Genomic DNA, 230,686 nt, shown 5'->3' on the forward strand with positions numbered 1-230,686 from the left:
AAGACGCTCGCCGAAATCCAAAACTCCAACGGCTATATGGTGGATTGGAACTCGACGGAAGACGGCCAATATGTCATTAATGAGCATAATTGCCCCATTTCCCAGGTGGCGAATCAATATAACCATGCTTGCCAGTGCGAGCTGATGATGTTCGAAACCTTGCTTGGCGCCGACGTGAAGCGCGTGGAGTGCCTCGTTAAGGGCGGCAACAAGTGCTCGTATGTGATACAGGAAAAAAAATAACCCGTCTTGGCGCCGGCTTTTCGGCGTTGAGACGGTTTTTTTGTATTTATAGAATTTACGTATTTTGTGCCTTTGCTGCCGTGTCGTTACACTGTTACATTGTCACATTGCGTCCGAAGAGGAGGTCGAGGGCGACGTGCAGCGGACTCGAGCCGATTCCCTAATCAGGTGTGGCATGCGAGCTCCCGCACTTGCACTGCTCTGCCGCGTCTCGTTGCTGCTGAAAGCGATGCAGAAGGTGACGGCACCGAGGACGAACAGAACGAAGGCTTGGAATGGCCATTGCTGGAACGGCCACTCGCAGACCAAGGTCTGTATCGCAGCGCATAAGAGCATGAGCGAGCCCAGCACGCGGAATATCGATTGTTTGCTGTAAGCCGCCCATTCGAACAGCTCCCAGGCGTAGAGACCCCCTGCAAGAAGCAGGACAAGACGCCCGCTGGCGAAAGGCTCCAGTCCGGCCGCCTGGATGAGCCGCTTCATTTCCTCTGCCAGCAATACACCTGCCAGCAAGTGACTTACAGCGGCATACAGGATGGCTAACAGACGGTTGTCTTCCGGACGCAGAGAGGCGCAGGAGAACCGGAGGGACAGGGTAAAGCCCGCTGCCGCGAGCAGCGCTTGAGTGACGGCCCCAGGATGGAGAAAGGGAAGGTAGTTACTGCCCGTTTCATACGCTATAGCGTAGGCAGTGGCGGCGGAAGGGTCCGCCAGGAATCTGTAGATAATAAGGATGAACCATATGGCAACGGCCGCTGTCTTGATGGAATCACGGGAGAATTGAATACCGTAACGAATAAGCGCCAGTGCGATCAGACAACATGTGATCACGTACCATGCGGATTCCGTGGGCATCATAGCTTGAGAAACAGCGGATGCGGAATCCAGGTGCCATCCCGCCCACTTGAATTCATAAAGATTGGATAAGTCGTGCATATGCTTCTCGTATTTATACATCGTGAGAATGGAGCCTATAACAAGGAATGCTCCCAGCAGCTGAAGCCACGCTTTTCTCAACAACCTATCGATCATTACGTCATCTCACCTCCGTGAACGAACAGAAGAAGGGTTGAGATGATTGTAAGCGGTTGTCACGGTATCCGGTAAGTACTATCTTTTTCTAGTACCTTTGCAGCCGGCTCCCATCCGCGCTCGTTTCTTTTAGCGTTCTCCTTATGGATATCTGAAGGATTAGGCATCTTGCGGCTTGAACACAAATACATTGTAAGTATAAACCTTGAGCGAAAAGAGGTGATTGCGTTGTCTTATTACCCGCAATACCCGCATACTCCCCAGTCCTCGATGTACCAAGACGCACCCAACCCTCAGAATAGACTTGAAGTTATCGGGGAAGGGTCCGTTGCCGCTGCTCCAGATCAGGCTTCGATTACGCTGGGGGCGATTACAGAGGACGTAAGTCTCCAAACAGCCCAGACCCAAAATGCGGCTATGGTAACGAACATCATTTCATCCCTGCTTAACCTGAACATACCCAAGCAAAATATACAAACCGTTACTTACCGCATCGATATCGAGTACAACTATGCGGACGGAATCCAGACGCTGAGAGGGTATAAGGTAACTCATTTGCTCCAGGTTACGGTAGACCGGACCGAGCAAACCGGCACGATCGTCGATACCGCCGTGAAAAATGGCGCCAATACGGTCTCCAGCATCCAGTTCAGCGTGAAGCACCCGAATGCCTATTACAATCAGGCGTTGACTTCGGCCATTCATAATGCGCAGCAAAAGGCGCTCACGATGGCTAATGCTTTGGGCGTGACGCTCGTAAGGACGCCGGTTCAAGTGCAGGAGCTGTCGCGGCAGCAGGAGCCGACGCCGTTCCAGCCTGTCATGTTTTCCGCCGTAAGCGCGCCGGCTACTCCTATTCAGCCAGGGGAGCTGAGCATATCGGCTGCGGTCAAGGTGCAGTTTACTTATTATTAATATTGAATCGCTTATCAATGTCAAAAAGACCAAGTGTTCTCAGCACTTGGTCTTGAGCTTGTTATGAATCCAATGCTACGACAATCGTTAGGCGGGCGCCAACGCACCTCAGGGAGATACACCACTTTCCGTATTTAGCATTATCGGGTAAAATTCCGCTATACTTTGACATGCTCCTTAACGACCGCATCCGCAGACAGCTCCAGAATTTCTTTGTATTCGACCGTTTCGATTTGGCAGCCGGGACCGATTACGACACGAGCGCCCCGAACCACTCTCGCCTTCGTATACTCCAAATGGATCGTATCGCCTTCGATGGTATCCGCAGTCAAATAATGATCCCGGGCTGTAGCGAAATGAAACAGCTTGTGGAGCTGATAGCCGATACCGGAACGCTGAACCTTGATGGTTCCGCCGCCGATCTCACGAGCATGGCAGGGGCCGTAAGGAACGATCTCGATCAAACCCGCGTTAAGCAGACCGCCGATCGTAAAGCCGCCGTTCACCTTGAACGTCTCGGCCTCGCAATCCTTTTGCACGGAAGCTTCTCCTCCGATGGACAAGGTGTCCCCGGTCAGCGAGCCGCCGACTTTAACGCTGCCGAACAGCTTGAGCCGTTGAACGGACAAATCGCCCCCAATGTCGGACTCGCCGTAGATTCGCGCATCCGCGGCATCGACACTGCCTACGATAATGGAATTGCCCATGATTTTAAAAAAGCTCGTCTTCACATCGCCTTCCACATGGCTAGTGCCGTATATTTTAAACTCCGTGCAATCCAAATGGCCGTAAATCGTGCATTCCCCGGAAACCTTGACCTCCTGATACGTTCCGCCCGATGCGCTTCCCGATCCGGAGAGCACCAGCTTCCGCCGCAATACTTCTGCCATGGTTGATCCTCCTTAACCCATCTTCATTTTCAGCTCTTCTATGCAAGCGGCAATATTCAACCGGGTAACGACTTTGACTCCGGACTCGAAGAATACGTCGCCTGGCGCTGAAGACAATAAGAACGTTGACACGCCCATTTTGCGGATAAAAATAAGCTGGCCGCCGCCGTTTTGCAATTGGCTGTAATGATCGTTCAATACTTGAACCAGCATGGTCCCTTCATCTAGGCTCATTTCGCCCGTCTGGAGCAGCTTCTCGAGAATGTGCATATGCAATATGCGGTCGAATGGAAAAATATCCGAATCGCCCGTACGCTGGATATAAAAATCAAGCGACATCTTCGAAACAATGTTACGATCTATTAGCTCTTGTTTCCATAATGAAATTTCCGTAGGGTGAGGCGACAATAAATCCGCCAGCTCATCCAGAGAAAGATCGTCTTTCATATGTTTAATTTTATCGATCCGGGCCAATATTTTATGTTTGGGAAAAAACGTTTCTTGTCCTGTAAACGTAGATTTGCGGATGAACCAATCTTCCGGTATTAAATTTTTCCGCTTCCATCGGTACAGCTGGCCATAGGACAGGCCTGTCAGCTCCAGCAGCTCTTTCTTGGAGATGATATCTTGCTCCATCCGGTAGCACCCCCTTGCAAAATCAGTGTAACATAACATTGTTACGTTGTAAATACGCAGCTGCCCAACTTACTTGTGTTATCGGACGGCCACACACACATGGTTAGCATGATCGGTTCGTAGGAGCCGTTGGTTTTATCGCCAAACAGAATTTCACCCGATGACCTCGGATCTTATAAATTCTATTACAGAAAAAAACAAGCCCCGCCGCTTCAGACAAAAAGCTTCTGGAGGGCAGGGCGCTTTTGGTCGCGGCGGTGAAGAATGGCCGCTTATTTCGCTTGCGCGTTAGCAATCAGACGGGCCGCCTTATCGCGGATCCAATCCCAGTTGCCGTTCGCAATTTCCTTCAAATTGACGAGAGAGCCGCCGATCCCTACAGCATAGCAGCCGATCTGCAGGAATTGGGCGATGTTCTCTTCATTGACGCCGCCGACGGCAACCATCGGAATGTGGCTGAGCGGCCCTTGAAGCTCCTTCAAATAGGAGATGCCTAGACTTGCTCCCGGGAATATTTTGACTGCGGTAGCCCCGGCCTTCCAAGCTTTTACAACCTCAGTCGGCGTCATGGCGCCAGGGAACACCGGCGTGCCTTGCGCTGCCGCGTACCGGATGACTTCCTCTTCCATGTTCGGAGTTACGAGATAGGAAGCCCCGGCATCAATGGCAAGCTTCGCATCCTCGAGATCGAGCACCGTCCCGGCTCCTATGTACATTTGCTCGCCGAACTGCTCCTGCAGGCGGGCAATCATCTTCGCCGCGCCGGGTGTATTCAGCGTCACTTCCATCACTCGGACACCGCCGTCCAGCAGCGCTTGAGCAACACCTTCGATATGCTGCTCCTCCACGCCTCGGACGATGGCGATAATCCGAGTTTGTTCTATAAGCTGCAGTCCTTGTTCCCGATTCATCGTACGTTCCACCTCATCCTTAAGTATATGAGTCTATTATGCCACGGTTTTTATGCTTTTCATAGAATAGAAACGTTCATCTGAAGCATGAAGCGCTTCTAGAGTCTGCTTACAGATGCCCGTTTGCTTAAAATGAACCTGACAGGTTATCTTAAATAGTAAAGAACACCATGGGGAAATTAGGTGATGGGGATGAATTTCAACGGGGTGACGGTTCGCGAAATGCTGCAGCTGCCGATTATGCGCGATGCGCTGCTGATCAGCGGGGAAAAAGGGCTGGACCGGATCGTCCGATATATCGATATTATGGAAGTGCCCGATATTCAAGGCTGGCTGCGGGAGGGCGAGATGATCCTGACGACCGGCTATTCGATGCGCCACGATCCTTCTTTGTTTCCAAAGCTGGTCGAGCATCTGGCGCGAGTCGGGGCGGCCGGCGTAGCGGTCAAGCCGGAGCGGTTTATCGCAGGTATCCCTCAGGAGATGATCGACAAAGGCAACGAATACGACATTCCCGTTATTCAACTGCCTGTAGGCATACCTTACATCGATATTACGCATTCCATTATGGAGCGGATATTGGATAAACAAGCCGTTATATTGAGAAGGTCGGAAGAAGTGTACAAGACGCTGACCAATCTGGTGCTGAACAATAGCGGTTTGCAGGTTGTGGCGGACAATGTCGCGGAGCTGCTGCAATCGCCGATTCGGGTGCTGGACAGGTCGGGAGAAGTGCTGATCAGCTCTCCGCGGGATGCAGTTAACGAGACGGCGGCACGCGAATTGCGATGGAACATTATCGTAGACAACCAGGTCGTCGGCGAGCTGGTCGTTGCGCGGGAGCGGCTGGATGAATTGGAGCTTGTATGTGTAGAACAGGCGAGGCTTGTATTTTCATTGGAAATTATGAGAAGGAAGATCGCTCACGATACGGAGACGAGACTGCGGGGAAGCTTTTTCGAGGAGCTGCTGATGGGACTGCCGCTTACCCTGCAGGAAATCGAGACTAGGGGTCGTCAGCTTGGGCTGCTGCCGGAATGGAGCTGGGAGATCGCGATGATTGAAGGGGAAGCGTCCCATCTGGAAGAGCAGGCTCCTTTTATGCAAAAATTACAAGAGCTGATTTTGCAGCAATCCGGAAACCGGAAGACGCGTTCCCACGTAATTAGACAAGGAGAACGGATCATTCTGATTTTGTCCGGTCACGGGACGAGCTCCAAGGACTGGACTTCCGTCTTGTCGCGCTTCGTGCGTTCCTGGAGCCAGATTCGTATCGGCTTTGGAACGGTAACCCCGTTAAAGGATATTCAGCGCAGCTGCATCGAAGCGAAGAAAGCTCTTCTGATCGGTACGCGTTTGAACCGGGAACGGACGATTCACATATACAAAGAGCTGGAACTATTTAGTCTCTTGCTGGATTGCTCCGAATATGTTACCTTTGACTCTTTGGTCGACAGCCATATCGGGAAACTCACGGCCTACGATCAAGAGAACGGCACGGATCTCCTAACGACGCTTTACTATTACTTGGAGTCCGGAGGAAGCCTTATCGAAACGGCCAACCGGCTCTATATTCATCGCAATTCCGTTAAATACCGAATGGACCGTATAAAGGAAATTGCGGATATTGATGTAGATAATATGCAAAAACGATTTACCTATTACTTTTGTACAACTTTCCATCTATTGAAAAACCAGGGGTGAAAAATAAGGCCTATTGTGCTCTGAGCACAATAGGCCTTATTTACTTTTGGTAAACGGGCACATTGTTGATCTCCATGTAACCCTTTACAATTTAAATACAGTCGATTTCAGATTATTGAAATATCGTAAAGGAGGGGAAACGAATGATTGGTCTAATCCGAGTCTTCACGGCCGAAGATCCGAACATTATTGCGGAACATGGCAATATTGTTTCGAAATTGTATGGCATTCCCGTCATAAGCCGGTGTATCCCGGATCAGCCCAAAGGCATTTATGACGAGGAAACCGAAGCTATCGCCGTACCGAAAATCGTTGAGCTGGGCAAAGCTATGGAACAAGAAGGCTGCAAAGTTCTGCTGATCAGCTGCGCTGCGGATCCCGGGTTGGAGCTGCTGCGCCGTAACGTTTCGATTCCGGTTATAGGTGCCGGGAGCGCAGCAGCATTAATAGCGTTGGCTGCAGGGGAACGCGTCGGCGCCATGGGCATTACGGAGAGCATTCCGCCGGCAGTAGGCCGCGTTTTGGGCGAATTGTTAGTCGGATACATCCAGCCTGAAGGTGTAACGAACACGACCGACCTGCTCACAGAGTCAGGAAGGACGCAGGCGCTTGAGGCTGCCCGATCGTTGGTCTCTCAAGGCAGCAAGGCTATCGTCTTTGCATGTACGGGATTTTCCACCATCGGATTTGCCGATGTCCTTAGAAAAGAACTGCAAGTACCGGTTATAGATGCGGTAGAAGCCGAGGGGCTGTTTGCCTCCAGCTTGTACAGATGGCAGAGTCCGGAATCTACAGATCTTTTGAGAGACTGATTTTGGCCAGATCTTATGTACTGCTAATCGTTTGTGTATTTATTTGGGCGTTGAATTATATTTCCAGACAAATTTTGCTGCGGGAGTTTTCTCCTTTAGTGCTATCGGCACTAAGCTTGGCTTTGGTATCGTGCATTTTCCTAGTGTGGGCGGTAGTCACCAAATCGCTTGTCAAAGTGAAGAGCAAGAAGGTGATCCTGCTTCTGCTAGGCTCCACCGCTGCCCTTATTGCGAACCAAATCTGTTTGTTCGAAGGCTTGAGATTTACAACGGCGACCAACGCATCGCTTATCTTCACCCTGGCGCCGCTTATTACGGCAGGACTGTCGGCCGTGTTCTTAAAGGAGAGCATTACATGGCGTATGATAGCCGGCTGTCTCACAGCGATCGCCGGATTGTTCATGGCGCTGAATACACAAGGGTTTGCCCTTCATATCGGTGACTGGCTGTTGCTGGGAGCGACCTTTACGTTTTCCTGCAACCTGATATTTACCCGATTTTTATCTCGGCATTTCTCGTCTTTTCTTATAACGGCCTACACGTTCACATTGAGCGCGATCTTCTTGGGCCCGTATGTCGGAGCGGTATCCGTCATCGAGTGGAACCAGTCTATCGGCCTGTGGAGTTTGCTTATCGTATCGGTCATCGTTGGGCAAGGATTGACGGGCGTCATGTGGAACAAAGGGATGGAAGCCGTAGGGGCAGCCAAAGCTTCTATCGTCCTCAACCTACAGCCGCTCATGACGCTGCTGCTTGAAGTACTGCTGTTCAGGCATGCTGTTTCTTTTCAGCAAATGTTTGGGATATCTCTGGTCATCTTAGGAGTTCTCTTCGGCACGTTACAGTTCGGGTCGTTCAAAAGACAAAAGACCATGGAACCGGCCCGAAAGAGTTGAACATGAAAATTTATGGAATGGCAAATGATATATGGAGAGAATGATCTGCACACAATCAAGGGGGATTATCCATGGACAACGAAAAGAAGCATCCAAGTATTTTTGAGCCGTTCGCGCTCATTCTTAATATTGTTACCGCCGTTCTAGGCGCGATTATCGGCATGCAGATCGTCACCACGCTAGGTGTTACTCCCAATACGGCGATCATCGGCGCGTTGGTAGCTATGCTGATTGCAAGAATTCCTATAGCTATTTTTAAAAAGTATAAGTCCGTTCACCGCCAAAATCTCGTTCAAACGTCGATTTCTTCGGCAACGTTCGGAGCGGCTAACAGCCTGCTCATTCCGATCGGGATTCCTTTTGCGATGGGAGCGCCTCATTTGGTCGTTCCGATGCTGATCGGTGCCGCTCTAGCGATGTTTGTCGATGCGGCTATTTTGTACAAGCTGTTCGACTCCAAGCTGTTTCCGGCCAAAGGGACGTGGGCTCCCGGTCTGGCTACAGCCGAATCGATTCAAGCCGGCGATAAAGGCGGCAAACGGGCTGGACTGTTGGGTGTAGGTACGGTTGTCGGATTGATCGGCTCCTACTTCAATATTTCGATGTCTGCGTTCGGCGTTGCTTTTATCGGGAACATTTGGGCATTAACGATGTTCGGTATCGGCTTGATGATCCGGCAATATTCGATGCCTTGGTTCAACGTCGACGTGAACAAGCTGTACATCGCACACGGCGTAATGATCGGCGCCGGCATTATCGCTCTGGTTCAAGCAGGGATGCTCGTGTTCAGCAAGCAAAAGAAAACAGGTGACAAGGCTGCCCCAACGGCGGAGCCGGAAGATGAAAGCAGCTACACCGTAACGGTTTCGACAGCGCGCCGCACGCTCGGTCTCGGCTTTATCGCTTACTTGGTTATTGCTCTCATTATCGCGCTGGTCGGCGGTTTGATGACTCAAATGTCGATCGGCATGCTGATCGGATTCCTTGTTTTTGCAGCCTTCGCAGCGTTCGTCCATGAGCTTATCGTAGGGATTGCAGCGATGCATTCCGGCTGGTTCCCGGCCTTCGCCGTGGCTTTCATTACGCTGCTGTTCGGGATGATGATCGGATTCCCGCCGCTTGCTCTTGCGATGCTGGCCGGCTTTAGTGCAGCTACGGGCCCCGCGTTCGCCGATATGGGCTACGACTTGAAGACAGGCTACATCTTGCGCGGCAACGGTGTGAATCGCGAGTACGAGCTGGAAGGCAGAAAGCATCAGTATATTACTGCGATGATCGCTTTCGGGGTGGCTTTGATCACCGTTATCTTCAGCTACAACGGATACTTTGCACAAAACCTGATTCCACCTATCGATAAAGTGTATGTTTCGACGATCCAAGCCGGAGCTTCTCCTGAGGTAGCGAAGCAGCTGCTTCTGTGGGCTATTCCAGGCGCCATCGTTCAGCTGATCGGCGGTCCTTCCCGCCAAATCGGGGTATTGTTCGCAACAGGCTTGCTGATTGCTACTCCGAACGCTTGTTGGGCTGTTCTTGTAGGTATTGCGATCCGGATTATCGTTCTGAAAGTAAAAGGTAAAGAAGCCGAAACTCCAATGACGATTTTGGCTGCCGGTTTTATTGCCGGAGATGCACTGTATAGCTTCTTTAATTCTGTATTCAAATTGAAAAAGTGAGGCGACTTCCATGGCTATCATGAAACTGGATGAAAAAATGGTGGAGTACGCCGTGTTTGGCGGCGCCGTATTAGGCGGAGGCGGCGGGGGCTGGATAGACGACGGCCTGCAGATCGGACGCCTTGCGCTCGAAATCGGTCAACCGAAGCTGTATACCATCGACGAGTTCGATGATGAGGATTTGTTCGTAACCGTATCGATGGTTGGTGCGCCGGCGGCGAAGGATCAATTCGTTAAGCCGGTCCATTACGCGAAGGCACTGGAAATCTTGACGCAAAAAATCGGCAAGTCCGTCAAAGCCATTCATACGAATGAGAACGGTGCGGGAACGACCGTCAACGGCTGGTTCCAGTCGGCGATTACCGGCATTCCGCTCGTGGATTTTGCTTGCAACGGCCGGGCGCATCCTACAGGCGCTATGGGCTCGATGAACTTATCCGAGGTGGAAGGTTATATTTCCCACCAGGCCGGAGTCGGCGGCAAAGCCGACAATTATGTGGAGATGAGCATTTCCGGTTCGCTGGAAAAAGCAGCGTCCCTCATTCGCAAAGCTTCGATAGAAGCTGGCGGTCTCGTTGCGGTGGCTCGTAACCCGGTAACCCGTGCCTACGCGAAGTCGAACGGAGCGGCTGGCGCTATCAGCCAAGCGATTGAAGTAGGGGAAGCGCTGCTCGCCCATAAAGGCGAAGCGGCTATCGCCTCGGTTGTGGCCAAGCTGGGCGGAACCGTCGTCACAACCGGGGAAGTAACCGACTTCCAGCTGGAGACGACCGGCGGGTTCGACGTAGGTACGGTCCGTATCAACAATGAGCATGAAATGACGTTCTGGAACGAATATATGACGATAGAGAAAGACGGCCAGCGGTTCGCGACGTTCCCTGACCTGATCATGACGCTGGACGCCAAGACGGCCAGACCTATCGTTACGGCAGCCATTCAAAAGGGTCAGCAGCTGACGGTTATCGCGGTGCCGAAGGAGAAGCTGCTGCTTAGCACTACTATGAGCAACGAGAAGCTGTTGAAGCCAATCGAGGACATTATTAAGAAACCGATCCTTTCTTATATCAAGTAAGCGGTACATGATATAGACAACTAGACAGAACCACATGGAGGGAAATCATCATGACATTGAAACAAACATTACTGGCGCTGGACGTTATGGACAGCGGTTATGCGAGCGGCGAGCAGGTTAAGCAATTATTCAAGGATTATGCCGATGTATCCGTAACCGTAACGGTCGTGGAAGGGGAAAAAGGAAGCACGGACTTCATCAAAATCGTCATCCCCGGGACGAACGGGAAAAGCAAGGGCGGCGACGCGCCGACATTCGGTATTATCGGCCGTCTTGGCGGGATCGGCGCACGTCCGTCCCGTATCGGGCTCGTATCCGACGCCGACGGAGCGGTTGCGGCAGTAGCTTCGGCATTGAAGCTTGCGGAAATGCAGACGAGAGGCGACTCTTTGAAGGGGGATGTGATCATTACAACGCACATTTGTCCTGATGCTCCTACCCGCCCGCACGAGCCGGTAGACTTCATGGATTCCCCGGTCGATATTTTGACGATGAACAAGCACGAAATCGTACCCGAAATGGAAGCGATCCTGTCCATCGATACGACCAAAGGAAACCGCGTTATCAATCATAAAGGGATTGCTATTTCTCCGACTGTCAAAGAAGGCTACATTTTGCGCGTAAGCGAAGACTTGCTGCGGATCATGGAAATGACGACGGGACAAATTCCGGTCACCTTCCCGATTACGACACAAGACATTACGCCTTACGGCAACGATCTGTATCACATCAACTCCATCCTTCAGCCGGCTGTCGCGACGGATGCTCCGGTTGTCGGTGTAGCGGTTACTGCGCAATCGGTCGTTCCGGGCTGCGGTACTGGAGCAAGCCATGAAGTGGACATTGCTTCGGCGGCGCGCTTCGCGGTGGAAGTAGCCAAAGAAATGACTAACGGAACCTGCGAGTTTTACAACAAAGCGGAATTCGACCGCATCCTTAAGCTGTATGGATCCATGAAAGTGCTGCAAACATTGGGGAACCAGTAATTGCAATAACCAATTTCATGATACAGGTCATAAGGCCAAAAGGAAGCAAGGGGAGCTTAATCCCCCTTTTTTTCAGCACATTGGTTAAGATCGCTAACGCGATAAAGCATGGCGTATAGCGGGATCGATTCTACTGCGATTAAACTTGCCTGACTTATGAAGCGAGTTTGCAGAAGCAATACTTTAGGGAGAGATGAACGATGGAGAAGCTGGGGATGATTACGATCGGGCAAGCGCCGCGCACGGATGTGGCACCGATTATCGAGAAATATTTGGACAACCGGGCGGAGCTTGTTCAGATTGGCGTCCTGGACGGGATGACCAAGTCATATATCGAGCAAAATCTGCATCCGGATGCAGGCGACTATGTTCTCACTTCGCGCCTTACTAACGGAGATTCCGTCGTCATGTCGCGCGAGAAAATTCAGCCGATTCTGCAAGCCAAGATCGATCAGCTGGAGCAAAGCGGCATCAAACAAATATTGCTGCTGTGTACGGGAGTGTTTCCAGGACTCAGCACGTCGACATCGTATTTGATTGAGCCGGATCACATCATCCCTCCGACCGTCAAAGCGATGGTCGGCGGCCGCCGGTTCGGAGTGATCGTGCCGCTGGAGGAGCAAATGGAAAGTCTTCGGCCTAAGTATGAACCGGTAGGACTTGACCCGATCTTCGCCGTAGCGTCGCCTTATCACAATAACGAAGCTAATTTTCACCAAGCGGCGATGGAGCTGAAGGATCAAGCCGATGTCATTTTGCTCGACTGTATGGGGTATACGGAAGCATCCAGGGAACTAGTTGCCCGCGCTTCGGGCTTGCCGGTTGTATTGTCCAATGCAATTATGGCAAAATTAGTATCGGAAATGATCTAATACAAAGTTAGGATGAATAGTGATGAAAGAACGATTAACGGAAATTAGTAAAAACGTGCTGCAAAGCTGTCTCGGATTGAAAGCGGGAGAGACGTTCCTCGTAGTAACGGACGATGTGAAAAAAGAGCTTGCCGAGGCTTTGTACGAAGCCGGAAAGCAGCTAGGAGCAGAGTCCATGCTTGCGGTCATGAAGGAAAGAACGAAGTCGGGCGAGGAGCCCCCGGCTCCTATAGCGATCGCAATGGCCAACTCCAATGTCGTGGTGTGCATCACGAAGCATTCCTTGACGCACACGCAAGCACGTAAACAAGCGGCGGCTGCAGGCGCAAGGCTGGCAACGATGCCGGGAATTACAGAGGATATGTTCCTGGAAGGAGCCATATCGGCGGATTATGTGCAGGTGAAGGCATTGACGGAGAAAGTAACGGATATATTGACCGATGGTCAAAAAGTGCGGATCGAAAAGGACGGCCGCAGTCTGTCGTTTTCGATTGCAGGCCGTAACGGGGTGCCTAGCACTGGCATGTATCTGAATCCCGGTGAATCCGGCAATTTGCCGTCCGGTGAAGCGTACATCGCTCCTGTCGAAGGAGGAGCCGAAGGCCAGATCGTGATCGACGGCTCGGTAGCCGGAATAGGTAAGCTGCAATCTCCGCTGGTGATCACGGTTGAGAAAGGCCGCATTGTCTCCGCAGAAGGCGCCGACGCGGATCGGCTGCTGCAAATTCTTGGCGACGGTGACGGCCGGCAGCTGGGGGAATTCGGGATCGGCACCAACGATAAAGCCCGAATCACCGGCGTCGTGCTGGAGGACGAAAAGGTGTACGGCACGATCCACGTTGCCTTCGGCAGCAACAACACCTTCGGCGGAACGATCGCGGCCGGCGTCCATATCGACGGCGTCGTGACCAAGCCGAACGTCTACATCGATGATAAGCTCATCATGGAGAGCGGACGGTTTGAACAGTAAATTGTGAAAGCTGGCGCTGCTGCTGCAGCCGCCGGCTTTTTTATTTGGGTTGAATTTCATAGACCGAGGGGCGCCGTCTATCACCGGACAAACTGGAGACAAAGCTCCAGGCTGTGGGGACATCTTACTGGGCGGCAGCATGCTTCCGGCTGGAAGATGGAAAAAGTGAGGGAGGGCGGTGTGTACACGAACAGTTGATGTGTTGTAACGCTGAAAAACCGCGTTACAGCGAGGAAGGTGACCAAATCGCAGAATTGTAAGGCGGAAAAACCGCTTTACAAGACGAAATCAGTGGAGAATCCGGCCAAGAGGTGTGTTGTAACACGGAAAAACCGCGTTACAGCAAGGACGGTGAGCAGATCTCAGATTGTAAGGCGGGAAATCCGCTTCACAAGACGAAGTCTGTGAAGAATCCGGCCAAGAGGTGTGTTGTAACACGGAAAACCGCGTTACAGCGAGGAATGTGAGCAGATTTCTCAGATTGTAAGGCGGAAAAACCGTTTTACAGGACGAAAACAGTGGAGAATCCAGCCAAGAGTTGTGTTGTAACACGGAAAAACCGCGTTACAGCGAGGAAGGTGAGCAGATCGCAGATTGTAAGGCGGAAAAACCGCTTTACAGCGAGGAAGGTGACCAAATCGCAGAATTGTAAGGCGGAAAATCCGCTTTACAGGACGAAAGCTGTGGAGAATCCAGCCAAGAGGTGTGTTGTAACACGGAAAAACCGCGTTACAGCGAGGACGGTGACCAAATCGTACGTTGTAAGGCGGAAAAACCGCTTAACAGGACGAAATCAGTGGAGAATCCGGCCAAGAGGTGTGTTGTAACACGGAAAAACCGCGTTACAGCAAGGACGGTGACCAAATCGCACGTTGTAAAGCGGATAATCCGCTTTACAAGACGAAGTCTGTGGAGAATCCGGCCAGTTGGTGTGTTGTAACACGGAAAAACCGCGTTACAGCGAGGACGGTGACCAAATCGCACGTTGTAAGGCGGAAAATCCGCTGACACCGGTTCTTTGATCACCATCACTTCACCGTCACTCGTCCATCGATCGACCGACCGTACCATATTTACCTACTGTTTCAACTCCAGCGGCCGCCGCATCCATGGATGCCGGTAAAATCCGGCGTTGATTGCGCCCAAGAGTTACCAGCCGGAGTAAACCGCAAATCTCATCTCTCTTGCTTGCCCCCAAATCCGGGCGTGATCTGCGCGAGGATTTGGTCAGCAAAGCCTTGCGCTCTTGCTGGTAAGCGTACGAGGTTTTTTTACCACGATCATGCGATTCGCCCTCAACTACGGCTGGGAAGGCGTGACGGCGGCCGTTCCGTTTATAATAACCCAAATTGCCATTACCCCGGCAAATGATTCAAATCTATTAGGAGCCACTCGTCCGTGCCATCTCTGGAAAGAAACCAGACATTGACGAATTTCCCTTGCGGCTTATAAATCAGATGCTTGACGCTTAATATATCCGACATGCCGAACGCAAGGGACGCGTTTCTTATAATGAGCGAAACGGGATATTGGGTCGAGTATGTGTTGATTTTGGCTTCTTTTTTAATAATGCGGTTATTTAATTCTTTTATAAGCAATTCAATGACTTCTTCAGTGTGCACGTTTTCCCGGGAACGGCCCAATAGCATTTTGGCTTCCTCGGAATCGTAGAACAGATGGGTAATTTCGACGCCGAGCTTTCGATGATTCGAATCCTGCAAAACGGCATCAGGCTTATCCTGTTGATAGAGGAGTCGCAGCTTGGTCGAGTGGTTCCTATTGTACAAAGCGATGAGTATAGTGACGGCAGCGCGTTCCAAATCGCGTTTTTCGTAATTGATCAGCATAGGCTCCCCCTTCCAAAAAGACACGACGGTATGAATATAATATGAATATAATATACCGCAACCGGGAAAGAAGGAAAAGAAGCGGCAGTTCGGCAGGCTGCACCTGTATTTTTCGGCAAACCTGTGCTAATGTAAGGTTTAAAACGAATCTTTCCATAGAAAGGATGCTGCATTCCATGAGCGAAGCCAATGCGCAACGCGTAAAATTGACATCCCTATCCAGCAAAGGAGGTTGCGGCTGCAAAATCGGACCTGCCGATTTGCAGCAGGTCATTCGTACGCTGCCCCCGTCCGTGCCGAACCCTAATTTGCTTGTAGGGCTTGATACGAGCGACGATGCGGGTGTGTACAAGCTGACGGATGAGCTGGCGCTCGTTCAAACGGTCGATTTTTTCACGCCGATTGTCGATGATCCGTATTCATTCGGTCAGATCGCGGCAGCCAACGCGTTAAGCGACGTCTACGCAATGGGAGGCAAACCGTTGACGGTACTGAACATCGTCGCTTTTCCTATCAGTAAGCTGGACAAGCAGGTGCTCGCCGACATATTGCGGGGAGCGGCGGACAAAGTGAGTGAAGCGGGAGCGACCTTGGTCGGCGGTCATTCGATCGACGATAATGAGCCGAAGTTCGGCCTTGCAGTAACCGGTATCATTCATCCGGATAAAGTAAAAGCGAACGCCGGAGCCAAGCCCGGCGATAAATTGATTTTGACCAAGCCGATCGGCGTCGGCATCATGACCACCTCGATCAAGAAGGATGCCTTGAGCGAGGATGAAGTGAAGCGTGTCACGCAGGTGATGAGCACGCTGAACAAAACCGCGGCCGAAGTGATGGAGCCGTACACCGTAAACGGTTGTACGGATGTGACCGGCTTCGGCCTGCTGGGCCACACCGCTGAGCTGGCCAAGGGCAGCGGTGTGGGGGTGCGCATCGGCTTCTCGCAGGTGCCGGTGCTGCCGCGCGTCCGCGAGCTCGCGGAGGCCGGCTTCGTGCCGGGAGGCACCAAGAACAACTATGCGCACCTGCAAGGCACGGTCACCTTCGCACCATCCATGGATCAGATTGATCAATGGATTATGTGCGACGCGGTGACCTCAGGCGGGCTGCTGATCTCGGCAGCAGCCGATGATGCCGACAGCCTGCTTGAAAGCTTGCTTCAAGCAGGCGTCGAAGCGGCCATGATCGGCGAAGTCGTCGCCGATCATCCGGGGCACATCAGCGTCGTGGAGACGCTGTAGCCCTCCAGGACCCGCCCCGCGCGGTACGGCGGGGCGGCATCCCACTGCTTGGCGGCATGCGCCTCAGACCAAGCGATACCCCATGCATCGGCCGGTCGGATGCTCCCGGCCGGCTAGAAGGAGAGAAGCAACGTGTTTCAGGACATCACCGTTGAAGAGCTGCTGGAGCAGCGCCAGAAGGGCGAGCTGACCTTGATTGACGTCCGCTCGCCCGGCGAGTTCAACGATTTCACGATACCCGGCAGCCGTAATATTCCGCTGCTGGACGACAAGGAGCGTGCCGAGATCGGCACGATCTACAAGCAGGAGAGCTTTCAGGCGGCCAAAGACCGGGGGCTGGCGATTATTTCCGCCAAGCTGCCTACGTTTGTCAAGCAGTTTGAGGAGATCGATTCGCGCAAGGCCGTGTACTGCTGGAGAGGCGGGATGCGCAGCAGGACGACGGCAACCGTGTTATCGCTGATGGGGATCCGGTCGTACCGGCTCCATGGCGGCATCCGGGCTTACCGGAAATGGGTCGTCGAGACGCTGGAGCAGTTCCAGCTGAAGCCGCGCCTTATTGTGTTAAGCAGCTACACGGGGACCGGCAAAACCCGTCTGCTGCGCAAGCTGGCGGAGCAGGGGTATCCTGTTCTCGATATCGAGAAGCTTGCGGGGCACCGCGGTTCGGTTTTCGGCCAAATCGGCTTAAAGCCGAATAATCAGAAAACATTCGAGGCTCTGCTGCTCGATGAGCTGCTCCGTCATAATGAGCAGCCGTATCTTTTGATGGAAGCGGAGAGCAAGCGGGTGGGCAAGGTCGTGCTGCCCGACTTTCTTACCGAGGGCAAGGAGCAGGGGCTTCAGCTTCATATCGAGATGCCCATGGAGGCGCGCATTCGCCATATTATCGAAGAATACAACCCGTCCGAGCACAACAAAGAGTGCATTGACGCATATGAGCGCATTAAACGGCGCATCCATACTCCTGTCGCTGCGGAAATCGAGCGGCAGCTCTTAATGAATCATTTTGCAGAAGCCATTGCCTTGCTGCTGGAGCATTATTACGATCCGCGTTACGAGCATTCGAGCTCCCGGCCGGAGAGCGGGCAGGTTCGGCTGGCAGCACAAGATCCGGACGATGCGATACAAAAAGTGACTGCTTATTTGGAGCAGCTGAAGCTGAGGAAATAACCCTGCAATCGGCAAAATAGCGGATCCTGAGTCCGCATCACTCAGTTGCTGCCATCCGCCCGGCAGCTCCTCCAATTTCATACGTTTCTGTTCAAGAAAAGACCTCGTCCAGGTCTTTTTTTGCGTTTTTTTCAAATTTACAGTGTCAAAACGGGGGGCAGCTACTTATAATGTACTATTCCATAGGCATTCGTCTAGAGAGGTTGGAGGGAGGTGACGAGGCGTGATGTGGCAAATCAGCGTCAGCTTGGCTTCCTTTGCTTTCATCGTGATGATCGGCTTATTGATCTTCGTATTGCTGGAATCTCGCAGGACGATGAAGCAAGCGCAAGAGAGCATAAGTCAGATTCAGCAAAAGCTGGAGCAAACAACGGATGAATCGCTCCGTACGATCCGCGTTTCCAGAGAAGTGCTGGAGGACGTACAGAGGAGATTGAAGGCAACCGATGGGTTCGTAGCTGCATTGGAGCAAACAGGGGATGCGGCCAACAGGCTATCCCATTCGGTGAAGCTGATCTCCCGCACGTTATCGGATACCGTTCTGGAGGCTCGGGAATCGCTACATAGCCGGCAGGATACGGTAAAAGATCTGATAGAGCTGACGACAACCGGAATTCAGCTGTGGCAACGGTGGCAAGCTCAGAAAAACTTACAACCCGAAAGCAGGACGAATGATCAAGAGCTTAAAGGAGAGGATCAGAATGGCTGAAAAAAAAGGAAAAGACTTGTTGGTCGGAGCAGTCGTCGGTACGGTACTCGGAGCGGTAACGGCGCTGTTGCTTGCGCCTAAATCCGGACGCGAGCTAAGAAGCGATTTGGCGGAAGGCGTTCAAACCATTTCGGAAAAAACACAGCACGTTGCTGAGAACGTAATCGATAAATCGAAGCAGCTGGCTGGTACGATTTCGGAGAAAACTCAAATTATCGGCAGCCAAACTACCGAATGGGCCGGTAAGGTCAAAGAAAAAGCATTGGCCTGGAAGCAAGGAAAGGCTGATGAAGCTGCTGAAGTCCCTGTAGCGGCTACGATTGTCGAGCAGGATCATCAGCAATCCGAACCATCCGATAAATAACGTTACGAATGAGATAAGTGCCTATCGGAGCACATTACGAAGATGAGCGAACTTTCTCAGTTTGCTTGAGCACAACTCACTCGCAAGTAAGGCAGGTTTTATCGCCATTTGGAAAGATACTGATGCGTTTATCGTTTTACCGAACATAAATGGGTAACGAAAAAACCATCCGGACGAAGGTGCGGCAGCACGATGTTCGGATGGTTTCTTTACCATTTAGAAGGATCGATTTTACTCGGATCGAGCCCTTCCCATATGTTGCGGATATCGGCTTGCTCCGGATGCTCGAACACGAGCCAGGCGGTAGGCAAATATCTTTCCCCGTATTCGCTTGACGGCTTGTTAATGATCTCGTTGTTGTGAACGAGCACCGTGGACGAGCCGCCATCCAGATTGGCAGCTGTAATCGCGCCGTGCTCAAGGAATATTTTCTGAATGTCGTACAAGGTCGCGCCGATACTATGTCCTGGCTGACGGCCGTCGATGATGGCGAATAGGATCGTGCCGTCTTCCTTCTGGGCTATGCAGGTCCTAGGGGCTATCCCCCAGCCGTCGGCGGCATTTTTGATTTGTCCGACTCCGTTAACGATGAACCGCGGCGCGAAAGTCACCGCTTCCTGTACGCCCATCTGCAGCAGCTCGGAAGGCTTGTACTTCCCTGCAATAAGCCGGCCATCCTTGTCTATGGCGACAATATGGTTCGGCGTATTCATGCCGCCGTCGTTATAGAAGATTTTGCCGCCGGACATGACCAGGCCGGTAGGCTGGAAGCCGTTTCCTTTCCACTCCGGATCGACAAAGCCGCCTGCGTTCACGCCGGCAACGGCACCGAGGCGCTTCACCATGGACGATACCTTTTCGCCTTTGCCGGCTTTTCCCGGAACGGCGATTCGAAGCTTCTTCGGATCGTTGACGATGAGCAGCTTCCCTTTGAAATTCGTCCCTTCGATAGGCTCGATCTCGACGGTCGGCTTTTGGACGACCTGCGCTACGGCCGGCGTACTGTTCACCTGTACCAGATCTTTGTTCTCTTTCACTTCGGTGTAAAGATCGAATTGCTTCCAGTAGCGGTTGACCCGCTTCTCCAGTTCGTCATTGCCGATCAAATAGGCTGCCCAATGGCGATGCTGCGTCGTAATCAGCGTATCGGCCATCAAGAAGCGCAAATTCGTTCCCGACGGGGTAAGGAAAAACCATAGACTGAACAACATTCCGAACAATAGCAGGACAAAGACCGTATAAAAAAATAATGTCGCAAGGGCCGAGGAGCGTTTTTTCTTCTTTTTGGAGGAAGGAAGCTTCCTTGCGGCCGCAGTGGTGTGCGTCTTCGGACTGCTCGATAAATTGGCAGACATATCTTCGTTCCCTTCAAAAAAATGGAGTATTCAACTTATAAACGTGAAAAAGAGAAAAAAGTTTCAGTTTGTGTCGTTTTCTTTTTCCTCTACCTGGAAATAAAGATGGATTTATTTTCTTTCACCATAAGCTCGAATTCCTCCGGAGCGACCGGTTTGCTGAAGATGTACCCCTGGATTTCGTCGCAGCCCCGGGATAGCAAAAAGTTCAGCTGCTCCTTCGTCTCGACCCCTTCGGCCAGCGTTTTGATTTTCAATTGCTGCGACATGGCTATGAGTGCAGTCACAATAGCGGCATTGTCCTCATCCGTCGTAACGTCGCGGATGAACGACTGATCGATCTTAAGTGTATTTACCTGAAAGCGCTTCAAGTAGCTTAAGGAAGAGTAGCCGGTGCCGAAATCGTCAATAGAAATGCGGACGCCCAGCTTCTTCAGCCTGTGCATGGTCTCGACTATGAGCGGAACGTTGTTCATCGCTACATTCTCCGTTATTTCAAGGCAGAGCAGCGAAGGGGAAAGCCCCGTTTCCGCCAAAACCTCCTCTAGAATCGGGATAAACTGCCGCTGATGAAACTGGATGGCGGATATGTTGACCGAGACACAGAGGGGGGGATACCCCTGATCGAGCCAGCGCTTGGTTTGCAGACAGGCTTGCTTCAAGATCCAGCTGCCGATCGGAATAATGAGTCCGGTTTCTTCGGCGAGCGGGATGAATTCGGATGGAGGAATCATGCCCCATTCGGGGTGCTCCCAGCGGACGAGAGCTTCCATCCCGCCGATGTGCCCGTTCTGCAGGTCGACTATCGGCTGATAGACGATCCTGAGCTCGTCGCGTTCCAATGCTTTGCGAAGATGAATCTCCATATTCAGCTTGTGGAGCGAGCGCTTGTTCATATCCGGATGGTAATAATGATACGAATTCCCACCTTTCTCTTTGGAGCGGTACATGGCGTTATCGGCGTTCTTGAGCAGGGTTTCCGTATCGGTTCCATCGTCGGGGAATAGGCTGATCCCGATGCTTGCGGTGACGAACAGCTCATGTGTCTCGATATGGAACGGTTCTTTAAGCAGCTGAAAAATACCCTTGGCAAACTGCGCAGCCTCATCGGAATGAGTGCATCGGGAGAGCAGGATCATGAACTCGTCTCCGCCAAAGCGGGCAACGACATCATATTCTTTGACATAAACGCGCAGCCTGTGAGCAAATTCCTGCAGCAGCCGGTCTCCGACATGGTGCCCGAGCGTATCGTTAATGACCTTGAAGCGGTCCAGATCAAAAAATAATATCGCCATCTTCTCCCCGGTCCTCTTCGCACCCTCCAGACAAGAAGAAAGACGCTCGTCGAAAAACAAACGGTTCGGCAGATTCGTCAATGCATCGTGGTAAGCCATATGAACAATTTGTTCCTCAGCCCGCTTGCGCTCGTTCATCGCATGAATGGTAGCGTAAGAACGCAGCAAGGAATCATCTTGTGTCTCATTGATCATTCGGGCAAACAGTTCTTCATGGTGTGAGGGATTGTGATCGGCGGCGGAGGGGTCTGCAGATTGAATCAGCTGCATTACATTTTGTATGTGGTCTTTGTGAATATGAGCGGCGGAAGCGGTTATGGCATGCTTACGGTCTTTCTCGCCAAGAAAGACGATGCCTTTCTTCTGGTCGTAATCCGCAATGTGGTTCATGTTGACGAGATTCGCGTTGTCCAAGAGCCGGAAACCATCCTCAAAGAGCCATTCTTCCATGTTATCGAAGGAAACATCGAGATAGTATTGCTGGTCTTTGGTGTGAATAACAATTTCGCGTTCGCGAAGCTTGTCTATTTTGACTACATGACTCACATCGATGATTAGGACTTCCGACCCTCTCTTGCCGTCTCGCGTCACTGGAATTTTCTGCATACTTCTTCAGCTCCGATAAGAGAAGGATTCAGGCTGCCGTGACGATAGCCTATTGCTGGCAATATATGAACTTCCATTATGTAATTAGAAAAATTACGTAGGAACGGTGAATCTATTTAAATATACGATAGAAAGACAACGTAAATCAATAAAAATGAACAGGAAAGAAGACATTGGAAGAAGTTCCCGCCGCCAAAAGAAATCAGCCTATCGCGCTTAACCTAGCACGGATAGACTGATAAAATAAAATCATAGATTTAGTCATAATTGCGGTGACGGATCGATATATTTATAGTAAAATTCAATACAATCAAGCTGCCTAACGCGCGTTAGTAATTCAGAAAGATTACGATTCCTATCGAAATGAATGATAATTACTCGCCAGGTTAGCCGTTGATGAACGACGCATTCACATTGCTGCATTTTCCGAAGGAAAATTCCAGGCTCGTCTGGTTGTTCATCGCTATCGTGCGAAGAATCAGGTCGTGATATTTGCGCTGACGAAGCATAGACATCGTAACGGACAAGCCTATTCCGAGCGGATCGAAATGCAAGGTTCCCGTTTTGTCGTCGTACTTACGGATCAATTGAAAGTTTGCGTAGACATCCGCATCGACCTTTTTGAAATGATGCTCGTCCAGCATATCGAGAAATGCGCTGAAATCACGAAGCGAATCAATGGTCCGTTTTCCTTTCAGCTGCTCATTATAATAGGTGACTTCCTTGTTGCCGACTTCAATATAGTAAATTTGGGCCAAATCAATTTTGATGCTGGGGGAGGTTGTCGTTGCGATATCTTTCTCCATTAAATGCCCTGCTTTTATCATCAACTCGGTATACGGGTAGCCGTAGGCCGCGGACAATTTTTTTAGCGTGTCGGGAGACGGGGTAATCTTCTCGTTGGTGGAACGGTTTTTCTCTAGCTCCAAATCACGAATATAGGCATGAGATAAGCCGCTTTTCTTGGCAGCCTCTCGTAATGACATATTTCCACGCAAGCCTTCCAGAAATTTGCCGAAATCAGGGATGGTTTGTCCCAATGTAATCACCTCTCTTTAGAACATTGTAAATGAGGATGTCGCGAAAATAAATAGCAATTGTAAAATATTTGTACTTTTTGAGGCATGAACCTAAAATTTATTTAATAAAATAAAGTAATTCTTGACGCAATGTAGTATAAATACTACATTTAGGTAGGGACAGTTTGTAACATCATGAAGGGAGACCATGGAAATGAGAGATAAGATCATGAACCGTTGGAGCACGTACGAGCCTTTTTATGTGGATTTTAACGGATACAAGATCGCGGATATCGTCATTACCAGCCATGCCCTGTCCCGATGGTCCGAACGTGTCGAGAGCGATCAAGGAGGAATCGAGCACATTTGCTCCTTTTTGTGGGATGCCTTGAAGCACGAAAGAGTCCATCCGTATTATGAAAATGAGAAGGATGTTTATTTAATCGACGAAGACCTGGTTATGGTCGCGGAATTCATGCCGATTAAGGATGAAACGGATATCGCCGGCAATCCTTTACATAAAATGATCGTAGTAACGTTTCTTGGCAGGGTGTCCGAGGATATTCAGTTAAGGGATTTGAAAGCTTATTATTCCTGGTTGAGGCATTCGCGGCGGATGACGCTGGTCAAGCACGGAAGAAAACGTAAATAACAAAACGCTTTGAATTCAAGTATGCGGGCTGGTCCGCATGCTTTTTTTTGTTGAATGAACCAGGGAGGAGCCGGGTACTTCACGATGCAATAGAGGCTTGCGGTAAAGGCTGCATGTTGCATAATTTGTACTTGGATTCGGGGAAATTATGGGGAGATAAGGAAGGAGGAGCTTTGCAGATGGCACGCGATTTACCGCTCGGCAACGGGAATGTACTGGTCAATTTTGATACGAATTATAATTTGCGGGATATGTATTTTCCTTTCGTAGGACAGGAAAATCAGGCTGCGGATCATTTATCGCATTTTGGCGTATGGACGGCTGAAGATTTCTTCTGGATCGACCACCCGGAGATGAAAAAGAGCTGCTCCTATTTGAACGATTCGATGATAACGAATTTCGAAGGCGTCCATGAGCGTCTCGGCTTAAAGCTTCATTTACGAGACGGAGTGGATGTGCAGGAGAACGTATTCGTCCGCAAGGTGTCGGTGGAAAACCTGAGGGACGTAGAACGGACGGTCAAGCTGTATTTTCATCTCGATTTGCATTTGAACGGCAATGGGGTCGGGGATACGGTTTATTATGACCCGGATCTGAAATCGCTCCTGTTTTACAAGGGGCACAGATACTTGTCGCTCTCATGTCATCCTGCCGGCAGCAAGGAGTTCGGGTGCACCAGCTTCGCCATCGGCCAGAAGGAAATGAACGGTCTCGAAGGAACGTGGAGAGATGCGCAGGACGGTCAGCTCGGGCGCAACCCGATTGCCCAGGGCTCGGTGGACGGGACGATCGAGCTGGAGCTGAAGCTTCCCGCTAACGGATCGGCGGAAGCGTGGTTCTGGATCTGCTTCGCGAGAAGTCTTAAGGAAGTCCAGAACATGGAGAAGGCGGTGCGCGAAGCGGCTCCCCAGAAGCTCCTGCAGCGCACTTACGACTATTGGCGGCAATGGCTGGCCCGTGACCGTCATGATGTAGGCCTTTTGGATGAGGACATGGCTTCTTTCTATAAAAGAAGCTTGCTCGTGGTGCGCTCCAACATGGACAACCGCGGCGCGATCGTCGCGGCCAACGATTCGGACATTCTTAAATTTGCAAGAGATACGTATTCGTACATGTGGCCGAGAGACGGGGCGCTGATTGCCCACGCCCTTGACCGGTCCGGGTATTCGACGCTTACGAACAAATTTTATCAATTTTGCAAAAGGGCTCTGACACCGGAAGGATTTCTGCTGCACAAGTACAATCCGGACGGTTCCCCTGGATCGAGCTGGCACCCATGGATTAACGACGCAGGAGAAAAGCAGCTGCCTATTCAAGAGGATGAAACCGCACTCGTTCTCTATACGTTATGGCATCATCATCAATTGGCCAAAACGGGCGAATCGGCAAGGGAGGATTACGATCAGTTCGTCGTCCCGGCGGCCGGATTCCTCGCGAGCTACAAGGACGCTTCCGGACTGCCCCTTCCGTCGTACGACCTGTGGGAGGAACGGTACGGCGTGCACGCCTTTACCGTATCCAGCGTCTATGCAGGGCTGCTTGCGGCAAGCAAATTCGCGGAATATTTTCATGATAAAGCGCGGATGATCTATTACCGGGATGCCGCCGACAGCATCAAAAAAGCGGTGGAGAAGCATATGTATTCGGAACAGGAGAAACGGTTCGTCCGCTCGCTGTATTGGAACCGGGAGAAAAATACGTACGATCAGGATTTAACCTTGGACGCCAGCATGTATGCGTTGTTCGATTTCGGCTTGTTCGCCCCGGACGATCCGAGAATTGCGGCGACGATGAAGGAGATCCGTTCCAAGCTGTGGGTGCAGACGGAGGTCGGAGGCATCGCCCGTTACAGCAACGATTATTACCATCAGGTTACCAAGGATATCGGCAAGGTTCCCGGCAATCCGTGGTTCATCTGCACGTTATGGTATGCGGAGTGGGTGATCGCCACCGCCAAAAGCGAGCAGGAGCTGAAAGAAGCGGAGGAGCTGATCCGCTGGACCATGAAGCACGCACTGCTGACGGGGATTTTGGCCGAGCAGGTGCATCCTTTCAATGGCTCTCCGTTGTCTGTTTCGCCTTTGACATGGTCTCATGCGTCTTTTGTCAAAGTAGTGCAGGAATACATGTCGAAGCTCAAGCAGTTCCAGCATAAGACAAGCGGCAGGGAAGACGTACGGGATACGAAGCTGCTGCAGACTGCGGGGGTGACCGTATGAAGATGAAGACGGTTCGCTTGAACGGACTGGGTGGCCAGGAGAGTCAGCGGGCAGGCACTGAGGTATCCGGTGGAAAAGGGCACCCCTCGGGGCCAGGGAAGCCCGTGCAGCCGGCAAGCTCCGGACGCGTTGGAGGCGCGATGGGGTACGCCGCGCCGAAGCAAGCTGAAGCCGAGGGCGTACGCCTCGAGCTGAGCGAAGTGGAGCGCCCGGAGCGGAGAGTGCCGGGCGATGTGCTGGTGCGCGTGCTGTGCGTCGGCCTCGACGGCACAGACCGCGAGCTCATGACCGAGAAGTACGGCGTTCCCCCTGAGGGGGACAACGGGCTGACCATCGGTCATGAATCGCTTGGCGTCGTGGCGGAAGCCGACGCCGGCAGCGGCCTTGTGCCGGGCGACCTCGTAAGCGCGCTGGTGCGGCGCCCTTGCAGCGACCCGGACTGCGTCAACTGCCGCAACGGCCGGGCGGATTTTTGCGAGACGGGCCATTACGTGGAGCGGGGCATCAAGGGCAGCCACGGCTACTTATCCGAATATTACGTCGAAGACGCCGCCTATTTGGTCAAGGTCCCGGTTGCCTGCCTGTCTTACGGCGTGCTCACGGAGCCGCAAAGCATCGTGGAGAAGGTGTGGGATCAGGTCCAGCGCATTCAGCAGCGTCTCGTCTGGCAGCCGAAGACGGTGGTAGTGCTGGGCTCCGGGCCGCTCGGCCTGTTGGCGGCCTTCACCTCGCGGTGTCTCGGACTCGACACCGTCGTATGGTCCTTGTCGCCGTCGGATTCCGCGGCGGCGGAGCTGGTTCGTGCCTGCGGTGCCGAGTACCGGCAGGCAGGGGCTCCCGGCGCGGCAGGCGCCGGTGGTGCAGCCCCCGCTGAGACGCTCAGCGGGTTTCTGCAGCAGAGCGGCAAGCGCGCCGACATGATCTACGAATGCACGGGCTACAGTCCGCTTGCATTCGAGGCAATGACCGCGCTCGCGCCGGGCGGCGTGCTCGCGCTCCTCGGCGTCACGCCGGGAGGGCGGAGCCTCACGGTATCGGCGGACGCGATCAATCAGGAGCTTGTGCTCGAGAACAAGTGCGTGCTTGGCTCCGTCAACGCGGCGCGCAAGGATTTCGAGACCGGCCTGTACCGCTTGCAGCAGATGGAGGACAAGTATCCCGGTCTTCTCGGCCGGATGATGACCGACAGGCTTGCTTTGGAAAAGGTGCCGGAGCTCGACTTCTCCCGCATCGGGATCAAGGCTGTCGTCGATCTTGTGCCGCAGCAGGACTGGCCCCAGCTGATCAATAGCCGCGGCCGAGAGGTGCAGTACAGCTTCTCGGTATAACATAGAAAATAAGAGCAGGACATTCTAGGCGCGGGGCTTAGTTTGTCTTGCTCTTCCTATTTAGAGGGTATGCTATGTCGCGGCCTTATGAATCTAAGGTCCGAAAGGGAGGCCTGTTTCCGGCTTGAAACTAATTTCCTTTCTTCTCCGGCTTATTGGTTGCAATCGTAAGGATTCGTCGACTGGTCCAGCCGGTATTCCGACGGCGAGCGGCCGTACCATTTTTTAAACTGCTTCGAGAAGTAAAGAGGATCGCTGAAGCCGACCGAAGAGGCTACCTGCTCTATTGTCAATGATTCGAGCAGCAAAATTTTGGCCCGTTCCATGCGGATTTTCAGCAAGAAGTTCATCGGCGCCATGCCGGTATGCTGCTTGAACATTTTGGACAAATGCGTTCTGTGATAGCCGAGACTGTGCGCCATAGATTCGATGGAAATCGGCTGGTGATATTGCAGCGTCAGCCAACGGATAGCTTGCTCCACCTGCTGCTGAATTCCCGACGCTTCCTCCGTCGCGATCGGATCGCGGCTGGCATCCTGCCCGTACTCCGCCATGATGAGCCGCATATAGCCCTGAGATTGCATATCGCAATGTGATAATCTTTTTTTGAGTGTTTGTTCCACTTGGAGAAACAAGGTGGACATTTTGCGTGGAGATTTGGTCGATGACACGGGCTCGTGCTGGGAAATGCCGATGCTGCTCAGCAATTGATCGACTTGATTTCCTTTGAATCCGATCCACCGGTAACACCAAGGGTCCGTTTCATCCGAAGCATAGCTCACCAATTCCCCGGGGAAGATGAAGAAGCTGCTGCCTTTCTCCAAATGATAATCGGTTCCCATACAACGGAATGTCCCGCGTCCGGATACTACATAATGAACCAAATAATAGTCCAGCACCTGCGGACCGACGCGATGCTGCGGCTTGGTTTGCGCTTGCCCGCTGAAGAGCACGGCTAATTCTCCTTTTCCGGGATGCGGGTTGAACGCTACGGAATGGTAGGATTCCTTCATATGGAACACCTCGGCATAATTTGATATGATAACGTTAGCAAAAATCCGGTTTTAAATAACGGGTATGAAAGAGGAGAGCTGCTGCATGAAATGGAATCGGTTTATTAAAGAAAACGCACTACATCTGTCATGGGTCGTTGCGCTTGTCGCTACGCTCGGAAGCTTGTACTTCTCGGAAATAATGCGCTTTCTTCCATGTAAGCTATGCTGGTATCAACGAATTTTGATGTATCCACTGGTGATTATACTCGGCATTGCGGCGGTTCGCAAGGATACGAAGCAGTACCTCTATGTGCTGCCTCTCAGTGTGTGGGGAATGGGAGTTTCGCTCTATCATTACTTGATGCAAAAGACTTCCTGGTTCAAGGACGGCGCGACGGCTTGCGGTCCCGTTCCGTGCGACGTCGATTATATCGACTGGCTCGGGTTTGTTACGATCCCGTTTTTGGCGTTCGTGGCGTTCACTCTCATAACTATTATACATATTTTGCTAGCTTTGGCCGAGCGAAAGCGCTAATTCGAAGAATGAACTACAATAATCCATATTGAAGTGGTTTGTCTCCATATGCATTCCCGGCGGCAGCGAGTATAGTCAAGGTATGAATTATAAAACCTTAATGGATATGGGAGGCAAACATGTCTAAAATCACTTTTTTGGGTGCAGGTAGTACGGTATTTGCCAAAAACGTTCTTGGCGATTGCATGATGGTCGATTCGCTTCAAGGCTTCGAGCTGGCGTTGTTCGACATTGATCCGGTTCGTCTGAAAGATTCCGAGAACATGCTGAACAACTTGAAGCAGACCCTCGGCAGCACTTGCGTGGTGAAAGCGTATACCGACCGCAAAGAAGCGCTTCACGGAGCGAAATACATTTGTAATGCGATCCAGGTCGGCGGCTACGATCCTTGTACGATCACCGACTTCGAAATCCCTAAAAAGTACGGCTTGCGCCAAACGATTGCCGACACGGTCGGTATCGGCGGTATTTTCCGGAACCTGCGTACCATTCCGGTCATGCTGGATTTCGCCAAAGACATCCAGGAGGTTTGTCCGGACGCTTGGTTCCTGAACTATACGAACCCTATGGCGGTTCTGACTAACGCAATGAACACTTATGGCGGCGTGAAAACCGTCGGGCTCTGCCACAGCGTTCAAGGCTGCGTATCCCACCTGTTCAAAAACCTCGACCTGGATTCCACAGGCGTGCATTGGAAAATCGCAGGGATCAACCATATGGCATGGCTGCTTGAAGTGACGAAGGACGGCGTCGACTTGTACCCTGAAATCAAGCGCCGCGCTCGCGAGAAGCAGCAGGAGCTGCACAAGGATATGGTTCGTTACGAGCTGATGTTCCGCTTCGGTTACTATGTAACCGAGTCCTCGGAGCACAATGCGGAGTACCATCCGTACTTCATCAAGCGCAATTATCCGGAGCTTATCGAGCGCTTCAACATTCCGCTCGATGAGTATCCTCGCCGCTGCGTTCGCCAAATCGAGAAATGGACGACGATGCGCGAAGAGCTGGTTAATAACAAGAACCTGGAGCATAAACGCTCCAAAGAGTATGCTTCCTACATGTTCGATGCAATGGAAACGAACGTTCCGTTCAAAATCGGCGGCAACGTCATGAATACCGGCTTGATCACCAACTTGCCGAAAGAAGCTTGCGTCGAAGTATCCTGCCTGGTCGATGCTGATGGCGTAACGCCTACTTATGTCGGAGATCTTCCTCCGCAGCTGGCGGCATTGAACCGCACGAACATCAACACGCAGCTGTTGACGCTCGAAGCGGCCGTCACCGGCAAAAAAGAGCACATTTATCATGCGGCTATGCTGGATCCTCATACGGCGGCAGAGCTTTCGATGGATGATATCGTAGCAATGTGCGACGATTTGATCGAAGCGCATGGCAACTGGCTGCCTAAGTTTGTTTAATCTCTAGCGCAACACTCCTCCGGTCTGCGGCCGGGGGAGTTTTTTAGTTTGCAGCGTCATGATTGGGGTGTTTGTAAAGGAACCGCGGTCCGCACGGATTGCCCGATGATATCAGACAGCTTCCATTGCCACATCATGCTTCATTTGGTAAAATATATACGAACGTAAATTCGTATTTTGGTTTCTTGTCGTGGACAAGCTGCAACAAACATTCCAGTTAAAAGGGGACGCGATGCATGACAACGAGAAATACGGGCCTTTATGCTTTTATCCTTAGTATGGCTCTGCTGATGCAAGCCTGCTCCGATTCCGCCTCACAACAGAGCAAGCAGACGTCCGCTGTGGAGACGCGTGTAGGGGACGACTCAGCCAAGCCGACGAAGCCGCCGATGGATCCCGCTCCGGCTAATGGACCGGGTTCTTCAACGTCGGCTGTCGTACCGGGCAAGCCCGAGGAGGATAAGGTTCCTGCCGGTCAGCCGGAATCGGGAGAAGGAGCTGCGGCACCCGACAAAAGCAAGGAGAGCAAGGAAAGTACACCGCCCCCTGCGGCTACGGCAACCTCATCTACTTACGGGTCGGGAGGAAAACCGGCAGCAGCCGATCGAAAAGCCTTGTCCTGGTACTACATGAAGAAGCCGAAGGGACAGGTGCCCAATTTTCCTAATGAAACGAAATCATTTACGAAAGATATGAAGGCGCTGTATGTCGGCACGGGCAAGAAGGTTTATTTGACGATCGATACGGGCGGTCCATTGGGAGATACGGATTTGCTGTTGAAGTCTTTGCGGGATAACCATGCGAAGGCGAACTTTTTCATCGCGGGATACAATGTGAAGAAAGCGCCGGATTTCGTCAGGCAGCTGGTGGAGGACGGCCATTTGGTTGCTAATCACACGATGACGCATACGGACATGAATAAGCAGACCGATGAGCAGGTGAAGAAGGAAATTCACGATTACGAGAAATTGTACAAGGAAGTAACGGGCAAAGAGATTCAGCCGTATTTCCGCTTTCCTTATGGAAGCTACAATATGCATCTGCTCCAAATGGTCTCGGAGATGGGATATACATCCGTCTTTTGGTCGACTGCCATGAGGGACTGGGAGCCCCGCAAGAACGGAGCGGACGATCCGTATAACGACATTATGAACAATTTGCATGACGGCAACATTATTTTGATGCATCAGGGGTCCGAGGAAAATATTGAAGCGTTGGATCGCATTATTAAAGGGGTCCGGGAAGCGGGCTATGAATTTGCACTTTTATCCGATATAAAGCCGTCAGCGAAATAACAGCATTTCCTTTGGGTTCAAAGGTTGGAAACATGCCGTCGCTTCTGTTATGATGTAATGACGCTGTTGTTCGCTGGTACCTTTCAGCTTCTACCATCATAATCTATTAGAGGCATGCAGCGTTTCATCAATTCACAGTCAAAGGAAGCGAGAACTTGTGCAGCAAGCGATAGCCATACTGGATTCAGGAGTCGGCGGCCTGACTGTAGTCAAAGAAATCATGCGCCAGCTCCCGCAAGAGAAAATCATTTATTTTGGCGATACGGCCCGAGCTCCTTACGGCCCGAGACCCTCCCATGAAGTAGTTCAATATACGCATCAAATCGTAGATTATTTATTGCAGTTCCAACCCAAAATGGTTGTTATCGCCTGCAACACAGCAACGGCTGTCGCTCTGGATGAGATTCGTGCACGCTTATCCATTCCTGTAGTCGGCGTTATTCATCCGGGTGCCCGTGCGGCTATCAAGACGACGCGGAGCGGAAGCATCGGTGTCATCGGAACGGAAGGCACGATCAAGAGCGGCGCTTACGAGCACGCTTTGCGGCAAATAGCTCCGAACATTCAAGTATACAGCGAAGCTTGTCCTTTGCTTGCTCCACTCGTGGAGAAAGGGCAGTTTCACACCGCTCAGACAAGAACGATTGTCGAGCAATCATTGCAAAGATTAAAACAGCAGCCTATGGATTGCTTGATCCTTGGGTGCACCCATTATCCATTCTTGGCTGACATGATTTCGGATGTCATGGGACCTGGTGTAACGCTGATCAGCTCGGCTGACGAGACGGCGAGGGAGATTAGCACGATCCTGTACCATAAAGGGATGTTAGCGACATCGAATTTCTTGCCCGTCCATCAATTTCTTTGCAGCGGGGACCCCGTTATGTTCAGGCATATTGCGCAATCTTGGCTTAATGAGCAAATTAGGGTAACGCCCGTAGTATGGCAGGTCCCTCATATTATTTAAACCAAAACCAACGGCAGGCGGCCCGGGTATCGTATCCGGACGTCTGTTTTATTATTTGCCGTACTCATCAAGTGATTGCATTGCCAAGGAATGAATCACGTCTTATTGCGTATACATAATTAGTTAGCCTCTTCCTAAGAGGAGAATAGGGGATAAAGGAGCTTTTGCCAAAAGGAGGGACGACATTGACGATAGTCCGCGGAAATGAGAATTACGGATACTCTGAGCTGCTAGCCCATATCGCCCGGCTGGAGGAGAAGTACCCGTTTATACGAACGGATACCATTGGAACGAGCGTCATGGGACGCAGGATTCCGGTAGTACGTCTGGGGACGGGCGAGCACCACATCCATTTCAACGGCGCCTTCCATGCCAATGAGTGGATTACATCGCTTTTGCTGATGAAATTTGTGGAGGACTATGCGGATGCTTATGCAGCGGGGACTTTGCTTCGGGGCTGCGATATGAACGAACGGTTCAGGCAAACCTCGCTCTGGATAGTCCCTATGGTCAATCCCGATGGAGTGGAGCTCGCGCTTAAGGGACTTGAAGGAATTGAGCCGGACCATCCGCAATACTCGCAGCTGCTGGAGTGGAATTCAGGCTCTCATGATTTTTCGGGATGGAAAGCGAACCTCCGCGGCGTTGATTTGAACGACCAGTTTCCGGCTCATTGGGAAACGGAGAAGGAACGAAGAGATGTGCCGGGTCCGGGACCTCGCGATTATACCGGCGAGTCGCCTCTTTGTGAGCCTGAAGCTCAGGCGATGGCGGAGTTTACGCGGCGTCACCCGTTTCGGCTTGTGATGGCTTTTCATACACAGGGAAAAGAAATTTACTGGAATTACCGGGATATGGAGCCGGCCGAGGCCGAAACGATTGCCAACCGGTTTGGTGCGGTCAGCCGATACTTGCCCGTGAAGCTGACGGACAGCGATGCAGGCTATAAAGACTGGTTCATTCAAGAGTTTCGAAAGCCGGGATTTACAATAGAAGCGGGGTTCGGAGTCAATCCGCTGCCTATTGACCAGTTCCCCTCGATTTACGAAGATGTCGCAGGACTAATGTTAGAAGCTTTAGTAGTATGAGGGGCCGTCCGGCGGCCTCTTTTTCTTTTTGGCGGAAATTCGCTATACTAGAGGAGAAGACTTGCTTTCATTATGGAAATGATGCGGCGATGAAGCCAACAACCAGGGAGGGATTTCGTATGTGGAAGCGACTTATTTCATTCCGTTACTGGGGTCACGTGTTTCGCCGGATCGGTCCGCTGCTGGCTTCTCCCAGAGTGCCTCTGACGGAAAAGCTGCTGTTCGCGGTGCCGGTACTCGTCTACTGGATTATGCCGGACCTTATGCCGTTTCTGCCGGTTGACGATATCGCGGTAACCTTGTTTCTAATGAATTTCTTCACCGACCGGGCCGAACGCAAATATTTATCCAACTGACAATCGGGGCTTCGAACCTAAGTTCGAAACCCCGATTTTTTGTTGTTTAGGAAATGATGCGGTGCAAAGCTTCGAAGCATGATCTTCACTTTTGGGGGATTTGTTCCGTTGCTGCGGTTTACCCAATGATGCCATGCCGTTATTCACCTTCCGGCCAACGAATCCAGCGCTGAAGGTAGCCTTGCTCGTAGAGAGCCTTGATAGTAATGATAAGGACGGGAGACAGGATCAAGCCCGCGACACCGAACAACGAAAGCGAGATGATCATGAAGGACAGCATCGTAAACGCCGACACTCCGAGCGAATCTCCGGTAATTTTGGGCTCCATGATTTGACGGACCAAAATGACGACGACCAGAAGAATGGTGAGCCATACCGCCAGCACCGTTTGCCCGACGACGAATAAGTAGACAATCCACGGTATGAACAGGGTGGATACGCCCAACAGCGGCAGAACGTCGAATACGGCGGAGAGAAGCGCTATCGAGAACGAATTTTTCACGCCTAGAATTACAAGCGAGATGAAGACGACAATAAAGGTCAAAGTAATCAGCTTGGCCTGAGATTTCAGGTATCCGACGATCCCCTTCAAAACGTTATCCCTCAAAAAGTAAAAGGCCGCTTTGAACGTCTTCGGCGTTTTATTCTTCGCCAATCTTTTCCAAGACTCAATCTCAATGCTTAAAAAGTACGCCAAAATAATGGCGATAACGAAGTTGACGACAAACGTCGAGAAGCTCGTCAGCATCGTAAACGTTCCGGTCAAAAATTGCCCGGCCAGAGCCGTTAATTTTTGCGTGATTTCTGTGGAATACTCTGTTATTTTCTGAGCGATATCGCTCGGAATCGAAGGCATAGTAACGAGCCGGTCATGCAGAAATTGTGTTTTGAGAACGATCTGATTTTGTAAAATCGCCGAATATTCAGGCAGCTTGTCTTTAAGATTAAGGATTTGGCTCGTAAATATGACTCCGATGCCCGTGATGGCGCCGAGGATAACCAGAATAAACAAGAAGGTGGATATGGCGGAAGCGATGCTCTTGCCTAATCCCTTTCGATGCAGGAAGCGGGCCAATGGCTCGATAATCAAGTAGATGACAAATGCGAGAAAGATCGGGGTAGCGATCCGGTATAAATAGCTGAACAGCAGCATGAATAAGTAAACGGTTAGAAGCAGTAATGCGATATCAAACACGGTTCTCCAATATTTCCTGTAAAACGCTATCATGCGTACACCTCGTCAACAAGGGGATATAGCTAGGACCATTTGGCGGCCCAAAGCTTCATTGCTTTCAATATTTGATGAAGGTCCTGCCCCTTAGGCGTTAAGGTGTATTCTACGGTGACGGGCACGGTGGGATATGCGGTGCGTTCAAGTACACCTTGTTCTTCCAGATGGCGCAGCGTTTCGGTTAACGACTTCGGGCTGATGGATTTGATGCGCTTCTGCAGCTCGCCGAAACGTTTGGTTCCGCCGAACAGCTCGCGAAGCACGAGAAACGACCATTTGCCTCCTATGGCGTCCAATGTTTTCTCGATGGAGCATTCAATATGCGTAGGCTGCTTCGGGATGTAGTTGCTAGCTTGAACGATGGCGGAGCTTTGTTCGCTTTCCAGCTTGGACATGGAATCTCATCCTTTCCCAGATAGTTGATTACTCGCAGGTAAGTAGGTATCGAAGCAATAATAAGGAGCACAATGTCTCACTAGTTTCCATAGTAAAGAAGAAATCGCAAAATAGCAAGCTGAACACGTGTGCAAAAGAGATACTCTGAAAAATAATCGTATCCCTTTTTACTTAATGTAATATTATATAACATCAACTAGTTGTTTTTTCGTATTTCGGTGATTATAATGTTATTTAATATAACATATAATTAACAAACATTCTGTTGGCCGGTTTGTAGGAGACTGCTTCATTATCTATCGAGAAGGAGGGTTGGGTATGCATCTGACGGTGGAACAGGCGCTGTCGATCTTTCCGTTATCGGAAGGGAAGCTGATTGCAGGCCGATCAGGGACATCGAGAATAGTGAAATCCGTCAATGTGATGGATGCTCCGGACATAACCGATTGGATCAAGGATGGCGAAATGCTGTTTACGACCGCCTACTTGATGAAGGATCGTCCCGCGGATGCCGTGCAGCTGCTGCGCAAGCTGGATCAAAGGGGCTCGGCAGGCCTTGGTATTAAGCTGGGCAGATTCTGGACCGAGGTTCCCGAGGCGATCCTGGAGGAGGCGGACCGGCTTGCCTTCCCGCTCATCGAGCTTCCGTTTCAATTTACGTTCTCCGACCAGATGAACGGTCTGTTCCAGGCGGAAATGCAGCGGAATACAAGGGTGCTCCATTCCGTTCTCGATAAACAAAAGAAGCTGATGCGGTTCGCACTCAAATCGGATCATATCAGCGATTTTTTTCATACAATCATGGGCATTATCGGTTATTCGATTGCGGTGGTCAACTATCGCGGCCATGTTTTGTTCAATGCCACTCCGCTCGCAGAGGCTCGGTTGACTAGAGGCTGGCCGTGGAAGGACGCCGGCAAATGGATTTACACGGAGGACGGACGCTGCTTCAGGGTACCGCTGACAGAGAAGGATGAGTGCGTCGGTTATGCGATGTTTTATACGATGGAAGACCAGCTGATGAAAGTGGAGGAGGGGTTGTTCCTGCAGGCTGCGGAAATCATCTCCTACCATATAAGCTTCATCTATAAAGAGTATACGGAAAATACGATTCAAAATGACTTGGGAACGCTCATGTCCCGCTATTTGAAGGGGGATGGGACGCTTAAAACGCTGATGGACGGTGCGGAAAGGCTGGGCATACCTTTGCTTCGCGGACCTTATCAATGCGTACTGACGGCTGCGGGCCCGTTGAAGGGAGAAGGGGGACGCGAGAGGCTGCTCAGGAGCATAAGGGAAGAGCTGCAATGCCACCCGGAGCTCAAAGGGCTGCAGGTGCTCCATTTTCATTTGGAGGAAGGGATGTTCTCGCTCTATCCTGCAGACTCGTTTCCGGGTCACGGGAAGCTGTCTGCGATATTGACTGCGTGTATGAACGGTGCCGCTGACACTTCAAGAGAGTGGCGCGGAGTTAGAGTGTGCGTCAGCAACAAGAAGAAGCGGCCTGAATCTCTGCAGGAAGCCTACGGGGAGTGCGCGGGGGTGTACAGCCTTGCCGAGAAGCTGGGGTTGAAGGATGCGGTGGTTCAGTTCGAGACGGTGGAGTTTTCTTACTTGTTCCAACATTTGCCCAGGGAAAGCATGGCCACCTTCTGTGAAGAGGTGCTGGATGCGCTTTTGAGTAAGGATCCTGACTATTCTCAGGAAATGTTGCGTACCCTCGAGGCGTTCATTGAAAACGACGGGCAAATCAACGAAACGGCCAAGCAATTGTTCATTCATCGCAATACAGCAGCATATCGTTTGGAGAAGATCGGTGAAATTCTTGAGGTGGATTTTAAAAATGTCAATGATTTGCTCAGATTAAAGCTGGTGTTCGTTTTCAGACAAATGCTGAAGGTTGTCTAGCTGAATTGCTGCCGGAAGGGAGAAGCTGCCATGAAGCTGCTAATAAAACAAGCTCACATCCTGACGATGAATTCGGCGGATGAGCAGTTTATCGGAGATGTATGGATTGAGGGACAGCGTATCGTGCATATAGGAGCGGATCTCGGAGCGCTGGAAAAACAGGCGGACCGCGTTCTGCAGGGGGCGGGCAAGGTGCTGCTTCCGGGCTTTGTGCAAACGCATGTTCATTTGTGCCAAACGCTGTTTCGAGGGAGGGCCGACGATCTGGAGCTGATGGATTGGCTGAGGAACCGGATCTGGCCGCTGGAGGCATCGCATGACGAGGAGTCGGTATATTATTCCGCTTTGTTAGGGATCGGCGAGCTCATTCGCAGCGGAACGACGACGATATTGGATATGGAGACGGTCAACTATACGGATTCGGCTTTTCGTGCCATTGCAGAGAGCGGGTTGCGGGCTATATCCGGCAAGGTGATGATGGATCATGGGGACAATGTCCCTGACAGACTGCTGGAGCGTACGGAGGAATCGCTTCGGCAAAGCGTGGAGCTTCTGGAGAAGTGGAACGGTCTCGACGATGGCCGGATCCAATATGCGTTCTGCCCGCGATTTGTTGTATCCTGCACCGAACGGCTGCTTAAGGAAGTGAGAGATCTAAGTGCGCATTACGATGTGAGGGTTCATACCCATGCATCGGAGAATCGCGGAGAAATCGAGCTGGTGGAACAAGAACGCGGAATGCGTAATGTCGTATACCTCGACCATATCGGCTTGGCGAATCCGAGGCTGATTCTGGCGCATTGTATTTGGCTGGATGAGGAGGAAAAGCGGATTATACGGGACAAAGGGGTGAAGGTAACCCACTGTCCCGGTTCAAATCTGAAGCTGGCGTCCGGCATAGCCGAAATTCCGGAGCTCTTGTCCCGTGAGATTCATGTCGGTCTCGGTGCGGATGGAGCGCCTTGCAACAACAATCTGGATATGTTCCAGGAGATGAGGCTCGCGGCATTGATTCATAAGGCGGAGCATGGTCCCACTTCGATGGATGCGAAGACGGTGTTGCGAATGGCAACAATGGGCGGGGCGGAGGTTCTTGGCATGGAGTCTGAGATCGGCAGTATCGAGCCCGGCAAGCGGGCTGATTTGATCATGATAGATTTGAATGACTTCCATACATTCCCATCCTACGATGTTGATATGTACTCTCGTATCGTTTACTCCGCCACCCGCGGCGACGTAGAGACGGTGCTGATTGACGGTAAAGTGGTGCTGGAGAACAAGCGTCACCTGACGTTGGATAAACAACGGATACTAAAAGAATCGGACCGTTCGATCAAGCGGCTTATCAAACGGATGTAATGGCCCGAGAGGTGGTTGAAGGGGGGATTTTATGAATATGCACCGGCTGCTTCAAGCTGTGTTCTCATTCGAACGGGTGATGGTGCTTGCAACCGTGGTGGAGGTTGACGGGCATGCGTACAGGAAGGCCGGTGCCGCCATGCTTTTGATGGGGGAGGCTGGAACGCTTGGGGAAATAAGCCCCGGCTGCTTGGAAGCCGATTTGAATGCAAGAGTAGATGAGGTGTGGTCGGGCCGTGTTCCGGTGCTAGTTGAGTACGACATGCGGCCAATCGACGATTTGTCGTGGGGCGAAGCTGTCGGCTGTGGAGGGTTCATTCGAGTGCTGCTGGAGCCGATCGACGATCGGTTGCGGGAATGGCTAAGCTGGGTGAAACGGCTGCTCGACGAAGGGATGGTTGTGCGGTTTGCGCGAATCATGAACTCTGATTTCTCGGAAGTGTTGGAATATCGATTGGAGGCGGCGGGGCGTGAGGCTGAAGAGGGGCTGCTGCTGCATGTCGGACCTGGAGGCGGGCAAGTTATGGAGTGTGTGCATGCATCCAGCCCAAGATTGTTATTGTTCGGCGCTACGGATGATGCGATACCGGTAGCGGAGCTTGCCGCGAAGGGCGGATTTCGTGTTCTGGTTGCGGATTGGCGCCAGGCATTGTGCACAAAGGAGCGATTTGCAGCTGCTTCGCTGTTTGTAGGGAGTCCCAAAGAAATTCTCCTGCATACCGGTATCAAGGATGGAGATTATGTCGTGCTAATGAGTCACTATTTTCCCAAAGATCAAGAGCTGCTTAGGCTGCTGATGCCAATTAAGCTCAAATATTTGGGGATCATGGGCTCGCGAACCCGTACCGAGCGTATGCTGGAAAAGCGCGAGGTCCCGGAATGGCTCGAATACCCGGTAGGGATGGCGATCGGTGCGGATGGCGCGGAGGAAATTGCCGTAAGTATCGTCGCCCAACTGATACAAGTGCGAAGATTAGGAATGCTGAACAAGAATGTCGAGAAAGCGGGGGAGGATCATGGATATAGCCGGGATTTACTTGGGAGCCGGCGCCAGCCGCCGGATGGGGCGATCCAAGCTGTCGATTGAGCTTGCTGCCGGACGGAGGCTCGGGGGCTATGCGTTGGACCAAGCGCTGCAATCTGCGCTAAACCGGGTTGTTGTAGTGACGCGCGGAGGTGAGGTGGATTGGCTATCCCCGTCGTTTGGTGCTGCGTGCACAGAAGGGCGGCTACAGAGAGCGGTTTGCTTCGACTCGGACAAAGGAATGGCGCATTCGCTGCGCTGCGGACTGCAGGCTGCTTGTGAAGTCTCTGAACCGGACGCGGTGGTTGTTCTATTGGCAGATCAGCCGCTCGTCAGTGCGGAGATGATCAATCGTTTAATCGGCAGCTACAAGGAGCGTCCGGGATTGGACTACGTTGCAGCGGGTTGTTTGGGTGCGCCGAGGCCGCCTGTGCTGTTTGCAAAATCGATGTTTGACGTGCTGCGGAAGCTGGAGGGCGACGAAGGGGCGAGATCGCTATTCGGCTTGCCTCATTATAGCGGGATGATAAGAGATGAAGCGGAAACGTACCGCTTCCTGGATGCGGATACTCCGGAAGATTTGGAACGCATCCGATTTTTTTACCGCATTGGAAAGTTTAAGTTCGGTAAAGCGATAAAGCGTATCGAGGATCTTTCCAACCGGCGATAAAAACTACCACGCGTACGAAGTAAGTTTTGCTTTTGCAAAGCTTTCAGTCGCTCCTCTGGGAGGGGCGTTGCTAGAGGCTTTTCTCACCCTTGTGCTATATAAATTGACGCGATGATTACATTTAATTGTAGTTTGAAATAAACAAGACGCCCGTAAAGTTGGGATGATTGGCGGAGGAGGGGGAAGCTGATGGCTGTAGGTTCTTACGAGATGTATTCCGTTCCTCGTGTGTGGCAGCCTTCCGATCTGGCGGAAGCGTGGGAGCTGCGCCGTGCGTTGGGGGCTGAGAGCTGTTTTGTGGCGGGAGGCACGCTGCTGCGGACGCAATGGGAAGCCGGTGCGGCTGCAATGCCTCGTCATCTGATAAGTCTGGAACGAATATCTGCGCTAAAAGGGATTCGAGTCATTCGGTCGTCACCGCCGGAGCGCCAGGTATTACGTATTGGTCCGCTCACGACTCTGGAGGGGGTAAGAAGAAATCCATACAGCAAGCTGCTTGCCGAAGCTTGCCGGACTATTGCTGCTCCGTCGATCCGCCATCAGGGGACGATCGGAGGCAATGTCGCATCCGGGATAGGGGACGCTATTCCTGCTCTTCTAGTGCTCGGAGCTGAGTTGGTCTGGTTCGACGGCGGTGAATGCGTGACGGAGTCGCTGGAAGATTGGTTGGCAGCTGCAAAAGATTCAGGACTGAATGCGCATGATCACCGTATTTTGACGGGTTTAGTCGCAAATGGAGATGAAATCGAAGGGGGATCCGATGAGGAAAGGAAGCGTCGGATCGTTTTTTATCATAAAGTCGGGCGAAGGGAAGCGTTCGTGCCATCGCTCATAACGGCAGCCGGCTCCTTGAGGTTGCATGAAGACGGGCGAGTAGCGACGGCGAAGCTGGCTGTCGGTGGCGGGGCGAGTACGGCGCAGCGTCTGCACGAGACGGAAGCGCTGCTCGAAGGCAAGGAACTGACCCCGGAGATGATGCGACGGGTGTTGAATGGGATATCATCGGAATGGAAGGCGTTCCAAGATGCATTCGCGACCGCGGAATACCGGAGGACGGCTGCGGCTAACTTGATCGTATCGGAATTGTGGAGTACGCGTCGAAGGAACAACGGCAAGCGAGGAGGGGATAGCGATGCTGTTAAATAAAGAAACGGCTGGAGCCCGCTGGCATACCCGTCCGGATGGAGCGGAGAAGGTTACGGGCGCGCTGGCTTATTTGACCGACCGGCATATGGCTGGCATGCTCTGCGGGAAAGTGCTTCGGAGCGAGCATGCCCATGCCTGGATTTTATCGATCCGCACGGAAAAGGCGGAGCGGCTGCCCGGCGTCCGTGCCGTTATTACTCACAAGGATGTTCCGGGGATGAACCGGTTCGGTATCGCCATCCCCGACCAGCCGGTTTTGTGTGAGGACCGGGTGCGGTTTATCGGCGATGCGGTGGCGGCGGTAGCGGCCGATAGCCTGGACATTGCCGAGAGAGCGCTAGAGCTGATTGAAGTTACTTATGTGCAGCTTCCGGTGCTGGATGATCCCGAGGAAGCGCTGAAGCCGGATGCGATAAAGCTGCATCCTTCCGGCAATGTGCTGCATCGGACGAATTACAAGCGAGGCGGCGCGGAAGATGTGTTCGCGGAATGTGCCTATGTCGTAGAAGGGACATATTATACCCCTAGACAGATGCATGCCTATATGGAGACGGAAGGCGGATTGTTCGTGCCTGAAGCGGACGGGAGGCTTTCCGTTTATGCGCCTACCCAACACGGATACAAGGATAGAATGCAGCTGTCGCGCATATTGGCTATGCCGGAGGAGGATATCAGAGTCGTATCCAGTCCGATAGGAGGCTCTTTCGGCGGGAAGGACGAGTTGAACATCCAGCCGTTCGGAGCCATGCTCGCCCTGAAGAGCGGTCGCCCGGTCAAGCTGCATCAGGACCGCTGGGAATCCGTGCGTGCCGGGTTGAAGCGCCATCCGATGAAAATAACGATGCGGACGGGAATTGATAGCAATGGGCGGCTTCTTGCGCATCAAGTCCGGATTGTTGCCGATACGGGAGCTTATGCGACGCTGGGACCGGCGGTGCTGAACTTTGCGACCGAGCATGCGATGGGTCCATACCGGATCGCACATGTCGATGTGGAAGGGGTCTCGGTCTATACGAACAACGGAGTATCCGGTGAGTTTCGCGGGTTTGGCGGCAATCAGGTCATCTTCGCACTTGAAGGCCAAATGGACCGTTTGGCGAGCGAGCTGGGAATGGACCCGTGGGAATTTCGCAGGATGAACCTGCGCGAAAAGGACGATCCCGGTCCGATGGGGCAGCGAATTGTAGCTACCGATGGAGCGAGACAAATATGGGAATCGATACGCCGCAGTGAATTGTGGAACAAGAAAGTCTCTGGCTGTGAAAAAGAGCTCCGCCCTCCTTGGATACGCAGAGGAATCGGCGCTGCTATTGCGATGCATGGATCGGGGCTTGGGTTCGGATTGCCGGATTTCGGCGGCGGCAGGCTGTCATTGAACCGATCGGGCAAGATTGAGGCGGCATTCGGCTATGAGGAGTTCGGCCAAGGGCTGTTGGCCACGCTGCAAATCATGCTGCTGGATCACTTTCGCTGCAATAAGGAAGATATCGAAATGGTCATCGGCGATACCGACAGGGTGCCGCACAGCGGATCAAGCACGGCATCCAGGGCGACGACGATGCTGTGGCAGGCGCTGCAGCGGATGAGGCAGCCTTTTCTCGATAAATTGCTTAAAAGAGCTTCCGCCATAACCGGCTTGGCTCCGGAGGAGCTGGATACCGGTCCCGGGGGTGTATGGCGCCGGGTTGAGATGGACCGTGCGGACGATGCCGACCGTCATCCGGTAGTTACGTATGCGCGACTTGCGGATGAGAGTGACCAGATTCTCAGTGTAACCAGTCAATTTCATTTTCCTACGACACCGGATGCGGTGATGGGCGGGCATTTTCTTTATACCTATACGGGGGTTGTTGTGGAAGTGGAGGTAAACACGCTGACCGGAAAGGCGAAGGTAACCGAACAGTTCCACGCCGTTGCGGCCGGTCCAGTTATTAATCCGATGGGGTTTCTTGGGCAAATCGAAGGAGGGAGCAGTATGGCGCTTGGCTTTACCCTGACTGAGGATGCGCTGATGTCTTCCGGGCATTACTTGACGAAAAATTTGGATACGTATCTCGTTCCGACCATTGCGGATACTCCGGCGCAATTTAGCTTGGAGGCAATAGAGGAGCTGCCTGAGAGTGATCCGTACGGACCGAGAGGGATCGGCGAGGTAGGTACGGTTGCGGTAGCCCCGGCTATCGCTTCCGCTATATACGATGCTTCCGGCCGTCGGGTCGAGAAGCTCCCCGTATCGCATGAGCTGTTAATTGAACCGTTGCGGGTAGAGGGAGGTGAGGGTACTGATGATCATGGATGAGGCGGGTTGGAGCTGCCGGTTGAACGGCGAGGTGATCAGGCTGGGCGAGGTGTCTCCGTCCCGCAGGCTGTTGGACATTCTCAGGGAGGATATGCAGCTTACCGGAACCAAAGTCTCCTGTGAAATGGGGCGATGCGGGGCTTGCATGGTGCTGCTGGACGGCAAGCCGGCGAACAGCTGTCTGTTGATGGCGTACCAATGTGAAGGGAGAGATATCGTCACGATTGAGGGGTTGGCCGGTCCTGACTCCGATCCGGTTCAGCGTGCTTTTCTGGAAGAAGGAGCGTTTCAATGCGGCTACTGCACCTCGGGGATGATTATGTCGGTCAAAGGTCTGCTTGCGGCTAATTCGTGTCCGTCCCGGGCGGAGATCGAGGAAGGACTATCGGGTAATTTGTGCCGGTGCACAGGCTATGGATCTATCGTAAGAGCGGTCGAGAAAATAATGAAATAAAGTGAGGGGGTTCCATATGAAGAAACGGCTATAGTCGAACGATACGACGGATCTCTGGCCAAATGTTTCATGGATAACCGTGTCTGCCTGATGGCAGATGCGGTTTTTTAGTTTACCCCACAGTTCTGGAGTGGCTGAAGGTGAGTGATATGTTATTTAATAATACATATAAATCCATAATTAAAGTGCATCAAGCACAAAAATTTGTTTTTATGTTATATAATATTACAAAAACATTACTTAGCCATTTACCCGGCTCAATTCCTGAACTACAATAAGGATTAAACGGAGGTGTTCATTGTCATGAGAGGAAGATATGAAGGGAAAGCTTGGGATGAACGGTTTTTTCCGCGTTTAAGCAAGCTGGAGGTCGAATCGATGCCGAAGCGGGATGCGCTGCTTGTACTGCCTGTAGGAGCTGTAGAACAGCACGGGCCTCATATGCCGGTCTTTACCGATACGCTCATTGCGGAAGCTTTTCTAACACGGGCATTCGAGGAGCTTCCGGATGACGCCAACATTTGGCTGCTTCCGCCGCTTCCTTACGGCAAAAGCACGGAGCATCTGGGACATCCCGGTACCATCACTTTATCGGCTACAACGTTGATGTCGGTTCTTCTAGATATCGCAAGAAGCGTACGGCAGAGCGGCTTTAACAAGCTGCTGCTTTTAAATACACACGGGGGCAACACCGATCTGTTGAACATGATGGCTCGGGAAATCAGAATCGATACGGGACTTGCCGTATTCCGGCTGGATCCGGGATCGCTCGGCTTAGGTGAAGCTCTGATCAGTCCTGCCGAGAAAAAAGTAGGTATCCACGCAGGCGACGTAGAGACTTCGATCGTTCTGGCGGCACAACATCATTGGGTGAATATGGACGCAGCGCCGACGGAGCTGCCTCATTTCCCGGAATCGCGTTACCTGCAATTCAAGAGCAAAGCGTTCGCCTGGATTACCGACGATATTTCGAATACCGGTATTGCCGGAGATGCCAGGCAAGCGACCGCCGAGAAGGGCGAGATGATGCTGGAGCTGGGCGGACGTCTGTTGGCCGAGGCACTTCTGGAAATTTCGCAGTTCGATATGGCATCTCTCAAAGCAAGCCGTGACGTGAAGGACGAGATTCCATCGGGGGTGAGTGGATGAATGTAAAGATATCCAATGAACCGCTGGGGAGTACGGGCATAGAAACCGGCATCACGGAATCGATCGAGGGAAACACGTTAGTCCGGATGCAGAGATTATCGAAGACGTATCAGAATGGAACGGTCGCGCTGAGCGATGTGAATCTAGATATTAAGGAAGGCGAATTTCTAAGCTTCGTCGGCCCTTCCGGCTGCGGGAAATCGACGATTTTCAAAATGATAGCCGGTTTGGGCGATCCGACCGGAGGGACGCTCGACATACTCGGTCTCACGCCGAAGGAGGCGCGCAAGCAGAGCGAGATCGCGTTTGTTTTCCAGGATCATACGCTGCTGCCCTGGTGCTCCGTGCAGGACAATGTCGTATTACCGCTAGAACTGCGCGGCGTTCCGAAGAAGCAGCAAAAGGAGGAAGCCGAACGAGCGCTGGAGCTTGTAGGGCTGAAGGATTACTTGAAAGCTTTGCCGAGACAGCTGTCCGGCGGTATGAAAATGCGCGTATCGATTGCGCGGGCGCTGGTGTCGAAGCCGAAGCTGCTGCTTATGGATGAGCCGTTCGGGGCGCTCGACGAGATTACCCGGCAGACGCTTCAGGACGAACTGTTGAACATTTGGCAAAAGGATAAGAAGATGACGGTGCTGTTCGTCACGCACAATGTGTTCGAAGCGGTGTTCTTATCGACCCGGGTTATCGTCATGACGCCGCGTCCCGGCAAGGTTTCCGACGAGATAGACATTCCGGTGCCGTTCCCGAGAGATGAGCACTTCCGGACAACGACGCAGTTCAGTGAGCTGGTCAGGCACGTATCGAGCAGTTTAAAGCATTAGGACTAAAAAAGGGGGGCGCGAGGATGGCTATCGGTTGGGAAAAGGAAATGGTGGATTTGCTGGGCGATGACCGGCTGCTGCTGGATACGGAGTCGAGGGAGCGGTTATCCAAGGATTACTATTGGTATTCTCCGGTTCTGAACGGAAAGCTGCAGGGGAAAATAGCCGACGGCATCGTACTGGCGACAGACGAGCGAGAGGTTGCGCTGACGCTGTCGTTCGCCTACCGTCACCGTATTCCGGTTACGGTCAGAGGGTCCGGTACAGGCAACTATGGGCAAGCAGTGCCACTGGAGCAAGGTCTAGTGCTGGATCTGAGCGGCCTGGACCGTATCCTCGAAATCGGCGACGGCTATGCCAGAGTACAGTGCGGAGTCAAGCTCGGGTTATTGGATAAAAAAGCACGTGAGCTCGGCCAGGAGCTGCGAATTTACCCAAGCACCTACGCCAAGGCGACGGTGGGAGGCTTCGTTAGCGGCGGATCCGGCGGCATCGGCTCCATTACGTGGGGAAATCTGTGGGATGGCAATGTGCTGGAGGCTGCCGTCTATACGATGGAGGAAATCCCCAGAAGGCGGATCGTTCGCGGAGCGGAGCTGTTCGATTACATTCATAACTACGGTACGACCGGCATCATGACGGAGGTTACAATTCCTTTGGCGCCACACACCGAATGGCTGCAGACGGTCGTTCATTTTGACGATTTTGAAGCATGCGTGCAGTTTGGGGAAGCGCTGGGACATGCGGAGCATGTGAAAAAAAGGCTGATCAGCCCGATGGAATGGCCGATCCCTGCTTATTTCAAGCCAATCGGCAAGGCGCTTGAATCCGGAGCTGCCGCTGCCTTGCTCGAAACCGACGAAGCGTCGGGGGATGCAGTAGCCGAGCTGGCCGGGCAATTCGGAGGACGGATCGGCCACCGAATTCCGGCGGCACAGTACCGGAAGACGATCGGACTATCCGATTTTACATGGAACCATACGACGTTATGGGCTTTGAAGAGCGACCCGACCGTTACCTACTTGCAGTCCGGCTTTGCACCCGACCGGTATTTGGAACAAATTCGCCAGATCAAGGGCAGATTCGGCGATGAAGTGCTGCTTCATTTTGAATGGATTCGTAACGGCGGCAAGCTGACCCCTTCTTCGCTTCCGATCATCAAATATACGACGGAGGAGCGGCTGTACGAAATTATTCGTTATTTTGAATCGATCGGCGTCAAAATATTTGATCCCCACACTTGGGTGCTCGACAACGGAGGACGCGGAGAAGTCGGCAGCATGCAGCGAAGGAAGCGGGAGAACGATCCGCTCGGATTGCTTAACCCCGGTAAAATCATCTACGAACCTTAAGCGGAAAGGAGTGGTCCCATGGCTATGGATAAAAGCTATATGCAGGCGGTGTCCGAAGAAATACAGCCTGCCCGGGAGCGTGCAGTCCGGACTAACAAGCTGGATGGAGGAAACAGAAGCAGGACAGGAGCATTTCCGGCCTTTTTTAAGCAAATTCTGCCTCCCCTGGTCGCCTTCTTCGTCTTTGTCGGCGGCTGGGAGCTGGTTGTGAAGCTGCTCGCGATTCCTCCTTACATCCTGCCGAAGCCATCGGATATTTATAAAGCAGGAGTCGAGAATGCAAGCGGCTTATGGGTATCCGTTGTTACAACCATCGCCGAAGCGGTGGTGGGCTTCATTCTGAGCATTATCCTCGGCGTGTCGGGAGCCGTGCTGCTGGCAAGCTCCAAGCTGATTGAGAAAAGCGTCTACCCGTACGCGATCATTCTTCAGACGATCCCTATCGTGGCGGTAGCTCCTATTATCGTTATCTGGTTCGGGGCGGGGATGAACGCCATTGTTATCATCGCGTTCCTCATCGGCTTTTTCCCGATGCTTTCCAACACGCTGATCGGGTTGAATTCTACGGATCACAATATGAAAAATCTGTTTTACCTGTACAACGCTAACCGTTTTCAGACAATGTGGAAGCTCCGTATTCCGGCAGCGCTGCCGTATATTGTAGCAGGTCTCAAAATCTCGTGTACTCTCGCTGTTATCGGTGCCATCGTAGGGGAATATATCGCGGGAATAGGCGGAGGAAAGGGCGGTCTCGGGTACGCCATCACGGTTGCGGCATCGCGTCTGCAAACCCCGTATTTGTTCGCTTGCGGCTTATCCGCATCCGTGCTGGGCATCGCGTTTTTCCTTCTGGTTAATGCCTTTTCCAAATGGATGCTCAGCTCATGGCACGAGTCCGAGATGAGAACGGAGAATTAAGATGAGCGCCCGGGAGCTGCATTTTATTAACGTCACCCTTCCGCTGCGCGACGAGCGCGGATTGTTCGAGCTTAAGGCAGTGGGCGGCCGATGGACTTCCATTGTCCCACAGGAGACGGTGCTGTCCGGGGACGGCTCTTTCGTCCCGATGTCCGCCCTTGCCGGCGAGATGTCCCGGCTGAAGGCCGCAGGCAGGATCGACCTGAAGGGCTTTATGATGCTTCCGGGCTTTGTGGACGCGCATATGCACTTGGACAAAGCATACTCCTTGAGCCAGGTTGGCAATGCTTCGGGAACGCTGCTGGAGGCAATTGCCAATTACGGAGCGGCGGCTCCTTCCTTCAGCAAGGAGGAGATCCGGGGGCGCATTCGCAAAGCTGCATTGCGGGCGCTATCCTACGGTACGACGACCATCCGCACCCATTTGGACTTTCGCCTCCGTTCGGGCATCGAGGTAGCTTTTCGCACCATCTACGCCGCATTGGAGGTCCGGGAGGAGCTGAAGGGAATCGTCGATATGCAGTTGTTCCCGATGTGCCCGTACGATCGGCTCACCACTGCTGAGCAGGATGCAATTGAAGAGGCGCTGCGCCTTGGGATGGACGGCATGGGAGGAGCTCCTCATTTGTCGGAAACGCCGGAGAGCGATATCGACCGCATATTTGCTACGGCTGCTCGATGGGGGAAGCCGATTGATCTTCACGCTGATGAAAGCGACGATCCCTCCAAGCAAACGGTCGCCTATATCGTGGAAAAGGCGATGGAGTACGGTTATGGAGGAAAAGTAACCGTAGATCATTTGTGCTCCTTGTCCGCTATGGACACACGTCGTGCGGAGGAGATTATCGGCCGTATGAAGGCTGCCGGATTAAGTGCTGTCACACTACCTCCGGTCAATATGTATTTGCAGGGGAGAGGCGATTCGGGATTGATCCGTCGCGGAACGACGCGAATTCGTGAATTGCTGGATGCTCAAGTCCCGTTAGCCGTAGCCTCCGACAACATTCAGGACCCGTTCCATCCGTTCGGACAGGGTGATTTGCTAAAAATCGGCCTGGTGACGGCGTATGCCGCTCATATGGGCAGCTCCGCCGATCTTCGCACCTTGCTGCGAATGATGACGGAGGTCCCGGCCGGCATCCTTGGGCTTACCGGATACGGCATTACCGAAGGACATTCGGCGGACTTCGTCCTGATCGACGCACTGCGTGCAGACGATTTGTTTACCGAGCTGCCGGTAGGACGCACCGTTTACAAGCAAGGCCGGCCTCTTTACACTTCCGTTCAGCAGAGCGCATGGGGCTTGGACGAGCTGGACCGAACCGAAGAGCAAGCACAGTAACGTTTGGCCTGATGTATTAAGCATGTTTTCCTATGTGCTAAAGAAAATCAAGAATCCATCATACTTTGGGGGAATGCTCATGAAAACGCCGTTGACTTTAAAATCGATTCGCCCGGTTCACGCTGTTCTGTCCATCCTGTTGATCGCCGGAGCTATGCTGAGCGGCTGCGCTACCAAGCCCGAAGCCCAGCCTGCGGCAGCCGATCCGAAAGCGACGGGAAGCGCTGCGGAGAAAAAGCCGGTAGCCGTAACCCAGGTGACGAACTGGTTCGCCCAGCCGGAGCACGGCGGCAACTATGCGGCGCTGGCCAAGGGCTATTACAAGGAAGCCGGGCTGGATATGACGATCCAAGCTGGAGGCCCGGGCATCTCCGCTACGCAGATTGTCGCGTCCGGCAAGGCGCAGTTCGGGATGGGGCAGGCGGATGAGATTTTGTTCGCCCGGCAAAATGGCATTCCTCTTGTTGCGGTGATGGCGATTTTTCAGAAAAACCCGCAGGGCATCATGGTACACAAAAGCGCGTCGATCAAATCGATGTCCGACCTCAACGGAAAGAAAGTGTACGTAGGCAGCGGCGTCGCTTATTGGGAATATATGAAGAAGGCGTTCAAGCTGGATAAAGTCGAGGAGCTCAAATATACCGGGCAGCTCGCTAACTTCGTCAATGACAAAATGTCGGCTACGCAGTGCTATATTACATCGGAGCCTTATTCGATGAAGGAGCAGGGAGTCGATGTCGAGGTCATGCTGAATGCGGATTTCGGCTATTCTCCTTACGGCAATATTATGTTCACGACGGAAAGCTTTTTGAAGGAAAATCCGGAGGCGGTCAAAGCGTTCGTAGAAGCGACGATCAAAGGCTGGGATTACTACAAAGACAACTATAAAGAGATCAATCCGCTCATTAAGGAGAAAAACCCGGACACTCCGCTGGAAAAAATGGAGTACAGCGCTACGGCGCTTCAGCCTCTCGTTTACGGCGAGGATGCGGCAACGAAAGGCGTCGGCTATATGACCAAGGATCGCTGGGATACGCTGAACAAGCAGCTGGTCGATCTGGGATTGCTGAAATCGCCGATCGATGTAACCAAGGCGTTTACGACGGACTTTTTGCCGAAAAAATAGCCGGGTTCGGTTAACTGTTTTGCTGGGTGATAGTATGTGGTTACCGTGCGGTTCGGCTGTCTTGATGCGGCCGAACTGTTATGGTAACGGAAAGGAAGAAGCGCATGTACGATTTGGTATTTCGTAACGTTCGTAGGCAGGGAGAGACCGCTCCCGTCCATGTTGCCGTCCGGGACGGGCGGATTGCTGCCATTGGAGACGTACCCGAGAATAGCGGAAAGCGCATAATCGACGGTACGGGACACATTCTGCTGCCGCCATTTGTCGAGTCGCACATTCATCTGGATACCGTTCTAACGGCAGGCGAGCCTGCGTGGAACGAGAGCGGAACTTTGTTCGAAGGGATTCGGCTATGGCAGCAGCGCAAGCAACGCTTAAGCAGAGAAGATGTCATGAAGCGGGCGGAAACCGTGCTTCGCATGCAGGCGGCTAACGGCGTGCTGCATGTGCGGACCCAGGCTGACATTTCCGATCCGGATTTAACGGCGCTCAAGACGCTGCTGGAGCTGCGCGAGCGGGTCAAGCCTTATTTGAACCTGCAGGTTATCGCCTTTCCGCAGGATGGGATTTGCTCATGCCCCGATAATGAAGCGCGGTTGGAGGAAGCGCTTCGGCTGGGTGCCGATGGGGTTGGAGCGATTCCGCACTGCGAGCATACCCGGGAGGAAGGGATGCGATCGCTGGACATTTGCTTCTCGCTAGCCGAGCGCTATGACCGGTTTGTTCACGTGTTCTGCGATGAGCTGGACGATGGCCACTCGAGGTTCCTTGAGGCGGTGGCCGACTGTGCGCTTCGTACCGGAATGGGCGGCCGCGTAACGGCAAGTCATGCCAACGCCTCGGCTTATTATGGCGAAGCGTATTTCCAGAAGCTGCTTGGCTTGTTGGTCCGCTCAGGGATCCATGTCGTCTGCTGCCCGCTGATCAACAGCGCCATGCAGGGAAGATTCGACAGCTTCCCTAAAGGCAGAGGGATTGCAAGGATTAAGGAAATGTGGCGCGCCGGAGTCAACGTCAGCATCGCTCACGACGACATCCGGACGCCGTTTTATCCGCTCGGCGCCGGCAGCCTGCTGCAAGCGGCGCACATGGCGGTCCATCTGGCCCATATGACGGGCCGGGAGGAGATGGAGGAGGCGGTGCGCATGGTTACGACCCGCGCCGCCCGGGTATTGCAAATCGAGGACCGGTACGGCCTCGATATCGGCAAGCCGGCAAGCTTCATTCTGCTGCCGGCAGAGGACACGCCCGAGCTGCTGAGCAGGCAGCCGGCGTGCAGGTATGTTGTCAGCCACGGTACGATCGTGGCTGAGACGGCGCCTGCTGCCACGACTTTGCTGGAACAGCTTCTGTTCCAGCGTGAGCCGGAGCGAAAATGCTAGTGCAGCATGCTTTTTTTACGAATGGTACCCATCATCCACATTAATAAAGGAATGCCTATGAGATTGATCGGAAATACCACATTGCTCCAAAATTTTGCAAAGTACATGGTGTCGTTAGTGTTTCGCGGCAGCAAGGAAACCACAAAAACAATAGGCGCTATCAACCAAACGGTACGCTTCCATTTTCTAATCTGAAATAATTGTGCGGAACCATAGCTGGTTATAAAAAAATAGAGGGAAAGCTTAATAAAAATGCCGATGATCCAAAGCAACACAACCAGAACATCGACATTCTGGATAAAATCCATTATGGAAATATAAGTAACAACGGAATAAAGGGGATAAATAAACTTGGCCGGTAAATTCGGCCCGAAGACCATAATCACTATCAAGGTCATTGCCAAAAAGGCTACGGATGCGGCTGCAATTCCCCATAAGGAGGAGGTCAGAGCCCGCTCCGGTTTTGGCATGAAGGCTATTAACATGACCACCATAAAGGACTCCGCAAGGAAAGAGGCGGGTGCCAGGCTTCCTTTTACAATAGGTAACCATCCCGTGTTGGAATATACCGGAAGAAGCCTAAGCCAGTCCCAGTCCTTCACACTAAAAACAATAATGAAAAAACAGCCTGCCGTGCTGACAGGACCGATGATTTCACTGCAACGGCTGATACTTCTAAGACCCCCTGTACAGGTGACATAAACGACAGCGCCTAGCATAATGAGAATAACGATCCATAGCGGCGTAGAGCTGAATAAGGTAATGAACACAAAATCCGCAAATTCTCTCAAAATGACGCCGGTCACGGACAACCACATCAAAAAATAAGGAACCAGGATGATGGTTCCCAGCCACTTTCCAAGAATCGACTGGCTGTATTGAATAAAGGTTTGCTCCGGGTAAAGGAGACTTAATTTTACGGCTATAACGGTAGTGAATATGCATATCAGAGTTGCGAGGATGATTGAAATCCATGCGTCTTGCTTGGCGAGAAAAATGGCCGGCGAGACGGTGAAAATGGCTGTCATCCCAAATTCCATAGTGAAAATCAGCCAAAATAGCTGATACCCGGAAATTTTCATTGTTTGATCTCTCTTTCCTCGTATTGGAGCGGTGATCTGACCAATCCAATATATTGTAAATTTACATTTACTTTGACCGTAACCTCTATGTCGGGAAAAATCGTGTGCCACTGTCCTTTTAATTTGTTCCAATCACTCGGATGCTGACGATTTAAGGTTTGATTGAAACCAAGTACATCCGCTCCAAACTGTTTTTGAACTTTAGTGATCATTTTAAGCACATGCTCGCTAGTTTTCTTATTGATCGTATGCTGAACCAGCTGCAAGTTTTTCTCCTTGCTAAGGTCCAAATGGGTATTGTTCTCTCCAACAAGTCCCTTACCGGTTAGCTCGATCTCCATCTTCACTTTGTTTGTCGGTGATATGCTGCTCTTTAAATTCCTTCCGAATTTGGTGATGATGATACCGACATTCCCGTCTGTTTCGGGAATGTCTTCCACTAAGTCCAAGTAAGATATTCCGTCGAGGATCCACTGCCGATAAGCGCCCTCAATAAAATTTAGATAACCGACTAATTTAAGCTCGTTATTAAATATAGCCCGGCCATAAAATCGGATCGTTTTCTGTGGGGAAGGCCCCTGTACGATGTCTACTACAGGTAAAGTTGCGCAGCCCCCTTCGGCACTTGAGGCAATCATAAAGTCGAGATAGGATGTGCCCGCGCTGCCTCCAACCGCTCTGTGTATTTTAAGCGATGCGACGGAAGGAATTTTCTCCAGAGGGTATTGCACCTGCAAAGCCTCCAAGCCTGTATTTCCCTTGACCACCCAAATGTCCAGCCGAATTCGATTACCCGGATCTCGAGCAAACGCATCCAGCATATCTTTGATTCCATTTCTAGCCAGATCCTCTCCAAAGTAATAATTGCGCCGATGACCGCGGGTTATGATTCGCGAAAGCTTTTGCCGCGTTTTTTGAATGGATTCAAAGGTGCTTTTCCCGCTGCCCGTTTCAATAAAGTAAGGTTTATTGCCGCCGGCTCCTCCATTAGAGCCTTGTACAACACTAGAGGGAATAATGAATTGAGCGGCTGTTAAATACGTCCCGTCTTTCTGAAGATCGGCCGATGCGGCAAGATCAAATGCTCTGTCTGATAGCTCTTCGCGATCCCAACAACCTGTAGTTAAAGCGATACAGAGTATCAAAACAATGAAAGCAATCGGGCGATGCTTCATCGTGCTTCGTCTCCTTGGTTCCCTCCCGGTTGTTGACCTTTGGGAATTCGTAATCTATTTCGGGCAGAACCGGATGACGGTATCGTATGCATGCTCCACCTCGGCGCGCGGATTAATACATCCTTTAATTCTGTCTTTGCCAGCGGAGCTATCGGACTTAAATAGGGGACTCCAAATGACTCCAGATTCGTAAGGTGAATGAGAAGGAATATGGTAGCCATAGTAATCCCGTATAATCCGAACATCCCTGAAATAATGAGCATCGGAAACCGGAGCATTCGAAAAGCCATCCCCATACTGTATCTGGGGGTAATGAGAGAAGCGATTCCCGTCAGGGAAACCACGATGACCATCGGAGCCGAAACAATCCCCGCCTGAACGGCTGCCTGTCCAATAACTAGCGCCCCAACAATACTGACTGCAGGCCCTGTCGGACGCGGCATTCGTATTCCGGCCTCTCGCAAGCCCTCGAATAAAAATTCCATCATAAATGCCTCGATGACCGCCGGAAAGGGAACCCCTTCACGAGCAGATGTAATGCTGAGCAAAAAATTCGTGGGTAACAATTGGGAGTGAAACGTCGTGATTGCAACATACATAGAAGGCAGGAATAGTGAAGTTATCACCAATAGCATCCTTAACCAACGGATAAGCGTAGCGTAAATGAATCGCTCATAAAAGTCGTCAGCCGACTGAAATGCGCTCCAAAAGGAACAGGGGAGGATGAGTACAAAGGGTGTACCGTCAGCGAAAACCGCTACTCTTCTCTCTGCGAGGCTGGAAGCAACAATATCCGGGCGTTCGGTGCTCTGCATTTGCGGGAATAAAGTGAACGGGTGATCCTCTATGAACTCCTCGATAAAATTACCGTCAAGCACAGTATCCATCTGAATATGCCGGATTCGTTTTCGAACTTCTTCGATGATCGAATCTTTTGCGATTCCCTCAATATAGGCGATGACAATCGTCGTTTTCGAAAGACTGCCGACGGTTATGGACTCCATTTTAAGTGCGGTGCTCTGAATTTTCCTGCGAACCAGGCTTGTATTCACATTAATGTTTTCTGTAAAGGCCTCTCTTGGACCCCGTATCGTAGTCTCGCTGGCTGGCTCTTCAACGGCTCGCTGCTCGAAGCCTTTCAACTCGGCAATAACTGCATTGCTTACTCCGTCCGATAGGATGACTACATTAGCGGATAAAATGCTTTGTACAACATCGCTCATTGTCTCCGTTGTTTTGGTTTTTGCGATGGAGACCAGCTGTTGCTCTAACATCAAATCTACAGAGCTTATCTCTTCCAGTCCAGGTCGGGGAGCTTCCAGCATCCAAGGCTTGAGCAACACGGTATCTAATGCCCTGGTATCTACCAAACCATCCAAATAAACCAATAAAACATGGATATGTCCAAAAATCAGGACCTTCCGAAAAACGATATCATAACAGCTTTGAAACTTATTTTTGAGAATGAGTTCATTCTTTTCTAAAGAGTCGCTTATGGAATCGTTGGATGCTTCATTAGGCGGGCTATTGTTAGGATTTGTATGTTGTGCGGTAGACATGACACACCTCCCTCCTTTATAACTGCATAAATGGTGATTATTAGCAATATTTGTATCTTGCCTCGATTTACTTTGGTTTATGTATATTTTTAACAGAATCGGCCAGCATCCCGAACAGGCTGCTGACCGTTTCTTTTTACCGCATGAGGAAAGCTTAAGTTATCTGAAGCGATCATGTTGATTTCGCCATATACTCCTTCACGAACGAGAGAAACAAACGGGCGACCGGCGTCAACTCCTCATCAGCCCGCATGCAGGCGGCGATGGGATTGGTTAGCCGGACGCTCTCGACGTAGACGCGGGCGACGCTTCCTTGGCGCACGTAGTCGCTAACCTCCAGCGCCGACAAGAAAATGGCGCCGTAGCCCGCCATCACGGCCCGAATCGTCTCATTCAGCCCGTTAAACTGCAGACCGACGCGCGGAGGCTCCAAATGATGGAGCTGGCAAAGCGCGAACAGCATGTCCCGGGAGGAGCTCCCCTCCTCGCGCAAAATGAAAGGCTCCCGCATCATCTCGGGAAGCCCGATACGGGCTCCGGCAAGCCGGTGACCGGCAGGCACGACGAACCACAGCTCGTCCTCCAGCAGCTCCTCGCGGACGATGCCTTGCGGAGCTTCCTTGCTTCCTCCCATAAAAGCAAGATCCGCTTCGTAATGCAGCAGCTTGTCATAAGCGGAGGCGGAGTTCACCGTCATGACGGTAGGCATAGTTTGCTCATGCCGCTGCTTGAAGGCGGCCAGCCATACGGGCAGCAAATGGTTGGCAGGAAGATACGTCGCGGCAAGGGTCAGTCGGCCGTGGATCCCGTCTCTGTAGTCGATAAGTCTTCGGTCCATTTCCTTCTCCAGAGCGAACATGCGCTCGGCGTAACCGTACAGCAGCTCGCCGGCTTCGGTTAAACGGAGGCTTCTTCCCTGCGACGCGAACAGCGTTAAACCGAGCTCCTGCTCCAGGTTACGGATTTGCGCCGTTACAGCCGGCTGGCTGATGTGCAGCGCCTCGGCCGCCCGGGTGACTCCGCCACGGGTCGCGGTCTCATAAAACAATTTCAATGCATGCAAATTCATGAACCCACACCACCTTCGTTCTCATGGAAACATAAATTTAATTTATATAAATCAAAAATATATATATTTGTTTGATGTATCGTTGTCTTTTATTGTAAGGGGTAAGCAGAACGTATTCAAATGACTTTCTAGCAAGGATGGTGCTTACTCATGAAATTTCAATGCACGGAATGCGGTACCGAGATACCGATGGATCAAGCAAGAAACCCTTTCCTCTGCACATGCGGCGGATTATTGGACATCGTGCACGACTTTCGCGCGTTGGACGGCGAACGGCTTAGAAGGCTGTTCGACAGCAGGTTGTCCGAACGGATGACGCCGTATGCCAGCGGGGTTTGGCGCTATAAGGAGCTCATTCATCCCCTTCTTCCCGAAGAGGATATGACGACAAAGTTCGAAGGAAATACCGGTCTGTACGATTCCGCACCGGCAGCCCGATATACCGGCATTCGCCGGCTGCTGCTCAAAGCGCAAAGCGAAAATCCGAGCGGCTCTTTCAAGGATAACGGCATGGCCGTCGCCGTATCCCATGGCCGTTCTCTCGGCTACACGAAATTTACGTGCACGTCGACCGGCAATACATCCTCGTCGCTCGCGATGTATGCGGCTCTTGCCGGATGTGCATCTTACGTATTCTTGCCGAGCCGCAGCATCTCGATGAACAAAGTGCTGCAAACCTTGGCCTACGGTGCCAAGCTCATCTCTTTTGATGGCACGTACGATGCCGGTATCCGGTTCAGTGAACGCCATAGCGAAGCTCTTGGTCTCTATGTATGCAATTCGATCAATCCGTTTCGGATAGAGGGCCAGAAAAGCATCGTTTACGAAATTGCCCATCAGCTGCGCTGGCGGATGCCGGATTGGATTGTTGTGCCTGGCGGGGCACTGAGCAATGCAACGGCTCTAGGGAAGGGGCTGCGGGACTTGTTGGAGCTCGGATTCATTGACAAGCTGCCGCGGGTCGCCATAGTTCAAGCGGAGGGGGCAAGCCCGTTTCACCGGATGGTATCGTCAGGCCGTCAAGAGCTGATTCCCGAGCCGAATCCGTCAACGGTCGCCTCGGCGCTCAATATCGGCAACCCGCCCAGCTGGAAAAAGGCGCTCTCATACACAATAGAGCAAACGAACGGGGTTACGATATCCGTCTCGGATGAGGAGATCATGGATGCCAAAGCGTGCGTCGACCAGTGCGGCATCGGCTGCGAGCCTGCTTCCGCGGCTTCGGTTGCAGGGGTACGGAAGCTGGTGGAGCAAGGGGCTATAGATCGCGAGGAGACAGCCGTATGCGTATTGACGGGCAATATGCTCAAGGACACGACATCAATTCACGACTACCACCTGGGGCCGGATACGAAGGGCCGCTGGGCGAATCCGATTGTAACGGGCGAGTTGGATTTGAATATCGTCGAGCGTCTAGTACATCACAATTCTTATTAACGGCGGCTTGCGGGTTGCTTTCCCGGACAGGTTTCTTTACAATAAGGAGAAAACCTACAGTGGGAGATGTCACCGACAATGAACTGCAAAATTTCGCGCAATGCGGCCAAAATGCTGTTGGCTGAACTGGAAAAAGAAGAGAACAAAGAATTGAAGCTCCGCGTTTATATTACTCACAGCCATGGAGACCACGCCCACTATGGCATGAGCTTGGACACTCCGACGGAAGAGGATGAAGTGGTAAGCACGGACAAAGGCATCGACGTGATTTTGAAAAAAGACGAGCCGCTGCTGGACGGAGTACGCATCGACTATTTCTATACGCCGGAAGAAGGCTTCGCCGTAACCAATCCTAGCAAGGGCAATCACGGGGACCACTAAGCCGTTTTGCGATAGGAAAGGATTTGGTTTACTATGGCGAACGATATTCGCGTCTGCGATAAATGCAAGCATATGAAAATGAAGACGGCTGTACCGAAGCTTCAGAAGCTGGCTCCCGGTACGGAGATCAAGATCGGCTGCAAATCGTACTGCGGACCTTGCTCGCGGTTTGCATTTATCTTCATTAACGGAAGGTATGTAACCGGAGCCACGGAAGACGAAGCTATCGAGAAAGCGGCGAAATATATCAAAAAATCGTGATTCAGCGTTGATACGACGAATCCATGACAGAAACCGAGAAGCCTGGCGCAAGCAGCCGGGCTTTTTTTGTGTGTAAAGATAGGGGAAGCGGCTAACTTTTTTGTAAAGACAAAAACAGCGGTTTGCAGTATAATGGGAAAATCTTTTTATTTATTTACCTATGGTAAATAAAACGGACGTACTAGATTTACCGTAAAGGGGCACACCGTATGCAGCGTTTACTCCGCTTTTTGCAAGACTATCATCCTATCGTTCATGTTCTTCTGCTAGGCACGATCCTCGCCCGAACCGCTTCATCCATGAGTATGCCTTTTCTGGCCATTTACTTATCGAAACAATCGCATATAAACCCCGTCCTTATAGGCTTGATCGTTGGCCTGGGCCCATTGGCGGCTACCGTCGGCGGATTTGTCGGCGGCGCTTTGTCGGACAGGCTGGGGCGCAAAACGATCATGCTGTTCGCCTTGTCCGGCTGGGTCGTCGTTTTTGGAGGATTCGCGATGGTCAAGTCTCCGCTTGCCTTCATGCTGCTGAATATGCTGAACGGACTATGCCGCTCCTTGTATGAGCCGGTGTCTCAAGCACTGATGGCCGATGTAACGGAGCGTGAAAAAAGGCTGAAAGTATTTTCCTTGCGCTACATTGCCATCAACGTTGGTGTGGCGGTGGGTCCACTGCTTGGCGCTTTTTTCAGCACAATGGAGGTTTGGCTTCCATTCATGGCTACAGGCTTGATTTACTTGCTGTATGCGATCGGATTGTACGTGCTGCTGCTGCGATTCGGAATCAAGCGGATTGAGGGGGAGAAACGGAGCGACATAACGATAAAGTCCTCCTGGAATGTCGTACGTGCGGACCGGGTGTTCCGTTATTATATCGGCGGATCGATAATGGGGGCTATCGGGTATGCCCAAATGACGGTGACTTTATCGCAATATGTGGAGCAAAATGTAGCAGGCGGCGCGGCGCTGTTCGCCATGCTGATGAGCTTGAATGCGGTTGTCGTCGTCTTGTTTCAAGTGCCGCTGTCGCGGATGTTCGAACGCTGGGGGCCGATGGTTGCTATTACCGCAGGCAATGTATTGTTCGCCGTCGGAGATATCGGTTTTGCCGTATCCGCAGGCTGGTTCGGCTTTATGGTATCGATGTTCTTTTTCACGTTGGGTGAAATTCTCAATTACCCTCAAGCGAACGTGCTCGTCGACCAATTGGCGCCGGAGGGGATGAGAGGGACCTATTTCGGAGCTCAGTCGTTTAACAATGTCGGGCATTTTGTAGGTCCGTTGGTGGGGGGCGTTCTTCTTACTCATTGGGGCGGTCCGTCCTTATTTACGACTATGGCTGTTATTACGCTAGCGGGTACATGGTTTTACTACAGAGGACAAATTTTATACAAAATGAGTCTTAAGTCCGTAGAAACGGAACAAAAATAGGAAATTTGAATTATGTATTCCATTGGTCCTATCTTATATGCTATTCTTGTCGTATTTCATTACACGAATTGACAAATTTCGAACTCGAAAAAGGCAAAACAGGCGAAAGCCTGCGACGCAAAGCTAAAGGGGCTAAGGATCTTCTCAGGAGCAAACCTGCCAGCCAGCTGCCGAAGGAACGGTGATACGCATATATAGCGGACTCCCGCCTAGGTGACGAGGAGTTTTTTCTCATGTTTCGAGTACACACAATCAAAGGAAGGAGAGAGATCATGTCGAACGAAGAACGGGAGTTTATGACCAGACAAGGCTTTTTCACAAAAATCGGCAGCAATCTGATCGGAGTCTATTTGTCGAATGAAGGCCCTAAAATGTTTATAAACCAGGAAGTGTTCGATCTGCACAATCCATGCTGGGATGTAGAGATGGTGATGGGCAAAAACAGCCATTTGCTGACGTTTTACTGGCGCGGCGAAGTGAAATTTTCGTTCCGGTGCGATTTTGTCAATGACTTGTTCTTAAGTCTGTATGACTACTTGAGCTGTCGTGCCGAAGCAAGACGTTTAGCCTAATAAAAGCGATGATAGCGCTTGTTGCTCAAACGACGTAGGGATCAAGGATTAGCGGTTATGCACCGAGCCGGATGATTGAGCATACCTTGCATAGGAGTAGAAATCATGACAAATGCCTATGATCCGGAAACACGCCAAGTAACTAGGTATGCCGGATACAAGCTGCCTATGGGAGGAGTGCAACCGTGGACCAGTCCGACTATGGCTCGGCCGCCTTGTTCGAACATCGGTTTTGGCTTCAAGTGCTTGGCGATCATGCCCGCTTCATCTTCAATGCGCTCGCCCCGAACGAACAGGAAGAAATAGAGCGCACAAGCTGCTTTATAGCCGCTTTCGATCGATTGCTGGAGCGGGCAAGGCAGCATGATGGTGTATCCCAAATGATGGAACTGAATCAGGCGGCATTTCAAAAAGCCCAGGAGATCCGGCTCTTCAAGCTTCATCTGCTGGAACGCTCGCTTGCAGGCCGCATAGGCATTCAGCTTTCCCCCACTTTCTTGAACCATATGGTGAATGAGGTTGAGGAATATTTGAGGGTGCTGCCCTTCTTGCTGGAAGGGGAAACGCCGCCCGTATTTGACGAAGTGCACCATCATTTGATCTGGCTCTCGGATACGTCAGGTCATGCCGGTATCATTGCAGCAGAGCTTGATATAACGGAAAAACGGCTGATTGAGATGAGCAGGACGTTCGAGGCGCATTTTACCGATTTTTATGTAAAAGCTATCGAGCTGGCAGGATATATGAGAACGAATCTGCATGATTTTCCGGCATTGTCCCGTTTTCATAAGGAAGTTGAGCTGGAGTCGGCGCTGTTCCGCGAGTTTTTGCGGGAGCTGGAGGAGCTGGCTCTGAGCAAAGAAATGCTAGGTACGGTACAGCCTCTAATAGCGGACCATATGGCCCGCGAGCTGTGCTATTATTTGACGAAGCTGGCGCAGACGGCAGGAGTCAAACGACCGAATTGCGATCCCGCCAAGCCTCGAACCGGAGCATAACGATAGGTTTTCTAACCACGATAGAATCTTCGAATAAAGCATGCTTTACTGCACGAACGGGCAGTAGGGGGTGCTTTTTTTATGGAGAAAAAAGCGCTGGACCTGCTTTGTCGGACTGCGCTTACTGCTGCAGACAAAGATCGAGCATCGTTCTGGCTGCAAAAGATAGCGGGACGTCCTTTAACGTCACGATCCCGATATGCCGGGGCGGTATGGGCGGCTCCAGCTGCAGGGCGAACAGCTCGCCGGAGGAAAGCTCATCCTCGGCGAATTGCGCCGTAACGCAGGAAATGCCTAGGCCGGTTTTGGCGAATTGGATGAGCAGATCCATGCTGCCCAGCTCGAACTCGGGAACGAGCCGCACCTGCTGGCTATGAAAATACCGGTCGATATAGCTGCGCATGCTGCTGTCTTTTTCCAGCATGATGATTGGGTAGGCGGCCAGTTCGGCGGCGGAGACCGGCTGGTCCTTTAAATGCCCGAAGCTTGCTCCTGCGATAAAGATATCGTGCAGCGGCTTCCACGGACGAATGGTCAGCTGCGGATCTTCTGCCGGTAAATTGATGATGCCGAAATCGATCTTGCCTTCTTTTAGCAGCTTGATCGTCTCATGAGAGGTCCGGTTCGTAATATGCAGCTTTACATCGGGATATTGCTTGTGGAACCGCTCGAGGTAAGGAAGCAAAATATGCTTGCACAGCGTATCGTTGGCTCCGATATGGACGACGCCTCCAAGCATTTGGTGCATCTCGGTCAATTTCCGTTCCGCTTCCGTCAGAAGGCTGAAGGCCTGATCGACATAGCGCAGCAGCACCTCTCCTTCCACCGTCAGCTTCACCCCGCGGGATGTGCGGAAGAACAGCGGCCCGCCCAGCTTTTCCTCGAGCTGCTTCATCGAATGGCTTACCGCCGGCTGAGTAATATACAGCGCTTCCGCCGCTCGGGAGAAGCTGCCTGTCTTGGCGATGGCGAGAAATACCCGGTACCCGTCCAGATGATGCTCCATTACCTATTACCTCCACTTATATAAGCTATCTATATTATTCATTATTCTAATATCATATCACAGAATATAATGAGATCGTAAAAGAAACCTCAGCTGAATGAATCAAATGGAGCTTAAGAGGTTGTTACGGATGGAGTAGCCGAGGTTTTTTGTCAAAACAATGAGAGAGGAAGCGGTGCGAAATGAAAGGAACGGTAACGGCTGTCGTGGGAGCTAACTGGGGAGATGAAGGCAAGGGCAAGGTGACGGACCGAATGGGGGCGGCCGCCGATGCGGTGATCCGGTTTCAAGGCGGCAACAATGCAGGCCATACGATCATTAACGAGTACGGGAAATTTGTGCTGCATATGCTTCCTTCAGGCGTGTTTCACGAACATGTAGTGAATGTGCTGGGTCCCGGGGTAGCGCTTAATATGAGCGGGCTGATCCATGAGTACAATCAGCTGATGTCAAGGAATGTGCCGAAGCCGCAGCTGCAGATATCCGACCGGTGCCAGGTAGTGGTTCCCTATCATATTCTATTCGATGAGCTGGAGGAGGAGAGGCTGGGGAGCAGGCAGTTCGGTTCGACCAAATCCGGTATTGCTCCGTTTTATGCCGATAAATATGCGAAGCTGGGTATCCAAGTGGCGGATTTGTACGATCAAGACCGGCTGAGCGCCAAGCTGAACCATGCATTGGAAGCGAAAAATACGTTGCTCGAGCATCTGTACGGGCGCAGCGCGATGGCTTCGGACCAGCTGGTAGAGCAGCTGATGCAGGAAGGGGAAATCATTCGACCCTTTGTCTGCGACACGACGGTACTAATGCACACAATGCTTCGTGAAGGGAAATCACTGCTCGTGGAAGGTCAGCTTGGATCGCTGCGCGATCCGGATCACGGCATTTACCCGTACTCGACGTCTTCTTCGACCTTGGCCGGCTTTGCTGCCGTTGGAGCGGGAATACCGCCATATGCAATCGGGCGCATTATTGCCGTAGCCAAAGCTTACTCCAGCTGTGTCGGCGCAGGGCCGTTCGTCACGGAGCTTCATGGAGCCGAAGGGGATGAGCTGCGTAATCGGGGCGGCGAATTCGGCGCCAAGACCGGACGGCCTCGCCGGACGGGCTGGTTCGACGCTGTTGCGACACGCTATGGCTGCATGCTGCAGGGGGCTACCGAGGTTGCGCTGTCAATGCTGGACGTGCTGAGCTATTTGGATCGAATCCCTGTATGTACGGCGTATGAAATTGATGGAGTAAGAACGGAACAATTCCCTACTACGGGGCTTCTGGAGCGTGCTGTTCCGGTCTACGAATGGCTGCCCGGCTGGAAATGCGACATTACTGGAATCGAAACATATGATGAGCTTCCGGAGGAAGCGAAGCAGTATGTCCGTTATCTCGAGCGGCAGATCGGCGTTCCGATTCGCGCTGTCTCTAATGGACCGAGACGGGAGCAATACATGGAGCGGACGGAATAATCCGAACTGGCAGCGGAGTTCTTGTATCTGATGGATGGACGGAGCTTGGAAGGCTAGCAGCGATCTTACCGGATGGCTGCAGCCGGAATGGCTGATCAGACCGGAACCTGCAGCACATCCGTTTGATCAAGCCTTTATAAAGGTAAACCCCGCCGTTGGACAGGTTCATCCATCTTTGTAGTAGATGGTAGGGAGAACGTCGTCCTTCGCGCGGGGTTTCTTTATTTGTTATGAGGAGAGCGGATATTAACGCTCCCGTTGTTCATTATCCGATGGCTTGTCCTGCCGCCAGCCGTACAGTCCGCCTTCGCCCATATACTGGTACAGGTTGCACTCAATCCGGCCGTTGAACAGCTTGCGTTTCTTGTCGGCAGGTCGTCCCATATAATGCTCCAGCTGCTTGCTCGGGCTCATTATAAAGACCGACCATGTCGGCATCTGCGAGGTGATGCCGCCCAGCTGGCGCAGCACCTTCTCGACCTCGCCCCGGTCGCCGAGACGTTCTCCGTAAGGCGGGTTCGTAATGATGCAGCCGTAATTGCCGGCGGGCTGGGCTTTGGCCACCGGCAGCACCTTCAGCGTCAGCTCCTTCGCGAGCCCGGCCGACTTCGCTGCCGCAAGCGCTACATCGATCGCCTCCGGATCGATGTCCGAGCCTGCGATCTCCAGCGGGACATCGTCCCGCACAAGATCGTAGGCTTCTTCCCGTGCCTCGGCCCATAGGGCCTCAGGCACGACGGGCCACGCCTCGGCTGCGAACGTTCTTCGCAGCCCTGGCGCCAGGTTCCACCCGATCATCGCCGCCTCGATCGGAATCGTTCCCGACCCGCAGAACGGGTCGTACAGCGGGCGTTCCGCCCGCCAGCGGCTCAGCAGCACCAGTGCTGCTGCCATCGTCTCCTTCAGCGGGGCTTCCGTAACGAGCTTACGGTAGCCTCGCTTGTGCAGCCCCACCCCGGTCGTGTCGAGCGTCAGCGTCGCCACGTCGTTCAGCAGCGCGACTTCGATCACGTAGCGCGCGCCGGTCTCGCGGAACCATTCGGTTTGGTACCGCTGCTTCATGCTTTCCACAATCGCTTTCTTCACAATGCCTTGGCAGGCAGGCACGCTGGACAGCTGCGACTTGTGGGAACGTCCCTCAACCGGGAACTCGGCGTTCTCAGGAATCCAGTCCGGCCACGGGAGCGCCTTGGTCCCTTCGAACAGCTCGTCGAACGTGCGGGCCTCGAACTGGCCCATCTTCACCAGCACACGGTCCGCCGTGCGCAGCCACAGGTTTGCCCGCGCGATGGCCAACTCGTCACCAATGAAGCTAACGCGCCCATTCTCGACGGTTACTTTATCATAGCCCAAATCGCGCACCTCACGGGCGACTACAGCCTCCAGCCCCATCGGAGCCGTGGCTATTAATTGAATTTCCGACATTCTCTTCACTCCATATCTTCATAACGTCTGAACCAGACCGTATAGTTAACAATCCCATTTTGCGCTTTTTCACCACAATAAAATTTATAAAAGCCCGAGGCGATCGGAGGCAAAATTCGAATTGGCCGTAAAAACAACCTTGCTCACAAAGCGAGTTTTGCTACTGTAAAACTCAGATTGTTAAAAAGTGTTATTTTTTCGAAATGATCGTTATAGGCAGGTGAGGGCATGTCTGCTTACGATGCCAATTTTTCAGCAGAAACCTCTTTGTTCACGTCCGCCTTTGAAGCCTGTTCAAATACTTTATTTCTTATCGGAATCACGGGGTTCGATATTAAGAGCATAACGCGGCAAAGCCTGCTACGTAAGCCTGGCAGGAGGTGCATACCTCAATCTGAGTATCTAACCACATTTCAATTTCCTTAGATTTAGATTTCTCAACAAGCTCACTTTAAGGCCGATTAACTTCGGAATACGTCGATAAGACGGTATTCTCACCGGTTGAAGTCTTTTTGGAAAAGCCATACAATAGTCTAGTATAGGATAAACGATGCGTTTATACAAATGAAACGGAGGAATTCGGGCATGACGCAAATGAGCGCCGAGGAATATGTGGAGTCGCTGTTGGAGGAAGACGAGCAGCTGAACAAAGTCATTGAGGGAATCCGCGCCAATGGAATGCCGGAAATATCGATCGCCCGGGGCTACGGCAAGCTGCTGACGCTGCTGGTCAAGATGGTCGGAGCGAAGCAGATTCTCGAAATCGGGGCGCTTGGCGGATACAGCGGCATTTGTCTGGCACGCGGACTTGAAGAGCATGGCAAGCTTGTTTCGCTGGAGCTTAAGCAGGAGTATGCAGATGTAGCGTTGCGACACCTAAGCGAAGCAGGGTTGGGAGATAAGGTGGAGTACCGAGTGGGCGAGGCGCAGGACAGCCTGGAGCAGCTAAGGGCCGAAGGGCGGAGGTTCGACCTGTTCTTCATCGACGCCGATAAGGGCAACTATCCGAATTATCTGGAGTGGGCGATCAAACTAGCCAACCCTGGAGCAATCATTCTTGGCGACAATACTTTGATGCACGGAAGCAGCATGAATCCTGAGGAGAAGGGTAACCGGGTAGTCAAAATGCGTGAGTTCAACGAAAAAATGGCTCGTGATCCTCGTCTCGAAGGCGTCATACTGCCGGCCTACGACGGCTTGGCTATCGCACGGGTACGATAAAAAAAGCGCCTCCGGAAAACAACCGACTGGTTGTTCCCCGGAGGCATTTATTTGCACGCATTCGCGCATCGATAGCGCCGCAGCCACCGCCTTAACGCGGAAAAACCCGCGTTACAGATGAGCGCCCGGCGCCAACTCGCTCTGTAAAGCGGAAAAACCGCTTTACAACACGCATTCACGTCCCAAGCGCGCCGCAGCCACCGCCATAACGCGGAAAAAGCGCGTTACAGCCCAGCGCCCGGCGCTAACTCGCTCTGTAAAGCGGATAAACCGCTTTACAGCACGCATTGGTGTCCCAAGCACGCTGCAGCCGTCGCCATAACGCGGAAAAAGCGCGTTACAGCTGAGCGCCCGGCGCCGACTCGCTCTGTAAAGCGGAAAAACCGCTTTACAGCACGCATTCGCGTCCCAAGCGCGCCGCAGCCACCGCCTTAACGCGGAAAAACCGCGTTACAGCCCAGTGCCCGACGCTAACTCGCTCTGTAAAGCGGAAAAACCGCTTTACAGCAAGCATTCGCGTCCCAAGCGCGCCGCAGCCACCTCCATAAAGCGGAAAACCCGCTTTACAGCACTTATCCCTCCACCGGTCAGGACGCCTTCTTAAACACGACGGCTCCTTCCTTCGAATGCGGAGGCGCTTCCTGCTCGTCGTAGGTTTGCTGGTAGACGACTTGCCCAGGCTGATCCAACGTGTCCAATGTGGCCCAGTACCATATCATCAGCTCTACGCAAACGAGGATGAACAAAACCTTTTTCACGTTCACTTTCATTAACAGAAGCACCTCCGATTCGTTGTTCCTTCGATCAAGCTCAGCCGGACTTTTCGCTGGGGCGAGCCTTGCTGTGAAACAGCGCTTTGCGCACCCATAGGGCGTTGGCAAACAGCAATACCGCGGACATGATAAACAGTCCTTGAATGTGCATCCATCCCGAGAGCAGTCCGCCAATGACAGGACCAAGCATATTGCCCAAGCTTAGCGAGCTGGTGTTAAAGCTGTAAGCGCGGCTTTCCATTCCTTTGGGTGCGAAGCTGCTGATGAGCGTTTGTACACAGGGCAGCATGCCGCCCATAAAGATGCCGAGCATGAAGCGGCAGGCGAACAGCTGCCAAATGTTCGTCACAAAGGCCTGCGGGATGAACGAGACCGCCGCCCCAACCAGGCACACCGCCAATATTTTGACGGAGCCGATCCGGTCGCTAAGCCTTCCTAACAGCGGCGAAGCTATCATATTGGAGAAGCCGGTAATCGATCCGACGAGACCGGCGTAAAATGCCAGCAATTCGCCCTTGCCGTGCAATTCCTGTACAAAGAGCGGAATCAGCGTCATCGAGCTCAGCATGGAAAACTGGATGACGAAAGTAACGGCGTAAAGAGCGGGCAGCTCTTTCGTTTTTTTCAATTCCTTAAAGCCTTCGATGGTTGAGATGGCCGGCTTTTTCTTGGCCGCCGCCGCATCGAAGTTTTCTTTGACGAGGAACAGCGCCAATAAGGAAGCGCAGAACAAGAGCGGTCCGGTTATGTAGAAGATCGGACGGAAGCCAACCCATTCCGCTAGCAATCCCCCGATGAAAGGCCCAAGAATCGACCCGGCTACGCCCCCCGACTGAAGGGTACCCATCGCGAAGCCGATTTTCTCCTTCGGTGTATTCGTCGACATGAGCGCCACCGCGGCAGGCATAAATCCGCTGATAACCCCGTTAACAATACGAAGGCCCAGCAGCTGCAACGGGCTTGTGGCAAAGCCCATCAGCGTCATGACTATCGCCATCCCGAATCCGGAGCGAAGCAGCATCACCTTGCGGCCGTAACGGTCGGATAAGCCGCCCCAAATCGGTTGAAACAGGAACGAGGTGACAAAGTTACCTGCAAAAATCACTCCCGACCAAATCGCAATCTCGTGCTGATCCTGCAGGCCCATTTCCTGAATGTACAGGGGCAAAAAGGGAGTGATCATCGTCATCCCGCTCATGACCAGAAACTGGCCGAGCCATAGCACGGTCAAATTGATTTTCCATCTTGCCAAAACGATTCTCCTCTTTTCCTGCTGTGTGCGTACTATGTCTTGAGTTGAAATAGTTTATTTGTTTAACTAACTATCTTTCATTGTACCATAGGATTGGGAAATACTCACATTCTGCGCACGCTGCTGAGGCTATCACTGCTCCAGACCCGTCGTAAGCTCATAGCGAAGCCGTTCGAGGCCCGGCATGTTTTCCTGCTCTGCGGCGGCAATCGCTTTGTCCACGTCGTAAGGGACACGAACAAGCTGGATGGAATAAGGCTCGTCGCCTGCTGCATCCGACGTTCCCTCCAAAATCCCGTAGCTTGCCTGCGGAATCCCGTCGTAAGGTGCGCCCACACTGCCTACATTATAGAGGAGAAGCCCTTTTTTCTCCTTCGATTTGATCATTTGCATGTAAGGAACGTGAATATCTCCATAAACGACGATATCCGGAATGCGTTCATCCGACCCGGCGAAGTCGGGCCTCGCAGTCATTTCGGTGTGCTGGAACATGGCAAGCTTTTCCTTCTTGGATGCTTTCCGGTTAACCCGGGTATTGACGCTCTGAGGTGACGCATGGAACAACCGGATCCATTTGCCGCTCAAGCTCAAGTCGATCGAAAACGGAAGCGTATTTAAATATTCCAGCCGTTCGGCTCCGAGCTTCTCCTGCTGCCAGATGCCGCCTTCTTTATCCTGCGGAAGGTTGATTCCCAGATCCCAGTTGCCTTGAACGACGGATTCGCATACTTCCCGAATACGATCGACGGCTTCCGCGGGCTGAGGACCCTTGCCTGCCAAATCTCCGAGACAAATAATCCGCTTGATGCGTCTTCGCCGGATATCTTTTATTACTGCTTCCAGAGCCGTTGCATTCCCATGGATGTCGGAGATGACCGCTATTCTTTCCATCGTTTCCACTCCCATTCTATTTTCCCGGATTGTTTCTTTCCATTATAAGGCTTTTCAAGATTCTGGTACAACAGCAACCGTTCCGAAACGTGCAGCATTAAGGAGCAAAGGATATATAGGTTTTTCGTTCCATGACCCTCGGGGCAAGATTTGGTATAATGAGAAAAACTTCTATCGAAGTACTCCGAGGTGGAGCGACCGCGTTCAGAGGTAGTTTTTATCGCCAATAGGAAAGATCTCCGATGCGCTTATTGCTTTACCGGACTTAAACATTCCTATGTGGTGAGAAAAACTTCTATCGAAGTACTCCGAGGTGGAGCGACCGCGTTCAGAGGTAGTTTTTATCGCCAATAGGAAAGATCTCCGATCTCTTTATTGCTTTACCGGACTTTTACATTCCTATGTGGTGACAAAGGGTGTGTAAAAATTGCGTATTTTTGGAAGTAAAAGGGGTAGATCGTTATAGAAACACGTACCAAAAAACACCAGGACGAAAATAAAAACAACCGGAAAACATGGATTACACTCGGCATTCTTGCGATAGTGACAATGGCCTCATTCAGCTATTTGATGAACTGGCTGAACGCCAAGGATAAGCCGGACTCGTCCGGACCCTTGGTGGAAGCATCTCCAAAGGGCGGAACCGGTGCGGTAGTGCCAGATCCGTCAACCCCAACGAATCCGAATACACTTCCGGGAGCGCAAGATGGAGCGCAAGCTCCAGTGGAGCAAGGCCAGCAGCAATCAGGTACAGAGGGCGGCACACCCCGGGTACATCTATCGTTCGTGGGAGATGTGATGTTTGCCAGCAAGGTAGAGGATTTATTAAAAAAGAACGGATGGGATTATCCGTATCGTTATGTAAAGGATTATTTGTCCAAGGCGGATATAACGGTAGCCAATCTCGAGACGCCTTTTACGACCAGAGGCGAAGCCCAATCCAAAGACTATGTATACCGCTCCTCGCCGGAAGCACTGCCTGCGCTTCAAGCAGCGGGGATTGATTTGGTGAACACTGCCAATAACCATATTCTGGACTATGGGACCGACGGGCTGCTGGATACGCTCGATGTGCTCGACAAGGCCGGCATGAAGCGGGTCGGTACGGGGCGCAATATCGATGAAGCATACCAGCCGGTCATTATGGAGCGCAATGGAATCAAAATCGCCTTTCTCGGATTTAGCCGCGTCGCGGAAAATGCAGATTGGTATGCGCGCCAAAATAAGCCCGGCGTAGCGGAAACCTACAGCACCAAGCTTCCATTGGAGGCTATTTCGGCGGCACGCGAGAAAGCTGACCTTGTCGTCGTAATCGCTCATTGGGGAGTTGAGCGCAAAGACCGTCCCGTCAAGGAGCAGACGGATCTGGCGCACAAATATATCGATCAGGGAGCCGATCTCGTTGTTGCCAGCCACCCTCATGTCGTGCAGGGATTTGAGAAATATAAGGGCAAATGGATTGCCTACAGCATGGGCAATTTTATATTCACGACCAATGAAGAGCCGGCGACATGGGAGAGCATGATTCTGAACGCGGAATGCACGAAAGAGCGCGATTGCGAGCTGCAAATGATCCCGGTCTTGACCAAATGGGCGCAGCCGGTCCGGATGACGGAGGAAGACGGGGGCAAGCTGTTCGATAAGCTGGGGCGAATTTCGATCAATGCGAAGGTGAATAAGGACGGGACTATTGAGGAAGGCCCGCGCGTTCCACAGCCTACCCCTACGCCAACCACAACTCCGCCGCCGAAGAAGCAGACGGATACCAAGAAGGACCCCGATCCGAAAACGGAGACGAATAACGGTTCATCGTCAGGGATTGTTCCAGGGAACGGATCGAAGGGACAGGGAAGCAGCTCCGGCACAACGACTAAGCCGACACCGACACCCAAGCCGTCGTCGAGTCCTTCTACCAAAGCTACGCCGACGACGAAGCCAACGACGAAGCCTTCAGCGACACCGAAGCCAACACCAAAGTCCTCGGCTACGCCAAAGCCGACTCCCAAGCCGACCCCGGACTCTGATTCGGAATAGGAGCGAGGGCATTGAGATTTCCGGAGCATTCGATTATGCTTACTATAGTAAACTATTTTGATGCAAAGGAAGGAACAACGATGCAATCCATTCGCAACATCTACTGCGTAGGACGTAACTATGGTCTGCATGCTGCCGAGCTGGGCAACGAGGTGCCTGATGAGCCGATGATTTTTATTAAACCAACCCATGCTCTGGTGACGATACAAGGGCAGGCAATAACCCTTCCTGGCGATCGCGGAGAAGTTCATTACGAAACGGAGCTTGTGCTGCATGTAGGCGAAGATTACAAGCCTGGCATGGCCGTAGATCAATTGATAGACCAAATGGCACTCGGCATCGATTTCACGCTGCGTGACGTTCAATCGGTGATCAAGAAGAAAGGCCAGCCTTGGCTGCCGGCCAAAGGCTTCTTAAATTCAGCGGCAGTCACCGAGTTCCGTCCGTTTCCGGGGTCCGATGCGGTAAGCCGGACGGAGTTCTCGCTGCGCAAAAACGGTGCAGAGGCTCAACGAGGCAACAGCAATGACATGATCTTCAACCTGCAGGTCATCGTTGATTATATTGCGAAGCATTACGGCTTGGGCAAAGGCGACATTATTTATACAGGAACGCCTGCCGGTGTAGGTCCGCTTCAAAACGGCGACCGGATGGAGCTTCTGTGGGGCGAAGAAGTGTTAGGCGCGTTTTCGGTGCAAATGTAATTCCAATAGAAGATTAGCAATGTAGGAAGGATACCTGTCGTGAGGGCGGGTATCTTTTTTCCTGTTCCTATAACCAATGGTTACAAGGGAAGCAAATTGTCTTTGCTTTTTAGGTTCATGTCGTGGCATAATAAGCTTTCATGTATAATTTGGAATGAGAAGAATCGGATCGTATTTTGAACTGAACGATGTAAACGGGGGCACGAGACTGTGGAACGGTATCCTTTTGCGTATGATCATGCACAACCATTCGTTAAGCAGGCCGGAGATTGGATAGCGGACGTATTTTATGACATTTTGCCTGAAGCCGGTTTTGAGGTGCGAGATGAGCAGATTTACATGGCGTTTCAGCTGGAGCGGGCTTTTGCCGAGAAGAAGACGATTTTTGCGGAAGCGGGAGTAGGAACGGGCAAAACGTTGGTGTATTTGCTTTATGCGATCTGTTATGCCCGGTACACGAGAAAACCGGCTATCATTGCGTGTGCGGACGAATCGTTGATTGAGCAGCTGGTAAAGCCGCAAGGCGATATTGCGAAGCTGGCCAACCATTTGAACATGAAGATCGATGCGAGGCTCGGCAAGTCACCGGACCAATATGTTTGCCTGGCCAAGCTCGATGAGGCGAGGATGGGGCATGAAGATGTTCCTCTGTATTCGGACATTTATGAGCAGCTGCCTGATTTTGTCCATTCCTATGAAGCTCTCCAGTCGTTTCACGCTTATGGGGACCGGAAGGAATACCCGTATTTGAACGATGCCCAATGGAGCCGGATGAATTGGGACAGCTTCCAGGATTGCTTCGTATGCGAACAACGGCACCGGTGCGGGCAGACGTTATCGCGTGATCATTACCGGCGGGCGGCGGATCTCATTATTTGCTCCCATGATTTTTATATGGAGCATATTTGGACGTTGGAAGGAAGAAAGAGGGAAGGGCAGCTGCCGCTGCTGCCTGAGCATTGCGCCGTTGTTTTTGACGAAGGGCATTTGCTGGAGGCTGCAGCTCAGAAGGCACTGACCTACAAGCTGAAGCATGTCGTATTCGAAGAGCTGATTACCCGGCTGCTCAAAGGGGAGGTGCGGGAATCGCTCGCAGTGTTGATCGACACGGCGATCGAGCAGAGTGAAACGATGTTTGACGTGCTGGAAAGCAGGTGCCGTACCATTGCAGGTTCGGATCGCAAGCAAATCGATATCAACGAGCAGCTGCTCAAGGAAGTAAAGCAGCTTCAGGACATTTTAACGGTCATCGAGGATGAGCTTGTCTTCGAAAGCGAGCTGTTCACCTTGAACGAGTATGAGCTCCGTATCGTCGAAGAGCATCTCGAAATGATGCAAAAAGCGCTAAGCTTATTCCATACATCGGATAACCTGATATGCTGGGCAACTGAGAGCATAACTGGACTCACTCTGGTCATTATGCCGAGAACGGTCAAAGAAGTGCTCCGGGAAGGCGTATTTTCCGCCAAAATGCCTGTTGTCTTCTCATCTGCAACCTTGTCGGTCGAAGGTTCTTTCGATTACATGGCTGACAGCTTGGGGATCGAAAACTATTTATCCTTCTCTGTAGATTCATCCTACGATTATGAACGGCAGATGGAAGTCATCGTGCCCAAATGGTCCTATAACGGTACGTTCTCTGAGAAAATGAAGGCTGCGGTGAGCCTGCTGGAACGATCGAACGGGCGGGCGCTGATCTTGTTTCCAGCTAAGGAAGAGCTGCAGCGGTTTAAACAGGATATTTCCAATTATAAAGAAGCAGCGGGCCTGACATTTCTATATGAAGGCGACGGGGAGATCAGCCATCTGATTGCTTCGTTTCAAACGGAGGAGACCAGCGTTTTATGCGCGGTGAGCTTGTGGGAGGGACTCGATGTTCCCGGTCCATCGCTGTCCAATGTGATTGTATGGTCGCTGCCTTACCCTCCGAAGGATCCGGTCTATATGGCCAAAAGGCTGGCGTCCAAGGCGCCTTTCGAAGAAGTGGATTTGCCATATATGCTGCTTCGCTTAAAGCAGGGTATGGGGAGGCTGATCCGCTCGCGCGAAGACAGCGGATTGGTAGCCATCTTCAGCGAGAAGCTGGAGGATTTGCTGCAAAAGCATCTGGAGGGCATTATGCCGCCGGGAGTACAGATGACCTTTGTAGAGGCAGGCAACACGGAAGCCGCCTCGCCGCAGCTGCATCAGCAATGAGAGAAAGAAGCCGTGCTTTCGCACCGGCTTCTTTTTGCTTTGCCTGGCAGCCTAGCCTAGGCAGATTATACGATTCGCTAGGCGCATTGGTCATTTCGCTTAGGTATGGATATCCTCCGAGTACGCTTCACGGATGTCGAGCAGCTGGAGCAGATACTCCATGAAGGCATCTACGATGCGCGGATCGAAATGCCGGCCGCGTTCTTCGCGGAACAAATCGATGATACGCTCGAGCTCCCACGCTTTTTTATACACCCGGTCGCTTCCCAGCGCATCGAATACATCGGCTACAGCTGTAATCCGAGCATAGATGTGGATTTCCTCGCCCTTTAACCCTTGCGGATAACCGGTGCCGTTCCATTTCTCGTGATGCTGATGCGCAACGATAGCCGCTGCCTTCAGAATACGGCGGGACGAGTTTTTCAGCAATCCATAACCTATCGTAGTATGGGCTTTCATCATCTCGAATTCTTCTTCCGTCAGCTTCCCGGGTTTGTTCAGAACCTCGTCGGGGATAGCCACTTTCCCGATGTCGTGCATGGGAGAGGCGATTTTGAGCAGCTCCGCTTCCTCTTGACTTAAGCCCGCACCGAGTGCAAGAATGTAGGAGTACTCCGCCACGCGTTTGACGTGATTGCCGGTTTCCTTGGACCGGATTTCCCCGATTTCCCCCATCGTGAAAATGATCTCTTTTTGCGTTTCTTCAATTTCATACGATAAGAGAGCCGATTCCAGCGATTTGCCGGCATAGGCAGCGACAAGCGTCAATTGCTCAAGATCCTTGACCGAGAACTGTCCCTCTGCGGTAAGCTTGTTGATAGCCTGATAGGCTCCCATAATGTCCCCATCCGTATTATAAAACGGAATCACCATAAGCGCCTTGGTACGATAACCGGTTTGCCGGTCCATAGCGATGGCTCCGCTCTCAAGCACATGCTTGAACTCATCGTTATGATAAGCATCGTCGATGAATATCGGCTTACCTGCAGCGATACAATGACCGACGAGACCCGCACCTGCCGGCAGCCGCAGAGGAGGAACGCCGTGGGCCACTTTGGAGTACAGCTCGTTGGTCTCCTTGTCCAGCAACCATACGGTACAGCGGTCGGAGAGCACCATTTGTCTTCCCATATCGGCCATGAGCAGCAGAAGCTGATCCAATCTCCGTTCGTCGGCAATTTTCGAGGCGTAATCAAAAATGATCCGGAGGAGCGCTTGCGGCTCATGGTCTTTCAGTAGAGTTACCGGTTCGATCTGTCGTTCATCGTGCACGTGCGCATCCTCCCGAGGGGACTCTATTTTTTCACTATGCAAATCATATTATAATAACAAGAGGTCTGTAAATCATTTGTTGTTAAAGGGTGTGACGTTTTATGGTGGAATGGGTCATTGGCTTGGTTTGCAGCCTTATCATTGCGGGAGCGGCTTATGCCAAAAGATCATTATCGGCATCGGGAGCCGCAATGGCGGTAGTGGTAGGAACCTTGTTGTATGCGTTCGGCAGCTTGGCATGGTTCGGAACGCTGATCGTCTTCTTCGTCACCTCCTCGCTGTTGTCCAAATGGAAGCAGCGGCTCAAAGCAGCTGCAGAGAGCGGATATGCGAAGTCGGGCAGGAGAGATGCCGGGCAAGTGTTTGCAAATGGCGGAATCGCCGTCCTGCTGTGCGTAGGCCACTATGTATGGCCTCATCCGCTATGGTGGCCGGCATTTATCGGTGTTCTGGCCTCCGTCAACGCAGATACATGGGCGACGGAAATCGGCGGTCTTAGCCGGTCTCAGCCCCGGTCCATTGTAAGCGGACGCAAGGTCCCAGCTGGAACGTCAGGGGGCGTAACCTGGCTCGGCATCGCAGCTTCTTTTGCCGGGGGGTTGACCATAGGGGTATCGGCATGGTTATTGTCGCTAGGGGAACCGGCAGGGACGGAGTCGGTTTCTCCCTGGATGCTGCTTTTGCTCGGTATCTGCGGGGGCTTGGCCGGTTCTTTGTCCGACTCCTGGATGGGGGCGGTCTGGCAGGTGATGTACCGCTGTCCGGTATGCGGGAAGGAAATAGAAAAAAGCCGCCATTGCGATACCGCTGCGGTGCGGTTTCGAGGGGCTTCTTTCATGACGAACGATACGGTGAACATGATCAGTTCCTTGGTTGGCGGGGCGGTATGTATCGTATTGTACAAGCTTTTTTAAGCAGCCTATCAATTGGGGCGGCAATCAGGGCTACTCGCCTTTGCTTCTCGAGCCGGCTCTGCTCCACAAACGGATGATCAGGCCGATTACGGCAAATACGATGATCGTCACGATGACCATTACGCTCGTCGTTATCACGGCAATCTCTCCTTATAAAAAGGCTATTTGTCTATTGTTGACATAATCGCGCCGAATTAACAATAAATCCGCCCCTGTTGTTTAGGGGCGGATTCAAGTAGTCAAGAAGCTGGATATACTCATTAAAGCTAAAAGGGAATAGGCGGTGGATCTCCTGGGGGAAGTACGTCACCGGAATGCCCCAACAGCATTTTCAGTTATAAAGGTTTTCTTGCAGACTACGGAGCTACGGAAGCTGAACGCTTCCGAGCTCGGTAAGCGTAGCTTTATCCGTTGCTTTGATCATTTGCTGGGAGGCTGTATACAGTGTGCTGCCAATGTACAGTATACGTTCAATATTCTTTTCATAGATTCCGCTGTAATAGCCGGCCTTGCTGTAATCATCGGCGGTCAGGTGAGTGATCCTCCCCTGTAAGCGGAAGCCGCTGTTCAGATCAAGCTTGTATACATAAGCTCCCTGGAACGTAAATTCTCCGTAACGACTCGCTTCATTAAACGAGGAACCGTTCGTTTTCCTATCTTTGATCTCCATCACTTTGACCGGGAAGGCGAGCAATCCGTCTTCTTTCGAGAACAGCAGCGCTTTATGATTGCGGAGCAGCTCGGAATCGGTACCGCGGTCTCCAATCGTTTCCTGAAACAGCTCTTTCGGATTCGCAACATCGGTTACGTCGAACAACGCCATTTTCATTCCCTGATACAAACCGACGGTTTCCCCGGAGCTGTTCCCGTTTACGCCGCTTGATACTTCAACCGTGTCTTTGCCGAATCCGATAAGATGATTGTCGTCATAAGGATGCAGGTAATTGCTGTAGCCGGGAATTTTCAGCTTGCCCAATAGGGCGGGAGCTTGAGGCGCCGTCAAATCGATCACAAATAAGGGATCGACGGTGCGGAAGGTAACCATGTAGGCCCGGTTGCCGGCATAGCGCACTGAATAGATTTGTTCACCCGGTGCAATATCCTCAATTTTTCCAACCGTTTGCATGGCCGCATCCAGAACGTACATATTGTTTTTGGACGTATACTCATCGGTACGACCGATATTCCCTTTGGTTGTTGCTATACGGAAGTAGCCCTGATGCTCATCCATGGCAAACTGATTCAGTACGCGTCCCGGTACTTTGCCGCGTCCAGAGTATGTGACCTTGCCGGAGTCCATGGCGAATTTATAAATGACGGTGCTCGACTCCCCGGGCTGGATGACTGCACGGGTACGATCCGACGGCAGCTTCTCTCTGCTAACCGGTTCGAACTGCTGCGAAGCTACGTATAGATGCTTGAGGGACGCATACACCTGATTTCCCGATCCAAGGTAGCTGGTCACGTTCATAGGCTGAGCAGGATCACCAATGGATAGGCCGGCAACCATCAAATAATTAGGCGCTTGCGAGTTGGGGAAGTACCGTATATCTTCATATCCTATGGATACGTAGCTGCCGCTGACCGCTGAATCCCGATAGGAAGGGAGCGAGCCGGCTATGGCGGCTTCCTTCTCGGGCAGACTTAAGGAGTCCCGGAGCACCGGGGCAATGGAGATGCCTCTGTTCGAGATCAAATATAGCGAATCCCCGATTTTTCTCGAGGACGTATACTGACCGTCCAGCTCCACTTCCCGGACTTTGGCCATTGTGCTGCGATCTCCCAGCTCATAGATCACGGCTTTGGTAGTTGTGCGGCCCGCCGGAAGCCCCACAATCATTTTTTCTTTCACGACCGAAGGCTCCGCAGATGGAACCGCAGCGCTGCTTGTCGCGGTGTCCGGCCCCGCTTGCTGAGGCTCCGGCTTGGAGTCCGTCCTATACAGCGTAGTTCCAATGACGACCATGTGCTTCTCATCAATGTAGAGCTCTCCGGCGAGAAAATGGGGATCGTCAAAGGTAACGGTGCTAACCACTTTCATTTGATCCGCAGGAGCAGCCTTTGTTACAATCACCCGGTTCCGGTTCACCTGGTAAATAAAATCGCCGTCCGTTTTTATAATGTCCGCTTCGTCTACACCCTCCACTTGTACATTCGTAGTGGAGTAGGCCGCTTTGGATTCCGCCGCACCCGACGATGGGACGCTTGCCGCCGTTTTTTGCTTAGCCGTTGGCTGAACGGCAACCAAGCCTTCGCCTGCCATCGCTGTCACGCTAATACTGCCGTCAAAATTGACCCCGTATGGAACGGATTGCTCAAGCAGCTGCCGCATACGCTCAAAGGAACCTACCGTTGGCAGGCTTTGATCCGCATCCCATATGGAAGCTGTCTGGGAGGCAGCGTCCCAATATACATGAAAATCAAACGATTCGCTGAAAAATCGTAACGGAACCAGCAGTTCCCCTTGCTCCAGCATGGGAGCTGCATCCAATGTGACGGATTCGTTCTGGCGTAACGCTTCCTTATTTCCCGGCTCCAGCTTGACGGCATAGCCCGATTTGGTTGCGGTAGCTGTGTCGGCAGGGGAGCTTGAATCCCACTGTACCTGTACGCCGAGCGATTCGGACAGATCGTTCAGCGGAACCATAAGTGTGCTGTTGACGAGCCTGGGCGATGTCTGATACCGTACTGGCTGTCCGTTCAAGCTCAAGCCGAATGCAGAATTATCGGTGCTTGAGTCCGAGGGAGGCGAGGATCCGGTAGCGATCACGGTGCAAGTAAGCAGAGTGGCTAACGGTATTAACATTTTCATAGCGTTGTGGAGCATTCGCCTGGGCGATACCTTCATAGATTATCCCTCCAGCTTGCCGTAATTTTCCATCCTACCTATCTAACGAGGCAAGCCAGCTATTTGTTCCAGTCGGAAAAAAAGAAAAAACCGCACGGTTCGTTTCGAACGGCGGCTTGTCTTTCAATCATTGCCATAATAGAGTCGCACGAGATTGCGTCCTTCTTGCTTAGCCTGATACAATGCCTTGTCCGCCCGCAGGAACAGCTCTTTCGGGTCGGAATCGCGCGTAGGAATCATTGTCGCTGTGCCCAGGCTGATCGTAATATAAGAACAGCCTTCGGAGCGTGTCAACGGGATTTGCAAGGCCTCTACTTGCATTCGCAAATGTTCGGCTACGGTTTGGGCGCCTGACGCATCCGTCGAAGGAAGGATGATGACGAATTCCTCTCCGCCGTAGCGGGCGATGAAATCGATCGAGCGCTTGGCGGCTTTTTTCAACGATTCCGCTACGAGCCGGAGGCAAATATCTCCTTCGACATGGCCGTACGTATCATTGTAATGCTTGAAGTAATCGATATCGATCAAAATAAGCGACAGGGGGACGGCCATCCGGCTGCACTGCTTCCATTCCTTTTTCAAATACTCATCAAATCCGCGGCGGTTGGACACCCCGGTCAACGCGTCGACTGTAGACATTTTTTGCAGCAACTCGTTCGCTTCCAGCAGCTGCTTTTCCACATGCTTACGGGTCGATACATCCCTCGATACCGATATGATTTCCTTACGCAGGCCGTATGGATCGAGAATGGTACGGGCGGTAGTTTCGAACCAGATGTACGTTCCGTCCTTGCGGCGAATGCGGTATTCGGTCAGCATCGTCTTCGAGTCGATGAGCTCCTTGATGCTCGCATTATCTTCGTTGGGGAAATCCTCCGGATGGAGCAAATCGTACATATTTAGCCCCAGCAGTTCCTCCGGTTCATAGCCGAGCAGCGTCTTGGAAGCGGGGGAGACGTATAAGTAAATACCGTCCATCGACACTCTGGAAATCATGTCCGTTGAATTGTCGGCGATCATCTTATACATTTGCTCGCTTTCCTTGCGGAGCTTCTCGTTGTTTTTGCGGATGGTTATATCACGAAACAAAATGGTGAACAGGTCCTTGCCGGGGTAAGCATGAAATTTGAACCACCGGTTTATGGCAGAGTAATAAAAATCAAACGAATGAGTACGCTGGGTCGCCATAGAGGCCAAATAGTTGTCGTACAGCGGAGTACCGACAGCGGTCGGAAAGCTTGTCCACACCGACATGCCGAGCAAATCGGTCCGTGGGCGTTCCAGCATCTTCTCCGCGGCTTTATTCATGTAGGTAATTCGTCCAAAGGCGTCCAGATTCATGATGCCGTCGGTTATGTTCTCAAGTATGGCTTGCGGAAGCGCGAAAGAGTCATCCTCTGTCTCTTCAAAAGTGAAGGGCTGCCGCTTTTCGATTTCTTTTAATGGATCAAGCATAGAGTAATCCTTCCTGGATATTGTGCTATGTTTGTTTATAACCGTACCGCACCATGCCTGGTTAGGAGGTTACTATCCCTTGGAATGTACAGAAAGCGACAATCGGATCCATTGCTGCCGAATCATTCTGACTTGTCAACAAAGCAAGCCGGGGTGCTCTTATGCTCTGCGGTAGATATTCAGTCGCCGAAAAGCCCCATTAGAGGCAATCCGGTAACTTTGTATCGATAGTTTTATTGTAATGAATGCGGGACTAGAGTTCAATGTAAAAATGGAAAAAAAGGGACATTTTCGAAAAAATAAATGTTATATTATGTTCCATTGGCAGTTCGATTATATGTCAAAAACGATGTTGAGAACAAAGAAAGGCTGCAACACCTTGATGTCTGCAGCCTTGTTGTGTAATTATTTTGCCAATTGCTCCATTTGGACGAGCAAATCTTTGAATACATCCATAGCTTGCTTAATCGGCTCCGGTGTCGACATATCTACGCCGGCGCGCTTCAAAATATTGATCGAATAATCGCTGCCTCCGCTTTTCAGGAAACCAAGATAGCGATCGACGGCCGGCTGTCCTTCTTCAAGGATTTGCTTGGCAAAGCTGGTTGCCGCCGAGAAGCCGGTTGCGTATTTGTACACATAGAAGCTGTTGTAGAAGTGGGGGATACGCGCCCATTCCATTTCAATATCCTTATCCACAACCATATCTTTACCGTAGTACAGAACGTTTAGGTCGTAATAGATTTTGCTGAAGTCTTGAGGCGTCAGCGATTCGCCTTGCTCCGCCTTCTCGTGAGTGATTTTCTCGAATTCGGCGAACATTGTCTGACGGAATACTGTGGTACGGAACTGGTCCATATAGTAGGTCAGCAGGTACATTTTTTCTTTCGGATCCGTCGACTTCTTGAGCATGTAATCCATCAGAAGCGCTTCGTTAAGTGTAGAAGCCACTTCCGCAAGGAAAATCGTATACTGAGCATCGCGGTACTTCTGGTTAGCATCGGACAAATACGAATGAATCGCATGGCCCATTTCATGGGTGAGCGTGAACATGCTGTTCAAATTGTCCTTGTGATTCAGAAGCACGTACGGATGGGTGCCGAAAGCTCCCCAGCTGTAAGCGCCGTTGCGCTTGCCTTCATTCTCATAAATGTCGATCCAGCGGTTATCGAAGCCTTCCTGCAGGATGTTGAGATAATCTTGGCCTAGCGGCTTCAAGCTTTCCTTAACGGTAGCTTGCGCTTGCTCGTACGTAATATCCATTTTGTATTCGTCTACCAGCGGGGCGAACAGGTCGTACATGTGCAGGTCGTCGACCTTAAGCAGCTTTTTGCGCAGATCCATGTACCGGTGCATCAAAGGCAGCGACTGGTGGATCGTATCGATCAGATTCGTGTACACTTCTTTCGGGATGTTGTCGCCGTACAGGGACATCTCCAGCGTAGAAGGATATTTCCGAACCTTGGAATAAAAAATATTTTTGTTTATATTGGCAGCCAAAGTAGCGCCGATCGTGTTTTTATTCTTCGCATAGGTCGCGTACATCGCTTGAAAGGCTTCCTTGCGCACTTCGCGATTGCGGCTCTCCAAAAACTGAATGTAACGCCCATGGGTCAGCTCGACTTCTTCACCCTGTTCGTTTTTCACCTTGGGGAATTTCAGGTCGGCATTGTTGAGCATGCTGTAAATCGTGCTTGGCGCTTGAGAAAGGTTGCCTACTTGCGCAAGAAGAGCTTCCTCGGTTTTGGACAAAATATGCTGCTTCTCCCGGATCATTTCCTCCAGCGTCCGCTTGTAAGAGCTGAGCGCAGCATCGTTGACGAGCTTATTCAGATCCTCGTCGGATAAGCTTAATATTTCAGGAGAAATGAAGGATAAGGCCTCGCCGGTCTCCACGCTTAATTTTTTCGCCTTTTCGGATAATGCTTGGTATGTAGGTTCTGCTGTATCCTCATGATGCTTCATGTTGGAGTACACATAAAGCCGTTCCATATGTAACGAGATGGAGTCTTCCAACTCAAAGCACTGCTTGATGGAGGATGGATCCTTCAACTTTCCTTGAAAAGCTCCTACCTTTTTCAAAAGTTCCTTGACTTCTTGGTACTCTTTGTCCCATGCTTGCTGGTTTGGAAACAGATCCTCCAGATTCCATGTATGCTCAGCAGGCACATCAGTTCGTTTAAGTACTTGATTCATCGGAGCCCTCCTCGTATTTTTGGTTGTAGGTTTGGTAAAGCCGTTTGCCGACATAGGAGCTGAAAGCACCGTTCCGGCGAACAGCAAGCCCGTCATTACCAACGGAAAAAAACGCATAGTGCTCACACTCCTGCAATTTTTTTCCTAGTATGACCGGATTGTAGATATATTATAAGAGAATCTTTAGTCGAAGTAAAACAGTGATGAGCGACCGCGCTTTAGGTGTTGATTCTCTTGCTGATGAACGAATGTATTTCAGGAAGGATGCTCTCATCATAAAGTGAATCTTTAGTCGAAGTAAAACAGTGATGAGCGACCGCGCTTTAGGTGTAGATTCTCTTGCTGATGAACGAATGTATTTCAGGAAGGGATGCTCTCATCATAAAGTGAATCTTTAGTCGAAGTAAAACAGTGATGAGCGACCGCGCTTTAGGTGTAGATTTCCTTGCTGATGAACGAATATATTTCAGAAAGTGATGCTCTCATCCCGCTCGCCTTATACTCCGGCCTTGGTCATGGTGAAGAAGCTGTAGACGATCAGGGTGAAGGAGAAGGCCACCATAATAAGCGCCAATATGGCAAGAGGACGTTTCACATTGGAAGGAAGCGTATCTTTTTTCATAATTAAAATAAGTGCAAAGCAAAAAGAGATGATGATAAACGTAAGAAGAGTTGTAGAATTATTCATAAAATAGCTCCTCGTTCAGATTGCCGTGTATGCGTAGTATGCCCAAATTCCAACAGCGCCTTTTGTACAAAGGTATTCGACGCGGCCGTATTAATTCCTTGTTTTCGCCAATAGACTTCCTCTTATAAAAAAACGCCCTCATCCGATTCTTCCTTCCTAAGGAGTGAGGCTCCTTACAGAAGAGAAACGGAACAGGGCGTTTGTTTCGATAAGCGCTTTAGCCGTTGGATTTTACAAGGACTAAATGGCCTTTTTCATCCGTTCTTGCCTGGAAGCTGTCATCCGGACGAATGTTCGCTTCATCAACAAGCTCTTGAGGAATTTTCAAATGACCGTTGTCGTTAACCGATACGTTGAAACCGAACAGCTTGTTCCACAAGCCTGTTACCAGGACTCCGGCAACAATGAGTACCACCAATGCCCACTTAATAACCGGATTCGCAGCAAACCAGTCATGCACCAGCAGATCTTCCGTCAGCATTTTACCTGCCGTCAAGGCAAGCACGCCTGCTCCTACATAAATGATCCATGGGAATTTCTCCATCCAGCGAATAAACAACGAGCTGCCCCATACCATGATCGGTACGCTGATAAGCAAACCAACGACTACGAGCAGGAAGCTTCCGTGCGATGCGCCGGCTACCGCCATTACATTATCGAAGCCCATCAAAGCGTCGGCGATAATAATGGTCTGAATAGCGGGCCACAGCTTATTCTGCGCCTGAATGTCATGATCCTTCTTGTCAACGAGAAGCTTGTAGGCGATCCAGATCAGCAGGATGCCTCCGATGAGCAGCAATGCAGGGAGCTTGAGCAGCCATACCACCAGCAAGGTTGCAACGGCACGAATTACAATCGCTCCGACAGTCCCCCAAAGGATAGCTTTTTTCTGATGTTCTTTAGGCAAGTTTCTGGCTGCGAGTCCGATGACGATCGCATTGTCTCCCGCGAGAACCAAGTCGATTAAGATGATGCTGAGTAGTGCACTAAAAAATGTCGGGTCTAGCCATTCCATGTCCTATCCGCTCCTTCTTTCTTATTGTTTACATAAAAAAGACCTCTACCGAACTCGGTAAAGGTCTCATTAAACAATAAAAGACCTCTACCGATAGGCAAAGGTCTTGCTAACAACGTTTCGTTGCCAATAAAGCCGGGGCTTGCACCCGAACTGACGACTTTACTGTGACAGCTACTCCCCTTTGGAGGACATCTTATGTAATTGACTTCATTATATGAGCGGGACAGGCTATTAGTCAAGCCCCTTATTCATGGAATGAATTTGTAATCCTCCCATGTCATGTCAGGTTCATTACACTTCTTTAAACGCCTGCATGATCGCTGACCATTCTTCTTCATTGTCAGCATAGCGCTCCTTTGGAAAGCGCTCCTCCGCCCACTGCATCATCGCGGGTCTGCTAAGGAACGTATGGCATTCTTCGCCCCACTGATCGGAAATCTCGCGCAAAATAAGGGTTTTGCCGTTCACTTCGACGGTGAGCATGTTCCATTTGTCTTTTTTATAAATTAAATGCTTTTTAATCATTCAATACGGCTCCATTTCTTGTACAGGATATCGGCTGAATCATACCGCAATCATAGCAGGAAATCAAGAGCGGGGAAGGGAAAGAGGCTCTTGCCAGCATTTGTAAGACTGTGATAAAATCTCTTCTAAGTTCGCATAGGCGGACTTCGGGCATGCCCGAGCCGAGATGAGATAAGTCAGGTTCAATTTAGAAGAGGAGAGATGAGCATGAGCGAGAAAGTGTATGAACAGACCGGAGTGGCGATGACATGCCGGTCGTATGCCGAGTATGAGCGGATGTTCGCTTTGCGGCATATCGATTTGAATGAAGGGCCGATATTGGATGTAGCCGCAGGCGCATCTTCCTTCGTTGCCGAAGCTAGCGCGAGAGGATTTCGTGCGCAGGCAGCGGACCCGTTATACGGGATGGACCCGGATGCGATTCAGGCACACGGGCAATCGGAGATTGAGAGCTCGACGCAGAAGCTGGCAGGAATCCGGGAGGTGTTCGACTGGTCCTATTATGGCAGCCTGGAGCGTCACCGCGAGCTGCGCGAGCAGTCTTTGAGATTGTTCATGGATGACTTCCGGAAGTCCGCCGGCGCAGGCAAATATACACCGGCCGGGTTACCTGAGCTTCCTTTTGATAATGATTCGTTTTCATTAGTGCTGTGCAGTCATTTTTTATTTTTATATAACGATATGCTCGGGGAATCATTTCACTTGCAGGCGATTCGCGAGCTGCTCAGAGTGGGTAAAAGAGGGGGAAGGGTTCTCATTTATCCGCTGCATTCGCTGCGCTGGGTTCGTTATCCGCAGCTGGATAGCTTACTGTCGGAACTCCGCCATGATGGGGTAGCTGCAGAGATGGGCAAGTCTGAATTGCCGTTTATACCGGGATCAACCGAATTTTTATGTCTTAGGAAATAAGAGAAAAATGGAAGCTTGATTCTTTTTTGCAGGTTGATTTATAATTATTCTGGTGATATAATTAACGTATTCGCTCTCAGATGGCGATACTTCTAGGAGGTTGTTTTCATTGAAAGGTACAGTTAAATGGTTTAACGCAGAAAAAGGCTACGGATTCATTCAAGTAGAAGGCGGCGACGATGTATTCGTTCACTTCTCCGCAATCCAAGGCGACGGCTTCAAAACTCTTGAAGAAGGCCAATCCGTTGAGTTCGAAATCACTCAAGGAAACCGTGGTCCTCAAGCAGCTAACGTCATTAAGCTATAAGATCAAAAAAACAGCGGCGTAAGACAAGAATAATCCATCTCTTGCAGATGGCTCTACATCATGGCATACGTCGGTTTTTCTTATATATTAGTGTCATAGCAAGCAGGAAGAAAGCAGCTCTCGATCATTCGGGAGACTGCTTTTTTTTGGCTCATCCAATCATTATGGGGTATGGACTTGAATCGACACAACAATAAAGCCGTGAGCTCTCCAAGGAGTCACGGCTTTACTGCTTTATTTCGGCTAGTTCACGATACGTAAAATTTCATCGACTTCCTTGCGGGGAAGCTTGCCGGGACGCTCAGAAGGATAACCAAGCGAAATGACCATGTTGATCTGGGAATGTTCCGGAATCTCCAAATACTCGCGAAGCTGCTCGGATGCAAGAAGAACAGGACCGGTCATCGGGCAAGTGGCAAGACCGCGAGCGTGTGCGGCCAGCATCAGATTTTGTGCGGCAAGGCAGCTGCTCTTGATGCCTTCCTCGGCCCAGACGGCATCGTCAACGAGCTGAACCGGATCGAAAATACGGTCTCTGAACTTGGACATATATGGCGTAGCCAGGCAGACGATCAAGACAGGCGCATCGGAGAATGCGGTTGCGTACGGTCCGAAAGACTTGACCAGCAGGCGCGCTTCTTTGCTCAGGCCGCGCTGCTCGGCTTCGGCTGCTCTCTTATGGAGCTGATCCCACGTCATTTGCTCAATCTCTTTAATCTTCTCGCGGTTCACGATGGCGATGAATTCCCAGGTTTGCGAGTTCGTATCGCTAGGCGCGTAGCGGGCGCAATCGATAATCTCTTTTATATCCTCAACGGCTACTTCTTGCTCGGTGAAACGACGTACGCTTCTGCGTTCGTGCAGTATTGTTTTAAAATCGTTATATTCCATTGGTACTCCATCCCTTCAAACATGCAAACATGATTATGACTTGGTACTAAAAGCCACCATTCATTATATCCGGTTTGGAGGGGGATGACAACCTTTGCGTTGCCCTTATTGAATCACCACGGTGTCTCCTTCGTTCAAGCCCTTCACAATCTCCGTTTTTTCTGGAGTTTCCAATCCGATTTCAATTTCTTTCTTTTCCAAACCGTTAGGCCCGTTTTGAACCATGACGTAATATTGATCCTTGTCGCGCTGAATGGCGAGAGTGGAGACGACCAGAGTACCCGGCTTCTTGTCGGTCATCACCGTAGCGGTCAGGCTTAAGCCGGCGATGAGCTGCTCATTTTGCTCCAGGGAGATGGTGACCTCGAATTCGGCTGCCGCCGTTTTACTGGCAGAATCGCTGCTGTCCCCTGTATTTTTGGCGAATTTGGAGATGCGCTCGATTTTTCCTTGAAGCTTGGTATTTTTGAGAGCATCGACCTTGACCTCCACCGGCATGCCGACCTTCAGCTTGAACAGATCGTATTCTCCCACCGTGCAGATGAGCTGCAGCTTGGTCAAATCGACGATTTTTCCTACCCGTTCGTTTTCCTTCAAAGATTGCGGCTGCTTGGTGCTGTCGAACAAAAATATGCCGTTCACAGGGGCCGTGAATTGAGCCGCTTGGCGCTTCTCCAGCTTTTGCGCGAGCTGGGATTGCATGTGCTCGAGATTCAGCCTCGAAATCTCCTCCTGGATTTCTTGGCTTTTCGACTGCGCATAGCGCTGCTTCGCCGCACTCTCGTTGATGCCTTCCGCACTGACGGCTGCTTCTTGTGCTCCCGTATCGCGCTGAAATTCGGCCAGCTTGAGCTCCAGCTCCTGTTTTTTCTTATTGGCCTGAAGCTGCGCTATTTCATCGTCGAGCGCTGCGCTGTCCAGCTGGAACAAGGAGTCTCCCTTGCCGACCTGTGCGCCGTCGGTGACGGTCCACGCTTTGACATCCGCAGAGAAGGGGGCGTTGATGTAGGTTTCATTTTGATAGGACGTTTTCCCTTTCACTTCGACGGAGCTGATCAAATCCTCCCGGGTTACTTTGAATGACAGAGCGGACATTCCTTGATTGATCTGCTGCTGCGGCGCCGGCTTGGAATGGCTTTGCAAATAGAGGAAAGCGGTTATTCCGATTACTGCGGCTCCGGCTATAGCCGATATCCATGTTTTCTTTTTCATCGCTTAGTTGTCTCCTAGTCTCGTTTGATAGCGGTCAATGCGTCGGTGCGGGATGCTTTGATGGCGGGATAGATTCCCGACAAAACACCGGTCAGTACGGCAAAGAACAATCCTACAGGCAATATCCACGGGCTGATGAACAAGATTTCCTGCTCGGCTCCCGGACGCGGAGGGGAAAATTTCATGACGACGATGTTGATCCCCCAAATAACCCAGTACGATAATAAAATGCCGCAGCCGCCTCCCAGTACTCCAAGCAGAGCGGATTCGACCATAAACATATGCCGGATCTGCTTCAAGTTGGCTCCCAGCACCTTCATAATGCCGATCTGCCGTCTTCTCTGATACGTGGACATGGTCATAGCAACGATGATCGAGATGGAAGCAACGAACAGAATGAACAAACCGACGCCGCCGAACACCAGGCGCAATATAACCAATTCCCCTTGCATTCGTTCCTCTCGGAACAGGTTCGTCTCGGTAGACAGCTTCAGCTTCTTGATCCACTCATCCAATTCCCGGACGTGGGAGCTTTCATCGACTTTAATTTTGACTTCATTATACTCCGGCTCCGGCTGTGCCGCTTTCGTACTCGAGCCGGATTTGCTGCTCGCGTTCGAGTTGGCTTCGGCCATGGCGTCGCGGATCTTTTTGCCGAGAGCGGGGGAGATGAACGCCGTCTTCATGTTGCTAACCATATCGTCGGAGACACCTTCCGGCTTCTTCAAAATGCCGACGACGCGAAGCGGGAACTGAATGCTCGAGATCTGCTGCCCGTTAGGCATGAAGATTTGCGGCTTCAAAATAATCTGCTTTTGATAGACGGGATACGCAATAATGCGCTGGTTAAGATAGTTGTCGAGCTGCTCGCTTTCGGACTGCTCCTCCTGGCTTCCGGAACGGGAGAGCTGTTCGTCGAACAGTCCCATCGTGGCACCGTAGCTCAAGATGATCGTGTTGTCCATATCGGAGGCTCCTCCCTGATGCAGCTCGGAGCCGAAAGCCTCCAGTGTGTCCAGCTCGGTAGCGTATACGTTGTAGAGCTGACCTCTCTTATTATCTACCTCGAACTCGAATTGATTGAACGTCTGGTAGGTGGCCAATGCTTTGACATAGGGAAGGCTGCGCATAATGTCTATTTTGGCCTTGTTCAGCTCGTACGCCTTGGAGGCGTTGGTATCCTTGGCGTCGGCGCCTTTGGCAATTCCGTTCCGCACGGTTATTTCGTCCGATTTCATATAGAAGCTCATCTGTGTCTTGCTGTAATGGTTGATCGATTCGCCGAACGACAAGGCAACGATGATCGAGGCGGAGCCTATGGCGATCCCCATGGCGCACAGCGCGGTGACGACCATTCTCCGTCTCAGCTGCTCCCAGCCCAGCTTCAAGTAATCGCGGAGCCTCATTCGTCTTCACCCGCCTCAAGTGGTTCCTCCACCAAATAGCCGTCCCGCAGCTGGATTACTCTACGGGTTCGTTTGGCCACTTCAATCTCGTGGGTGACAATGACAAACGTGATCTGCGATGTTTTATTAAGCTCGAGAAGCAGATCGATGATTTCTTTCTCGGTCTTGGTATCCAAATTCCCCGTAGGTTCGTCTGCGAACACGATCGCCGGCTCGGTAATCAGGGAGCGGGCGATACTGACGCGCTGCTGCTGGCCGCCCGATAATTGGGAGGGGAACATTTCCGTTTTCTCTCCCAGCCCTACTTTCGTCAGCAGCGCTACAGCCTTCTCCTTGCGGATTTTGGCTTTGATGCCCTGAAATACAAGCGGCAGCTCGACATTTTCACGAACCGTCAAGTGCGGAATCAGCTCATAGGATTGAAAAATAAAGCCGATATGCGTCCGTCGGAACTCCGCCAGCTGGTTTTCGGACATTTTCTCAATCGGATGCCCGTTAATAAGAATGCTTCCTTTCGACGGCTTCATTAAACCGGCCATCAGATTAAGAAGCGTCGATTTGCCGGATCCCGAGCTTCCGAGAAGCGAGACGATCTCCCCTTTGGACACGGTAAAATGAATATCGTGAAGGACCGGCGTCTCTTCGTTTCCGTTACGGAACCGATGTGATAAATGATCTACTGCAAGCACGTAACCCCTCCGTCTTCCGTTCGTTAATTTAAAGATGGCACCGAATGCGTCATGTACGGCATATGAAAAAAGAATGCGAAAAAGCCCTGTTGCACGGTCTGCAGCAGGGCGTATTGCTCACTCGCGCCATTTCCTCGCAGCATGCCTATACTATAGACGACGGAAATGGACATTTTCTTGCGTTGCGGAACGATTTTCTGAATGAAAATTTGAACATTTCTTGACTAACTTGGCAAACATTAGTCGTGCTTGTAAGCATAATGCAAAAACAGGAAGCCGAATACGGCAATCAAGGATAGCGCTGCGCCAATACCGTACATGACGTGCGGACCGAAATCGCGGAACAGCCAGCCGCCCAAAGTACCGCTGACGAGCCCGGCAACTCCCGACCAGCAGACGGCGAAGATCGCTTGGCCGGTAGCCCGGAACTCATCGGGGACGTTCCTCTGGATATAACGGATGACGGTAAAGAAGAAGATGCCGAACGAAATGCTGTGCATGGCTTGAATGACGATAACCCACAACGGATTCTCGACCTGGCTCATCAGCAGAAACCGGATGACATATACGATAGCGCAAACGGCCAGAAGAGGCAGCTCCTTGTACTTGTGACCGTATTTGCTGAGCAGGAAAAAAATCGGGATTTCGCTCACGGCCGAAACCATCCACGACCAGCCGACGATGGAGGGGTCCGCCCCCAGCTGCTTCAAGAACAGGGCTAGAAACCCGTCGTTAAACCGGTGAGCTACCGAAACAACCGTAATGGTCAGCAAAAAGAGCACCATTTGCCGGGAAGCGACGATTTGCACCATGCCGGAAAACTGGATTTTTTTGCCCGATTGACTGCGACCGTCCGTAAGCAGCATCGACAAAACGAGGGATAGGCCAATTGTAAACAAGCATAGGATAGCCGTCAGGCCGGAGCCGCGCTGCTGAAGCAGCAAGCCGAAGAAGAGAGAGGCTGCTGCAAACCCGATAGAGCCCCAAATACGGAAGGAGGCGTAGCTTTTGTTCGTTCCGCTAATATTCAGCAGCGTCAAGCTGTCGTTTAACGAGGTCGTCGGCGACTGGAAGAAAAAGAACACCGCCATAAAGACCATGAGCCACCCAAAATTCGCCGTCTGAAAAACGACGAACGACATGACCAGCTGAGCGGCAAGGATGACGAGCAGAATCTTTTTGACGGTTTGCAGCTTATCGCTGATTATGCCCCAGAACAGATTCGACACGATGCCGATCAACGGTCCGATGGAGTAGAGCAGTCCGATTTGGATCGTCGAATATCCAACCGATTGAAAATATAAAGGAAAATACGAGACAATGACGGCAGTTGTCATAAAAAATGAAAATGTAAAGGCGCGCTGCGCACCGTAATGGGGCTTACGCTGTTGAATTCCGCTTTCCACGTAATCACTCGATTCTATGTTTTAAAAGTCATTCGTTCCGGCAGCTTGTCGGACGTCTTCCACAATTCCCTAAGGACGAACCAAACGACGGCCGCTTCGGCGGCAAGACCGAGCGATTGCGCCAAAGCTCCGATCATTCCGTTCCAGCCCGGACTCCACATCACGCCGAGCACGAGGGAAATCAGCGTCACTGTGACGTTCGCCGCCTGGGACCAAACCATCACCTTCGTTTGTCCGCGCAGCATGATCATTCCATTGCCGAAATCAAGCCAAGGAAATACAAGCGTCGTAATCATAAACACTCGCAGCGTATCGAGGCTGGCGTGCATAAGCCGTTCGTTCACACCCATGACATTCTGCATGAATAGCGGTCCGAGCGGAGTATAAGCGAGCAAGGCAATCAGCAGCCCCGGAATGAACGCAAGCATGAGCGTGAAGCGCATGACCGCCTTCGAATCTTTACGGTAAAAGTTCAGCACGATCTGATGAATGTAGGAGAAAAAGCTTTGCACCAGGTTCGTCAAGCTTCCCGCAATGGCGAATGCCGCTACAGCCAGCTGGAAATCCATCGTTTTGCCCAAAAATGCATTAATTGCAGGCCCGACGATAACGGCGATGACCGATGAGTAGAGCAGCGGGCGGTAAAATTGAAATATCTGCTTGGGCTTTTCGATCGGATGGTCCGGTTTTTTCTCGGGAATTTGCTTCAATAGCGAACGGCCCTCCCAGACACTGACCGCAGCCTCGACCACCATTCCCGTCAGAAAAATAATAGCCCCGACTTTACCGCTGTCAACCTGGTTCGTATGAATGAAGTAGAGCGACAGCACGTACATCGCAATAAGCCGGATTACCATCCCGATCGTCAGCCATTTGGTTCGCATATTAAAAATGATAATTCCGTGATACAAACAGCGCAGTCCCGAAAAAATACTGACGAACATTAAAATCTTATATACATCGACCATGGGCTGAAGCAGCGATTCCTCGACGCCGAAAAAATGCAAAAACACCCATTTGCCTACTGGAGTGTAGCAAATCAGGGCGCCTAACAGCATAATTGCCGCCAATATATACCAGCTGATGATGGACATGGCCCGGAAGGAGACGCGGTCGCGAACCAGAGCCGAGCAAGTTTGCCGCATAAGAACGGCGGGTCTTTCAGTGATGCCCAGAATACTGAGAGGCAGCGCGTAGCTTGCGATAATAATCTCCGGATTGGCGGAGCGGGCAAGCGTACTGTTAATGATGACGTGAGAGATCGTGACGAGGCTGGACGCTATTCCGAGCGGGATGAAAAAGGTCAGCAGCTGCTTATACGTCACTCTGGGTTGTTCGATGCTACTCATAAAGTCAAGGCTCCTAGGTATGTTTAACGTTAACAATCATTCTTCCTAGTATAGCATAGAAATTCCCGAGTGGAGCGGAAAATTTACATACCTACTGGCAGAGGGTTGCGGCTTCGTGGTACATTTATGTAGATAAAGAAAGTGCAGAAAAATAACCCCGCAAAGTGGCGCTTTGACTTCGAAGCCAAAGCGGATACTTTGCCGGGAGCCCCGAAAATTAAGAAAGGCGGAACCATTTATGACATGGACTTTCGTACAAGATGAACGACTTGGTATACCGCTGCCTCATTTGGACAAAGAATGGGAAGAGTACTCCGATCAAGAGCGGTCTGATATATTGCTGCGCTGGGAAGAAATCCGGGGAACGATACCGGATCAGATCAAACGTCTCGAGAAAATCATTATCCGCAAGCAAAATCAATTGAATGTGGAGGATAATTTCAAGCTGTCCTGCGAGCTGAACAGCGAGATTGCCGAGCTGGCGGGCACCATTAACGAGCTTCACCTTTGGTTCCGGGTCAATCAGGACGTGTCGGCCTCCGCTGCGCATCATTGAGATAAACCTCTATCGAGGTCTTTCGAAGATGAGTGACCGCGTTCAGATGTAGGTTTATTCGCCAACAGAAAAGTTTGTTAAGCACTTTAATGCTTTAACGAAGTTAAACTTTCCTATGTGGTAAGAAATAGATGGGCATTGTCTTTACTTTGTAATATAATTAAGGTTACGAGTTTTATTGTGATGAGGTGATTGGTTTTGGCATGGACGGAAGCGGTCGAGAAGTTATGGAATATGTTAAGAGATCACCGGCCTTCCCTCTACCCCATGGAGGAATGGGATGATTTGCACGATATCCGGATTTCGAAGCTGCCGCAGGAGGGCCTGGATTCCCGTGCGCTTTCTAATGCGAAGGCGGTCAAGGCGGGATTGCACCTGCTGAATGAAAGCCTGGAGGCTTCGCATAAGCTGTCCCAGGAATTGCACACCCCGTTAGGCAGCTATTGGCATGCAATCATGCACAGGATGGAAGGCGACTACGGCAACTCCAAGTATTGGTTCCGGCAAGGAGGGGCGCATCCCGTTGGCGATGCCTTGCAGGCTGCGGCCAAAGCGCGGGTGCAAAGCTATGCTGCGGAAGCCTTCGGCAGCGACTCGTTAAAGAATCGGCTGGATAAGCTGGTGTCGGGGCCGTCCTGGGATCCGTACTTGTTCGTGGATATAGTGGAGCAGCAGGTTACCGTCGTTCAGAACGAACAGGCGGAGGAGCTGCTGACAGAGCTGCAATGGGTGGAAATCAAGCTTCTCGTGCAATACTCGTTCCAGCAGACCGGAGGACATTCCCTTGAGCTCTGATCTGCGCCGCATGTCGCTTGTCCCAGGCAACTCTATTCATCTGATGCTCCGAGTATACCGGTATGTGCTGCCCGAGGTTAGGGAGCAGTTGAAGTTTTGGCGTTCCAAGGCGGAATCCATTCCGGATCTGGAGCTTCAGAAGCAGGCAATTGACAGCATGACGAGCAAGCAGTTTCACTGTGAAGGCGGGGCTGTATATGCTGCCGCTAATTTGCCGATGCGTCATGTGCTTATTCCGTTAATTGTCGCTTTCCAAACGATCAGCGATTACTTGGACAACCTGTGCGACCGCAGCACGTCGATGGACCCGGACGACTTCCGCATGCTGCACCAATCGATGCTCGATGCCGTCGATCCGGCGGAGCCGCTGCACGATTATTACGCACTCCGGCAGGAGAAGGAAGACGCCGGGTACTTGAATGAGCTTGTCAAAACATGCCAGGCTAGCATCAGGCTCCTGCCGTCCTATTCTTTGGTAGCGGACAACGTACGCAAGCTTGTCGGGCTTTATTGCGACCTGCAGGTGTACAAGCATATTCGCCATGAGCTGAGAGAGGACGCGCTGCAAGCCTGGTGGAGCAAGCACGAGGCGAGCTTTCCGGCCATAAGCTGGAATGAGTTCGCGGCGGCGACGGGGTCGACGCTGGGCGTATTCATGCTGTTTCTGGCAGCCTCGGATTCCCAATTGAAGCCGGCTGCCGTAGAAACGATTCACGATGCTTATTTTCCGTATATTTGCGGATTGCATATATTGCTGGATTACTTGATTGACCAGGAAGAAGACGAAATCGGCGGCGATTTGAACTTTTGCAGCTATTACGACAACATGGATCAGACGGTAGAGCGGATTGCGGCTATCGTGCTGGAAGCGCGCAACAAAGCGAACCGGCTGGAGCATCCGGCGTTTCATCGCATGATTATTGAAGGTTTACTCGCATTGTATTTGTCCGATCCGAAAGTAAGCAAGCAGAAGCAGGTCAAGCAAATTTCACGGGAATTAATGAAAGGCAGCCCGTTGACGCGCCTCTTTTTCTTCGTCAACAGTGTTTGGATTCGTAAAACATCATAATTTCCCGAGCACCTGAGTGCAAGGAATAGGAGGAAACCATACATGTCTATTAAAAAAATAGCCGTTTTGACCAGCGGCGGGGATTCGCAAGGAATGAACGCCGCAGTGCGCGCGGTTGTGCGCAGCGGGCTGTTTCACGGGTTGGAAGTTTATGCGGTGCAGCGCGGCTATGCCGGTTTGATCAACGACGACATCCGCGAGATGGACTTGCGAAGCGTGGGCGACATCATTCAACGCGGCGGCACCATTTTGCAAACGGCTCGCTGTAAGGAGTTTATGACACCTGAAGGGCAGCAGCTCGGTGCGGACAACCTGCGGAAGCGGGGCATCGACGGTTTGGTAGTTATCGGCGGCGACGGCTCTTACCAAGGCGCCAACAAGCTGAGCAAGCTGGGCATCAAAACGATGGGCTTACCGGGAACGATCGATAACGACATTCCGTTCACAGACTTTACGATCGGTTTCGATACGGCCGTCAGCATTGTAGTTGACGCGATCAATAAGCTGCGCGACACCATGAGCTCCCATGAGCGTTCTTCCGTTGTTGAAGTTATGGGACGCCACTGCGGCGATATTGCGCTGTATGCCGGACTGGCCAGCGGTGCGGAAACGATCCTCGTACCGGAAGTGCCGTTCGATCTCGATGAAGTAGCACAACGGATGGCGGGAAACTTCGACCAAGGGAAGCGCCATAGTATCGTCGTCGTAGCGGAAGGCGTGTGCAAGGGCGAAGAAATCGCCAACGAAATCACGAAGCGCAACGGCATTGAGCCGCGCGTTACGGTGTTGGGCCATATCCAACGCGGTGGAGCTCCGACTCACAATGACCGTATTCTCGGAGGGAAGCTGGGCGATTTTGCCGTCCGCAAGCTGATTGAAGGCGAATCCGGCAAATCATGCGGCGTCATCAAAGGGGAATTGGTTACGACTGACATCGATAAAGTAGTCAACTCGAAGAAAGAGTTTAATATGGAACTGTACGAACTGACCAAGCGCTTGTCCCAATAAGGCTTCATTGCGAAACAAGAACACCCCGTGGAACGGCCCGCTTAAGGCGAGACGGTTCCATGGGGTGTTCTTTTTACGGCTTAAGCGGCCAAGAACAGGTAAAGCGACTGGCGGATCTTAGTTCGTCGTAAGCAGATGCTCCAGAACGGCCATGATCTCGGAGGTAGGGCGGTTCCCTTTTTTGGCGTACACGATTGTTCCGTCCGAGGCTATCACATAGACGACACGCTGCTGGCCTAGAAGAAACACTTTCCCGACGTCGTACAGCTGGCGGATCATTTCCTCGTGATCGGAAACGAGAGGGAAGTCATACATAAACTTTTGGGAAAATTTCCGATGCTCCTCGACGGATGCAGGATTGATGCCCAGTACCAGCGCATCATATTTGGCATATTCCGCTTTGGAGTCACGGACGGCACACAGCTGCTTCGTACAAATAGGCGTTTCGTCCTTCGGGTAAAAGATTAAGACAATCGGCTGTTTACCGAGATAATCGTTCAATCGGATCGGACCGAGCGTAGAGTCGGCTTCGAAGGCGGGAGCTTGTTCGCCTATCATCAGCATGCATCATCATCTCCTTTATAGATTGTCCGTTAGTTTCATTGTAGCTAATATTAGAAAAAAAATGCAACAATGACCGGATTCTGATACGATAGAAAGCATGGCCTATAGAAACGGATCCTTGTAGCTTTTGGGACAGAAAAATAGGCGTTTCCATAAGTTGACTTAGTATACATTGTATACTACTATGTGTATAAAGTTAAGCGAAGGAGCCAAATGTGATGAAAATAACCATTTTAGCAGGCAGCAACCGCAAGCAATCGACCAGCACCCAATTATGCCGATATATCCAAACCGTTCTGGAAGGCAAGGAATGCGAAGTTACGCTGATTGATCTGAATCAATCGCCTGTACCGATTTACAGCCCGGATGTCGAAGCGAATGACACCAACCTGCTGTTCATGAAACAGCAATTGAAGGATGCGGACGGCATCGTTCTGGCAACACCCGAATACCACGGCGCTCCAAGCGGCGTATTGAAAAACGCACTGGACCATGTCGGCTTTGAGCAGTTCGACGGGAAAGTCGTGCTCTCCGTCAGCTCTACGGGAGGCGCCGTTGGCGTAAGCTCCTTGCAGCAGCTGCAAACGATCGTCCGCAACGTGCACGGCATTAACTGCCCCGAGTGGATTTCGATCGGAGGCGATCAGCGCGTGTTTACGCCGGAAGGAGAACCGGCGGACACGAAGGTGAAGGACCGGGTTCATCGCACGGTAAATTATTTTGTACACATGGTAACGACGTTTCGAGGTTAATCAACGAAATTTTGGAGTGAATAATTGATATGCCCATCTTGAATAACGATTGGGAAGACTTGCTGGCACAGGAATTCGAGCAGTCCTACTACAAAGAGCTGCGGCAGTTTCTTAAGGAAGAATACGGATCGCGGACCATCTATCCCGATATGTATGATATTTTCAATGCGCTGCGCTTAACGCCTTATGCGGATACGAAGGTCGTTATCCTAGGACAGGACCCGTATCATGGCCCGGGGCAAGCCCATGGGTTGAGCTTCTCCGTGAAGCCGGGAGTCCCTGCGCCGCCGTCATTGCAAAACATGTTCAAGGAGCTGCGAGACGACCTTGGGTGCAAAATCCCGAATAACGGCTATTTGGTCCGTTGGGCGGAGCAGGGCGTATTGCTGCTCAATACGGTAATGACCGTACGGGAGGCTACGCCGAATTCCCATAAGGGTAAAGGCTGGGAACGATTTACGGACTGCGTGATTTCTCAATTGAACCAGCGCGAGCAGCCTGTCCTCTTCATCCTGTGGGGCAGCCACGCACAGCAAAAGATGCAGCTGATAACGAACAAGCATCATAAGGTGCTGCGTTCCGTTCATCCAAGCCCCTTGTCGGCGCACCGCGGATTTTTTGGCAGCAAGCCGTATTCCCAAGCCAACGATTTCCTGAGAAGCATCGGCACGGAAGCCATCGACTGGCAAATACCGGACTTATAACTTGATAAGAATAACAAAATCCCCGCTGGATAAATTCCAACGGGGATTTTTACATCCACGGATGCTTTATTTATATTCGACATTTGGAGTGTACGTATTCACTGCGTTCCACAGTAAAAATTCCTCTACGCCGTTATCCTTCAGTGCACGGATCTGCTCTTCGACTTCATGTTTGCCGTACTTGATATAGCCTTGCACCCAGGAGGCGGTGAAGTCTTGTATCCATGGACGAATAATGGGCTGTATATCGTTGATCGGAGCCAGCTTTTTGTGTGTATCCTTCATTGCTCCGTTGATCGTGACGTACGGCTCGGCATCAGGAATTTTGGCTCCGAACCATCCGGTAGAGTAATGGCTTGGATAGATCATCGGGCTGATGACGTCGACATTTTCCGAAATCTTCTCGAAATCCTGTCCGATCCCTTCCGCGGCGGGAACCGAGGCTGCATAGCCGAAGATGTCCACGGAGACTCGGACGCCTAATGGAGCCAGCTGCTCTCTGGCATACTTGACGAACTCAGCAACCGCCTGGATTCTAGTCCGTTCGTCTTTGTCATACTTTAATGTATCCGCCCGTTTCTCGAACCCTTCCGGGAATCGCACGTAGTCGAACTGAATTTCCTTAAAGCCGGCTTTGGCCGCTTCTTTGGCTATGGCGATGTTGTAATCCCATACTTCTTTTTTATAAGGATTGACGAAGCTGTCGGGATTGGACTTATTGTTGCCCCACAGGGTGCCGTCCGGATTGATGAATGATAGCTCGGGCTGCTTCTTGGCAAGAACGGTATCTTTGAATACGACGATCCGCGCGATAGGATAGATGTCATGCTCCTGCATTGTGCTTATCAGCTTGGGCATATCGGAAATGATTTTTTGGGTCGTTCCCATAGCCTCCAGCTCGGGATTGCCCGTATTGTAAGTAATGTATCCCCAATCATCTTTAATGTCGACAACCATGGAGTTGAGCTCCGTATCGTCGAGCAGCTTCAGCAGCGTGTTCATTCTTGCACCGGCTGCGCTGTGCGCCGTTACATAGACCCCTTTGATTTTAGGGGCGTCTTTTTGCGGATCCTTCTTGTTAAGAGGTCTTAAATAATCGTTATTGCCCGTACCGGAGTCGGCTTGCCGGACGACCGCGTTCTTGGAATCGAGCGAAGCCTGAACGAGCTGGTCGAAGCTTACGTTAGGGTGATCGGCTCCGACTTGGCCTGCGACCATCAACAGCGATGCTAGTAAAAGTTCCATATGCTTGTCAATCTCTCCTTGCCAGAATGATATCTACCATTATAATAAAAGAGTCGATAGGTAAATAGAGAACTTTGACGCATTTTGTTGAATTTTTGGTGTTTAGGTTAACTTGCCAAAGAAGGACCGGTGCTATGAAAAATCAAATTTGGACTTTGCGTGGGCTCAATTTTTTTTACTATGCGACAACGGCTGTCCTCATGCCGTTTTTGCCGATTTATTTTGAATTGAAAGGGTATTCTTCCGCGCAAATCGGGCTCTTAATGATGTTCGGCCCGTTCGTAGCCATTTTCGCTCAACCGCTATGGGGGTATTTGAGCGACCGGTACCACACGTTGAAATTGATCATTTTCCTTCTTTGGACTTGTACGCTGCTCTCCAGTACAGGAATTTTCGTCACGGAGGGCTATGGATGGTCATTTTTGTTCATGCTGCTGCTTTACTTTTTCATGCTTTCTTCCGTTCCGCTATTGGACAGTGTGACGATCAAAGCGACGATCCATGCCGGCTTGCCCTACGGCTCCGTGCGGATGTGGGGATCGCTCGGCTTCACATTGATGGCGATGACGGCAGGCTCGGTTCTCAGCCTGATTGGGGGACTGCAGAGCATTCCATGGCTGTATTGGTCCATATGGGTTTTTCCTCTCGTGCTGCTGTTGTTTCTTAAGGACGAAAAGGGAGGCGGTCCGGGCATTTCCATTACCGCCCTTACTAGTGTTCTCAAAAACCGTCCTTTTTTATGGTTTTTGCTTCTGATTTTTTTGCTAATGATTCCGCACCGGATGAATGACGGATTGCTGGTGCTGTATTTGAAGGATTTGGGGGCACCCGATTCGATGGCCGGTTGGGCTTGGGCGCTCGCAGCATTAAGCGAAGTACCGACCTTCGCATTGCTGGGCAGGTATATGCACCGGTTTCATGAGCTGGCGCTGCTTGGCATGGTAGCGGTATTGTATACGGTCCGTTGGGCATTGTATGCATGGATCACGGATCCGTCAATCCTCATTGCGCTGCAGCTCACGCATTCCGTAACCTTCGCCGTGTTCTGGATTGTTGCCGTACAGTACGCCGTAAGGCTTGTACCGGAAGAGCTGCGCTCGACGGGGCAGGCGATGCTTGCGGCCGTGTTTCTTGGACTCGCGGGGATTACCGGTGGCTTCGTTGGAGGCTATATTAAAGATCTGTGGGGCGGCCAGGCCATGTACGGCTTCGGAGCCTGCTTGACAGCTATAGCTGCCGTTCTGCTGCTAGGCACCCGTGCGGTTTCCCGCAAGGAGCGAAGCCTTCAAAAGTAACTGTTTCCTTTATCAAACAAAAAAAGCCATCGGCCTTCAATAGGCGGATGGCTTGTTATTTTGTCCTCACCCTTGTTTGGTTTGGCTTGGAACTACATTGTCCTGCTTCGGAGCTTCGGCGGATACCAGTTCTTTCTTTTGAACCGGGGGTTCATCATTAGATCCGGAGTTGTTGTTGCCCGTTGTGGCATCCTTGAACTCGCGGAACATTTTACCGAAACCGCGGCCGAGCTCCGGCAATTTATTCGGGCCGAACAGCAGCAATGCGACAAGAGCAATTAATATGATATGCCATGGTGAAAGTGCGCCCATGCGATCTACCTCCGTTATATAGTATTAACTCTATCATACCATTATTTTAAGGAAATATAACGAAAAATTTATTACGAAACACGAAATTTTTCGCGAATCCAAAATAAAGACGCCCTCAATGGAGCAAGGCGTCTTTTTGATGTTCGGAAATACTGTATTGAATAATTTCCATTGCATCCTCGGCTTCCAATGCTTCAAGCCCGTTGCGCAGCACGATCTCAAAATCGAGCTCGGACCGCTTCAGGAAAGGATACAACTCGGGAGTCAATCTCATTACAATCGTCGATAACTTTACTGTTTCCACAAGCATCACCCTTTCTCGTCATCTCTTGGAGAGGATCAGGCTAGACTTACGTGTAGCAGCACAGGTAAAGCATGAGGAGTTGTATGAAATTACTCCTTTCATTATAACACAAATGACGCAAGAATGTATGGGATTTTATTCTAATCTTTTCTTAATATTAAATCCTTGTCCACTGCTTACCCACGCCGGAATTGCCCCATAATGCCTACCGTTTCGACTATGTTGACGAACGCATCCGGCGCCGTTTCACGGATCATGATCTGCAAATCGGCCAGCTCGTAGCGGGTGGTTACCGTCATCAGCATATGCTGAGGATGCTTCGTATAAGCTCCTTCGGTAGAGAGCACCGTCACGCCGCGCTGAATTTTCATCAGCTGCTCAAGCAGCGCGTCCTTGTTCTTCGTTACGATGAATACGGTAACCTTCAAATGGCGGGTATGGATCGTGTCGATGATCTTGCCCGTAACAAATATGGACAGCATCGAGTACAGCGCCAAGTCCCAATTGTTTTTAAAATAACCGAGCGCCACAATAACCAATCCGTTTAATATAAACAGCAACGTGCCGAGCGGAAAGTCTTTCTTTTGAGTGATGATCGAGCCGATAATGTCGAAGCCGCCGGTGGAGCCGCCTACACGCATGCTGATGCCCGTACCGATACCTATAAGCACACCGCCGGTAACCGCTGCCAAAATTTCATTTTGCGCAACAGGATGCAGCGGAATCAGCTCCATAAACCAGCTGGTCATAATGACGGAGACGACGCTCAGAATAATAAACTTGCGGCCGATCTTTAACAGTCCCCATATCAGGATGGGCAGGTTGCTGATAAAGTACAGAATGGCGATGTTCCATCCGGTTAAATAACCGACGATCATCGATATCCCCGAGAAGCCTCCGCTCAGCAGCTGGTGCGGAATCAGGAACAGGTTAAAGCTAGCCGATACGATAGCGCTGCCTAGAATAACGATGAGCAGTGATTTTGACCATTGGTAAAACATAGGTAGTTCCTCCAAGGTGTAAGTGAAGTTATCCTTAGTATCGGAATCATTACAAGGTTTCAATCATCTGCTTAACAATAGCGGGGATTGGGTTAGTTTTTTGTCTTATAAACGAATGGAAGTCATATAAAAAAAGCCCCGCGATACGAAGTGTATGCGAGACTTTTTGTGGTAATAAATGTTTATTTTCTCTTGAAGGAACCGGAGCGCGTACTGGTGCTCGGTTTCGATTTGGAGCTCGAGCTAGGCGCCTTGTAAGTAGGAGTGGAGCCGTCGTTTTTACGAAGGTTGCTGCTACTGCTACTACTGTTGCTGCTGCTAGAGCTTCCCGAGCTGCTCTTCGGCGGAGTCGTGGTGCTAGAACCGGAAGAAGACGGTGGAGTGGTCGTCCCGGTGCTGAAGCTGCCCTTTCTGTCCGTTGTAGACGGACTCGTCTTGGAAGGCGCCGTCGCGCTGCCCGAAGAGCTCTTGGACGAAGAGGGGAAAGGTACCGACTGGTATTTCCCGTAATCGTTATACCGTTTGCTCGATGTGTATCCGCGGTAATCTTGACCGCTCGAATGGCTGCTGAACCAGCCGCCTCCGAACAGGGATTGCAGCAATGATGCCGTTATATAGCCCTGTAAAAAGGACGAGCCGTAGTTTTCCTTGGCATATTCAATGGAATCCAGCTCGACGAGCGTATTCCCTTCGTTCTCAGGGTCCTTCTGAATGTTAACGATTTTATTGTCATAAACAAGGAACATCTGATCAGCCGATTCCTTGCTGGTTTCCTTCGGCGGTTCCTGACCGGCCAATTCTTTGGCGACGGTAGGCACATCCTTGCCTTCGACCGAGTAAATTTTGGCAGTCGTTTTACCTTGGCCCTGCACATCGATTAAGGAGTAATTATCTTTGATATAATTGCCGGCGTTGCCGCAACCTGCTAGCAGAGCAAAGACCAGGATGATCGAAAGCCACTGCAGCGAACGCTTCTTCATAGCGGAATCACCTCCATAGGGGTCTTCCCATTATAGCACTTATCGGGAGCCTTTCATAAACTTGATTTGTCCGGCCGGCGTCTTCGTGCCTTCCATCGCAACGAATTTGCCGTCCTGCCATTGCAGGAAGAAGTAGCGGCCTTCCGGACCGAAATAACGCCAGATCATCACATCGTCATTGCCGCGAAAATCGGTATTTCCATCGGCGCGAACCGTATCGCTCCGGTGATTGTCCAAATGGTACGTCACATCGCCGTCTACGTCCAGCTCCGTAGGAACATCGTGCGGGCTGTCCAGAGATCCCTCCACAAAATGGCATACGAAGCATTCATAAGTGCGGCCTTTCTCGATCAGCAGGCAGGCCATGTCATTGCCGTTCTGCAAATAGTAAGCGTAGCGGTGAGGTGCAAAGCCTCTGTCGAAATAAGTCAATTTTCCCGAAACGACATACTCTTCCAAATCTACGTTAATGATGTCTCCCACCTGGGAATCTTCGATAGGATTCGTCGCTTTGACAGGCGCCTCTTCTTTATTGCTCTTGATGATAGCACCGACTCTTTTCCAAATCGACATGGCGAACTCTCCTTTGTATATACAATAAATACTTGCTCGTTTCTTTTGTATTATACATATAATATACGACAATACGGAAGTGAAGGTTTCACTCTGAAATTTCTGGAATATCATTTTCATTTGTGGTACAATACTAAAGATATTCTTAAGTACGGCCTTGCGTATTTAAATACGAATGCTTCGGACGCATTTTGCAGATACAATATAAGGATATAGGAGTCGCACTTAAGGGTAAATAAAAACAAGAACCCTATGTTAAAAGGAGATTGAAATCATTTGAAAAACTTCAACGAATTCGGCTTAGAGCCAAAGGTACTGCGCGCCATTACGGAAATGGGCTTTGAAGAGTCGACACCGATTCAGGAGAAAGCAATTCCGATTGCTATGGAGAATCGCGACTTGATCGGGCAAGCCCAAACCGGTACGGGGAAAACGGCTGCGTTCGGTATCCCGCTCGTTAACAAGATCGACGTTAAAGAAGAGAAAATCGTGGCATTGATCATGTGCCCGACACGCGAGCTGGCCATTCAGGTCGCAGAAGAAATCGAGAAGCTGGGAAGATTCAAGGGAATCCGCTCGCTGCCGATTTATGGCGGTCAAGATATCGTGAAGCAAATTCGCGCATTGAAAAAGAGACCGCAAATCATCATCGGTACGCCTGGACGCTTGCTCGACCACATTAACCGTAAAACGATCAAGCTGGACGACGTCCAAACCGTTATCCTTGATGAAGCGGACGAAATGCTGGATATGGGCTTTATGGATGACATCCAGTCCATCCTGAAGCTTGTTCCTGAAGAGCGTCATACGATGCTGTTCTCGGCAACGATGCCGGTTAACATTCAAAAGCTGGCTCATCAGTTCCTGAAAAACCCTGAGCATGTATCCGTTATTCCTAAGCAAGTCAGCGCGCCATTGATCGACCAATCGTACATCGAGCTTCACGAAAGACAAAAATTCGAAGCTTTGTGCCGTTTGATCGACATGGAAGCTCCGGAATTGGCAATTATTTTCGGCCGCACGAAGCGTCGCGTCGACGAGCTGGCGGAAGCATTGCAAAAACGAGGCTACACGGCGGAAGGCTTGCACGGCGACTTGTCCCAGAACCAACGCGATAACGTTATGCGCAAATTCCGCGATGGCAGCATCGATGTGCTGGTAGCTACCGACGTAGCGGCACGCGGCTTGGACGTATCCGGCGTTACTCACGTTATTAACTTCGACCTGCCGCAGGATCCGGAGAGCTATGTACACCGTATCGGCCGTACAGGACGTGCAGGCAAAGAAGGGGCGGCTTACACCTTCGTTACGCCTAGAGAGATCGACCACTTGCATTTCATCGAGAAAATTACTCGTCATAAAATTGCAAGAAAGCCAATGCCTAGCCTTGCAGAAGCTATTGAAGGCAAGCAAAAGGTTACGGCTGAACGCATCTTGGAAGTATTGCAAAAAGACGAGCATAACGAATACAAAGGATTGGCAATTCAATTGCTGGAGCAGCACGATTCCGTGCATTTGCTTGCTTCCGCATTGAAGCTGCTGACCGGAGACAAGAAGGAAATCGAGATCGAGCTGACTCCGGAAGAACCGCTTCGCGCTAAGAAGAGAAGACCGGACGTTCGCAGCTCCGGCCGCAGACCATCCGGTCCTTACGGAACGGCAGGCGGCGCTCGCCGCAGCGACGGCGGCAGACCTTACGGCGATCGTGACCGCTCTGGCTCCAGACCTCCGCGCAGAGATGGCGGCGGAAGAGATTACTCCCGCGACCGCGATAGCCGCGGCGGACGTGGAGAAGGCCAAAACCGCGATTATGGACGCGACCGAGGATTTAACCGTTCTACCTCTTCCCGTTCCAACAATGAAGAATTGGTGAAAAACTAATTGACCAGGGCATCACGCCCTGTCATGAACTAAAAAGGTGAAGCTTTCTATTTAAGAAAGCTTCACCTTTTTTTGTTACCATCTATTAATAAAAAGATCCTTGAAGTACGATAACCAACAGGATGAACAGTACCAAAATAATTGCGGAAGAAGTAAAAAGTCCTCCTACAGACATGTCGTCAGCCTCCTTTACTTGTGTGATTGCCGGGTGTTGATATATCATATGTCTATGGACTTTTGCTGCATAGACTGCTACCTAGATGGATGAAAATAGGCTATAATAGAGCTAGTCACCTAAAGGTAAGCCAAGCATTGTATTCGCTAAGGAGGGTTTTGTATTGGAGTTTAAAGGAGTAATGGGGGGATTTTACCGCATTTCAGAATGGATTATGCGGTTATCCGTTATAAATGTGTTATGGATTTTATGCGGCTTGCCTTTTTTCCTCATCGCATTCTTCGGATTGTTCACGATTCAGGTGGATGAAACCCTGATGCAGTTTTACTCGATGTTGATCGTATGCGGGATCTTAGCGCCGTTCACCTTGTTTCCGTCGACAGCAGCCATGTTTGCTGTAGCTCGCAAATGGTTGACCGGCGAAGAGGACGTACCGCTGTTCAAAACGTTTTTCCGCGGGTACAAGGAAAATTTCAAGCAAGCCATGCTCGGCGGACTGATTTACTTTGTATTCGGAATCGTAATTGCAGCGAATTTGTATTACTATAACTCGGTTGGCGGCGGATGGAGCGTCTTGAAGTATTTGGTGTTGACGCTTACAGTTCTTCTGTCCGTATCCTTCTTTCACTTTTTCTCCATCTTGTCGCATCTTCATATGAAGCTGCTGCAAATTATTAAAAACTCCATTCTCATTACGATCGGTCATCCGGCGCGCTCCATTTCGATGATCGTACTGAACGGGGTTGTCGTATATTTCAGCTTGGCGAAGTTTACGTTCTTAATTCCGTTTTTTATGGGCAGTATTATTGCGGTCATCTCGTTCTGGCACTTTAATACGATATTCGGCAAGCTTCAGACGAAGCAGCAGGAATTGGCAGAGAAGGAAGCGGAAGCCCAGGCCGAAGCTGAAGGACAAAAGGAAGAGGATCCGCTGCAGCTGAATGCGGGTGACGGGGACGATAAGGACGTGCGCAAGGATGTCGTTCCGGCAGACAAGTCTTTTTCAGCTTCCGTGAATCAACAAGAGCCGGATGGGAAACCTAAGACAAGCGATCAATAAATTGCATCACATGGCAAGAAGTTGATACGCGCCGAGGTTTACTTTTCGGAAGCAAACGAATATAATGAGTGTACAACAAAATCCTGCGATGTACGTTTCGGTTTTAAGTTGTTTTGAACCAATGACTGTTTCTTGGGAGACCTACATTGAATCGTTGCTGACATGCCCTCGAAAAGGGACTTCAAACGCGGTTCTGCGGACACCCACCTGCGAGAGCGGGTTTGAAACGCTAAATCGGACGGCATATGCGGGTTTTTTTGTGCCATTTTCTGAACATACAATCATGCGGAAAGCCTGTTTCGGATACGAAATCCGGACAGGCTTTTTTAGTGTGCAGATAAGACTGTGCTAAAAAAGCCGGACGAAGCGTTCCTTCGTTCCGGCTCTTGGTATGGCTATAACGATGCGAGATCGGATAACTGATGCAGCGTTGTTTTTAAAGTCGGATATAGGGTCTTGTAAACCTCATAATACCGCTCGTATTGCTTCTGATTGTCCGCATTCGGTTCCACGCGGTCAACCACTTGAATCCATCGCTCGCATAAATCCTCAATGTTCTGATTTAACACGCCGGAGGCAGCCATCACAGCAGCTCCATAGGCGGGGCCGTCCGTCGAGTTGACCGTTACGACGGGGTAGCCGAAGATGTCGGCGATCATTTGCCGCCAGAAGCCGCTACGGGCTCCGCCGCCGTTGACCCGCAGCTCTTTGATCTCGATGCCGGAGGCTTTGACCAGCTCCAGGGAGTCGCGGAGTCCGAACGTGATGCCTTCCAGGACGGCACGGGTCAAGTGAGCCTTTGAGTGGCGCAGGTTCAAACCGATGAATCCGCCCCGTGCTTGCGGGTCCGGATGCGGCGTGCGCTCGCCGGTCAAGTAAGGCATGAACAGCAAGCCTTCGCTGCCCAGCGGGGCGGTAGACGCCAGCTCGGTAAGGTACTCGTACACGTCGCGTCCTTCTTCCTCAGCCCGCTTAAGCTCCTCGTAAGCGAAGTGGTTCTTCCACCACTGGAACGAGCCTCCGGCCGCCAGCATGACGCCCATACGGTGCCACTTGCCCGGCACCCCATGGCAGAAGGAGTGCAGTCTGCACTCCGCGTCGGCTTGATACGTGTCGTCGTGGACGAAGACGACACCGGACGTACCCAGGGCAACCGAAGCGATGCCCTGCTGCACGACCCCGACGCCGACCGCGCCGCAGGCTTGGTCGCCGCCGCCGGCAACGACTGGCGTGCCCGCAGCCAGTCCGGTCAGCTCCGCCGCCGCCGGAAGCAGGTGCCCGGCTATGGCGTTGCTCTCGTAGAGCGGCGGCAGCCATTCCATAGGAATGCCTAGCCGCTCTACGACTTCAGGCGACCAGCGCCGGTTCGCCACGTCGAGCAGCAGCGTCCCGCTGGCGTCGGCCATGTCCATGCCGAAGGCTCCCGTCAGCTGCAGCCTAACATAATCCTTGGGCAGCATCAAATGCGCTGTCCGGGCGTAATGCTCCGGCTCTGCATTGCGGAGCCAGATGACCTTCGGCGCGGTAAAGCCGGTCAGCGCCTTGTTGCCGGTCAGCCGGCCCAGCTCCTTCGCGCCGATCGTGCTCTCGATCCATTCGCATTCCGCGGCGGTTCGCTGATCGCACCAGAGCAGGGCGGGGCGGATGACCCGCAGCTCCCGGTCGAGAAACACCGATCCATGCATCTGCCCGGATAAGCCGATGCCGGCCACCTGGCTGCCGCTTACGGCTGCTTTATCGAGCAGCTGGCGAATGCAGGCGGCCGTTCCGTTCCACCAGTCCTCCGGATGCTGCTCCGCCCACCCGGGCTGCGGCTGCAGCAGCGGATACTCTACGCTGTGGCTTGCTTTCACATTACCTTGATCGTCTACAAGGATACATTTTACAGCGGAAGTCCCCAGATCAATACCAAGAAAATAAGACATTATGCTTCACCTCGAACGAATATCATTTACTTTGTTTATTAGATAAACAAATTCATGTTATACTATATTCGCATGCAAAAGCAAAAATCCTGCTGACTTTTGGGACGATGTTCTATAAAATAAATACTTGCACAACGGTTCAGTGAAACGGATGGTGGAAAGTGTGAAACGAGAGACGATGTCGGGAGACAGCTCGTTATTAAAAGCAATTAACAAATCGACGCTTCTTCAGCTGACGAAGCTGCACGCGCCTATTTCCAGGGCGGAGCTGGCCAAGCAGACGAAGCTGACCCGGGCGACGGTATCCGCATTGGTGGAGGAATTGATCGCCGAGCATTGGATAACGGAGACTGGGATAGGGCAATCGAGCGGCGGACGCAAGCCGATGATGCTGGAGATGAACAACACAGCGGGGTACGTTATCGGAATCGATATGAGAGCAACGAACATGCTGTGCGTCGTTACCGATCTGGGCGGCCGTGTTGTCCGAAAGTCGCAGTATCCTTATGAGGCGGCGAGTGACGCCGAGCTTGTTTTTCAGCAGCTGGGCTCCTTAATTGGCAAAGAACGCGAGCTTTTGCCCGGCAGCCCCTTAGGACTCATTGGGGCGGGAATCGGGATTCACGGATACGTCGAATACCCGTCGAGCCGTATTTTATTCGTCCCCCATATAGGGTGGAAGCAATTGCAGTGGAAGGAAAGGCTCGAAGAGCAGCTGGGCATCCCGGTTATTATCGATAACGAAGCGAATCTGGCTGCGCTTGGCGAGTTCGAATACGGGGCCGCGGAAGACTGCCCGGACATGCTCTATTTGAGCGTTGCTGCGGGAATCGGCGCGGGACTTATCTTGCACGGCGAATTGTTTAGGGGAAACGGCGGCTTCGCAGGAGAAGTCGGGCATACGACGCTGGAGTTGAACGGGCGGGCATGCTCTTGCGGCAATAAAGGCTGCTGGGAGACGTACGCATCCGAGCGGGCCATTGCGAATGATTTGCATAGGGAGTATTCGCCGGACTTTACGGAATGGCTTCTCGCGCAGCTTAAAGCGCAGAAGCCGGATGCACTGGCAGCTGTCCGTACAGCGGGGCAATATCTTGGTGTCGGGATAGGCAATATGATGCAGACTCTGAATCCGCAAATGATTGTGATTGGCAGTGCAGCGGGCCGATATGCGGATTGGATCGATGAGAGCGTCCATCAATCGTTGTCGGAACGATTCTCCTATATGAGTTCTTTTCGCGTGGAAGTGAAATATTCCCGCCTGGGTGAGGATGGCTGCGCGTTGGGCGCTATATCTTCCGTAATCCGGGACCGGATGAGTCTCCAGCCTGGCAGTTCGAATTTGAGCTGACCGAGGGAATGAAAGGCGACCGATATTGTACAAGCTGAGAGCCTGGAGACTGCAGCAGGCATGTAAGGAGTCCGTCGGGCAGTTCAAGCGAAGCTTACAAAGGCTCACGGCGCTCGCTTCGCATCAGGCTGGATCGTTTGCCTTCTGAATTAAGTTTTGCTTAGGAAGCGGCCTTTACAGCCTTGTGGCGGCGCCCTGCGATACGCGGGTTGACGCGGGATGCATGGCTGCAAACTACATAAAGAAAGCGATGTCATGGAAATGTAATATATCTTCATCAAAAAAACATAATGTTGTCAAAAATGTGAAATAACACTTTATCAACTAGGCAAACAATGATATGATAAAGATTAGTGTATACCGGATTTGTATTGTACTTCTATGAGGAGGGAAAGCTTTGTTAAAGCGCACCTTAATCGGCCTAATTCGCAGCCATGAAACAACTGGGGAGAGAGCGAAAGATCCGGCTTTGAAAACCCGATACTATAAACTGAATATGGATCAGGTTTGGGATGAAGTCACCAACATGTTTAAGAAAATGAATGGTTACAAGCTCCTTCATGAAGTAAGGAATGTTGGAGAGATCGTGGTAGAGAAGAAAACGGTAACCGGGCGGACTCAAGACATTACGCTGACTTTATTCAGCATCAATCCTTTAAAAACTGCCATCGACATCTACTCGGCCTCCAGAGGATCCTTGGGCGACTTGGGCTCCAACTACAGAACGATTCTGGAAATATACAGACAACTCGATAAACGACTTGCCGCTTATAAAGATGACAAGTAACAAGGAATGGCAGAAAAAACAGCGGGGGAAGCGTTGGCTTCTCTCGCTGTTTTTTCTTGAGATGCTATGTAATTAAACGAGCTTTTTTACAGCTTCTACAGCAGCTTCGTAGTTTGGATGCTCTGTCATTTCTTGCAGGTATTCAACGTATTGAACGGTGTCGTTAACGTCGATAACGAAGATGGATCTCATCAGAAGTTGAATTTCTTTGATCAATACGCCATAAGCTTCACCGAAGGAATGGTTCTTGTAGTCGGACAATGTAATGACTTTATCAATGCCGGCAGCACCGCACCAGCGGGATTGCGCGAAAGGAAGATCCACACTGATTGTCAGCACAACTACGTTATCGCCAAGCTTGGCTGCTTCTTCGTTGAAACGGCGAGTTTGAGCATCACAAACGCCGGTGTCAAGAGAAGGAACGACGCTGATCAGCTTGATTTTGCCTGCATAGTCAGCAAGGGTTGCTTGTTCCATCAGGTTTTTGTTAACTTGGAAGTTAGGAGCTTTGTCCCCTACCTTGATTTCTTGTCCTACTAAGGTAATCGGGTTGCCTTTAAGTGTTGCTCCGGAACGTTCTTGTGCCATGGAATGGGCCTCCTTAATATTCTTAAGAATGATTGGTATTTCACCACAGATTATTATAAACTTTTTAAAAGGAACTTGTCCAATCGGAGGAGAAGCGAGAGTGGAATTAAGACAGCTCCAATACTTTGTAAAAGTGGCCAAAAAACAACATGTGACCCAGGCGGCGGAAGAGCTGCATGTAGCGCAATCGGCGGTCAGCAGACAAATTCATCAGCTGGAAGAGGAGCTGGGCGTTTCCTTGTTCGTCCAAAAAGGACGCAATCTGCAGCTAACTCCGGTTGGCAAGCTGTTCTTGCATCGAGCGGAAGGAATATTGGCGGAACTGGAAAGGGCCGTCATAGAAGTACGGGAATTTCTTGATCCGGAAGCGGGTGAAATCCGCATCGGTTTTCCGCATAGCTTGGGTATTTATCTGCTGCCTACGGTAGTAGCCAATTTTCGCCGCACCCATCCGAATGTAAAATTCAGATTGCGGCAGGGAACGTATAACAGCTTGATTCGCGACGTCAAAAACGGCGAGATCGATCTGGCTTTCATTTCGCCGCTTCCGGACAGTCACGAGCACGTCATCGGGGAGCTGCTCCTTCAAGAGGAACTGTATGCCATCGTGCCCCAAGGTCATGTGCTAGCCGATCAACAGTCCATTTTTCTCGAACAGCTGAAGGATGAGCCGTTCGTTATGTTCAGTGAAGAATACTCGCTGCGAAACATTGTACTGGAAGCCTGTGCCAAGGCGGGGTTCGTGCCCCGCATCGGGTTTGAGGGCGAAGAGACGGATACGATACGCGGTCTGGTCGCGGCGGGAATGGGTGTCAGTCTGCTGCCGGAGATGGCGTTGACGGAGATCAGCCAGCTTCAGCCGGCGAAGGTGCGCGTCATTGAGCCTCAAGTAACGCGAAGCGTCGGATTAATTCATAGATCGGGAGAGAAGCTGCCGCTAGTCGCGGAAGTGTTTCAGCAATATTTGCTCGAATTTTTTGATTGCAAAAAATAGAGCGGCGCAGCCGAAAAAAAAGATCGCCCCGCCTGGCCTTGCGGCCGGGTGGGGCGATCTTTCGTATTAATCTTCATTGCGGTTGGTGAAGATCATGATGTATTTAACAAGCTCGAGCAGCGAGATCAGAGCTGCTGCCACATAGGTTAATGCAGCGGCGTTAAGAACTTTGGCTACGCCGCGCTCCTCGTCGTTGGTAATGAAGCCTTCGGCTACCATCAAGTCTCTGGCGCGGTTGCTGGCGTTGAATTCCACCGGCAGCGTAACAAGCTGGAACGCTACAGCGGCGGAGAAGAAGATGATGCCGAGACCGAGCAGGAAGTTAAACTGCTGGAAGAACAAGCCGGCAAGAATAAGGAACGGCGCTACACCCGATGTGATGTTGACCAGCGGGAACATCCGATGGCGCAATGTAAGCATTGGATAGTGTACCTTATGCTGAATGGCATGGCCTACTTCGTGGCAAGCTACGGAAACAGCGGCAATTGAGTTTTCATAGTATACCGGTTCGGACAATCTGACCACACGGTGAATCGGGTCGTAATGGTCGGACAAGCGGCCGGGTACCGGCTCGATCGGTACATCATACAGCCCGTTGGCATCCAGCATGCGTCTAGCTGCCTCGTACCCTGTCATTCCGGAATGTGTCGGGACTTCCGCCCATTTATTGAACGTCCCTTTCACTCGGAATTGAGCCCACAACGAGAGGGCAAATGCAATGATAATCAAGAAATCCATGGGATGAAAAAACATGGCGGCGACCTCCTTATATATTAGGAAAAGGGACCTTTACCCAATAGCAGCAGCAAGGCTTCAATACACGCAGCGGTATGAGGCGTAAGCATTTTATTAAAATTTTTCAGTTGGGAAGGCTTCAGCTTCTCAAGAATGGGGCTGATCTCCTGAACTTCCTTCTGCAGCTGCTGCAGATGGAGTTGAAGACTGTTCAGTTTGTCCGTAACCATCTCGTCGTGACTTACTTTCGTCCACAACTTTAAATTCGCCTTGATTTCCTCTAAGGTATACTTCTCCCTTTTCATCTTTTCAATACGTTTGAGTCTAGTTAAGGTTTCATCGTTATACAATCGATAATTTGTATCGGACCGCATCTCCGGTTCAATGAGTCCCATCTTCGTATAGTAGTCGATTGTTCTGGGACTGACATTCGTTATGCGAGCCAACTCCCCGATTTTATAAAGCTTCATATCCCCATCGATATCCCCTCCTGTTCTGTAGTACTTCCTTCATAGTATGTATGACCTGAAGGCGTTCTTTAGTCTTTAGTAACAATGATAACTGAAATCAAACCGTACAGTCAAACGTTATGCTTTTAGTAATTGATATAGAAGAGAAAAGGTTGACCAAATATTGAACGGAAGAAAACATGACACGAACAATGACTTTTAAGCTTTAGAGGGAAATGGACAGTTCGTCCGGTTTCGTTAGGTAAAATGACATTGTTTTTAAAGGAATAATCATTATATTGAATTAAAAAACGAATTATGCTTGTTTCATGTCAGGTTATTTTTCGTTTTTTATGAAATTTTAACGAAAATCATATTGTCAAATTTCAAAACGCTGTATATAATGACATTAAGATTTTCAAATTATGTTATATAATCTAACATTAAGAAGGAAGTGGTCAACCATGTTTAAGAAGTTGCTCCTTTCAACCGGTTTTCTATCTCTGGTCGCACCTGCAATGGCATTTGCGGCGGATGAGAAAACACCTGCCCAGCTGGCTAGTGCTATCGACTCTGTTTGGGTGATGCTCGCAGCTATTCTGGTCATCTTCATGCAAGCCGGTTTTGCCCTTCTTGAGGCGGGATCCACCCGAATGAAAAACGCAGGGCACGTAGCGGGGAAGACCATCTTGACCTTCGGAATTTGTGCAATAGCATTTTGGGCTGTAGGCTTCGGCTTCGCCTTTGGTGACGGAAACAGCTTTATTGGTACGGGAGGGTTCTTCCTTGACGGAACGCAGGAGCAGACGGCGGCTTCCATTAGTTTATTTGCCGAATCGCCGATTCCTATAGGCATCTTGTTCTTGTTCCAGCTGGCGTTTTGCGGTGTATCGCTGGCTATCGCCTGGGGCGGCTTCGCGGAACGCGGCAAGCTCCCGGTGTACTTTATCTTCGGTATTTTGTACACGGTTCTGATTTATCCGATCGTTGCTCACTGGGTATGGGGCGGCGGCTGGCTCGGTCAATTGGGGATGCAGGACTTTGCCGGTTCGACAGTCGTTCACCTTCAAGGCGCAACGGCAGCTTTGGTGGCCACGCTATTGCTTAAACCGCGGATCGGCAAATACAATAAGGATAAAACGCCTAATTTGATCCCGGGTCACAACCAGGTTTTATCGGTACTCGGCGTTATCATCCTGTGGGTAGGCTGGTTCGGATTCAATGCAGGCTCGACCTTAAGCGCAACAGGAGACGGCTTCTTCGGATATATTGCTTTGACAACGAATTTGGCGGCGGCAGCCGGCGCGGTAGCGGCGCTAATCGTTTCGTGGATGTACTTCGGCAAGGCGGATATTCCGAGCATGCTTAACGGTGTATTGGCCGCACTGGTAGCAATAACGGCAGCATGCGCATTCGTAACTCCAAGAGATGCAATCATTATCGGTGCTCTAGCTGGAATCATCACTTTCTTTACGGCTCAATGGTTTGAAAAAGCTGGAATCGACGATCCGATCTACGCATTCTCCGTTCACGGTATTGCCGGTATTTGGGGAACGCTGTCCACAGGTATTTTTGCAACACCGGAGTTAGCGGAAAAAGTTGGAGTCGGTAAAGCTGGCCTATTATACGGCGGCGGCTTGGAGCAATTGGGTGTGCAAGCGCTAGGTGTATTCGGAGCTTTCATCTTCGTACTGGTGCTTTCCTTCATTATTCTCGGTTTGATCAAAGCGACGATCGGGCTGCGGGTTACCGAAGAAGAAGAAATAATCGGTCTGGACCTTTCCGAGCACGGAACGTACGGTTATCCCGAGCAAATGAAGAAATCGGCTCAACAAGGCACGGCCAGCACACAATCGGTATAAGATTCGCAGCTTGGAATGAACCTCATTAGTTTAAAGGAGATGCCCTATGGAACGCCTCGATATGGACATGATTCGAACTGAAATTCAATCGGCCGGAGACATTCATCGGCTCAGGCAATTTCGGGATCAACTGCACGAGGAGTTCGAGCGGCGTCTCCTTCTCTCCAATACATTGGACTGGAATCGTGAACTGAATCTCGTGCATGACTGGTTTATCGCGCAAGCGGTGAAGCTGGCGGAGCACAGCGTTCAGTTGGAAGAAGGGACCGGTGCTCCCGTACCTTATGCTTTTGTCGTATTTGGAAGCGGAGGGCGGAGCGAGCAAACATTGTGGAGCGATCAGGATAACGGTCTGATTTATGATGATATCCCCGATGAAGAGGCAGCTGAAGCGGCTGAGCGATATTTTGCCCTCTTGTCGGAACGAATCAGCACAAGCTTATTGGAGCTAGGCTATCCGCTTTGTGTAGGAGGCGTCATCTGCACGAATCCGAAGTGGCGCAAGTCCTCCTCCGGTTACCTGAGGATGATGATGGATTGGCTTCAGGAGCCGAACTGGGAGCATATCCGCTATCTGTTGATTATGGCCGATATGCGTGCGGTGTACGGCGAGAAGCTCCTCGTCACCCGATTGATGAACGAAATGCTGCAATATGTCGATGTGCATCCGTCTATTCTGGAGCATTTGCTGCACAATACGCTGCATCATAAAATTTCGCTCGGTGTGTTCGGGCAGCTGATAAAAGAAAGATATGGGGAAGATGCCGGAGGCGTAGATATCAAGTACGGCGCTTATATTCCCATCGTGAACGGAATCCGGCTGCTCACCATCGAAGCGGGAGTGGAAGCAACCTCGACGGAAGGCAGAATCGCTGCTCTGCTCGAAGGCGGCTTCGTTGAAGAGGAAATCGCTCACGATTGGCTGGAAGCCCTATCCATCGCCTTGAAGCTGCGTTCCTTGACGCCGTTTCAAGTGGAAAACGGGCATTACACGACGCGCGGCAAGCTTCCTGGGGACCGGTTGACGAAGGAGCTGACGAGTGAGCTGAAGCTGTGTCTTCGGATAGGGAACGATCTGCAAAAGTATGTTAAAAAAAGCGTACACAAAGAGATAGAGCAAGGTTAGATGAACCCGGGGAGAAACGTTTTCGAAAACTTTAAGGTGGTAATGCGCAATGAAGGACTTGGGACCTGCAGGTAGAATGTGGCATCTGTACCGAACGGGAGGGATTACTTCGGCAATAACCTCCATGTTCGATGTACAGAGCGCCCAGCAGATGGCTTTCATTAGATCCATGATGAAAGAGCAGCGAAAAAATTCATTGTATGACATCCCGTTAAAGACGGTGGAACTGGTTGTTTTCGACTTGGAAACGACCGGTTTTTCGCCGTATAACGGAGATGAGATCTTGTCATTCGGTGCCGTAGCCGTTTGTGGCGAGCAGGTGATGGAGGATCAGCAATTTTACAGTCTGGTCAACCCCAAACGGCCGATTCCCGACGAGATCGTCCGGCTGACGGGTATCACCAACGAGATGGCGCTGCAAGCTCAGGAGCTGATCGCCGGGCTGCGGGCGTTTCTCGAATTTGCCCAGCAAAAAATATTGGTAGCGCATGGAACCGGTCATGACAAGCATTTTCTTAACGCGGCTCTATGGCGCACTTCAAAGGTGAATTTGTCCCACCGGATGCTCGATACGATGATGATAGCGAAATGGCTGCATCCGAAGTTAGGGCAATACGATCTCGATACGCTGCTCGAGATGTACGGTATTCCGATAGCCAGCAGACATCACGCCCTCGAAGATGCCAAGATGACGGCCCGGCTGTGGGGGATGTTCATGCTGGAAATCCAGGCTCGGGATATTCATACCTTAGGCGATTTATACGCACATTTAAGCCATCATCAATAACCCCTCTGAATGCGAATAATTCACATTCTAGGGGTTATTTTTTTGCTGCGGTTCATTGTCTGCCAGTACCCATTCCAGAGGGATGAAACGGGTTCCGGCAGACTTGTCAGCAACGTAACGGTAAGCCTGAAGGTCAGGCTTTTCTAAATCGAGCAGCGACAGGATCCAATGACTCGGCATCTGGTGCCAGGCGGTTAGCAAATCTTCGTTGGACGGAATTGCCGGCGCCAGGGGATGGGAATGGATGATGCCGACGATAATTTCATTATTATTGTCGTTTCTTCTGCTTGCTAAAGGTATCAAGGACGCCGGATCCATCTCAAAGCGTACGGCCGGTTCTTTTGCGACATTGGGCACAGGAGCAAACCTTTTTACCATTATCGTATTCCCGTATGCCGCGCCAAATAAAAAGCCGCATGCTTCATGCGGCAGAGTCTGCAAGCAATGATCCACCATAGAAGATCGTACTGCAGGTGTAATGAGTATTTTATCGAACATGATAGCTCTATAACCTCGATTGATTATCTTAAGCTTATTATAACCCGGTTAGAGGGGACGGTTCAACTGACTTTCCCCTCCGGCTTAATAAGGAAGAAGACAAGCCCCAATGTGATAAAAGCCAGAATCGTCACAGTTATAAATACAATCTGGTGAGACATATCCATCATCCAGCTGAACAGAGGCGGGCCGAAGGCAACCCCTAGAAAGCGCAAGCTGTTGTAGATCGAGGTGATCATGCCGCGCTCCTCTTTCTCGACGGAGCCTGTAATCATCGTGTTGAGACAAGGGAGCAAAAGTCCCGTCCCGATACTGCTTAAGGTAAGTAAACCGATCAATACATACAGATTTTTACCCAGAAAGAAGATGCATGTTCCTAACGAAATGACCATGAGTGTCATTCCGATATTCATCAGCCACCTCATCAAAGTGCCGTTTTTCTTGATATTGGAACCTGTCGTGTAGGACGTGACAACCATTCCGAGAAGCGGAATCGCCAGTACCAGACCCTTCATTACTCCGTCGATTTGATATGGGGGCTCCTCCAAAATATCCGATAAATAGAACAGAACGCCGAATAAAATGAAAAGGGCGAGCGAACCGGTGAAAAAGGCGGTAATAAGCCAGCGTCCTTTTTCCTTGAGAATTGTGCCGATTTTATGCAAGTAGGGCTTGAGCTTGGGAGCCGGCTGTTCTTTCTTAGGCTCTTTGAGCAGGAACATCACGGCGAGCAGGGACAACAGACAAAAGGCTGGAAAAGCAAAAAAAGCGGCATACCAGACGATCAGCGCCAATAATGAACCGATTATCGGGCTGACGACTTTTCCTGTTCCGTTGGAAGCCTCGGTTAAGCCGAGCACTTTGCTCTCGGTTCCGCCTTTATACAAGTCTCCGGCGAGAGCCATGGCGATTGAAGCTGTACCGGCTGCCCCCAGGCCTTGAATGGCTCTGGCGATAATGACGATCGTATAGGATTTCCAAACAGCGCCAAAGCCTGCCAGAATGCCAGCCGCTCCGTAAACGATCAATGAGGGAATCATGATTCCTTTACGGGAAAACCGGTCGGACAAATACCCGGACACAGGAATGAATATTCCGGCAGTGAATGAAAAGAGCGTAATGATCAGGCTGCTTTGAAATTTGCTGACGCCAAGCTGTTCCTGCAGCTCAGGAAGAATCGGGACGAGCATGGAGTTGCCTAGTACCAACACAAGTGGTACGCTGGCTATGGCAATAAACTCCCATATAGACCCTTTGGAGCCTCCGGACGTGGTGCCGGTGTCGTCCTTTTTCGTTTTGGACCGCTGAGGCTGCTGATCGTCAATTTCACTTTCGAAGGTGATGTTCAACCTCCGCGATTTTGTCTTTTGCATCTGCAGAAATTCTCCTCTTCAGCTGCGTTATCGTAAATCTAATGTACCCCTTCATGAGAGATGTCATTCTTTCCTTTTCGTTTCCATGGAATTGACGAACTAAGGAGCAAGCTTTTTGGTTACAATGAAATAGATGAGATCAGAGCGCACGTTGAAGACGACTATAGAAAGGGGAGGCAAGTATGAAAAAGAACGTTACGGCCATGCTGCTGGCATTAGGCTTGGTTGCCCTGGCCGTATTTCAATTGGGTGAAACCAATAAGGAAGCGGAAGCCAGTGCTGGATATGCCAAAGAAATGGTATACAATAAGCCGGTTCCCTCATTTACTTTGCAGGGTCTGGACGGGAAGCAATATGCAATTGGCGGAGAGAGAGAGAAGCCCGTAATGATTAATTTCTGGGCATCCTGGTGCGGGCCGTGCCAAGAGGAGGCGCCGGCTCTGAAGAGCGTATATGACAAGTATGGTGACCGGTTCGACCTGTATGCCGTTAATGTCACACGTCAGGACCGGATGGCTGACGTCCAGGCATTTGTCAAGCAGAACGGGTTCTCGTTCCCGATTCTTCTGGATAAAGAAGGGAAAACGGCGGAGATGTACCGGGTCTTGTTCGTGCCGACCAGCTTCCTGATCGACCGCCACGGCAAGCTGCAGGAGGTCATTCACGTGCTGCCTCCGGATCAGCTCGAGAAGCGTATCCAAAGGCTTATCCAAAGCTGAATAAAATGAAAAAAGCCGCTTCATCAGGAAGGCTCCTGCTTGAAGCGGCATCTTTGTTTTTGAACGCTAACTCTCGCTGCTTAGATTAATGATTTACAAGTCCGACGCGTTCCTTGTGATCATCGGAATGCACGATAGCTCTGGCTTTGCCGATTAACGCGTACCGGATACTGTCGATAAGCGCATCCCAGCTCGCTTCGATAACGTTGCCGGAAACGCCGACCGTGCTCCACGAGCCGGAAGAATCCGTCGTTTCGATCAAGACGCGTACCTTCGCCGCGGTAGTGTCCTTCTCATCGAGTACGCGAACTTTGTAATCGCTGAGGTACATAGACTGCAGAGCAGGGTAATACTGCTGCAAGCATTTGCGCAGAGCGTTATCGAGCGCGTTGACCGGACCGTTGCCTTCGGCTGCGTTATATACGGTCTCTCCGTTAATCGTAAGCTTGACGATCGCTTCCGTAATAACCGGCTGATTCGCGTTTTTAACGACCATAATTTTGAACGAATCCAGCGTGAACGCTTCTTCCAGCTTCCCGTATGCATTACGGATCAACAGCTCCAGGGTGGCGTCGGCGCCTTCGAACTGGAAGCCTTGATGCTCCATTTCCTTGATCTGTTCAATAAGCTGCTTGGTCTGCCGATTGTTCGTATCGAAATCAAGACCCAGCTCTTGCGCCTTGAAAACGAGGTTGCTCTGGCCGGCAAGCTCGGACACAAGGACGCGCTGTTTGTTGCCTACAAGCTCCGGCTCGATGTGCTCGTACGTGCTGGAGTTGCGAAGGATGGCGGACACATGGATTCCGCCTTTGTGCGCGAATGCGGCGGAGCCGACATACGGCTGATTGACAGGCAGATGCATGTTGGCGATCTCGCTGACATAGCGGGCGACGCTGCTCAGGCTGGCGAGCTGCTCTGCGCTGACACATTCATAATCAAGCTTTAATTGAAGATTCGGGATGATGGACACCAGATTCGCGTTGCCGCATCTTTCGCCGAATCCGTTGATCGTGCCTTGCACTTGCGTGGCGCCGGCCATTACTGCCGCGAGGCTGTTGGCGACACCGAGCTCACAGTCGTTATGAGCGTGAATGCCGATCGGCGTGGATATCGCCTGTCTCACGGTCGTTACGATCTGAGTGACCTCATGCGGCAGCGAACCGCCGTTCGTATCGCACAGAACGATCCAGTCCGCTCCGGCTTCCTCCGCTTTTTTGATCGTTTGCAGAGCGTATTCGGAATTGTTCTTGTAGCCGTCAAAAAAATGCTCCGCATCATAGATGACTTCCAATCCGTGGCTCTTCAAATATTTGACCGAATCGTAGATCATGGCCAGATTCTCTTCAAGCGTCGTTTGAATGGCTTGATGCACGTGGAAGTCCCACGATTTGCCGAAAATCGTTGCGACCGGAACGCCAACCTCCAGAATCCGGTTTAGGTTCATATCGTTCTCCGGAAGCGTGTCTTTGCGGCGCGTGCTGCCGAAAGCCGTTACTTTGGCATTTTTCAAATCAAGCTCTTTCACGCGGGTGAAAAATTCAATATCCTTGTTGTTGCTGCCTGGCCAGCCGCCTTCAATATAGTGAATCCCAAGAGAGTCGAGCTTGCGGGCAATTTTCATTTTGTCTTCGACGGATAAGCTGATGCCCTCACCCTGCGTGCCGTCTCTTAGAGTAGTGTCAAAGATTTTTACGGAAGTAGCCATGGATAGTCCTCCTGAATCATACTAAGCTTGCTCAAAATATAATTAATTATTATATCACATTCATCCGGAAGAAGGATAATATTTTCAAAAATGAATGGATTGTGAAGGCTTCGGCTTGACCCTCCTTCTATGCAATTGTATGCTGAATTTATATCTTTCAAAACGGGATTCTGTATCGAAAGAAGAATACAGTACCTGAATTCGGGGGATGCGCTATGCAGAATCGAAGCGACATTATCGGATCGGTGGGCTTATGAACCAAGATAATACAAATGCATATCCTGTGAAGGGAAGAGTGATTCTTCATATCGATATGAACGCATTTTATTGCTCTGTTCACGAAGCGGTCGAGCCCGAGATCTATAAAGGGAAGCCAACGGCTGTAGCGGGCAGCGTCGAGCTGAGAAAAGGCATCATCGTAACTTGCTCCTACGCGGCAAGAGCCCGAGGCATTAAGACCGGCATGCTCGTCGGTCAAGCGCTGAAGCAGTGTCCCGAGCTGCTGCTGATCCGGCCTGATTTTGATCTGTACCGGCAGTTTTCCAGGCGTTTCATGAACATTGCTTATGAGTTTTCGCCGCTGGTGGAAGCAATGTCCATCGATGAATGCTATGTCGACATCACCGGCTCGAAGCAGTTCGGCACTCCGGTCCATATTGCCGAGACTATTCAGAGACGCATTCGCGAGGAGCTGCTGCTTCCGTGCTCGATCGGGATTGCTCCCAATAAGCTGCTGGCCAAAATGGCGTCGGATATGAAGAAGCCTAACGGCATATCGATTTTGCGGAAAAGAGATGTACCGAATGTGCTGTGGAACCGCCCTTGTGCTGAATTGTACGGAATCGGAGCCAAAACGGCCGATAAGCTGAAGCGGTTGAACATTCATACGCTCGGGCAGCTGGCCCATGCGAACGAGAAGCTGCTGACAGAGCAGTTCGGGGTGATGGGGGCCGCGTTGAAGCGCTCGGCTAACGGGGAGGACGAATCTCCAGTACAGACGGAGCATGAGCAGAGCAAATCCATTGGCCACACAACGACTTTGCCGACGAATTTTACGGAGCGATCCGACATTCATCGAGTGTTTCTGAATTTGGCCGACCAGGTGGGAAGAAGGCTGCGCAGGCAAAAGCTTATCGCCCATACGGTACAAATCACGATTCGTGATCCGGACATGAAGACGATAACGAGAGCATCCAAGCTCAATGCGCCGACGGAAAACCGGGAGGACATTTACCATGCCGCCTGCAAGCTGTTCGAAGACCATTGGCCTTCGGGCAAGCCCGTCCGTCTGCTCGGCATCACGCTGCAGCATTTGCTGGCCAAGGACGAGGTGCCTGTTCAACTGGACCTGTTTGACTACAAGAAGCAGCCGGCCAAGGAAAAGCTGAATCAAGCGATGGATGCGCTGAGAGACAAATTCGGAGAGCACGCGATTCTGACGGCGGGTATGCTCGGAGACGACCCGTCGACCTTGATTCGCAATCATAAGGCGCGGGGGACATCGCTTCAGATGGACCATTTGAAACGCAAACCGTTGGGGGATGAATGACATTGACACCTGTGATAGGCTTTGCCGGCTATTCGGACAGCGGCAAAACAACGCTAATAGCCAAGCTGGTTCATTGCTTCCAGCTTCAAGGCCTTCGTACCGGGGTAATTAAACATGACGGTCATGGGCATTATAAAGAGGTCGCGGGGACGGATTCCTCGAAGTACAAGGAAGCGGGGGCGGGAGTGACTGTCGTCCTTTCGCCGGATGGCTATACGTCGTTCGTCAGAAAGCCGCTCACCCTAGAACGGATGATAACCGAGCTGCAGATGCATGAGCTCGACATCGTTTTGGTAGAAGGCTTTAAGCAAGGAATGCATGATCAGATTGCCTTGTACCGAAGCTCTGAGCAGAGCGGTATTTTATCGGTATTACCAAAGCCTCCCATCGCAGTGGTAGCTCCAAGTCAATTTCACGACAGCGTTATCGGGTCCATCCCGTTTTTCGAACCTGATGATGTCGATTTGATCGCTGAATTTATCGCTCGGCATGTAAGAGAAAAAGGCTGAATGTTCCGGCAGGACAGACTTTCTATTTGAACTTTTGCCGGTTTTATATTATATTTTAGGATGAGATCACAATTGAGTAACAACTCTAGGGAGGAAAATTAAAAATGGCAAAATACACTTTTGTTGACAAAGACACCTGTATCGCATGTGGAGCCTGTGGCGCAACCGCTCCTGACATTTATGACTACGACGATGAGGGCTTGGCTGAAGTTATTTTCGACGGCGACGGCAACAAAGGCGTAACCGAAATTCCTGAAGACCTGTACGACGATCTTCAAGATGCACAAGACGGCTGCCCTACGGATTCCATCAAAGTGGCTGACAGCCCGTTCAACTAATAGCTTCATTGTCATCCGGCATCCGGCTATTATACAGATAACAACAGAAAGCTTCATTATTAGGTATTTAGGCCTAGTAATGGAGTTTTTTTGCGTCTGCAGACACTTTTTCGTTTTAACATGCTGTTGCATAGGCCAATAGGTGTGTGTTTGCAAAAAACTTTATGTAGTTAATAAAATAATGTGGTAATATTAGGTACGAAAACGTGGGGGCCGGAGGGACGAGGATGATGAAAAATGTCAGGAAATCTGCCGTTATCGCAATCGGAAATGCGATTATCGTATTGTTATGCTTCATTTTTATAACAGTAGGTCTTTGGAAGGTATTGTCGAATAGTGCTTTTGACTTTAATTTGAAGCAATCTATGTCAGGCGAACCGCATGAGGACATCGTAGTTGTCGGAATCGATACGGAATCGATCAAATCCGTAGGCCCGTATCCTTGGGACCGTAAGGTTTACGCCGAGCTGATCCGCAAGCTGGAGCAAGCCGGAGCCAAGGTGATAGGCTTCGATATCGAGTTTTACTCGGAAAGCAGCAACCCGCAAAGCGATAAGCTGTTCGCCGAGGAGATGTCCAAATATAAAAATATCGTTCTGCCATCGCACGCGAACGTTGAAGGAGACTTCAGCCGTTCCACTACAGTAAAGGAAGGCGAGCTGATAACGGCGCGCAGCATCGAGCAGCCTATTCCGGCATTGCGCCAGTATGCCAACAGAGCTCATATCAACGCGGCTATCGACTCGGATGGAGTCATAAGGACGAATTGGCTGCAGATCAACACGCCCGAAGGCGTGTTCCCGACGCTTGGATTGGCGATGGCTCAGCTGGCTGGCGTCAATGTAGATAAATACATCCACAGCGAGCCTTTACCCAACCGGCCCCGGTCGGAAATGTATATCAAATGGGATGCCAAGGAATTGAACTTTGAAACGGTTCCTTTCGCCCGTGTGCTTAACGGTTCGATTCCTCCCGATACGTTCAAGGACCGGCTCGTATTGGTAGGCTATACGGCACCCGGCTCCGATGAAGGCAGCACTTCGGTCGAGCGTCATATGCACCTGGTTTATGCACATGCCAACATATTGAATCAAATCTTGAAGCAGCAGTGGATTCAGCCGACGAGCAGCCTGGTAACCCTTTCCATAGCGATCGTCATGATCCTGTTGTTCGGATTCCTTACCTGGAGATTGAAGCCGATTATCGGGATTGTGACCGTGTTCATCGTATCGGCGCTGATGATCCTGCTGCAATATATGACGTTTGCCTATTGCGATATCTACATAGATACCATCGGCGCAGTCGCAAGCGGTCTCATCTCGTATTTGGGCAATATTGCCATGAAAACGTATTTTGAAACGAAGCAAAAAAATTACATCACGAAGCAGTTCGGACGTTATATTTCACCGGATCTTGTCAAGGAGATCGCCAAAAACGACTCGGAAATCAAGTTGGGGGGCATATCTAAGGACTTGTCCATTTTGTTCCTCGATGTCCGCGGCTTCACTCCGTTGTCGGAGAAGCTCAAGCCCGAGGAAGTGGTTGATTTTCTGAACATGATGTTCAACTTGATCACCGAGAGGGCGCTGCACAATCACGGAACGATCGACAAGTTCATAGGGGATGCGGCCATGATCCTGTACAACGCGCCGCTGGACGTCCCTAACCATCCTTATTATGCGGTTAAGACGGCGTTCGAGATTCAGAAGGGGATGGAGAAAGTACGTAAGGACGTGCTGGACAAATACGGCGTGACGATTAGCGTAGGGATCGGCATCAACACGGGGAACGTCGTTGTCGGTAACATCGGCTCCTACCTGCGTGTCGATTATACGGCCATCGGAGATAACGTCAATACGGCGGCGAGAATCGAATCCAGTACAAGCGCTAACCAGATCCTCGTATCCGAATCGACCTATGAGCTGACGAAAGACGATTTTGATTACGAATATGCCGGAGAAAAGCTTATGAAAGGGAAAAGCGTTCCTTTGAAGCTGTTCGAGGTGAAAGGCATCAAGCAAGCCCCGGCCAGCCAAAAGAATCGGGGAAAGGTGTCATAAATCGCCAATTTTTGCATTGCCATCCTAAAGCTGCCCTTTTACAATAAATAGTATATATAGAATGATAGATTGAGAGGAGATTGTTCGTGGGTGCTGTGATACGGAAAGGAAGGCGCGGGAGACGATCTAATGCATCGTTGTTTGTCGTTTTTTGCATGTTATTTTCCATGATCTTTACGGTAGGCGCTCCAGCCGCAATGGCCAAATCGACCCGTGCCGCCATCGTTGTCGAGGTCAACGGGGACGTGAGCGTACGCAAGGCGGGGGGCTCGAAGTCCTACACCGCTTATGAGGATATGAGCTTGAACCAGGGGGATTACATCGTTACGGGGGCTTCCTCATCCGTAGTTCTGAGAACGGCGGACCAGGACGATGAAATTACTGTCGGGGAGCACTCCGAAGTATCTCTATCCGAGCTGGCGAATCAAGGCGGCGGCAAAACCTCCAAGTTCAAAATGTGGGCCGGTTCGGCGTGGATGAAAGTAAAAAGCCTCGTCAGCTCGGAGGATGATTTCGAGATTGAAACGCCGACGGCGGTTATGGGCGTGAGAGGAACTTCCTTGTTTACAATGGTAAACAAGGATACCGGGACGACAACAATGCTTGTGACTGCAGGCATCGTTAGAGTGCAGTCCAACGTTGCAGCGGGGAACGGGGGAACTCAAGGCAGCCATACGACGTTGTACCCTTCTCAGCAAATTAATCTGGACTCCAGAACGCAAACGCCGGATTTAAGAGCAGCTGTTAATTATGCCAATGTAGATCAAATAGTAAATCTCGCGTCTCCAAGAGTTCTGGAATCCATCCTTCGCGGAACGCAAGAAATTCAAAAAGAAAATGATGATATAAAAAAGAAGCTGAGCGAAGGTTTGCAAAATTCAGATTCCAAGCCCGGCGATAACGGGATCTTGAAAATTCAGTCTGTGGATGATTTGAACAAGATATCGGGTAACTTCGATAAATTAATTGCATTGATTGCTAAAGAAGCGATCGACGCAAAGAAAATCGACCAAAAGCTGCTCGATCAGGTGAATCAAGCGATTTCCGACCCGCTCAAAAAGATCGATCTAACCAAAGTGGAAGGGCTCGACATGACGGCGGGAGTAGATCCTGAGGTTGAAAAGCTTAAGCAAACGCTGCAGCAGCAACAGCAACAAAGCATTGCGGCAAAGGAAAATGCCGAGCTCGCTCGTTTGATGCAGTCGATTTTGTCTTTGCTTGCCAAGATCAAGGAACAAAAAGCTGCCATGGATGCTGCTAACAAAAAGGCGCTGCAGGAAGCGAATGAACAAGCGATTTCTTCTTTTATAGCTACATTGTCGGCTGAACAGCTCAAACAATTTCAGGCGAACCAGTCGAAGAATGAGTCCGGTACGGGTTCGCAGCCTGCAACACCGCCTGCAGCTGGCGGGGGAGGAGGCGGAGGTTCAAGCTCCGGCTCGAGAAACGAACGGCCTGCGGCTCCGGCCTTGATCAGCCCGTCTACGGCAACGACTTCGTTTAATCCTGCAGCCGTAACGCTGCGAGCGCCTGCCGACACTACCATCCAAGTATTCCATGGCAGTGAACTTATAGGCTCGGCTCCGGGAAACGGTGGCCAGGACGTGCGAATACCGTTGAAGCTTTTATCTGAAGGAAGCTATGATTTAACGGCGCAAACGCTGCGGATGGGAAGAACTAGTGACGCCATCCCGATCCCTTCCATCACGATTTCGGACGCACCCATCCTGATCAGCCCTGCATCGGAGCTTGTGACGAATTCTCCGGTTATCGTAGTGAAAGCTCCGCTCAATACCGACGTGGTTGTGTTGAACGGGGGAACGCAGATTGCCAAAGCGGCCGGAAAAGGAGCCCAAGAGGAAGTAACGATTCCGCTTCCGCAATTAGGTACGGATGGAGTAGCCGTGTACGATAAATTAACGGTCGTGACGGAACGAACCGGCTGGAGATCAAAGGAAGTATCCATTCCGAAGATAACGGTGGATCGTTCCATGGGAATCCAGCTGAAGTCGGCTACCCGCCAAAACGATACGGTGAATGTGCAGCTGACGATGAAAAACTTCGTGGACGCCAAATCGATATATGCGGCTGAAGTGCACCTGGGTTATGATAACCGGTTAAGCTATATGGGCGACGGCACCGTTGCCCGCAACAAGGATGCCGTATTCGGCTCGCAGCCTGAAAGCGTTGAGGTGTTGAAGCAATCGGCCGCCAGTACCGGCACGGAGCTGGTGTACGCTGCGACTAACTTTGCCGCGAACGGTTCCGCCGGAGCTATTTCCGTGAGAGGGGAACAGCCGCTCGTTACCATTCCGTTAACCTTTACAGGCTCGGATTGGAATCAAATGAAGATGAAATTGTTCTATTATAAAGTCGTAGACAAGAACGGGAATGTCATTGCGGAACTCAAATTGACGGATAACCCTATTGAAATTCCGGTCCAATAATCGATCATAGAGGAGATCATGAAGGAGTATGAAAACATCGGTAAAACTGTTCGCCGCGTCCATCATGGCAGCTAGCTTGCTTGGAGGAGCGACGAGCTCTTGGGCGGCTTCCGCCCTGTCCCAAGACAGCTTAAAAGCGGACAACGGTCAAATCATGACGGACATCTCCACATTTGCCGGGATTGGCGATAACGGCAGCTTGAATGAGGAGAAGTTGAAAGCAACCTTCCGCAGCCCATATGGACTGCTGCTTTTGCAGGACGGAACGCTCCTCGTTTCCGATTCCAGGAATCATTTGCTCCGAAGCGTTTCCGGTAATAAAGTTACCAAGGCAGCCGGTCTTGTGATAGGAAAAGACGAGAAAGGGTTCCCGATGGGAGGCCTTCTCGACGGGACACCGGACAGGTCTGTCTTTGATGCGCCGGCCGGACTTGCAGCCGATGCCAAGGGCAACGTCTATGTGGCGGATAGCGCCAATCATGCGATTCGTAAGCTCGATAGCGCCGGGAATGTGACGACATTGGCCGGCAGCGGCCTCATCGGAAGCAAGGATGCTGCCGGATCGGAGGCGTCGTTCTACAGCCCGCAGGATGTAGCGGTTGCCCCTAACGGGACCGTGTATGTTGCCGATACGCTGAACCATACGATACGCAGTATAAGTCCCGAGGGGAAAGTAACTACGCTTACAGCCCCGTCCAAACGTGCTGTGGAGGTCACTCCGGGGCAAGTCGTATGGGGTGGCGATTACTTGGATGGAACGATCGCCGAATCCAAATTTAACGAGCCGTCCGGATTGGTTATCGATGCCAAGGGTAATCTATATATAAGCGATTCAGGAAATCAGCGTATCCGCTATATGGATTTTGGCACTGGGAAAGTGACGACGGTGGCCGGAGGCGGCTCGTCCGAAAGCGGTACGCCTTACGGCAAAACCGATTTGTACGTTCCCGGCGATTTTGCCGACGGTGCCGCTCTGACAGCGAGATTCGATTATCCGATGGGTATTGCACTGACGGACGAAGGCGGGCTGCTCATTGCCGATAGTATGAACCATTCCATTCGTTACTTATATAATGACAATGTCGTTACACTGGCCGGGGATGCCAATCAAAGACCGGGAGAGCTGGACGGCATCGAACGGTCGGCTCAGTTCCAAAAACCGACGGATGTCGCCGTATCACCGGATGGAACGATATATATTGCCGATGCTTATAACAACAAAATTCGTCAAATGAAGCTGTTCCGCTTGCCGGAGAGTTTGCCTAAGGACGATCAGGTGAAGGTCGTTATCGGATCCAACGTCGTCGAGTTTGACGCTCAGCCCGAGATCGCCAACGGTCGGACGATGGTGCCGGTTCGGATCATTGCCGAAGCGCTCGGCTACAAAGTAGGCTTTGAGGAAGCGAACCGCAGCGTTCAATTATCCAAAGGCGATGTTACCATCGAGCTGTACCTCGACAAGACCGGAATCAAGACCATGGAGAATCAGAAGCAGGCTGTAACCAAGGAAACCGATGCGGCGCCTTATTTGAAGCAAGAACGCACCTATGTACCGGTTCGTTTTTTTGCAGAGGAAATCGGTCTGGATGTACAATGGGATCAGGACTCACGAACGGCGATTTTACGGGAGAAAGCAATCGTCCGATAATTTTATCGGGAATATGATGGACGCTCGGACCTATTCTGGGATGGAGGCACTGCACTCTTTCGCCAAATAGGTCCTTTTCTTGAATAGAGGAGAGACTAATGCAAGAACATTAGATGCCCTAGAGGCGGGAGGCGAAACCCGGTGTCCGACCTACAGCAGCTGCTCAGCAAAATAGCGGAATTGGAGAAACGGAATCATGAGCTTTCACTCATGTTGGAATCGGCATATGAGCTGCGAAGCGAAATGACCGAACAGCAGCATCCTGTATCTATGAGCGTTATTTACTCTCTTGTGCTGGCACTTGACTCCAGAGATCCTTACACAGCTGGGCATTCGTCCAGAGTCGCCCTGTACTCCTTATGGATTGCCAGAGAGCTGGGGCTTCCTGAAGAGGAATGCAGACACTTCCATCGGGCGGCTATCATGCATGATATCGGCAAAATCGGCGTGCCCGACAGGGTGCTGTTGAAATCGGACAGCTTGAATGACGAAGAATTCGAGATCATGATTTCCCATACCGTGATCGGTGCGAGAATTTTATCCCGGATGGAACCGGAGGAGCGCATGCTTCAAGCAACCGAGGTGGCCAAATACCATCATGAGAAAATGGACGGCACCGGCTATCCGGAAGGACTCCGCGGTGATAACATCCCATTCTTTGCCCGGATCGTAGCGGTTGCGGACGCCTTCGACGCCATGACTACAGATAGGCCGTATGCCAAAGGGCGCAGCTATCGTGAGGGAGTGGATGAAATCATCCGCTGCAAAGGGTCTCATTTTGACCCGGTGGTCGTGGAAGCATTCGAATCCGTAATGAAGAAGCGCGGCTACTTGGAAGGACACCATCATCGTCATCTGCAGGAAGCCGACGTCGATTGAGGCTAAGCCTACAGCTGGATCCGCACTCGTTCACTTCCCCTTTAAAAAAACGGCTCGGCTGCCGATATTAGTGGGAGAAGGTGGAAAGAAGGGATCGGCGTGAAACCGAAGGACCATGACGAGCAGCTGCGTCAATTTTTTCAACACTCGATGGACAACCCGCTCTATTTGAAAAAATATGTTCGGGAGCATCCTGCCAATAAAATGGCCTGGTACTTGCTCGGGAGAGAGTATGAAGCTCAAGGCAAGAAGGGTAAAGCTCTCTATTGCTATACCCAGGCCGGGGAAATATATGAAGCGTTCGAAAATCAGACGATTCAGGTTTCGCCTGAATCGGAACAATCGCTGCGGCAATGGGAGAGGCAAGGCAAGCGGAATCAAAGGCGTCAGCGCGGCCGTTTGGCTGCTCTTGGGCTGCTGCTGTTAGCGGGAGTGCTGTATGCGCCCGAGTTCCATGATCCTCATCTGCCGAAGGCGGAGAGCCGAATCACCGAGCTGCCGGACGGAGTAACGCCTGCCCAGGTGCAGGAGACGAAGGTATATTATATTGCAGGCCCGAAAAGCAAGGAGAACGCGGCCGCAGCGCTCCAGGAGATGCTGCTGAAGGAGCGGGTGAACAGCTACGCGATTTTGGCGCACGGTCAATCGATGGGCGATGCGCGATGGATATCGTGGCTCCGCTCGCCGGACATTCTCTTGTCTGTGGAAGGGAAGCAGGATGCCGCGCTGCAGCAAATCCAATATCATGACGCGGAAAGCTGCTCCTGTCAGCCTACGGAAGCGAGCAAGCCGAAGGCGATCTACAGCGCTTGGGCCGCTCAAAGGGAGCAGGAGCTGGTGCTCCGGTCCGCTTTAGCCGCCTACGAAGCCAAGCACGGGAAGCCGCCGGAATCATTGCGGAAGCTGAATGAGCCTTATCCGGGCAATGTGCTGCCTGGAGTCACTCCGTATATGGAGCAGCTGTATGAGGAGCTCGCAGGAAGTCCGGAGAAAGCCGGGCTGCCGGAGACTTCTGCACCAGCATCCAATCCTGCATCCGCTCCAGGCGCGGCGCCTGCATCGGCTGACCAGCCGTCTGTTAGCACCGGCGGTTTGATCAAACCATTGACGGAGCCGCTTCGAATCGTCGTTGATAAACAAAATCATCGACTGGCGGTTGTTAGCGGACAGGTTATCGTCAGAAATTATCCGGTAGGTCTGGGGGCCGAACGAACGCCCGAGGGCACGTTCCAAATATCGGAGAAAGTAAGGAACCCGAACGGCAAATCCAACGGCGAGTTCGGAAGCAGAGGGATGACCTTGTCCGATACGCTGTACGCGATTCACGGGACGAATCAGCCGGCAAGCATTGAAAAAGACAAATCGCTCGGCTGCATCCGGATGCTGAAGGAGGATGTGGAGGAGCTGTTCGATATGGTGCCGATGGGAACGTCCGTGACGATAGGCAAGGGGCTTCTCCCCGTAGACATCCAGCGAAGCGAGCCGGTATTCCGGCTGCCCGCCTCAACGGAGGAAACGAATCCGGGTAAAGTATACAAATGGCTGAACTAATAGAAGAAGCAGCACCTGGCGTTATGCGGGGGCTGCTTTTTTATCAACCATTCGATTACATTCAATAAAGCGCTTACGAATTAAAAATGAGCAGCACGATCATAAGAATAACGACAACGCCGAAGATGGAGCTTACCCAAATAATCCGCTTTTTATTAACCGTATCGTTCGGCTTGCGCTGCTGCAAATACGTAGGTTTTTTTCTCTGCATAGGAACCCGCCCTGCCTTTTTCATAGATTTATGAATATTCTATCATATTGCAGCCGGTTGAGAACATCATTTTGCCTGGCTTGTCCTCTTTATTTTTCGGGCATAAAACGATAAACTGTTCAAGTAGAGCAACTTTAGAGAACGGTTAGGGGAGAGCAGGCATGTTGTATAAGAAGATAGCAAAACCGGTGCTTTTTCGGATGGATCCGGAGAAAGCGCACCATTTGACCATAGACGGGCTACATACGGTAGGCAAGCTGCCGGGCGGCAAGGCGTTGTTGAATGGAATGTACGGGGTTCCGAATTACTCCGAGCTGGAGACGACTCTATGGGGCATCCGTTTCCGCAATCCGGTCGGCTTGGCGGCAGGACTTGATAAAAATGCGAAGGCGGTTCCTGGGTTTTCCAGTATCGGTCTCGGCTTTATGGAGGTAGGTACCGTGACTCCGAAGCCGCAGCCGGGCAACGAGCTTCCAAGGTTGTTCCGCTTGCCGGAGGACGGGGCGCTGATCAACCGGATGGGCTTCAACAATGTCGGCATCGAGACGATGGCCGAGCACTTGCGTGAAGCGGGAGCTCATACGATACCGGTGGCGGTGAATATCGGCAAAAACAAAGTAACGCCCAACGAACAAGCCGAGGAGGATTATCGGGCTTGCATTCGGGGCTTATATGCATATGGCGACTTCTTCGTCGTAAATATCAGCTCGCCGAACACGCCGGATCTGCGCAACCTTCAACACGGGGACGACTTGTCGCGACTTCTGGCGGCCGTGAAGGAAGAGATGAAGCTGCAGCACCAAAAGAACGGAGGAGCCGAGAAGCCGATTTTAGTTAAAATCGCACCGGATCTTGAATCCGAGGAAGTCGCTTATATGGTGCAAACGATAGTGAACAGCGGCGTTTCCGGCATCATAGCATCGAATACTACGATTTCAAGAGCGGGGCTAACCCATAAGCATAAAGGAGAGACCGGCGGGTTGAGCGGCATGCCGCTTACGGAACGCTCCACGAAGCTTGTGCACGACATTTACGCGGCAACGCAGGGCAAGCTTCCGATTATTGGTTCCGGGGGTATATTTACCGCCGAGGACGCCTACGCCAAAATTTGTGCCGGTGCCAGTCTGGTAGAGGTTTATACTGCGCTGATCTATGAAGGACCCGGTTTGATCCGGAGCTTGAACGAAGGGTTGAGAGCATTGCTGCGCCTGGACGGCTTCAAGCATATAGCGGACGCGGTCGGTTCAGCCCACAGACGCTAGTAGGAATGGAGGATAACGGATGGATGGACGCGATTGGAAAAAGTTTCTGCTGCCTTATGAGCAAACGGTGGAGGAATTAAAGGTTAAATTCAAGACGCTTCGCGGCGAACTGAAAAGCCGCGATGAATATTCGCCGATCGAGTTCGTTACGGGACGTGTGAAAAAAATATCCAGTATTCTGGATAAAGCTAAACGGCTCAACGTCCCTATGGAACAGCTGGAGACGGGGATTGAAGATATCGCCGGCATACGGATTATGTGCCAGTTCGTAGAGGATATCGAAAAGCTCGCCGAGCTGATCCGCGAGCGGGAAGATATGACACTTGTCTATGAGAAGGATTATGTCCGGAATAAGAAGCCGAGCGGCTATAGAAGCTACCACATGATCGTGGAATATCCGGTGCAAACTGCCCTTGGCATGAAGCGGGTGCTTGCGGAAATCCAAATCCGCACGCTGGCCATGAACTTCTGGGCGACCATAGAGCATTCGCTCAACTATAAATACCGCGAAAGCCTGCCCGAGGATGTTATTAAACGGCTAACCAAAGCAGCGGAAGCGGCCTACCTTCTGGATGAAGAAATGAGCAGCATCCGCGAGGAAATCGTGGAATCGCAGCAGCTGTTCGAGGATAAGTCAAATATGGTATCGCGCGTGCTGAATGGGATTCAGGAGCTGTACTTTTACCGCCGCGTGCGCGAGGCGGCTCAGTTCCAGCTGAGGTTTAACGAGCATTGGGAAACGGATGACATGTGGTTTTTCAAGGAGCTGCTGAATGAGATCGAAGAAGCGATTGGGCGGGCCAAAAGAGGACACCAAGGATAGAGGTGTGCGGTGATGAGCGTGAATGGGAGCTATGACCGGCTGTATGTGGAATTCGTCTATTATTTTAATATAGAGCGAGATTACTTCGAGTGCCACGAGGTGATGGAAGAGCTGTGGCTGGAGGAAGGCAGAGCGCCGATGTATCAAGGGCTTCTGCAGGTTGCTGTAGGACTCTACCATCACCGTAACGGCAACGTCAGCGGGGCGATCAAGCTGTTGACGGCGGCGCTGGAGAAGCTTGAGCCGCTTCGGAGTGACGGTCCCGGCATTGATCTCGTTAAGCTCGTGAGCGACAGCCGCACGTATTTGCAGCGGTTGGAACGGATTACCGTGGAGCCGTTCGATTCTTACGACCTGGATATTACGATTGTTGATCCGGAACTGTCGGCGCTTGTCGAATATTTGCGAAATCATCCTCCTAATCACGGAGAAGGTGAACTATAGAATGGAAAAAAATCCCTGGCAGATTGCGGTCTGCCGGGTTTTTTGCTGTTTTCGGATAATAATTAAGATCAGACACAAATACATGAGTTTGAGACATTAAGTTGGAAACGCTTCCGATATACAATGAAAGAGTCTTGTAACCGTTGTCATAAAGTTGTAATCATTTCATAACAAACCGAGGGGGATTTATGTGAAAAAGCTTTATGTAACTATGCTTGCATTATGTTGTACGGTGTCTTTAGCGGGCTGCAGCGGGAGTGCCAAGCCTGCCGACACGCCGGCCGTGTCAGAAACCAAGCCGAACGATGCGATACCCGAGCTGAGCAAGGACCCGGTCACGGTCAAAATTATGGCCAGCGGCGGCATGTTCTCGGATGATGAAGTTCAAAAATATATCGTAGAGCCGGTAAAGAAAAAATACCCACAAATTACAATTGAACGAATCAATGCATCGGCCTCCAAGCTCCCCGAGCTGATATCGGCAGGTGAAATTCCTGATATCGTCGCCAACTACCCGGGTCCTATGGGCAGCAATCTGGCGGAGTACAAGCTGATTTACAATATGGAGCCATTGATGAAGAAATACCGCTTCGATACGAGCCGATTTGCTCCGGAGGCATTGGAAACGCTGAAAATTGCGGGCGGTCAAGATTATTTGGCGGGGCTTCCTGCTTACACGAACTCGTTTGCGCTCTTTTATAACAAAGATGTTTTCGATAAATTCGGCATTCCTTATCCGAAGGAAGGCATGTATTGGGATGAAGTGGCCGAGCTGGCCAAGCAGCTTACCCGCACGGATAACGGCGTCGCCTACCGCGGTATTTTTCCGGACGGCATCGGACGGATCCAGCAGCAGCTGTCCATTCCTTTTGCCGATTTCAACACGAACAAGTCGCTGCTCGCGAACGATTCGTGGAAGGAAGCGTTCACGATCTGGGGATCTCTGTTCAAAATTCCCGGCCTGACCGAAGGGGACTTCGCAGTGCCTAACGCCGGCAAAAACCAAACGGCATTCGCCTCAGGGACACTGGCTATGATCGCAAGCCACAGCAACCTGCTCAACACGCTCAAAACGTCCCCGATCAACTGGGATATGGTCACCTATCCGCAGCACCGCAAAGCGCCAGGCATCGGGCAGCGTCTTGACTCTCCGATCCTGTCCATTTCAGAGCAAAGCAAAGTGAAGGATGCGGCATTCCTTGTGCTGGATACCATCCTCTCCGATGAAGTGCAGAAGGAAATGATGCGAGGCGGACGATTGACGGTGCTCAAGGATGAGAAGCTGCGAGCGGAATTTGGCAAAGGGCTGAAGGAATTCGAAGGGAAAAATCTCGCGGCGATGACCAAGCTGAAGTTCGCAGTCATGACGCCGTTCAAATATTTGCCGGACGGCGAGGTGGATAAAGTGCTGTCCAAAGCATTTAATGCTTACATCATTGACCAGACGGATATGAATACGGCACTTCGGACGGCCGACGAAGAAATGAACAAGCTTATTCAGGATAAGCTGCGGAAATAGCCGTTGTCAGACGGTACAACGCATGAAAGGACTGCCTTCTCGGGCAGTCCTTTTTGTCGGTTTAACAGGGCACAATCACTGCGCCTTATATTTTTGCAAAAACTGCTTAAACGTGTCCGATGTATGACCTTGCTCGCCAGGGGAAGCGATTCCGCCTTCGATGCGCTCCACTTCTTTGCCGCCTTTATAGTAGATGAGGGTCGGCGTATATTGAATCTTGTATTTGCCCCATCCGTCTTCGAATTCCTGCAGGTTAAACTGCTTGACGTCCACGTTCAGCTCTTTGGTTAACGGCGACAGGATGGGAGTCGTTTTTTTACAGTGCGGGCAGGTGGAGGAGAAGTAATAGAGGAAGAAATCCTCTTTATTGCTCAGCTTCTTGTCCAGATCCGCAGGCAATATGATGTTCTGATAGTTCGGGTCGTCAAGCAGCTTGACGGTTTCGGGGTTCAGCTTGTCCGGAGCGATCCCGTAGACATTGTCCGCATGCTTACCGTATTTCGCTTTGTCCGACTGCATATTCACGACATACAGCGCCCCGAACAGCACAATGATGATAGATAAATAAATGACGAGCTTCTTCATAAAGTCCCTCTTTCTAATAAGAATAGTAAGCTATCTAGGGGTAAATTCGTCCTGGAAGGCTGATTTTCCTTCATTTATCATACATCAAAAATGAAGGATTTTCGACAAAAGCGTGGAATTATTGAACATGGCGTTTTGGGTACACGGCTTCAGGAATCGGTGAGGAATGCGGGGAATGGCGCTTTGCGGAATTGGGTCAAAAATATGAACTATTATGTATGGCTGCTGTTTGGAATCGGTTTGCTTGCAGCCTTGTTTTATTCGATGTATGCCATCCGGCTCCATGAAGTGTACCGGCCCGTCGCCATTAATGCGGCCAATGCACCTCAGGATCATGCGAAAGTGTTCGTGTCACCGGTTCCCTACGATGTAGTGGAAGATTATAAAACGAAACATCCGGAACTGCCGCAGTATGATTTTGGCACATTGAACACAGTGAAGTCCAAAGTAAACCGAGGCTTTCTGCTTACGGTCAAGCAGGCTCATGTTATAGGACAATTGAGCGCTCCTGACAGTAAACGGATGGTCTATTTGGTTCGGCGCGAGCACAAGCAGGACGACGGCGCCTGGACTCAGACCGATATCGTAACCATGGAGCCGCAGAGCGGACAGATGGTGCAGCAGCCTGTCGGATTCGCCTATGGCCGTACAGTGGAGCCATTCAGCGAGTCGACGAAGCTATGCGGCTTTCTATCCGATCATGAGGTTGTTTATACTACCGTTGTGAATGCCGATCAGGAATGGGTATACCAGGCCAACGTGTTCGATCTGGAGCGCAAAACCGTGACTCCGCTGATCGAGCTGTTCCGTTATGAGCCGTTGGGAGGCAGCTGGAATGCTCCTGTCCTATATCATGCCGTACTGACCTCGGATAACAAGCATCTGTTCGTTCGCGACAGCATCGGCGGCATGACTCATTACAGCCTATCCACCGGAGCGAAAAAGCAGCTGATCAACGGAACGCAGGAAGTGCGTCCTGGCGAACGATTCGAGCTGCCTAACAGCAGTTTGGCGATATATGGCTTAAACCGGTATCAAAGCGATATGAGCTGGATCGATTTGAACGAAGGAGCGGTGAGACAGCCTTTTGCCGCGGAGCAAGGGTTCATCGATCCGGGAACGGATGCAAAAGGAAAAGTGATGTATTATAATTTTACATATGATCGGGCGCCGGAGCATCTGATGAGCTTCGACAACCGGACGCTGCTCGCTTCCAGCGGGGTGCAGCTTGCCGATTTTCAGGGCAAGAAGCTGCAGCGCTTCGCGTTATCTAAAGAATCGAAGGAGTGCCTGGAATTCGGAGGGTACAGCGAGAGCAAGAACAGCGTTCTGCTCCATAAGTACGTCACCGCAGTCAACAGCAAAGGACAGCCTTACAAAAAGACGCTGCAATGGCTTACCGGCGACATAGCGACAGGCGCGATGTCTGAATTGAGCAGAGTGGACGTCCCGGACGGCTGGGATCGAAGCGAGGTCGTATTCGGCACAATCAGTACAAGCCCTTCTACATCCGCATCGGAGGAGCAGGTTTTCGTCAATTTTGCCGATCGTCTCTATTACATGAGCCATTGGAAAACAAGACAAGTCGCCCTGAAGCAGGAAGACGATGTGATTACGTTTGTCGATGAGCCGAGCAAAAGAGTGTTCGTCAGCTCTTTTACGCGTCCGGATCTCCTGGTTGCAGCCTTCAGCTATAAGAAATATAATTGGGACAATCCGGAATTCGGCTGGCTGAGCGGCGGATGGATGGCCCGTCATCAGACGCTGCCTGAAGGGGACAAATTATTCTTTTTTCAAATCAATTAGTGCATAGTTGCGGAAAGTTGGACATCGAGTATGGGCAATCAGTTGCCTGAAGCATTTATGAGTAAAATGGAACAATTATTGGGAGCCGAGTATCCGGCGTTTCTTGCCTCTTATGATGAGGAACGCTGGTACGGGCTTCGTGTCAATACATTGAAATGCAGCGTGGAGCGGTTTCTCGAATTGACATCCATGCAGTTGGAGCCGGTACCTTGGGCTTCCACCGGCTTTTATTACCGCGAGGAGGATCGGCCCGGCAAGCATCCTTATTATCACGCAGGGCTGTACTATATTCAGGAGCCCAGTGCGATGGCACCCGTTGAACTGCTGGATGTACGTCCAGGCGACCGGGTGCTCGATTTATGTGCGGCGCCTGGAGGCAAATCGACGCAGCTGGCTTCCAAGCTGGAGGGGCAGGGAGTACTGGTAACTAACGACATTCATCCGGATCGGATCAAGGCGTTAGTGAAGAACATCGAGCTGAACGGAGTCCGCAATGCGGTAATTTTGAATGAACGTCCCGAGAAGCTGCAGGTTCCCTTTCGAGGCTTCTTCGACAAAATTTTGATCGATGCGCCTTGCTCCGGGGAAGGGATGTTCCGCAAGGAAGAGGAAATGGCCAAAGCATGGCAGCCGGCTTGGGTCGACCGCTACGCCGGAATGCAAAGAGACCTTCTGAAGCAGGCGGCTGCCATGCTGCGCCCCGGCGGAAGAATGGTCTATTCGACCTGTACGTTTTCACCCGAGGAGAACGAAGAGATGATAGCCGAGTTTCTGCGCGGCCATGCCCATTTTGAAGTCGTTCCGGTTCCTAAGGAGCACGGGCTTCGCCCGGGGAACCCGGAGTGGGTGGAATATGTTGAGTTTGGCTCCGCCCGAGCGGCGGAGGCTGCAAGGCAGGTAGGAGATACCGTTAGATTGTGGCCTCACCATTTGCATGGGGAGGGACATTTCGTCGCGGTCCTGGAGCATCGGGGGGACAGCGTGCCAGCGCCTACCAAAAAAGAACGGATGCAGGAAGAATGGTTCCCGGGCAAAGGCAAATTCCTGGACAAAAAATCGTTCAAACGGCAAACCGTAGTCGATTTGGAGCCTTTTTACACCTTCATGAAGGAGATGGCGCCGTCCATCCCTATATCCAATATGATTTTGCACGGCGAGTACGTGTATGTTGCTCCTGAAGGTTTGCCTGACCTGAGCGGAATCCGCGTCATCCGTCCAGGCTGGTATATGGGAAGCATCCGGAAGCAGCGGTTCGAGCCGTCTCATGCGCTGGCTATGGGATTGCAGCGGGAAGACGCGCAGCGCTGGATTTCTTTATCCACTGCTGAAGGAGCCGCCATTCGTTATTTGAAGGGCGAGACGCTGGAAATGACCGAGGAGCAAGTAGAGCTAACCGGCGAGAACGCCAAGAAGAAGGGCTATTGTCTTGTTGGGATCGATGGATTCCCTGTAGGCTGGGGCAAGTGGCTCGACGGACTGCTCAAGAACGAATACCCCCCTGGCTGGAGGTGGACTTAAATTGAAACAAACCATGCGTCTGGACAAGCTGCTCTCGCATGCGGGACACGGTACACGAAGCGAGATCAAAATTCTCGTCAAAAAAGGGCTGGTGCGGGTGAACGATCGTCCAGCCAAAGATAGCGGCGTACAGGTCAATCCGCAAAGCGATGTGATAACGGTGAATGGGGAAGCCGTCCGTTACCGCGAGTTCATATACTTGATGCTGAATAAGCCGCAAGGAGTGATATCGGCTACGGAGGATACACGCGACCGGACGGTTATAGATTTGTTGGATGAGGAAGTTGTTCATTTCAATCCTTTTCCTGTCGGAAGACTCGACAAGGATACGGAAGGACTTCTGCTGCTGACCAATGACGGTAAGCTTGCGCATAATTTGCTGTCGCCCCGCAAGCATGTTCCCAAAACGTATTATGCCGAAGTGGAAGGGATCGTAACGGAGGAAGACGGACAGGCGTTTGAGCGCGGAGTTGCATTGGATGACGATTATGTAACGATGCCGGCGCAGCTCGTCATATTGAAGACGGACAGCTCGGGTTGGTCCAAAATCGAGCTGACCATCATGGAGGGAAAGTTCCATCAGGTGAAAAGGATGTTTCAGGCTGTAGGCAAAAAGGTTACCTTTTTGAAACGATTATCGATGGGACCCTTGCTTCTGGATGAGCATTTATTGCCCGGGGAATACAGAGAGCTGTCGGAGGAGGAGCTGCTTCAGCTGCAGCAGGCGACAGCCGTACAGTGAGTTCATTGCAATAGTTAATAGGGTGAAAAAAGACCTGTGCCTTCGCTGCCCGGCAGCGTGTTAGGCACAGGTCTTCTATATTTCAAGGCTAAGAAGCCTTGACTTTGTTGTTTAATGGATTAAAACCAACTTGCGCGGAGAACGATGACCAACAGGATGAACAACACCAAAATGATAGCTGAGTTAGTATAAAGACCTCCAAGTCCGGACATGCTCATTCCTCCCACATTGTAGATTTATCAAATGATCAAGTTCTGCTAGTTAACGCTGCTGCCTTCAGATTGAATTCGCTGCTCTAGGTCACTTGCCATCCGATACTAAATTGTATGTGTTCAGGGATGATTCGTATGGACTCCTGCCTTGGTGCATAGTTTTTGGGCTGAATAGGAAACGCTAGTAAAGGTGGGCATGTATTGGCATGAGCCCAACAATTCGAGGTCCCTTGGAGGCGAAACCATTGACGGATGTTATGCTTAGGCCGGATATGAAGACGGCAGGCGGCGAAGTAAACGATATTTTGTGGAATCATCAGTTTGTCGGCAGCATGACCCTGGTATACCGCGAGGCAGACCGCATTTGCGGAGCGATCCAACTGGAGCAGTCGATGCTTCCCCCTCATGCCAAGCAAGCTGTCATGTCAGCCTTGCAGGAACATGTTCAAGCTCTTATAGACGCTATGGGGGTTGAATCCTGCGATGTGCTGGTGACGTGCAGCGAATACGATCATGTCATATCTACGGACCGGCTGGAGACCGGTTTCCAAGCGGTAGAGGAAGATTTTGACTACGATTATAACCGGGCGGATTTGGATCGGATTGAACACGAAGATCCCGGGATCATGGACGATTACCTCATGTATGTGGAAGAAGAGCATCCGGCATGGGACGGGTCTTTGCAAGAAGAGCCTGTCGTTACTACAGATCAGGAATTTGATCCGTATTTCGAGCTCGTCATCATGTCAGAGACACGCAATAAGGTCGAGTATCACATTTACGACCAGGAGCAGGAGCTGGTTGCGGAAGTGGACATTCACGTCCACGGATCGGATGTCAGCGGGACGGTTCACTGGAATGTCGAGCCCGACGAGGACGAGATTGAAGCGGTAACGGAGCTGCTGGTGAGCGACTTCGACGAAGATGAGGTAGACACCTTTGTTCTTCATATGGAATGGGAGCAAGACATAATCGAAACGATTGAATTGACCCATGAGGACTTGTTGCCTGAAGATACGGCCGTGGATGAATGGAACGATCATGAAGATTACACGATCGTCCTAGCCCGCGATGACGGAGATATGCTGACCTATGAAATATATCAGCAGTCTCACGGAGGACTGCCGATCGGAACCGCCACCGTCGATATCAGTTACCGGCAAATTACCGGCTTCATCGATTTTCGCGAGCCCGGTAACGCCGATGACCGAGAAATGATAGCCGAGCTTCTGATGAAGGAGCTGGATAAGGAGAAAGATTACGAATCGTTCAATGTAACGATGCTGTATCAAAATAAGCCGTTCGAAGAACTGATGTTCGAGAGCGATCAGCTTCATTAAACATTGAAAAACACTCCTAGTGCTTTTTGGCAAGGAGTGTTTTTGCAGTTGCTTGTGCTTGGATGAAGTATCACGTAATGGATTGCCGCTGCGGCTCCACGGATTTGACACGTTTGTTCAAAGTCAAGTGCCCAGCCGGCGCAAGCCTTTCGGGATATGGTTTTTCACCTGGCTGCCGGTGCGCTTGCCCCAGCCGAGAGCGAAGCCGTCGACGGTGACGAGCACCCAGCCGTTATCGCCAGGAGCCTGCTCCAGCGTTTCCCCACGGAGGAAACGGTCGATCTCCGGCGCCTCGGCGGGGAAATCCACCGTCCGCCGCGCGACGCCCCGCGGCAAAGCCAGTGCCAGCGCATGAGAAGGCTCGATGCGCGCCTTCTTCACCTCGGCCAGGTGCAAGCCCGGCCGGAGCACTTTCAGTCCGTTCAGATAGCTCCTATCGAACGGACAGCCTTGAACCGCGGGCAGCCAGTACAGCTGCTCGCCGAACAGGACGGCTTCTCCCGCAGGGAGCTCGAAGCCGGGCAGCGCATCCGCGGCAAACGCGCGAAAGAGCCGCATCGCCTCCTCCTCGGGACGGGAGGCGGAGGCTCTTTTGCCGGCGGCTTTGCCGCGAGCCTTGACGGCGGCACGGTCGGGTGCCGCCGCGTCTTCGCCGCCCTTGCGCAGCAGGGCTACGAAATGCCCCTCGCCCGCGTGGCGATGGGGCCAGATTCGTTCGGTGCGCAGCAGCTCGAACGAAGGGAACTGCTCGAGCACCGCAGCGACGGTGCTCTCGTTCTCCGACGTGTTGAACGTACACGTCGAGTAAGCGAGCAGGCCGCCCGGCTTCAGCATGGCCACGGCGGCCTGGAGAATGTCCCACTGCCGCGCGGCGCACATCTTCACATGGTCAGGCGACCATTCATCGATGGCCTGCGGGTCTTTGCGGAACATGCCTTCGCCGGAGCAGGGCGCATCCACCATCATCTTGTCGAAAAACAGCGGGAACCGCTCCGCCAGCGGATCCGGCGCCATCTGCGTCACGATGGCGTTGGTCACGCCCATCCGCTCGTTGTTTTCGGATAGAATTTTTGCACGGGCCGGGTGGATTTCGTTCGTAACGAGCAGCCCTTCCCCGCGCAGCTTGCCGGCGATTTGCGTCGACTTGCCGCCAGGCGCCGCCGCCAAATCGAGCACGATATCGCCGGGCTGCGGGTCGAGCAGCTCTACGGCGGACATCGCCGACGGCTCCTGAATGTAATACAAGCCGGCGGCATGATAAGGGTGCTTGCCGGGCTTGGACGTGGACGATTCCTTATAATAAAATCCGGTTTCACACCACGGAACAGGTGTCAGTCCGAACTCGTCGGTCATCTCCCGGAGACGCTCCGGTGTCGTCTTAAGCGGGTGGATACGAAGTCCTTGTGTGCGGGGCTGATCATAGCTTGCCAGAAATCGTTCGGCTTCCTCCGGTCCAAGCTGATCTATCATTTGTCGTGTGTACGACTCGGGTAATTGAATTTGTGTCATCCTGCCATTCATGCTCCTTATTAATTTCCTTGGTCCTATTATACAAGTTTCTCCTTATTGTGAGAAGTGAACCGCCCGTGGTATAATGGGGGGATGTTTTTTTTAGCATAATAGATAGGACTTCTGGGAAGAGGTGAAACGGCAGTGGAATACGAAATTCCAACCAAAGTACAAACGCTGGGCTCGGATATTCAGGAGCATCAGCTCAAATATCATGATAGAGAAGTGCTTGTTTCCAAAGAGTTTACGTTTGACAGTGCGCACCATCTGCATTGCTATGAAGGCAAGTGCAAAAGCCTGCACGGCCATACGTACAAGCTGCAGGTCATAATGCGGGGCAAGGTCGATTACCGGGGGATCACGATCGACTTCGGCGACATCAAACGGATCGCGAAGGAACGGATTATGGACCGTCTCGATCACCGTTACTTGAATGAGGTGCTGCCTCCGATGAATACGACGGCTGAGAATATGGTTGTCTGGATGTACGAGCAGCTGGCCGATGCGTTACGTGCCGAAGGATGGTTCCCGAAGGTAAGACTTGAAGAGGTCAGATTATGGGAGACGCCGACCAGCTATGCAGCGGTCACTGCAGCCATGATGGGGGATGCGGCAAGTGAGTAACGTAAAAATTCCGATGGTCGAAATATTCGAAACGGTCGAGGGCGAAGGAACGCGCGCCGGCTTCCCGACGATCTTTGTCCGCTTGTTCGGCTGCAACCTTCGCTGCACCTGGTGCGATACGAAGTACAGCTATCCGCCGGAGGAGGCGGATCGGGTCATGACGATTGACGAAATCGTCGAGCAGGTTCGCACGTACCGGTCTACGCATCTGTGTCTTACGGGGGGCGAGCCGCTGTTGTACGGAGAGAAGTCGGCTGCCTTGATCGAAGCTCTGCTCGGAATCGAGACGTTGACGGATATTCATATCGAGACGAACGGAGCCATTGACTTGACCCTGTTCATGGAGCGGATTGCTTCGCCTAAGGTTCGTTATATTATGGATTACAAGCTCCCGGATTCCGGCGAGACCGAGGCGATGATCGTTGCCAATTTCGCGAAGCTGCGGAAGCAGGACGAGCTGAAGTTCGTGATTGGGAGCGATAAGGATTTTGACGAAGCCGTACGGGTGCTGGAGCAGTATCCGACCGAAGCGCTGCCGCTGTTCAGCCCGGTATGGGAGACGATGCCGCCGGCTAAGCTCGTACAGCGAATGCTGGATCACGGCTTGTCCCATGTGAAGCTCAATATGCAGCTGCACAAAATTATTTGGGATCCCGCGATGCGTGGCGTGTAGACGCGATCCGGAATGCGATTCATTTTAAGGAAAAAAGGTGTGAACGAACTATGGAAACCAAACCGTCCAAAAAAGCGGTCATCATATTAAGTGGTGGACTGGACAGCACCACATGTATGGGTATAGCCCAGGCAGAGGGGTACGAGCTGTATCCGATCACGTTCGACTACGGCCAGCGCCATAAGGTCGAGCTGGAAAATGCCCGTCAAGTCGCAGAGCACTACGGCGTATCTGCACGCCATAAGGTGATCTCGCTCGGCTTTTTGAAGGAATTCGGAGGCAGTGCGCTGACCGACGAGTCCCTCGAAATTCCGGACATGACCAAGCCAAAGGAGCAGGGTGAAAAAGAGTCCGAGGTGCCGATTACGTATGTGCCCGGCCGTAACCTGCTGTTTCTGTCGATCGCTACCTCTTATGCAGAGGTAACCGGTGCGGAAGCCGTCTACATCGGTGTCAATGCGCTCGACTACAGCGGCTATCCGGATTGCCGTCCGGAGTTTATCCGCAAGGTAGAGGAAGTGATGGCGCTTGCTACCCGGGTCGGAGTAGAAGGGGTGCCGATGCGGATCGAAACGCCTCTCAGCGAATGGACCAAGGCGGAAATTATCCGTGAAGGCATGCGCTTGAACGTTCCTTATCATTTGACGACCTCTTGCTATAACGGCGAAAAGGAAGCATGCGGAGTATGCGACAGCTGCCGCTTGCGTCTGAAAGGCTTTGCCGAAGCCGGAGAAAAGGATCCGATTCCGTACCGTTAACATGAGAAACCTCGATCGAGGCTTCTCAAAGATGTGCGACCTTAAAGTTTTGCTTGGGCAAAACTCGCTTCGTAAGCAAGGCAGGTTTTATCGACAATACGAAAGATCTTCGATAAGTTTTATCGCTTTACCGAACTTAAACTTTCCTATGTGGTAAACGAAAATCCCGCGAGGTAAGCAGCGCCTGATTTCAGCTGCTAGCCTTCGCGGGATTTTTTTTGCTGCAAGTTCATGAAGTTCAAAGTCAATCGTTGCCGAGCCCATCCTCCGTGCTCCCGGTTTCCGTGCCGGCGGCATCTTCCGCTTGCTTCTTATCCCGCCAAAACAGCACCGTTAGCATGCGCTCGATCCATTCCTTATCCTGATCCGTCAGTTCAATTCCGTCGAAGATCAGCTCGTTCTCGCGTAAAAACCGGCGCAAATTCACCTTCGGCTTGCTATAAGCATCGGTGTAGCGGAGTTCGTTTTTTTCCAAATAGCCTGCGATCTCCATCAATTCGCCGTAAGGCGTATTCAAGCCCTCGGACAGCTTCATCAGCACATCGGGCGACGGAACCCCTCGGTTACCGTTCTCCAGCTGGGATATGTAGGCTGCCGATACGCCGGACCGGTCGGCGAGCTCCCGGATCGTGAAGCCTTTCAATTTGCGCATGTCGCGCAGCTGCTCGTAAAAATTCATTATCGACACCTGCAATTAGCAAAAGTAAACAAATGAGTAGCGTTATAATGATAACAGTAAACAAAAGTAATTTCAACGAAAGGAGTTATGGATACAAAAGTAAACAATTATCATTGCATAAGAATATCAGATGTAAGTAAGCTTTCTCGGTATTTCCTACTTTCTAGCTTATATGGATTTACTGAACTGCAGAAACTTATCTCGATCAATGGTAGGCTATGGTATAATTTGGTTATTATCTACAAATTAGCTAGATACTTTAGGGGATAAGAGGATTGATTTTATGAGAAAATCAACCATATTCATCGTCGTATATTACATATGCTTTATAGTATTCTACTTTCCGATGGCTTTATTATATTTATACATAGATGTAAACATAGCTAAATATCAATTGTCACAAGCTTCTAAAGCTTTTTACAATCAATATTGTAATGAACACGTTAATATAAAATCTGTTGATTTTAGTACGGTGTTGTTTTCCGGAGTTACTTGGGAGGTAAATACAACTAGTGCGTTCATACCAACACTTAGAGGGTTATATAAAGACGGTGTTGCCTATACTAATCTGGATGATCTGTACGTAAAGGATCAAGTAAGTGTCTGCAATATCAGTTTATCCAATCGCAGTTCCTTTTTCTTAGATCCCATACGAATGAGTTTTGTGCCTTCTCGATATACGCATTCATATGAAATTAAGGGCTCATACATAGTCCCTGTTCTTTTAAATGTGTCCGGTTTACTAGCAGGAGTATTGGTGTTTGTAATAATTAGACAAAAAGAAATGAACACACGTAGTCCGTTTTAAGGTATAGATCGTCCACGGAGTGGTTAGAAACGGTCCATTTTCGATACTATCGTTTTTATAATCGGTTAAATATAGGGGGTCTAGATGGTAATAACATCCGAACTCTCTTTTTTGCGTTAACAAATTTAGTAAACAAAAGTAATTTCAACGAAAGGAGTTGTGGATACAAAAGTAAACAATTATCATTGCATAAGCAAACAATAGTGAGTATAATGGGAAATAACGGAAAGAGGAGGGGACACGCCTTGAAAATCAGAACGAAGTCTCAAGCTTTTGTAAGAGCCAGAATCATTAAGGGGATGTCGCAGCGGGATTTAGCCAGAGAGATGGGGCTGAGTCCGTCCTACATCAGTCTGCTGGAACGTTCCGTCAAGACGGTCGGACCGGCTACAGCCAAAAGGCTGTGCGATTTGCTCGAACAGCCTTTGGACGATTTGTTTGTAATTGAATAGCGGGAGGGAGCAGTCTCGCGTCATTTCATGCCTATTGCTTCAAGGAGGAGGCTGTCAATGGATGCAAATGGAGCGGAAGACCGCATAGCTTAAGCTTTAGCCGAATGCGACAACTTTGTTTTTGCCGCTGGTCTTCGCTTTGTACATGGCTTCGTCCGCCTGCTTGATCAGCTCGTCGGCGGTAATATTTTTACGGAAATGACTGAAGCCCATGCTCACCGTCACGATCGTTTCGGCTTCTACTCTAGCCCGTATCCGCTCAGCAAGCTCCGCCGTATCGACCTCGGTATCCGTCACCAGCACAACCATCTCCTCGCCGCCGTAGCGGCCGCATACTCCGATAGGCTCCGCTTCCTCCTTGACGATTTGCGCTACCTGCTTCAGCACCAAGTCTCCCATATGATGGCCTTTCGTATCATTAAGCTTCTTGAAATTATCGATATCGCTGAAGATAACGGACACTTTCAATTGTTGGGCAATGTGTTGAGAAACACGGTTGTAAAAATATTTGCGGTTGTACAGCTTGGTCAACCCATCCGTGATCGAAGAGTTGTATATCGCCTGCATGATCTCGATGATCCGCTCAAATATGAACAAAAACAAAACGAGATGAAACGCCATCGGAATGAGCTGCTCGAATTTGGTTAGCACGATTTGGCTGCTTCCGAACAAATACATATTGGCCATATGAATCATATGGGAGCAAAAGTACAGCGTCAGCATGAGCTGATATTTGCCGTTTTGTCCGATTCTGGGGTTGATTAAGATGAAGCTGACGAAAATAAGCAGAAATAAGAACAGCTCCATCCCGAGCGGCTGCATCAATAGCACTTGGTCTCCGCTGCCTTGAAGCCATACCGGTATATACCAATAGGATACGGCTACGAACACTGTTGCTGCCGAACAAACAATAAATACGATCGTGTCCTTCCACTTGGTCGGATTGTACAGCTGATAAATTCCGGTGTTCACGAGCAGGAACGATACGACCTTCAGCAGGAGCGCGATGAATGTTGACGTGTCGCTCTGTGTCTCTGTAAACTCGAACGCTATCAATTGGGCGTATTGTATGATCAAAATAATTAATGACAGCATAAGCGAAAAATACCCGATTTTGCGCCGGCTTAGGAGCAGCCTGACCGATGCGAGCAGCGTAACAAGTAAAATCGAAATAATCATCGTATAGCTGATGATGGTACCCAATGTACCGAGCCATAGGTCGGAAAAAGTAAGATCGTTCATCTAGGAATAGAGCCCCCGCAATCAACCGGAATATAGGTATATTATAGCAAACTGCCGTTCACATTTGTTATAAATCTAATAGAATCGGCAGAGAATGCAGCTAAAGTAATTTCTGTTTTTAAGGTGCCTTCTTTTTTCATTTTATCGGTAATGCAGAGTTAGATATGAAGAGCGGTTTTACATTTCATGTCAAATCAAAGATTTCTGTGGCGCTTGCCGATAAACAGTCTATCATAGCTAACTTGTTCACAAGGAGTGGGGGTAGAGGAATGGATTATTTTTATTTCATGTCGAGGATGGCCGTGCCTTTCCTGGTCATATCTATAATTGTCTTTGTCGCCGGAGTCGGGTGTGCTGTTGCTGCATGTTCTTCGCCACCGAAAGGAACCAAGCGAAACATCGTTTGCATTATTTCTGTTGTTGCTATTTTTGCAGGGGGAATTGGTTCGTTGTATTTTGCATATTTTTTGTGGTTTCTTTTGAATACGTTCGGGGTCGTCGAATAAGTAACGGAAACTTTCGTGAAGAAATCCCTTTTTATATTGACTGTACGTTCAGTCATAAAATATAATGTTTCTCGAAAGCATTCATTTTCTTTTTTTGGGGAGGCGGAAATAGGATGGATCTATATTACGAAATTCAAGGAGAAGGCTCGCCTGTCGTACTGCTGCATAGTCCTGGCGTCGATTCGAGGGAATGGAAGTATGCCGCACCGTTGATGGCACAATCCTGCAAGGTGATTACGTATGACGGCCGAGGGACGGGACGTTCGCCGGCACCGCAAACGCCAACCAGCTTGGTGGAGGATTTGCGGGATCTGCTCCAACATCTAAGGCTGGAGCGGGTCACTTTGGTCGGCCATTCGATGGGCGGGCAGGCGGCGACGGATTTTACGCTAACGTACCCCTCAATGGTTGAGCGGCTTGTCGTGATAGCCCCTTCGTTAACCGGTTTCGTGTTTTCCCAGGAGTTTACGGAATGGATGGCATCCGTAAATGCCGCTGCCCCCGACATCGATAAATTGGTTGAATTGTCCTTGTCGGGGCCGAATTATCGCGCCACGATGGCCGGACCGCATAGGGATTTCCTTCGTGAAATGGCCGTACACTATATGACGAGAGTGTTTACCGAGTGGAAGAGCTTTGAAGTCCGTTGGCCCGAGCCGCCGGCAATCGAACGTTTGGAGGACATAGCGGTGAGCACGCTGTTTATTCGTGGTACAATAGAATGGCCGGACATGCTCAAGATCGCCGAACAGTTTCAACGTGTGCCAGCGATTCATTTTGCCGAAATGGAAGGCGGGGATCACATGCTCACATTGACTCACGCAGAAGAGCTTACCGAGCATATTCGGAACTTTATGTATGGAGAACTCGACAATGCCGCGAACAAGGGAAGAAAATGATCGAATTCGTCAAGCCGCCAAAGACAATATCCGCACGGCTGCTATGGAGATTTTTATCGAGCGGGGATATCATGACGCTTCAATAGATGATGTAGCGAAAAGGGCCGGCGTCTCCAAAGGCTTGATGTACAATTATTATAAGGGGAAGGAGCATCTCCTTGCCGAAATGGTACAAAACCGGATTGATGAGATCAAAGAAGTGATGCAGACGGCTTCCGCACTCAGCACTCCGACTGAACAGCTGAAATTTATCGTCGATGGTGCGCTCGATAATGTCAAGCAGCGCCATAAGGTATACCGTTTTTATTTGCATCTGCAAACGCAGCCGGAAGAAAACCAGCTTCTCTCCAAGTACAGCCAAATGCTTAATGAAGCAATGGCCGAGCAATTCGAAGTGCAGTGCAGGATGTTCAAAGAGCTTGGGAATGCGGATGCACGGCTGCGATCGCTATATTTCTCTTCCACCCTCCATGGAGCGATGTTAATGATATCCACATACCCCGATCATTATCCGGTCGAGGAGATGAAGAAGCAGATTATCGAACAGTTTTGCACCGTTTCTTGACGGAGAAAAGGATGCTGGCTTTCAATACTGTATTCTTGGCAAAAAGGCTCATCCACCATTGATTACTGGGGGGGATGGGCTTTTATTATGGAATCCGAATGCGAATATTCAATGATTTTATTCGCTTCGTATATTTAATTTCGATACAAACATTTGTTCTATTCTATGGCGAAAATCATCCCTTCTCATAAAGTTTTTCTATCGGTCCATACCCTTGTAGTGGCTCTGGAATACTGTTACGATGTAATCAGGGATAGTTCGGAGAGCATCCTTAATCCATCATACTTCTAGAGTTAGATTGGTTTTATAAGCGGGATCGATTACGGAGGGCTATCATGAATATTTTGCAAGCTTTATTTTTTCCCCCGGAGCAGCCGGGAGGAGTATCCTCGATGGTTCCCTTTATGCTGGAACGTTTCAATAGACGCGGGTGGGAGATGGAGCTGTTCTCCTTGCCGAAGCGGGTACGAAGCAAAGGCACGGAGCCGGTCCGCTTCTCAACGTTCGATTGGGAAGCCTATGCCGGCAACCCTATTGTGGATAAATACATTCAGACGTACAAGGATTACGTGTGGTGGACCAAACTGAGGCAAACGAAGAAATATGATCTCATCCACGCGCATCACCCCATTGCGGGGCTTGTCATGAAGCAGGTGTTCCCGGATACTCCTGTGATCATGACGATCCATTCCAGCTACGAGAGAGAGCTTATCCTCAACGGGAAGATCAAGGAGAACGGGACGGAGCATGCCTTTCTGACCTCGATTTACCGGGAGCTGGAGGAGCGGCTTGATCAGCTTATTACAGTGTCCAACTCGTTCAAGCAGTATTTGTCGGAGTATGTGCAGGAGCCTGAGCGGATAGGCGTCATTCCGAACGGCTTCGATGAGAAACGGTTCCGATCGGTGCCCCACGAGAACAAAATTCCGCAGCTCATCACCGTATGCCGCCTCGTTCCGGCCAAAGGTCTGGATACGCTCCTGCTGGCATGTGCCGAGCTGAAGAAGCGGGGACATCCGTTCGTGCTTCATTTGATCGGAGACGGGCCGATACGTCCTGAGCTGGAGCAAATGGCGATTGAACTGAACATTTATGAGGAAATCATTTTTTACGGGTATATGCTTCATCCGGAAGACTTCATGCCGTTCTTCGATGTCTTCGTGCTGCCGTCTCGGGCGGAGGCGTTCGGTTCCGTATTCGCTGAAGCGGCATTGTGCGGATTGGCGTTGGTGGGAACGAATGTCGGCGGTATTGCCGAACAGATTGATCACGGACATAATGGGCTGCTTGTCCCGCCGGAGAACGTCTCTGCGCTGACGAGTGCGCTCGAGAAAGTGATCAGCGACCCGATCTATCGGCATAATCTGGGTCGTGTTGCATGGGATAAGGCGCAAAAGTCGTACTCGATGTCGAGAGTTGTGCAGCAGCTAAAAACCGTGTACCGGTCGTACCGGAACGAAGAATAGAGCAGGGCTGGAGGCGGTAATTCCGCAAGTCGTTTCACAGCAATCATATATCCTTAAAAAAGCAAAAAACCGCGGAACAACGTAAAAGACGTTTTCCGCGGTTTTTTGCTTTGTGTGAACCTTAGCAGGCTAGCTTCATGCCGCCAGGCGAAGAATGATAATGCCTATCAAGGCGCAGGTCAGGCCGCTAACCTCTAGACGGCTGAATCGTTCCTTCAGCACAAAGCGGGCATAGAGCAGAACGAAGACGACGTTCATCGCGATGACGACCGATACGAGCCCTGTTACGCCGAGCCTGAAGGCGGGCATGACGAGCATCATGCCTGAAATGTTGGTCAGACCGACGACCATGCCCCACAGCAGCGTTCGGCTGAAGCCCCAGACGGCGGGAATGCCTGTCGGCAGGGCGGGGCTGGAGCCGGGGCGGTCAGTTGAAGCACCCGGTTCCGCAGCCGCTGCGACCAACGCTTCTGTCGCCGCTTGCTTGCGCTTGCCGATATACCAGGACAGGCCGAACAGCAGGGTGCCAGTAACATACATCGCACACAGGGTAGGCAGCGTCTCGGCTCCCAGCATCGTCGCTTTCTTCGAGGATAAGTCCGTGATGCCGAAAGCAACCATCGTCAGCGCTCCCCATTGCGCGCCCTGCAGGTTGCGTAAGGAAATATCGTTGGAGTAACGGATCATAAGAATACCGAAAATAATGACGACGAACGACAGCAATTGCCATGTGTTCAGCTTTTCGTTCCACAGGAAGTAGGCGAGAATTACGACTACGACCGGCGGAAGGCCTGTGAACATGGCGATCAGAGACGCTTTACCCACCGCAAAGCCCCGATACATGGATGCGTTCGAAATAAAAGAGAACAAGCCCATCAGAACGCCCACCCAGCAGCCGTCCGACCAGGGCTGGCCTACGATCATGTTGATAGCGGCGGCGATGACGGTTCCGGACAAATAGACGCCTAACAGCAGCAGATTGCGATCGATCGGCCGCTGTGACGTCCATTGATACAAAATGCCCCTCAAGCCGAAGCAAACGGCTGAGGCGGCGGCAAATGCAAACCACATGATGACGGGCTCCCTTGCTGATATGTTATTATATAGGAAAGTTTAAGTTTCGGTAATGCGATAGCGTGCGTACTGAAGATCTCTCCTATTGGCGATAAAACCTGTATGGCTTACGAAGGGAGTTTTGCTAAAACAAAACTGTAAGGTCGCCAATCTCCCGCAGTACTCCGAATGAGGCTTTCTCATTCCTCGTAGATCATTTTGACGGTCATTCCGCCGTCAATGACGAGGTTTTCCCCGGTGATGAAGCCAGCCTGATCACCGGACAAATACAGGCAGGCCGAGGCGATATCCTCGGGCCTTCCGACTCTTCCGGCCGGGTGCTGCAGCCGGTCGAGTTCGCTGTGGCGGGGCTGCTCGCGGCGCGACGCCTTCTGCCAGTCCCGGGTCTCGATCCACCCGGGACTGACGGCGTTCACGCGGATGCCGTAGCCGCCGAGGCTTACGGCCATCGCGTGAGTAAGCGCGAGCAGCCCGCCTTTGGAAGCGGAATAGGCCTCGGTATCCGCTTCCGACATAAGAGCACGGGTGGAGGCAATGTTCACAATGCTGCCTCCGCCTTGGCGCTTCATCGCAGCGGCCGCCTGCTGCGAGCAGAGGAAGGCGCCGCGGAGGTTGACGCCGAGCACCTCGTCGAACTTATCGACGGGGAGCTCCAGCATGGAGCCGTTGCGGCTTATCCCCGCATTGTTCACCAGTACATCGATACGGCCGAGCTCGGTTAGCGTTACCTGCACCCACCGGGATACATCCTGCTCTTCAGCCACGTTTGTACACATAAACATGGATTTGCCGCCGGCTTGACGGATTTCCTGAACGATTTCCAGTCCGGCTTCCTTGTCCGTATCGGCTATGGAAACCTCATAGCCGGCCTTGGCAAATGCAAGTGATACCGCTTTGCCGATTCCTTGCGCTCCCCCTGTAACGGCGGCAACTTTATTCAATTCAGGAACCTCCTCTCAATAAACCCATTGCTTTTTTTGGAGTATATAAATACTATAGTATATAGTATTACGAACGGAGGCGCAAATATGGATCCCGAACAGCGGACGGAGCGTGAAATTACATATCAAGTAGGCTGGAAGCGGGGGAAAATCGCGCTTCAGCAAGACAAGGCACAGGCTTCAAACGATGAATCGGCGAAGCTTGTAGGGCATTCGGCGAAAGAACGTTTGCTCGTTTGGAGCTTCCGGTATGTTTGGAGAAAGGCGGTCTTTATTCCCGATAAAGCGCTTCTGGTGGTCCTGACCGTATTCCCGTTGATAGCGTTTGCCTTGTCGCTGTGGCTTGTGTACCAGCTGTCCATTCAGCCCTACTAAATGAATGAATAGAAGATAGGGGTTGACCATATTGAAACTGACCTTAGCGATCCTTGGCGGTGTCATAGGCTTGGTTATCACAGCCTCCGCCGTCATGCTCGTCTGGTATTTATTGCAGCAGCGCAGCAAGAAGGAGCAGGAGGCATCCGCTGACCGACAGGGAGGCGCATCCATGCTCCTGCAATGGACTTACTTCGATTATGCATTAATCGGTATCTTTATGATAGGTAGCTTGTTTTTGTTGACGGATGTGGTTGCCGTCATACGCGATGCCGATAGCTACCCTTTGTATCATTACGGCTATCTGTTGAGCGGGTTTGTATTTACATTGCTCGGTATGCTGTTCATGGTATTGCGCCTTGCCGTCGTATTATCCCTGGTTCGTTCGCGGGGGGCGGTCCCTGCGCATGATCATCATGATCATCCAGGCCATGCTGATCAGGCCGAAGAGCGGGTATAGCGTAGTCAACAGCGCCTTGAATCCAAGAAGGCTCACGAGGTAGCTGAGCGTGAGGACAAGCCATAAAATCCAGGTTCGGGGAAGCTTGGTGCGCTGCTCCAGCTGCAGAGATAAGCCATACACGTCGGCGATGAACGTTGTGAAGATTTCACCGTAAATGACGCATAGGAACAAGAGCTGCAAGACCGGCCCTACCTTTTGAATGAGTTGTCCCATCGGAATGTCGAATTGGGAAATGCCGGGCATATGAGCCGACAAGGCGAAGTGACCGGCCAGCAGCATAATCCCGATGGCTACTCCACCCCATATTCCTCCCCAGAAGAGAACGGAACGATCGCGGACTTGCGCGCCGAGCGGGACAAGAACTCCCTGCGCCATCGACAGATTGAAGGCGGCATATAGAAACGGCGCGAACCAGATCCGTTCCAGAGGATAATCGGAAGTCAAATGAAGCCAATTGCCCGAGCCGGGCAAGTCCCACGAATACCAGACGATAATGGAGCTGAAGCACAGCATCATCGGCACGACGATCGAGTTGACGGCTACGATGGCCTTCATTCCTTTGTTCAGTACGGCATAGGCAAGCAGCAGTGTGACCATCAGGCCCAATTGGTAAGGAAGATGGAACTGCTCCTTGAACACGGACCCTGCACCGGCCAGCATTACCGTAGTAACCCCGAATAAGGTGACGAGCGTAAACAGGCTAATCCATTCGCCAATCCGTTCCCCGAAGAGCACTTTGTTTAAGTCTTCATAGGACTGTGCCTTGACTTCATGGGCGAGAAACATTAACTTAATACCAAGCCATACAAAAAGCGCGCTGGCGATTCCTATAGTTAGTGTAGCAAGCCAGCCGTACCGGGTGAAAAATGTCAGTATCTCCTGGCCGGTTGCAAAGCCGGCGCCGACGACGGTGCCGACATAGGTGAAGCTTACTTGCATAATGCTGCCGAACTTTCTCAACATCCCAGGTCCACCTTTCGCACAGCTTGTTCCATATAGTACAAGGTATGAGTTTAAGGGTGTATACATGCCTCCAACTTGGGGAAACGTTCGGATTCTGTTAGAATAAGAGAGGCCTATTCATCCTTACTATTGTTTATATAATCATTTGCAGGAGCGTGTCTGTGTGCTGGATGATATTTTGCTGCTGATTGAAAATTACGGATATATCGCCCTGTTCGGCTTGTTGGCTGTAGGGATTGTCGGAATTCCGGTGCCGGATGAGATCTTGATGACAACCGTCGGCTCATTGACTACGAATGGAGGACCTCTCACGCTGGGCATGTCTTTTGTGGTCAGCTATGCGGGGACGATGACAGGAATGATCGTCAGCTATATGTTGGGGAAAACGGTAGGGAAGCCGTTCTTGTACCGTTACGGCAAATGGGTCAAGCTGACTCCGCAGCGGCTCGATTTGGCAGAAGGGTGGTTCAAGAAATACGGCCTTTGGACCGTTGCGTTCGGATATTACGTACCAGGCGTCCGGCACTTTACCTGTTACTTAGCGGGGGTAAGCGCGGTCACGTTCTGGAAATACTTGTTGTATGCAGGCACCGGAGCACTTATATGGTGCGCTTCGTTTCTGACATTAGGGCATTTCATCGGCACCAACGCACCGAAGATCATGAATCTGGTGCATCACTATATGGGCATAAGCGTTGCCGTTATCATCGTTCTCGCCGCTATAGGGATTCTTATTTATATGAGGTACCGCAAGCGCGGGGCGTCCCGGCAAAAAACAACAAGCTGACCCGCATCCTGCGCAAAAAAAGCCTAGGCAAGGGAGATGAACTTCCTGCCAAGGCTTTTTCTTTTGTCGCAAGTGGGCCTTCTTATTCCGCAAACAGCTTGATCGAGTTGACCTTGTCGGTCTTCGGATCGATATCAAGCTTTAGTATGGCGCCTTTCGATTTGTACGTCATAACGTAGCTTGTGTTCGTATCCGGCTTGCCCAGCGCTTTGAAGACGGCGGCTGTCGATTGACCCAGCTTCAGTCCGTTTAAGCCCGGATTGATGTCGCTGCTGCGGATGTCGATGAACTGAAGCTGATTTTGCTTGTTGAAGCCTACCAGAAAATCCGTATAGTCATACACTGTGATCGGGTCGGTTTCGTCGTCCATCTGGAATTGCTCTTTCGGCTTGCCGTATTTCCCTGTCACTGCATCCGGTGCAGATTTCAAAGTCAGTCCGAGCAGAGTCGGCTTGGCCTGATTGTAGGGATCCTGGATGTCGATTTTCGGTTTCGTATGGGTCGGCTTGACAGGTTCCGTTTCTTCCTCTGGCTTGTGCGCTGAATCGACACTGGCCAATGAAACCTTGTCGTTCGGATTCGCAGTTGCCTGCGGCGTCGGTTCCGGATCAGCTGTTTCCGGTACAGTCTTGTTGACTTGATCGGACGAAGCTGCGACAGGCGGTTTGGCTGCGGAATCGGAAGGCGTAGACGGCTGCTGCGCTTTAGGCGTATTATTACATCCGGTAATCAGCATAATGAGGATGAAAGGAACGAGCCAACTTGCGACGTATGTAGTTGATTTCAGCATCTCTGACTTCCTTTCCTGTTATCTATGAAAACATGGAGACATGCCTCATGGAACGCTCGCTTATAGCCTTATTAATCATACTCTGTCCGTTTTGAATCTACAAAGAGCATTTTTTAACAAAAATGAGGACAATTTTATGAAAACGATCGTTTCTTATTTTCAGTAATCCATTTTCATGGCGAAGGTCATTGTTTCTTGCTCTCTGTACTAGATAGACGTTGTAACGAAATGAAAAGTTGCACAAACTTTAGAAAAGATTATAAAGTAAGTACTTGAAACCCAGAATCGCCATGTGATAAGTTAACGGAAAAGGTTTTTCGGGAGGAATTAGGAATGGAATTGTTAAAACAAAGAATTAGAGAAGTAGGAGTAGTCATCTCTGACGATATTATTAAGCTTGACGCAATTTTGAACCATGCGGTCGACCCAGCACTGACCACAGCCATGGGCAAAGAGTTCGCCCGCTTGTTCCGTGAGGACGGAGTGACCAAGGTGCTGACGATCGAGTCCTCGGGTATCCCTATCGCCTTCGCGGCCGCGCAAGAGCTGAATGTGCCGATGGTGTTCGCCCGACGCAAAAAGTCGTTGAACTCCGATAACACGGAAGTGTACTGCGAGAGAGTGCCTTCTTTCACGAAAGGCTTCGTGACCGATATCATGGTATCCCGTGAGTGGCTGGGCGAGAACGACCGCATCGTGCTGATCGACGATTTTATCGCCAACGGGGATGCAGCCAGAGGGCTTATCCGCATTATCCGCCGTTCCGGGGCGGAGCTGGTCGGAGTGGGGATCGCAGTGGAAAAATCGTTCCAGGCAGGCGGCCGCACCATCCGGGAGTCGGGTGTCCGGGTCGAATCGCTGGCCAAGATCTCGTCGCTTGCGAACGGGCGCATCGAGTTCGAGTAAGGGCCGGGCAAGAATTATTTTCAAGGTATTAAGCCTTCCCACTACAATGATTTTCCTTTATAATGGATTCAAGCAAAAGAGAGGAGGCATTGCTATGGGGAATGAAATACCGGCGGATTTTTTTGTTACCAAGTTGAACGAAGCTAAAATTCACTTCGAACGTGCCCTCGATTGTAAACATACAGAGTTTGATGACCTGTATCCCTATATGATTGAACATCCTCAATTTTTTTGGTACAAAAGGTACGTAGCTTGGTCTGAGCTGCTTACCATTGTCAAATTGAGCGAGGAGCTCGGAGTTGAATGGCAGCCGCAGTTCTCGCAGCAGCAGGTTGAGTATATCAACAAGAGAGTCATGTCCAGCAAAGTACTGGATTATTGGTTCGAGACCAATGACTCAAAGGAGCATGTAAGCTGACCGAGATCGAGCGGACATTGTTAATCGGCGGTTGATCCATAGATGTAAAAAAACCTACGAGCCTATACGGCAGTAGGTTTTTTTGCTTTTCTGCGCTTTGCCTGCGCTTGCTGCTAATTCAGAATGTTCATGCTCTCGATATGCTGCTTCGTTTCCGGTGTACCGAGTGCATGCAGCTTGCGGTAGATCTCTCTCAGCCAGTAGTCGGCTGCGTCGTTTTCTTTGTCGTTATGATACTCCCGGATAGGAATCATCGCTCTTGCCGCCGTATCATCGTGTGCCTCGGCCTGCTCCTCGAACAGCTCCTGAAGCTGATCGATATCTTCTTCGTTGGCCAATATTTCAAACTCGAAATTGCCGTTCATATCCTCAGGCTCGAGAATTTCACCGGACGCTACGGCAACATAGTACGTTTTTTTATCCATATCGGTAACATGACTCCTTTCGGAAAGCTTGTCCTGGAATGGAGATGCCGTCGGAAAGAGCATACTCTTGTTCCAACAGTTCCGTTCTGTTTATTGTATACCGTGATTGGTGTATTCTATTCTTAGCTGCACAATAAATGAAAGCATTGTCTTGCTCCGCTTAGGAGCAAAGGAGGGTATATATGATTAGCGAGGAACAATTGGATCAGTACCGGATTGACGGCACAAAGCTTCGGGTGGTGAGGGATGCCGATCCCGTTAACGATGTGAAAGGAATTGTCGTCGCATGGGACGATACGACCGTCATGATCCGCAAGCAGAACCGGAGAATCGTTAAGCTCGATCGGAGATATCACTATCAGCCGTTTACCGAGGAGCGCAATACGGATTGGATTGGTGCTCTAGAATGACTCTCGCTCATAGCGACGCCATCCAAGCTTCCCTTATTCCAGGGATCCGGCTGCTTGACTTCGAGGACGGGGTCAACAGCTTCTATATTATTGAAAGCGAACGAGGGCTGAAGACGCTGAACTCTTCGATGTGGGGAGAAGGCTTCGGGCGGCATTACCGACTCATGAACCGGCAGGTGGACCGTTCCTACTCCTGCGACGATCCAATGGCTGAAATGAACGATTTCATGCGTTTAAAAGGCCTTAAGGCAGAAGGGACTGCAGCTTTGCTAACCGCAGCCCGGGTGAAGGACCGCGGCTATTCGGAGCTGTCGCTGCATACGGGGCTCAAAGTATGTACGTGGGCAACGGCAGGGCTAAGCAACAAAGCGCGTGCCGGACAAGAGCAAAGGCCCGAGGAGCTGTTTCCCGGGACGATCAATATCATTACCGTCATCGATGGACAACTGACGGATGCCGCGATGGTTAACGCCGTCATAACGGCGACGGAAGCGAAGACGGCAGCATTGCAGGATGCCGGGATCCGCATGGAGGATATTGATAAGCATGCAACCGGTACAACGACGGACGCGGTCATTATAGCCTCAACGCAGGAGGGGCCTCCGTTCCGATATGCCGGAACCGCTACACAGCTTGGCTATTTTGTGGGCAGAACGGTGTACGAGTCCGTCAAAAGCTCCATAGTACGGTATGAGCAATGGGTATTATCTTCGAATCAATGATTCGATCAGATCGCCGACGTTCATTTGGCTCACTTCGTCCACCAGGCGGTCCAGCTTGGTCTTGCGGCGGAGAGAGCCTACCAGAACGATTTCGATTTCCTGATCCTTGTCGATCAGAACGGAATCTACGCTTAAAGCGTTGGTAAGCAGTCCCGCAATCACTATAATTTGTTGAGGTGTCAGCTTGCCGAAGGATGCCAGCTTTTTCTCGATATCTTTTTGATTGAAGCCGTTGTTTTTTTTGCTGCCGTTTCCGTTTTTTCCTCTATTGTTTTGACCTGCCACGGCAGTCACCCTCCAACCGGGTTATTCAATAAGCACCGAAGGCGTCTCGGCTTCTGCCTCAATCCCATCTGCACGTCCGAGTCCCAACAAAAACGATATTACAATAACGCTGTATACGATGAATGTAATGTCCCGCTTAATATCGTCCGGATCCTTGCATTTTCCCATATGCCATCGCCCAGTCCCTTCGCAAAATCACGTTTAGTTTATTATAAGACGCGAATGGAGCGTTGGTGATAAAAATAGTCAAAAGAAAAAACCGGAGTACGGCCGGACACCTTGATTGCATAAAGGCGCCGGATCGTTTCCGGTTTTAACTTGCTTAAGATCGGTTCGGTTCGTTGTCGCAAGAAGAGCCTTTCATCGGTTTGGCGGACGTCGTTTCCGCGAGCTTGTCCCCGAATTGATCGAGACGGGACGGGGAGCTTGCAGGGCCGTTGTTATCCGGTTTGTTATTTCTGCCTGACATCGTAATCACCTCCCGAACCATAGGGTTTCTTGTATGGCGATTTTTATCCCGTGCGGGCAGCGATTGTATAATCGAGTCGGATTTTGGGAAACTAGGATGGACATGCTTTGGACTGCATGAGGAAAAAGGAGGACCATTTTACGTGGAAGACGAGCAATTGGTTATATTGGATCAATTTTATGCATTGAAGCTGGAGAAGGAAGGAGAAGGCGGGGTCCGCGGCGAAATCATTAGACTAAGTGCAGACCCGGAATTGCCTGCAACCCATTTGTTCGATACGCCCGTTCAAGCGGATGTGCCAGCATTGCGAGAATGGTCTCTGCGCGCCTTGCAAGCATACAGGGAAGGGTAGTGCGGTGCTGATGGATGAGTCAATGCCTGAACGCGCCGATGATGTACAAGACTCCTAGCGTAGCGAGCATTCCGATTGAGATGAACATGAGTCCGCTTAGGAACAGCAGCGCGCCGGGAATCAAGAAGCTCACTACCACAACGATTCCTATGAACCACAGCATGAGTTGAAATGTCAGTTTAATAAAGCCCCACAAGATCAAGGCAGCCAATACGCCGATAGCCAACTGAAGCAGAATCATCCCGATCCCTCCTTGCCCTATGTATATGGACGCAGCACAGAAACATGATAGGTCAAAAAAATGTCATAGCTCGAACGGTTTTCGCATATACTGTAATCCGGTATTTGTTTACTTTGCGAAATATGAATCGGGGAGGTAATTAGGATGTCCACGGAAGGTTCTGCATTGAAAGGAACGATGTACGGCATTTTGTTTACGCTTCCAATTTGGGGCGTCATCGCCTGGGTTGTGTATGAATGGATGACATAGGAAAAAATGATTTGACAGGCATGTCCATCCGGTGATATGATACTTCTTGTCCGCTTCACGAAGCTGAAGAGACACAATATATGCGGTCATGGCGGAATTGGCAGACGCGCACGGTTCAGGTCCGTGTGGGCTAACCCCCCGTGGAGGTTCGAGTCCTCTTGACCGCACCAACCTCTAAATATAACAGCCATCTGATATCCTACGATACCAGATGGTTTTTCATTTGTGGAAAGGCAGTGTGAATAGGAAATGATTATTCGTACGGCAGTGGAATCAGACATCCATGCCATTCTAGCAATCTACAACGAGGCCGTTCTGCATACCGTCGCGACCTTCGATACGGTGCCGCGTACTTTGGAGCAGCAGCAGCAATGGTTTCAGCTGCACGGAACCCGTTATCCCGTCCTCGTAGCGGAGCTGGGGGGAATCGTGGTAGGCTGGGCTTCCTTGAATCCTTACTCCGACCGTCTTGCTTACGAGCGGACCTCGGAATTGTCCTTGTACATCCATCATGATTTCCGCGGGCAGGGCATAGGCAAGAAGCTGATGGATCAAGTCTTAAAAGCTGGCAAAGAAGCGGGACTTCATACCGTTTTATCGCGTATTACGGAAGGCAACGACAGCAGTATCTATATTCACCGGGAATTCGGCTTCGACTATATCGGCGTCATGCGCGAAGTCGGCTTTAAGTTCGACCGGATGCTGGACGTTATTTTGATGCAGAAAATGTTATAGTGGAGTGAAAAAAGCCACCTTCGAGGGTGGCTTTTGGCTTGTCGGGAAGCCTATATCGCTGGAAGTGATGCAAGGTATCCCGGTGGAGTATCTCCTTCCGGCCGCTGTTGTTATCAGGAATTATTAATCTACTCCCTTTCAGTGGTGAATTCCTGATAACAAAGGCGGGCGCTAACGCTCCTGCAGGAGATACACCACCTACCACCTTTTGCATATTCCGCATAATCAGGCTGCACGACAGCCCGAAGCCACCCTCACGGTGGCTTTTTTTAGTAGGAGGGTAGGAGAAGGTCAAGACAATGGAAGCCGCATGGTAACAGTCGTGCCTTCCGTATCCGAACTGGAGACAGTAAGCTTGCCGCGATGCAGCTCAACGATCTCTTTGCAGATCGCAAGCCCGAGTCCGGTTCCTTCACCTTGCGGATTCACCTGATAAAATTTCTCCGTAATTTTCCCCAAATGCTCCGATGGAATGGGGGCCCCTATGTCGCGTATGCTGACGGCGAGGGCATCCGGCTCCACAGAAGCCGTTACGGTAATCGCCGTATCCGGATCAGCGAACTTGACCGCATTATCGGCTATGTTCAGAAAAACTTGCTTGAGCCGGTTAGGATCCCCGGGAATGGAGGGCGGACTTGAATCGCCCTTCCGGACATATTGGAACGAAACGTGTTTGGAGCGGGCTTTGGCCGCCATTTGGAGCATGACTTCATTAAGCAAATATTCCATATCGACCTGTCCGATATCGAGCGACAGCTGCTTCTGCTCCAGACGGGAGAAGTCGAGCAGCTCTTCGACAAGCCCGACTAGCCGGTCGGTCTCCTTGGATATGATCCTGAGTCCCGTTTTCGTCTCGTTTTTATCCTCCAGGTCGCCGGACAGTATCGTCTCGCTCCAGCCTTTTATACTCGTCAACGGCGTGCGGAGCTCGTGCGATATGGACGAAATAAAGTCGTTCTTCAGCTTGTCGCTCTTGACGATTTCCTGCGCCATAAAATTCAATGTCTTGGCCAGATCTCCAAGCTCGTACCGGTACGATTCGTCTACGCGAACATCGAAGCGGCCTTTGGCCATCAGAGCGGAAGCCGCCGTGATGCGGTTGACCGGGCGGACGATCGAATTGGCGAGAGCCAAGCTGATCAAGGATACGGCGCCGAGAATGGCGAAGCCGATCAGCAGGGCGATGCCGGATATGTTGCGGATCACCCGGTCAACCTCCTGCAGCGAGGTGATATAACGAAGCACGGCAATCGGCTGCCCGTTCCATAGCAGGGGCGTCGCTACAGCCATGATCCGCTCGCCGGTCGGATCGTTGGTCCCGACCCAGCGTCCGGAGGTCCCCTGCGCCGCTGCAGTCACGTCCCTGGTTTTGATTTGCTCGCGGACATCAAAGCCGCTTGTTGTAGCCAGCACGGTACCTTGCTTGGTAATGACCTGCAGCTCCGCGCTGGGATGGGCGAATGATTCGATAACGTCCGGAAGCTGCTTTTCGAATGTAAGGACATTCAGGTCGGAATGAAACTTGTTATAGAAGGACGCAGACACCTGAGCATGGTTGTTTAGGTTGTTAAAAATGCTGTTGTAATAAAAGGTGCGAACCGAGTAGATAAACACGCTTTCGACCAGGACCAGCGTCAGCAGCACGACGAGTACATAGTGAGATACGACAAGCCGCTTAATCCCCTTACGCATCATTGTTCGCAATCCTTCCACTTATAGCCGAAGCCCCAAACGGTCTCGATGTAAGCAGGCTTGGACGGGTCCTCCTCGACCTTTTGCCGCTAGCGCCGGATATTGACGTCGACCATCTTCGGATCGCCGACATAATTCTCGCCCCATACTTCATCAAGCAGGGTGTCACGGCTAAGCGGAATGCCGGGATGCAGCATAAAATGCTGTACCAGCGCCATTTCCGTCGGAGTCAGGTCGATGAGCTCGCCATATTTTCGAAACTCGCGCAAGGCGGTATGAAGCTCGAACGGACCCGACCGGTATACGGGATCGTGCGACTGCCGGGAAGGAGATTGAAGCTGAACGCGGCGCAGGAGGGAATGTACCCTGGCCATGAGCTCGCCCGGGCTGAACGGTTTGCTGATGTAATCGTCGGCTCCGAGGGACAAGCCCATAATTTTGTCCTTCTCCTGTACCTTGGCCGTCAAAAAGATGATGCCGACCCGCTCGTTGCGCTCCCGGATCCGGCGGCATACCTCGAATCCGTCCCGCCCGGGCACCATGACGTCCAGCAGCGCAACACCCAGATCGGGATGCTCCTGAAATCGCTGGATGGCTTCATCTCCTGTAGCCGCTTCTATAATATGGAATCCTTCCCGTCTCAAATTGACGACGACAAAGCTGCGGATGGATTCTTCGTCCTCGAGAATGAGCACTTTACTCATCGGAATTCTCCTCTCTTTGAAGCTCCGTCACGGAATGGAAATTGTCCGCATACTTGCTGTTATCCGAAGGCAGGTGCAGCACGGTGACCGTCTTGTCTGTGCGTCCTATTACTTTGCCCTGGATATCGCCGGAATCCCAGCTTTCTTTCGGTATCGTTTCCCATTCGAATATCGTTGTGTCCGTATCCGTGAAATAAAAACGATGCGTATTCTCCGTACGCTTGACTCCGAATGCGTCTTTCCATTCCGCCGGGATTTCCAAATAGAAGCCGTTCAAATAATCATAGTATCGGCGGTATAAGGGTGTCTTGCTCAGTCCCTCCTGACCGTCCCAGCGATAATATTCGGTAATCCAAGGCGTATACGCGTAAGCTTCGCTCTCCGAGCCTTTGGGAGCCATGTCGATGGAGATCTCCATAATCCCGTCCTGGTTGATATCTCCGCTTAGGGCAGACCCCGACCTGAAGGGCAGCTTATTGTCCGGGAACGCCTTGACCAGCTGGCCCCCGTCAAAGCGGACGAGCTGCGTTGTGGAGGAATGGGCGCCTACCCCCGCATCCAGCAGCAAGCCGCGAATGGATTCGGTAACATATCCTGCCGCTATATTGTAGTAGCCGTTCACATAGGGATCCAGAGGTACCGAACCAATCGGCTGAAAATCCTTGCCGTTATATTGGAAGGTAGTTATTTTGGACGATACATTCCGTTCCATAGTCACGAGCGTAATATCTTTTTGCTGATCCTGGTTCAAGTCGTCGATAATCATCTCGTTGTAAGGGCTTTGATACAGTGTAGTCAGCTTCCCGCCGTCCAAATGATAAATAACGAGACCCATGCTCAGCCTGATCCCTCCGGAGTAGCCGGCGACAATCTCCAGCCTGCCGTCATTCGTCAAGTCTTCGAACTGCAAGGAGTCGAGCTCATAGCCGTCTCCGGTCATTTCGCTGACCAGTGTCCAGGTATCGCCGCTCCGTGTCCACAGCATGCCTTTGATCGCATCTTGGGTTTTATAAAAGACGACCGCCTCCGGATTGCCGTCGTTGTCCAAATCTTTAATATAAATCGAAGCAGGATCGTTCGATCGTTTGGGCCGAAGGATGGAAGCTCCTGCTGGAATCGCCTGCTCGATGACGTGGTTCAGGCTCGCCTTGTCTTCCGGAAGCTTCGGCTTGCGCATATACGATTGCGGATCTTGAATAAGCGAGCATCCGCTGCAAAGCATCGTAAGCATGCAGAGCAAAGCGGGGGCCCAGCGGGTGAAGGTCAAGTGGAATCGCCTGCTTTCCGTGAATGCTTTTATAAGAAATTATCCCTCATTATATCAGTTCCCCCATAGGCAAAGAGTAACAAACTCATTACATTTTGTGTGGAAGGGGATGGGAAATATATCCTGGTGTGATATAAATCACAGTGACTAACCACCGTTAGCGATACTATGAAATCAAACGACATCAGTGGTTCTATGAAAAGAGGGGATCGTCCATGAAATTAGGTATTGTAGGGAAAGTGACCTGGCTCGTTGTGGTTGCCGTATTGGCAAGCGTTTTCTCCTTGCTGGTCATTGGTTATTATGTCAATTACAAGCAAATTGATCAATCGGCCGGAGATGAGCTCATCGGCTGTGCAAGTATCACCTCGGGACTTTTGACAGCATCGGAAATCAAAGATCTGGCCCAGGGTAAAGCCTCCAAAGAGCTGCAGGATAAAGTGAACTGGATTGTCGATCACAAGCCCATTTTCAAAAATGCCGCCATTATGAGCTTAAACGGTGTTCTGCTAGTACCCGACAAGCGGCTGCAGCAGGAAGGCTTCAAGGCGGGCGATAAATTTTACATAGATCGTAATGCGATGGATATGCTGGTAAACATGAAGCACCCGGAAGCATCGTCCGTCTATACGTTCGGCAGCGGAGAGAGAAAGACGGGGTACGCCCCGATTTTCGCCGACCATGATGCTTCCAAAGAAATTGTGGCAGTTATGGCGATCGATTTCGATGCGTCGATCTTAACGGACCGGACCTGGAACATGCTGCAATTTACGCTGCAAACGGGAGGCATCTTCCCGGTCATTGCGGCATTCGTGGCCTTCTTGCTGATCAGCCGGATGATTAAGCCGATCGAGGCGATAAGCGCGAGAGTCAAGCGGATTGCGGAAGGGGATTTGACCGGAGAGCCTATCGTAACCAAAAGCAAGGACGAGATCGGAAGCTTGGTTCATTCCGTCAATCAAATGACACAGCAGCTCAAGACTATGATTTATACTATCGAAGAAACATCGCGCGAGGTCAACAAAACGACAAAGATGTTGGCCCATGATGCGGATACGACAGTGACTGCGATCCATACGATGACGTCGTCCATGCAGCAAATAGCCAGCGGCGCCGAAGCCCAGGAGAAAGGGACGGAGGAAAGCGCCCGCGCCATGGAGGAAATATCGGCAGGCATGGGGGAAATCGCAGATTCCTCAATGGCTATGTCGGAAATGATGTACGATACGCTCCGCGCCGCCGAGGAGGGGAGCCTAACTTTGGACAAGGTGCTGCTGCAAATGGAGGCGATTCACCAGTCTGTTGAAGTATCGTCCGGCGCGGTAAGGGAGCTGTCCACCCACTCCGAGGAAATCGGGGAGATTGTGAAGGTCATGAGCGATATTTCGGCGAGAACGAATTTGCTAGCGCTGAATGCCTCTATCGAAGCTTCGCGTGCGGGCGAGGAAGGGCGGGGCTTTGCCGTCGTAGCCGGTGAAATCCGCAAGCTCGCGGAGCAGTCCCGTCTGTCCTCGGAGCATATCGCCGAGCTGATTGAAGCGGTCCAGGCGAAGGTCGCCCGGATGGTTGCGGCAATGGACCGGGAAATACAGGAGATGGAAACGGGGAAAGCGTTCGTCAACCAGCTGGCGGGAGGCTTCCACCAAATCGTAGACAAGGCGCAGCAAACCAACGAGCAAATTACCGAAATATCGGCGATTTCCGAGCAAATCTCGGCAGGCTCGGAGGAAGTGTCCGCTTCGGTGCTGGAGACGGCGTCGATAGCAAAAAATTCCTCGCTGCAATCGGCACAGGCAGCCGGCTTGTCCGTCAGCCAGCTGGAATCGATGAAGCAAATTACGAAGTCGGTTCACGCGATTGAAGGCTTGTGCGAGGAGCTGAACGGGCTGGTCCGCAAGTTTCGGATACAGTAGGGCGATATGGCGTATTTAGGCGCTTGACTCGATTTTTCAGGATAGATATAATAGCTACATATGTAAATGATGGCAAACCGGAACTTACGAATAGCGAGCACCCCGCTTGGGGTGCTTTGTTGCTTGAATAAACGATCATACGGATGGACGGAAAGGGGACCATGAGGATGAATTATAAAAATATATTGGCGTCACAATTGATAGCTCAGCTCGAGGGAATAACGGAGGAAGCGATTGCGGAATTGATCGAATATCCTCCCAATCCGCAGATGGGCGACTTGTCGATGCCTTGCTTCAAATTAAGCAAGCAGTTTCGGAAAGCGCCTCAGGCCATCGCCGAGGAATTGAAGCAAAATTGGCAGGGACATCCGGCTTTTCAACGGGTCGAAGCTGTATCCGGTTATTTCAATGTGTTTTTGGAGCCGGCCTACTTTGCCAAAAACGTGCTTGGCGAAGTGCTGGAGCAAAGAGAGCGGTACGGCGCGCAAAATATCGGACAAGGCCGCAACATCGCAATCGACTATTCGTCGCCTAACATCGCCAAGGCGTTTCATATCGGACATTTGCGCACGACCATGATCGGGAATGCGATTTATAAGATCTTCGAATTCCTAGGCTACAACTGTATTGGAATCAATCATTTGGGCGACTGGGGCACCCAGTTCGGCAAGCTGATCGTCGCTTACAAGATGTGGGGAGACAAGAGCGTCGTCGAAGCCGACGGGATCGATGAGCTGCAGCGGCTGTATGTGAAATTCCACGACGAAGCGGATGTGAAGCCTGAGCTCGAGGACGAAGCTCGCGCGTGGTTCGTCAAGCTGGAGCAGGGTGACGAGGATGCGCTGCAGCTGTGGAAATGGTTCGTGGAAATCAGCTTGAAGGAATTCCAGAAAATTTACGATCTGCTGGGCGTGAAATTCGATTCCTATGCCGGCGAAAGCTTCTATAACGATAAGATGGCGGCCGTAGTGGACGAGCTGAAGCAGAAAAACCTGCTTGAAGAGGATGAAGGAGCACTGCTCGTTCGCCTTGACGACTACAATATGCCACCGGCCCTGATGATCAAGAAGGACGGCGGCACGCTGTATCATACCCGTGACGTAACGGCAGCGATTTACCGTAAGAACACTTACGATTTCGACAAGTGTATTTATGTTACCGATGCGGGACAAAGCCTGCACTTCCAGCAATGGTTCAAGGTGATCGAGCTGATGGGCTATCCATGGGCTAACCAGCTGGTACACGTGCCGTTTGGCAAAGTAAGCCTGGAAGGCGCGAAGCTGTCTACACGCAAAGGGAATGTCATCCGCCTCGAAGAGCTGCTTACGCAGTCGATTGACAAAATCAGAGACATTATTAATGAGAAAAATCCGAATCTCGAAAATAAGGACGATGTTGCCCGTCAAGTCGGCGTCGGCGCGATTATTTTCAACGATTTGAGCAATAACCGGATCAAGGACATCGTATTCTCTTGGGAAGTTGCGTTGAACTTCGAAGGAGAAACCGGTCCGTACGTCCAATATACGCATGCCCGTGCCTGCAGCGTACTGCGCAAAGCGAACGACGGGGCATCGATTGAGTTCGATGTACAGCCTGAGCAATTGGATGCTTCCTTGTTGAATAATGTGGAAGCTCAAGGACTGCTGAAGCAGCTGTACCTGTTCAAGGAGCGGGTAGAGCAGGCCGGTATGAAGCTGGAGCCTTCCATCGTCAGCCGTTATCTGGTTGACCTGGCGCAAAGCTTCAACCGCTTCTATCACGAATGTCCGATTCTCGTTGACGATGCGGCACTTCGCCAAGCACGCCTGGCGTTGGTGAAAAGCACCCACATTACGCTGCGCAATGGCTTAGCCCTGATCGGTATTGAAGCGCCGGAGAAAATGTAACGATAAACCGAAAAACCGAACACCCGATATCCTTTTTTTAAGGATAGGCGGGTGTTTTTATTTGTGCCTCATATGCAGGCAAATAGGCCGGGTTTCGGCAAAATGGCGGAGTTGGAGGGTTGGACAGTTCTGAATCTGGACAAAATAGTAAATGCAGCTTAGATTGCAGGAGGTGCGGACGATAGCAAAAGCGGATGAATTGGTGAAATATGTAACAGAGCAATTTGTTATTTATATGGAAACACCGCGGGAGGTTCGCAAGCAAACGAAAGCAAGCATAAGGCAATCCCGCGAGCAGTGGCAGTACCGCTGGTTCGGCATGCTGCCTATAGCCGCGCGAATGTGGGTAGACGGGATGCGCTGGAATAAAAAAAAATGAAAAGCTTCTCTTCCTCAAGCCGGCACGATCTCCGGACTCCAGGGCGGGGAAGCTTTTCTATATAGGGAGAGGAGGAGAAAAACCTAAGGGAATACGCTGCCCAGCTTCATGACGGTGTCGTAAGGAATGGCTCTAGTCCCTTCCTGATCCAATAGCAGGAACACGCTATCGTCGCTCCATCGCTGAAGGCCGGTAACTGCAAGCGGGACGGTAACTTTACGGTCATAAAGCTCCGTTACGAAGGTCAGCTTCCGCTCCTTAGTGAGAGCGGTTTCAAGCTCTTCAAGCGAGCTAAAGACGATCGGCTTGCCTGAAACCCAGGGCAGTCGGTCGTACGGATCAAACGGCTCGATCTGTACGGTGGATAAGATGGAATGCTCCGGCTGTACGGAGGGCGCAGACGAGACGGATAGGCTGTCTGCTTCCGGCAGCTTATCGGAGAGGACCGGCAGCAGCTCGCCGGTTTTGGCATCAATGATATATTGGCTGGTCCCGGACGTAACCTTCCATACGGCATAGAACGGACCGGAATACCATCGCTCTGCTTGATAAGAAGTATCGATAAGTTCTAGCTGCACCAACGATCGGTACAGCGTATTCAAGCTGAAGAGCGGCGTATTCCCGCGGCCGTATTCCGCAAGGCGGTATTTGTTCGGATTGCCCGGGTCATCGGCATACAACACCATATAGCCGACTTCAGCCCCGCCGGATTTGAGCAATATGATCCATCCGTGGGTGCCGGGACCGAGGGGATAGCTGGTCCAAGTGGCTTGCTTCCATGCTTCGTAGCCTTGTTCATTGGAAATTCGCTTCATCCATTGGTTAACCGCATCCATAAAAGAAGGGGTGATCACCGCGGAATCGGTGGAAGCAGGCAGTAACGCTTGAGCGGGAATCGGCGGATTGTCCGTAACCGCTGCACTGGAGAGCGGGTGGGCAACCAGCAGGCTTGTCCAAAGAAGCAGGGCGGACAGCCATAAAATCGAAGTTCTCATCCATTCACCTTCTCACTTCTGTTAGTCGGGCACGGATGCTGTCACACAATGCAACTGCTATGCCCTTATTGTATAAAATATGCCTTGAAAAGTTTGTTAGAACCTGTAGCCGGGCAAAAAAAAGTTTGCTTCTATTTTTGCTGTCATTTAGCGGAATTCGTCAGTTCATAGCCGGATTCCCCGCTTGAAGATGGAACAATCCGCAATTGATGACGGTTACCTCGATTCGCGGGCGGAACTGCCAGTCGATTTCCTGCCGGCGGTTCGCATATTGCGCTTCGAAATCCGGCTTTTTGTCAAGATCGGCACTCTGAATTAACGATTCATAGTAGGTACGGATCCGGTTCAGCTCGTCCTGGAGCCGAAATTGTGCATCCTCCGCCCACGAATGATCGTAATCCCTTAGCTTCCTCTCCAGATACTCTTCCAAATAAATAACGGCACGCGGCAAGGTAAGCCTATCCGGGATCATATAGACCTGCGGCGGAATTCGGGGGGACAGCCTCCGTGTCCTCAAAACATCCTGAAAGTGCTCCCGTATTTCTCCCGTAACCATATGGATGCCGAGCGAATGGATTTCACTGCGTTTCATATCGCATGCCATCTCCACCTTGTAATTCACCTGCATCCACGTTTCGTAGGCAAGCGTAGACATAGGGGCCGATTTTTGCTGCTGCTCGGGCTTGAATTGCTCATATAAATGGACGAACCGTCCTTTATTGCGCACGGCCTCGAATATTTGCCCCAGTCTGCGGCTTCCGAAGGTCACCTCGTCTTTGGGGACGCGCGCCGTCATTTGGGTCGGCACAAAGCCGAAATAACGGCCCAAAATGCTGTCGGCCGGAGCACCGGGAGGCATAGGCGCGCCTGCGGCGTTATTCCCTGCCGGGGATGGCGCAGCTTGACCTGCCGGTCCTCCGACAAGTGGTGCACTAGCTGTTTGCGATGCCTTATATTCCTCGGGATCGAAAATAAAGGTGCATGTCATCGTTTCCGGCGTAACGCCGGTCCGCTCCACAAAGCTCCAATAATAGGGGCGATAGTTCAGCTCCTTATCGGCGGAAGGGGACAGCTTCACCGTGACATAAGCCGGATGCTTCTCCAGAATATCGCACTGCTCCGCTTCGAGATAGCGCATGACGAACGTTTGAATTTGATCGGTTTTCATGAAGATACCTCCGCATCGTTCCTCGGTATCGTCTGGCCTACGGCATCGAGCATCGCGTTAACGCGCTGCATTTCGCCCGTGTCCGTATCGCGCGTAAGCCCCGTGCGAATCTCGCTGAACGAACGGCCCAGATCGTCCATTTGCCGGCGAATTTCATCCTCATTTTTGGAGCTTAGAATCATTTGCGCCAGCTGCTTTTCAAGTGAATGAGTCTGTTCGAACCGTTCGAGTATCGTATCGAGCTCACCGATGACCAGCTCGAACATATTGATTTTTTCGTGAAGAAGCGAAAGAATGTACTCTTCAATCGTTCCACGGGTCGATAAATTGTATATTTTTACATCGTCCTGCTGCCCGAGCCTATGCACACGCCCGATTCGCTGCTCAACCCGCATCGGATTCCAGGGCAAGTCGAAGTTGATCATGTTGTGGCAAAACTGCAGGTTGATCCCTTCGCCGCCAGCCTCTGTCGCCACAAGCACCTGCGCGCGATTGCGGAACAAATCCATCATCCAGTCTTTTTTGCCGCGGTTCATACCGCCCCGGTACGGGACGGCTGTAATTTTGTGATCCTTCAAAAACTGGAGCAAATATTCCTGCGATGCACGGTACTCGGTGAATATAATCACCTTGTCGTTAATCTCCTGAACGAGCTCCATTACCTTCTCCGCCTTGGTATTGGACTTGATGCTGCGGATCAGCTCGACCAGCTCCCAAATACGCGGCCGAAGCGGGGAGTCCTCCGGCGTCTTCTTGAACATATTCACCAGCGTAATGAATACGGCGTCGCGGCTGCTGCATACTTCGCGCTGCAGGGTAACAAGCGACAAAATGCTGCTCAGATCGCCTCCCGCCTCCTCGTAGCGCCCCTTGACGAAATCGGTCACCCCATTGTAAAGCGCTTGCTCTTCAGGAGACAGCGCTAAAGGAATGTTGCGCACGATACGCTTGGTGAAATTGACATTGCCGTCGCTGCGGCGGTTGCGGATCATCACCTTGGAGAGCTCTTGCTGCAGCTGCTCCTCGTTTTTGGGAATTCGCTTGTCGACGACGTAATTCGCCTGGAAGCTGTTCTGCCCGCCCAATTGACCCGGCTTCAGCAGCGTGATCAGATTGTACAGCTCTTTCAAATCGTTCTGCACCGGCGTCGCGGTCAGCAGCAAGCAATATTTTTTACGAAGCTCGTTGATGAATTGATAGTTTGTCGTCTTCTTGTTTTTGAGCTTATGGGCCTCATCGACGATCAGCATATCGTATTCCATACCGAGAACAATGTCGCGGTGCGGGTCGCGCTTGGCCGTATCCATGGACGCAACGACAATATCGTTCTGCACCCACATATATTCTTTCTTCTGCGCAACGGCAGGTATGCCGAATTTCTGGTTCAGCTCGCGGACCCACTGCAGCACGAGAGAGGCGGGGACAAGAATAAGCACTTTTTTGACAAGGCCGCGAATGATATACTCTTTTAATATAAGCCCTGCTTCTATCGTTTTACCCAGTCCAACCTCGTCGGCCAGAATAGCTCTGCCCCGCATTTCGGTCAGCACTTTTTTGGCGGTTTCGATCTGATGGGGCATCGGTGTCAGCTGCGGAATGTGAACGAGCGACTGGAGCTGATCAAAGCTTGATATCAAGCTCGCTTGCTCCGCCTCGAAGGCCAGCTGGTACAAAGTCCAATCGTCCCAAGTGCCGTTACGCAGCGCCTTGTCGTGCAGCATTTCGAACCATTCCCGGTCGTAATGAATTTGCACATGTTCGTTGAACGGACGGACGTGGTGTTTTTTATCGTTAGATTGCATGGCATGCCGCTCCTTTGGAGCCTTCCTTCGGTAAGGAAAGCTGGCATAATTAGTTTGGTGCGTACGACGGTAGTTCAGATAGAACTAGAGTTAGCTTTTAGTATGGACGAAAAAGGGGTCTTTCATAACCCGAACAGGGCTTTACAGGGGTTATTCATGTATGAAGGGGGAACGATGCTTTTTGAAAAAGTGGCTCCTAGCGCTGGCTGCTTTGATTCTATTCAGCTTAGGACTGTTCGAGTATGTTTCCCGGGGCACCCATCCGCAGGATAGCGGGACCGGGGTTGGAGCAGCACATCCAACTCGGCTGACGACAGGCGGCGGCGGGGATTTGCTTGTAGCGGATGATTATCACGTATTCAGCGTCGACAGTAAAAGCGGGGGCAGCGAGCGGATTCTGGATACCGACGGTCCTATCAGCAGCATCAGCTATTCGGCCGACCATACCGTGGTTACCGTATACAATCCGAATGACCAGACTTCGTTCCGGGGCTTGTATATTCAGGATAAGCAGTCCAAGAGCTTCACGCCCTATCCGACACCGCAATGGGCTCCTGGAAGAAGCTATGCCTTCGGGGATTTGCTGTTCGTTGCTTCTGCAGACCGTACCGTTCAGCAAGGCAATGAAATGACCAAGGTAGGCATTTTTCAGCTGAAAGAGCATCGGTGGGTGAAGGAATGGCTTGTGCCTGGAGGTGTGGAGGATGTGGAAGGCGCAGGCAAGGACGTGTACTTCGTCACTTCCAACAATGCAAGCACGAGCTCCAATATATATAAAGCTGATCTGGTCACCGGAGAATGGGGGAAGCTGATCCAGGAAGCGAGAAGATATCCGCTGGATCAAGTCAGCGTCGATACGAACGGCGATATTTATATGATGATCTCCCAGCGTCATAAAAGCGAATGGTCCAATAAAATTTATAAATTCAACTCACAGCAGGTTCCATATGAGCTTGCCAACAATTTCGTCTCCAATACGAAGCCGTATTCCTATTCCATGGAGGCACTGCAAGGAAAAATGCTGATCAACCGCTACGATGTGTCTCACAAAACCGTGGATCTGGAAAAACCGCTGGCGCTGCTCGATTTGAAAAGCCGCAAGCAGGTGCAGCTGGCGTGGGATCACCGGCCTGTCGACGTGGCGGCGATGGGAGACCGTTTTGCGGTGCTTGGAGAGGATGGGGCTGTAGCTATTGTAGCTACAGATGCATCGGAGCAGCCGAGCAGGCAGTTTCAGATTGAAGAACTGACGGAAGCAAGGACGATTTGTGCCAAAAAATAATGGAACCGAGATCTCGGATGATACACTGGGATGGAAGGAAAGGCAGGAACAGCATGAATACAAAATGGCGTTTTCTATCTACTGGGTCGCACGATCCTGCATACAATATGGCGGTAGACGAAGCGATTCTGATCGCTCACAGCGAGGGGGCGGTTCCGCCTACCGTGCGATTTTACGGCTGGCAGCCGCCGACGTTGTCCATCGGCTACTTCCAAAAGTCTGAGGAAGTCGATTTCGAACGGCTGGAGCAGGAAGGACTGGGCTTTGTCCGCAGACCGACAGGCGGCAGGGCCGTGCTGCACGATAAGGAGCTGACCTACAGCATTATCGTAGCGGAGAGCTATCCAGGCATTCCGAGCGGAGTGACCGAGGCTTATCGCGTGCTGAGCGAAGGGCTGCTGCTCGGGTTCCGCAAGCTTGGGCTGGATGCGCAGATGGTGCAGCTTGCAAGCGAGGAGGACAAGAGCAAGTACGCCTCCATGGGCTCGGCTGCCTGCTTCGATTCGCCGTCCTGGTACGAGCTGGTGGTAGAAGGCCGCAAAATAGCGGGCAGCGCGCAAACCCGCCAAAAGCAGGTCGTGCTGCAGCACGGATCGATTCTGCTCGATATGGATACGGAGCAGCTGTTCCGCGTCCTGCGCTTTAAAAACGAACGGATTCAGGAGCGGCTGAAGCAGCAGTTTTCGCAAAAAGCGGTAGCGATCAACGACATTTGCCGTGAGCTGGGAAGGCCGACGGTTCAACTGGCGGAAGTGGAAGTCGCATTCCGTGAAGGCGTCGCCGAAGGGCTCGGTGTTGAGCTGGAGGAAGGAGCCTTGACGGATTACGAGCAAACGCTGGTTCAGCAGCTTATTGCGGATAAGTACGGCAATGAGGCTTGGAACTTGCGGAGATAATGTTCTCTTGCGTGGCAGGTTCTAGCGCCAATGAGCTAGGCCTTAGACACGCGTTATCTTTCTTACTTCAGCTTTGACACTTATACGCAGTATATAGTAAAACCTTCGGAGATGATCTCCGAAGGTTTTTGGGTTATTCAGCTTAAGGCTGCACCAAACGTGTGAACGCTTGTTGAAGCTTGCGCGTCACCGGGCCTGGAGCTCCTTGTCCTACCGGTTTATGATCTACGGAGATGACAGGAGTGATTTCCGTAGTCGTCCCCGAGATGAACGCTTCCTCGGCCGAACGCAGCTCGTCCAATGTAAAGGCTTCTTCCCGAACCGGAATGCCGGCTTCATGAGCAAGCCGCAGAACGACGGCTCTCGTAATGCCATGCAGGATGAGGTTGTTGGCCGGATGCGTACGCAGCTCTCCTTGGGACACCATGAACAGATTGGAGGCGCTGCATTCCGTTACAACCCCGCTGCGGTGCAAAATGACCTCATGGACTCCTTGGTCCAGCGCGTGCTGCTTGGCAAGGACGTTGGGCAGCAGGTTCAATGTCTTCAAATCGCAGCGAAGCCAGCGGATATCGTCCATCGTAACGGCTGTGATCCCTGTTTCCATTGTAGGCAGCGGTCGAGCCATTTCCGTGCAGTAGGCCATCAGAATGGGATCCGTTTCTTTGGGAAAAGGATGCGTTCTTGGCGCCGCTCCCCTGGTAATCTGCATATAAACGGTGCCTTCGTTCAGATGATTGAGCTCGATCAATTGTTTTAACAGCTCGTCGAGCCGCTCTATGGAGTAAGGGAGAGGAATCCGTACGTCTCGTGCGCTGGATTCCAGTCTGCGGTAATGTCCCTCCGCCTCGAAAAGGGCTCCGTTGTATACCCGAAAAACCTCATATACGCCGTCCCCGAAGTAGTAGCCTCGATCATCGGGAGAAATAAGCACCTGGTCTTTCGGATAAAACTCGTTTTGGTACAAGTAGTACATAGCAATAACCTCCTAAAACCGCTGGTATAGCGAAATGCGAACAAATGTTTGATTTGTTCTTTTATTTATGATATGCTCCTATCATATGGAAAGCGATACCCTCTAACCCGAGCCTTCTATATTTAGGTTACCAATGGTCGGGACGGATTGTCAAAGGTGTGCATTGAGCTGTGTGCTGAGACACAAATAACTAGTACAGCCAATAGGTCTCGAGTCGCTATATGTCGGATTTTCATTGCTCAAAAGCACTGATTTTTGTCGAATAATATGAAGATTCAATGAGCGAAAAAGCTTGAATACCGGAGCAAATCAAAGCAAATGGCAATACGTCTTGTCCTGGCTTCCAATTTCCGCTATCCGCTCATTAGAAACACAATATGTAGTAAGTTATAATGGATTATGCATACCATATATTGTGATTTTGTTGTAGTCTATTTTTCGGGAGGTTGTTGTAATTGAACACTGTAAACGGCTCTAAACTCGAAGGATTAAGCGAAAAAATATTCCTGGACCGCTATGCGATGAAGAATGCGGATACGAGCCATACGAAGGTCGGAGATACCGTCCTCGTACTGACAAAGGATGACCCGAAATTTCCTGCGAAGGAAGTAGGCGAAGTGATTTCGCGGCAAGGCAAGCAAGTCCAGATTAAGCTTCGCAGTGGAGACATCGTAGAATCTTCGGTCGAGAAATTGACCTTAACATTAGAGAAAACACCGGAGCAGCTGTGGGATCGGTTGGCAGGCGCGATGGCATCGGTAGAAGCAACCCCGGAGAAAGTACAAGAATGGACGGATAAATTCAGATATATACTTGATGACTGGAAGCTGGTTCCCGGCGGGCGTATTGCCGCAGGAGCCGATGCAAGCGACGAGCTGACGCTGTTCAACTGCTACGTTATCCCGTCTCCTCACGACAGCCGCGGCGGAATTATGAGCACGCTGTCCGAAATGACGGAGATTATGGCGAGAGGCGGAGGAGTTGGCATCAACTTGTCTTCCTTGCGTCCTAGACGCGCAGTCGTCAAAGGAGTCAACGGATCTTCAAGCGGCGCCGTATCGTGGGGCGGACTGTTCAGCTATACGACCGGCTTGATCGAGCAGGGAGGAAGCCGGCGCGGCGCTTTGATGCTGATGATGAACGACTGGCATCCCGATGTTGTCGATTTCATCACCGTTAAGCAGACGATGGGACAAATTACGAATGCCAACTTGTCCGTATGTGTCAGCAATGGTTTTATGAAAGCCGTGAAGGAAGATTTGGACTGGGATCTCGTCTATCCCGATACGACGGATGCGGAATATGACGAGCTCTGGGACGGAGATTTGGACAAGTGGAAGAAGCTTGGCAAGAACGTGAATGTATACCGTACCGTAAAAGCTCGCGAGGTGTGGCATACCATCATTGAATCGGCATGGAAGTCAGCCGAGCCGGGCGTCGTCTTTATGGAGTATTACAACCAGATGTCCAACAGCTGGTACTTCAATCCGATCATTTGCACGAATCCGTGCGGCGAGCAGGGATTGCCGGCTTGGGGCGTATGTAATTTGTCCGCGATTAACTTGTCCAAGTTCTATGATGCCGAGAAGCATGACGTGGATTGGGATGAGCTGGGCAAAGTGGTTCGTTATTCGACTCGTTTTCTGGACAACGTTATCGATAAGACGCCTTACCATTTCGAAGAAAACCGGATCAACCAGCAGGGTGAGCGCCGCGTAGGCCTCGGAACGATGGGACTTGCCGAGCTTATGATTAAGCTGGAAATTCGTTACGGCAGCCCGGAGTCCCTTGTGTTCCTTGATCAGATCTACGGCTTCATGGCCAAAGAAGCTTATCTTGCTTCTGCCGAGATCGCATCGGAGAAAGGAAGCTTCCAGAAGTTCGAAGCGGACAAATTTTTGCAGAGCGGCTTCATGAAGAACATGACCAGCGTATATCCGGAAGTGGGCTCAGCGATCCAAAAGAAAGGAATGCGCAACGTCACGGTTATTACCCAAGCGCCTACGGGCAGCACGGGTACGATGGTTGGCACGTCTACCGGTATCGAGCCTTACTTTGCTTTTGAATATTACCGTCAAAGCCGTCTTGGCTTCGATAAGCAGTATGTTCCAATAGCTCAGCAATGGAAGGATGCTCACCCGGGCGAGGAGCTGCCGGAATATTTCATAACGGCGATGGATTTGTCGGCCGAGGATCATATTCGCGCCCAAGCCGCTATTCAGAAGTGGGTGGACAGCTCCATCTCCAAGACAGCGAACTGCCCTGCTGATTTCACCGTAGAGGAAACGAAAAATTTGTATGAGCTTGCGTTCGACCTGGGCTGTAAAGGTGTTACGATCTATCGCGACGGCAGCCGCGACGTACAAGTGCTGTCCACGGACAAGAAAGAAGATAAGGCCGATGCACAGACTAAAGGTGAAGCTGTGAAGGCGGAATCGAGTAAAGAGGATAGCACGAAGCAGGAGAGTCTTGCGGTAGCTACTACAGCAGCAACGGTTGCAGCTTCTTCCGAAATCAAACCGGGAGCGGTATTGGATAAGGAATACAAACGCCGTCCGCAAATATTGCGCGGTGCTACCTATAAATTCAACACACCGTTTGGCATGGCTTACATCACGATCAATGATATGAATGGCACGCCTAGCGAAATCTTTTTGAATGTCGGCAAAGCCGGCTCCGACGTATTCGCCATGTCGGAAGCGCTCGGACGCGTCATCTCGCTGTTCCTTCGCTACGGAGATCATGGCAACAAGGTACAGCTGCTGACCAAGCATCTGAAGGGCATCGGCGGTTCCGGCGCGATCGGCTTCGGCGCTAATCGCGTAGAATCTATTGCCGATGCAGTAGCGAAGGCACTGGAGATGCACGGCGACTTCTCCGACGAAGCGGACGCTTACGTGACGGCGACGCAGGAAGTCGTCATGGAGTCGACGGCGAAATACGCAGTGACTCGCCAATCGGCCACGTCGCTCGACTTGTGCCCGTCTTGCGGCAGCGCCTCGCTGATTAACAGCGAGGGATGCAAGAACTGCACCAACTGCGGCTACAGCCGTTGCAGTTAAGATAAAGAGAGGGGGAGGCCCCTCTCTTTTTTTCTCTTCTTTTTTATGTGAAATTCCAGAATTAATTAGAATTGTTTCATAATTCGTTAGACGGTTTGTTTCAGATTTTTTAGAATTTGATTTTATGCGTATTAGCATATGAAAATATATCAAGGCAGACGAGTGCTATTTTCGTCTGCCTATTTTATTAGTGATAAAGGATAGATAGCGGTATGACTAAATTACTCTTTGTGCCTGAATAGCTGAAGAAAGCTATTTTAAATTTGGGGACAGCTTTTTAATATTGAACTACAACTAAGAAGCAGTTGCCGATATGTATCGGCAGCAGCGTGTTGCTAACAGCCGATTCTATGAAAGGTTTTGAGTTCTCTTTAATATGTTTCCCATGCATGTACTTAGTAATTATTACTATATACGTCTATTGTCCTGCATCTTTCGACATAAGTTTTAAAAAAGTTACAAAATAATGCAGGACATTTCTACTAAATGTAGAATATTGGATAATAGTAGTAGAGACATTGTCTCATTTTTAGATTAAAACCGACTGAACAGAAAAAGGCAAACCTATCGAAAGATAGGGACGCAAAGCCACGGGCCTAAGACTTATGTCATGCATCAGCATGGATAAGGGATGGCAGCCGGGCCGCCCGATCGTGTTGGTTTTTTTGCGTTCAAAAAAGAACATTAGGGAGAAAAATGTAAAAGTATGGGGGTAAATGATGTGAGATTTAGCTTCAATATCATGACGAAAGTAGTATGTTTCTTTATGATGTTACAGTTCGCGCTTCCGTTGATCAGTCAATTGAATGTTATGGCATTAGCGGAGCAGCCGGATGAGATCAAAATAAACTTTCAGCCATCAGGTACACCGATGGTCCAGGACTACCTTCCTGATTATGGAGAAGTATTCGGATTGCAAAATGGCTACCAATATGGTTGGAATATTTCCCACACAGACGCAACCGTTGTTCGTTCTACTTATCAAGCGTCCGAGTTGAACTCTCACGTGCGCATTCGCCAAAACGGGTATTGGGAAATGAAACTGGACAATGGAAGTTATGAGGTTTCTGTAAGTGTGGGAGACGCCGTTTATTCGAGCAACAACACGTTGTTTGTTGAAGGAATCCCCTTTTTACAGCAGTCTGCTGTAAAAGGCGGAGAGCATTTAATAATTACGAAGCCAATTGATCTGAAAGATGGCAAGATAACTATCCGATCCGACGAATCGTCAGAAGGTCAAACTGCTATTCAGTTTATTGAAATTAAGAAGATCGGATCGACAATCCTGAAAGCAACAGCAATTCCTACTGATGATAACCCTACAATTGGTCCTCCACCAGAGGCGAAAAAAAATCCTGGGGATAAAGTGATTCTTTCTGGAAAGATGAACAACGAGCATAATTCGCCACCTTTTATCAGAGTAAGAGGTCTGCAGGAAGAAATTGAGCGGTATATGCAAGCTGGGGAAGAGCAGAGAGCAGAAGTACAATCAGATTACGAACGTAAAGCAACTCCATGCTCAAATTGCGATTCGGCAGGGCTCTTGAGAGCAATTGAAAACAGCACGCAGAATCCCGTAATAATCAAGGCAGGGCATCTAAATCTTGACTCTTCTATAACGTTAGGCTCTTCCTCGCGACCGGTTGTGCTTATAGCTAATGGCATTAATATGAACAGGAAATTAGATATTAATGTCACGGGCCTACTTATTGTAAAAGGAAACGTAAATGCGAATTCGGATGCAAACGTGTATATTCATGCTCCACGGGATAATGTCCTTATAAGTGGAGGGAGTCTTTGGGTCGAGGGGAATTTTCACCTAAATAATAACTCCATTTTAAAAGTAGATGATCAGCTTTTTGCCAGAACGTTAATTTATAACAACGGTTTACTTGATGTTCAGGCTAAGACTTTATGGATATCCGATAAACTTCATATTAATACCAAAGTGCAAATGCAAGTCGAGGATGAGATGGTGATCGGCGATCTTGTATCGAATAACGAAACGGCCACCATTACCATACGAAAGGGAGACTTATTTATACATAACAATGTTCATGTCAACAACCACTTGGAAATCAAGACAGGCGGATGGTTTGCAATGGGAGGAGATATGACGGCAAATAAGCGGCCAATCATACAAACAGGAAACGATGGACAGACCCAATTAAAATATACATTGCATGGTCTAAAGGCTAAGTATTACAGCGAAGGAAGCTTTAAAGGCAATGTGTATACGAAGGTAGACGAGACGATTGATTTGAACAGCAGGCCGATCTTTCCGGTGGAAGGGTTTAACGATCGTGACTTCTCCGTCATATGGTCTGGCCAAGTTGAACCTCAGTACAGCGAAAACTATAAATTTGAAGTGGATACAAGAGGAGCTGTAAAACTATGGGTTGATGATCAATTGCTATTAGAACGCTGGGACGAGCGTTACCAGGGCCGTTTATCCGGGAACATTAATCTGGAAGCTGGTAAGCGGCACAATATTCGTATGGAGTATTCCAGTACAGATAGTAATCCAAAGGCAACCCTTTATTGGGAGAGTACCTCTCAAAGAAGAGAAGTTGTCCCTCAAAATCGATTATACCCGTTTGCTACGCCTGTCATTACCGCAATTCCTACGGAAACGGGGATCGTACTCCGATGGACACCTATTTTTAATGCGGATGGCTATGAGCTGGAAATAGACGGGACGTTGCATTCACTGGGTAACCTAACCGAATACAACTACGATAATTTGGAATCGGGGACCCTTCATTCATTCCGAATACGTGCAAATAGTGGTGATTTGATCGGGCAATGGTCTCCAATTGTTCCCGTTTGGACTCTGCCGGATGTACCATCTAACATACGTCTTGACTCAACTAGCACTTCCGTACAGCTTGAATGGGATGCAGTTCGAGGGGCAACAGGGTACGATGTCGAGTTTGGTGGGATGATTCTGGATAACGGTGCATCAACTTTGTTTGTGGATAATGATTTGAATCCCAATACTCAGCGCAGCTTTAGGGTTAGAGCGAAAAACTCCAGCGGTCCTGGTAAATGGAGCAACGTGATCTCTAAAATTACATTGCCTGGAGTTCCTGGTGATCTTACAGCTTCCGCTTCAGATACATCGATTAAGGTTGCATGGAGTCGAGTCTCAGGCGCAAGTGGATATGATTTGATGGTAGATGGAATTGTTGTGGATGCAGGAGAAAGCAATACGTATTCTCATGACAAGCTAGGGCCATATACGACTCATCAATATCAGGTAAGATCTAAAAATTCGGATGGCACTAGCGAGTGGAGCCTTATTAAAGAGGCAACAACGTTACCAAGAATACCGGAAGGAATTATGGTGGGAGCTAAATCAGCAAGTTCGCTAGAATTGACATGGACAGCTGTCGAGGAAGCTGAAGCATATGAAGTGGAAGTTGACGGAGTGCCACAATCTGTAGGAACTTCTACCAGCTATACTCATTCTGGACTGAGTCCAAGCTCCGAGCATACGTACCGAGTTCGGGTTAAAAACGTGAAAGCACTAGGGTCTTGGAGTAGTAAGGTTTCAACAATGACCTGGCCGGGGATACCTCAAAATGTGCAGGCAGCTGCAACAAGCGGCAGCATCGTGATATCTTGGGATCCTGTATTTAATGCAGCGGGTTACGATATTGAAGTAGATGGATTGGTTGTTGACAATGGTTTGAACACGTTTTATGAGCATAAAGGAATCAATGCCAATGATGCCCATACCTATCGTGTGAGAGCCAAAAATGCTGGCGGAACGGGAGAATGGGCAGACGCAGTAATCAAGTCGACTATATTTGGTAAGCCGCAAAATTTGACTGCTGTAGCTACCAGCACTTCCATCACACTCTCTTGGGACCTGGTTCCTGGAGCAACAGGTTACGACGTGTTCTATGACGGTGACATCATAGACAATGGAGCATCTGGCTCGTTCGAACATCGTGGTTTAGACCCATACTCATGGCATGTATATAGAGTTCGTGCCAAAAATGATCAGGTTGTTGGGGAATGGAGCGATTCGCTTACAAAAGTAACCGTACTTGGAACGCCGTCTAACATACAAATAGACCCTTCTAGCACGCAAATTACGCTATCTTGGGATAGCGTACAAGGCGCAACGGGGTATGAGATCGAGGCGGATGGCGTTCTACTCGATAATGGTTCTGCAACGTCCTACGTGCATCAAGGCTTGCAGCCGAATACGAATCATTCATACCGAATAAGGGCCAAAAATGAAGAATCTGTTGGTGAATGGAGTGAAACCAGTGCATGGAGCTTACCGGTAGCCGGAACCACAGCACCCAAAATGCCTTCCAATGTGAAAGCAAGCGCCACTCCCACTTCCATTACCTTGACATGGGATTCCGTTAGTAACGCGACAGGTTATGATGTTGAAATTGATGGTAAAGTAATGTCTGGGCATACATCCGCTCAATATATCCATGAAGGGCTTGAGCCTAATACAATGCACGTATACCGGGTAAGATCCAGGAACAGCAGAGCGGTTAGCGGATGGACAGAACCCGTTAAAAAGACAACTACACCTCAATTAACAATAACTGTGGAAAAAGATAACTTCTTCAATTTCGTCGTTGTCGTTCCTAATAAGGCTGGATTGAAGGAACGGAAAGTCACAATTGTCTACGACCCAGATGCGGTCGAAGTTCTGGATTTGAGCGCGATGACACCTCAAATTGAATTAACATTTGGAGACATCAGCGGTACCAATATGACAGTGGACAAGTTTACACCAGGTGAAATTGTAATGACTATGAAGGATGCCGATAAAACAGTAACGAACATCATTAAATTTATTTCTAAAACTAATGAATATTCCAAAATTACGTACACGGTAGAGTAAGTGTAGTTGCTGGCAATGTAAAGGGGCGGTTTCTATATGACCGCTCCTCTCCAGAAAGGAAACCAAGGTGAAGCAGATGGGATCTCTTGTCCTTATAAGAACAAGCAAAGTTATTTTAGCCATGATTATGCTGATGGTATTAAGCTTCTATAACGAACTAATGCCAAGTAAGGTTCATGCGGAATCAGAATCCATAGAGGTTGATAGCTCCTATTACTTTGTGGGGTCTACCTCTTCCCGAAAAGAGCTGGCGAGATATAACCCGGATACAAGGCAAACGGAAGTGATTCTCGATGTAAGCTCGATGGAAGGCCGTATTTGGCTCGGTTCTAACAATAAAATATTTATTAAACCTCAAATTCCTGGAGATAAAAGGCTATGGATGTATGACACGGTTACTAAGGAACTAAAAACACGGAATCTTACGTTTTACGATAGTATGTACAGCCCTAATTATGACGACTACACATTTGGTGTGGATAATAAAATGTATTTTGAATATGTAAAGGATATTGGATCGGAGGACTATGATGTGCGTATTGGGCAGTATGACCCGGAAAAAGATACATTAAGCTTCATTGGTCCACCCGAAAGACAGAATCGCACTTTCTATGGCTTTAAAGCGGGATATAAGAACGACGTATATTTTATGTACGACAAGGGCGGGACCGATGACCAGCAGTTATGGCGAATAAAGCTGAGTGACAGTTCAGTGAGCTTAATTGAAGATGACGTATTCTATTATGGAATGGATACATCAGGGGGGATATACATAGACTTGTTCGGATTAAGATGGAACTGGGTGGTCCGGGGATATCCCGCCCTTCTTAAGGACTATGAAATAAATGTAGTTGGGTTTTACGACTCGCCTGAACCATACACCATCTATTATAGAGATAGTAATTACTATTATTCTCCCAAATATAAATATGTTATTGATCCGACAACATGGACAGCAACGAGATCGACGATTCCGTATGATTCGGAAATTGCCAAAGCGTTGGGTAACAAATTTAACTACGCGGGAAAATGGTATATAGAGGATGGCGGAGGAACACTAAGAATAACAGACCCGCAAACAGGTCAGGTTTCATATGCGTCTATACCGCAATACCAATTCATTTCAACTTATAACATTAATTATTTAAGAAAAGCAGGCACGCCTGGAATACAAATAGTATCCCCAACCTCTAATCAAATTGTGGGTACAGGTAATTCCCCATTGATTCCTTCTGTTAAAGTGAGGGATCCGGAAGGAGACACGTTAACCGTATCTTATTACCTTGATTCAGAATCGTCGCCAAGAGACAGCAGGGTGATTTCCAATACCGCTACTACACAACAGGTGAATTTAAGTGGGTTAAACGTTTGGGATGTATCGGAAGGACAGCATTTGCTAAGATTTACGGTTAACGATGGGAACGGGCCAGTTGAGCGAACCATTGGTATTACGGTTGATAAGTCACCACCAGGTATAGATAGCTTTTCAGTCACTTCAACGGACACGGCGGTACAATTATATGGTTCTGCATCCGATTCAGGCGCGGGATTGGATACCAGTCCTTACCGATTCACAGTAGGAAGTGATGCCAGTGTATGGATGGGCAGCGGTTCTTATACAAAAGGTAACCTCACGCCCAACACAGAGTACGTTGTGAAATTCGAGGCTAGAGACAGATTAGGGCAAATGGCTGTTAGAGATACCAAAGTATATACCAAAGCACAGATTCCAGCCCTTAGCCTGAACAATTCACAAGAAACAGCATTGACAATTACCTTAAGAGACAACAACCCGATCCAAACTAAATATCAAATCGTGGCAAATGGACAATATGTTAGTCAAAGTGGAACATTAACGAATAATCCTGAATGGATAACTGTGGCTAATAGGTCGGTACAAGTAACCGGGCTCGTTTCAAATACGAACTATACATTTGAAGCTAGAGCATTGAATGGAGCGAATGAAACAACGTCGTGGAGTGCCCCCGTTGGGACGATGACATTGCCTGGTGCACTAACCAACATGACAACGAGTGTATCCCAACGATCGGTTACCTTAAGTTGGGGTGCATTAGAGGGAGTCAATGGGTATGACGTGGAAGCAGATGGAGTGGTATTAGATGCTGGTGTTCAAAATAGATACGAACATACCGGACTTGTTCCGAACTCACAGCATACGTATCGTGTTCGTGCAAAAAATAGCGGAGGTGCAGGGGGATGGAGTCAGCCGATTACGGTAAGCACGCTTCCCGATCCTCCCCCAACTCCCGGCAATATGATTACAACTCCTACTCAGACGGAGATTAGGGTCACTTGGGATATTGCTGCCAGAACGACGTCTTACGAGCTAGAAGTAGATGGAACAGTCATGAATGTAGGCAACACGACTTCATACATTCATGGGAGATTACAGCCTTTAACCGATCACACATATCGTGTCAGGGCCAAAAATAGTGGAGGAGAGAGTCCGTGGAGCGAACCAGTTTTACAAAAAACACTGCCGTATCCTCCAAACACACCGGAACATGTTACTGGGCAACCTTTGATTCATGATATAACCCTCACATGGGGCGGATCGGAAGGGGCGGATGCTTATGAGGTGGAAGCAGATGGCCTGATTATCGATAATGGAGCTGCAACCATATTCATTCATGAGGGTCTTGATCCTCTAACAGGTCATACATACCGGGTTCGGGCCAAGAATGCAGGGGGCAAAAGCCCTTGGAGTCAGCCGTTGAACATTACAACACATCCAGAGAAACCGATTGTTCCGGGGAATGTTATTGCAACTTCCGATGAATCGGAGATAACCGTTATGTGGTACTTAGTCCCACATGCAGAGAGCTATGACGTGGAAATCGACGGCCAGACGATTATGAATGTGCAGGGGAACAAGCTTATCGATCTGAACTTGACTTCTGACAGTAAGCATACGTATCGAGTGAGAGCCAAAAATATCAGCGGCGATAGTGAATGGACTCAACCGGTTACTATCACAACCCTTTCTTCTGGAAGCGGACAATCATTAACCAATATGGTAGCCGTAGTAACCAACCGCATGATTACAGTTTCCTGGGATACGGTGGCTCCTGATGCACAATACGAAGTAGAAGTGGACGGTGTATTACTCGATAACGGTAAGAATACCATTTACAACCATACAGGACTTAAGGCCAACGAATTCCATACTTACAAAATCAGGCTGAAGAACGAAAACCAAACTGGAGAATGGGTTGCGGTATTATCTCTATCTACCTTACCTGACCCTCCGGATGCGCCTACGGAACTCGAAGCATTTGCGACTAATAATTCGATCGAGCTTCGTTGGAAAAAGGTAGACGCCTCGGATGGATATGAAATTGAAGTAGACGGCAAAACCATTGATGTAGGTTTGAATACCAATTACCTCCATAGTCAGTTAGCTCCGGGAACCATGCATACATACAGGGTAAGAGCCAGAAATATAACCAGTGTAACCGCATGGAGTCCGGCATTATCTAAAAGTACAACAAGTCCAACGTACACGGTGAATGGTATCGTCGGACAAGATTTTAATTTAACGCTACTGGCATCTAACGTACAAGATTTCAGTGAGTCTGATTTTGTTGTTACCTACAACCCGAATGAGGTAGAAATAGTAGATTTATTCAACTTTACTCCTCGACCGGACACGAATCGATCAGGAAACATTCCAGGGTCGAATCTGGAGGTCATCTACTCACCTGGGAACGTAAGATTCAAAGTAAAACAGAACATCATTCCAGGAACATCATGGTCAGGCGAAGTAACAACCCTTGTTTTCAAATCCAAAATCGACGGACAAGCCTCCTTGGACGTAATTGTGGACTAGAACAACCAAATCATGTCGGGGTGAAGAAATGATCCGGTTTTTCAAAAGATTTTATAAGCATATCGCAATTCTCATTGCGTTAACTTTGATTGTGCAGTTGCTTATCCTCTTCCCGTTTGGGAAAGAGGATAAACAGGAGGTTCATGCCAATTCAACACCTGAGCAGGATGGCCGAGTCGCTGCCGATATTTCCAACTTGACCGGCGCCAGTGTTGAAGAAATCATGAAGCTGAGAATCACAGGAAAGTCCTGGAACGAAATTATAGAGATCCTCAAATCTGTATCACGTGATACGTCTGCAGATAAAGAGCAAAGAAGCAAGCTGCTAACGGGAGCTGGAATTGCTGAAGAGGATATTAAGAAATGGATAGAACAAGGTTTTTCAAATGAAGAGATTATGGAAGCTCGTATGATGGCGGACAGAGTCCAATTCCAACTTAAGGAAATGACAGAGTCCTCTCCCTTCCAACAAGTAGAGAAGCCTTCTGCCGAGCTATCCTCTAATAAGAGAGAAGACGATAAGCAAGCCGGATATAAGAAGATCGTAGAAGGCTTCGAGGTGAAAACAGCTGTTTCTTTCATGCTTCAGCTCAAGAAAGAGTTTGGCAGCTTTGAAGCGGTTCTCGATGAGTACTTGCTATCTCTGCAAATCGGGATCTCATTAGAGGATTACATTAACGATAAGGAACAATTTCTGAAACAAAAGGCTGAAAAGAGCATAGGGATTATGCATGATCAATTGATTACACTAAATGGGCTGGAACAGGACGTACTCAATAAAATGAAATCAGATCATGCGCTTGGTCGGGAGGATCTCCCAATCCAGCAGTCAAATGGGCAAATCGGCCAGGACAAGGAAGGGAACCGTCCATTACCTGATGTTCCGGTTCCTCACGTAAAAGATGTGAAACCGGTAAACCCAACTGAGCAAATCAACGATGAGTTGAAACGGATCAATCCGAATCAACAATAAGAGGAGTCAACAAGATGAGAAAAAAGACTATTGCCAAGTGGATCCTTGGATTATTTATAGTCAGCATGGTACTACAAGCTGGTGCTGCCGTGTATGCACTAGTCGCAAGTACAACGACCAGTTCTACAGAGGAACAGCCGCTAAGTGAAACGATGTGGAGTCAACCTATTGCTGCAGATGTCGAAATCTCCCAAGAGGTAATGGATAAAATCAAAAGCTCGGACCCGACTTACTATGAGCAAAATGTAGCGAATTATAAGAAACTGCTATCGGTTTTGGACGTGCATCCGAAGTTCAGAAGTGAGATGGAACGACTTATTGCAGCAAACCATCGTTTATCCGATATTCTGGTAGCCTACGAGTATTTGTATCATAGTTTTGGGATGGCAAAGGACGTCGAGTCGTTTGTTCTCCAGAAAGAATCGGGACAATCATGGGAGTCAATATTTGAAACGTACAAGAAAGCCCATGCTTCGTTTGTTCCCCAGGCATTCGATTCGGATGAACTGGAGCAATTGATGCGTACTTCAGGAATAACCGCCGACGATATAATGCTTGCCGATCGAATTGCGTTTGAGTCAGGGAAGCCCTTCAAGGAGCTAGTTAACATGAGGCTGCAAAACCAAGGCCAAAGCTGGAAAGAAATAAATGCGCAGCTCAATCTTGTATACAGCGCTTCTGTTTTACCACGCGTAAAGGTTACATCGGATGAGGTACAGAAGTACACTCAAACCGGGAAACTGACGCAGGATCAGGTTGCCGAGGCCTTTGTTTTGGCCTATAAATTAGGGCAACAACCACAAGGCATCATAGATCAATATAGTAATGGTTTGAGGGAAGAGACTATATTTGCAGAGACCTTAAGCAATAAATATGGTCAATAAAGAAATTGGCAGGCATCTAGGCATTGATCCTTTACTGGAGGTACACTTGTGAAGCAGTTAAGTAAGCTAGCGATAATGATCTTGTTCTTAATCTTGATTCCAATTCAACAAGTATATGCGGAAACATTGGAAGAGCAGCTGAATAACCTTGTCGGTCCTAAGCAGCAGTATGATACAATGCTATCCCCGGTGTATTTAAGAAACAATAAGACGGAAGAGTACATTAGTCCTCAAAGCGGGGAATTGTCGCTGACACAGACAGATTACGTACTTCCGGGCCGAAATGGGTTGGATCTGGAGATCAAACGTATTTATAAAAGCAATATATCGAATGTTCAAGAGATGAAAGTAAAATATGTAAACGGGGCTTGGGTCGATTATGTGGACTCGGCATCCGCGACATCCACCTTTTACGAAGATCGATACAATTTGGGGATAGGTATGCGTTTTTCTTTTCCCAGTATCGAAATCAGGAGAAATGCCGACGGTTCCAGACATCCCTTCCTGCATACCGAGAGCGGCGATATATATCGGCTGAAAAAAATCGCGGTCGAAGGCCCTGCCACTTATATGCTGGAAGGACAGACGATCAAAGATGTGATGGTCAAGGAAAACTCGGATTTCAGCAATGGCCAGAGCGACGGCAGATCCAAATATCTGATGACAGGTAAAGACGGCAAGAAGACTTACTTCGCTGAGGACGGGAGAGTCCTTGGCATTGTCGACAGATATGATAATACGATCAAGTTTGAATATTTGCAGCTGACGTACAAGGTTAATGGTAAAGAAGTAAGCAAAAAGTTGCTTTCGAAAATAACGGATACAGTAGGAAGAGTAACAACGATCGAATATAAAGAAGATCACGAATTTAAGGTTGGACCTATTGGGACGGAAACATATGGCGCGAGTGACAGCTATAAAAGCACTCAAAATCCGAACAATCAGGATTCCGGCGATCTTAACGGTAAGTTTCAGGTCATCGTTCATCTCCCCGATAGCAAACAGATCGTATACGATAAATCCGCCGTGCTCGTTAATGATGCTAAGCAAGTACTTCGTACCCGATTGCAGCGGGTATTCGATATTGACGGTAAGCCGAAGTATCACTATTGGTATGAGCAGCCGGACTTAGGGTTCACATTTACGAACGGCACCGGATATTCGGTGTTCAATCGTTATGAGTATTTGGTACAGGTCGATTATACCAAGACAAATCAAATCAAACGATACGGATACAGTACCTATACGAAACGATTGAATACGGGAAGTATGCAGTACCGCAAAATATTTGAAGCAAAGCAATTAGTGAAGACTGGATTTGATCCTGCCCCAAAAGCGTTTATGGACAAGTTCATTACGGATGTAAAAGATAAAACGAACTACACCTATACCAATGAAGCCGATGGCTTCGGGACAGAGGATTACAAAGAAAACTCGGAAGAGTATTTAAGAAATACATATCGTTATTACACAGAGGTAGCGGATTTAAGAGGGAACTCATCCAAATATACATATGATGGGCTTCAACAATTAGTCGTAACTGAAAAAGTAGGTAGCGATCACAAGGAAGTCATAACGAACGAAATGGATGAAATGAAGCTGGTTAAAAAACAACAAAGCCTTACGTATAAGGTGGTCAATGGACAACCGACCGGCGAACCAGTGAAAAAGATCGAAAATTATCGTTATGACGAGTATGGCAATTTAACAAACTACACAGGACCGGAAGCAGTAAGGAATGAGAGCGGCTATCCTGTCGATACGGAGCACACGGTCGTCTATTCTTATGCTTATGATAAATACCATGTCGTCTCCATGAAAACATGGAAGCAAGATAAAGACACTACCGGCCAATCGATATTCTCAATCGATGACAAAGGGAATGTTATCAAGGAAACGAAAGTCATTCCTGGCAATGGAAGTGGCAATATAGTAACGGATTATCAGTACGATAGCTACGGAAACATGACCCGTAAGGAAATCGTTTCCGGTAAGCAATCGTTTGTTACCCAATATGAATACGGAACGGATGCCAGCGGCACCGATGTTCATGGCGCTTACTTGACCAAGGAATACAGTATGCTCGATGGTGTCGAGATTGCGAAGACTTATGCTTATGATTTCAACACGGGCATTCGACTGACAGAGACGGATGCTAATGGGAATAAGACTTCCTATGAGTATGATGCTTTAAATAGGGTCGTTAAGACTACGCAGCCGGATAACTACACGAAACAATACAGTTATGAAGAAAATCCTTATGCCAATTTGAAGATTCAGTATACAGATCCGGCAGGGGTTGCCTTTACTTATGAATACGATATTCAGGGTAATCTTTTGCAAAGCAGGGTTATGGATCGTGGACAAGGGATAGTGCTCCAAACATTCGAATACGACTCCAAAGGGAGCAAAATTAAGGAAACGGATTCGAACGGGCACAGCATCCGCTATGAATACGATAGCAAGAATAGAGTCGTCAATAAGTCGTTCTGGGAAAACGGTACGGCGGATAAAGGCCGTGTAAATGTCGACTACGCACAAGGAGATCAGGGTACTCCATTGCTGGTAACGATAACGGATGAAGAAGGCTATGTTCAGAAATTCCATTACGATATCCTGGATCGGCTGACCAAAGCGGAAACGACACCCGATAACGCACAGTTTTATGTAACAACATTTGCTTATGACTACGTTGGTAATAAGATAGCGGAAACCGATCCAAAGAATCAAACCACTCAATTTACTTACGATTCAGCGGGAAGACTAATCGTTAAAAAGGACGCGCTAGGCAATGAGACGCAAATAGCCTACAACTCCTTAAACCAGGTGACGTATCAAAAGGAGCCAGGAGGCAAGATTACAGAGATTGACTATGATGTATTAGGAAGAACAGCTTTTCAAAAAATATATAAGCAAGGAGTGGAAAAGGAATATACCTATACATCGTATCATTACGATCCGGCAGGAAATATATTGAACACCAAACGAGGAATGGTGGTTGACGGGGTTGACTCCTTAGCTTCCGATATCTCGTATGTGTACGATGCTATGAATCGGGCTATCGAGCGTTCTGCCCGAATAGATGACTCAAGAGCCTCAATCGAAAGTAACAGCTACAATCCTAACGGAAATAAGATCCAGACGATTCAATACGCCAGTGCGGATAAATCCCAATTCCGGATTTATACCTATGCTTATGATTACTCAGGCCAGGTAAAAGAGGAATCGGGTGCGTACAAGGTCCAGGATGGCAGCGGCAATGAGAGCGTCTATGGCAGCTACAACAAGATCACGGAGCGAGACTATGCAGGAAACGTAGTAAAGGAGCAAGTATTTAATGGTACCGGCTGGGATACGACCGCGTATTCCTACAACTATAAAAATAAACTGACGGAGAAAGTCGAGCCATATGTTCGGGATCAAACCGAAAAAAGAACAAAGTACCAATATGATAAGAAGGGAAATCTTCTTGCTGAAACGATAAACGTCCAGGGGGCGGACGCTACCACCTCCTACCATGTGGACGGGTTGGGCAGGATCATTGCCAAAATCGATCCGCTGGGCGGTGTGTCCCGGTATGCATATGATGCGAATGGAAACAAGTGGAAAGAAATTGATCCAAGATACTCAACCGAAGACCTGAAACAAGCCCCGGGCAAAGAGTTTGAGTATGACGCATTAAATCGGCTGATAAAAACTGTTGTATTCGACGGAAGCAACAGAGAAACGATCGAATACAGGGAGTACGACGCAAGAGGCAACGTACGTAAGCTGGTTGACGGCGAAGGATACAATTCGAGCCAGCCTGAGTTTTCCATCGGAAGCTTGTTTGAGTACGATATGAATGACAAGAAAATAACATACATTTCTGCTCAAACCGCAGTGTTGAACGCGGAGAACGGAACTCATGACTTAAGCAGCTGGTATACGTATGACGGAGCAGGCAACCTTCTTTCCGAAGTCGATGCGATTGGGAGTATGACTCGCAACACGTATTATTTGAATGGTCTGATCAAAGAAAAGACCTTTCCTGACGGTTCCACGGAAACATATGATTACGACCTTACAGGGAAAGCATTGCAAATCATGAAAGATCGGTCCGGTAACATTAACAAAACATTCTTATCCGTATTCGATAAACCTTATCGTATTGAGTATCCTGATGGAACAAGCGAATCGTTTACATATTCTCCTAAGGGAGAGGTAGCGGAAAGCTACGATCAGGCAGGCCAAACGAAAGCTTTTGTGTATGATCCTTCCGGTAACTTGATTCAGAAGAAGGAATATATTCGGTCAGATGCAAGCTTTGCTTATTCTAAAATAACGAAAATGCAGTACGATGAAGCGAACCGCGTATTGAGCAGCGAGACGCTGATGCAGAAGGCTCCTTTAGCCGGAGGTACGCCTGAGGAAACGTCCGCTGGAGATAAGACGGACTATATTTACGATAAAGTCGGCCGGCTGACGAAAGTATCCGGTCCTAACGGTAAGGAAACCATTCAAACATATGACCGGGCAGGCCTTGTTACAGCCAAACTCCAGAAGGTGGAAGACGGCAATTATGATGTGATCCGATACGAGTACGATATTCGGTCTCAACTGGTGAAACAGTCACTGCTTGTAAGAACCGCGGAGCTAAGTATCGAGCATCTGGCTTCAGCTCAATACGATAACGAGTATGCGGATCGGGTCAGAGCTACGATAAACAGTACCTATACTAAGAACGGCAAGCTTAAGAGTACACAAGATGCTTATGGCCATGTCACTTCGTATGAGTACGATTATGATAGCCGGCTGGTGAAGAAAACCGATCCTATACAAGCCGTGACCGCATATCGTTACGATCTAAAGGGCAATTTGGTTGAAGAAATTAACAGCAAGGGTAGCTCTATACAATATGCCTACGATGCCCTTAACCGATTGATAAAGAAGCAGTCACCGGCAGCTGACGGGGAGATGGCAACTGCACGTTATGTCTACGATGCAGCGGGGAACCTAGTAAAACAAATTGCGCCTAACGATTACGACCCAGCAAAGGACACAGCCTCCCTGCTGGATACGATGATCGGCATGATGTATGTTTATGACATGTTGAACCGCCGGACAGCAACGATAGCACCGAATGGCCAGGGTCTCGAGTATATCGAATACAACAGCTTGGGCCAGGTCAGAAAAACAGTCAATGGTGTCCAGTACAACGGCGAAATGTCTTCATCCAAAGGGACTATGTATGAGTACGATGGACTTGGAAGGGTGCTGCAATCAACCGATCCTTTAGGTCACAGTACAGCGTATACGTACGACGTGCTAGGGAATGCAACAAGCAAAACGGATGCCAGAAATAATACAACAAGCTATGTCTACAATCCGGACAATACGCTGGATTCAGTTATTATGGTAGATGGAGGTAAGCTCTCCTATACGTATGACAAGCTCGGAAGAAAAACCTCCGAAACCGATCCATTAGGCAATACGACCTCTTATGTGTACAATGCCTTCGGAAAAGAACGAACGGTTACCGATGCGTATGGATATACAATCGAATCTAAATACGATCTGAACGGAAACCCGGTTATTATGAAAGACAAACGGGGTAGCTCTACGCTATTGAAATACGATGCCGTGAACCGACTTGTTCAGAAAAAGACTCCTTTGGAGCTGGACGGAAGCGGAAATGTGGTCTATGCAGTAGAAACGTTTGGATACGATTCGCTGGGGAACGTACTGAAAAAAAGCCTGGCCAGTTCTGTTAACAAAGATTTTTATCGAGAAACGGTCTATACGTACTATGATAACAATCTGGTGAATACGGAAACGGACAATAGCGGGGGATATACCAAGAAGCATTACGATAAGAACGGGAATGTCATTAAGCTGGAGAAGCTGAGAGATACCGATGCTTACGATATTGAGAAGTTCGTTTATGATAGCCAAAACAGACTGATTCAACGGATCCGGCTCGCTGACGCGGCAAGCTTTGACGAGAATTCAGGATATGCCTCCGCAATAGAATTGAAGGACGAGGAATATCCGGACAAAATCAGACTCATTACAGGGTATGCTTACGATGCCGCGGGTAACAAAGTAAAGGAAATCGATCCGAGAGCGTATGCTTTCCCAAGATCGGACACCGCTAATAGAGATGCGTATACCACCGTCTATACTTACGATGCTGCGAACCGTTTGGACAAAGTCATCCGCATGCTGAATAGTGTTGAGATTTATAAACAATTTGGCTATGACGAGGTCGGTAACAAAATCGTGGAGCGCAATGAGCGCGGCTTCGAAACCCGGTACACTTACGATCATGCTAACAGGATCAAGACGGTCACCGATGCAGAACAGCATACTTTGACATATGAGTATGATCTGGCGGGTAATAAGATCGCTGAGACGAATGCCAAAGGCTTCAGCATGAGGTACCAGTATGACAAACTAAACCGTTTGACAATCACTATAGATCCATATAACACGGTGATTCAACTACAGTTGTATGATGAGAACGGCAATGTAGTGAAGAAAGTAGACGCCAAAGGATATCAATCGGCCAACTCAGATGATGAGCGATATGGAATGGTGTATGAGTATGATCTGGCAAACCGATTGGTCAAACAAACTGATCCCGAGCAATCGATAAGGAAGTACCAGTACAATGTTGCAGGCCAGAAAGTGAAGGAAACGAACGGTCTGGATCAATCGACCTTGTACGCTTATGATGCAGCAGGCCGATTAGTCAAGGTAACCGACCCACTCGGTGTGGAAGTGACTTATGGCTATGACAACGCAGGAAACAAGCTTCATATGACCGATGGCCGAGGGAAAGTGACTCAGTACAGCTATAACGCTTTGGGGTGGATGAAAGAAGCGACGAATGCGGCTAGTCTATCCATCCACTATCAGTATGATCTGGCAGGCAATGTAGCTGGCATGATTGATCGTATCGGAAACCATACCGTATATACATACGATAGTCGCAATCTCCTTCTAAACAAGCAAGTGAAGGAGACGGGAGATTCGCTCAGTTATACCTACGACGAGGTTGGCAACCGCTCGTCTATGGTAGACAATAGCGGCACCAGCAGCTACGCGTACGATAAGAAAAATCAACTGCTGAGCATTAGTCAAGACGGTAAATCACAAATTTCTTATACGTATGATGCTCTAGGGAACGTCGAGTCCATAACGGACTTGAAAGGCAACCAAACGACCTACACCTATGACAAGTCCAGTCGAATGGAAACCGTCGCGTTCCAAGGTAATACGACGACCTACACCTATGATGAGAATGGAAACCGTAAGACCATTACCTACGAGGGCGGTGTCAACGAAGAATACACCTTCGATAAAAACAACCGAGTGGTGACACTGACCAACAAGAAGCCGGACGGAGATGTCATATCTTCCTACAGCTACACCTACGATGCAGCTGGACAGCAAGATAGTAAAACCGACAGCTTCGGCACGACCCGCTATATTTACGATGCGGCAGGTCGAATCGCGAAGGTAGAGGCTCCGGGTAAAACATCCTTCTACGTCTATGATCACGCTGGAAACCGGCAAACGCTAAACGAGACGTATACTTCGCTTCAGCCGAGCGGATACAAAGAACCGAACAGTCAAGTCGAAGTGCAGTACAAGGTCAAGAAAAGCGAGTACGTTTACTCCAATACAAACGAGTTGTTGAAGCTCGTTGAAGTCATGTACGATGAAACGGGCAAAGAACTTCTGGAAAAGACGATCAGCTATTTGTATGATGAGAATGGGAACCAGATTCGACAAATGGTAGGGTACATTCATCCGCATACCCGGGACATGAGACAAGTCACTGGCGGCAACCTTTACGGAGATCATGTACCTGACGATTTGAACCTTTTGATCGAGAAGGTCAACAGTACGTTCGATGGCTTCAATCAATTGAAGCAGATGGAGAAGGTCAAAGGTGGAGAGCGTGTTACCGTTGACTATACCTACGATGGTGACGGACTAAGAACGAAGAAAGTTGTTAGAAGCTCTAAGGAAGGCTATGTGGAGAAAGTCACGAATTATTTGTATGACCGCCAGCATGTGATTCTGGAAACCGATGCTTCAGGTAACGCAGCTATCCGCTATGTTCGCGGCGTTAACTATATCGCCAGAGTAGATAGTGCGAATAAGCATTCCTACTATCTGTACAACGGTCACGGGGATGTTGTTCAGACCGTGAGCGCCGCAGGTGACGTTGAAAATCAGTATGACTATGATATCTTTGGCAGTCCAACTTTAATCATTGAGCAGTATGGCAATGCGATTCGCTATGCAGGAGAGTATCTGGATGAGGAGACGGGACTGTATTACCTGAGAGCACGATATTATGATCCTCATCTCGGTCGCTTCATATCGCAGGATAGCTACTGGGGAGATGATACTAGTCCTCTAAGCTTGAATTTGTATACTTATGGTCATAACAATCCGATTAAGTATATTGATCCGAGCGGACATTCGGTTTATGGTGTAATTGCTGACCCTAATATGGACAATGAGGGTTTGGCTGATCCTGTTGAATGGGACGGTACGAAATCGGAAGATAGCTCATCTGGCCCGGGTTTGAAGGGTTTTATAGAACCTCGTATGTACAGACCATCGGGTAATGGGAAAGAGTCGTACATTCGTAAAGAAACGGAAAGATTAATTGAGCTTGCCGAAGCGGCTGTTTATGGGGAGATAGGTAATCGTTTCTTAAAAGGTACGGATGACGAGCAGGACTCTAGTGGTATGACTTCTACCCATCCGATGAGTGTGAAGGAATTACAAGAAGAGTTGGAGGGGAAACGAGTTAAGATAGCCTCATTTGAAATCACATCAGGATTTTCGGGTGAGTATACCAATGATTACAAACCATTGATACCTAATACATTTGATGAATATATGATCAATGTAGCTATATATGAAGCCAGGTATAATGGGGATAAGTTTAAAGAAAATTATGAAAAGATGAATAAAGCAAGAAAAGCCGCATTCCAGGGTTATTTAAACGAAAATGATTTTCAGTATTTATATAACCTTGCAACGTTACATCATTATATTGAAAAAGAAAATACAATTGATAATGCGGAAAACGCCAGAAATGAACTGCAAAGGATTTTTAAAGAAGGTTACAGAATAATATTTGAAGAAGGTCTCAAACTAGCAATTCAATTTGAAGAAGGTGCGTTTCGAGGTGGTCTAAGACTTCCAGTTCGTGTAAAACCAGGAGCGGATAGTACAGTTAATACAAAAAACGCTTCAACTGAGGGGACTGGTAAAGGTGCCTCAAAATTTGATCCTTTAAGTAACCCTAAAATAGCAAAAGAAATTGAAGCGAATCCAGATGCAGTTTATGGATATTCCCCTAAAAAAGGGTCCTCATTGGATAAATTTGGGGTAGATTGGACTGATTCACAACAAGTTGCTTCTGCAAGAACTAAGAGAATGGAATATCTACAAAATATGGAGCAAAAGAAAGTAAAACTTGAGAGTGAAGTTGCTAAACTTCAAAGTGAAGGAATATCAATTGAAGATATTGCGAGGATGAAGGTTGAACAACGTAATTCTGATAGAATACAATCATATATTGACTCTAATAACTATGAAGGTCTAGCTGCCATGAAGGAGCGGAATATTCAACAATATGGTAGGCCAGAAGGGCCTACTCCAAAGCAACTTTTTGAAAAGTATGGTTCATGGGATGAAGTTATATATAGTAGTGTAAGGACTAGTCCAGCAATGGATGTACTTACAGGATTATACAAACAATAGGAGGATTTAATTTAATGTTTGAAGAGAAACAACATCAAAATACTAAATGGTTCTTAAGTGGAGATTTAAAATTACGTCAACAGGATTTTGGAGATGGAAGTATAGGTGTTTGGGTTTCGATTCATAAATTCAATGTTTGTTTCACAATGATCGTATATGATTTTATTGAATGGTGTCGGGAGTTGGATATAGATTTAGAGGTTGATATGAGTTGGAATAATCATAGGGGTTTTGTGATTAAGAATGAGGATCAGGCGTTGCTCAGGTCAGAAATAAAAAGATTCATAGACATAAACAATTTAAAGCCTAGTGAGGATGATGAGGAATTTTCTGACGATGAGTGGTATTCATAATATAACGTCAAACATTTTCATTGAAAAGTGATGCGATTAAGGCTACCCAGTGCCAAATGAATAACTTTACATCATCATTACCGACATAGCCTTTGTTCTACCTATAGGAAGTTTTCATGAATTGAGATGTACGTACAGATTGTTTTGAAAAAGTAATCCTAGTTAACGCACTAGCGTTTACGTCAAACAGGTCGATTATGGCCAGATACCGCCATGATTGACCTGTTTTTTGTTATCTTCGTTTTCTTGCTTCTTTTTTTAATTGAATCGCAACTTCAAAATACGCTATTTTAATAGTAAAGGCGAAGGGTATAGAGGAAAGTATTCGAAATCCGTTGCAACAATAATAGCGATAGATTCAACGATGTGTATGCTGCAAGAAGAAAACCGATCATTCGTCACTACGGGAAGGTTATGTGCGAATGGCTAACCACCTAGCAACAGGACAGTATGGAACATGTACTTAAGCAGTTTAAAATAACCGTTAGACTATTATCCAAGAGTAATGTTGGTACTACGAAGAATTGACTGACGAAGTTAAATGAATTTTTCGATAAAATCAACGTTGGAAGTATATATATGGGTGAAATAGGTTGCTAAAGTATTTCAACGATTAGAACGAGATTCTAAAAATACTTAAGTGAAAATATAATCGTGTATACTAATCTAACTGAGAACATGCTATAACATGGTTAAAGCAGATAGAAGGAAAACTAGATAAAAAAAGAGTTACTACTGTTTAATAAGGAAGATATTATTGGATAGCAATTAACAGAAGAGGAGCAAAAGAACCTGAAAAATCGAATGGATAACTTATTGCTTCAAATAAAATAGTTGACTAAGAGATTCATATAGTCATTGGGAAAATCCAAAAGACAGGTCGATATGATTTGATATCGGCCAGTTTTACTTCCCCAAATTTCCTTGTTTATGGTCAGACCACCATAATTGACCTGTTTTTAAAATCTTTCTAATCGTAAGAATTCTCTAGTCGAAATTTACTACTACGAATATTTATTTATTTTTATATGCATATTTATGCAATTGCTTATAAATGGTGCCGAAAATTTTTTCTAACGAATTCTGCAACAAACCGCTATTTTCGTCGCAGCGTACTTCAAATTCTAATAAATTCTGAAACAACAAAAACGGAGCCGCGCGGGTTTGCGGGCTCCATTTTCTAATTAATTCTGGAATATCACACTCTTTTGTTGTTGTTTTGTAATATTCCACAATTAATTAGACTTATTTCATAATTTGTTAGACGGTTGTTCCAAAATCTGTTAGAAAAAAGTTGATTTTTTTCAGTAAATTATGGGCAAAGGAAAGCCGCCCGACCTCTAAGCTTGCTCTTGGTAAGCCGTGAAACGGGGAGTGCCTAAAACCCCAAGGTGGTTGTCGAATCACAATCATAAATAAAAGCTCTGAATCTGTAGTCTTGAAACTTAAAAACCCGCAGGAAGGACACTTTTCATAAAAAATGCCTTCTTGCGGGTCACCGTTTAGATTCGGGGTTTTAATACACCTAGTCCCCGACTACCTACGATGTTTGTTATCTAGACCCTTGACTTGTTATTTCTTCGACGAAGTTTCCGTTTTGTGTTCAATAATTTGCAATACTTTTGGTTCAACAGCTTTTAACAGTTGTTCATTGGAAAGATTGCTTTTTGGAACATCGCCACTATTTTCGCCTTGAATTTGTAAATCAACCTGTGTTTTTGCAATGACATCAACCACTTGTTGTCTAGATACATTTTTAGATGCAGCAATTTCTACAACCGATTTACCTTTTGCTAATTCTTGCTTTAATTCCGTTGGGCTAATTTTTAGTAAAGAAAACAGTTTTTCATCATTTAAATAGGCATCAGCAAAGTAATCAGGCTTACCATTTGTAGAGAAGAAACCTTCTACTTTAATGTTTAATGGTGTGGTCTCCCCTCCGATCAGAGAAACACTGATTGTATTGCCCTGAACAAATACCTGGTAGAACGGTGTTTTTGATCCCTTTTTGGTGTAATTCAACATAAACGTTTTATGAACCGGGTTCTCCATTTGCTCCATAGCAAACTCGTATTCTCCGATGTCGCCATACATTTTATCAATGAGATTATCTACCCTGGACTTGATTTCCTGATCGGTTAAAGCAGTGAGCGGCTTCTCCCTAGGCTCCCAATTCTCTTGATTCACGTGTTCAATTGCACCCGTAATACCGTTTGTATGAAGGGTAATCTTTTTGCCGATTCCTCCTTTTTCGTGCAATGTGATGCTTGTTTGGACGCCTTGAACGCTGCTTGCATCGATAATCTCAAACGATTTTGTTTCGGGAAATGCGCTATACAGCTTCTCAAGTATTGCTTTGCCAACCTCATCCACCTTGACTTGCTCAGCCGTCATTGGTGCTCTAGTAAGCATTTCAATCAGGGGAGGGGCCGCAAATGCTGCGGTTGGAATCAAAATCGCGGCAGCAACTATTCCGCCAATTAATCGTTTTTTCATGGTTATTTTGCTCCTTTTTCGTTGCAAATAATGAGAATAGGATTGTTCTATTCGTTTGGAAATGGTTGGAGGACACGCCATTGTTTCTCCCTCTTTGTGCAGATGTTCACGAATTTTGCGTTCGATAGTCATTGATATTTTCCATCCTTTCCGGGGGGAGATTCCATAAGTTTTTTCGAAGCGACTGAAGGCCAGCATGATATCTGGACTTGACTGTACCCAGTGGAATATCGAGCAAAGTCGCAATTTCCTCAAGAGTATAGTCGTGAAAAAAGCGAAAGATAATCACTGTCCGCTGTTTATCGGTCAGATTTTGGATTGCCTGCGATATCATTTGGTTCGTCCCATCCATCAACACAGTAGGCTGATCCCAATGAGGCTCTTCCCGAGAGAAGGCACGAATGCGTTCAAAAATTCGGAATCTCCGCCAGTTCTTGACCCGAAATCTCTGTACTTGACGAATTACCAAGCCGTGTAGCCAGAAGCGGAAAGGTCGGTTCGTATCGTAGTTGACAAGCGAGGTCCACATTTGCATATAGATCTCATTCATGATATCTTCCCGATCCTGCTGATGATTCACCAGAAAGGAGACTGTCCGGTAGATGTCCTGATAGGTGGCATCATACATCATATGAAACGCCCGTTGATCACCATCTTTCATTTTTATAAGTAATTGGTACATGTATTCACTTTGCATTCAGAAGGCCCTCCTGAGTAAGCTGCTTACACACTATATTGTCTTTCTATCGGAATAAGGTTCGGTTCTCTTCTTATTTTTTTGAAAACGGTAGAATGCAAAAGGCTATCGATCCAACCAGGAGTACCGCAACCCACATGGACAAATTAGGATTCGTAGTCAAGACAATCCTTCTACTTAGGGGAAATCGAAATCAAATGCACTCAAAGGAAAAGGAGTCTCTGCAGAAAATAGCGCTTAAAGAAACCTAGCCATTATCATACAATACACATTGTATCAAGTCCTCGCGGATCGGGGCTGGATGTAATAAGCTTTTTCATGATCAAAAGTCTGTGAATATCTGTATATACTGTAAGCGGCTAAGATTTTTTTTCTAACGAATTCTGAAACAAACCCTTATTTTAGGCCCCGGGTGCATTAAATTCTAATCAATTCTGCAACAACAAAAACGAAGCCGCGCGGGTTTGTGGGCTCCGTTTCTAATTAATTCGTAAATATCAAACTTTTTTTAGCAGGTAGGCCGCATCTTTCCGCCTAAATCTCGCATTTTCTTTGTAATTTCGTTTGTTTTTTGCTAGAATAGGTTGCCAAGGAATGGCATGGCGGATACCATTTCCGTAATAGAATCGAGAGAGGGACGCTTCACACAGAAGCATCCTCTTTCGTTTTTTTGCATGTATAAAAATGGATGTCATTGTGAGACTAATTATATTTGGATTGAAGGAGCGGAACATGGAGGTAAAGGGCAGAATCCTCGTGGTTGACGATGAAATGCTGGTGCGTCAAGGAATTATCCATCTGTTGAACTGGGAAAGCGAAGGGTTTCAAATCGTCGGCGAAGCCGCTAACGGCAAGGAGGCGCTGGAGCTGGTTCATTTGCACCGGCCGCATATTATTTTGACCGACATTGTGATGCCGGTGATGGACGGTACAGAGCTGACGAAAGTCGTGAAGGCGATGTATCCGGACATTGAAATTGTAGTGTTGAGCAGCTTCGGCGAATTTGAATATGTTCGCTCGACCTTTCAGAGCGGCGTTGCCGATTATATGCTGAAGCCGAAGCTTGATGCCGCTTCTCTGTTGGCAGTGCTGCATAAAACGGCTCAGCGCATCCCCGAACTGCGGGGTATGGAGCTGACCGGAGAAAGTAAGCATTCCCTGGACTATATTCTCGATAAGCTGATTTCCGGCTATTCCATCCCGTACGACCGTCAGGAGCTGGAAAGCGCTCTTCCTTACACTGACTTTGCTCTATTGATCGCGGATGCGCAGCTGGGTTCGGCAACATTGCAACGCAGCGAAGAATGGGCCGAGGCCGTCATCGGAGCCACTGTGCAACATATGCAAAGTCCAATGACTGTGCGGCTGCTGTCTCTTCAAGACGGGCAAATCCGCTTCTTGCTGAACCTGGATCCGGAGGCCAAAGCGGCCGCCGCTCGTTTGGTCAGACAGCTTGCGGAAACTGGGGCCAGCTCGGGCATGGGCTTGTTTTTCGCGCTTAGCCGATTTTTTGCAGACATTGAAGCCATGCACGAGGTTTATACCAATGAAATTATGCAAATCGTCAACCACCGCTTCTTTTTGTCAAACCGGCGGTACTTGATTTTGGATGAGCTGAATGAGCAAGGGGAAAGCGTCAGTTTTGATATGGAAGCCTTTAATGCCGGGCTGAATCGCCAAGAGTATCCTCAGGCATTTGGGCGGCTGCGCAGCTATGTGCAGTCGATGCCCGGGCGGATGGACATGGACATGTTCGCGTTGAAATCGTCTTTAGGCCACTGCCTTTTCAATATTATCGTTTCCCTGCTGCATTTTCATTATGAGGCGGCTTCCTTGGATGAAAGCAAGTATGAGTATTTTCGTTCGATTCATGAGGCGGATCATATTACAGACGTGATTGCGCTGGTAGAAAAATTTTTGAACGAGGCAATGGAATGCGTCACTGGCAAAAAAGCCGGCTCGCCGGCCTTTCAAAAAATTTTACAGTATATCGACGAGCATCTTTCGGAACCGCTGACATTAACGGAAGTGGCGAAGCTGTTTCATTTTAACGCCTCGTATTTGTCCAATTATTTTACCGTTCATAATAAAGAAGGCTTTAACGAGTACTTGAACCGCATTCGCATCGATAAGGCGTGCGAGCTGCTGCGCGATAACTCGGCGCTTTCGATCGCAGAAATAGGCAGCCTGGTCGGCTATTCCGACCACAGCTATTTTACTAAAGTGTTTCGCAAGCTGAAGGGGATTTCGCCCAGTCTATATCGTAAAAATTAAATGAGGGGACAATCGGCTGCCAATGGGAATCCGTCTACGGAAAATCGCAGAACAAAGCTTATTTAGCAAAATTTTTATCGTCATGGTAATCAGTATTATCTCCATCACGATCTTAACCTCATGGGTGACTTTGCAAATGTCTAAAAAGCTGTTTGTACAAACGTTCAGTATCACAAATTCGAAGATTATCGACCAGATCAAAAGCGGTTTGGAATCGTTCCACTACTCCAACGTAAACATAGCGATTAATACAGCGCAAAGCGCTGCAATTAAAAACTATTTGACCTGGCCGGATATGGACTCTCTGACGGACAACAGGACTGTTTACAGCATGGAGGATCAGATGAACCGGATCCAATCGCGAATCGGTACCAAAAGTATTGGGATCTTGCTGCTCGGCGTAAACGGCAAAAGCTATATCAGCAACCGTGCTTATTGGTCCGGCTCTCCGCAAGACCTGCAGCAAAATCCGATTACGCAAAGCACGCTCAGTCAGCCTGGAAAGCTGCTATACAGCTTTATGAAAGATAAGGCTGCGAGTTCCGGCGAGCCTTATTTGGTCGCTTCGAAAGCGCTGTACATACCGGGAAGCGAGCAAATTTACGGCACGCTGTACATGATGATCAGGGAAAGCGAATTTAGCGGCAGTTACAACAGTTTTACGAGTACCGGCAATGATGTGATGATCCTCAATCAATCCGGAGTCATCGTCTCCAGCAATCGGAGGGAGCTTGTCGGGACGGTGTCAGACCAGCTGTTGGATAGCGCCAAGACGCTACAGCAAACGGGAGGGGCCAATCTGGAGATGGAAATAATCGGCAAAGACGTTATCGTGCTTGCCGATTATTTGCCGTTGTTTGATTTTTACATTGTGAATGTGATCGATAAAAATATGGTGCTCGGCCATATGCTCAACACGCAGGCGATCGTGCTTATTTGTACAGGCATCGTGGCGGCTGCAGTACTGCTCGTTTACTTCATAACGCGCAGGCTGACCAAATCACTGCGAACGCTCGTCAAGAAGATGTCGAACGTAACCAAAAACAATTTTAACAACTACATGACGGTCTCCGGCACCTACGAAACGAGGGAGCTAAGCAATTCCTTCAATTATATGCTCGACGAGCTCAATGATTATATCAGCAAACTTGTTGAAACCCAGAAGGAGCAGCGAAGGGCGGAGCTGGCTGCGCTGCAGCAGCAAATCAACCCTCATTTTCTGTATAATACGCTCGCTTCCGTGAACATATTAGTCCAGCGGGGCAGCAATGAGCAGGCTACAGAGACGATTCATGCGCTCATCTCGCTGCTTCAAAATACGATCAGCAATGTCAAAGAAACGATTACGGTTGAGCAGGAGCTGCAGAGCCTGAAGCATTACGTGTTTATTAACCAGGTGCGCTATGGCCACGGCATTAAAGTCGATTACTTCGTCTCGCCGGATTGCCTGATGGCGCAGGTGCCCAAGCTGATGCTCCAGCCTTTTATCGAAAATGCCTTTTTTCATGCTTTTCATAAAAAACATACAGGTTATATTTACGTCATCATCACCAGAGACCGGGAAACACTCGTCTGCGAGGTCGTCGATAATGGCGACGGAATGGAGCAGGCACCTTATGAGGAGACAACCACGAATCCGACCCATGCGAAGCAGCCGTTCACAGGCATCGGGATCCGCAACGTTCACGACCGCTTATTGCTGCTGTACGGCAAGGAGTACGGCGTTTCGATGGAGAGCGGATTAGGCCAGGGCACAAAAATTACCATTAAGATTCCGTGGATGACCGATCAGCCGGTATAAACACCTGCAATGCTAAAAAAAGTACAAATTCTAAAAATAGTACAAGTTCTAAAAAAATATGAGAATAAAAACGGATGCAACTCCAAAGAATAACACTAATTGATGAAAAGTAATTCCTAACAGGCCGTTTTTGAGGGATGTTATGATTACTTTGTAAGCATTTTCATAATCAATCAAACAGGGGGAGCAATATGAAAAAGAAACTTTCTGCAGTCCTGCTGTCGAGTCTTTTGCTGTTATCGGCATGCTCGAGCAATTCTGGCAACACGACGAAACCTTCGGATCAAGCGTCGCCCGGCACCAAGGAGATTACAGTCTGGGCATGGGACAAAAATTTCAATATCGCAGCGATGAAGCTGGCGGAAGAAGCGTACGTAAAGGATCATCCTGATGTGAAAATCAACATCGTGGAATACGCCCAGGATGACATTATCCAAAAGCTGAATACCGGACTTAATTCCGGCACGACCTCGGGTTTGCCTAACGTAGTATTGATCGAGGACTATCGCGCCCAGAGCTTTTTGAAAGCGTATCCCGATTCTTTCCAAGACCTGTCGTCTTCCATTAAAGCGTCTGATTTTGCCGATTACAAAATCGGATCGACCAGTCTAAACGGTAAACAGTACGGTCTTCCGTTCGATTCCGGCGTAACTGGATTGTATGTCCGCACCGACTACCTGCAGCAAGCCGGCTATAAAGTCGACGATATGAAGAACATCGATTGGGACAAGTTTATTGAGATCGGCAAAGCGGTAAAAGCAAAAACAGGCAAAGATATGCTGACGCAGGATCCGAACGACCTTGGTTTAATCCGCATGATGATTCAGTCGGCAGGCTCCTGGTATCTGAAAAGCGACGGCTCTACGCCGGATTTGAAAGACAATGCAGCGCTGAAGGACGCTTTCCAAACTTACAAAACTTTAATGTCCGCCAATATCGTGAAGATTACTTCCGACTGGAACTCTTTCCTGGCTGGCTTTAACAGCGGCGCTGTCGCAACGGTGCCGACAGGCAACTGGATCACGCCGTCAGTCAAGGCGCAAGCTGATCAATCCGGCAAATGGGCCGTCGTTCCGTTCCCTAAACTGAAAAACACAGCCAACTCGGTCAACGCTTCGAACCTTGGCGGAAGCTCGTGGTATGTACTGAATAGCCCTGGTAAAGAGCTTGCGGCGGATTTCCTCGGAAAAACGCTTGGTTCCAATGTAGATTTGTATCAAAAAATGCTGACCAATATCGGAGTTATCGGCACCTATAAGCCTGCGGCTTCGGGCGACGCTTATACGAAAGCGGACGAGTTCTTCGGCGGCCAGAAGATCAGCTCTGATTTTGCAACATGGACGACTCAAATTCCAAAGGTCAACTATGGCATGCATACGTATGAGATCGAAGATATTCTCAAAGTCGAAGCGCAGAGCTATTTGAAGGGTACGGATCTGAATAAAGTGTTGAGTGACGCGCAATCTCAAGCGGAGTCGCAAATTAAGTAACCCGTTACATTTCCGATCAACGCTGACCTTCGTTTTGCCGAATTGCACATGGCGAGGTCAGCGTTTCCATTTTTCTGAAGGAAAGGTTTGGTAGCCTTGAACTATACAATGAAAAACCGAGCAAAGTTGACGGGATGGCTGTTTATTGCGCTTGCCGTAATCTTGATCTGTATCTTTTACTTTTATCCGATGATTCAAGCCTTGCTGCTCTCCTTTAAGACCGGAGCCGGAGCAAACCTGCACTTCAATGGAGTCGACAATTACAAACGGCTGTTTAGCGATAAGACGTTCTTCACTGCGGTCAAAAATACGTTTATCTATTTGATCATTCAAGTGCCTATCATGATTTTGCTGGCCATGATCATCTCCGTGTTGCTTAACGACAGCAATCTGCGGTTCAAGGGATTTTTCCGCACGGCGATTTTTTTGCCATGTATCACTTCGCTTGTCGCTTATTCAGTCGTGTTTAAATATTTGTTTGGCAATGACGGTTTGATCAATCTGGCGCTGCTGAAGCTGCATATTCTCGCGCAACCGATTCAATGGATTTCCGATCCGTTCTGGGCGAAGGTAACCATTATTATTGCTATTACTTGGCGCTGGACCGGCTATAATATGATTTTTTATTTGTCGTCGCTGCAAAACATCGACAGCTCGATCTATGAAGCCGCTCGCCTCGACGGCGCTTCCTCGGTCCGGCAGTTTTTCAGCATTACGGTGCCATTATTGAAGCCGATCATTTTGTTTACCTCGATTACTTCGACGATCGGAACGCTTCAGCTGTTCGACGAAATTGTTAATATTACAAAAGGCGGACCAGGTAATGCAACCCTTTCGATTTCACAATACATCTACAATCTTTCGTTCAAATACTCTCCCGACTTTGGTTATGCCGCTACCGTCTCCTATTCGATTGTGGTCATGATCATCGTGCTGTCCGTCCTTCAAATAAAACTGGCAGGTGAGAATAAATAATGAACAAGTTGAAAAAGACCTTCATCTATGTGTTTTTGACCGCTGTAGCGATCATCTCGATATTCCCGTTTATTTGGATGGTCATCAGCTCGACGAATCTTTCCGTGGATGTCACCCAGGGGAGAATGCTGCCGGGAAGCCATTTTGTGCAAAACTTCACCAAGCTGGTGAACTCGGTCAACCTGTTCCAAGCTTTCGGCAATTCACTCAAAATTTCTTTATCGACGACAGTGCTGGCGCTGGTGATTGCCTCGCTGGCCGGTTACGGCTTTGAAGTTTACCGCAGCAAAGCGAAAGATGTCGTGTTCAACATTTTGCTGCTGTCGATGATGATTCCGTTCGCGGCGCTGATGGTGCCGCTTTATCAAATGTTTTCCAAACTGTCGCGAACGGCTCCCGCGTTGGGCGTCAATACGATCGTGGCGGTCGTGCTTCCGACCTTTACGACTGCGTTCCTCATTTTCTTTTTCCGTCAAAGCACGAAAATGTTCCCGAAGGAGCTGCTGGAGGCCGGACGCATGGACGGCTTGACCGAGCTCGGCCTGTTTTTCCGCATCTACGTGCCTACTATGAAGACAACTTTCGCCGCCGGGGCGATAATTACATTTATGTCCAGCTGGAACAACTACTTATGGCCGCTGATAGTGCTGCAGACCCCGGATAAAAGAACGATTCCGCTCTTAGTCTCGAACTTGGGCTCCAGTTATTCGCCGGATTTCGGTGTGATTATGACGGCTATCGTTATTTCCACATTGCCGACTGCACTGGTTTTCTTCCTTATGCAAAAACAATTTGTTGCCGGAATGGTCGGATCTGTAAAATAGAGTAAAGTACAAAAAAAGAAATTTTTAGGAGACGAATCGAATGGGTCATACGAAACCAAGCCTGGATTGGCTTCAAGATGTCAGCATTTTTAGAGTGAACAGGCTGGATGCTCACTCAGACCATCGCTACTATAGCTCGATGGCGTCCGCCACCGCCGGATTGCCGATGGAAATGCACCACAGCTTGAACGGCAGCTGGCATTTCAGCTATGCGGTTAATCCGGCAAGCCGGATTTCCGAGTTTTACGAAATGGATTACAATTGCTCCGCTTGGGAGCATATTCAGGTGCCGGGCCATATTCAGCTTCAAGGCTGGGGCCAGGCGCAGTACGTAAACACGATGTATCCGTGGGACGGGCTGGCCGATCTTCGTCCGCCGCACATTTCCCAGGATCATAATCCGGTAGGCAGTTATGTGAAACATTTTGATCTGCCTGCACATATGCAGGACAAGCCTGTTTATATTTCTTTTCAAGGCGTCGAATCGGCTTTTTACCTTTGGCTGAACGGCGAATTTGTCGGCTACAGCGAGGACAGCTTCACGCCTTCCGAATTCGATTTGACCCCGTATATCCGCGACGGGTCGAACAAGCTGGCTGTCGAGGTATATCAGCGCAGCACCGGGAGCTGGCTGGAAGATCAAGATTTTTGGCGCTTCTCCGGCATTTTCCGCGATGTGTATTTATTTACGGTTCCGAAGCACCATGTTTGGGATTTGCGCGTCAAAGCCGAACTGGATGACCGCTATGAAAACGGCACCTTGAAGGTGGATTTGGCGCTTCGCGCAGATCCGTCCGCTCCCGTTCATGCGCTGCTCGAATTGAAAGACGCCGCGGGCAGGACGTGTCTTACTGAAACGAACGAGTTCCAAAGCGGCATGCTGGAAGTGGTTGCTGAAGCAGGCCGCGTGCATCTGTGGAGCGCAGAGAGCCCGTATTTGTATTCACTGCAAATTTCGATTTTGGATGAGCACGGGGAACTGGTCGAAGCGATCGTGCAAAAGGTCGGCTTCCGCCGTTTTGAGATGAAGGACAAGCTGATGTGCCTTAACGGCAAACGGATTTTGTTTAAGGGCGTAAACCGCCACGAGTTCAACTGCCGCAGCGGGCGGGCGATCACGAAGCAGGACATGCTGTGGGATATCCAGACGCTGAAGCGCAGCAACATCAACGCCGTCCGGACCTCTCACTATCCGAACCAAACGTTGTGGTACGAGCTGTGCGACGAATATGGTGTCTACGTTATCGATGAGATGAATTTGGAAACGCATGGATCCTGGCAAAAAATGGGTGCCGTCGAGCCTTCTTGGAACATCCCGGGCAACGATCTGCAGTGGCAGGACATCGTCCTCGACCGTGCGCGCTCGATGTTGGAACGGGATAAGAACCATCCTTCCATCTTGATCTGGTCGTGCGGCAACGAGTCTTATGCGGGAGAGGTCATTTTGAACGTGTCGAATTATTTCCGCGAAACCGACCCGAGTCGGCTTGTCCATTACGAGGGCGTATTCCATAACCGCAAATATGATGCGACCAGCGACATGGAGAGCAGAATGTACGCGAAGCCGGCGGATATTGAAGCCTATCTTCAAAGCCAGCCAGCTAAACCGTACATCAGTTGTGAATATATGCATGCCATGGGCAACTCTGTCGGTGGCCTGCATAAATATACGGAACTGGAAAACAAGTACCCGATGTATCAAGGCGGCTTTATTTGGGACTATATTGACCAAGCGTTGGTGAAAAAAGACCGTTTCGGACGCGAATATTTAGCTTACGGCGGCGATTTCCAGGATCGTCCGTCCGATTATAGCTTCTGCGGCAATGGCCTTGTATATGCGGATCGGCAAATCACGCCGAAAATGCAGGAGGTTAAATTCCTCTATCAAAATTATAAGCTGGAGCCGACCCGTACGCATATCAAAATCGTTAATGAAAGCTTGTTCACAGGAACGGACCATCTTCTATTAGAGTATAGCCTGTATCGTGATGGCAAGCAGATAAGGATATGGCAAACCAATGTCGACGTAGAGGCGCAAAACCAAATTAGCATCCCGATAGAACTGCCCCATATGGAAGAGGTACCCGGTGAGTATTGTCTGCAAGCTTCGCTGAAGCTTAAAGAGGCGCTCCTGTGGGCCGAGGCCGGATTTGAGGTCGCTTTTGGCCAAAAGATTGTGGCAATCCAGACTCCATCCGATCGCAGTCTGCCATCCGGAGCTCTTAAAGTGGTCGAAGGCGATGTAAATATCGGTGTCATGGGCAAGGACTTTTCCGTTCTATTTTCCAAGCAGGTCGGATCGCTGGTATCAATCAGATACAGTGGTCGCGAAATGATCGCCGTACCACCGACGCCGTTATTTTGGAGGGCCACCACCGATAATGATAAAGGGACGTCGCTCGGCTTCACGGCAGGCGCTTGGTACGCAGCGAGTTCAGCGAGAAAATGGGCAAAGGTTGAACTACAGCAAACGTCGGAAACGGCAACCGTCTCGTTTGAGTACACGTTCAGCATCCATTCCGAAATACGTGTTAGAACGGCCTACACGGTGTACGCGGATGGAGTCATCCGTGTGCGTACCTGCTACAAAGGAGCCGAGGGGCTTCCGAATCTGCCTATCGTTGCTCTATCTTTCAAGATGACGTCTGAGTATAACCAATCCGAATGGTACGCAATGGGTCCTGAAGAAAACTATATCGACCGCGCTTGCGGGGCGCGCTTAGCTGTTTTCAGCAGCCCGGTCGATCAATTGCCTTCGCGTTATCTCGTTCCGCAGGAATCGGGCAACCGCACTGGCGTCCGAAGCGTGAAAATAACCGATGCGAATGGACTAGGGCTTATGATCAAAGCCGATCCGCTTGCTCCAGTAGAGTGCAATGTATCTCCGTATTCCGCTTTTGAGCTGGAGCAGGCTAATCATCATTGGGAGCTGCCGGAGGTGCATTATACGGTCGTAACCGTGGCGGGCAGACAAATGGGAGTAGGCGGAGACGACAGCTGGGGCGCACCTGTGCATGATGAATACTTGATACCGTCAAACCAGGATTTGGAATTCGAATTTTATATTTGCGGGATTACTGTGAAGGAATGACAGACATCGAAAAAATTTGCTTCAGTAAATGAATCACTGGGGCTGCCGAGAACTGCGAAAAATCATTTTGAGTTAAAAAGAGCGAGACTATGGGGTTAGATTCCCCGCCCATCTCGCTCTTTTCCTTTCACCATGATCCATTTGAGGAGAATCTATATCGTAATCGGAGTGAGGGAGAAGCACTATGAATATCTATTACAACGAAAATCAGCAGATGTTCCATCTGCAGTCTAAGGATATGAGTTACATCATACAACTGGTGAACGGATATCCGTCTCATGCATACTGGGGAAAGAGACTGGATCAGGATGGGAATTTAGACGATATTCTGATGTTGCAGGAGCGATGCTCGTTCAGCCCTAATCCGGTGCCGGACGACAGGAGCATCTCGCTCGATACATTGCCGCAGGAATATCCACAGTATGGAACTAGCGATTTCCGCCATCCGGCTTATCAGGTACAGCTGCAGGATGGGAGCCGGATTACAGAGCTGTTATATAGAACGCACCGAATCGTAAGGGGCAAGCCTGCGCTGGATGGGCTGCCGGCTGTCTATGCCGAGTCGGAACAGGAAGCGATGACACTGGAGCTGGAGCTGATCGACACCTATTCCGGATTGCTGGTTATTATCAGCTACACGGTTTTTAAAGCGTTCAGTGCCATAACACGATCCGTACGATTTGTCAATAATGGGCACCAAGCTCTGAATCTGCGCAGCGCGTTGAGCGCAAGTGTCGACTTTGCCGATGCCGAGTACGACTGTTTGGTTTTAACAGGCGCCTGGGTAAGGGAAAGGCACATGCAAAGAAGTCATCTCACTATGGGTGTCACTACAAAAATTGAGAGCCGTCGCGGCTCCAGCAGCCATCAGGCGAACCCGTTCATCGCCTTGCTCCGGCCGGACGCAGGCGAAGATCAGGGGGACGTGTTCGGGTTCAGCCTCGTATATAGCGGGAATTTCGCTGCTCAAGCCGAAGTGGATCAGTTCGCTACGGTGCGGGTGTCGATCGGCATCAATCCGTTTGATTTCGTTTGGCTGCTGGAGCCGGGAGAATCGTTTCAAACGCCGGAAGCAGTGCTTGTCTATTCGTCCGAAGGCTTGGGAGGCATGTCGAGAACGTACCATAAGCTGTACCGTACAAGGCTGTGCCGAGGGGTTCATCGCGATAAGGAACGGCCGATTCTGGTGAATAACTGGGAAGCGACATACTTTGATTTCAACGCTGACAAAATTGAAGCGATCGCAGGCGTTGCCGCTGAGCTTGGGATTGAATTGTTCGTGCTCGATGACGGCTGGTTCGGCAAACGCGATGACGATACTACTTCTCTCGGAGATTGGACGGTCGACCGCAAAAAGCTGCCGAACGGTCTGGAAGATTTGGCTGCGCGTGTAAATAAGCTTGGACTTCAGTTCGGTCTATGGTTTGAGCCGGAGATGATATCGCCAGAGAGCGAGCTGTATCGCCTTCACCCGGACTGGTGCCTGCATGTGCCGGACCGGCGCAGAACGGAAGGACGTTGTCAGCTCATTCTCGACTATTCTAGACAAGATGTCAGGGAGTATATTTTTGACGCGCTCAGCGACATCTTCCGAACGGTTCCCGTCGCCTATGTCAAATGGGATATGAACCGCAATATGACGGAGATTGGTTCCGCTGCGCTGCCGGCGGAACGCCAATCCGAAGTAGCGCACCGGTATATGTTGGGACTTTATGGGCTGTTGGAGAAGCTGAGCGGAACATTTCCGAACATCCTTTTCGAGAGCTGCTCCGGCGGAGGAGGCCGGTTCGATCCGGGAATGCTCTACTATATGCCGCAGACGTGGACAAGCGACGATACGGACGCAGTCGAGAGACTCAAAATCCAATACGGAACCAGCATCGTCTACCCGGTCAGTGCGATGGGTTCGCATGTTTCCGCGGTACCGAATCATCAGGTGGGCCGCATCACGCCGCTTAGGACCAGGGGCGACGTGGCAATGTCCGGCAACTTCGGATATGAGCTGGACCTGACCAAGCTATCTGAAGAAGAGAAAGCGGTCATAAAGCGGCAAGTGAGCGATTATAAAGAGCTTCGCGGGCTTGTTCAGAGCGGTGACTTGTATCGGTTAAAAAGTCCGTTTACCGGAAACGAAACGGCTTGGATGTTCGTTTCGGAAGATAAGAAGAAAGCAGTCGTGTTCTATTTCCGGGTGCTGGCGGAGCCTAATGCTCCGCTGCGGAGGCTGCAGCTTCGCGGTCTGAATGCGGGCTTCGATTATCGCGTCAGCCAGCTCGGTACCAGCTACCGCGGAGACAGGCTATTGCACTTCGGGCTGAATCTGCCGCAGATCGACGGCGATTATGCCAGTGTTTGGTTTAAGCTGGACGCCGAGTAACGATACGTTTAGTCTCAGCAAATGTAATTGGTAAGGGATCAGGGATCAGGGATATGCTGCATATTAATTCAAATTCTAATGAACGGAGTCACGCGAGTTTGCGGGCTCCGTTTTCTAGTTGTTTATGGAACATCTCACTTCATAAAGATTTCTTGAAATATATAGCGGATTCATCATAGCCCATCGCATTATCATTTTAATTACAGGAACACCGAGTCTGCGAGTTCTCAATTTTTGTTTTAATAGAAACGAATGAGGTTTCAATATGTGAGGTGCACTAACGGATAACGTTAGCACCATGTCGGATGACACAAACGTTTATGGGCTTTAACACGAGAAGATTATCCAAGGAAATAGAAGGGTTTCTACAAAGGAAATGTACTTAAATTGTGACCTTCATAATTATATCTTTATGTGATTGATATTTATGTGGTAGTAATTTCCCCCCGAACAGAGCTAACAACTGTCTCGGGGGTTCTTTTTTTCTGTCATCAAGAATGCCCCGCCCCGTCAAAACGGCTATTTGTTGCGTCTTGTTGCACCTTATCAATAGCCTGTTTAGCTGCGCAACACGTACCTCCAGCTATATTCTCAAATTCGAAGCTCCGGCGCGGGCATGAGTATCCTGCACGATCACCCAGCAGTCGGACAGTCCGTTTAAAAGCGGATTTAGGTAAATAACAAAAATCATACAGAAAGACCTAAAGATTCTTAAGGCCTGGAATGGAGGGATCACAGTACAGTGTAAGCATCCATGGAGCGAAGCTCTTAATGGGAATGAAAGCGGTTTATTGTGAGCGATCATCTCCTGTCTGCCAAAAAGCTCCACATAAAATTCCCTAATGGGGCCGCTTCTACTACCGTGAAGGTGAACAACGTTGCCAAGTTTGCGGTATTCGGCGTCGATCAGACTGCAAGCCCGCTAGCTCCGAACCGACGGTCAACTTGAGTGACCTGGCGGCACACTGGGCGGAGTCCGATGTCAAACAAGCGATTGACCTGGGAATCGTCAGCGGTTATCCGAACGGTACGTTCAATCCGGATCGATAATCGCCAACGCCCTGGGCCAGTCAGGCGAAAAGGCTGCAACCACAGAGTTTGATTCGAAAGGTAGTATGAGGAAACGAGAAAATGAGAGCAGTTTATGCAACTCATCAGGACTGAAGGGGGGTGCTTCTACAATACGTACCGCGAGTAATCTATTGGCTTCTCCAGGTGAGTACGAACGCCATAGATAACAGGATGATATGATTCCAAGGAGGATTGTACATGGTCAAAAAAAAATTCAGACATCTGCTGCTTTGTCTCGTAGTGCTGCTGATGCTGCCGCAATGGAGCGGAATGGCTGCGGCGGCAGAGCCGACGCCAGCTAAGCAGGATTCGGCGTCTGCGCAGGAGGGAAAGAGTGTGTCGGATTTCTACAATGTAATCATGCAGACAGGAGCCGATCCCTGGGTTTACAAGCACACGGACGGCTACTATTATAACGTATTTGTCAACTCCAGCGGTATCATGATCCGCAGAGCGAAGACTATAACCGGCATTGAGGGGGGCGAGAGGAGTCTGGCCTGGACGCCGGTTAAGGGCACCATGTACAGCTCCAATGTTTGGGCGCCGGAAATGCACTACCTTAAGGATACCGACGGCAAATCCAAATGGTATATTTACTTTGCGGCTGATAACGGAACCAACGCAAACCACCGCATGTACGTGCTTGAAAACGCCAGTGAAAATCCGTTGACCGGCACCTGGGAGTTCAAAGGGAAGATTACCGATTCTACCGACCGTTGGGCGATCGACGGCACTGTGCTGACTGTAAATGAGAAACACTATTTCATCTGGTCCGGTTGGGAAGAAACGGACGGAAGCTTCCAGAATCTATATATTGCGCAGATGAGTGATCCGCGGACCATCAGCTCGGAACGGGTATTGCTCTCGACGTCTGAATATGACTGGGAATCGTCCCCGGCCAGAATCAATGAAGGCCCCGAAGTCACGATAAAGGGCGACACGATCAATCTGGTCTATTCCGCAAACGGAAGCTGGACAGACAGTTATTGCCTCGGGCTGATCACGGCCAAGATCGGCGATGATTTGATGAATCCCGGCTCCTGGGTGAAAAAAGACATGCCCATCTTCTCCAGTGCCAATGGCGTTTACGGCCCGGGCCACCACAGCATCGTCACGTCTCCTGACGGCACAGAGGACTGGGTCATCTATCATGCCGCCCGATGGCCGGGATCGGGATGGACTCGCAAGGTCCACACGCAGAAATTCACCTGGAACGCAGACAACACGCCGAACCTGGGAGAGCCCGCCGATCCGAACACACCGATTGCCACGCCTTCGGGCGAGCCGGTGCGGAAGCGCTATGAAGCGGAAAACGCGCTGCTGGTGAAGGATCCGGGCGGTGAAACTTCTCCCGCCGTCCGGCTGGAAAGCACTGCTTCCGGCGGGATGAAAATCGCCAACATCAAGAACGCCAAAGATTATGCCCAGTTTACAGTAAACGTGCCGGAGGCGGGATTTTATATGCTGTCCGTGCGCAATGCCAACGGCTCGCCCAATGCGGCCGATGCCTCCCATATCTTGTCGGTCAACGGGAGCTCCGGAGCCAATTTGAATATCGTCTATTCCGGCCTGAATCGTTGGGGGCTCTCCACGGCGAAAGTCTATCTTAGGGGAGGCAGCAATATCCTCCGCTTCTCGAAGGGGAACAACCTTGCCGAAATCGACAGCATAGATATATTTAAGCTGGATGCATCGGAAATGTTATTCGATGCCCCGGGCTACACGTTAGGGTTGGGTGAAACCCGTAGCTTGCCCCTGTATACCGTAACAGGCACTACCTATACCGCTGTTGACACAGGAGCAATCTTCAGTTCTTCCAATACGAAGGTCGCCGTTATTGACGGTGGGGTTAGGGTTAAGGCTGTAAGTGCGGGCAGTACCACAATCACCGCCACATATTACGGGAAAACGGCCACAGCCACGGTTACCGTTGCTGCGGAGCCTAAAGCTGTGCAATCCGTTGCCTTCGGCGGATTGGACCGCATCCTGACCAGCGGGCAGACAAGCGGACCATTGCAGGTAACGGCACACTATAACAACTATGAGGTTCAGAATGTGACAGCGGCTGCCCGGTATACCAGCAGCGATCCTGGGGTGGTCGGGATTGATTCGGATTCTGTGACCCAATCGGTATATGCGGTTAAACCGGGCACAGCTCTTATTACAGCCGAATACAACGGCAAGAAAGCAGAGCTCAACTTGACCGTTATTGCAGCATCTGATGCGGTTCAGGTTACTTCCGCAGTGAAGATTCCTTCCGGAGTGGCCCCTAAGCTGCCTAGCGTTGTTGATGTTGTCTACAACAGCCAGTCGAAGAAGGCAGAGGTTGTCAGCTGGGAGCCGGAGGGACTTGACTTCAACTCCCTTGGCACGGTTCAGGTGCCTGTCACCCTGAAGCTGGATGGCCGTGATTTTCCTTCCACCGTTGCCGTAAACGTTATTCCGGGATGGGGCCTTGATGAGATTGTGAATCAACTCCGCAACAAGCTGGCCAACATCTCCTACCCATTGGGCGATGGGCTGGGCAACTATAGCCAATCCAAGTATGATGCCTTCGTGGCCGAAGTGAACAAGGCGGAAGAGATGGCCGTAATCGCCGATCTGAGCAAAGAGCAGTTTAACGAGGAACTGGATAAGCTTGCTCAAGCGGAAGCAGCTTTGTTAGGTTCGCTGAACAGCATTCAGGACGGCGTAATCTATAACGCTTACCGGGATTTCTCCGGCGATACGGTTGGCAAGTACCCTTATGGCATTACCACCGAAGGTCTGACCAATGGCGCTACCGCCACTGTACAGGAAGAGGCCGGAAATAAATTCCTCCGGCTGACCACAACCGCTACTTCGGGCAAGGCAAACCTGCTCCTGCCGTATGCAGGCGAGGTAAAGGCTGAGGCGGATCAGCGCGTCGTCATCGAATACCGCGCCAGACTAAACACCAGCTTCCAGTACGCCAATGGCGCCATGATGCGAAATGACAGCGGCACAGGCAATTATTCCATGGTCACGGCTTTTGATATGGGTAAAATTATAGTCCAGAATGGACCGTCCAATAAGGTCAAAGTCAAAGACTTTCAGTACAATACATGGTACAAGATCAAAATGGTGGCAAACTGGGACGCCAAGACTTATACCGTCTATATAGACGATGTTGAGGCGGCCACTGACTACAATTTCCGCCATACAGGCGGCGATAAGCTGGTCGGCCAGCTGTTCGGCATCGATGGCTATGCCAACGCCTCCATCGACTTTGACGATTTCAAAGCGATGGTTACCGGAGGACCGAGGGCTGCGCCCGAGGGGCTCAAGCACACCAATGAAACAGCGGTTGGGGCCAATGATGGACGCATCACCGGGGTCAACCCTTCCATGGAATGGTCCTCCGACTATGGGAGCACCTGGTTGAGTGTCGAAGGGGATACCATCGCAAATCTTTCTCCCGGGACTTATTGGGTTCGTTACCCTGAGACGGATACCCATAAAGCCAGTCCCCATGTGGGGTTAACCATTGCAGTCTATACTCAGCCGGTGCATGTCACCGGGGTGAGCCTGAATCAGACCGCCGCCCAATTGTATACCAACCATGGGAATTCGAATGTCCAGCTCACCGCAAATGTGGAGCCCGTTGACGCAGCTGTCAAAACCTTGACCTGGACCACTTCTAATCCGGCTGTAGCTACTGTGGATGAACGCGGTCTTGTGAAGGCTCATGCCGCAGGTACAGCCGTTATTACGGTAACCACTGAAGACGGCGGTTACACCGATACATGTATAGTGACTGTAAGCTTGTACACGGACTCTGAAAATCCGGGGACTCCACCAGTCCATGTGACGGGTGTAAGCCTGAATCAGACCACTGCCCAACTGTATACCAACGATGGGGATTCGACTGTCCAGCTTACCGCAAATGTGGAACCCGCTGACGCAGCCAACAAAGAGGTGACCTGGAGCAGTTCCAATCCGGCTGTTGCTACCGTGGGGGGACATGGGCTCGTGACGGTTCATGCCGCAGGTACAGCCGTTATTACGGTAACCACTGAAGACGGCGGCTCCACAGCTTCTTGTGTTGTAACTGTGGGTGTATATGATAATGACAGCGAACATGATAACGATAGCGGTGAAAGCGACGGAGATCCCCAAATTGGCGGCAGCAATCCCGTCGTCCCGACTACGCCGTCTACTGGGGTCAAAAACGGGGATGGCAGCACGACCACCAGCATCACCGATCAGACAACCGGTACGGTGACGGAGACTACTGTCTGGCCGAATGGCGACCGTGAAGTTATAACGAAAGAACGCAATGGTACAATTACCGAGGTTGTCACCAAGCAGAATGGAAGCAAGCGTGAGACCGTGAGCAAGCCCGATGGAAGCAGCCGCTCCGTCACCACAGATACACAGGGAGTCAAGGTGGAGACCACCACGACTTCTCTGGGGGGAGTAACAGCCGCTGTCCATCTGCCCGAAGGCGTTGCGCAAGCGCGGGTCACAATTCCATTCAAGAATGCTTCTGCTTCCACGGTAGCCTTTGCGGTTCGGGAAGACGGAACCAAGGAAGTGATCGGAACGGTTATCACCGAAGCCGGATTGAGTTTTACAGCTAAGGGCAATATGACGGTGAGGCTGATCGACAATAAGGTTGTTTTCCAGGATGTGCCCAACAGTCATTGGGCTGCGGAGTCGATTGCCTTCACAGCAAGCCGCGAATGGCTGCTCGGAACGGAGCAGGGAATCTTCGCTCCCGATGTATCCTTGAGCCGCGCCATGCTATTTACCGTCCTGGCCCGTTTGCATGGCCTTGAGACCGAAGGCGGGGAATATTGGTACAGCAAGGCGAAAGACTGGGCTACCGCTTCCGGAATCAGCGATGGCAGTAGCCCTGAAGCTTCCATTACCCGGGAACAACTGATTACGGTCCTGCACCGTTACGCCGGACAGCCTGCTGCAAGCAGCAATGGCAAGAGCTTTGCGGACAGCGGCGAAGTGTCAGCTTGGGCAAATGATGCCATCGATTGGGCTGTATCGGCAGGTATTCTTAACGGCAAACCGGGGAACCTTCTGGAGCCTGCCAGTGTTGTCTCCCGGGCGGAAGTATCCGCCATGCTCGCGCGCTTTATAGCGTGGCGCAGCAACTGAAGCGATTGAGTGGATCACAGGTAAAAAACCAAGGAGCCAAGCGGGAACATCCGCCCGGCTCCTTGGTTTTTTGCATCCCGCATGAGCGGGCCACTCCCTATGCGGGGGGGATTTGTCAGGGCGCAGGCTTTGCGGAGGGGAGATGTTGGTGGAACGGTATTCCAAGCGGGCGCTCCTGCAGGTTTGAAGGAGAAACAAAAATTGCACAGAAAGACCTAAAGATTCTTAAGGCCCGGAATGGACGAACCGCGGTACATTATAAGCATCACATCCAACAAATACTTTCAGCAGGAAAGAAGGGGAAGCCATGAAAACAACGCCTGCCGCCGTAGGAACGGATAGAGCACCGGCAGCCAAAGAGGCTTTTTACCAGACAAAGCGGTTTCGGCAAAATATTCCGCTATTTGTCATGCTTATACCGGGAGTGCTTTATTATCTGATATTCCGCTACTTGCCTATGGGCGGTCTTGTGATTGCTTTCAAGAACTACAATTTTCACGATGGCATATGGGCAAGTCCGTGGGTGGGCTTGAAATATTTCGAGATTTTATTCCAGTCCAACGTCACGCTGCAAATTATCTGGAATACCCTTACCCTGAGCGTACTGAGCCTGATCTTCGGGTTCCCTGCGCCGATTATTATCGCCATTGCCTTGAATGAGGTCCGGAAGAGCTGGCTGAAGCGCTGGATTCAAACCATTATTTATCTGCCTCATTTTTTGTCCTGGGTTATCGTTGCAGGCATTATCCTGACCCTGTTCTCCATTGACGGAGGGACCATCAACAAGCTGCTGGGCCAATTGGGGATGGAGCCGGTGCCTTTCCTGTACCGCGCGAACTCATGGACCGCCATCTTTATCGGCTCCGGCATGTGGAAGGAGATGGGCTTCAGCGCTATTATCTATCTCGCCGCTATCTCCGGCATTGACCCCAGCCTGTACGAATCCGCGGGGATGGACGGTGCAGGCAAGCTTAGGCAGATTTGGCATATTACCCTGCCGGGCATCCGTCCTACGATTATCCTGCTGCTGATTCTTGGAATGGGCCGTCTGATGGAGGTAGGATTTGACCAGGTTTACAATTTGCAGAATCCCACTGTCCTGCAGAAAGCGGAGGTCATCAGCACCTACGTTTACAAAGTGGGGCTGCAGCAGGCCCAGTTTGGCCTGACCACAGCCATGGGCTTGTTTGAATCCTTTGTCGGTCTGGTGCTTGTGCTGTCGGCCAATGCATTGGCCCGTAAATTCGATCAGGGTTTATTCTGAAGAAAGGAGGGAAATCCTCTTGAGGGAATCCACAGGCGGAAATATTTTTGTAATCTTTATTCACGTGGTATTGATCATCATTTCGCTCACCTGCATCCTGCCTTTCCTGCATCTGATTGCGCTGTCCGTAAGCTCGGGGCATGCGGTTGACCTGGGTCAGGTCTGGTTCTGGCCGGTGGGGATTGATTTCACCGTTTACAGATACTTTTTTGAGAATACGCCGGCCTTGCGCGCCTTTACCAACAGCGTGATCATTACCTTATGCGGTACGGCCTTGAGCATGCTGGCCACGGTGCTGACGGCCTATCCCTTATCCCGCCGTTACCTTTACGCCCGCAAGCCGATCACAACGGCCGCATTGTTCACCATGCTCTTCAGCGGAGGCATGATCCCTACCTATCTGGTCATGAATAGCCTTCATTTGACCAATACTTACTGGTCCCTATGGTTTGGCGGGCTGATCAGTACCTATAATATGCTGATTATGAAAAGCTATTTTGAGAGCATCCCGGGAGAAGTGGCGGAATCCGCCCAGATTGATGGCTGCGGCGAGGTCCAGCTGCTCATGCGTATCATACTGCCCTTGTCTCTTCCCATGCTGGCTACGCTGACGTTATTTTACGGAGTGGGCTACTGGAACATGTTCATGAGCGTTATTCTTTACATCAATAAGACGAATTTGCAGAATCTTACTGTTATCGTTCAGGGGATGCTGCAAATTCAGGGGAACTTCAATATGTCGGCCATGGATATGATGCAGCAGCAGGAGATGGTATCCGAAAAGCTGAAAGCGGTTGGGGTTATGGTTATGGTTGTGCCCATGCTGGTGGTATATCCGTTCCTGCAGAAATATTTTGTCAAAGGCATTATGCTTGGCTCTATCAAGGGTTAGCTGCAACAATAAAATCAATCATAGATTGAGGGGGATTCCATATGTTTGGACAAACATCTGCACCAAAAATGAAGATCACGTTGGCGCTGGGACTGTCGGCGGTTATGGCAGCAGGGGCAGCTGGTTGCAGTCAAAAGGAAGAGGGGACAAAGGGGCAAGCCGAAGGAAAAGCCATAATTACCGTTTCCAACTATGACAGGGGCAATATTCCCGCAGCGGAGGGAACGGTTGAGGACAACCGTTGGACCAAGTGGATCAATGAGCATTCTCCCGTTACGGCCAAGTATGTGCCGGTGGCCCGGGCAGAGGCAGTCAAAAAGCTGAATGTCTTGTTCGCATCGGGCAGTGCGCCGGATATTGTCAATGATTATGATACGGGGTTCCGGAATTCCCTGTACCAGCAGAAGCAATTAATGCCTCTGGACGATTACTTGCAATATGCGCCTGAATACCAGAAGCTGCTGGAGAAGTACCCCCAGCTTCGCAAAATAGGCACCAAGCCGGACGGCAAGCTTTACGAAATCGGCAAAATTAATGAGCCCCATCTGCAGAGTGTAGCCTTTATCCGGATGGATTGGCTGAAAAAGCTGAAGCTGGAGGTTCCGAAGACCACCGACGAATTGCTTGTCGTTCTAAAAGCATTCGCTGAGCAGGACCCTGACGGCAACGGGAAGAAGGATACTTATGGAACCAATATGAGCTACACCTCGGACGGCATGGTGGATTCCATGTTCGGCTCGTACGGCTGGAAAATCTCCAATGATGACAAAATTATCAGGACTTGGGATAATTCGCTGGAGTCTCTTAAATTCAAGAAAAGGTTATTTGAGGAAGGGCTTATCGATAAGGATTATCTGGCGGACAAGAATGGAGCCAAAGCCAAGCAGGATTACCTGAACGGAAAAATAGGCGTTTATCTTCCTCCTGTTGTCAGCAACTGGTTTGAGAGTACGGTAACGGACGTCAAAACGCTCCGCAAGGTTGTTCCAGAGGCGGAGATTGCGCCGATGGCACAGCCCAAGTCTTCCATGGGGCAATTCGTTCATCATGTGGTCAACCCGGTTCAAATGACCACGGTGATCAATGCTGCGGCCAAAAATCCCAAGGCTGCTATGGAATATATTAACTTCATTATCAAGCCGGAGAACAGTCTGATTCTGAAAAAAGGAATGGAAGGAGAGCATTGGAAAAAAGGTGCGGACGGTTTTCCCAAGGTCATTGATCCTGCGAAGAATGCCAAGGAACTGGATTGGGCCATGGACTACTCCATGTTCTACTCGATCCCGGAGAATCCGCTTCTGATTTCCACCACTGCGTTCGACGTGAGTGATCCTGATCAGAAGGCCGGTCTGGACATGCTGAAGAAAGCCGACGAGTTTCTGCTTAATCCCGAGGCCCAGTATCCCGCTCTGAGTCACTACGAGCATATGCCTACCCTGTCGAGCGAGTTGGTAGTGATCAATACCAACATCGACAAGGAAATGAAGGACATCTAT

General features: G+C 50.2%; 194 protein-coding genes, 1 tRNA gene, 1 other RNA gene, 1 pseudogene and 2 riboswitches (2 of these 199 cut by a window edge). Of the genes and pseudogenes, 125 read left to right on the plus strand and 72 right to left on the minus strand.

Translation table 11 applies throughout. From position 1 onward, the window contains the following. On the plus strand, positions 1 to 243 hold the 3' end of the coding sequence (locus tag ACFQ88_RS09825) for a helix-turn-helix transcriptional regulator (RefSeq protein ID WP_239633352.1). Its footprint begins 390 nt before the window's first position; only the last 243 of its 633 coding nucleotides appear in the window; its start codon lies beyond the left edge, outside the window; the stop codon is at positions 241 to 243. Between the two features lie 102 nt (positions 244 to 345). Here ACFQ88_RS09825 and ACFQ88_RS09830 read toward each other — a convergent pair whose 3' ends face one another. Further along, positions 346 to 1,275 carry a hypothetical protein gene (locus ACFQ88_RS09830; protein WP_379453977.1) on the minus strand — a complete coding sequence of 310 codons (930 nt, stop codon included), beginning with the start codon at positions 1,273 to 1,275 and terminating at the stop codon, positions 346 to 348. A gap of 228 nt (positions 1,276 to 1,503) precedes the next feature. On the opposite strand from ACFQ88_RS09830, the gene ACFQ88_RS09835 reads away from it, so the two are divergent. Further along, positions 1,504 to 2,190: an SIMPL domain-containing protein gene (locus tag ACFQ88_RS09835; RefSeq protein WP_379453978.1), complete on the plus strand. Its 687-nt coding sequence runs from the start codon at positions 1,504 to 1,506 to the stop codon at positions 2,188 to 2,190. A gap of 158 nt (positions 2,191 to 2,348) precedes the next feature. Here ACFQ88_RS09835 and ACFQ88_RS09840 read toward each other — a convergent pair whose 3' ends face one another. The 3 genes from ACFQ88_RS09840 to ACFQ88_RS09850 form a co-directional block, all read right to left on the minus strand. Next, positions 2,349 to 3,080 carry a bactofilin family protein gene (locus ACFQ88_RS09840; RefSeq protein ID WP_379453979.1) on the minus strand — a complete coding sequence of 244 codons (732 nt, stop codon included), beginning with the start codon at positions 3,078 to 3,080 and terminating at the stop codon, positions 2,349 to 2,351. Positions 3,081 to 3,092: 12 nt separating this feature from the next. Continuing rightward, positions 3,093 to 3,716 carry a YhbD family protein gene (locus ACFQ88_RS09845; RefSeq protein ID WP_239633356.1) on the minus strand — a complete coding sequence of 208 codons (624 nt, stop codon included), beginning with the start codon at positions 3,714 to 3,716 and terminating at the stop codon, positions 3,093 to 3,095. Between the two features lie 272 nt (positions 3,717 to 3,988). Continuing rightward, positions 3,989 to 4,627 (minus strand): bifunctional 4-hydroxy-2-oxoglutarate aldolase/2-dehydro-3-deoxy-phosphogluconate aldolase, encoded by a 639-nt coding sequence (locus ACFQ88_RS09850; protein WP_239633357.1) that lies wholly within the window; start codon positions 4,625 to 4,627, stop codon positions 3,989 to 3,991. 186 nt (positions 4,628 to 4,813) lie between these two features. On the opposite strand from ACFQ88_RS09850, the gene ACFQ88_RS09855 reads away from it, so the two are divergent. From ACFQ88_RS09855 to ACFQ88_RS09890, 8 genes are all read left to right on the plus strand, one after another. Then, a complete protein-coding gene (locus tag ACFQ88_RS09855) occupies positions 4,814 to 6,331 on the plus strand; it encodes a PucR family transcriptional regulator (RefSeq protein WP_379453980.1) in 1,518 nt (505 codons plus the stop codon). 143 nt (positions 6,332 to 6,474) lie between these two features. Continuing rightward, positions 6,475 to 7,143, plus strand: coding sequence for an aspartate/glutamate racemase family protein (locus tag ACFQ88_RS09860; protein WP_379453981.1), 669 nt, complete (start codon positions 6,475 to 6,477; stop codon positions 7,141 to 7,143). A gap of 2 nt (positions 7,144 to 7,145) precedes the next feature. Continuing rightward, the gene (locus ACFQ88_RS09865) at positions 7,146 to 8,039 is read left to right on the plus strand and encodes a DMT family transporter (RefSeq protein ID WP_379453982.1); all 894 of its coding nucleotides are present in this window, start codon (positions 7,146 to 7,148) and stop codon (positions 8,037 to 8,039) included. 71 nt (positions 8,040 to 8,110) lie between these two features. Then, a complete protein-coding gene (locus ACFQ88_RS09870) occupies positions 8,111 to 9,712 on the plus strand; it encodes an OPT/YSL family transporter (protein ID WP_379453983.1) in 1,602 nt (533 codons plus the stop codon). 10 nt (positions 9,713 to 9,722) lie between these two features. Beyond that, positions 9,723 to 10,784: an S-methyl thiohydantoin desulfurase family protein gene (locus ACFQ88_RS09875; RefSeq protein ID WP_379453984.1), complete on the plus strand. Its 1,062-nt coding sequence runs from the start codon at positions 9,723 to 9,725 to the stop codon at positions 10,782 to 10,784. A gap of 50 nt (positions 10,785 to 10,834) precedes the next feature. Next, a complete protein-coding gene (locus ACFQ88_RS09880) occupies positions 10,835 to 11,770 on the plus strand; it encodes a DUF1177 domain-containing protein (RefSeq protein ID WP_379453985.1) in 936 nt (311 codons plus the stop codon). 200 nt (positions 11,771 to 11,970) lie between these two features. Then, on the plus strand, positions 11,971 to 12,642 hold the full coding sequence (locus tag ACFQ88_RS09885) for an AroM family protein (protein WP_379453986.1): 672 nt from the start codon (positions 11,971 to 11,973) through the stop codon (positions 12,640 to 12,642). A gap of 22 nt (positions 12,643 to 12,664) precedes the next feature. Further along, complete coding sequence (locus tag ACFQ88_RS09890) at positions 12,665 to 13,612, plus strand: aminopeptidase (RefSeq protein WP_379453987.1); 948 nt, start codon at positions 12,665 to 12,667, stop codon at positions 13,610 to 13,612. 1,355 nt (positions 13,613 to 14,967) lie between these two features. On the opposite strand, the gene ACFQ88_RS09895 is transcribed toward ACFQ88_RS09890, so the two are convergent. Next, complete coding sequence (locus tag ACFQ88_RS09895) at positions 14,968 to 15,459, minus strand: hypothetical protein (RefSeq protein WP_239633365.1); 492 nt, start codon at positions 15,457 to 15,459, stop codon at positions 14,968 to 14,970. Between the two features lie 176 nt (positions 15,460 to 15,635). Between ACFQ88_RS09895 and selD the strand changes: the two genes are divergently transcribed. From selD to ACFQ88_RS09915, 4 genes are all read left to right on the plus strand, one after another. Then, complete coding sequence (selD, locus tag ACFQ88_RS09900; RefSeq protein ID WP_239633366.1) at positions 15,636 to 16,700, plus strand: selenide, water dikinase SelD; 1,065 nt, start codon at positions 15,636 to 15,638, stop codon at positions 16,698 to 16,700. Between the two features lie 132 nt (positions 16,701 to 16,832). Continuing rightward, positions 16,833 to 17,873: a tRNA 2-selenouridine(34) synthase MnmH gene (gene mnmH / locus ACFQ88_RS09905; RefSeq protein WP_239633367.1), complete on the plus strand. Its 1,041-nt coding sequence runs from the start codon at positions 16,833 to 16,835 to the stop codon at positions 17,871 to 17,873. 226 nt (positions 17,874 to 18,099) lie between these two features. Then, positions 18,100 to 18,582 (plus strand): DUF948 domain-containing protein, encoded by a 483-nt coding sequence (locus ACFQ88_RS09910; RefSeq protein ID WP_239635322.1) that lies wholly within the window; start codon positions 18,100 to 18,102, stop codon positions 18,580 to 18,582. Further along, entirely contained in the window at positions 18,575 to 18,946 is a 372-nt protein-coding gene (locus ACFQ88_RS09915) for a YtxH domain-containing protein (protein ID WP_239633368.1), read from the plus strand. The genes ACFQ88_RS09910 and ACFQ88_RS09915 overlap by 8 nt, the downstream gene beginning before the upstream one ends. Positions 18,947 to 19,155: 209 nt before the next feature. On the opposite strand, the gene ACFQ88_RS09920 is transcribed toward ACFQ88_RS09915, so the two are convergent. The 3 genes from ACFQ88_RS09920 to ACFQ88_RS09930 all read right to left on the minus strand — a co-directional run bounded on the left by ACFQ88_RS09920 (position 19,156) and on the right by ACFQ88_RS09930 (position 23,251). Continuing rightward, on the minus strand, positions 19,156 to 20,301 hold the full coding sequence (locus tag ACFQ88_RS09920; RefSeq protein WP_379453988.1) for a phosphodiester glycosidase family protein: 1,146 nt from the start codon (positions 20,299 to 20,301) through the stop codon (positions 19,156 to 19,158). Between the two features lie 89 nt (positions 20,302 to 20,390). Continuing rightward, a complete protein-coding gene (locus ACFQ88_RS09925; RefSeq protein ID WP_379453989.1) occupies positions 20,391 to 22,202 on the minus strand; it encodes a putative bifunctional diguanylate cyclase/phosphodiesterase in 1,812 nt (603 codons plus the stop codon). A 386-nt stretch (positions 22,203 to 22,588) separates the two neighbouring features. Continuing rightward, positions 22,589 to 23,251 (minus strand): helix-turn-helix domain-containing protein, encoded by a 663-nt coding sequence (locus tag ACFQ88_RS09930; RefSeq protein ID WP_379453990.1) that lies wholly within the window; start codon positions 23,249 to 23,251, stop codon positions 22,589 to 22,591. A gap of 184 nt (positions 23,252 to 23,435) precedes the next feature. On the opposite strand from ACFQ88_RS09930, the gene ACFQ88_RS09935 reads away from it, so the two are divergent. The 3 genes from ACFQ88_RS09935 (at position 23,436) to ACFQ88_RS09945 (ending at position 27,420) form a co-directional block, all read left to right on the plus strand. Beyond that, a complete protein-coding gene (locus ACFQ88_RS09935) occupies positions 23,436 to 23,873 on the plus strand; it encodes a hypothetical protein (RefSeq protein WP_239633372.1) in 438 nt (145 codons plus the stop codon). A gap of 179 nt (positions 23,874 to 24,052) precedes the next feature. After that, complete coding sequence (locus ACFQ88_RS09940) at positions 24,053 to 26,092, plus strand: glycoside hydrolase family 15 protein (protein ID WP_379453991.1); 2,040 nt, start codon at positions 24,053 to 24,055, stop codon at positions 26,090 to 26,092. A 140-nt stretch (positions 26,093 to 26,232) separates the two neighbouring features. Beyond that, entirely contained in the window at positions 26,233 to 27,420 is a 1,188-nt protein-coding gene (locus ACFQ88_RS09945; protein ID WP_379453992.1) for a glucose 1-dehydrogenase, read from the plus strand. Positions 27,421 to 27,572: 152 nt separating this feature from the next. On the opposite strand, the gene ACFQ88_RS09950 is transcribed toward ACFQ88_RS09945, so the two are convergent. Next, the gene (locus ACFQ88_RS09950; RefSeq protein WP_379453993.1) at positions 27,573 to 28,433 is read right to left on the minus strand and encodes an AraC family ligand binding domain-containing protein; all 861 of its coding nucleotides are present in this window, start codon (positions 28,431 to 28,433) and stop codon (positions 27,573 to 27,575) included. A gap of 85 nt (positions 28,434 to 28,518) precedes the next feature. Between ACFQ88_RS09950 and ACFQ88_RS09955 the strand changes: the two genes are divergently transcribed. The 6 genes from ACFQ88_RS09955 to ACFQ88_RS09980 all read left to right on the plus strand — a co-directional run bounded on the left by ACFQ88_RS09955 (position 28,519) and on the right by ACFQ88_RS09980 (position 34,074). Then, positions 28,519 to 28,950 (plus strand): disulfide oxidoreductase, encoded by a 432-nt coding sequence (locus ACFQ88_RS09955; protein WP_379453994.1) that lies wholly within the window; start codon positions 28,519 to 28,521, stop codon positions 28,948 to 28,950. Positions 28,951 to 29,069: 119 nt separating this feature from the next. Further along, on the plus strand, positions 29,070 to 30,368 hold the full coding sequence (gene melA / locus ACFQ88_RS09960; RefSeq protein ID WP_379453995.1) for an alpha-glucosidase/alpha-galactosidase: 1,299 nt from the start codon (positions 29,070 to 29,072) through the stop codon (positions 30,366 to 30,368). A gap of 236 nt (positions 30,369 to 30,604) precedes the next feature. Continuing rightward, the gene (locus ACFQ88_RS09965) at positions 30,605 to 31,663 is read left to right on the plus strand and encodes a delta-lactam-biosynthetic de-N-acetylase (RefSeq protein WP_379453996.1); all 1,059 of its coding nucleotides are present in this window, start codon (positions 30,605 to 30,607) and stop codon (positions 31,661 to 31,663) included. Positions 31,664 to 31,820: 157 nt separating this feature from the next. Then, the gene (gene racE, locus ACFQ88_RS09970) at positions 31,821 to 32,630 is read left to right on the plus strand and encodes a glutamate racemase (protein WP_239633379.1); all 810 of its coding nucleotides are present in this window, start codon (positions 31,821 to 31,823) and stop codon (positions 32,628 to 32,630) included. Positions 32,631 to 32,815: 185 nt separating this feature from the next. Then, a complete protein-coding gene (locus ACFQ88_RS09975; protein WP_379453997.1) occupies positions 32,816 to 33,718 on the plus strand; it encodes a M14 family metallopeptidase in 903 nt (300 codons plus the stop codon). Between the two features lie 119 nt (positions 33,719 to 33,837). Then, on the plus strand, positions 33,838 to 34,074 hold the full coding sequence (locus tag ACFQ88_RS09980; RefSeq protein WP_239633381.1) for a hypothetical protein: 237 nt from the start codon (positions 33,838 to 33,840) through the stop codon (positions 34,072 to 34,074). A gap of 139 nt (positions 34,075 to 34,213) precedes the next feature. Here ACFQ88_RS09980 and ytvI read toward each other — a convergent pair whose 3' ends face one another. Together ytvI and ACFQ88_RS09990 are read right to left on the minus strand one after the other, a co-directional pair. Continuing rightward, positions 34,214 to 35,302 (minus strand): sporulation integral membrane protein YtvI, encoded by a 1,089-nt coding sequence (gene ytvI / locus ACFQ88_RS09985; protein ID WP_239633382.1) that lies wholly within the window; start codon positions 35,300 to 35,302, stop codon positions 34,214 to 34,216. A 29-nt stretch (positions 35,303 to 35,331) separates the two neighbouring features. Continuing rightward, a complete protein-coding gene (locus ACFQ88_RS09990) occupies positions 35,332 to 35,700 on the minus strand; it encodes a winged helix-turn-helix transcriptional regulator (RefSeq protein WP_239633383.1) in 369 nt (122 codons plus the stop codon). A 319-nt stretch (positions 35,701 to 36,019) separates the two neighbouring features. On the opposite strand from ACFQ88_RS09990, the gene ACFQ88_RS09995 reads away from it, so the two are divergent. The 14 genes from ACFQ88_RS09995 to codA all read left to right on the plus strand — a co-directional run bounded on the left by ACFQ88_RS09995 (position 36,020) and on the right by codA (position 52,654). Beyond that, positions 36,020 to 37,609 carry a PucR family transcriptional regulator gene (locus ACFQ88_RS09995; RefSeq protein WP_379453998.1) on the plus strand — a complete coding sequence of 530 codons (1,590 nt, stop codon included), beginning with the start codon at positions 36,020 to 36,022 and terminating at the stop codon, positions 37,607 to 37,609. 30 nt (positions 37,610 to 37,639) lie between these two features. Further along, positions 37,640 to 38,968, plus strand: coding sequence for a 5'-deoxyadenosine deaminase (locus ACFQ88_RS10000; protein WP_379453999.1), 1,329 nt, complete (start codon positions 37,640 to 37,642; stop codon positions 38,966 to 38,968). Positions 38,969 to 38,999: 31 nt separating this feature from the next. After that, entirely contained in the window at positions 39,000 to 40,055 is a 1,056-nt protein-coding gene (locus ACFQ88_RS10005; RefSeq protein ID WP_379454000.1) for an XdhC family protein, read from the plus strand. After that, on the plus strand, positions 39,985 to 40,662 hold the full coding sequence (locus ACFQ88_RS10010) for a nucleotidyltransferase family protein (RefSeq protein ID WP_379454001.1): 678 nt from the start codon (positions 39,985 to 39,987) through the stop codon (positions 40,660 to 40,662). Before ACFQ88_RS10005 ends, ACFQ88_RS10010 begins: the two co-directional genes overlap by 71 nt. Positions 40,663 to 40,851: 189 nt before the next feature. Next, positions 40,852 to 41,808, plus strand: coding sequence for an FAD binding domain-containing protein (locus tag ACFQ88_RS10015; RefSeq protein WP_379454002.1), 957 nt, complete (start codon positions 40,852 to 40,854; stop codon positions 41,806 to 41,808). After that, positions 41,795 to 44,107, plus strand: a complete 2,313-nt coding sequence (gene pucD, locus ACFQ88_RS10020) for a xanthine dehydrogenase subunit D (RefSeq protein WP_379454003.1) — start codon at positions 41,795 to 41,797, stop codon at positions 44,105 to 44,107. Before ACFQ88_RS10015 ends, pucD begins: the two co-directional genes overlap by 14 nt. Then, positions 44,094 to 44,561 carry a (2Fe-2S)-binding protein gene (locus ACFQ88_RS10025; RefSeq protein WP_379454004.1) on the plus strand — a complete coding sequence of 156 codons (468 nt, stop codon included), beginning with the start codon at positions 44,094 to 44,096 and terminating at the stop codon, positions 44,559 to 44,561. The genes pucD and ACFQ88_RS10025 overlap by 14 nt, the downstream gene beginning before the upstream one ends. 303 nt (positions 44,562 to 44,864) lie before the next feature. Then, positions 44,865 to 45,710 (plus strand): creatininase family protein, encoded by an 846-nt coding sequence (locus ACFQ88_RS10030; RefSeq protein ID WP_379454005.1) that lies wholly within the window; start codon positions 44,865 to 44,867, stop codon positions 45,708 to 45,710. Between the two features lie 86 nt (positions 45,711 to 45,796). Further along, complete coding sequence (locus tag ACFQ88_RS10035) at positions 45,797 to 46,534, plus strand: ABC transporter ATP-binding protein (RefSeq protein WP_379454359.1); 738 nt, start codon at positions 45,797 to 45,799, stop codon at positions 46,532 to 46,534. Positions 46,535 to 46,557: 23 nt separating this feature from the next. Then, on the plus strand, positions 46,558 to 47,886 hold the full coding sequence (locus ACFQ88_RS10040) for an FAD-binding oxidoreductase (protein ID WP_379454006.1): 1,329 nt from the start codon (positions 46,558 to 46,560) through the stop codon (positions 47,884 to 47,886). Positions 47,887 to 47,904: 18 nt separating this feature from the next. Continuing rightward, on the plus strand, positions 47,905 to 48,804 hold the full coding sequence (locus tag ACFQ88_RS10045; RefSeq protein WP_379454007.1) for an ABC transporter permease: 900 nt from the start codon (positions 47,905 to 47,907) through the stop codon (positions 48,802 to 48,804). 1 nt (position 48,805) lies between these two features. Beyond that, positions 48,806 to 50,146 carry an amidohydrolase family protein gene (locus ACFQ88_RS10050; protein WP_379454008.1) on the plus strand — a complete coding sequence of 447 codons (1,341 nt, stop codon included), beginning with the start codon at positions 48,806 to 48,808 and terminating at the stop codon, positions 50,144 to 50,146. Between the two features lie 73 nt (positions 50,147 to 50,219). Beyond that, entirely contained in the window at positions 50,220 to 51,272 is a 1,053-nt protein-coding gene (locus ACFQ88_RS10055; protein ID WP_379454009.1) for an ABC transporter substrate-binding protein, read from the plus strand. Between the two features lie 104 nt (positions 51,273 to 51,376). Next, positions 51,377 to 52,654 (plus strand): cytosine deaminase, encoded by a 1,278-nt coding sequence (gene codA / locus ACFQ88_RS10060; protein ID WP_379454010.1) that lies wholly within the window; start codon positions 51,377 to 51,379, stop codon positions 52,652 to 52,654. On the opposite strand, the gene ACFQ88_RS10065 is transcribed toward codA, so the two are convergent. The 4 genes from ACFQ88_RS10065 to ACFQ88_RS10080 all read right to left on the minus strand — a co-directional run bounded on the left by ACFQ88_RS10065 (position 52,651) and on the right by ACFQ88_RS10080 (position 57,539). Further along, a complete protein-coding gene (locus tag ACFQ88_RS10065) occupies positions 52,651 to 53,736 on the minus strand; it encodes a GerAB/ArcD/ProY family transporter (RefSeq protein ID WP_379454011.1) in 1,086 nt (361 codons plus the stop codon). The genes codA and ACFQ88_RS10065 overlap by 4 nt on opposite strands. Further along, a complete protein-coding gene (locus ACFQ88_RS10070; protein WP_379454012.1) occupies positions 53,733 to 54,911 on the minus strand; it encodes a Ger(x)C family spore germination protein in 1,179 nt (392 codons plus the stop codon). The genes ACFQ88_RS10065 and ACFQ88_RS10070 overlap by 4 nt, the downstream gene beginning before the upstream one ends. Next, positions 54,908 to 56,407: a spore germination protein gene (locus ACFQ88_RS10075; protein WP_379454360.1), complete on the minus strand. Its 1,500-nt coding sequence runs from the start codon at positions 56,405 to 56,407 to the stop codon at positions 54,908 to 54,910. Before ACFQ88_RS10075 ends, ACFQ88_RS10070 begins: the two co-directional genes overlap by 4 nt. A gap of 235 nt (positions 56,408 to 56,642) precedes the next feature. Then, positions 56,643 to 57,539, minus strand: coding sequence for a LysR family transcriptional regulator (locus ACFQ88_RS10080; protein ID WP_379454013.1), 897 nt, complete (start codon positions 57,537 to 57,539; stop codon positions 56,643 to 56,645). A 150-nt stretch (positions 57,540 to 57,689) separates the two neighbouring features. On the opposite strand from ACFQ88_RS10080, the gene thrC reads away from it, so the two are divergent. The 6 genes from thrC (at position 57,690) to ACFQ88_RS10110 (ending at position 62,621) form a co-directional block, all read left to right on the plus strand. Continuing rightward, on the plus strand, positions 57,690 to 58,976 hold the full coding sequence (gene thrC, locus ACFQ88_RS10085; protein ID WP_379454014.1) for a threonine synthase: 1,287 nt from the start codon (positions 57,690 to 57,692) through the stop codon (positions 58,974 to 58,976). 78 nt (positions 58,977 to 59,054) lie between these two features. Continuing rightward, a complete protein-coding gene (locus tag ACFQ88_RS10090; RefSeq protein ID WP_239633401.1) occupies positions 59,055 to 59,357 on the plus strand; it encodes an iron-sulfur cluster assembly accessory protein in 303 nt (100 codons plus the stop codon). A gap of 33 nt (positions 59,358 to 59,390) precedes the next feature. Continuing rightward, complete coding sequence (locus tag ACFQ88_RS10095; RefSeq protein ID WP_239633402.1) at positions 59,391 to 59,618, plus strand: YuzB family protein; 228 nt, start codon at positions 59,391 to 59,393, stop codon at positions 59,616 to 59,618. 209 nt (positions 59,619 to 59,827) lie between these two features. Further along, positions 59,828 to 61,051 (plus strand): MDR family MFS transporter, encoded by a 1,224-nt coding sequence (locus tag ACFQ88_RS10100; RefSeq protein ID WP_379454015.1) that lies wholly within the window; start codon positions 59,828 to 59,830, stop codon positions 61,049 to 61,051. A gap of 82 nt (positions 61,052 to 61,133) precedes the next feature. Next, a riboswitch (cyclic di-GMP riboswitch) is annotated at positions 61,134 to 61,226 on the plus strand. A 97-nt stretch (positions 61,227 to 61,323) separates the two neighbouring features. Continuing rightward, positions 61,324 to 61,623, plus strand: coding sequence for a hypothetical protein (locus ACFQ88_RS10105; RefSeq protein ID WP_239633404.1), 300 nt, complete (start codon positions 61,324 to 61,326; stop codon positions 61,621 to 61,623). A 185-nt stretch (positions 61,624 to 61,808) separates the two neighbouring features. Next, complete coding sequence (locus ACFQ88_RS10110; protein ID WP_379454016.1) at positions 61,809 to 62,621, plus strand: DUF2935 domain-containing protein; 813 nt, start codon at positions 61,809 to 61,811, stop codon at positions 62,619 to 62,621. Between the two features lie 121 nt (positions 62,622 to 62,742). Here ACFQ88_RS10110 and ACFQ88_RS10115 read toward each other — a convergent pair whose 3' ends face one another. Next, positions 62,743 to 63,627: a LysR family transcriptional regulator gene (locus ACFQ88_RS10115; protein ID WP_379454017.1), complete on the minus strand. Its 885-nt coding sequence runs from the start codon at positions 63,625 to 63,627 to the stop codon at positions 62,743 to 62,745. A 182-nt stretch (positions 63,628 to 63,809) separates the two neighbouring features. On the opposite strand from ACFQ88_RS10115, the gene ACFQ88_RS10120 reads away from it, so the two are divergent. Beyond that, positions 63,810 to 65,090, plus strand: coding sequence for an adenylosuccinate synthase (locus ACFQ88_RS10120; RefSeq protein WP_379454018.1), 1,281 nt, complete (start codon positions 63,810 to 63,812; stop codon positions 65,088 to 65,090). A gap of 246 nt (positions 65,091 to 65,336) precedes the next feature. On the opposite strand, the gene ACFQ88_RS10125 is transcribed toward ACFQ88_RS10120, so the two are convergent. Next, a complete protein-coding gene (locus tag ACFQ88_RS10125) occupies positions 65,337 to 66,515 on the minus strand; it encodes a THUMP domain-containing class I SAM-dependent RNA methyltransferase (RefSeq protein ID WP_239633408.1) in 1,179 nt (392 codons plus the stop codon). Between the two features lie 558 nt (positions 66,516 to 67,073). On the opposite strand from ACFQ88_RS10125, the gene ACFQ88_RS10130 reads away from it, so the two are divergent. Then, the gene (locus ACFQ88_RS10130) at positions 67,074 to 67,736 is read left to right on the plus strand and encodes an O-methyltransferase (RefSeq protein WP_379454361.1); all 663 of its coding nucleotides are present in this window, start codon (positions 67,074 to 67,076) and stop codon (positions 67,734 to 67,736) included. A 587-nt stretch (positions 67,737 to 68,323) separates the two neighbouring features. Here the strand turns inward: ACFQ88_RS10130 and ACFQ88_RS10135 are convergent. The 3 genes from ACFQ88_RS10135 to ACFQ88_RS10145 all read right to left on the minus strand — a co-directional run bounded on the left by ACFQ88_RS10135 (position 68,324) and on the right by ACFQ88_RS10145 (position 70,652). Next, the gene (locus ACFQ88_RS10135) at positions 68,324 to 68,506 is read right to left on the minus strand and encodes a hypothetical protein (protein ID WP_239633410.1); all 183 of its coding nucleotides are present in this window, start codon (positions 68,504 to 68,506) and stop codon (positions 68,324 to 68,326) included. 40 nt (positions 68,507 to 68,546) lie between these two features. Further along, positions 68,547 to 69,761 carry an MFS transporter gene (locus ACFQ88_RS10140; RefSeq protein ID WP_239633411.1) on the minus strand — a complete coding sequence of 405 codons (1,215 nt, stop codon included), beginning with the start codon at positions 69,759 to 69,761 and terminating at the stop codon, positions 68,547 to 68,549. A 132-nt stretch (positions 69,762 to 69,893) separates the two neighbouring features. Continuing rightward, positions 69,894 to 70,652, minus strand: coding sequence for a metallophosphoesterase family protein (locus ACFQ88_RS10145; RefSeq protein ID WP_379454019.1), 759 nt, complete (start codon positions 70,650 to 70,652; stop codon positions 69,894 to 69,896). Positions 70,653 to 71,201: 549 nt separating this feature from the next. On the opposite strand from ACFQ88_RS10145, the gene ACFQ88_RS10150 reads away from it, so the two are divergent. The 3 genes from ACFQ88_RS10150 to ACFQ88_RS10160 all read left to right on the plus strand — a co-directional run bounded on the left by ACFQ88_RS10150 (position 71,202) and on the right by ACFQ88_RS10160 (position 75,586). Further along, positions 71,202 to 72,686, plus strand: a complete 1,485-nt coding sequence (locus tag ACFQ88_RS10150) for a CapA family protein (RefSeq protein WP_379454362.1) — start codon at positions 71,202 to 71,204, stop codon at positions 72,684 to 72,686. A gap of 80 nt (positions 72,687 to 72,766) precedes the next feature. Next, positions 72,767 to 73,390, plus strand: coding sequence for a fumarylacetoacetate hydrolase family protein (locus tag ACFQ88_RS10155; protein ID WP_379454363.1), 624 nt, complete (start codon positions 72,767 to 72,769; stop codon positions 73,388 to 73,390). Positions 73,391 to 73,600: 210 nt separating this feature from the next. Beyond that, positions 73,601 to 75,586 (plus strand): ATP-dependent DNA helicase, encoded by a 1,986-nt coding sequence (locus ACFQ88_RS10160; protein ID WP_379454020.1) that lies wholly within the window; start codon positions 73,601 to 73,603, stop codon positions 75,584 to 75,586. 99 nt (positions 75,587 to 75,685) lie between these two features. On the opposite strand, the gene ACFQ88_RS10165 is transcribed toward ACFQ88_RS10160, so the two are convergent. Then, on the minus strand, positions 75,686 to 76,858 hold the full coding sequence (locus ACFQ88_RS10165) for an HD domain-containing phosphohydrolase (RefSeq protein WP_379454021.1): 1,173 nt from the start codon (positions 76,856 to 76,858) through the stop codon (positions 75,686 to 75,688). A gap of 101 nt (positions 76,859 to 76,959) precedes the next feature. Here ACFQ88_RS10165 and ACFQ88_RS10170 point away from each other — a divergent pair, with 101 nt between their 5' ends. Then, positions 76,960 to 77,772 carry a DUF92 domain-containing protein gene (locus tag ACFQ88_RS10170; RefSeq protein WP_379454022.1) on the plus strand — a complete coding sequence of 271 codons (813 nt, stop codon included), beginning with the start codon at positions 76,960 to 76,962 and terminating at the stop codon, positions 77,770 to 77,772. Between the two features lie 364 nt (positions 77,773 to 78,136). Here the strand turns inward: ACFQ88_RS10170 and ACFQ88_RS10175 are convergent, their stop codons facing one another. The 6 genes from ACFQ88_RS10175 to ACFQ88_RS10200 all read right to left on the minus strand — a co-directional run bounded on the left by ACFQ88_RS10175 (position 78,137) and on the right by ACFQ88_RS10200 (position 86,502). Further along, a complete protein-coding gene (locus ACFQ88_RS10175; protein ID WP_379454023.1) occupies positions 78,137 to 80,620 on the minus strand; it encodes a beta-propeller domain-containing protein in 2,484 nt (827 codons plus the stop codon). 123 nt (positions 80,621 to 80,743) lie between these two features. Then, positions 80,744 to 82,075: a sensor domain-containing diguanylate cyclase gene (locus tag ACFQ88_RS10180; protein ID WP_239633417.1), complete on the minus strand. Its 1,332-nt coding sequence runs from the start codon at positions 82,073 to 82,075 to the stop codon at positions 80,744 to 80,746. A 405-nt stretch (positions 82,076 to 82,480) separates the two neighbouring features. Further along, the gene (gene pepF / locus ACFQ88_RS10185; protein WP_379454024.1) at positions 82,481 to 84,271 is read right to left on the minus strand and encodes an oligoendopeptidase F; all 1,791 of its coding nucleotides are present in this window, start codon (positions 84,269 to 84,271) and stop codon (positions 82,481 to 82,483) included. 496 nt (positions 84,272 to 84,767) lie between these two features. Next, positions 84,768 to 84,959 (minus strand): hypothetical protein, encoded by a 192-nt coding sequence (locus ACFQ88_RS10190; RefSeq protein WP_239633419.1) that lies wholly within the window; start codon positions 84,957 to 84,959, stop codon positions 84,768 to 84,770. 217 nt (positions 84,960 to 85,176) lie between these two features. Continuing rightward, on the minus strand, positions 85,177 to 85,974 hold the full coding sequence (locus tag ACFQ88_RS10195; protein ID WP_379454025.1) for a TerC family protein: 798 nt from the start codon (positions 85,972 to 85,974) through the stop codon (positions 85,177 to 85,179). 294 nt (positions 85,975 to 86,268) lie between these two features. Continuing rightward, on the minus strand, positions 86,269 to 86,502 hold the full coding sequence (locus tag ACFQ88_RS10200) for a hypothetical protein (protein ID WP_239633421.1): 234 nt from the start codon (positions 86,500 to 86,502) through the stop codon (positions 86,269 to 86,271). A 207-nt stretch (positions 86,503 to 86,709) separates the two neighbouring features. Here ACFQ88_RS10200 and ACFQ88_RS10205 point away from each other — a divergent pair, with 207 nt between their 5' ends. Together ACFQ88_RS10205 and ACFQ88_RS10210 are read left to right on the plus strand one after the other, a co-directional pair. Further along, a complete protein-coding gene (locus tag ACFQ88_RS10205; protein WP_239633422.1) occupies positions 86,710 to 87,411 on the plus strand; it encodes a class I SAM-dependent methyltransferase in 702 nt (233 codons plus the stop codon). Positions 87,412 to 87,520: 109 nt separating this feature from the next. After that, on the plus strand, positions 87,521 to 87,718 hold the full coding sequence (locus ACFQ88_RS10210; RefSeq protein ID WP_028547888.1) for a cold shock domain-containing protein: 198 nt from the start codon (positions 87,521 to 87,523) through the stop codon (positions 87,716 to 87,718). A gap of 243 nt (positions 87,719 to 87,961) precedes the next feature. On the opposite strand, the gene ACFQ88_RS10215 is transcribed toward ACFQ88_RS10210, so the two are convergent. The 6 genes from ACFQ88_RS10215 to ACFQ88_RS10240 form a co-directional block, all read right to left on the minus strand. Next, a complete protein-coding gene (locus ACFQ88_RS10215) occupies positions 87,962 to 88,609 on the minus strand; it encodes a nitroreductase family protein (protein WP_379454026.1) in 648 nt (215 codons plus the stop codon). Positions 88,610 to 88,714: 105 nt separating this feature from the next. Beyond that, positions 88,715 to 89,821 (minus strand): efflux RND transporter periplasmic adaptor subunit, encoded by a 1,107-nt coding sequence (locus tag ACFQ88_RS10220; protein ID WP_239633424.1) that lies wholly within the window; start codon positions 89,819 to 89,821, stop codon positions 88,715 to 88,717. Between the two features lie 14 nt (positions 89,822 to 89,835). Then, positions 89,836 to 91,227: an ABC transporter permease gene (locus ACFQ88_RS10225; protein ID WP_239633425.1), complete on the minus strand. Its 1,392-nt coding sequence runs from the start codon at positions 91,225 to 91,227 to the stop codon at positions 89,836 to 89,838. Continuing rightward, positions 91,224 to 91,916, minus strand: a complete 693-nt coding sequence (locus tag ACFQ88_RS10230; protein ID WP_379454027.1) for an ABC transporter ATP-binding protein — start codon at positions 91,914 to 91,916, stop codon at positions 91,224 to 91,226. The genes ACFQ88_RS10225 and ACFQ88_RS10230 overlap by 4 nt, the downstream gene beginning before the upstream one ends. Positions 91,917 to 92,155: 239 nt before the next feature. After that, positions 92,156 to 93,322 (minus strand): MFS transporter, encoded by a 1,167-nt coding sequence (locus ACFQ88_RS10235; RefSeq protein WP_379454028.1) that lies wholly within the window; start codon positions 93,320 to 93,322, stop codon positions 92,156 to 92,158. A gap of 14 nt (positions 93,323 to 93,336) precedes the next feature. Beyond that, positions 93,337 to 94,671 (minus strand): multi antimicrobial extrusion protein MatE, encoded by a 1,335-nt coding sequence (locus ACFQ88_RS10240; RefSeq protein ID WP_379454029.1) that lies wholly within the window; start codon positions 94,669 to 94,671, stop codon positions 93,337 to 93,339. Between the two features lie 238 nt (positions 94,672 to 94,909). Here ACFQ88_RS10240 and ACFQ88_RS10245 point away from each other — a divergent pair, with 238 nt between their 5' ends. The 4 genes from ACFQ88_RS10245 (at position 94,910) to pfkA (ending at position 98,099) form a co-directional block, all read left to right on the plus strand. Beyond that, entirely contained in the window at positions 94,910 to 95,227 is a 318-nt protein-coding gene (locus ACFQ88_RS10245) for a hypothetical protein (RefSeq protein WP_239633429.1), read from the plus strand. Positions 95,228 to 95,425: 198 nt separating this feature from the next. Then, the gene (locus ACFQ88_RS10250; protein WP_379454030.1) at positions 95,426 to 96,022 is read left to right on the plus strand and encodes a hypothetical protein; all 597 of its coding nucleotides are present in this window, start codon (positions 95,426 to 95,428) and stop codon (positions 96,020 to 96,022) included. Positions 96,023 to 96,065: 43 nt separating this feature from the next. Next, entirely contained in the window at positions 96,066 to 97,091 is a 1,026-nt protein-coding gene (locus tag ACFQ88_RS10255; protein WP_239635327.1) for a tetraprenyl-beta-curcumene synthase family protein, read from the plus strand. Between the two features lie 42 nt (positions 97,092 to 97,133). After that, positions 97,134 to 98,099, plus strand: a complete 966-nt coding sequence (pfkA, locus tag ACFQ88_RS10260) for a 6-phosphofructokinase (protein ID WP_239633431.1) — start codon at positions 97,134 to 97,136, stop codon at positions 98,097 to 98,099. A gap of 117 nt (positions 98,100 to 98,216) precedes the next feature. Here the strand turns inward: pfkA and ACFQ88_RS10265 are convergent, their stop codons facing one another. After that, on the minus strand, positions 98,217 to 98,663 hold the full coding sequence (locus ACFQ88_RS10265) for a peroxiredoxin (protein WP_379454031.1): 447 nt from the start codon (positions 98,661 to 98,663) through the stop codon (positions 98,217 to 98,219). A gap of 218 nt (positions 98,664 to 98,881) precedes the next feature. Between ACFQ88_RS10265 and ACFQ88_RS10270 the strand changes: the two genes are divergently transcribed. Together ACFQ88_RS10270 and ACFQ88_RS10275 are read left to right on the plus strand one after the other, a co-directional pair. Further along, positions 98,882 to 99,415: an NADPH-dependent FMN reductase gene (locus tag ACFQ88_RS10270; RefSeq protein WP_239633433.1), complete on the plus strand. Its 534-nt coding sequence runs from the start codon at positions 98,882 to 98,884 to the stop codon at positions 99,413 to 99,415. A 29-nt stretch (positions 99,416 to 99,444) separates the two neighbouring features. Continuing rightward, positions 99,445 to 100,119, plus strand: coding sequence for a uracil-DNA glycosylase (locus ACFQ88_RS10275; RefSeq protein ID WP_379454032.1), 675 nt, complete (start codon positions 99,445 to 99,447; stop codon positions 100,117 to 100,119). Between the two features lie 66 nt (positions 100,120 to 100,185). On the opposite strand, the gene ACFQ88_RS10280 is transcribed toward ACFQ88_RS10275, so the two are convergent. After that, positions 100,186 to 101,364 carry a putative glycoside hydrolase gene (locus ACFQ88_RS10280; protein ID WP_379454033.1) on the minus strand — a complete coding sequence of 393 codons (1,179 nt, stop codon included), beginning with the start codon at positions 101,362 to 101,364 and terminating at the stop codon, positions 100,186 to 100,188. Positions 101,365 to 101,498: 134 nt separating this feature from the next. On the opposite strand from ACFQ88_RS10280, the gene ACFQ88_RS10285 reads away from it, so the two are divergent. Then, a complete protein-coding gene (locus ACFQ88_RS10285) occupies positions 101,499 to 102,659 on the plus strand; it encodes an MFS transporter (protein WP_379454034.1) in 1,161 nt (386 codons plus the stop codon). 66 nt (positions 102,660 to 102,725) lie between these two features. Here ACFQ88_RS10285 and tatA read toward each other — a convergent pair whose 3' ends face one another. The 5 genes from tatA to ACFQ88_RS10310 form a co-directional block, all read right to left on the minus strand. After that, on the minus strand, positions 102,726 to 102,971 hold the full coding sequence (tatA, locus tag ACFQ88_RS10290; protein WP_379454035.1) for a twin-arginine translocase TatA/TatE family subunit: 246 nt from the start codon (positions 102,969 to 102,971) through the stop codon (positions 102,726 to 102,728). Between the two features lie 115 nt (positions 102,972 to 103,086). Then, the gene (locus tag ACFQ88_RS10295; protein WP_028547871.1) at positions 103,087 to 103,281 is read right to left on the minus strand and encodes a hypothetical protein; all 195 of its coding nucleotides are present in this window, start codon (positions 103,279 to 103,281) and stop codon (positions 103,087 to 103,089) included. A gap of 170 nt (positions 103,282 to 103,451) precedes the next feature. Continuing rightward, complete coding sequence (locus tag ACFQ88_RS10300) at positions 103,452 to 104,276, minus strand: YitT family protein (protein ID WP_239633438.1); 825 nt, start codon at positions 104,274 to 104,276, stop codon at positions 103,452 to 103,454. Positions 104,277 to 104,458: 182 nt separating this feature from the next. Continuing rightward, positions 104,459 to 105,256 (minus strand): DUF4247 domain-containing protein, encoded by a 798-nt coding sequence (locus tag ACFQ88_RS10305; protein ID WP_379454036.1) that lies wholly within the window; start codon positions 105,254 to 105,256, stop codon positions 104,459 to 104,461. Positions 105,257 to 105,295: 39 nt separating this feature from the next. Next, positions 105,296 to 105,829 carry a DUF4178 domain-containing protein gene (locus ACFQ88_RS10310; RefSeq protein ID WP_239633440.1) on the minus strand — a complete coding sequence of 178 codons (534 nt, stop codon included), beginning with the start codon at positions 105,827 to 105,829 and terminating at the stop codon, positions 105,296 to 105,298. A gap of 276 nt (positions 105,830 to 106,105) precedes the next feature. Here ACFQ88_RS10310 and cshA point away from each other — a divergent pair, with 276 nt between their 5' ends. From cshA to ssrS, 3 genes are all read left to right on the plus strand, one after another. Further along, entirely contained in the window at positions 106,106 to 107,710 is a 1,605-nt protein-coding gene (gene cshA / locus ACFQ88_RS10315) for a degradosome RNA helicase CshA (RefSeq protein ID WP_379454037.1), read from the plus strand. A gap of 338 nt (positions 107,711 to 108,048) precedes the next feature. After that, positions 108,049 to 108,945, plus strand: a complete 897-nt coding sequence (locus ACFQ88_RS10320) for a YesL family protein (protein ID WP_239633441.1) — start codon at positions 108,049 to 108,051, stop codon at positions 108,943 to 108,945. A gap of 77 nt (positions 108,946 to 109,022) precedes the next feature. Beyond that, positions 109,023 to 109,203: non-coding RNA, 6S RNA (gene ssrS, locus ACFQ88_RS10325), on the plus strand. Positions 109,204 to 109,340: 137 nt separating this feature from the next. Here the strand turns inward: ssrS and xylB are convergent. Further along, on the minus strand, positions 109,341 to 110,870 hold the full coding sequence (xylB, locus tag ACFQ88_RS10330) for a xylulokinase (RefSeq protein WP_379454038.1): 1,530 nt from the start codon (positions 110,868 to 110,870) through the stop codon (positions 109,341 to 109,343). Positions 110,871 to 111,033: 163 nt separating this feature from the next. Between xylB and ACFQ88_RS10335 the strand changes: the two genes are divergently transcribed. Both ACFQ88_RS10335 and ACFQ88_RS10340 read left to right on the plus strand, forming a co-directional pair. Next, positions 111,034 to 112,221 (plus strand): ROK family transcriptional regulator, encoded by a 1,188-nt coding sequence (locus tag ACFQ88_RS10335; RefSeq protein ID WP_379454039.1) that lies wholly within the window; start codon positions 111,034 to 111,036, stop codon positions 112,219 to 112,221. Positions 112,222 to 112,618: 397 nt separating this feature from the next. After that, positions 112,619 to 113,008 (plus strand): DUF1499 domain-containing protein, encoded by a 390-nt coding sequence (locus ACFQ88_RS10340; protein ID WP_239633444.1) that lies wholly within the window; start codon positions 112,619 to 112,621, stop codon positions 113,006 to 113,008. A 72-nt stretch (positions 113,009 to 113,080) separates the two neighbouring features. Here the strand turns inward: ACFQ88_RS10340 and tpx are convergent, their stop codons facing one another. Continuing rightward, a complete protein-coding gene (gene tpx / locus ACFQ88_RS10345; RefSeq protein ID WP_379454040.1) occupies positions 113,081 to 113,596 on the minus strand; it encodes a thiol peroxidase in 516 nt (171 codons plus the stop codon). A 100-nt stretch (positions 113,597 to 113,696) separates the two neighbouring features. Between tpx and gltC the strand changes: the two genes are divergently transcribed. Further along, positions 113,697 to 114,590, plus strand: coding sequence for a glutamate biosynthesis transcriptional regulator GltC (gltC, locus tag ACFQ88_RS10350; protein ID WP_239633446.1), 894 nt, complete (start codon positions 113,697 to 113,699; stop codon positions 114,588 to 114,590). A gap of 66 nt (positions 114,591 to 114,656) precedes the next feature. Here the strand turns inward: gltC and ACFQ88_RS10355 are convergent, their stop codons facing one another. Next, positions 114,657 to 115,343, minus strand: coding sequence for a zinc metallopeptidase (locus ACFQ88_RS10355; protein WP_239633447.1), 687 nt, complete (start codon positions 115,341 to 115,343; stop codon positions 114,657 to 114,659). Between the two features lie 20 nt (positions 115,344 to 115,363). Next, positions 115,364 to 115,795 carry a MerR family transcriptional regulator gene (locus ACFQ88_RS10360; protein ID WP_239633448.1) on the minus strand — a complete coding sequence of 144 codons (432 nt, stop codon included), beginning with the start codon at positions 115,793 to 115,795 and terminating at the stop codon, positions 115,364 to 115,366. A 443-nt stretch (positions 115,796 to 116,238) separates the two neighbouring features. Here ACFQ88_RS10360 and ACFQ88_RS10365 point away from each other — a divergent pair, with 443 nt between their 5' ends. The 3 genes from ACFQ88_RS10365 to ACFQ88_RS10375 are packed head-to-tail and all read left to right on the plus strand — an operon-like array spanning position 116,239 to position 119,549. Continuing rightward, complete coding sequence (locus ACFQ88_RS10365) at positions 116,239 to 117,636, plus strand: ammonium transporter (RefSeq protein WP_379454041.1); 1,398 nt, start codon at positions 116,239 to 116,241, stop codon at positions 117,634 to 117,636. Between the two features lie 46 nt (positions 117,637 to 117,682). Next, positions 117,683 to 118,762, plus strand: a complete 1,080-nt coding sequence (locus tag ACFQ88_RS10370) for a DUF294 nucleotidyltransferase-like domain-containing protein (RefSeq protein ID WP_379454042.1) — start codon at positions 117,683 to 117,685, stop codon at positions 118,760 to 118,762. Positions 118,763 to 118,811: 49 nt separating this feature from the next. After that, the gene (locus ACFQ88_RS10375) at positions 118,812 to 119,549 is read left to right on the plus strand and encodes an exonuclease domain-containing protein (RefSeq protein WP_379454043.1); all 738 of its coding nucleotides are present in this window, start codon (positions 118,812 to 118,814) and stop codon (positions 119,547 to 119,549) included. 27 nt (positions 119,550 to 119,576) lie between these two features. Here ACFQ88_RS10375 and ACFQ88_RS10380 read toward each other — a convergent pair whose 3' ends face one another. Both ACFQ88_RS10380 and ACFQ88_RS10385 read right to left on the minus strand, forming a co-directional pair. Further along, positions 119,577 to 120,047 (minus strand): M67 family metallopeptidase, encoded by a 471-nt coding sequence (locus tag ACFQ88_RS10380; RefSeq protein ID WP_379454044.1) that lies wholly within the window; start codon positions 120,045 to 120,047, stop codon positions 119,577 to 119,579. 62 nt (positions 120,048 to 120,109) lie between these two features. Further along, positions 120,110 to 121,420: an MFS transporter gene (locus tag ACFQ88_RS10385; protein ID WP_239633453.1), complete on the minus strand. Its 1,311-nt coding sequence runs from the start codon at positions 121,418 to 121,420 to the stop codon at positions 120,110 to 120,112. 182 nt (positions 121,421 to 121,602) lie between these two features. On the opposite strand from ACFQ88_RS10385, the gene ACFQ88_RS10390 reads away from it, so the two are divergent. Then, positions 121,603 to 122,139 carry a TlpA family protein disulfide reductase gene (locus tag ACFQ88_RS10390; protein WP_379454045.1) on the plus strand — a complete coding sequence of 179 codons (537 nt, stop codon included), beginning with the start codon at positions 121,603 to 121,605 and terminating at the stop codon, positions 122,137 to 122,139. Between the two features lie 85 nt (positions 122,140 to 122,224). On the opposite strand, the gene cimA is transcribed toward ACFQ88_RS10390, so the two are convergent. Beyond that, positions 122,225 to 123,844 carry a citramalate synthase gene (gene cimA / locus ACFQ88_RS10395; protein WP_379454046.1) on the minus strand — a complete coding sequence of 540 codons (1,620 nt, stop codon included), beginning with the start codon at positions 123,842 to 123,844 and terminating at the stop codon, positions 122,225 to 122,227. A gap of 253 nt (positions 123,845 to 124,097) precedes the next feature. Here cimA and ACFQ88_RS10400 point away from each other — a divergent pair, with 253 nt between their 5' ends. From ACFQ88_RS10400 to ACFQ88_RS10435, 8 genes are all read left to right on the plus strand, one after another. Further along, positions 124,098 to 125,393 (plus strand): DNA polymerase IV, encoded by a 1,296-nt coding sequence (locus tag ACFQ88_RS10400; RefSeq protein WP_379454047.1) that lies wholly within the window; start codon positions 124,098 to 124,100, stop codon positions 125,391 to 125,393. A gap of 11 nt (positions 125,394 to 125,404) precedes the next feature. Next, a complete protein-coding gene (mobB, locus tag ACFQ88_RS10405; RefSeq protein WP_379454364.1) occupies positions 125,405 to 125,902 on the plus strand; it encodes a molybdopterin-guanine dinucleotide biosynthesis protein B in 498 nt (165 codons plus the stop codon). A 104-nt stretch (positions 125,903 to 126,006) separates the two neighbouring features. Beyond that, a complete protein-coding gene (locus tag ACFQ88_RS10410) occupies positions 126,007 to 126,240 on the plus strand; it encodes a ferredoxin (RefSeq protein WP_126141398.1) in 234 nt (77 codons plus the stop codon). Between the two features lie 227 nt (positions 126,241 to 126,467). Further along, positions 126,468 to 128,300, plus strand: a complete 1,833-nt coding sequence (locus ACFQ88_RS10415) for a CHASE2 domain-containing protein (protein ID WP_379454048.1) — start codon at positions 126,468 to 126,470, stop codon at positions 128,298 to 128,300. An 86-nt stretch (positions 128,301 to 128,386) separates the two neighbouring features. Beyond that, on the plus strand, positions 128,387 to 130,747 hold the full coding sequence (locus ACFQ88_RS10420) for a FecR family protein (protein ID WP_379454049.1): 2,361 nt from the start codon (positions 128,387 to 128,389) through the stop codon (positions 130,745 to 130,747). Between the two features lie 28 nt (positions 130,748 to 130,775). After that, entirely contained in the window at positions 130,776 to 132,395 is a 1,620-nt protein-coding gene (locus ACFQ88_RS10425; RefSeq protein WP_379454050.1) for a stalk domain-containing protein, read from the plus strand. A 141-nt stretch (positions 132,396 to 132,536) separates the two neighbouring features. Next, a complete protein-coding gene (locus ACFQ88_RS10430; protein WP_239633461.1) occupies positions 132,537 to 133,274 on the plus strand; it encodes an HD-GYP domain-containing protein in 738 nt (245 codons plus the stop codon). Positions 133,275 to 133,373: 99 nt separating this feature from the next. Then, positions 133,374 to 134,825, plus strand: coding sequence for a L,D-transpeptidase family protein (locus tag ACFQ88_RS10435; RefSeq protein ID WP_379454051.1), 1,452 nt, complete (start codon positions 133,374 to 133,376; stop codon positions 134,823 to 134,825). Positions 134,826 to 134,898: 73 nt separating this feature from the next. Here ACFQ88_RS10435 and ACFQ88_RS10440 read toward each other — a convergent pair whose 3' ends face one another. After that, positions 134,899 to 135,036, minus strand: a complete 138-nt coding sequence (locus ACFQ88_RS10440) for a hypothetical protein (RefSeq protein ID WP_239633463.1) — start codon at positions 135,034 to 135,036, stop codon at positions 134,899 to 134,901. 161 nt (positions 135,037 to 135,197) lie between these two features. Here ACFQ88_RS10440 and ACFQ88_RS10445 point away from each other — a divergent pair, with 161 nt between their 5' ends. The 4 genes from ACFQ88_RS10445 to ACFQ88_RS10460 all read left to right on the plus strand — a co-directional run bounded on the left by ACFQ88_RS10445 (position 135,198) and on the right by ACFQ88_RS10460 (position 139,084). Further along, the gene (locus ACFQ88_RS10445; RefSeq protein ID WP_379454052.1) at positions 135,198 to 136,298 is read left to right on the plus strand and encodes a quinone-dependent dihydroorotate dehydrogenase; all 1,101 of its coding nucleotides are present in this window, start codon (positions 135,198 to 135,200) and stop codon (positions 136,296 to 136,298) included. A 19-nt stretch (positions 136,299 to 136,317) separates the two neighbouring features. Further along, positions 136,318 to 137,121, plus strand: a complete 804-nt coding sequence (gene yjbM / locus ACFQ88_RS10450) for a GTP diphosphokinase (protein ID WP_239633465.1) — start codon at positions 136,318 to 136,320, stop codon at positions 137,119 to 137,121. 12 nt (positions 137,122 to 137,133) lie between these two features. Next, entirely contained in the window at positions 137,134 to 137,565 is a 432-nt protein-coding gene (locus tag ACFQ88_RS10455) for a DUF309 domain-containing protein (RefSeq protein WP_379454053.1), read from the plus strand. 190 nt (positions 137,566 to 137,755) lie between these two features. Next, positions 137,756 to 139,084 (plus strand): ABC transporter substrate-binding protein, encoded by a 1,329-nt coding sequence (locus tag ACFQ88_RS10460; protein WP_239633467.1) that lies wholly within the window; start codon positions 137,756 to 137,758, stop codon positions 139,082 to 139,084. A 75-nt stretch (positions 139,085 to 139,159) separates the two neighbouring features. Here ACFQ88_RS10460 and ACFQ88_RS10465 read toward each other — a convergent pair whose 3' ends face one another. Next, complete coding sequence (locus ACFQ88_RS10465) at positions 139,160 to 139,669, minus strand: thioredoxin family protein (protein ID WP_239633468.1); 510 nt, start codon at positions 139,667 to 139,669, stop codon at positions 139,160 to 139,162. A gap of 183 nt (positions 139,670 to 139,852) precedes the next feature. Between ACFQ88_RS10465 and ACFQ88_RS10470 the strand changes: the two genes are divergently transcribed. Genes ACFQ88_RS10470 through ACFQ88_RS10480 form a run of 3 tightly spaced genes read left to right on the plus strand, consistent with a single transcriptional unit; the run spans position 139,853 to position 143,735 of the window. After that, positions 139,853 to 141,475 carry a hypothetical protein gene (locus ACFQ88_RS10470; protein WP_379454054.1) on the plus strand — a complete coding sequence of 541 codons (1,623 nt, stop codon included), beginning with the start codon at positions 139,853 to 139,855 and terminating at the stop codon, positions 141,473 to 141,475. 30 nt (positions 141,476 to 141,505) lie between these two features. After that, a complete protein-coding gene (locus tag ACFQ88_RS10475; protein WP_379454055.1) occupies positions 141,506 to 142,993 on the plus strand; it encodes an RsmF rRNA methyltransferase first C-terminal domain-containing protein in 1,488 nt (495 codons plus the stop codon). 1 nt (position 142,994) lies between these two features. Then, complete coding sequence (locus ACFQ88_RS10480) at positions 142,995 to 143,735, plus strand: pseudouridine synthase (RefSeq protein WP_379454056.1); 741 nt, start codon at positions 142,995 to 142,997, stop codon at positions 143,733 to 143,735. 119 nt (positions 143,736 to 143,854) lie between these two features. On the opposite strand, the gene ACFQ88_RS10485 is transcribed toward ACFQ88_RS10480, so the two are convergent. Next, positions 143,855 to 143,953 carry a YjcZ family sporulation protein gene (locus ACFQ88_RS10485; protein ID WP_345774046.1) on the minus strand — a complete coding sequence of 33 codons (99 nt, stop codon included), beginning with the start codon at positions 143,951 to 143,953 and terminating at the stop codon, positions 143,855 to 143,857. Between the two features lie 239 nt (positions 143,954 to 144,192). On the opposite strand from ACFQ88_RS10485, the gene ACFQ88_RS10490 reads away from it, so the two are divergent. Next, on the plus strand, positions 144,193 to 145,287 hold the full coding sequence (locus ACFQ88_RS10490) for a hypothetical protein (RefSeq protein WP_379454057.1): 1,095 nt from the start codon (positions 144,193 to 144,195) through the stop codon (positions 145,285 to 145,287). Positions 145,288 to 145,410: 123 nt separating this feature from the next. Here ACFQ88_RS10490 and ACFQ88_RS10495 read toward each other — a convergent pair whose 3' ends face one another. Then, the gene (locus tag ACFQ88_RS10495; protein WP_379454058.1) at positions 145,411 to 146,796 is read right to left on the minus strand and encodes an RsmF rRNA methyltransferase first C-terminal domain-containing protein; all 1,386 of its coding nucleotides are present in this window, start codon (positions 146,794 to 146,796) and stop codon (positions 145,411 to 145,413) included. A gap of 144 nt (positions 146,797 to 146,940) precedes the next feature. Between ACFQ88_RS10495 and queD the strand changes: the two genes are divergently transcribed. The 3 genes from queD to queC are packed head-to-tail and all read left to right on the plus strand — an operon-like array spanning position 146,941 to position 148,851. Continuing rightward, positions 146,941 to 147,420, plus strand: coding sequence for a 6-carboxytetrahydropterin synthase QueD (gene queD, locus ACFQ88_RS10500; RefSeq protein WP_379454059.1), 480 nt, complete (start codon positions 146,941 to 146,943; stop codon positions 147,418 to 147,420). Further along, positions 147,404 to 148,093, plus strand: a complete 690-nt coding sequence (locus ACFQ88_RS10505; protein ID WP_239633476.1) for a 7-carboxy-7-deazaguanine synthase QueE — start codon at positions 147,404 to 147,406, stop codon at positions 148,091 to 148,093. The genes queD and ACFQ88_RS10505 overlap by 17 nt, the downstream gene beginning before the upstream one ends. Before the next feature lie 50 nt (positions 148,094 to 148,143). Next, positions 148,144 to 148,851 carry a 7-cyano-7-deazaguanine synthase QueC gene (gene queC / locus ACFQ88_RS10510; protein ID WP_379454060.1) on the plus strand — a complete coding sequence of 236 codons (708 nt, stop codon included), beginning with the start codon at positions 148,144 to 148,146 and terminating at the stop codon, positions 148,849 to 148,851. 244 nt (positions 148,852 to 149,095) lie between these two features. On the opposite strand, the gene ACFQ88_RS10515 is transcribed toward queC, so the two are convergent. Then, positions 149,096 to 149,530: a helix-turn-helix domain-containing protein gene (locus ACFQ88_RS10515; RefSeq protein WP_239633478.1), complete on the minus strand. Its 435-nt coding sequence runs from the start codon at positions 149,528 to 149,530 to the stop codon at positions 149,096 to 149,098. Between the two features lie 1,053 nt (positions 149,531 to 150,583). On the opposite strand from ACFQ88_RS10515, the gene ACFQ88_RS10520 reads away from it, so the two are divergent. Continuing rightward, entirely contained in the window at positions 150,584 to 150,790 is a 207-nt protein-coding gene (locus ACFQ88_RS10520) for a helix-turn-helix domain-containing protein (RefSeq protein ID WP_239633479.1), read from the plus strand. A gap of 96 nt (positions 150,791 to 150,886) precedes the next feature. On the opposite strand, the gene ACFQ88_RS10525 is transcribed toward ACFQ88_RS10520, so the two are convergent. Together ACFQ88_RS10525 and ACFQ88_RS10530 are read right to left on the minus strand one after the other, a co-directional pair. Beyond that, on the minus strand, positions 150,887 to 152,032 hold the full coding sequence (locus ACFQ88_RS10525) for a GGDEF domain-containing protein (protein ID WP_379454061.1): 1,146 nt from the start codon (positions 152,030 to 152,032) through the stop codon (positions 150,887 to 150,889). Between the two features lie 280 nt (positions 152,033 to 152,312). Beyond that, positions 152,313 to 152,594 (minus strand): hypothetical protein, encoded by a 282-nt coding sequence (locus ACFQ88_RS10530; RefSeq protein ID WP_379454062.1) that lies wholly within the window; start codon positions 152,592 to 152,594, stop codon positions 152,313 to 152,315. Between the two features lie 57 nt (positions 152,595 to 152,651). Here ACFQ88_RS10530 and ACFQ88_RS10535 point away from each other — a divergent pair, with 57 nt between their 5' ends. The 3 genes from ACFQ88_RS10535 to ACFQ88_RS10545 all read left to right on the plus strand — a co-directional run bounded on the left by ACFQ88_RS10535 (position 152,652) and on the right by ACFQ88_RS10545 (position 155,468). Beyond that, positions 152,652 to 153,437 (plus strand): alpha/beta fold hydrolase, encoded by a 786-nt coding sequence (locus tag ACFQ88_RS10535; RefSeq protein ID WP_379454063.1) that lies wholly within the window; start codon positions 152,652 to 152,654, stop codon positions 153,435 to 153,437. Beyond that, on the plus strand, positions 153,412 to 154,002 hold the full coding sequence (locus ACFQ88_RS10540; protein WP_379454064.1) for a TetR/AcrR family transcriptional regulator: 591 nt from the start codon (positions 153,412 to 153,414) through the stop codon (positions 154,000 to 154,002). The genes ACFQ88_RS10535 and ACFQ88_RS10540 overlap by 26 nt, the downstream gene beginning before the upstream one ends. Before the next feature lie 335 nt (positions 154,003 to 154,337). Beyond that, positions 154,338 to 155,468, plus strand: coding sequence for a glycosyltransferase family 4 protein (locus tag ACFQ88_RS10545; protein WP_239633484.1), 1,131 nt, complete (start codon positions 154,338 to 154,340; stop codon positions 155,466 to 155,468). 135 nt (positions 155,469 to 155,603) lie between these two features. Here the strand turns inward: ACFQ88_RS10545 and ACFQ88_RS10550 are convergent, their stop codons facing one another. Continuing rightward, positions 155,604 to 156,539, minus strand: coding sequence for a DMT family transporter (locus ACFQ88_RS10550; protein ID WP_239633485.1), 936 nt, complete (start codon positions 156,537 to 156,539; stop codon positions 155,604 to 155,606). 182 nt (positions 156,540 to 156,721) lie between these two features. Beyond that, complete coding sequence (locus tag ACFQ88_RS10555; protein ID WP_379454065.1) at positions 156,722 to 157,483, minus strand: glucose 1-dehydrogenase; 762 nt, start codon at positions 157,481 to 157,483, stop codon at positions 156,722 to 156,724. A gap of 87 nt (positions 157,484 to 157,570) precedes the next feature. Here ACFQ88_RS10555 and ACFQ88_RS10560 point away from each other — a divergent pair, with 87 nt between their 5' ends. Beyond that, complete coding sequence (locus ACFQ88_RS10560) at positions 157,571 to 157,858, plus strand: hypothetical protein (RefSeq protein WP_379454066.1); 288 nt, start codon at positions 157,571 to 157,573, stop codon at positions 157,856 to 157,858. Between the two features lie 31 nt (positions 157,859 to 157,889). Then, on the plus strand, positions 157,890 to 158,318 hold the full coding sequence (locus ACFQ88_RS10565) for a hypothetical protein (protein ID WP_379454067.1): 429 nt from the start codon (positions 157,890 to 157,892) through the stop codon (positions 158,316 to 158,318). Here ACFQ88_RS10565 and ACFQ88_RS10570 read toward each other — a convergent pair. Further along, complete coding sequence (locus tag ACFQ88_RS10570) at positions 158,229 to 159,281, minus strand: YkvI family membrane protein (RefSeq protein WP_239635329.1); 1,053 nt, start codon at positions 159,279 to 159,281, stop codon at positions 158,229 to 158,231. The two genes, ACFQ88_RS10565 and ACFQ88_RS10570, sit on opposite strands and share 90 nt — an antisense overlap. Before the next feature lie 169 nt (positions 159,282 to 159,450). On the opposite strand from ACFQ88_RS10570, the gene ACFQ88_RS10575 reads away from it, so the two are divergent. After that, the gene (locus tag ACFQ88_RS10575) at positions 159,451 to 160,071 is read left to right on the plus strand and encodes a DedA family protein (RefSeq protein WP_239635330.1); all 621 of its coding nucleotides are present in this window, start codon (positions 159,451 to 159,453) and stop codon (positions 160,069 to 160,071) included. Between the two features lie 82 nt (positions 160,072 to 160,153). Here the strand turns inward: ACFQ88_RS10575 and ACFQ88_RS10580 are convergent, their stop codons facing one another. Continuing rightward, positions 160,154 to 160,861 carry a DUF4309 domain-containing protein gene (locus ACFQ88_RS10580; protein WP_239633489.1) on the minus strand — a complete coding sequence of 236 codons (708 nt, stop codon included), beginning with the start codon at positions 160,859 to 160,861 and terminating at the stop codon, positions 160,154 to 160,156. Positions 160,862 to 161,194: 333 nt separating this feature from the next. On the opposite strand from ACFQ88_RS10580, the gene ACFQ88_RS10585 reads away from it, so the two are divergent. Both ACFQ88_RS10585 and ACFQ88_RS10590 read left to right on the plus strand, forming a co-directional pair. Beyond that, the gene (locus tag ACFQ88_RS10585) at positions 161,195 to 161,767 is read left to right on the plus strand and encodes a xanthine phosphoribosyltransferase (RefSeq protein ID WP_239633490.1); all 573 of its coding nucleotides are present in this window, start codon (positions 161,195 to 161,197) and stop codon (positions 161,765 to 161,767) included. Positions 161,768 to 161,861: 94 nt separating this feature from the next. Next, entirely contained in the window at positions 161,862 to 162,185 is a 324-nt protein-coding gene (locus tag ACFQ88_RS10590; protein WP_239633491.1) for a hypothetical protein, read from the plus strand. Positions 162,186 to 162,298: 113 nt separating this feature from the next. On the opposite strand, the gene ACFQ88_RS10595 is transcribed toward ACFQ88_RS10590, so the two are convergent. Further along, positions 162,299 to 162,610, minus strand: coding sequence for a hypothetical protein (locus ACFQ88_RS10595; protein WP_239633492.1), 312 nt, complete (start codon positions 162,608 to 162,610; stop codon positions 162,299 to 162,301). Positions 162,611 to 162,792: 182 nt separating this feature from the next. Between ACFQ88_RS10595 and ACFQ88_RS10600 the strand changes: the two genes are divergently transcribed. Continuing rightward, positions 162,793 to 163,020 (plus strand): hypothetical protein, encoded by a 228-nt coding sequence (locus ACFQ88_RS10600; RefSeq protein ID WP_239633493.1) that lies wholly within the window; start codon positions 162,793 to 162,795, stop codon positions 163,018 to 163,020. Next, positions 162,999 to 163,742 carry an adenosylcobinamide amidohydrolase gene (locus ACFQ88_RS10605; protein WP_379454068.1) on the plus strand — a complete coding sequence of 248 codons (744 nt, stop codon included), beginning with the start codon at positions 162,999 to 163,001 and terminating at the stop codon, positions 163,740 to 163,742. The genes ACFQ88_RS10600 and ACFQ88_RS10605 overlap by 22 nt, the downstream gene beginning before the upstream one ends. On the opposite strand, the gene ACFQ88_RS10610 is transcribed toward ACFQ88_RS10605, so the two are convergent. From ACFQ88_RS10610 to ACFQ88_RS10620, 3 genes are all read right to left on the minus strand, one after another. Then, positions 163,725 to 164,027, minus strand: coding sequence for a hypothetical protein (locus ACFQ88_RS10610; RefSeq protein ID WP_239633495.1), 303 nt, complete (start codon positions 164,025 to 164,027; stop codon positions 163,725 to 163,727). The genes ACFQ88_RS10605 and ACFQ88_RS10610 overlap by 18 nt on opposite strands. 21 nt (positions 164,028 to 164,048) lie before the next feature. Next, a complete protein-coding gene (locus tag ACFQ88_RS10615) occupies positions 164,049 to 164,195 on the minus strand; it encodes a hypothetical protein (RefSeq protein ID WP_239633496.1) in 147 nt (48 codons plus the stop codon). 154 nt (positions 164,196 to 164,349) lie between these two features. Next, the gene (locus tag ACFQ88_RS10620) at positions 164,350 to 164,496 is read right to left on the minus strand and encodes a hypothetical protein (protein WP_379454069.1); all 147 of its coding nucleotides are present in this window, start codon (positions 164,494 to 164,496) and stop codon (positions 164,350 to 164,352) included. A gap of 142 nt (positions 164,497 to 164,638) precedes the next feature. Here ACFQ88_RS10620 and ACFQ88_RS10625 point away from each other — a divergent pair, with 142 nt between their 5' ends. Beyond that, positions 164,639 to 164,848, plus strand: a complete 210-nt coding sequence (locus ACFQ88_RS10625; RefSeq protein WP_379454070.1) for a hypothetical protein — start codon at positions 164,639 to 164,641, stop codon at positions 164,846 to 164,848. A gap of 19 nt (positions 164,849 to 164,867) precedes the next feature. Here the strand turns inward: ACFQ88_RS10625 and ACFQ88_RS10630 are convergent, their stop codons facing one another. After that, the gene (locus tag ACFQ88_RS10630) at positions 164,868 to 165,089 is read right to left on the minus strand and encodes a hypothetical protein (RefSeq protein ID WP_239633499.1); all 222 of its coding nucleotides are present in this window, start codon (positions 165,087 to 165,089) and stop codon (positions 164,868 to 164,870) included. Positions 165,090 to 165,420: 331 nt separating this feature from the next. Here ACFQ88_RS10630 and ACFQ88_RS10635 point away from each other — a divergent pair. Further along, positions 165,421 to 165,508, plus strand: a tRNA-Leu gene (locus ACFQ88_RS10635). Between the two features lie 79 nt (positions 165,509 to 165,587). Further along, the gene (locus ACFQ88_RS10640; protein ID WP_379454071.1) at positions 165,588 to 166,073 is read left to right on the plus strand and encodes a GNAT family N-acetyltransferase; all 486 of its coding nucleotides are present in this window, start codon (positions 165,588 to 165,590) and stop codon (positions 166,071 to 166,073) included. Between the two features lie 291 nt (positions 166,074 to 166,364). Here ACFQ88_RS10640 and ACFQ88_RS10645 read toward each other — a convergent pair whose 3' ends face one another. The 3 genes and pseudogenes from ACFQ88_RS10645 to ACFQ88_RS10655 all read right to left on the minus strand — a co-directional run bounded on the left by ACFQ88_RS10645 (position 166,365) and on the right by ACFQ88_RS10655 (position 169,736). Next, entirely contained in the window at positions 166,365 to 167,768 is a 1,404-nt protein-coding gene (locus tag ACFQ88_RS10645) for a sensor histidine kinase (protein ID WP_379454072.1), read from the minus strand. After that, positions 167,765 to 168,469, minus strand: a pseudogene (locus ACFQ88_RS10650) (response regulator transcription factor). Before ACFQ88_RS10650 ends, ACFQ88_RS10645 begins: the two are co-directional and overlap by 4 nt. Next, positions 168,462 to 169,736 carry an FG-GAP repeat domain-containing protein gene (locus ACFQ88_RS10655; RefSeq protein WP_379454073.1) on the minus strand — a complete coding sequence of 425 codons (1,275 nt, stop codon included), beginning with the start codon at positions 169,734 to 169,736 and terminating at the stop codon, positions 168,462 to 168,464. Before ACFQ88_RS10655 ends, ACFQ88_RS10650 begins: the two are co-directional and overlap by 8 nt. A gap of 215 nt (positions 169,737 to 169,951) precedes the next feature. On the opposite strand from ACFQ88_RS10655, the gene ACFQ88_RS10660 reads away from it, so the two are divergent. The 3 genes from ACFQ88_RS10660 to ACFQ88_RS10670 all read left to right on the plus strand — a co-directional run bounded on the left by ACFQ88_RS10660 (position 169,952) and on the right by ACFQ88_RS10670 (position 173,914). Continuing rightward, positions 169,952 to 171,649, plus strand: coding sequence for a methyl-accepting chemotaxis protein (locus ACFQ88_RS10660; RefSeq protein WP_379454074.1), 1,698 nt, complete (start codon positions 169,952 to 169,954; stop codon positions 171,647 to 171,649). A 167-nt stretch (positions 171,650 to 171,816) separates the two neighbouring features. Beyond that, positions 171,817 to 173,535 (plus strand): arginine--tRNA ligase, encoded by a 1,719-nt coding sequence (gene argS / locus ACFQ88_RS10665; RefSeq protein WP_379454075.1) that lies wholly within the window; start codon positions 171,817 to 171,819, stop codon positions 173,533 to 173,535. A gap of 151 nt (positions 173,536 to 173,686) precedes the next feature. Beyond that, positions 173,687 to 173,914 (plus strand): YqzE family protein, encoded by a 228-nt coding sequence (locus ACFQ88_RS10670; protein ID WP_379454076.1) that lies wholly within the window; start codon positions 173,687 to 173,689, stop codon positions 173,912 to 173,914. A gap of 83 nt (positions 173,915 to 173,997) precedes the next feature. Here the strand turns inward: ACFQ88_RS10670 and ACFQ88_RS10675 are convergent, their stop codons facing one another. The 3 genes from ACFQ88_RS10675 to ACFQ88_RS10685 form a co-directional block, all read right to left on the minus strand. Then, a complete protein-coding gene (locus ACFQ88_RS10675; RefSeq protein WP_239633506.1) occupies positions 173,998 to 174,909 on the minus strand; it encodes a hypothetical protein in 912 nt (303 codons plus the stop codon). Positions 174,910 to 175,069: 160 nt separating this feature from the next. Next, on the minus strand, positions 175,070 to 176,077 hold the full coding sequence (locus tag ACFQ88_RS10680; protein ID WP_379454077.1) for a YqhG family protein: 1,008 nt from the start codon (positions 176,075 to 176,077) through the stop codon (positions 175,070 to 175,072). Continuing rightward, a complete protein-coding gene (locus ACFQ88_RS10685; protein ID WP_379454078.1) occupies positions 176,074 to 177,879 on the minus strand; it encodes a DEAD/DEAH box helicase in 1,806 nt (601 codons plus the stop codon). The genes ACFQ88_RS10680 and ACFQ88_RS10685 overlap by 4 nt, the downstream gene beginning before the upstream one ends. Positions 177,880 to 178,060: 181 nt before the next feature. Here ACFQ88_RS10685 and ACFQ88_RS10690 point away from each other — a divergent pair, with 181 nt between their 5' ends. Both ACFQ88_RS10690 and ACFQ88_RS10695 read left to right on the plus strand, forming a co-directional pair. Next, positions 178,061 to 179,161 carry a hypothetical protein gene (locus ACFQ88_RS10690; RefSeq protein WP_379454079.1) on the plus strand — a complete coding sequence of 367 codons (1,101 nt, stop codon included), beginning with the start codon at positions 178,061 to 178,063 and terminating at the stop codon, positions 179,159 to 179,161. Positions 179,162 to 179,214: 53 nt separating this feature from the next. Further along, positions 179,215 to 180,057, plus strand: a complete 843-nt coding sequence (locus ACFQ88_RS10695; RefSeq protein ID WP_239633510.1) for a lipoate--protein ligase family protein — start codon at positions 179,215 to 179,217, stop codon at positions 180,055 to 180,057. Between the two features lie 142 nt (positions 180,058 to 180,199). Here ACFQ88_RS10695 and dat read toward each other — a convergent pair whose 3' ends face one another. Beyond that, complete coding sequence (dat, locus tag ACFQ88_RS10700; RefSeq protein WP_239633511.1) at positions 180,200 to 181,033, minus strand: D-amino-acid transaminase; 834 nt, start codon at positions 181,031 to 181,033, stop codon at positions 180,200 to 180,202. Positions 181,034 to 181,554: 521 nt separating this feature from the next. Between dat and ACFQ88_RS10705 the strand changes: the two genes are divergently transcribed. The 7 genes from ACFQ88_RS10705 to ACFQ88_RS10735 all read left to right on the plus strand — a co-directional run bounded on the left by ACFQ88_RS10705 (position 181,555) and on the right by ACFQ88_RS10735 (position 204,805). Then, positions 181,555 to 184,095, plus strand: coding sequence for an adenosylcobalamin-dependent ribonucleoside-diphosphate reductase (locus ACFQ88_RS10705; protein WP_379454365.1), 2,541 nt, complete (start codon positions 181,555 to 181,557; stop codon positions 184,093 to 184,095). 547 nt (positions 184,096 to 184,642) lie between these two features. Further along, positions 184,643 to 184,746: riboswitch (cyclic di-GMP riboswitch) on the plus strand. A gap of 55 nt (positions 184,747 to 184,801) precedes the next feature. Next, complete coding sequence (locus ACFQ88_RS10710) at positions 184,802 to 188,971, plus strand: fibronectin type III domain-containing protein (protein WP_379454080.1); 4,170 nt, start codon at positions 184,802 to 184,804, stop codon at positions 188,969 to 188,971. A 76-nt stretch (positions 188,972 to 189,047) separates the two neighbouring features. Continuing rightward, positions 189,048 to 192,821 carry a fibronectin type III domain-containing protein gene (locus ACFQ88_RS10715; RefSeq protein WP_379454366.1) on the plus strand — a complete coding sequence of 1,258 codons (3,774 nt, stop codon included), beginning with the start codon at positions 189,048 to 189,050 and terminating at the stop codon, positions 192,819 to 192,821. 28 nt (positions 192,822 to 192,849) lie between these two features. Beyond that, on the plus strand, positions 192,850 to 193,794 hold the full coding sequence (locus ACFQ88_RS10720; protein ID WP_379454081.1) for a hypothetical protein: 945 nt from the start codon (positions 192,850 to 192,852) through the stop codon (positions 193,792 to 193,794). A 14-nt stretch (positions 193,795 to 193,808) separates the two neighbouring features. Next, a complete protein-coding gene (locus tag ACFQ88_RS10725; RefSeq protein WP_379454082.1) occupies positions 193,809 to 194,678 on the plus strand; it encodes a hypothetical protein in 870 nt (289 codons plus the stop codon). 660 nt (positions 194,679 to 195,338) lie between these two features. After that, entirely contained in the window at positions 195,339 to 204,452 is a 9,114-nt protein-coding gene (locus ACFQ88_RS10730) for an RHS repeat-associated core domain-containing protein (RefSeq protein WP_379454083.1), read from the plus strand. Between the two features lie 14 nt (positions 204,453 to 204,466). Further along, positions 204,467 to 204,805, plus strand: coding sequence for a hypothetical protein (locus ACFQ88_RS10735; protein ID WP_379454084.1), 339 nt, complete (start codon positions 204,467 to 204,469; stop codon positions 204,803 to 204,805). 1,572 nt (positions 204,806 to 206,377) lie between these two features. On the opposite strand, the gene ACFQ88_RS10740 is transcribed toward ACFQ88_RS10735, so the two are convergent. Further along, positions 206,378 to 207,433 carry a hypothetical protein gene (locus ACFQ88_RS10740; RefSeq protein ID WP_379454085.1) on the minus strand — a complete coding sequence of 352 codons (1,056 nt, stop codon included), beginning with the start codon at positions 207,431 to 207,433 and terminating at the stop codon, positions 206,378 to 206,380. Further along, entirely contained in the window at positions 207,408 to 207,998 is a 591-nt protein-coding gene (locus tag ACFQ88_RS10745) for a sigma-70 family RNA polymerase sigma factor (protein ID WP_239633514.1), read from the minus strand. Before ACFQ88_RS10745 ends, ACFQ88_RS10740 begins: the two co-directional genes overlap by 26 nt. Positions 207,999 to 208,730: 732 nt before the next feature. Here ACFQ88_RS10745 and ACFQ88_RS10750 point away from each other — a divergent pair. The 12 genes from ACFQ88_RS10750 to ACFQ88_RS10805 all read left to right on the plus strand — a co-directional run. Then, positions 208,731 to 210,272 (plus strand): response regulator, encoded by a 1,542-nt coding sequence (locus ACFQ88_RS10750; protein WP_379454086.1) that lies wholly within the window; start codon positions 208,731 to 208,733, stop codon positions 210,270 to 210,272. A 22-nt stretch (positions 210,273 to 210,294) separates the two neighbouring features. Next, positions 210,295 to 212,073, plus strand: a complete 1,779-nt coding sequence (locus ACFQ88_RS10755) for a sensor histidine kinase (protein ID WP_379454087.1) — start codon at positions 210,295 to 210,297, stop codon at positions 212,071 to 212,073. A 191-nt stretch (positions 212,074 to 212,264) separates the two neighbouring features. Then, positions 212,265 to 213,563 carry an ABC transporter substrate-binding protein gene (locus ACFQ88_RS10760; RefSeq protein WP_379454088.1) on the plus strand — a complete coding sequence of 433 codons (1,299 nt, stop codon included), beginning with the start codon at positions 212,265 to 212,267 and terminating at the stop codon, positions 213,561 to 213,563. Positions 213,564 to 213,671: 108 nt separating this feature from the next. Next, on the plus strand, positions 213,672 to 214,538 hold the full coding sequence (locus tag ACFQ88_RS10765) for a carbohydrate ABC transporter permease (RefSeq protein WP_239633518.1): 867 nt from the start codon (positions 213,672 to 213,674) through the stop codon (positions 214,536 to 214,538). After that, the gene (locus ACFQ88_RS10770; protein ID WP_239633519.1) at positions 214,538 to 215,362 is read left to right on the plus strand and encodes a carbohydrate ABC transporter permease; all 825 of its coding nucleotides are present in this window, start codon (positions 214,538 to 214,540) and stop codon (positions 215,360 to 215,362) included. Before ACFQ88_RS10765 ends, ACFQ88_RS10770 begins: the two co-directional genes overlap by 1 nt. 40 nt (positions 215,363 to 215,402) lie before the next feature. Continuing rightward, complete coding sequence (lacZ, locus tag ACFQ88_RS10775) at positions 215,403 to 218,453, plus strand: beta-galactosidase, LacZ type (protein ID WP_379454089.1); 3,051 nt, start codon at positions 215,403 to 215,405, stop codon at positions 218,451 to 218,453. 184 nt (positions 218,454 to 218,637) lie between these two features. Then, complete coding sequence (locus ACFQ88_RS10780) at positions 218,638 to 220,830, plus strand: alpha-galactosidase (protein WP_379454090.1); 2,193 nt, start codon at positions 218,638 to 218,640, stop codon at positions 220,828 to 220,830. A 945-nt stretch (positions 220,831 to 221,775) separates the two neighbouring features. Next, positions 221,776 to 221,880 carry an S-layer homology domain-containing protein gene (locus tag ACFQ88_RS10785; RefSeq protein WP_379454091.1) on the plus strand — a complete coding sequence of 35 codons (105 nt, stop codon included), beginning with the start codon at positions 221,776 to 221,778 and terminating at the stop codon, positions 221,878 to 221,880. A gap of 219 nt (positions 221,881 to 222,099) precedes the next feature. Continuing rightward, positions 222,100 to 227,034 (plus strand): family 43 glycosylhydrolase, encoded by a 4,935-nt coding sequence (locus tag ACFQ88_RS10790; RefSeq protein WP_379454092.1) that lies wholly within the window; start codon positions 222,100 to 222,102, stop codon positions 227,032 to 227,034. Positions 227,035 to 227,341: 307 nt separating this feature from the next. After that, positions 227,342 to 228,298 (plus strand): ABC transporter permease, encoded by a 957-nt coding sequence (locus ACFQ88_RS10795; RefSeq protein ID WP_239633524.1) that lies wholly within the window; start codon positions 227,342 to 227,344, stop codon positions 228,296 to 228,298. Positions 228,299 to 228,317: 19 nt separating this feature from the next. Beyond that, on the plus strand, positions 228,318 to 229,190 hold the full coding sequence (locus tag ACFQ88_RS10800; protein ID WP_239633525.1) for a carbohydrate ABC transporter permease: 873 nt from the start codon (positions 228,318 to 228,320) through the stop codon (positions 229,188 to 229,190). 41 nt (positions 229,191 to 229,231) lie between these two features. Further along, positions 229,232 to 230,686 carry the 5' portion of an extracellular solute-binding protein gene (locus ACFQ88_RS10805; RefSeq protein WP_379454093.1) on the plus strand. 186 nt of this gene lie beyond the right edge of the window, so the window shows 1,455 of its 1,641 coding nt (coding positions 1-1,455); it begins with the start codon at positions 229,232 to 229,234; its stop codon lies off the right edge, out of view.

This window comes from Paenibacillus sp. NPDC056579, from assembly GCF_042793215.1.
Classification (GTDB): domain Bacteria; phylum Bacillota; class Bacilli; order Paenibacillales; family NBRC-103111; genus Paenibacillus_S.

What these genes read in the sequence shown, in the direction of transcription:
- ACFQ88_RS09830 (WP_379453977.1), bottom strand. Translation starts at nt 1,275, where the DNA reads ATGATCGATAGGTTGTTGAGAAAAGCGTGGCTTCAGCTGCTGGGAGCA.
- ACFQ88_RS09840 (WP_379453979.1), bottom strand. Translation starts at nt 3,080, where the DNA reads ATGGCAGAAGTATTGCGGCGGAAGCTGGTGCTCTCCGGATCGGGAAGC.
- ACFQ88_RS09845 (WP_239633356.1), bottom strand. Translation starts at nt 3,716, where the DNA reads ATGGAGCAAGATATCATCTCCAAGAAAGAGCTGCTGGAGCTGACAGGC.
- ACFQ88_RS09850 (WP_239633357.1), bottom strand. Translation starts at nt 4,627, where the DNA reads ATGAATCGGGAACAAGGACTGCAGCTTATAGAACAAACTCGGATTATC.
- ACFQ88_RS09855 (WP_379453980.1), top strand. Translation starts at nt 4,814, where the DNA reads ATGGGGATGAATTTCAACGGGGTGACGGTTCGCGAAATGCTGCAGCTG.
- ACFQ88_RS09860 (WP_379453981.1), top strand. Translation starts at nt 6,475, where the DNA reads ATGATTGGTCTAATCCGAGTCTTCACGGCCGAAGATCCGAACATTATT.
- ACFQ88_RS09870 (WP_379453983.1), top strand. Translation starts at nt 8,111, where the DNA reads ATGGACAACGAAAAGAAGCATCCAAGTATTTTTGAGCCGTTCGCGCTC.
- ACFQ88_RS09875 (WP_379453984.1), top strand. Translation starts at nt 9,723, where the DNA reads ATGGCTATCATGAAACTGGATGAAAAAATGGTGGAGTACGCCGTGTTT.
- ACFQ88_RS09880 (WP_379453985.1), top strand. Translation starts at nt 10,835, where the DNA reads ATGACATTGAAACAAACATTACTGGCGCTGGACGTTATGGACAGCGGT.
- ACFQ88_RS09885 (WP_379453986.1), top strand. Translation starts at nt 11,971, where the DNA reads ATGGAGAAGCTGGGGATGATTACGATCGGGCAAGCGCCGCGCACGGAT.
- ACFQ88_RS09890 (WP_379453987.1), top strand. Translation starts at nt 12,665, where the DNA reads ATGAAAGAACGATTAACGGAAATTAGTAAAAACGTGCTGCAAAGCTGT.
- ACFQ88_RS09895 (WP_239633365.1), bottom strand. Translation starts at nt 15,459, where the DNA reads ATGCTGATCAATTACGAAAAACGCGATTTGGAACGCGCTGCCGTCACT.
- selD (WP_239633366.1), top strand. Translation starts at nt 15,636, where the DNA reads ATGAGCGAAGCCAATGCGCAACGCGTAAAATTGACATCCCTATCCAGC.
- ACFQ88_RS09910 (WP_239635322.1), top strand. Translation starts at nt 18,100, where the DNA reads ATGTGGCAAATCAGCGTCAGCTTGGCTTCCTTTGCTTTCATCGTGATG.
- ACFQ88_RS09915 (WP_239633368.1), top strand. Translation starts at nt 18,575, where the DNA reads ATGGCTGAAAAAAAAGGAAAAGACTTGTTGGTCGGAGCAGTCGTCGGT.
- ACFQ88_RS09920 (WP_379453988.1), bottom strand. Translation starts at nt 20,301, where the DNA reads ATGTCTGCCAATTTATCGAGCAGTCCGAAGACGCACACCACTGCGGCC.
- ACFQ88_RS09925 (WP_379453989.1), bottom strand. Translation starts at nt 22,202, where the DNA reads ATGCAGAAAATTCCAGTGACGCGAGACGGCAAGAGAGGGTCGGAAGTC.
- ACFQ88_RS09935 (WP_239633372.1), top strand. Translation starts at nt 23,436, where the DNA reads ATGAGAGATAAGATCATGAACCGTTGGAGCACGTACGAGCCTTTTTAT.
- ACFQ88_RS09940 (WP_379453991.1), top strand. Translation starts at nt 24,053, where the DNA reads ATGGCACGCGATTTACCGCTCGGCAACGGGAATGTACTGGTCAATTTT.
- ACFQ88_RS09945 (WP_379453992.1), top strand. Translation starts at nt 26,233, where the DNA reads ATGGGGTACGCCGCGCCGAAGCAAGCTGAAGCCGAGGGCGTACGCCTC.
- ACFQ88_RS09950 (WP_379453993.1), bottom strand. Translation starts at nt 28,433, where the DNA reads ATGAAGGAATCCTACCATTCCGTAGCGTTCAACCCGCATCCCGGAAAA.
- ACFQ88_RS09955 (WP_379453994.1), top strand. Translation starts at nt 28,519, where the DNA reads ATGAAATGGAATCGGTTTATTAAAGAAAACGCACTACATCTGTCATGG.
- melA (WP_379453995.1), top strand. Translation starts at nt 29,070, where the DNA reads ATGTCTAAAATCACTTTTTTGGGTGCAGGTAGTACGGTATTTGCCAAA.
- ACFQ88_RS09965 (WP_379453996.1), top strand. Translation starts at nt 30,605, where the DNA reads ATGACAACGAGAAATACGGGCCTTTATGCTTTTATCCTTAGTATGGCT.
- ACFQ88_RS09980 (WP_239633381.1), top strand. Translation starts at nt 33,838, where the DNA reads ATGTGGAAGCGACTTATTTCATTCCGTTACTGGGGTCACGTGTTTCGC.
- ytvI (WP_239633382.1), bottom strand. Translation starts at nt 35,302, where the DNA reads ATGATAGCGTTTTACAGGAAATATTGGAGAACCGTGTTTGATATCGCA.
- ACFQ88_RS09990 (WP_239633383.1), bottom strand. Translation starts at nt 35,700, where the DNA reads ATGTCCAAGCTGGAAAGCGAACAAAGCTCCGCCATCGTTCAAGCTAGC.
- ACFQ88_RS09995 (WP_379453998.1), top strand. Translation starts at nt 36,020, where the DNA reads ATGCATCTGACGGTGGAACAGGCGCTGTCGATCTTTCCGTTATCGGAA.
- ACFQ88_RS10000 (WP_379453999.1), top strand. Translation starts at nt 37,640, where the DNA reads ATGAAGCTGCTAATAAAACAAGCTCACATCCTGACGATGAATTCGGCG.
- ACFQ88_RS10005 (WP_379454000.1), top strand. Translation starts at nt 39,000, where the DNA reads ATGAATATGCACCGGCTGCTTCAAGCTGTGTTCTCATTCGAACGGGTG.
- ACFQ88_RS10010 (WP_379454001.1), top strand. Translation starts at nt 39,985, where the DNA reads ATGGATATAGCCGGGATTTACTTGGGAGCCGGCGCCAGCCGCCGGATG.
- ACFQ88_RS10015 (WP_379454002.1), top strand. Translation starts at nt 40,852, where the DNA reads ATGGCTGTAGGTTCTTACGAGATGTATTCCGTTCCTCGTGTGTGGCAG.
- pucD (WP_379454003.1), top strand. Translation starts at nt 41,795, where the DNA reads ATGCTGTTAAATAAAGAAACGGCTGGAGCCCGCTGGCATACCCGTCCG.
- ACFQ88_RS10025 (WP_379454004.1), top strand. Translation starts at nt 44,094, where the DNA reads ATGATCATGGATGAGGCGGGTTGGAGCTGCCGGTTGAACGGCGAGGTG.
- ACFQ88_RS10030 (WP_379454005.1), top strand. Translation starts at nt 44,865, where the DNA reads ATGAGAGGAAGATATGAAGGGAAAGCTTGGGATGAACGGTTTTTTCCG.
- ACFQ88_RS10035 (WP_379454359.1), top strand. Translation starts at nt 45,797, where the DNA reads ATGCAGAGATTATCGAAGACGTATCAGAATGGAACGGTCGCGCTGAGC.
- ACFQ88_RS10040 (WP_379454006.1), top strand. Translation starts at nt 46,558, where the DNA reads ATGGCTATCGGTTGGGAAAAGGAAATGGTGGATTTGCTGGGCGATGAC.
- ACFQ88_RS10045 (WP_379454007.1), top strand. Translation starts at nt 47,905, where the DNA reads ATGGCTATGGATAAAAGCTATATGCAGGCGGTGTCCGAAGAAATACAG.
- ACFQ88_RS10050 (WP_379454008.1), top strand. Translation starts at nt 48,806, where the DNA reads ATGAGCGCCCGGGAGCTGCATTTTATTAACGTCACCCTTCCGCTGCGC.
- ACFQ88_RS10055 (WP_379454009.1), top strand. Translation starts at nt 50,220, where the DNA reads ATGCTCATGAAAACGCCGTTGACTTTAAAATCGATTCGCCCGGTTCAC.
- codA (WP_379454010.1), top strand. Translation starts at nt 51,377, where the DNA reads ATGTACGATTTGGTATTTCGTAACGTTCGTAGGCAGGGAGAGACCGCT.
- ACFQ88_RS10065 (WP_379454011.1), bottom strand. Translation starts at nt 53,736, where the DNA reads ATGAAAATTTCCGGGTATCAGCTATTTTGGCTGATTTTCACTATGGAA.
- ACFQ88_RS10070 (WP_379454012.1), bottom strand. Translation starts at nt 54,911, where the DNA reads ATGAAGCATCGCCCGATTGCTTTCATTGTTTTGATACTCTGTATCGCT.
- ACFQ88_RS10080 (WP_379454013.1), bottom strand. Translation starts at nt 57,539, where the DNA reads ATGAATTTGCATGCATTGAAATTGTTTTATGAGACCGCGACCCGTGGC.
- thrC (WP_379454014.1), top strand. Translation starts at nt 57,690, where the DNA reads ATGAAATTTCAATGCACGGAATGCGGTACCGAGATACCGATGGATCAA.
- ACFQ88_RS10090 (WP_239633401.1), top strand. Translation starts at nt 59,055, where the DNA reads ATGAACTGCAAAATTTCGCGCAATGCGGCCAAAATGCTGTTGGCTGAA.
- ACFQ88_RS10095 (WP_239633402.1), top strand. Translation starts at nt 59,391, where the DNA reads ATGGCGAACGATATTCGCGTCTGCGATAAATGCAAGCATATGAAAATG.
- ACFQ88_RS10100 (WP_379454015.1), top strand. Translation starts at nt 59,828, where the DNA reads ATGCAGCGTTTACTCCGCTTTTTGCAAGACTATCATCCTATCGTTCAT.
- ACFQ88_RS10105 (WP_239633404.1), top strand. Translation starts at nt 61,324, where the DNA reads ATGTCGAACGAAGAACGGGAGTTTATGACCAGACAAGGCTTTTTCACA.
- ACFQ88_RS10115 (WP_379454017.1), bottom strand. Translation starts at nt 63,627, where the DNA reads ATGGAGCATCATCTGGACGGGTACCGGGTATTTCTCGCCATCGCCAAG.
- ACFQ88_RS10120 (WP_379454018.1), top strand. Translation starts at nt 63,810, where the DNA reads ATGAAAGGAACGGTAACGGCTGTCGTGGGAGCTAACTGGGGAGATGAA.
- ACFQ88_RS10125 (WP_239633408.1), bottom strand. Translation starts at nt 66,515, where the DNA reads ATGTCGGAAATTCAATTAATAGCCACGGCTCCGATGGGGCTGGAGGCT.
- ACFQ88_RS10135 (WP_239633410.1), bottom strand. Translation starts at nt 68,506, where the DNA reads ATGAAAGTGAACGTGAAAAAGGTTTTGTTCATCCTCGTTTGCGTAGAG.
- ACFQ88_RS10145 (WP_379454019.1), bottom strand. Translation starts at nt 70,652, where the DNA reads ATGGAAAGAATAGCGGTCATCTCCGACATCCATGGGAATGCAACGGCT.
- ACFQ88_RS10150 (WP_379454362.1), top strand. Translation starts at nt 71,202, where the DNA reads ATGGCCTCATTCAGCTATTTGATGAACTGGCTGAACGCCAAGGATAAG.
- ACFQ88_RS10155 (WP_379454363.1), top strand. Translation starts at nt 72,767, where the DNA reads ATGCAATCCATTCGCAACATCTACTGCGTAGGACGTAACTATGGTCTG.
- ACFQ88_RS10170 (WP_379454022.1), top strand. Translation starts at nt 76,960, where the DNA reads ATGGTGGAATGGGTCATTGGCTTGGTTTGCAGCCTTATCATTGCGGGA.
- ACFQ88_RS10175 (WP_379454023.1), bottom strand. Translation starts at nt 80,620, where the DNA reads ATGAAGGTATCGCCCAGGCGAATGCTCCACAACGCTATGAAAATGTTA.
- ACFQ88_RS10180 (WP_239633417.1), bottom strand. Translation starts at nt 82,075, where the DNA reads ATGCTTGATCCATTAAAAGAAATCGAAAAGCGGCAGCCCTTCACTTTT.
- pepF (WP_379454024.1), bottom strand. Translation starts at nt 84,271, where the DNA reads ATGAATCAAGTACTTAAACGAACTGATGTGCCTGCTGAGCATACATGG.
- ACFQ88_RS10190 (WP_239633419.1), bottom strand. Translation starts at nt 84,959, where the DNA reads ATGAATAATTCTACAACTCTTCTTACGTTTATCATCATCTCTTTTTGC.
- ACFQ88_RS10195 (WP_379454025.1), bottom strand. Translation starts at nt 85,974, where the DNA reads ATGGAATGGCTAGACCCGACATTTTTTAGTGCACTACTCAGCATCATC.
- ACFQ88_RS10200 (WP_239633421.1), bottom strand. Translation starts at nt 86,502, where the DNA reads ATGATTAAAAAGCATTTAATTTATAAAAAAGACAAATGGAACATGCTC.
- ACFQ88_RS10205 (WP_239633422.1), top strand. Translation starts at nt 86,710, where the DNA reads ATGAGCGAGAAAGTGTATGAACAGACCGGAGTGGCGATGACATGCCGG.
- ACFQ88_RS10215 (WP_379454026.1), bottom strand. Translation starts at nt 88,609, where the DNA reads ATGGAATATAACGATTTTAAAACAATACTGCACGAACGCAGAAGCGTA.
- ACFQ88_RS10220 (WP_239633424.1), bottom strand. Translation starts at nt 89,821, where the DNA reads ATGAAAAAGAAAACATGGATATCGGCTATAGCCGGAGCCGCAGTAATC.
- ACFQ88_RS10225 (WP_239633425.1), bottom strand. Translation starts at nt 91,227, where the DNA reads ATGAGGCTCCGCGATTACTTGAAGCTGGGCTGGGAGCAGCTGAGACGG.
- ACFQ88_RS10240 (WP_379454029.1), bottom strand. Translation starts at nt 94,671, where the DNA reads ATGAGTAGCATCGAACAACCCAGAGTGACGTATAAGCAGCTGCTGACC.
- ACFQ88_RS10245 (WP_239633429.1), top strand. Translation starts at nt 94,910, where the DNA reads ATGACATGGACTTTCGTACAAGATGAACGACTTGGTATACCGCTGCCT.
- ACFQ88_RS10255 (WP_239635327.1), top strand. Translation starts at nt 96,066, where the DNA reads ATGCTCCGAGTATACCGGTATGTGCTGCCCGAGGTTAGGGAGCAGTTG.
- pfkA (WP_239633431.1), top strand. Translation starts at nt 97,134, where the DNA reads ATGTCTATTAAAAAAATAGCCGTTTTGACCAGCGGCGGGGATTCGCAA.
- ACFQ88_RS10265 (WP_379454031.1), bottom strand. Translation starts at nt 98,663, where the DNA reads ATGCTGATGATAGGCGAACAAGCTCCCGCCTTCGAAGCCGACTCTACG.
- ACFQ88_RS10270 (WP_239633433.1), top strand. Translation starts at nt 98,882, where the DNA reads ATGAAAATAACCATTTTAGCAGGCAGCAACCGCAAGCAATCGACCAGC.
- ACFQ88_RS10275 (WP_379454032.1), top strand. Translation starts at nt 99,445, where the DNA reads ATGCCCATCTTGAATAACGATTGGGAAGACTTGCTGGCACAGGAATTC.
- ACFQ88_RS10280 (WP_379454033.1), bottom strand. Translation starts at nt 101,364, where the DNA reads ATGGAACTTTTACTAGCATCGCTGTTGATGGTCGCAGGCCAAGTCGGA.
- ACFQ88_RS10285 (WP_379454034.1), top strand. Translation starts at nt 101,499, where the DNA reads ATGAAAAATCAAATTTGGACTTTGCGTGGGCTCAATTTTTTTTACTAT.
- tatA (WP_379454035.1), bottom strand. Translation starts at nt 102,971, where the DNA reads ATGGGCGCACTTTCACCATGGCATATCATATTAATTGCTCTTGTCGCA.
- ACFQ88_RS10295 (WP_028547871.1), bottom strand. Translation starts at nt 103,281, where the DNA reads ATGCTTGTGGAAACAGTAAAGTTATCGACGATTGTAATGAGATTGACT.
- ACFQ88_RS10300 (WP_239633438.1), bottom strand. Translation starts at nt 104,276, where the DNA reads ATGTTTTACCAATGGTCAAAATCACTGCTCATCGTTATTCTAGGCAGC.
- ACFQ88_RS10305 (WP_379454036.1), bottom strand. Translation starts at nt 105,256, where the DNA reads ATGAAGAAGCGTTCGCTGCAGTGGCTTTCGATCATCCTGGTCTTTGCT.
- ACFQ88_RS10310 (WP_239633440.1), bottom strand. Translation starts at nt 105,829, where the DNA reads ATGTCGATTTGGAAAAGAGTCGGTGCTATCATCAAGAGCAATAAAGAA.
- xylB (WP_379454038.1), bottom strand. Translation starts at nt 110,870, where the DNA reads ATGTCTTATTTTCTTGGTATTGATCTGGGGACTTCCGCTGTAAAATGT.
- tpx (WP_379454040.1), bottom strand. Translation starts at nt 113,596, where the DNA reads ATGGCACAAGAACGTTCCGGAGCAACACTTAAAGGCAACCCGATTACC.
- ACFQ88_RS10355 (WP_239633447.1), bottom strand. Translation starts at nt 115,343, where the DNA reads ATGTTTTTTCATCCCATGGATTTCTTGATTATCATTGCATTTGCCCTC.
- ACFQ88_RS10360 (WP_239633448.1), bottom strand. Translation starts at nt 115,795, where the DNA reads ATGAAGCTTTATAAAATCGGGGAGTTGGCTCGCATAACGAATGTCAGT.
- ACFQ88_RS10365 (WP_379454041.1), top strand. Translation starts at nt 116,239, where the DNA reads ATGTTTAAGAAGTTGCTCCTTTCAACCGGTTTTCTATCTCTGGTCGCA.
- ACFQ88_RS10370 (WP_379454042.1), top strand. Translation starts at nt 117,683, where the DNA reads ATGGAACGCCTCGATATGGACATGATTCGAACTGAAATTCAATCGGCC.
- ACFQ88_RS10375 (WP_379454043.1), top strand. Translation starts at nt 118,812, where the DNA reads ATGAAGGACTTGGGACCTGCAGGTAGAATGTGGCATCTGTACCGAACG.
- ACFQ88_RS10380 (WP_379454044.1), bottom strand. Translation starts at nt 120,047, where the DNA reads ATGTTCGATAAAATACTCATTACACCTGCAGTACGATCTTCTATGGTG.
- ACFQ88_RS10385 (WP_239633453.1), bottom strand. Translation starts at nt 121,420, where the DNA reads ATGCAAAAGACAAAATCGCGGAGGTTGAACATCACCTTCGAAAGTGAA.
- ACFQ88_RS10390 (WP_379454045.1), top strand. Translation starts at nt 121,603, where the DNA reads ATGAAAAAGAACGTTACGGCCATGCTGCTGGCATTAGGCTTGGTTGCC.
- cimA (WP_379454046.1), bottom strand. Translation starts at nt 123,844, where the DNA reads ATGGCTACTTCCGTAAAAATCTTTGACACTACTCTAAGAGACGGCACG.
- ACFQ88_RS10400 (WP_379454047.1), top strand. Translation starts at nt 124,098, where the DNA reads ATGAACCAAGATAATACAAATGCATATCCTGTGAAGGGAAGAGTGATT.
- ACFQ88_RS10410 (WP_126141398.1), top strand. Translation starts at nt 126,007, where the DNA reads ATGGCAAAATACACTTTTGTTGACAAAGACACCTGTATCGCATGTGGA.
- ACFQ88_RS10415 (WP_379454048.1), top strand. Translation starts at nt 126,468, where the DNA reads ATGATGAAAAATGTCAGGAAATCTGCCGTTATCGCAATCGGAAATGCG.
- ACFQ88_RS10425 (WP_379454050.1), top strand. Translation starts at nt 130,776, where the DNA reads ATGAAAACATCGGTAAAACTGTTCGCCGCGTCCATCATGGCAGCTAGC.
- ACFQ88_RS10440 (WP_239633463.1), bottom strand. Translation starts at nt 135,036, where the DNA reads ATGCAGAGAAAAAAACCTACGTATTTGCAGCAGCGCAAGCCGAACGAT.
- ACFQ88_RS10445 (WP_379454052.1), top strand. Translation starts at nt 135,198, where the DNA reads ATGTTGTATAAGAAGATAGCAAAACCGGTGCTTTTTCGGATGGATCCG.
- yjbM (WP_239633465.1), top strand. Translation starts at nt 136,318, where the DNA reads ATGGATGGACGCGATTGGAAAAAGTTTCTGCTGCCTTATGAGCAAACG.
- ACFQ88_RS10455 (WP_379454053.1), top strand. Translation starts at nt 137,134, where the DNA reads ATGAGCGTGAATGGGAGCTATGACCGGCTGTATGTGGAATTCGTCTAT.
- ACFQ88_RS10465 (WP_239633468.1), bottom strand. Translation starts at nt 139,669, where the DNA reads ATGAAGAAGCTCGTCATTTATTTATCTATCATCATTGTGCTGTTCGGG.
- ACFQ88_RS10475 (WP_379454055.1), top strand. Translation starts at nt 141,506, where the DNA reads ATGGGCAATCAGTTGCCTGAAGCATTTATGAGTAAAATGGAACAATTA.
- ACFQ88_RS10485 (WP_345774046.1), bottom strand. Translation starts at nt 143,953, where the DNA reads ATGAGCATGTCCGGACTTGGAGGTCTTTATACTAACTCAGCTATCATT.
- ACFQ88_RS10495 (WP_379454058.1), bottom strand. Translation starts at nt 146,796, where the DNA reads ATGACACAAATTCAATTACCCGAGTCGTACACACGACAAATGATAGAT.
- ACFQ88_RS10505 (WP_239633476.1), top strand. Translation starts at nt 147,404, where the DNA reads ATGCGGCAAGTGAGTAACGTAAAAATTCCGATGGTCGAAATATTCGAA.
- queC (WP_379454060.1), top strand. Translation starts at nt 148,144, where the DNA reads ATGGAAACCAAACCGTCCAAAAAAGCGGTCATCATATTAAGTGGTGGA.
- ACFQ88_RS10515 (WP_239633478.1), bottom strand. Translation starts at nt 149,530, where the DNA reads ATGAATTTTTACGAGCAGCTGCGCGACATGCGCAAATTGAAAGGCTTC.
- ACFQ88_RS10525 (WP_379454061.1), bottom strand. Translation starts at nt 152,032, where the DNA reads ATGAACGATCTTACTTTTTCCGACCTATGGCTCGGTACATTGGGTACC.
- ACFQ88_RS10530 (WP_379454062.1), bottom strand. Translation starts at nt 152,594, where the DNA reads ATGACTGAACGTACAGTCAATATAAAAAGGGATTTCTTCACGAAAGTT.
- ACFQ88_RS10535 (WP_379454063.1), top strand. Translation starts at nt 152,652, where the DNA reads ATGGATCTATATTACGAAATTCAAGGAGAAGGCTCGCCTGTCGTACTG.
- ACFQ88_RS10540 (WP_379454064.1), top strand. Translation starts at nt 153,412, where the DNA reads ATGCCGCGAACAAGGGAAGAAAATGATCGAATTCGTCAAGCCGCCAAA.
- ACFQ88_RS10545 (WP_239633484.1), top strand. Translation starts at nt 154,338, where the DNA reads ATGAATATTTTGCAAGCTTTATTTTTTCCCCCGGAGCAGCCGGGAGGA.
- ACFQ88_RS10550 (WP_239633485.1), bottom strand. Translation starts at nt 156,539, where the DNA reads ATGTGGTTTGCATTTGCCGCCGCCTCAGCCGTTTGCTTCGGCTTGAGG.
- ACFQ88_RS10560 (WP_379454066.1), top strand. Translation starts at nt 157,571, where the DNA reads ATGGATCCCGAACAGCGGACGGAGCGTGAAATTACATATCAAGTAGGC.
- ACFQ88_RS10580 (WP_239633489.1), bottom strand. Translation starts at nt 160,861, where the DNA reads ATGCTGAAATCAACTACATACGTCGCAAGTTGGCTCGTTCCTTTCATC.
- ACFQ88_RS10585 (WP_239633490.1), top strand. Translation starts at nt 161,195, where the DNA reads ATGGAATTGTTAAAACAAAGAATTAGAGAAGTAGGAGTAGTCATCTCT.
- ACFQ88_RS10590 (WP_239633491.1), top strand. Translation starts at nt 161,862, where the DNA reads ATGGGGAATGAAATACCGGCGGATTTTTTTGTTACCAAGTTGAACGAA.
- ACFQ88_RS10595 (WP_239633492.1), bottom strand. Translation starts at nt 162,610, where the DNA reads ATGGATAAAAAAACGTACTATGTTGCCGTAGCGTCCGGTGAAATTCTC.
- ACFQ88_RS10600 (WP_239633493.1), top strand. Translation starts at nt 162,793, where the DNA reads ATGATTAGCGAGGAACAATTGGATCAGTACCGGATTGACGGCACAAAG.
- ACFQ88_RS10615 (WP_239633496.1), bottom strand. Translation starts at nt 164,195, where the DNA reads ATGGGAAAATGCAAGGATCCGGACGATATTAAGCGGGACATTACATTC.
- ACFQ88_RS10620 (WP_379454069.1), bottom strand. Translation starts at nt 164,496, where the DNA reads ATGTCAGGCAGAAATAACAAACCGGATAACAACGGCCCTGCAAGCTCC.
- ACFQ88_RS10630 (WP_239633499.1), bottom strand. Translation starts at nt 165,089, where the DNA reads ATGATTCTGCTTCAGTTGGCTATCGGCGTATTGGCTGCCTTGATCTTG.
- ACFQ88_RS10640 (WP_379454071.1), top strand. Translation starts at nt 165,588, where the DNA reads ATGATTATTCGTACGGCAGTGGAATCAGACATCCATGCCATTCTAGCA.
- ACFQ88_RS10645 (WP_379454072.1), bottom strand. Translation starts at nt 167,768, where the DNA reads ATGATGCGTAAGGGGATTAAGCGGCTTGTCGTATCTCACTATGTACTC.
- ACFQ88_RS10660 (WP_379454074.1), top strand. Translation starts at nt 169,952, where the DNA reads ATGAAATTAGGTATTGTAGGGAAAGTGACCTGGCTCGTTGTGGTTGCC.
- argS (WP_379454075.1), top strand. Translation starts at nt 171,817, where the DNA reads ATGAATTATAAAAATATATTGGCGTCACAATTGATAGCTCAGCTCGAG.
- ACFQ88_RS10670 (WP_379454076.1), top strand. Translation starts at nt 173,687, where the DNA reads ATGCAGCTTAGATTGCAGGAGGTGCGGACGATAGCAAAAGCGGATGAA.
- ACFQ88_RS10675 (WP_239633506.1), bottom strand. Translation starts at nt 174,909, where the DNA reads ATGAGAACTTCGATTTTATGGCTGTCCGCCCTGCTTCTTTGGACAAGC.
- ACFQ88_RS10680 (WP_379454077.1), bottom strand. Translation starts at nt 176,077, where the DNA reads ATGAAAACCGATCAAATTCAAACGTTCGTCATGCGCTATCTCGAAGCG.
- ACFQ88_RS10685 (WP_379454078.1), bottom strand. Translation starts at nt 177,879, where the DNA reads ATGCAATCTAACGATAAAAAACACCACGTCCGTCCGTTCAACGAACAT.
- ACFQ88_RS10695 (WP_239633510.1), top strand. Translation starts at nt 179,215, where the DNA reads ATGAATACAAAATGGCGTTTTCTATCTACTGGGTCGCACGATCCTGCA.
- dat (WP_239633511.1), bottom strand. Translation starts at nt 181,033, where the DNA reads ATGTACTACTTGTACCAAAACGAGTTTTATCCGAAAGACCAGGTGCTT.
- ACFQ88_RS10705 (WP_379454365.1), top strand. Translation starts at nt 181,555, where the DNA reads ATGAAGAATGCGGATACGAGCCATACGAAGGTCGGAGATACCGTCCTC.
- ACFQ88_RS10710 (WP_379454080.1), top strand. Translation starts at nt 184,802, where the DNA reads ATGGGGGTAAATGATGTGAGATTTAGCTTCAATATCATGACGAAAGTA.
- ACFQ88_RS10715 (WP_379454366.1), top strand. Translation starts at nt 189,048, where the DNA reads ATGGGATCTCTTGTCCTTATAAGAACAAGCAAAGTTATTTTAGCCATG.
- ACFQ88_RS10720 (WP_379454081.1), top strand. Translation starts at nt 192,850, where the DNA reads ATGATCCGGTTTTTCAAAAGATTTTATAAGCATATCGCAATTCTCATT.
- ACFQ88_RS10725 (WP_379454082.1), top strand. Translation starts at nt 193,809, where the DNA reads ATGAGAAAAAAGACTATTGCCAAGTGGATCCTTGGATTATTTATAGTC.
- ACFQ88_RS10730 (WP_379454083.1), top strand. Translation starts at nt 195,339, where the DNA reads ATGACAGGTAAAGACGGCAAGAAGACTTACTTCGCTGAGGACGGGAGA.
- ACFQ88_RS10735 (WP_379454084.1), top strand. Translation starts at nt 204,467, where the DNA reads ATGTTTGAAGAGAAACAACATCAAAATACTAAATGGTTCTTAAGTGGA.
- ACFQ88_RS10740 (WP_379454085.1), bottom strand. Translation starts at nt 207,433, where the DNA reads ATGACTATCGAACGCAAAATTCGTGAACATCTGCACAAAGAGGGAGAA.
- ACFQ88_RS10745 (WP_239633514.1), bottom strand. Translation starts at nt 207,998, where the DNA reads ATGCAAAGTGAATACATGTACCAATTACTTATAAAAATGAAAGATGGT.
- ACFQ88_RS10750 (WP_379454086.1), top strand. Translation starts at nt 208,731, where the DNA reads ATGGAGGTAAAGGGCAGAATCCTCGTGGTTGACGATGAAATGCTGGTG.
- ACFQ88_RS10755 (WP_379454087.1), top strand. Translation starts at nt 210,295, where the DNA reads ATGGGAATCCGTCTACGGAAAATCGCAGAACAAAGCTTATTTAGCAAA.
- ACFQ88_RS10760 (WP_379454088.1), top strand. Translation starts at nt 212,265, where the DNA reads ATGAAAAAGAAACTTTCTGCAGTCCTGCTGTCGAGTCTTTTGCTGTTA.
- ACFQ88_RS10765 (WP_239633518.1), top strand. Translation starts at nt 213,672, where the DNA reads ATGAAAAACCGAGCAAAGTTGACGGGATGGCTGTTTATTGCGCTTGCC.
- ACFQ88_RS10770 (WP_239633519.1), top strand. Translation starts at nt 214,538, where the DNA reads ATGAACAAGTTGAAAAAGACCTTCATCTATGTGTTTTTGACCGCTGTA.
- lacZ (WP_379454089.1), top strand. Translation starts at nt 215,403, where the DNA reads ATGGGTCATACGAAACCAAGCCTGGATTGGCTTCAAGATGTCAGCATT.
- ACFQ88_RS10780 (WP_379454090.1), top strand. Translation starts at nt 218,638, where the DNA reads ATGAATATCTATTACAACGAAAATCAGCAGATGTTCCATCTGCAGTCT.
- ACFQ88_RS10790 (WP_379454092.1), top strand. Translation starts at nt 222,100, where the DNA reads ATGGTCAAAAAAAAATTCAGACATCTGCTGCTTTGTCTCGTAGTGCTG.
- ACFQ88_RS10795 (WP_239633524.1), top strand. Translation starts at nt 227,342, where the DNA reads ATGAAAACAACGCCTGCCGCCGTAGGAACGGATAGAGCACCGGCAGCC.